Annotated in this window: 219 protein-coding genes, 7 tRNA genes, 1 other RNA gene, 2 pseudogenes and 1 riboswitch (2 of these 230 running past the window's edge); of the genes and pseudogenes, 66 read left to right on the top strand and 163 right to left on the bottom strand. The window is 68.2% G+C overall.

The features are described 5' to 3' along the window. The 13 genes from argH to infC form a co-directional block, all read right to left on the bottom strand. On the bottom strand, positions 1 to 811 hold the 5' portion of the coding sequence (gene argH / locus CAM01S_RS12495) for an argininosuccinate lyase (RefSeq protein WP_066522167.1). It extends 626 nt beyond the left edge of the window; only the first 811 of its 1437 coding nucleotides appear in the window; its start codon is at positions 809 to 811; its stop codon lies beyond the left edge, outside the window. Positions 812 to 821: 10 nt separating this feature from the next. Further along, entirely contained in the window at positions 822 to 2018 is a 1197-nt protein-coding gene (locus tag CAM01S_RS12490; RefSeq protein ID WP_066522164.1) for an argininosuccinate synthase, read from the bottom strand. Positions 2019 to 2061: 43 nt separating this feature from the next. Beyond that, positions 2062 to 2982 carry an ornithine carbamoyltransferase gene (argF, locus tag CAM01S_RS12485; protein ID WP_066522162.1) on the bottom strand — a complete coding sequence of 307 codons (921 nt, stop codon included), beginning with the start codon at positions 2980 to 2982 and terminating at the stop codon, positions 2062 to 2064. Next, entirely contained in the window at positions 2979 to 4181 is a 1203-nt protein-coding gene (locus tag CAM01S_RS12480) for an acetylornithine transaminase (RefSeq protein ID WP_066522159.1), read from the bottom strand. Before CAM01S_RS12480 ends, argF begins: the two co-directional genes overlap by 4 nt. Beyond that, a complete protein-coding gene (argB, locus tag CAM01S_RS12475) occupies positions 4178 to 5206 on the bottom strand; it encodes an acetylglutamate kinase (protein ID WP_083528013.1) in 1029 nt (342 codons plus the stop codon). The genes CAM01S_RS12480 and argB overlap by 4 nt, the downstream gene beginning before the upstream one ends. Before the next feature lie 14 nt (positions 5207 to 5220). Then, a complete protein-coding gene (gene argJ, locus CAM01S_RS12470) occupies positions 5221 to 6429 on the bottom strand; it encodes a bifunctional glutamate N-acetyltransferase/amino-acid acetyltransferase ArgJ (RefSeq protein ID WP_066522156.1) in 1209 nt (402 codons plus the stop codon). Then, positions 6426 to 7544, bottom strand: coding sequence for an N-acetyl-gamma-glutamyl-phosphate reductase (locus CAM01S_RS12465; RefSeq protein ID WP_066522151.1), 1119 nt, complete (start codon positions 7542 to 7544; stop codon positions 6426 to 6428). Before CAM01S_RS12465 ends, argJ begins: the two co-directional genes overlap by 4 nt. 77 nt (positions 7545 to 7621) lie before the next feature. Beyond that, the gene (gene pheT / locus CAM01S_RS12460) at positions 7622 to 10117 is read right to left on the bottom strand and encodes a phenylalanine--tRNA ligase subunit beta (RefSeq protein WP_066522148.1); all 2496 of its coding nucleotides are present in this window, start codon (positions 10115 to 10117) and stop codon (positions 7622 to 7624) included. Then, the gene (gene pheS / locus CAM01S_RS12455; RefSeq protein ID WP_066522144.1) at positions 10117 to 11157 is read right to left on the bottom strand and encodes a phenylalanine--tRNA ligase subunit alpha; all 1041 of its coding nucleotides are present in this window, start codon (positions 11155 to 11157) and stop codon (positions 10117 to 10119) included. Before pheS ends, pheT begins: the two co-directional genes overlap by 1 nt. An 11-nt stretch (positions 11158 to 11168) precedes the next feature. Beyond that, positions 11169 to 12023 (bottom strand): TrmH family RNA methyltransferase, encoded by an 855-nt coding sequence (locus CAM01S_RS12450; protein ID WP_066522326.1) that lies wholly within the window; start codon positions 12021 to 12023, stop codon positions 11169 to 11171. Between the two features lie 119 nt (positions 12024 to 12142). After that, a complete protein-coding gene (gene rplT, locus CAM01S_RS12445) occupies positions 12143 to 12526 on the bottom strand; it encodes a 50S ribosomal protein L20 (protein ID WP_066522142.1) in 384 nt (127 codons plus the stop codon). A gap of 31 nt (positions 12527 to 12557) precedes the next feature. Beyond that, positions 12558 to 12752 (bottom strand): 50S ribosomal protein L35, encoded by a 195-nt coding sequence (gene rpmI / locus CAM01S_RS12440; RefSeq protein ID WP_066522140.1) that lies wholly within the window; start codon positions 12750 to 12752, stop codon positions 12558 to 12560. A 29-nt stretch (positions 12753 to 12781) separates the two neighbouring features. Beyond that, positions 12782 to 13858: a translation initiation factor IF-3 gene (gene infC / locus CAM01S_RS15210; RefSeq protein ID WP_083528012.1), complete on the bottom strand. Its 1077-nt coding sequence runs from the start codon at positions 13856 to 13858 to the stop codon at positions 12782 to 12784. Between the two features lie 367 nt (positions 13859 to 14225). On the opposite strand from infC, the gene CAM01S_RS12430 reads away from it, so the two are divergent. Beyond that, the gene (locus CAM01S_RS12430; RefSeq protein ID WP_066522324.1) at positions 14226 to 14546 is read left to right on the top strand and encodes a DUF1844 domain-containing protein; all 321 of its coding nucleotides are present in this window, start codon (positions 14226 to 14228) and stop codon (positions 14544 to 14546) included. 15 nt (positions 14547 to 14561) lie between these two features. On the opposite strand, the gene CAM01S_RS12425 is transcribed toward CAM01S_RS12430, so the two are convergent. From CAM01S_RS12425 to CAM01S_RS12400, 6 genes are all read right to left on the bottom strand, one after another. Further along, the gene (locus CAM01S_RS12425) at positions 14562 to 15368 is read right to left on the bottom strand and encodes an SseB family protein (RefSeq protein ID WP_245631638.1); all 807 of its coding nucleotides are present in this window, start codon (positions 15366 to 15368) and stop codon (positions 14562 to 14564) included. Then, on the bottom strand, positions 15365 to 16105 hold the full coding sequence (priA, locus tag CAM01S_RS12420) for a bifunctional 1-(5-phosphoribosyl)-5-((5-phosphoribosylamino)methylideneamino)imidazole-4-carboxamide isomerase/phosphoribosylanthranilate isomerase PriA (RefSeq protein ID WP_066522129.1): 741 nt from the start codon (positions 16103 to 16105) through the stop codon (positions 15365 to 15367). Before priA ends, CAM01S_RS12425 begins: the two co-directional genes overlap by 4 nt. Positions 16106 to 16140: 35 nt before the next feature. After that, on the bottom strand, positions 16141 to 16773 hold the full coding sequence (hisH, locus tag CAM01S_RS12415; RefSeq protein WP_066522127.1) for an imidazole glycerol phosphate synthase subunit HisH: 633 nt from the start codon (positions 16771 to 16773) through the stop codon (positions 16141 to 16143). Positions 16774 to 16792: 19 nt separating this feature from the next. Further along, positions 16793 to 17398 carry an imidazoleglycerol-phosphate dehydratase HisB gene (gene hisB, locus CAM01S_RS12410; RefSeq protein ID WP_066522125.1) on the bottom strand — a complete coding sequence of 202 codons (606 nt, stop codon included), beginning with the start codon at positions 17396 to 17398 and terminating at the stop codon, positions 16793 to 16795. Then, a complete protein-coding gene (locus CAM01S_RS12405; RefSeq protein WP_066522117.1) occupies positions 17395 to 18501 on the bottom strand; it encodes a histidinol-phosphate transaminase in 1107 nt (368 codons plus the stop codon). The genes hisB and CAM01S_RS12405 overlap by 4 nt, the downstream gene beginning before the upstream one ends. An 85-nt stretch (positions 18502 to 18586) precedes the next feature. After that, the gene (locus CAM01S_RS12400; RefSeq protein ID WP_066522115.1) at positions 18587 to 18952 is read right to left on the bottom strand and encodes a LysM peptidoglycan-binding domain-containing protein; all 366 of its coding nucleotides are present in this window, start codon (positions 18950 to 18952) and stop codon (positions 18587 to 18589) included. 238 nt (positions 18953 to 19190) lie between these two features. On the opposite strand from CAM01S_RS12400, the gene lexA reads away from it, so the two are divergent. Next, the gene (gene lexA, locus CAM01S_RS12395; RefSeq protein WP_066522113.1) at positions 19191 to 19832 is read left to right on the top strand and encodes a transcriptional repressor LexA; all 642 of its coding nucleotides are present in this window, start codon (positions 19191 to 19193) and stop codon (positions 19830 to 19832) included. A gap of 48 nt (positions 19833 to 19880) precedes the next feature. Here the strand turns inward: lexA and hflX are convergent, their stop codons facing one another. Next, positions 19881 to 21428: a GTPase HflX gene (gene hflX, locus CAM01S_RS12390; RefSeq protein WP_066522108.1), complete on the bottom strand. Its 1548-nt coding sequence runs from the start codon at positions 21426 to 21428 to the stop codon at positions 19881 to 19883. A gap of 61 nt (positions 21429 to 21489) precedes the next feature. On the opposite strand from hflX, the gene CAM01S_RS12385 reads away from it, so the two are divergent. Beyond that, a complete protein-coding gene (locus CAM01S_RS12385; RefSeq protein WP_066522101.1) occupies positions 21490 to 22110 on the top strand; it encodes a class I SAM-dependent methyltransferase in 621 nt (206 codons plus the stop codon). Positions 22111 to 22135: 25 nt separating this feature from the next. On the opposite strand, the gene dapF is transcribed toward CAM01S_RS12385, so the two are convergent. From dapF to CAM01S_RS12315, 14 genes are all read right to left on the bottom strand, one after another. Then, entirely contained in the window at positions 22136 to 23026 is an 891-nt protein-coding gene (gene dapF / locus CAM01S_RS12380) for a diaminopimelate epimerase (protein ID WP_066522097.1), read from the bottom strand. Then, positions 23023 to 23922, bottom strand: a complete 900-nt coding sequence (gene miaA / locus CAM01S_RS12375; protein ID WP_306306292.1) for a tRNA (adenosine(37)-N6)-dimethylallyltransferase MiaA — start codon at positions 23920 to 23922, stop codon at positions 23023 to 23025. The genes dapF and miaA overlap by 4 nt, the downstream gene beginning before the upstream one ends. A gap of 67 nt (positions 23923 to 23989) precedes the next feature. Next, positions 23990 to 25483, bottom strand: a complete 1494-nt coding sequence (miaB, locus tag CAM01S_RS12370) for a tRNA (N6-isopentenyl adenosine(37)-C2)-methylthiotransferase MiaB (protein ID WP_066522094.1) — start codon at positions 25481 to 25483, stop codon at positions 23990 to 23992. Positions 25484 to 25508: 25 nt separating this feature from the next. Next, complete coding sequence (locus CAM01S_RS12365; protein WP_169795873.1) at positions 25509 to 26216, bottom strand: regulatory protein RecX; 708 nt, start codon at positions 26214 to 26216, stop codon at positions 25509 to 25511. A 58-nt stretch (positions 26217 to 26274) separates the two neighbouring features. Next, positions 26275 to 27336 (bottom strand): recombinase RecA, encoded by a 1062-nt coding sequence (gene recA, locus CAM01S_RS12360; RefSeq protein WP_066522085.1) that lies wholly within the window; start codon positions 27334 to 27336, stop codon positions 26275 to 26277. Positions 27337 to 27667: 331 nt separating this feature from the next. Continuing rightward, positions 27668 to 27892 (bottom strand): DUF3046 domain-containing protein, encoded by a 225-nt coding sequence (locus CAM01S_RS12355; RefSeq protein WP_066522077.1) that lies wholly within the window; start codon positions 27890 to 27892, stop codon positions 27668 to 27670. A 105-nt stretch (positions 27893 to 27997) separates the two neighbouring features. Further along, the gene (locus CAM01S_RS12350; RefSeq protein ID WP_066522076.1) at positions 27998 to 28306 is read right to left on the bottom strand and encodes a helix-turn-helix domain-containing protein; all 309 of its coding nucleotides are present in this window, start codon (positions 28304 to 28306) and stop codon (positions 27998 to 28000) included. A gap of 150 nt (positions 28307 to 28456) precedes the next feature. After that, complete coding sequence (locus CAM01S_RS14730) at positions 28457 to 28957, bottom strand: CinA family protein (RefSeq protein WP_066522311.1); 501 nt, start codon at positions 28955 to 28957, stop codon at positions 28457 to 28459. Next, the gene (gene pgsA, locus CAM01S_RS14725; protein WP_066522314.1) at positions 28954 to 29589 is read right to left on the bottom strand and encodes a CDP-diacylglycerol--glycerol-3-phosphate 3-phosphatidyltransferase; all 636 of its coding nucleotides are present in this window, start codon (positions 29587 to 29589) and stop codon (positions 28954 to 28956) included. The genes CAM01S_RS14730 and pgsA overlap by 4 nt, the downstream gene beginning before the upstream one ends. Before the next feature lie 5 nt (positions 29590 to 29594). Further along, positions 29595 to 32528, bottom strand: a complete 2934-nt coding sequence (locus tag CAM01S_RS12335; RefSeq protein ID WP_066522075.1) for an FtsK/SpoIIIE family DNA translocase — start codon at positions 32526 to 32528, stop codon at positions 29595 to 29597. A gap of 107 nt (positions 32529 to 32635) precedes the next feature. Continuing rightward, a complete protein-coding gene (locus CAM01S_RS12330; protein WP_066522069.1) occupies positions 32636 to 34312 on the bottom strand; it encodes a ribonuclease J in 1677 nt (558 codons plus the stop codon). Positions 34313 to 34347: 35 nt separating this feature from the next. Next, on the bottom strand, positions 34348 to 35325 hold the full coding sequence (gene dapA / locus CAM01S_RS12325) for a 4-hydroxy-tetrahydrodipicolinate synthase (RefSeq protein WP_066522067.1): 978 nt from the start codon (positions 35323 to 35325) through the stop codon (positions 34348 to 34350). 71 nt (positions 35326 to 35396) lie between these two features. Then, entirely contained in the window at positions 35397 to 35918 is a 522-nt protein-coding gene (locus CAM01S_RS12320) for a dihydrofolate reductase (RefSeq protein ID WP_066522064.1), read from the bottom strand. Continuing rightward, positions 35918 to 36673 (bottom strand): thymidylate synthase, encoded by a 756-nt coding sequence (locus CAM01S_RS12315; protein WP_066522308.1) that lies wholly within the window; start codon positions 36671 to 36673, stop codon positions 35918 to 35920. The genes CAM01S_RS12320 and CAM01S_RS12315 overlap by 1 nt, the downstream gene beginning before the upstream one ends. Positions 36674 to 36821: 148 nt before the next feature. Between CAM01S_RS12315 and CAM01S_RS12310 the strand changes: the two genes are divergently transcribed. After that, positions 36822 to 37721, top strand: a complete 900-nt coding sequence (locus CAM01S_RS12310) for a TIGR01777 family oxidoreductase (protein WP_066522061.1) — start codon at positions 36822 to 36824, stop codon at positions 37719 to 37721. Positions 37722 to 37725: 4 nt separating this feature from the next. Here CAM01S_RS12310 and CAM01S_RS12305 read toward each other — a convergent pair whose 3' ends face one another. Further along, a complete protein-coding gene (locus tag CAM01S_RS12305; protein ID WP_373277706.1) occupies positions 37726 to 38205 on the bottom strand; it encodes a hypothetical protein in 480 nt (159 codons plus the stop codon). A gap of 2 nt (positions 38206 to 38207) precedes the next feature. Further along, the gene (gene dapB, locus CAM01S_RS12300; RefSeq protein ID WP_066522054.1) at positions 38208 to 38957 is read right to left on the bottom strand and encodes a 4-hydroxy-tetrahydrodipicolinate reductase; all 750 of its coding nucleotides are present in this window, start codon (positions 38955 to 38957) and stop codon (positions 38208 to 38210) included. Positions 38958 to 38984: 27 nt separating this feature from the next. Between dapB and CAM01S_RS12295 the strand changes: the two genes are divergently transcribed. Further along, positions 38985 to 39476, top strand: a complete 492-nt coding sequence (locus CAM01S_RS12295; protein WP_066522046.1) for a GNAT family N-acetyltransferase — start codon at positions 38985 to 38987, stop codon at positions 39474 to 39476. 3 nt (positions 39477 to 39479) lie between these two features. Here CAM01S_RS12295 and CAM01S_RS12290 read toward each other — a convergent pair whose 3' ends face one another. Next, positions 39480 to 40082 (bottom strand): histidine phosphatase family protein, encoded by a 603-nt coding sequence (locus tag CAM01S_RS12290; RefSeq protein WP_066522040.1) that lies wholly within the window; start codon positions 40080 to 40082, stop codon positions 39480 to 39482. 4 nt (positions 40083 to 40086) lie between these two features. Then, positions 40087 to 41418, bottom strand: coding sequence for a M16 family metallopeptidase (locus CAM01S_RS12285; RefSeq protein WP_066522028.1), 1332 nt, complete (start codon positions 41416 to 41418; stop codon positions 40087 to 40089). Positions 41419 to 41673: 255 nt separating this feature from the next. Between CAM01S_RS12285 and CAM01S_RS12280 the strand changes: the two genes are divergently transcribed. After that, on the top strand, positions 41674 to 42294 hold the full coding sequence (locus CAM01S_RS12280) for a TetR/AcrR family transcriptional regulator (protein WP_066522025.1): 621 nt from the start codon (positions 41674 to 41676) through the stop codon (positions 42292 to 42294). A gap of 222 nt (positions 42295 to 42516) precedes the next feature. Here the strand turns inward: CAM01S_RS12280 and CAM01S_RS12275 are convergent, their stop codons facing one another. Further along, positions 42517 to 44799 (bottom strand): polyribonucleotide nucleotidyltransferase, encoded by a 2283-nt coding sequence (locus tag CAM01S_RS12275; RefSeq protein ID WP_066522023.1) that lies wholly within the window; start codon positions 44797 to 44799, stop codon positions 42517 to 42519. Positions 44800 to 45115: 316 nt separating this feature from the next. Here CAM01S_RS12275 and CAM01S_RS12270 point away from each other — a divergent pair, with 316 nt between their 5' ends. Further along, entirely contained in the window at positions 45116 to 46393 is a 1278-nt protein-coding gene (locus CAM01S_RS12270; RefSeq protein ID WP_157071555.1) for an aggregation-promoting factor C-terminal-like domain-containing protein, read from the top strand. Positions 46394 to 46420: 27 nt separating this feature from the next. Here the strand turns inward: CAM01S_RS12270 and CAM01S_RS12265 are convergent, their stop codons facing one another. The 6 genes from CAM01S_RS12265 to CAM01S_RS12240 form a co-directional block, all read right to left on the bottom strand. Beyond that, complete coding sequence (locus tag CAM01S_RS12265; RefSeq protein ID WP_083528009.1) at positions 46421 to 47110, bottom strand: CE1759 family FMN reductase; 690 nt, start codon at positions 47108 to 47110, stop codon at positions 46421 to 46423. A gap of 213 nt (positions 47111 to 47323) precedes the next feature. Then, positions 47324 to 47593, bottom strand: coding sequence for a 30S ribosomal protein S15 (rpsO, locus tag CAM01S_RS12260; RefSeq protein WP_066522018.1), 270 nt, complete (start codon positions 47591 to 47593; stop codon positions 47324 to 47326). 139 nt (positions 47594 to 47732) lie between these two features. Beyond that, positions 47733 to 48569 carry an NERD domain-containing protein gene (locus CAM01S_RS12255; protein WP_066522011.1) on the bottom strand — a complete coding sequence of 279 codons (837 nt, stop codon included), beginning with the start codon at positions 48567 to 48569 and terminating at the stop codon, positions 47733 to 47735. A gap of 103 nt (positions 48570 to 48672) precedes the next feature. Continuing rightward, positions 48673 to 50901 carry a HelD family protein gene (locus tag CAM01S_RS12250; RefSeq protein WP_083528008.1) on the bottom strand — a complete coding sequence of 743 codons (2229 nt, stop codon included), beginning with the start codon at positions 50899 to 50901 and terminating at the stop codon, positions 48673 to 48675. 99 nt (positions 50902 to 51000) lie between these two features. After that, positions 51001 to 51837: an aldo/keto reductase gene (locus CAM01S_RS12245; protein ID WP_066522007.1), complete on the bottom strand. Its 837-nt coding sequence runs from the start codon at positions 51835 to 51837 to the stop codon at positions 51001 to 51003. Continuing rightward, complete coding sequence (locus CAM01S_RS12240) at positions 51837 to 52208, bottom strand: FKBP-type peptidyl-prolyl cis-trans isomerase (RefSeq protein WP_066522005.1); 372 nt, start codon at positions 52206 to 52208, stop codon at positions 51837 to 51839. Before CAM01S_RS12240 ends, CAM01S_RS12245 begins: the two co-directional genes overlap by 1 nt. A 57-nt stretch (positions 52209 to 52265) precedes the next feature. On the opposite strand from CAM01S_RS12240, the gene CAM01S_RS12235 reads away from it, so the two are divergent. After that, positions 52266 to 53582: an MFS transporter gene (locus CAM01S_RS12235; RefSeq protein WP_066522003.1), complete on the top strand. Its 1317-nt coding sequence runs from the start codon at positions 52266 to 52268 to the stop codon at positions 53580 to 53582. 80 nt (positions 53583 to 53662) lie between these two features. Then, a complete protein-coding gene (locus CAM01S_RS12230) occupies positions 53663 to 54748 on the top strand; it encodes a YihY/virulence factor BrkB family protein (RefSeq protein ID WP_066522001.1) in 1086 nt (361 codons plus the stop codon). 14 nt (positions 54749 to 54762) lie between these two features. On the opposite strand, the gene CAM01S_RS12225 is transcribed toward CAM01S_RS12230, so the two are convergent. The 8 genes from CAM01S_RS12225 to CAM01S_RS12190 all read right to left on the bottom strand — a co-directional run bounded on the left by CAM01S_RS12225 (position 54763) and on the right by CAM01S_RS12190 (position 64817). Next, the gene (locus CAM01S_RS12225) at positions 54763 to 56274 is read right to left on the bottom strand and encodes an aspartate ammonia-lyase (RefSeq protein WP_066521998.1); all 1512 of its coding nucleotides are present in this window, start codon (positions 56272 to 56274) and stop codon (positions 54763 to 54765) included. Between the two features lie 96 nt (positions 56275 to 56370). After that, positions 56371 to 57702: a thymidine phosphorylase gene (locus CAM01S_RS12220; protein ID WP_066521996.1), complete on the bottom strand. Its 1332-nt coding sequence runs from the start codon at positions 57700 to 57702 to the stop codon at positions 56371 to 56373. Further along, positions 57699 to 58148 carry a cytidine deaminase gene (locus CAM01S_RS12215; protein WP_066521995.1) on the bottom strand — a complete coding sequence of 150 codons (450 nt, stop codon included), beginning with the start codon at positions 58146 to 58148 and terminating at the stop codon, positions 57699 to 57701. The genes CAM01S_RS12220 and CAM01S_RS12215 overlap by 4 nt, the downstream gene beginning before the upstream one ends. A gap of 58 nt (positions 58149 to 58206) precedes the next feature. After that, positions 58207 to 59493 (bottom strand): ABC transporter permease, encoded by a 1287-nt coding sequence (locus CAM01S_RS12210; RefSeq protein WP_066521994.1) that lies wholly within the window; start codon positions 59491 to 59493, stop codon positions 58207 to 58209. Beyond that, entirely contained in the window at positions 59490 to 60836 is a 1347-nt protein-coding gene (locus tag CAM01S_RS12205; protein WP_083528007.1) for an ABC transporter permease, read from the bottom strand. The genes CAM01S_RS12210 and CAM01S_RS12205 overlap by 4 nt, the downstream gene beginning before the upstream one ends. Then, positions 60833 to 62353 (bottom strand): ABC transporter ATP-binding protein, encoded by a 1521-nt coding sequence (locus CAM01S_RS12200; RefSeq protein WP_066521993.1) that lies wholly within the window; start codon positions 62351 to 62353, stop codon positions 60833 to 60835. The genes CAM01S_RS12205 and CAM01S_RS12200 overlap by 4 nt, the downstream gene beginning before the upstream one ends. 97 nt (positions 62354 to 62450) lie before the next feature. Beyond that, positions 62451 to 63524 carry a BMP family lipoprotein gene (locus CAM01S_RS12195; RefSeq protein ID WP_066521987.1) on the bottom strand — a complete coding sequence of 358 codons (1074 nt, stop codon included), beginning with the start codon at positions 63522 to 63524 and terminating at the stop codon, positions 62451 to 62453. Positions 63525 to 63704: 180 nt separating this feature from the next. Further along, entirely contained in the window at positions 63705 to 64817 is a 1113-nt protein-coding gene (locus CAM01S_RS12190; RefSeq protein ID WP_066521985.1) for a mannose-1-phosphate guanylyltransferase, read from the bottom strand. Positions 64818 to 64949: 132 nt separating this feature from the next. On the opposite strand from CAM01S_RS12190, the gene CAM01S_RS12185 reads away from it, so the two are divergent. The 6 genes from CAM01S_RS12185 (at position 64950) to CAM01S_RS12160 (ending at position 70562) form a co-directional block, all read left to right on the top strand. Beyond that, a complete protein-coding gene (locus tag CAM01S_RS12185; protein WP_066521983.1) occupies positions 64950 to 66188 on the top strand; it encodes a glycosyltransferase family 4 protein in 1239 nt (412 codons plus the stop codon). 74 nt (positions 66189 to 66262) lie between these two features. Beyond that, positions 66263 to 66721, top strand: coding sequence for a succinate dehydrogenase, cytochrome b556 subunit (gene sdhC / locus CAM01S_RS12180; RefSeq protein ID WP_083528006.1), 459 nt, complete (start codon positions 66263 to 66265; stop codon positions 66719 to 66721). Positions 66722 to 66735: 14 nt separating this feature from the next. Continuing rightward, on the top strand, positions 66736 to 67182 hold the full coding sequence (locus CAM01S_RS12175; RefSeq protein WP_066521979.1) for a succinate dehydrogenase hydrophobic membrane anchor subunit: 447 nt from the start codon (positions 66736 to 66738) through the stop codon (positions 67180 to 67182). A gap of 15 nt (positions 67183 to 67197) precedes the next feature. Next, positions 67198 to 69024 carry a succinate dehydrogenase flavoprotein subunit gene (gene sdhA, locus CAM01S_RS12170; RefSeq protein WP_066521975.1) on the top strand — a complete coding sequence of 609 codons (1827 nt, stop codon included), beginning with the start codon at positions 67198 to 67200 and terminating at the stop codon, positions 69022 to 69024. After that, positions 69024 to 69803 carry a succinate dehydrogenase iron-sulfur subunit gene (locus CAM01S_RS12165; RefSeq protein WP_066521971.1) on the top strand — a complete coding sequence of 260 codons (780 nt, stop codon included), beginning with the start codon at positions 69024 to 69026 and terminating at the stop codon, positions 69801 to 69803. Before sdhA ends, CAM01S_RS12165 begins: the two co-directional genes overlap by 1 nt. Positions 69804 to 69914: 111 nt before the next feature. Continuing rightward, positions 69915 to 70562 carry a TNT domain-containing protein gene (locus CAM01S_RS12160; RefSeq protein ID WP_066521968.1) on the top strand — a complete coding sequence of 216 codons (648 nt, stop codon included), beginning with the start codon at positions 69915 to 69917 and terminating at the stop codon, positions 70560 to 70562. Between the two features lie 116 nt (positions 70563 to 70678). Here CAM01S_RS12160 and CAM01S_RS15240 read toward each other — a convergent pair whose 3' ends face one another. The 6 genes from CAM01S_RS15240 to ptsP form a co-directional block, all read right to left on the bottom strand. After that, entirely contained in the window at positions 70679 to 71539 is an 861-nt protein-coding gene (locus CAM01S_RS15240; RefSeq protein ID WP_083528005.1) for a DUF805 domain-containing protein, read from the bottom strand. Positions 71540 to 71652: 113 nt separating this feature from the next. Further along, a complete protein-coding gene (locus CAM01S_RS12150) occupies positions 71653 to 72594 on the bottom strand; it encodes an NADP-dependent oxidoreductase (protein ID WP_066521964.1) in 942 nt (313 codons plus the stop codon). Between the two features lie 56 nt (positions 72595 to 72650). After that, entirely contained in the window at positions 72651 to 73817 is a 1167-nt protein-coding gene (locus tag CAM01S_RS12145; RefSeq protein WP_066521960.1) for a mannitol-1-phosphate 5-dehydrogenase, read from the bottom strand. After that, positions 73814 to 74248, bottom strand: coding sequence for a PTS mannitol transporter subunit IIA (locus CAM01S_RS12140; protein WP_066521957.1), 435 nt, complete (start codon positions 74246 to 74248; stop codon positions 73814 to 73816). Before CAM01S_RS12140 ends, CAM01S_RS12145 begins: the two co-directional genes overlap by 4 nt. A gap of 136 nt (positions 74249 to 74384) precedes the next feature. Continuing rightward, on the bottom strand, positions 74385 to 75944 hold the full coding sequence (locus CAM01S_RS12135) for a PTS mannitol transporter subunit IIBC (protein WP_066521952.1): 1560 nt from the start codon (positions 75942 to 75944) through the stop codon (positions 74385 to 74387). Positions 75945 to 76008: 64 nt separating this feature from the next. Further along, positions 76009 to 77664: a phosphoenolpyruvate--protein phosphotransferase gene (gene ptsP, locus CAM01S_RS12130; RefSeq protein WP_083528024.1), complete on the bottom strand. Its 1656-nt coding sequence runs from the start codon at positions 77662 to 77664 to the stop codon at positions 76009 to 76011. Between the two features lie 269 nt (positions 77665 to 77933). Here ptsP and CAM01S_RS12125 point away from each other — a divergent pair, with 269 nt between their 5' ends. The 8 genes and pseudogenes from CAM01S_RS12125 to CAM01S_RS12090 all read left to right on the top strand — a co-directional run bounded on the left by CAM01S_RS12125 (position 77934) and on the right by CAM01S_RS12090 (position 85368). Next, complete coding sequence (locus CAM01S_RS12125; protein ID WP_066521949.1) at positions 77934 to 78704, top strand: DeoR/GlpR family DNA-binding transcription regulator; 771 nt, start codon at positions 77934 to 77936, stop codon at positions 78702 to 78704. 127 nt (positions 78705 to 78831) lie between these two features. Further along, entirely contained in the window at positions 78832 to 79104 is a 273-nt protein-coding gene (locus tag CAM01S_RS12120) for an HPr family phosphocarrier protein (protein ID WP_066521947.1), read from the top strand. Positions 79105 to 79193: 89 nt separating this feature from the next. Beyond that, positions 79194 to 80036 carry an exodeoxyribonuclease III gene (locus CAM01S_RS12115; protein ID WP_066521942.1) on the top strand — a complete coding sequence of 281 codons (843 nt, stop codon included), beginning with the start codon at positions 79194 to 79196 and terminating at the stop codon, positions 80034 to 80036. A 45-nt stretch (positions 80037 to 80081) separates the two neighbouring features. Further along, positions 80082 to 81092: a tryptophan--tRNA ligase gene (gene trpS, locus CAM01S_RS12110; protein ID WP_066522287.1), complete on the top strand. Its 1011-nt coding sequence runs from the start codon at positions 80082 to 80084 to the stop codon at positions 81090 to 81092. Continuing rightward, positions 81089 to 81664, top strand: coding sequence for a GNAT family N-acetyltransferase (locus CAM01S_RS12105; RefSeq protein WP_066521938.1), 576 nt, complete (start codon positions 81089 to 81091; stop codon positions 81662 to 81664). Before trpS ends, CAM01S_RS12105 begins: the two co-directional genes overlap by 4 nt. 119 nt (positions 81665 to 81783) lie before the next feature. Then, positions 81784 to 82782 carry a bifunctional diaminohydroxyphosphoribosylaminopyrimidine deaminase/5-amino-6-(5-phosphoribosylamino)uracil reductase RibD gene (gene ribD / locus CAM01S_RS12100; protein ID WP_066522285.1) on the top strand — a complete coding sequence of 333 codons (999 nt, stop codon included), beginning with the start codon at positions 81784 to 81786 and terminating at the stop codon, positions 82780 to 82782. A gap of 29 nt (positions 82783 to 82811) precedes the next feature. After that, a pseudogene (ribA, locus tag CAM01S_RS12095) lies at positions 82812 to 83435 on the top strand (GTP cyclohydrolase II); the annotation flags it as partial. A 61-nt stretch (positions 83436 to 83496) separates the two neighbouring features. After that, the gene (locus tag CAM01S_RS12090) at positions 83497 to 85368 is read left to right on the top strand and encodes an ABC transporter ATP-binding protein (protein WP_066521934.1); all 1872 of its coding nucleotides are present in this window, start codon (positions 83497 to 83499) and stop codon (positions 85366 to 85368) included. Between the two features lie 21 nt (positions 85369 to 85389). Here the strand turns inward: CAM01S_RS12090 and CAM01S_RS12085 are convergent, their stop codons facing one another. The 3 genes from CAM01S_RS12085 to CAM01S_RS12070 form a co-directional block, all read right to left on the bottom strand. After that, complete coding sequence (locus tag CAM01S_RS12085; protein WP_066521931.1) at positions 85390 to 86013, bottom strand: isochorismatase family protein; 624 nt, start codon at positions 86011 to 86013, stop codon at positions 85390 to 85392. Positions 86014 to 86056: 43 nt separating this feature from the next. Continuing rightward, positions 86057 to 87532, bottom strand: coding sequence for a D-alanyl-D-alanine carboxypeptidase/D-alanyl-D-alanine-endopeptidase (locus CAM01S_RS12080; protein WP_157071554.1), 1476 nt, complete (start codon positions 87530 to 87532; stop codon positions 86057 to 86059). Positions 87533 to 87616: 84 nt separating this feature from the next. After that, a complete protein-coding gene (locus CAM01S_RS12070) occupies positions 87617 to 88597 on the bottom strand; it encodes a Gfo/Idh/MocA family protein (protein WP_066521926.1) in 981 nt (326 codons plus the stop codon). A gap of 237 nt (positions 88598 to 88834) precedes the next feature. Here CAM01S_RS12070 and CAM01S_RS12065 point away from each other — a divergent pair, with 237 nt between their 5' ends. From CAM01S_RS12065 to CAM01S_RS12045, 5 genes are all read left to right on the top strand, one after another. Next, positions 88835 to 90601 (top strand): alpha-glucosidase, encoded by a 1767-nt coding sequence (locus CAM01S_RS12065; protein WP_066522283.1) that lies wholly within the window; start codon positions 88835 to 88837, stop codon positions 90599 to 90601. A 158-nt stretch (positions 90602 to 90759) separates the two neighbouring features. Beyond that, positions 90760 to 92229, top strand: coding sequence for a UbiA family prenyltransferase (locus CAM01S_RS12060; RefSeq protein WP_066521920.1), 1470 nt, complete (start codon positions 90760 to 90762; stop codon positions 92227 to 92229). Continuing rightward, a complete protein-coding gene (locus CAM01S_RS12055; RefSeq protein ID WP_066521911.1) occupies positions 92226 to 93530 on the top strand; it encodes an FAD-binding oxidoreductase in 1305 nt (434 codons plus the stop codon). The genes CAM01S_RS12060 and CAM01S_RS12055 overlap by 4 nt, the downstream gene beginning before the upstream one ends. Before the next feature lie 8 nt (positions 93531 to 93538). After that, on the top strand, positions 93539 to 94273 hold the full coding sequence (locus CAM01S_RS12050) for an SDR family NAD(P)-dependent oxidoreductase (protein ID WP_217999740.1): 735 nt from the start codon (positions 93539 to 93541) through the stop codon (positions 94271 to 94273). Positions 94274 to 94338: 65 nt separating this feature from the next. Then, positions 94339 to 95532, top strand: coding sequence for a phosphodiester glycosidase family protein (locus CAM01S_RS12045; protein ID WP_066521905.1), 1194 nt, complete (start codon positions 94339 to 94341; stop codon positions 95530 to 95532). A gap of 56 nt (positions 95533 to 95588) precedes the next feature. On the opposite strand, the gene CAM01S_RS12040 is transcribed toward CAM01S_RS12045, so the two are convergent. The 9 genes from CAM01S_RS12040 to CAM01S_RS12000 all read right to left on the bottom strand — a co-directional run bounded on the left by CAM01S_RS12040 (position 95589) and on the right by CAM01S_RS12000 (position 103576). Next, positions 95589 to 95664: transfer RNA gene (locus tag CAM01S_RS12040), tRNA-Thr, on the bottom strand. Between the two features lie 134 nt (positions 95665 to 95798). Further along, positions 95799 to 96941, bottom strand: a complete 1143-nt coding sequence (locus CAM01S_RS12035) for a DNA polymerase III subunit delta' (RefSeq protein ID WP_066521901.1) — start codon at positions 96939 to 96941, stop codon at positions 95799 to 95801. Positions 96942 to 96972: 31 nt separating this feature from the next. Next, a complete protein-coding gene (gene tmk, locus CAM01S_RS12030; protein WP_066521898.1) occupies positions 96973 to 97641 on the bottom strand; it encodes a dTMP kinase in 669 nt (222 codons plus the stop codon). After that, positions 97638 to 100409, bottom strand: coding sequence for a type I DNA topoisomerase (topA, locus tag CAM01S_RS12025; RefSeq protein WP_066521895.1), 2772 nt, complete (start codon positions 100407 to 100409; stop codon positions 97638 to 97640). The genes tmk and topA overlap by 4 nt, the downstream gene beginning before the upstream one ends. Continuing rightward, positions 100385 to 100903 (bottom strand): hypothetical protein, encoded by a 519-nt coding sequence (locus tag CAM01S_RS12020; protein WP_157071553.1) that lies wholly within the window; start codon positions 100901 to 100903, stop codon positions 100385 to 100387. Before CAM01S_RS12020 ends, topA begins: the two co-directional genes overlap by 25 nt. After that, positions 100900 to 101250: a hypothetical protein gene (locus CAM01S_RS12015; RefSeq protein WP_157071552.1), complete on the bottom strand. Its 351-nt coding sequence runs from the start codon at positions 101248 to 101250 to the stop codon at positions 100900 to 100902. Before CAM01S_RS12015 ends, CAM01S_RS12020 begins: the two co-directional genes overlap by 4 nt. Beyond that, positions 101247 to 101462: a DUF4244 domain-containing protein gene (locus tag CAM01S_RS12010; RefSeq protein ID WP_083528004.1), complete on the bottom strand. Its 216-nt coding sequence runs from the start codon at positions 101460 to 101462 to the stop codon at positions 101247 to 101249. Before CAM01S_RS12010 ends, CAM01S_RS12015 begins: the two co-directional genes overlap by 4 nt. A gap of 84 nt (positions 101463 to 101546) precedes the next feature. Beyond that, a complete protein-coding gene (locus CAM01S_RS12005; protein ID WP_066521888.1) occupies positions 101547 to 102515 on the bottom strand; it encodes a hypothetical protein in 969 nt (322 codons plus the stop codon). Next, the gene (locus CAM01S_RS12000; RefSeq protein WP_083528003.1) at positions 102512 to 103576 is read right to left on the bottom strand and encodes a TadA family conjugal transfer-associated ATPase; all 1065 of its coding nucleotides are present in this window, start codon (positions 103574 to 103576) and stop codon (positions 102512 to 102514) included. Before CAM01S_RS12000 ends, CAM01S_RS12005 begins: the two co-directional genes overlap by 4 nt. A 640-nt stretch (positions 103577 to 104216) precedes the next feature. Here CAM01S_RS12000 and acs point away from each other — a divergent pair. Continuing rightward, positions 104217 to 106157, top strand: a complete 1941-nt coding sequence (acs, locus tag CAM01S_RS11995; protein ID WP_066521884.1) for an acetate--CoA ligase — start codon at positions 104217 to 104219, stop codon at positions 106155 to 106157. 30 nt (positions 106158 to 106187) lie between these two features. On the opposite strand, the gene CAM01S_RS11990 is transcribed toward acs, so the two are convergent. Both CAM01S_RS11990 and sp36 read right to left on the bottom strand, forming a co-directional pair. Next, positions 106188 to 106652 carry a RidA family protein gene (locus CAM01S_RS11990; protein ID WP_066521881.1) on the bottom strand — a complete coding sequence of 155 codons (465 nt, stop codon included), beginning with the start codon at positions 106650 to 106652 and terminating at the stop codon, positions 106188 to 106190. Further along, complete coding sequence (gene sp36 / locus CAM01S_RS14865) at positions 106649 to 106804, bottom strand: Sp36 family protein (protein ID WP_169795872.1); 156 nt, start codon at positions 106802 to 106804, stop codon at positions 106649 to 106651. The genes CAM01S_RS11990 and sp36 overlap by 4 nt, the downstream gene beginning before the upstream one ends. A 50-nt stretch (positions 106805 to 106854) precedes the next feature. Here sp36 and CAM01S_RS11980 point away from each other — a divergent pair, with 50 nt between their 5' ends. Continuing rightward, on the top strand, positions 106855 to 109500 hold the full coding sequence (locus CAM01S_RS11980) for a transglycosylase domain-containing protein (RefSeq protein WP_066521877.1): 2646 nt from the start codon (positions 106855 to 106857) through the stop codon (positions 109498 to 109500). Beyond that, a complete protein-coding gene (locus CAM01S_RS11975) occupies positions 109497 to 110465 on the top strand; it encodes a metallophosphoesterase (RefSeq protein WP_066521874.1) in 969 nt (322 codons plus the stop codon). The genes CAM01S_RS11980 and CAM01S_RS11975 overlap by 4 nt, the downstream gene beginning before the upstream one ends. A gap of 66 nt (positions 110466 to 110531) precedes the next feature. On the opposite strand, the gene CAM01S_RS11970 is transcribed toward CAM01S_RS11975, so the two are convergent. The 13 genes from CAM01S_RS11970 to ffs form a co-directional block, all read right to left on the bottom strand. After that, positions 110532 to 110608 (bottom strand) — tRNA-Pro (locus CAM01S_RS11970). 104 nt (positions 110609 to 110712) lie between these two features. After that, the gene (locus tag CAM01S_RS11965; RefSeq protein WP_066521873.1) at positions 110713 to 111762 is read right to left on the bottom strand and encodes an LLM class flavin-dependent oxidoreductase; all 1050 of its coding nucleotides are present in this window, start codon (positions 111760 to 111762) and stop codon (positions 110713 to 110715) included. A gap of 50 nt (positions 111763 to 111812) precedes the next feature. After that, positions 111813 to 112460, bottom strand: coding sequence for a thymidine kinase (locus CAM01S_RS11960; protein ID WP_066521872.1), 648 nt, complete (start codon positions 112458 to 112460; stop codon positions 111813 to 111815). Positions 112461 to 112470: 10 nt separating this feature from the next. Then, complete coding sequence (locus CAM01S_RS11955; RefSeq protein ID WP_245631635.1) at positions 112471 to 113172, bottom strand: response regulator; 702 nt, start codon at positions 113170 to 113172, stop codon at positions 112471 to 112473. Then, entirely contained in the window at positions 113159 to 114334 is a 1176-nt protein-coding gene (locus CAM01S_RS11950) for a hypothetical protein (RefSeq protein WP_066521869.1), read from the bottom strand. The genes CAM01S_RS11955 and CAM01S_RS11950 overlap by 14 nt, the downstream gene beginning before the upstream one ends. After that, entirely contained in the window at positions 114331 to 115533 is a 1203-nt protein-coding gene (locus CAM01S_RS11945) for a sensor histidine kinase (RefSeq protein WP_066521864.1), read from the bottom strand. Before CAM01S_RS11945 ends, CAM01S_RS11950 begins: the two co-directional genes overlap by 4 nt. A 170-nt stretch (positions 115534 to 115703) precedes the next feature. After that, complete coding sequence (locus tag CAM01S_RS11940; protein ID WP_066521861.1) at positions 115704 to 116735, bottom strand: Rv2578c family radical SAM protein; 1032 nt, start codon at positions 116733 to 116735, stop codon at positions 115704 to 115706. Between the two features lie 102 nt (positions 116736 to 116837). Then, positions 116838 to 118325 (bottom strand): malate:quinone oxidoreductase, encoded by a 1488-nt coding sequence (locus CAM01S_RS11935; RefSeq protein WP_083528002.1) that lies wholly within the window; start codon positions 118323 to 118325, stop codon positions 116838 to 116840. Between the two features lie 47 nt (positions 118326 to 118372). Beyond that, entirely contained in the window at positions 118373 to 119425 is a 1053-nt protein-coding gene (locus tag CAM01S_RS11930; protein WP_066521857.1) for an aspartate-semialdehyde dehydrogenase, read from the bottom strand. Positions 119426 to 119450: 25 nt separating this feature from the next. Further along, complete coding sequence (locus CAM01S_RS11925; protein ID WP_066521855.1) at positions 119451 to 120716, bottom strand: aspartate kinase; 1266 nt, start codon at positions 120714 to 120716, stop codon at positions 119451 to 119453. Between the two features lie 177 nt (positions 120717 to 120893). Beyond that, positions 120894 to 121493: a recombination mediator RecR gene (gene recR / locus CAM01S_RS11920; RefSeq protein ID WP_066521850.1), complete on the bottom strand. Its 600-nt coding sequence runs from the start codon at positions 121491 to 121493 to the stop codon at positions 120894 to 120896. Then, positions 121493 to 123970, bottom strand: coding sequence for a DNA polymerase III subunit gamma and tau (locus CAM01S_RS11915; protein WP_066521845.1), 2478 nt, complete (start codon positions 123968 to 123970; stop codon positions 121493 to 121495). The genes recR and CAM01S_RS11915 overlap by 1 nt, the downstream gene beginning before the upstream one ends. 84 nt (positions 123971 to 124054) lie before the next feature. Then, an RNA gene (gene ffs / locus CAM01S_RS11910) (signal recognition particle sRNA small type) lies at positions 124055 to 124151 on the bottom strand. 58 nt (positions 124152 to 124209) lie between these two features. Between ffs and CAM01S_RS11905 the strand changes: the two genes are divergently transcribed. After that, positions 124210 to 124890: an NAD(P)H-binding protein gene (locus CAM01S_RS11905; protein ID WP_066521842.1), complete on the top strand. Its 681-nt coding sequence runs from the start codon at positions 124210 to 124212 to the stop codon at positions 124888 to 124890. Here the strand turns inward: CAM01S_RS11905 and CAM01S_RS11900 are convergent. After that, the gene (locus CAM01S_RS11900) at positions 124877 to 126085 is read right to left on the bottom strand and encodes an acetate/propionate family kinase (protein ID WP_066521837.1); all 1209 of its coding nucleotides are present in this window, start codon (positions 126083 to 126085) and stop codon (positions 124877 to 124879) included. The two genes, CAM01S_RS11905 and CAM01S_RS11900, sit on opposite strands and share 14 nt — an antisense overlap. Then, the gene (pta, locus tag CAM01S_RS11895) at positions 126082 to 128199 is read right to left on the bottom strand and encodes a phosphate acetyltransferase (protein WP_066522265.1); all 2118 of its coding nucleotides are present in this window, start codon (positions 128197 to 128199) and stop codon (positions 126082 to 126084) included. The genes CAM01S_RS11900 and pta overlap by 4 nt, the downstream gene beginning before the upstream one ends. Before the next feature lie 153 nt (positions 128200 to 128352). Here pta and CAM01S_RS11890 point away from each other — a divergent pair. Further along, a tRNA-Ser gene (locus CAM01S_RS11890) sits at positions 128353 to 128440 on the top strand. Between the two features lie 97 nt (positions 128441 to 128537). On the opposite strand, the gene CAM01S_RS11885 is transcribed toward CAM01S_RS11890, so the two are convergent. After that, positions 128538 to 128960 carry a type II toxin-antitoxin system VapC family toxin gene (locus CAM01S_RS11885; protein WP_066521834.1) on the bottom strand — a complete coding sequence of 141 codons (423 nt, stop codon included), beginning with the start codon at positions 128958 to 128960 and terminating at the stop codon, positions 128538 to 128540. After that, positions 128957 to 129208 (bottom strand): FitA-like ribbon-helix-helix domain-containing protein, encoded by a 252-nt coding sequence (locus tag CAM01S_RS11880; protein ID WP_066521829.1) that lies wholly within the window; start codon positions 129206 to 129208, stop codon positions 128957 to 128959. Before CAM01S_RS11880 ends, CAM01S_RS11885 begins: the two co-directional genes overlap by 4 nt. 211 nt (positions 129209 to 129419) lie before the next feature. Here CAM01S_RS11880 and CAM01S_RS11875 point away from each other — a divergent pair, with 211 nt between their 5' ends. Next, positions 129420 to 129998: a hypothetical protein gene (locus CAM01S_RS11875; protein WP_066521825.1), complete on the top strand. Its 579-nt coding sequence runs from the start codon at positions 129420 to 129422 to the stop codon at positions 129996 to 129998. 211 nt (positions 129999 to 130209) lie between these two features. Next, positions 130210 to 130851: a hypothetical protein gene (locus CAM01S_RS11870; protein WP_157071551.1), complete on the top strand. Its 642-nt coding sequence runs from the start codon at positions 130210 to 130212 to the stop codon at positions 130849 to 130851. 190 nt (positions 130852 to 131041) lie between these two features. Here CAM01S_RS11870 and CAM01S_RS11865 read toward each other — a convergent pair whose 3' ends face one another. From CAM01S_RS11865 to CAM01S_RS11825, 9 genes are all read right to left on the bottom strand, one after another. After that, a complete protein-coding gene (locus CAM01S_RS11865; RefSeq protein WP_245631634.1) occupies positions 131042 to 133021 on the bottom strand; it encodes a S53 family peptidase in 1980 nt (659 codons plus the stop codon). A 151-nt stretch (positions 133022 to 133172) separates the two neighbouring features. Further along, positions 133173 to 134567: an MFS transporter gene (locus tag CAM01S_RS11860; protein ID WP_066521820.1), complete on the bottom strand. Its 1395-nt coding sequence runs from the start codon at positions 134565 to 134567 to the stop codon at positions 133173 to 133175. Continuing rightward, positions 134564 to 135724, bottom strand: coding sequence for a cystathionine gamma-synthase (locus CAM01S_RS11855; RefSeq protein ID WP_066521817.1), 1161 nt, complete (start codon positions 135722 to 135724; stop codon positions 134564 to 134566). Before CAM01S_RS11855 ends, CAM01S_RS11860 begins: the two co-directional genes overlap by 4 nt. Before the next feature lie 8 nt (positions 135725 to 135732). Continuing rightward, positions 135733 to 137106, bottom strand: coding sequence for a cystathionine beta-synthase (locus CAM01S_RS11850; protein ID WP_066521811.1), 1374 nt, complete (start codon positions 137104 to 137106; stop codon positions 135733 to 135735). A 42-nt stretch (positions 137107 to 137148) separates the two neighbouring features. Further along, positions 137149 to 139041, bottom strand: coding sequence for an ABC transporter ATP-binding protein (locus CAM01S_RS11845; protein ID WP_066521808.1), 1893 nt, complete (start codon positions 139039 to 139041; stop codon positions 137149 to 137151). An 88-nt stretch (positions 139042 to 139129) separates the two neighbouring features. Beyond that, positions 139130 to 139516 carry a 50S ribosomal protein L7/L12 gene (gene rplL / locus CAM01S_RS11840; protein WP_066521800.1) on the bottom strand — a complete coding sequence of 129 codons (387 nt, stop codon included), beginning with the start codon at positions 139514 to 139516 and terminating at the stop codon, positions 139130 to 139132. A gap of 55 nt (positions 139517 to 139571) precedes the next feature. After that, on the bottom strand, positions 139572 to 140087 hold the full coding sequence (rplJ, locus tag CAM01S_RS11835) for a 50S ribosomal protein L10 (RefSeq protein ID WP_066521796.1): 516 nt from the start codon (positions 140085 to 140087) through the stop codon (positions 139572 to 139574). Between the two features lie 244 nt (positions 140088 to 140331). Continuing rightward, a complete protein-coding gene (locus CAM01S_RS11830; protein WP_066521793.1) occupies positions 140332 to 141855 on the bottom strand; it encodes a sensor histidine kinase in 1524 nt (507 codons plus the stop codon). 73 nt (positions 141856 to 141928) lie between these two features. Beyond that, entirely contained in the window at positions 141929 to 142702 is a 774-nt protein-coding gene (locus tag CAM01S_RS11825; protein WP_066521789.1) for a response regulator transcription factor, read from the bottom strand. A gap of 205 nt (positions 142703 to 142907) precedes the next feature. Between CAM01S_RS11825 and CAM01S_RS11820 the strand changes: the two genes are divergently transcribed. Together CAM01S_RS11820 and CAM01S_RS11815 are read left to right on the top strand one after the other, a co-directional pair. Continuing rightward, positions 142908 to 144503, top strand: a complete 1596-nt coding sequence (locus CAM01S_RS11820; RefSeq protein ID WP_066521787.1) for an ABC transporter permease — start codon at positions 142908 to 142910, stop codon at positions 144501 to 144503. 68 nt (positions 144504 to 144571) lie between these two features. Beyond that, entirely contained in the window at positions 144572 to 145306 is a 735-nt protein-coding gene (locus CAM01S_RS11815; RefSeq protein WP_066522260.1) for an ABC transporter ATP-binding protein, read from the top strand. Between the two features lie 7 nt (positions 145307 to 145313). On the opposite strand, the gene CAM01S_RS11810 is transcribed toward CAM01S_RS11815, so the two are convergent. The 3 genes from CAM01S_RS11810 to CAM01S_RS11800 are packed head-to-tail and all read right to left on the bottom strand — an operon-like array spanning position 145314 to position 148203. Continuing rightward, positions 145314 to 146318, bottom strand: a complete 1005-nt coding sequence (locus CAM01S_RS11810) for a TolB family protein (RefSeq protein ID WP_083528001.1) — start codon at positions 146316 to 146318, stop codon at positions 145314 to 145316. Next, positions 146315 to 147469: a Gfo/Idh/MocA family protein gene (locus tag CAM01S_RS11805; RefSeq protein WP_066521779.1), complete on the bottom strand. Its 1155-nt coding sequence runs from the start codon at positions 147467 to 147469 to the stop codon at positions 146315 to 146317. The genes CAM01S_RS11810 and CAM01S_RS11805 overlap by 4 nt, the downstream gene beginning before the upstream one ends. After that, the gene (locus tag CAM01S_RS11800; RefSeq protein WP_157071550.1) at positions 147466 to 148203 is read right to left on the bottom strand and encodes a sugar phosphate isomerase/epimerase family protein; all 738 of its coding nucleotides are present in this window, start codon (positions 148201 to 148203) and stop codon (positions 147466 to 147468) included. The genes CAM01S_RS11805 and CAM01S_RS11800 overlap by 4 nt, the downstream gene beginning before the upstream one ends. A 189-nt stretch (positions 148204 to 148392) precedes the next feature. On the opposite strand from CAM01S_RS11800, the gene CAM01S_RS11795 reads away from it, so the two are divergent. Both CAM01S_RS11795 and CAM01S_RS11790 read left to right on the top strand, forming a co-directional pair. Next, positions 148393 to 149607: an ROK family transcriptional regulator gene (locus CAM01S_RS11795; RefSeq protein WP_083528000.1), complete on the top strand. Its 1215-nt coding sequence runs from the start codon at positions 148393 to 148395 to the stop codon at positions 149605 to 149607. A gap of 29 nt (positions 149608 to 149636) precedes the next feature. After that, positions 149637 to 150293: a YqaJ viral recombinase family protein gene (locus CAM01S_RS11790; protein ID WP_066521756.1), complete on the top strand. Its 657-nt coding sequence runs from the start codon at positions 149637 to 149639 to the stop codon at positions 150291 to 150293. Between the two features lie 15 nt (positions 150294 to 150308). Here CAM01S_RS11790 and CAM01S_RS11785 read toward each other — a convergent pair whose 3' ends face one another. The 6 genes from CAM01S_RS11785 to CAM01S_RS11760 form a co-directional block, all read right to left on the bottom strand. Then, positions 150309 to 150932: a Pr6Pr family membrane protein gene (locus CAM01S_RS11785; RefSeq protein ID WP_169795871.1), complete on the bottom strand. Its 624-nt coding sequence runs from the start codon at positions 150930 to 150932 to the stop codon at positions 150309 to 150311. A gap of 115 nt (positions 150933 to 151047) precedes the next feature. Next, on the bottom strand, positions 151048 to 151737 hold the full coding sequence (rplA, locus tag CAM01S_RS11780; RefSeq protein WP_066521744.1) for a 50S ribosomal protein L1: 690 nt from the start codon (positions 151735 to 151737) through the stop codon (positions 151048 to 151050). A gap of 74 nt (positions 151738 to 151811) precedes the next feature. Further along, positions 151812 to 152243 carry a 50S ribosomal protein L11 gene (gene rplK / locus CAM01S_RS11775; protein ID WP_066521741.1) on the bottom strand — a complete coding sequence of 144 codons (432 nt, stop codon included), beginning with the start codon at positions 152241 to 152243 and terminating at the stop codon, positions 151812 to 151814. A gap of 121 nt (positions 152244 to 152364) precedes the next feature. Continuing rightward, positions 152365 to 153399: a transcription termination/antitermination protein NusG gene (gene nusG, locus CAM01S_RS11770; protein WP_066521737.1), complete on the bottom strand. Its 1035-nt coding sequence runs from the start codon at positions 153397 to 153399 to the stop codon at positions 152365 to 152367. Positions 153400 to 153499: 100 nt separating this feature from the next. Then, entirely contained in the window at positions 153500 to 153763 is a 264-nt protein-coding gene (secE, locus tag CAM01S_RS11765; protein ID WP_245631633.1) for a preprotein translocase subunit SecE, read from the bottom strand. Positions 153764 to 153799: 36 nt separating this feature from the next. After that, positions 153800 to 153872 (bottom strand) — tRNA-Trp (locus CAM01S_RS11760). A gap of 195 nt (positions 153873 to 154067) precedes the next feature. Between CAM01S_RS11760 and CAM01S_RS11755 the strand changes: the two genes are divergently transcribed. After that, positions 154068 to 155294: a pyridoxal phosphate-dependent aminotransferase gene (locus tag CAM01S_RS11755; RefSeq protein WP_066521728.1), complete on the top strand. Its 1227-nt coding sequence runs from the start codon at positions 154068 to 154070 to the stop codon at positions 155292 to 155294. 15 nt (positions 155295 to 155309) lie between these two features. Here CAM01S_RS11755 and CAM01S_RS11750 read toward each other — a convergent pair whose 3' ends face one another. From CAM01S_RS11750 to CAM01S_RS11740, 3 genes are read right to left on the bottom strand one after another with little or no spacing between them, the layout of a single operon-like run. Beyond that, entirely contained in the window at positions 155310 to 156344 is a 1035-nt protein-coding gene (locus CAM01S_RS11750) for a UDP-N-acetylmuramate dehydrogenase (protein ID WP_066521723.1), read from the bottom strand. Next, positions 156341 to 156769, bottom strand: a complete 429-nt coding sequence (locus tag CAM01S_RS11745) for a MaoC/PaaZ C-terminal domain-containing protein (RefSeq protein WP_066521715.1) — start codon at positions 156767 to 156769, stop codon at positions 156341 to 156343. The genes CAM01S_RS11750 and CAM01S_RS11745 overlap by 4 nt, the downstream gene beginning before the upstream one ends. After that, positions 156766 to 157227 carry a MaoC family dehydratase N-terminal domain-containing protein gene (locus CAM01S_RS11740; RefSeq protein WP_066521709.1) on the bottom strand — a complete coding sequence of 154 codons (462 nt, stop codon included), beginning with the start codon at positions 157225 to 157227 and terminating at the stop codon, positions 156766 to 156768. Before CAM01S_RS11740 ends, CAM01S_RS11745 begins: the two co-directional genes overlap by 4 nt. Positions 157228 to 157307: 80 nt before the next feature. Between CAM01S_RS11740 and fdhD the strand changes: the two genes are divergently transcribed. The 4 genes from fdhD to CAM01S_RS11720 all read left to right on the top strand — a co-directional run bounded on the left by fdhD (position 157308) and on the right by CAM01S_RS11720 (position 162647). Further along, entirely contained in the window at positions 157308 to 158267 is a 960-nt protein-coding gene (gene fdhD / locus CAM01S_RS11735) for a formate dehydrogenase accessory sulfurtransferase FdhD (protein WP_083527998.1), read from the top strand. After that, positions 158267 to 160597: an FdhF/YdeP family oxidoreductase gene (locus CAM01S_RS11730; protein WP_066521703.1), complete on the top strand. Its 2331-nt coding sequence runs from the start codon at positions 158267 to 158269 to the stop codon at positions 160595 to 160597. Before fdhD ends, CAM01S_RS11730 begins: the two co-directional genes overlap by 1 nt. Positions 160598 to 160641: 44 nt before the next feature. Continuing rightward, positions 160642 to 161553: an alkaline phosphatase family protein gene (locus CAM01S_RS11725; RefSeq protein WP_169795870.1), complete on the top strand. Its 912-nt coding sequence runs from the start codon at positions 160642 to 160644 to the stop codon at positions 161551 to 161553. A gap of 92 nt (positions 161554 to 161645) precedes the next feature. Then, the gene (locus CAM01S_RS11720) at positions 161646 to 162647 is read left to right on the top strand and encodes an alpha/beta family hydrolase (RefSeq protein WP_066521691.1); all 1002 of its coding nucleotides are present in this window, start codon (positions 161646 to 161648) and stop codon (positions 162645 to 162647) included. Here the strand turns inward: CAM01S_RS11720 and CAM01S_RS11715 are convergent. Further along, positions 162637 to 163317 carry an acetyltransferase gene (locus CAM01S_RS11715; RefSeq protein WP_157071549.1) on the bottom strand — a complete coding sequence of 227 codons (681 nt, stop codon included), beginning with the start codon at positions 163315 to 163317 and terminating at the stop codon, positions 162637 to 162639. The genes CAM01S_RS11720 and CAM01S_RS11715 overlap by 11 nt on opposite strands. Before the next feature lie 50 nt (positions 163318 to 163367). Between CAM01S_RS11715 and CAM01S_RS11710 the strand changes: the two genes are divergently transcribed. Beyond that, complete coding sequence (locus tag CAM01S_RS11710; protein WP_066521682.1) at positions 163368 to 163643, top strand: hypothetical protein; 276 nt, start codon at positions 163368 to 163370, stop codon at positions 163641 to 163643. A 58-nt stretch (positions 163644 to 163701) separates the two neighbouring features. On the opposite strand, the gene CAM01S_RS11705 is transcribed toward CAM01S_RS11710, so the two are convergent. From CAM01S_RS11705 to CAM01S_RS11680, 6 genes are all read right to left on the bottom strand, one after another. Next, positions 163702 to 164421 (bottom strand): AAA family ATPase, encoded by a 720-nt coding sequence (locus CAM01S_RS11705; RefSeq protein ID WP_066521672.1) that lies wholly within the window; start codon positions 164419 to 164421, stop codon positions 163702 to 163704. A gap of 347 nt (positions 164422 to 164768) precedes the next feature. Then, a tRNA-Met gene (locus CAM01S_RS11700) sits at positions 164769 to 164845 on the bottom strand. A gap of 31 nt (positions 164846 to 164876) precedes the next feature. Then, positions 164877 to 164948, bottom strand: a tRNA-Thr gene (locus tag CAM01S_RS11695). A 99-nt stretch (positions 164949 to 165047) separates the two neighbouring features. After that, complete coding sequence (locus tag CAM01S_RS11690; protein WP_066521670.1) at positions 165048 to 165863, bottom strand: M23 family metallopeptidase; 816 nt, start codon at positions 165861 to 165863, stop codon at positions 165048 to 165050. 78 nt (positions 165864 to 165941) lie between these two features. Further along, on the bottom strand, positions 165942 to 166787 hold the full coding sequence (locus CAM01S_RS11685) for an inositol monophosphatase family protein (protein ID WP_066521666.1): 846 nt from the start codon (positions 166785 to 166787) through the stop codon (positions 165942 to 165944). A gap of 55 nt (positions 166788 to 166842) precedes the next feature. Further along, positions 166843 to 166924: transfer RNA gene (locus tag CAM01S_RS11680), tRNA-Tyr, on the bottom strand. A 142-nt stretch (positions 166925 to 167066) separates the two neighbouring features. Between CAM01S_RS11680 and CAM01S_RS11675 the strand changes: the two genes are divergently transcribed. Next, positions 167067 to 167555, top strand: a complete 489-nt coding sequence (locus CAM01S_RS11675; RefSeq protein WP_066521663.1) for a YajQ family cyclic di-GMP-binding protein — start codon at positions 167067 to 167069, stop codon at positions 167553 to 167555. 22 nt (positions 167556 to 167577) lie between these two features. Then, the gene (gene cls, locus CAM01S_RS11670; protein WP_066521661.1) at positions 167578 to 169038 is read left to right on the top strand and encodes a cardiolipin synthase; all 1461 of its coding nucleotides are present in this window, start codon (positions 167578 to 167580) and stop codon (positions 169036 to 169038) included. 181 nt (positions 169039 to 169219) lie between these two features. Here cls and CAM01S_RS11665 read toward each other — a convergent pair whose 3' ends face one another. From CAM01S_RS11665 to CAM01S_RS11655, 3 genes are all read right to left on the bottom strand, one after another. After that, positions 169220 to 170593 (bottom strand): FAD-dependent oxidoreductase, encoded by a 1374-nt coding sequence (locus tag CAM01S_RS11665; protein WP_066521659.1) that lies wholly within the window; start codon positions 170591 to 170593, stop codon positions 169220 to 169222. 61 nt (positions 170594 to 170654) lie between these two features. Beyond that, a complete protein-coding gene (locus tag CAM01S_RS11660) occupies positions 170655 to 171731 on the bottom strand; it encodes a polyprenyl synthetase family protein (RefSeq protein WP_066521652.1) in 1077 nt (358 codons plus the stop codon). Between the two features lie 30 nt (positions 171732 to 171761). Next, positions 171762 to 172598, bottom strand: a complete 837-nt coding sequence (locus tag CAM01S_RS11655; protein WP_083527996.1) for a demethylmenaquinone methyltransferase — start codon at positions 172596 to 172598, stop codon at positions 171762 to 171764. A 132-nt stretch (positions 172599 to 172730) separates the two neighbouring features. Here CAM01S_RS11655 and CAM01S_RS11650 point away from each other — a divergent pair, with 132 nt between their 5' ends. Next, positions 172731 to 174029: an isochorismate synthase gene (locus CAM01S_RS11650; protein ID WP_083527995.1), complete on the top strand. Its 1299-nt coding sequence runs from the start codon at positions 172731 to 172733 to the stop codon at positions 174027 to 174029. Here the strand turns inward: CAM01S_RS11650 and menD are convergent. Together menD and CAM01S_RS15145 are read right to left on the bottom strand one after the other, a co-directional pair. After that, positions 174026 to 175798 carry a 2-succinyl-5-enolpyruvyl-6-hydroxy-3-cyclohexene-1-carboxylic-acid synthase gene (menD, locus tag CAM01S_RS11645; RefSeq protein ID WP_066522256.1) on the bottom strand — a complete coding sequence of 591 codons (1773 nt, stop codon included), beginning with the start codon at positions 175796 to 175798 and terminating at the stop codon, positions 174026 to 174028. The two genes, CAM01S_RS11650 and menD, sit on opposite strands and share 4 nt — an antisense overlap. A 43-nt stretch (positions 175799 to 175841) precedes the next feature. Next, a complete protein-coding gene (locus CAM01S_RS15145; protein ID WP_083527994.1) occupies positions 175842 to 176213 on the bottom strand; it encodes a PLD nuclease N-terminal domain-containing protein in 372 nt (123 codons plus the stop codon). Positions 176214 to 176298: 85 nt separating this feature from the next. Here CAM01S_RS15145 and CAM01S_RS14860 point away from each other — a divergent pair, with 85 nt between their 5' ends. Continuing rightward, positions 176299 to 176712, top strand: a complete 414-nt coding sequence (locus tag CAM01S_RS14860) for a DUF4229 domain-containing protein (protein WP_083528020.1) — start codon at positions 176299 to 176301, stop codon at positions 176710 to 176712. On the opposite strand, the gene CAM01S_RS11635 is transcribed toward CAM01S_RS14860, so the two are convergent. The 4 genes from CAM01S_RS11635 to CAM01S_RS11620 form a co-directional block, all read right to left on the bottom strand. Next, positions 176650 to 177546, bottom strand: a complete 897-nt coding sequence (locus tag CAM01S_RS11635) for a 1,4-dihydroxy-2-naphthoate polyprenyltransferase (RefSeq protein ID WP_066521648.1) — start codon at positions 177544 to 177546, stop codon at positions 176650 to 176652. The genes CAM01S_RS14860 and CAM01S_RS11635 overlap by 63 nt on opposite strands. A 90-nt stretch (positions 177547 to 177636) precedes the next feature. Then, a complete protein-coding gene (locus CAM01S_RS11630) occupies positions 177637 to 178788 on the bottom strand; it encodes an AMP-binding protein (RefSeq protein WP_066521645.1) in 1152 nt (383 codons plus the stop codon). A 31-nt stretch (positions 178789 to 178819) separates the two neighbouring features. Continuing rightward, complete coding sequence (locus CAM01S_RS11625; RefSeq protein ID WP_066521642.1) at positions 178820 to 179749, bottom strand: 1,4-dihydroxy-2-naphthoyl-CoA synthase; 930 nt, start codon at positions 179747 to 179749, stop codon at positions 178820 to 178822. A gap of 50 nt (positions 179750 to 179799) precedes the next feature. Continuing rightward, complete coding sequence (locus tag CAM01S_RS11620; RefSeq protein ID WP_157071548.1) at positions 179800 to 180147, bottom strand: hypothetical protein; 348 nt, start codon at positions 180145 to 180147, stop codon at positions 179800 to 179802. 365 nt (positions 180148 to 180512) lie between these two features. Between CAM01S_RS11620 and CAM01S_RS11615 the strand changes: the two genes are divergently transcribed. Then, complete coding sequence (locus CAM01S_RS11615; RefSeq protein WP_066521630.1) at positions 180513 to 181502, top strand: o-succinylbenzoate synthase; 990 nt, start codon at positions 180513 to 180515, stop codon at positions 181500 to 181502. Positions 181503 to 181587: 85 nt separating this feature from the next. Here the strand turns inward: CAM01S_RS11615 and ccsB are convergent, their stop codons facing one another. Genes ccsB through CAM01S_RS11590 form a run of 5 tightly spaced genes read right to left on the bottom strand, consistent with a single transcriptional unit; the run spans position 181588 to position 186312 of the window. Next, the gene (gene ccsB / locus CAM01S_RS11610) at positions 181588 to 182580 is read right to left on the bottom strand and encodes a c-type cytochrome biogenesis protein CcsB (RefSeq protein WP_066522254.1); all 993 of its coding nucleotides are present in this window, start codon (positions 182578 to 182580) and stop codon (positions 181588 to 181590) included. Between the two features lie 5 nt (positions 182581 to 182585). After that, the gene (gene resB, locus CAM01S_RS11605; protein WP_066522251.1) at positions 182586 to 184220 is read right to left on the bottom strand and encodes a cytochrome c biogenesis protein ResB; all 1635 of its coding nucleotides are present in this window, start codon (positions 184218 to 184220) and stop codon (positions 182586 to 182588) included. 58 nt (positions 184221 to 184278) lie between these two features. Continuing rightward, entirely contained in the window at positions 184279 to 185022 is a 744-nt protein-coding gene (locus CAM01S_RS11600) for a cytochrome c biogenesis CcdA family protein (protein WP_066521622.1), read from the bottom strand. 4 nt (positions 185023 to 185026) lie between these two features. Continuing rightward, positions 185027 to 185620, bottom strand: a complete 594-nt coding sequence (locus tag CAM01S_RS11595) for a TlpA family protein disulfide reductase (RefSeq protein ID WP_245631631.1) — start codon at positions 185618 to 185620, stop codon at positions 185027 to 185029. 29 nt (positions 185621 to 185649) lie between these two features. Continuing rightward, positions 185650 to 186312 (bottom strand): histidine phosphatase family protein, encoded by a 663-nt coding sequence (locus tag CAM01S_RS11590; protein ID WP_066521612.1) that lies wholly within the window; start codon positions 186310 to 186312, stop codon positions 185650 to 185652. Between the two features lie 106 nt (positions 186313 to 186418). Here CAM01S_RS11590 and aspS point away from each other — a divergent pair, with 106 nt between their 5' ends. Then, positions 186419 to 187759: an aspartate--tRNA(Asn) ligase gene (aspS, locus tag CAM01S_RS11585; RefSeq protein WP_066522248.1), complete on the top strand. Its 1341-nt coding sequence runs from the start codon at positions 186419 to 186421 to the stop codon at positions 187757 to 187759. Here aspS and CAM01S_RS11580 read toward each other — a convergent pair. The 6 genes from CAM01S_RS11580 to proC all read right to left on the bottom strand — a co-directional run bounded on the left by CAM01S_RS11580 (position 187749) and on the right by proC (position 190401). After that, positions 187749 to 188057, bottom strand: coding sequence for a Dabb family protein (locus CAM01S_RS11580; RefSeq protein ID WP_066521607.1), 309 nt, complete (start codon positions 188055 to 188057; stop codon positions 187749 to 187751). The genes aspS and CAM01S_RS11580 overlap by 11 nt on opposite strands. After that, a complete protein-coding gene (locus tag CAM01S_RS11575) occupies positions 188054 to 188308 on the bottom strand; it encodes a glutaredoxin family protein (protein WP_066521605.1) in 255 nt (84 codons plus the stop codon). Before CAM01S_RS11575 ends, CAM01S_RS11580 begins: the two co-directional genes overlap by 4 nt. 142 nt (positions 188309 to 188450) lie before the next feature. After that, positions 188451 to 188549: a 30S ribosomal protein bS22 gene (locus CAM01S_RS14420; RefSeq protein ID WP_003792170.1), complete on the bottom strand. Its 99-nt coding sequence runs from the start codon at positions 188547 to 188549 to the stop codon at positions 188451 to 188453. A 127-nt stretch (positions 188550 to 188676) separates the two neighbouring features. Continuing rightward, positions 188677 to 188871: a helix-turn-helix domain-containing protein gene (locus CAM01S_RS11570; RefSeq protein ID WP_066521601.1), complete on the bottom strand. Its 195-nt coding sequence runs from the start codon at positions 188869 to 188871 to the stop codon at positions 188677 to 188679. A gap of 124 nt (positions 188872 to 188995) precedes the next feature. Next, on the bottom strand, positions 188996 to 189511 hold the full coding sequence (locus tag CAM01S_RS15295) for an ArsR/SmtB family transcription factor (protein WP_083528019.1): 516 nt from the start codon (positions 189509 to 189511) through the stop codon (positions 188996 to 188998). Positions 189512 to 189549: 38 nt separating this feature from the next. Next, positions 189550 to 190401 carry a pyrroline-5-carboxylate reductase gene (proC, locus tag CAM01S_RS11560; protein ID WP_157071547.1) on the bottom strand — a complete coding sequence of 284 codons (852 nt, stop codon included), beginning with the start codon at positions 190399 to 190401 and terminating at the stop codon, positions 189550 to 189552. A 118-nt stretch (positions 190402 to 190519) separates the two neighbouring features. Here proC and CAM01S_RS11555 point away from each other — a divergent pair, with 118 nt between their 5' ends. Beyond that, the gene (locus CAM01S_RS11555) at positions 190520 to 190897 is read left to right on the top strand and encodes a hypothetical protein (protein ID WP_066521595.1); all 378 of its coding nucleotides are present in this window, start codon (positions 190520 to 190522) and stop codon (positions 190895 to 190897) included. Between the two features lie 51 nt (positions 190898 to 190948). Here CAM01S_RS11555 and CAM01S_RS11550 read toward each other — a convergent pair whose 3' ends face one another. Further along, positions 190949 to 191380 (bottom strand): nucleoside deaminase, encoded by a 432-nt coding sequence (locus CAM01S_RS11550; RefSeq protein WP_066522241.1) that lies wholly within the window; start codon positions 191378 to 191380, stop codon positions 190949 to 190951. Positions 191381 to 191468: 88 nt separating this feature from the next. Between CAM01S_RS11550 and upp the strand changes: the two genes are divergently transcribed. The 6 genes from upp to CAM01S_RS11510 all read left to right on the top strand — a co-directional run bounded on the left by upp (position 191469) and on the right by CAM01S_RS11510 (position 197850). Further along, positions 191469 to 192104 (top strand): uracil phosphoribosyltransferase, encoded by a 636-nt coding sequence (upp, locus tag CAM01S_RS11545; protein ID WP_066521592.1) that lies wholly within the window; start codon positions 191469 to 191471, stop codon positions 192102 to 192104. Positions 192105 to 192775: 671 nt separating this feature from the next. After that, positions 192776 to 193474 carry a winged helix-turn-helix domain-containing protein gene (locus CAM01S_RS11530; RefSeq protein ID WP_083528018.1) on the top strand — a complete coding sequence of 233 codons (699 nt, stop codon included), beginning with the start codon at positions 192776 to 192778 and terminating at the stop codon, positions 193472 to 193474. 327 nt (positions 193475 to 193801) lie between these two features. Beyond that, positions 193802 to 194290: a MarR family winged helix-turn-helix transcriptional regulator gene (locus tag CAM01S_RS11525; RefSeq protein WP_066521574.1), complete on the top strand. Its 489-nt coding sequence runs from the start codon at positions 193802 to 193804 to the stop codon at positions 194288 to 194290. Beyond that, entirely contained in the window at positions 194287 to 195636 is a 1350-nt protein-coding gene (locus CAM01S_RS11520; RefSeq protein WP_373277705.1) for a cryptochrome/photolyase family protein, read from the top strand. Before CAM01S_RS11525 ends, CAM01S_RS11520 begins: the two co-directional genes overlap by 4 nt. Beyond that, a complete protein-coding gene (locus CAM01S_RS11515; RefSeq protein WP_066521568.1) occupies positions 195633 to 197156 on the top strand; it encodes a serine hydrolase domain-containing protein in 1524 nt (507 codons plus the stop codon). The genes CAM01S_RS11520 and CAM01S_RS11515 overlap by 4 nt, the downstream gene beginning before the upstream one ends. Before the next feature lie 73 nt (positions 197157 to 197229). Next, a complete protein-coding gene (locus tag CAM01S_RS11510; protein WP_066521565.1) occupies positions 197230 to 197850 on the top strand; it encodes a TetR/AcrR family transcriptional regulator in 621 nt (206 codons plus the stop codon). 104 nt (positions 197851 to 197954) lie between these two features. Here the strand turns inward: CAM01S_RS11510 and CAM01S_RS11505 are convergent, their stop codons facing one another. The 3 genes from CAM01S_RS11505 to CAM01S_RS11495 all read right to left on the bottom strand — a co-directional run bounded on the left by CAM01S_RS11505 (position 197955) and on the right by CAM01S_RS11495 (position 200878). After that, complete coding sequence (locus CAM01S_RS11505) at positions 197955 to 198569, bottom strand: superoxide dismutase (RefSeq protein WP_066521562.1); 615 nt, start codon at positions 198567 to 198569, stop codon at positions 197955 to 197957. Positions 198570 to 198612: 43 nt separating this feature from the next. Beyond that, positions 198613 to 199158 carry a flavin reductase family protein gene (locus tag CAM01S_RS11500; RefSeq protein ID WP_083527992.1) on the bottom strand — a complete coding sequence of 182 codons (546 nt, stop codon included), beginning with the start codon at positions 199156 to 199158 and terminating at the stop codon, positions 198613 to 198615. A gap of 109 nt (positions 199159 to 199267) precedes the next feature. Next, positions 199268 to 200878 (bottom strand): MFS transporter, encoded by a 1611-nt coding sequence (locus CAM01S_RS11495; RefSeq protein ID WP_083527991.1) that lies wholly within the window; start codon positions 200876 to 200878, stop codon positions 199268 to 199270. 83 nt (positions 200879 to 200961) lie between these two features. On the opposite strand from CAM01S_RS11495, the gene CAM01S_RS11490 reads away from it, so the two are divergent. Continuing rightward, a complete protein-coding gene (locus CAM01S_RS11490) occupies positions 200962 to 201519 on the top strand; it encodes a TetR/AcrR family transcriptional regulator (protein ID WP_066521561.1) in 558 nt (185 codons plus the stop codon). Between the two features lie 87 nt (positions 201520 to 201606). Continuing rightward, positions 201607 to 201777, top strand: a complete 171-nt coding sequence (locus tag CAM01S_RS14715; protein ID WP_157071546.1) for a hypothetical protein — start codon at positions 201607 to 201609, stop codon at positions 201775 to 201777. 61 nt (positions 201778 to 201838) lie between these two features. Here CAM01S_RS14715 and ribH read toward each other — a convergent pair whose 3' ends face one another. From ribH to CAM01S_RS14710, 6 genes and pseudogenes are all read right to left on the bottom strand, one after another. After that, entirely contained in the window at positions 201839 to 202321 is a 483-nt protein-coding gene (gene ribH / locus CAM01S_RS11485) for a 6,7-dimethyl-8-ribityllumazine synthase (RefSeq protein WP_066521559.1), read from the bottom strand. 17 nt (positions 202322 to 202338) lie between these two features. Then, positions 202339 to 202998: pseudogene (gene ribB / locus CAM01S_RS11480) on the bottom strand (3,4-dihydroxy-2-butanone-4-phosphate synthase); the annotation flags it as partial. Next, positions 202995 to 203612, bottom strand: coding sequence for a riboflavin synthase (locus tag CAM01S_RS11475; RefSeq protein ID WP_066522233.1), 618 nt, complete (start codon positions 203610 to 203612; stop codon positions 202995 to 202997). The pseudogene ribB and the gene CAM01S_RS11475, both read right to left, overlap by 4 nt. A 74-nt stretch (positions 203613 to 203686) precedes the next feature. Then, a riboswitch (FMN riboswitch) is annotated at positions 203687 to 203820 on the bottom strand. Between the two features lie 25 nt (positions 203821 to 203845). Next, positions 203846 to 206371, bottom strand: a complete 2526-nt coding sequence (locus tag CAM01S_RS11470; protein ID WP_066521557.1) for a bifunctional lysylphosphatidylglycerol flippase/synthetase MprF — start codon at positions 206369 to 206371, stop codon at positions 203846 to 203848. 5 nt (positions 206372 to 206376) lie between these two features. After that, positions 206377 to 207732: an alpha/beta hydrolase gene (locus tag CAM01S_RS11465; protein ID WP_066521553.1), complete on the bottom strand. Its 1356-nt coding sequence runs from the start codon at positions 207730 to 207732 to the stop codon at positions 206377 to 206379. A gap of 212 nt (positions 207733 to 207944) precedes the next feature. Beyond that, positions 207945 to 208196: a hypothetical protein gene (locus CAM01S_RS14710; protein ID WP_066521550.1), complete on the bottom strand. Its 252-nt coding sequence runs from the start codon at positions 208194 to 208196 to the stop codon at positions 207945 to 207947. On the opposite strand from CAM01S_RS14710, the gene CAM01S_RS14905 reads away from it, so the two are divergent. Beyond that, positions 208195 to 209334 (top strand): hypothetical protein, encoded by a 1140-nt coding sequence (locus tag CAM01S_RS14905; RefSeq protein WP_066521538.1) that lies wholly within the window; start codon positions 208195 to 208197, stop codon positions 209332 to 209334. The genes CAM01S_RS14710 and CAM01S_RS14905 overlap by 2 nt on opposite strands. A gap of 599 nt (positions 209335 to 209933) precedes the next feature. On the opposite strand, the gene CAM01S_RS11445 is transcribed toward CAM01S_RS14905, so the two are convergent. Together CAM01S_RS11445 and CAM01S_RS11440 are read right to left on the bottom strand one after the other, a co-directional pair. Then, the gene (locus tag CAM01S_RS11445) at positions 209934 to 210461 is read right to left on the bottom strand and encodes an Lrp/AsnC family transcriptional regulator (protein WP_066521528.1); all 528 of its coding nucleotides are present in this window, start codon (positions 210459 to 210461) and stop codon (positions 209934 to 209936) included. Between the two features lie 17 nt (positions 210462 to 210478). Then, positions 210479 to 210865 (bottom strand): DUF5997 family protein, encoded by a 387-nt coding sequence (locus CAM01S_RS11440; protein WP_066521522.1) that lies wholly within the window; start codon positions 210863 to 210865, stop codon positions 210479 to 210481. Positions 210866 to 210912: 47 nt separating this feature from the next. Here CAM01S_RS11440 and CAM01S_RS11435 point away from each other — a divergent pair, with 47 nt between their 5' ends. Next, positions 210913 to 211644, top strand: coding sequence for a LysR family substrate-binding domain-containing protein (locus CAM01S_RS11435; RefSeq protein WP_169795869.1), 732 nt, complete (start codon positions 210913 to 210915; stop codon positions 211642 to 211644). On the opposite strand, the gene CAM01S_RS11430 is transcribed toward CAM01S_RS11435, so the two are convergent. The 4 genes from CAM01S_RS11430 to CAM01S_RS11415 form a co-directional block, all read right to left on the bottom strand. Beyond that, positions 211641 to 212480 (bottom strand): DJ-1/PfpI family protein, encoded by an 840-nt coding sequence (locus tag CAM01S_RS11430; RefSeq protein WP_217999738.1) that lies wholly within the window; start codon positions 212478 to 212480, stop codon positions 211641 to 211643. The genes CAM01S_RS11435 and CAM01S_RS11430 overlap by 4 nt on opposite strands. Before the next feature lie 9 nt (positions 212481 to 212489). Then, positions 212490 to 213098 carry a DNA-3-methyladenine glycosylase I gene (locus CAM01S_RS11425; RefSeq protein WP_066521502.1) on the bottom strand — a complete coding sequence of 203 codons (609 nt, stop codon included), beginning with the start codon at positions 213096 to 213098 and terminating at the stop codon, positions 212490 to 212492. A 68-nt stretch (positions 213099 to 213166) separates the two neighbouring features. Further along, a complete protein-coding gene (locus CAM01S_RS11420) occupies positions 213167 to 213508 on the bottom strand; it encodes a hypothetical protein (protein WP_217999737.1) in 342 nt (113 codons plus the stop codon). 29 nt (positions 213509 to 213537) lie between these two features. Continuing rightward, the gene (locus tag CAM01S_RS11415) at positions 213538 to 215214 is read right to left on the bottom strand and encodes a sodium:solute symporter family protein (protein WP_066521498.1); all 1677 of its coding nucleotides are present in this window, start codon (positions 215212 to 215214) and stop codon (positions 213538 to 213540) included. Between the two features lie 270 nt (positions 215215 to 215484). On the opposite strand from CAM01S_RS11415, the gene CAM01S_RS11410 reads away from it, so the two are divergent. After that, positions 215485 to 215946, top strand: a complete 462-nt coding sequence (locus CAM01S_RS11410; RefSeq protein ID WP_066521492.1) for an MSMEG_6728 family protein — start codon at positions 215485 to 215487, stop codon at positions 215944 to 215946. Between the two features lie 186 nt (positions 215947 to 216132). On the opposite strand, the gene CAM01S_RS11405 is transcribed toward CAM01S_RS11410, so the two are convergent. The 6 genes from CAM01S_RS11405 to CAM01S_RS11380 form a co-directional block, all read right to left on the bottom strand. Continuing rightward, positions 216133 to 216381 carry a hypothetical protein gene (locus CAM01S_RS11405; protein ID WP_157071544.1) on the bottom strand — a complete coding sequence of 83 codons (249 nt, stop codon included), beginning with the start codon at positions 216379 to 216381 and terminating at the stop codon, positions 216133 to 216135. 75 nt (positions 216382 to 216456) lie between these two features. Further along, on the bottom strand, positions 216457 to 217659 hold the full coding sequence (locus CAM01S_RS11400) for a cysteine desulfurase family protein (RefSeq protein WP_245631630.1): 1203 nt from the start codon (positions 217657 to 217659) through the stop codon (positions 216457 to 216459). A gap of 36 nt (positions 217660 to 217695) precedes the next feature. Next, on the bottom strand, positions 217696 to 218553 hold the full coding sequence (gene nadC / locus CAM01S_RS11395; RefSeq protein ID WP_083527986.1) for a carboxylating nicotinate-nucleotide diphosphorylase: 858 nt from the start codon (positions 218551 to 218553) through the stop codon (positions 217696 to 217698). Continuing rightward, on the bottom strand, positions 218550 to 220241 hold the full coding sequence (gene nadB / locus CAM01S_RS11390; RefSeq protein ID WP_066521484.1) for an L-aspartate oxidase: 1692 nt from the start codon (positions 220239 to 220241) through the stop codon (positions 218550 to 218552). Before nadB ends, nadC begins: the two co-directional genes overlap by 4 nt. Further along, entirely contained in the window at positions 220241 to 221512 is a 1272-nt protein-coding gene (nadA, locus tag CAM01S_RS11385; RefSeq protein ID WP_066521479.1) for a quinolinate synthase NadA, read from the bottom strand. The genes nadB and nadA overlap by 1 nt, the downstream gene beginning before the upstream one ends. Before the next feature lie 7 nt (positions 221513 to 221519). Then, entirely contained in the window at positions 221520 to 222197 is a 678-nt protein-coding gene (locus tag CAM01S_RS11380; RefSeq protein WP_157071543.1) for an NUDIX hydrolase, read from the bottom strand. Between the two features lie 146 nt (positions 222198 to 222343). Here CAM01S_RS11380 and CAM01S_RS11375 point away from each other — a divergent pair, with 146 nt between their 5' ends. Genes CAM01S_RS11375 through CAM01S_RS11365 form a run of 3 tightly spaced genes read left to right on the top strand, consistent with a single transcriptional unit; the run spans position 222344 to position 225393 of the window. Further along, entirely contained in the window at positions 222344 to 222625 is a 282-nt protein-coding gene (locus tag CAM01S_RS11375) for an acylphosphatase (protein WP_245631629.1), read from the top strand. 56 nt (positions 222626 to 222681) lie between these two features. Continuing rightward, positions 222682 to 224127: a DHA2 family efflux MFS transporter permease subunit gene (locus CAM01S_RS11370; RefSeq protein ID WP_245631628.1), complete on the top strand. Its 1446-nt coding sequence runs from the start codon at positions 222682 to 222684 to the stop codon at positions 224125 to 224127. A gap of 27 nt (positions 224128 to 224154) precedes the next feature. Next, entirely contained in the window at positions 224155 to 225393 is a 1239-nt protein-coding gene (locus CAM01S_RS11365; protein WP_066521471.1) for an FAD-binding protein, read from the top strand. On the opposite strand, the gene CAM01S_RS11360 is transcribed toward CAM01S_RS11365, so the two are convergent. The 3 genes from CAM01S_RS11360 to CAM01S_RS11350 all read right to left on the bottom strand — a co-directional run. Continuing rightward, positions 225361 to 225909 (bottom strand): 2'-5' RNA ligase family protein, encoded by a 549-nt coding sequence (locus tag CAM01S_RS11360; RefSeq protein WP_066521468.1) that lies wholly within the window; start codon positions 225907 to 225909, stop codon positions 225361 to 225363. The genes CAM01S_RS11365 and CAM01S_RS11360 overlap by 33 nt on opposite strands. Positions 225910 to 225912: 3 nt before the next feature. Continuing rightward, positions 225913 to 226137, bottom strand: a complete 225-nt coding sequence (locus CAM01S_RS11355; RefSeq protein ID WP_066521465.1) for a hypothetical protein — start codon at positions 226135 to 226137, stop codon at positions 225913 to 225915. 88 nt (positions 226138 to 226225) lie between these two features. Next, on the bottom strand, positions 226226 to 226671 hold the 3' portion of the coding sequence (locus CAM01S_RS11350; protein WP_174520431.1) for an endonuclease/exonuclease/phosphatase family protein. 304 nt of this gene lie beyond the right edge of the window; 446 of the gene's 750 nt are visible here — the last part of the coding sequence; its start codon lies beyond the right edge, outside the window — the gene reads right to left on this strand; it ends in the stop codon at positions 226226 to 226228.

The raw sequence follows: 226671 nt of genomic DNA, 5'->3' as shown, positions 1-226671 counted from the left end.
TCCAGAGGATGATCTCCTCCGCGAATCGCGAGAGGTCGATACCGATCTGCGCCGCGACGAAGGCGAACTCCGCGACGACATCGCGCGCGGCAGTGCCGTCGATCGAGTTCTCGCTCGGGCGCGACAGCCCGAGATCGGCGGCCACCGCAACGGGATCGAGCCCGAGCGATGACCCGGCGAGCGCACCCCCGCCGTACGGCGACACGGAGGCACGGCTCGCCCAATCCCGCAAGCGCTCAAGATCGCGGACCAGCGGCCACGCATGCGCGAGCAGATGGTGCGCGAGCAGCACGGGCTGCGCGTGCTGCAGGTGGGTGCGGCCCGGCATGATCGCGTCCGGGTGCGCCGATGCCTGCGCGCTGATCGCGTCGATCAGGTCGACGAGAAGGCGCCCGACCTGACGCGCATGATCGAGCAGGAACAACCGGACGAGTGTGGCGATCTGGTCGTTGCGACTCCGGCCGGCCCGCAACTTGCCGCCGAGCGCCGGGCCGAGATCCGCGATGAGCAGACGCTCGAGTGCGCCGTGCACGTCCTCGTCCGCCTCGCTCGGGACGACCGCGCCCGATTCGACACGATCGAGCAGCCGGTCGAGTCCCGACAGCATCGCGTCGAGCTCGACATCGTCGAGGAAGCCAGCGGCACCGAGAGCCCGCGCGTGCGCGCGGGACCCGGCGATGTCGTAGGGCGCGAGCTGCCAGTCGAAGTGCGTCGAGCGGCTGAGCGTCGCGAGCTCGACGCTTGGGCCGCCCGCGAAGCGCGCCCCCCAGAGCGCTCCAGCGTTCGTGGTCCCCGGTGCAACGTCACTCATCGGCAGCCGATCAGTTCGCGAGATCGCGGCGCGCCGAGATCTTGCTCGGAAGCGACCAGATCTCGATGAAGCCCTTGGAGAGCGACTGATCGAACGTGTCGCCGGTGTCATACGTGGCGAGATCGAAGTCGTACAGGCTCTGATCGCTGCGGCGCCCCGTGACCGTGGCGCGGCCTCCCTGCAGGCTCAGTCGGATGTCGCCGGAGACCGATGCCTGCGTGTGCTCGATGAACGCGTCGAGGCTGCGCTTCAACCCGCCGAACCACAGGCCGTCGTAGACAAGGTTTGCCCACTCGGCCTCAACGCCTCGCTTGTAGCGGTTCACATCGCGCTCGAGTGTCAGGCTCTCGAGCTCCTCGTGGGCCGCGATGAGCGCCATCGCCGCCGGAGCCTCGTAGACCTCGCGGCTCTTGATGCCCACGAGGCGGTCTTCGACCACGTCGATCCGGCCGACACCGTGCTTGCCGGCGATCGCGTTCAGTTCCTGGACGATGCGGAGCGCGCTGAAGCGCTGCCCGTCGATCGCGACCGGGATACCGTGCTCGAATGTGATCGTGACCTCGTCGGCGTCACGCGGCACCGACGGATCCTGCGTGTAGGCGTAGAGATCCTCGATCGGAGCGTTCCACGGGTCCTCGAGGAACCCGGTCTCGACCGCACGACCCCAGACGTTCTGGTCGATCGAGTAGGGCGACTTCTTGCTCTGCTCGATCGGAAGCCCGTGCTCGTTCGCGTACACGATCGCCTTGTCGCGAGTGAGCGCGAGGTCTCGCACCGGGGCGATGCTCGAGAGGTCGGGCGCGAGCGCAGCGACGGCCGCCTCGAAGCGCACCTGGTCGTTGCCCTTGCCGGTGCATCCGTGCGCAACGCTGTCTGCGCCGAGCTGCTTGGCCGTGAGCGCGAGATGCTTGGCGATGAGCGGCCGGCTCAGTGCGCTCACCAGGGGGTAGCGCTTCTGATAGAGAGCGTTCGCCTTCAGGGCCGGCATGAGGTAGTCGTCCGCGAACTCGTCCTTCGCGTCGACGACGATGCTCTCCACGGCGCCGCAGTCGAGGGCGCGCTGACGGATCTTCTCCATGTCTTCGCCACCCTGTCCGACGTCGACGGCGAGCGCGACAACCTCTTTGCCGGTCGCGTCACGAAGCCAGCCGATGCCGACGGAGGTGTCGAGCCCCCCGGAGTACGCCAGTACGACCCGATCTGCCATGATTTCTGTTCTCCTTGCTGAATGACGGGAAAAGGAAGGACGGTCAGGCCGCGAGCAGCCAGGCGAGCAGCGCCTTCTGCGCGTGCAGGCGGTTCTCCGCCTCGTCCCAGATGATGCTGCGCGGACCGTCGATCACGTCCGCGGTGACCTCGTAGCCGCGGTCCGCCGGAAGGCAGTGCATGAACACCGCGTCCGGCGCTGCGTGCGACATCAGCCGATCGTCGACACGGTATGGCTCGAAGATCCGGAGGCGCTCGAGCTTCTCGTCCTCCTTGCCCATCGACACCCAGGTGTCCGTGACGACGACGTCCGCTCCGGCGACGGCAGCAACCGGATCGGAGACCACGAGCACGGAGCCGCCGGTCTCAGCTGCCCTGTTCTCGGCCGCAGTGACCACGTCGGGGCTCGGATCGAACGTGTCGGGGGCTGCTACGCGGACGTGCATGCCAGCGGTCGCGCACGCCAGCAAGTAGGACTGCGCCATGTTGCTGCGGCCATCGCCGACGAATGCGACGGTCTGCCCGGCAAGCGCACCCCGATGCTCGCGGATCGTCAGCAGGTCGGCGAGCAGCTGACAGGGGTGGAAATCGTCCGACAGCGCATTGACCACGGGAACCGTGGTACCCGCGGCCATCTCCTCGAGACCGTCCTGGCCGTAGGTACGCCAGACGATGGCCGACACCATGCGCTCGAGCACGCGCGCGGTGTCCGACGGGGTCTCCTTGCCGCCCAGCTGGCTGTTCGCGGTCGAGATGATGAGCGGGATGCCGCCAAGGTCGGAGATCCCGACGTGGAACGACACGCGGGTTCTGGTAGACGACTTGTCGAAGATCACCGCGACACTCTGCGGGCCGGCAAGCGGCTTCGCACCCCACCGGTCCTGCTTCATAGCCACGGCGAGGTCGAGGATCGCAGCCTGCTCTGCAGGCGTCACATCGTCGTCCCGAAGGAAATGGCGGGTCATGCGACAGCCTCCAAGCTGTTGGCGAGAACGCCGAGGAACTCGTCGATCTCATCGTTTGTGACAATGAGCGGGGGTGCGATACGCAAGCTCGATTCGTTCGGCGCGTTCAGGATGACGCCACGCTCGAGCGCATCGGCGGAGATCGCCGCAGCGACCGGCTTCGTGAGTCCGACGCCGACGAGCAGGCCTGCGCCGCGCACTTCTTCCACCAGCGGGCTCTGGAGGCGCGCAATGCCTGCACGAAGTCGCTTGCCCTTTTCGATGGCCGCGTCCACAAGACCGGACGTCTCGATTTCTGCGAGCACCGCGTTCGCGACACTGGTCGCCAACGGGTTGCCCCCGAACGTGGAGCCGTGCTGCCCTGCGGAGAAGAGGTCCGAAGCCCACCCGAACGTGACGAGGGCCCCGATCGGGAAGCCCCCCGCGATGCCCTTCGCGATCGTGATCGCATCCGGGGTGATGCCGTGGGATTGGAACGCGAACCACGAGCCGGTCCGACCGACTCCCGTCTGAATCTCGTCGAGGATGAGCAGGGCGCCGTGCGCTTCGGTCAAGCGACGCGCCTCCTGGAGGTAGCCCTCCGGGAGATCCACGACCCCGGCTTCTCCCTTGATCGGTTCGACCACCAGCGCTGCGACGCGGTCGTCGATCACCGCCGCAAGGGCCTCGATCGTGGAGTCGATGTGCTCCACGCCCGGCACCATCGGCTCGAAGTCGGCACGGAGCGCGGGCTTTCCCGTCAGCGCGAGGGCTCCCATGGTGCGACCGTGGAAGGAATTCTGCAGTGTCAGGATTCGTGTGCGTCGACCGTCGGCACCCTTGTTCAGTCGAGCCAGCTTGAACGCGGCCTCGTTCGCCTCGGCACCGGAGTTCCCGAAGTACACCCGCCCTGCATCACCGGCCCCGGTGATCCGCTTTAGCCGCTCGGCGAGCTCGAGTTGCGGCGGGGTGGCGAAATAGTTCGAGACATGCATGAGCTTCTGCGACTGCTCGGTGATTGCGCGAACGATCGCCGGATGTGCGTGCCCGAGTGAATTCACGGCGATCCCGGCGAGGAAGTCCAGATACTCCTTGCCGTTGACGTCCCACACACGGCATCCGCGCCCATGATCCAGCATGACCTTCGGCGGCACGAGGGAACGCATCAGCGACGCGCCGAAGCGATCGGCCCACGGGGCAGTCTCGGTACTCGTCGTCATTGCTGGTCGTCTCCCTGGCTTGTCGAGCTTGTCGAAGCGGAATGCTGGTGCGGAACGAGCGGCGACGGCGTTCCGGGTCTGCTGGGGCGCGGCCCGACCTGCGCGTGCGCGGTCTCGTTCTCGGATCGTCGTCGCGGATCCGGGATGACCTCGGTTCCGGCGCCGCGCAAGGTGAACACCTCGAGCAGGATGGAGTGCGGGATGCGACCGTCGATGATCGTCGCTCCGCCGACGCCCCCGACGACGGCATCGAGACATGCCGTCATTTTGGGGATCATCCCGGACTCCAGCGTGGGCAGCAGCTCCCGAAGTTCGTCGACCGCAATGAGATCGATGACGGAGTCGCGGTCCGGCCAGTTCCGATAGAGCCCGGGCACGTCGGTGAGCATCATGAGCTTCGCAGCACCGAGCGCGATGGCCAGTGCGGCGGCAGCAGCATCGGCGTTCACGTTCAGCGCCTGGTCCGGGTGCGCGCCGTCGACAGCGATGCTCGAGACCACCGGAATGCTGCCTGCGGCGAGCGCGGCGCGCACGCCGGAGGGATCGACGTGCGTGATGTCACCGACGTGGCCGAGGTCGAACAGCTCGCCGTCGATCATGACTCCGCGCTGCTCGCCGGTGAACAGTGATCCCCCATCGCCGAACACGCCGACACCGAGCCCCTCACCGTGTTCGTTGATGAGATCGACGATCTCGCGATTGATCTCGCCGGCGAGCACGTCGCGGACCACCGAGATGGCTGCCGTGGTCGTCACGCGATAGCCCCCGCGGAACTCGGACTCGATCCCCTGCTTGTTGAGAGCAGCAGAGATCTGCGGTCCGCCGCCGTGCACGACCACCGGGAACAGACCCGCGTACCGCAGGTAGACCATGTCCTCGGCGAACGCGCGCTTGAGGTCGTCGTCGACCATCGCGTTCCCGCCGAACTTGACGACGACGATCTTCCCTGAGAATCGCTTGAGCCACGGGAGAGACTCGATCAGCGTCGCTGCCTTGACGGCGGCGAGTTCGTGCTCGCTCTGCATCGGGTCGCCCTCGCTCAACTCGAGTACGCCGAGTTCTCGTGCACGTAGTCGTGCGTGAGGTCGTTCGTCAGGATGGTCGCCGACGCCGGGCCGACCTGCAGGTCGATGCGGACGTGAACGTCGCGCGGTGTGAGATCGACGTCGTCCGACGGTCGATCGGGTGCACCCGCGTGGCAGACACGGACGCCGTTCATGTGCACATCGACCTCGTAGGGATCGAAACGCGCGGAGGTCGTGCCGATTGCAGCGAGCACTCTGCCCCAGTTCGGATCATTGCCGAACACCGCTGCCTTGAACAGGTTGTTCCGCGCAACTGCTCGCCCCACCTCGACCGCGTCGTCCTCGCTCGCCGCACCCACCACCTCGATCGCGATGTCGTGGCTTGCGCCCTCGGCGTCCTGCTGGAGCTGGCGCGCAAGGTCCGCGCATACCGCGGTGAGTGCCTCCTGAAAGTCACCGACCTCAGGCTTCTGGCCGGAGGCTCCCGACGCCATCACGATGACCGTGTCGTTCGTCGACATGCAGCCGTCGGAGTCGACGCGATCGAACGTGACGCGGGTCGCGGCGCGCAGCGCCTGGTCGAGGTCGTCCGAGGACAGTGCAACGTCGGTCGTGATCACAACGAGCATGGTCGCAAGGCCGGGCGCGAGCATCCCAGCGCCTTTCGCCATGCCGCCGACCGTCCAGCCGTCTTCGGTCACCACCGACGTCTTCGGCCTCGTGTCCGTCGTCATGATCGCGGTCGCTGCACCAGGTCCGCCGTCTCCTGACAGCGCGGACGCCGTCAGCTCGACGCCGCGGAGAACGCCGTCTCGGAACGTCTGATCCCCGACGCCGATAAGACCGGTGGAACAGATGAGGACATCAGTCGCCGACAGATCGAGCGCCGCGGCCACCGCTTCCGCCGTCAGGTGGGTCGTCTGGAAGCCGAAGGACCCCGTGAAGCAGTTCGCGCCTCCCGAATTGAGGAAGACGGCACGCGCACGGCCGTCGGCAGCGACCTGCTGGGACCAGATCACCGGGTGCGCTTTCGCCCGGTTCGAGGTGAAGACCGCGGCCACCGCGTCGGCGGGCCCGTCATTCACGACGAGTGCGACATCGGGCTTTCCGCTCGTCTTCAAGCCGGCCGTCGCGCCAGCGGCTCGGAAGCCGGCGGCGGCCGTCACTCCCTGCGACGACGCGTCGTTCGTCGCGGCTGCGTCGGATGCTGGGATCGTCGTCATGGTGCTACCCCGTTCACGCTGAGGCCGAGCGCTTCGGGAAGTCCGAGCGCGATATTCGCGGACTGGATCGCCGCACCGGCGGTGCCCTTCACGAGATTGTCGAGCGCGGTCACCGTGACCACGCGGCCGGCCGATTCGTCGACCGCGAGCCCGATCAGCGCAGTGTTCGCGCCGATCGTGTCAGCCACACGCGGCATCTGCCCGGCGGGAAGCAGGTGAACGAACGGCTCGTCGGCGTACGCCTGCTCCCAGGCCCAGCGCACATCGTGCGCGCCGACGCCCGGGGCAAGGCGCGCCGTGGTGGTCGCAAGGATCCCTCGCGCCATCGGGACGAGCACCGGTGTGAACGAGACGCGAACGCTCGAGGCGCCGGCAACGCGCAAGTTCTGCTGAATCTCGGGGATGTGCCGATGAGTGCCCCCGACTGCGTACGCACTCGCGGAGCCCATAATCTCCGCTGCGAGGTACGACGGCGCGAGCTTCTTCCCGGCGCCGGATGGACCCACACTCAACACGGCGACCAGGTCGTCGGACTCGACGACGCCGGCGTGCACGCCGGGCGCGATTCCGAGCGTGACCGCGGTGACGTTGCAGCCCGGCACGGCGATGCGTTTCGTGCCACGGAGGAGCGCACGCTGCTTGCCGTCATCGGCGCCCCCAGGATGGTCCGCCCCAGTGTCCCGCCACTCGTCGGGCTGCGCGGGCCGATCGGTCACACTGGCGGCACGAAGCAGCTCCGGGAGACCGTACGTCCACGCGCCGAAGTAGTCACCCCCGTAAAAGCGATCCCACGCCGCCCGGTCGGTGAGGCGGTGGTCAGCGCCGCAATCGACCACCACGGTCTCGTCCGGCAGATCCGCCGTGATCGCGCCGGACTCACCGTGCGGGAGCGCGAGGAACACCACGTCGTGTCCCGCGAGCGTCGCGGACGTCGTTTCGGACAGGCGCAGATGCGCGAACGAGCGCAGATGTGGTTGCACGTCGATGAGTCGTTCCCCGGCGCTGCGGAACGCGGTCACCGTGCGAACGTCGAACTCGGGGTGCGCGGAGAGCAGGCGAAGGACCTCGCCGCCCGCGTAGCCGCTCGCTCCTGCGACGGCAACGGATATGGACATCTGATTTCCACCTCGTGATCGGACTTGGCTCAAGCGGTCGAAGGCGGCGACCCCGGCAACGCTGATCCGATGCGGAATCAGTCGCGCAGGGTCGCCCCGAATCGCTCGCCCGCACGTCGGACGGCCGTGTCACGAGCGGCGCTCGCCTCAGCGGCAGTCAAGGTGCGGTCCGCGGCGCGGAATCGCAGCGCGAACGTCAGGGACTTCTGCCCCTCGTTCACGCCGGCGCCCCGATAGTCGTCCACGAGGCGAGCATACTCCAGCAGATCACCCGCTCCTGTTTTGATGACGTCGAGCAGCGCTCCCGCCGGAACGGAGTCATCCACGACGAGCGAAAGGTCTTGCGTTGCGGCAGGGAAGCTCACGATCGGCGTGACCGTAAGCGCCTCGGGCGTGGCGGCGACGAGCGCGTCGAGATCGATCTCCAGGGCAGCGACGACGCGTGGAAGGTCGAGCTCCGAGGTCAGGGACGGCAGCAGCTCGCCGGCCACGCCGATCTCGGTCTCGCCGATCGCGAGCACCGCCGCGCGCCCCGGATGGAACGACGGATGCACCGTCTGACGCACCGACAGTTCGGCGTTTCCCACAGCCCAGACGATCGCTCGAGCGATATCCAGCGCGTCGCCGATCCCCCAGGGCTGCGCCGCGAGACCGGGTTGCTTCAGCACCCGATCCCCGGCCAGCACGACCGTCACGTGCCGTGGCTGCGCGGGCAGCGACGCGTTCATCGCTGCCAGTGTCGCGGCCGACGGGAGCGCTCCGCCCTGCGGGATGTCCGCGGTGCCGAGTTCAGCGCCGGCCGGCGGCAGGAAGACACGAGCGGTCTCGTACACCGCAACATCGGTGAGTCCGCGCCCGACGTTCCGTCGAACAGCTTCGACGAGACCGGGCAGCCCGCTCCGACGCAAGAGCGGAAGCGCACGATCGAGCGGATTCGCGAGCGCGACCGACGGCCCTCCGGACGGGTCGATTCCCGGGAACTGTGCCGCGGTGACGGCCGATACGAAGGGGGCCGTCACGACCTCGGTGAGACCGACGGCAGCGAGCGCGTTCGACACGCGGCGTGCTGCCCGCTGCGATGGCGACAGACCGCGTCCGGGCGGGGCGACCGGAAGCACGCTCGGGATGCGGCCGTATCCGACGATGCGCGCGATCTCCTCGACCAGCGAGACATCATCGACGAGGTCTGGCCGCCAGCTCGGCGGTGTGATGGTCAGCACCGGACCGGACTCCGCGACCTCGGCGCCGATCGCCCGGAGCGTGCCGAGGATCTCGGCCGCGGAGTAGTCGACGCCCATCACTGATGCGGCCCGGTCCATGTGCAAGACGATCGGCGTCGGGGGCGCATCGTCGACGACCGTCGAACCGAGCTCGTCCGCGGTCCCGCCAGCCAACTCGACCAGCAGCTGCACTGCGCGAGACGCTGCGGGTTCCGCCACGAGCGGATCCACGCCGCGCTCGAACCGCCGCGATGCCTCACTGCCGAGCTTGTGCCGACGCGCGGTACGGGCGATGGAGACCTGCTCGAAGCGGGCGGCCTCGATCAGGACATCGGTGGTGCCAGCACCCATCTCGGTCCGCGCTCCGCCCATGACCCCGGCGAGTCCGACCGGCCCGGCGTCGTCGGCGATGACGAGATCCTGCGGGTCGAGCGTGCGGTCGGTGCCGTCCAGCGTCGTGAGGTGCTCGCCCGGGGACGCCCGACGAACCGTCAGACCGCCCTGCACCTTCGCAAGGTCGTAGCCGTGCAGCGGCTGCCCGAGCTCGAGCATGACGTAGTTCGTGATATCCACCGGCAACGAGATCGACCGAACTCCGGCGAGCCGGAGCCGTGCGCGCATCCAGGGCGGTGTCGGACGCGTCGCATCGATTCCGCGGACGGTGCGGGTCAGGAACGTGGTTGCACCGACTCGTCCGCGGATGGGTGCGGCATCGTCGATCAGGACGGGGAATCCATCGCCGTGTGTCGCTGTGACCGTCGTTGCTGGGTCGGTGAAGGTCGCTCCGGTCGCGTGCGCGTACTCGCGGGCGACACCCCGGATGCTCAGCGCGTATCCGCGGTCAGGCGTCACATTGATCTCGACCGCTGCATCATCGAGGCCGAGCAGGGCGATGGCATCGTGACCGACTGGGGCATCGAGGCCGAGATCCGCAAGCCGCAGGATGCCCTCGTGGTCCTCCGAAAGGCCGAGCTCCCGCGCCGACGCGATCATGCCGTCGGAGATATGCCCGTACGTCTTGCGCGCGGCGATGGGGAACGGACCGGGGAGGACCGCCCCCGGGAGCGTGACGACCACGAGGTCGCCGACATCGAAGTTGTGCGCCCCGCAGACGATGCCACGCGGCTCCGATTCACCGACGTCGACCTGGCACCAGTTGATGGTCTTGCCGTTCGACTGCGGCTCCGGAAGGCGCTCCATGACCCGACCGACGACAATCGGACCCGTGAGATCGAACGTGTGCTCGGCCTCCTCTTCGAAGCCGACGGAGACGAGCGCGGCATGCACATGCTCGAGCGAGACGTCCTCGGGGAGGTCGACGTACTCTCCGAGCCAGCGAAGCGGGACGCGCATCAGACCACCATTCCGAACTGCTGCGAAAACCGGATGTCGCCCTCCACGAAATCACGCATGTCAGCGATCTCATGCCGGAACTGGACGGTGCGCTCAATACCCATGCCGAAGGCGAATCCTTGATATTCGGCTGGGTCGATGCCTGCAGAACGCAACACATTCGGATTGACCATGCCGCAGCCTCCCCATTCGACCCACCGGGCTCCGCCCTTGGCATTCGGCTGCCAGACGTCCATCTCGGCGGACGGCTCCGTGAACGGGAAGTAATTGGGGCGGAGCCGGATCTGGGCCTGCTGGCCGAACATCTGCCGCGCGAAGTGCTCGAGCGTGCCGCGCAGGTGCGCCATGGTCAGCCCGCGGTCGATCGCAATGCCCTCAACCTGCGTGAAGACGGGCGTGTGCGTCGCATCGAGCTCGTCAGACCGGTAGACACGGCCCGGCGCGATGACGTACAGCGGCAGGGGACGGTCGAGCAAGGACCGGACCTGCACCGGCGACGTATGCGTGCGCAGGAGGAGGTGACGGTCCGCCGGCTCGACGAACAGTGTGTCCTGCATGGCGCGGGCGGGATGGTCCTCATCGAAGTTGAGCGCGTCGAAGTTGAACCACTCGTGCTCGAGCTCGGGCCCTTCCGCGATCTCCCACCCCATCGCGACGAAGATGTCGGCAACGGTCTCCTGCAGGAGCGAGAGCGGGTGCCGCGCTCCGCTGTTCCACCGCGACGGGAGCGCCGTCACGTCCACCGCCTCCGAGGCGAGGCGCATGCGCTCTTCATCCTCAGCGAGCCCTGCCTCACGCGCAGCGATCGCTTCTGCGACGGTTGCTCGGGCCTGACCGATCAGCTTGCCTGCCGCCGCCTTCTCCGCGGGTGGGACAGTACGCATCGACGCGTTCATTCGCGCCAGGAGTGAGTGCTCGCCCGCGTGCACGCTCCGCGCCGCCTTCAGCTCGGCAATCGACGACGCCGCACGCACAGCGGCGAGCGCGCTTTCGACGGCCTCCGCCACAGCGGGTCCACTGATCTCCACAGGGTCTGACACGGTTCTCAACCCTACCGGGCCAGGTCCGGTCCCCCATCCGCCGTAGTGCTCCTGTGGACGAATGCTGTCTCATACAGGCAGACCGAGGCCGCGGTCGCGAGGTTCATCGACTCGGCATGCCCGTAGATGGGAACACGCACGGCGCGGTCCACCAGTTCCAGGTCATCGCTGGTGAGGCCCCGCGCCTCGTTTCCGAATACCCAGGCGACCGGACCGTCGAGCGCACCGTCGCCACGCACCGTCGGCAAGTCGTCTCCTGACACGTCCGCCGCCAGAACTGCGAAGCCCGCCGAGCGCGCCCGGTCGACCACGTCCTTCAGCTCCGCGCCGACCGCAACCGGAACGTGGAACAGCGATCCCGTCGTGGATCGCACGACCTTGGGGTTGTAGGGGTCGACCGATCGGCCGGTCATCACGACCGCTGCCGCCCCTGCGGCATCCGCGGCACGGAGGATCGTGCCCGCGTTCCCGGGATCCCTGACCTGCTCGAGCACGGCGACCATCTGCGGCCGTCCTTTATTGTCACCAGTCGCGGCGTCGCCGAAGACGGTGCGGACGGATACCGGGAACTGCTGGCAGACCGCAACCACGCCCTGGGGTGTGACCGTGTCCGCCATCGCAGCGATCACATCCTCACTCGCGAAGAGCAGCGGCACATCGGCGGCGCGCGCGTCGTCCGCGATGCCGTAGCGTTCGGCGGCGCTCGGGGTCACGAAGAGTTCGCGCACCAGATCAGGACGAAAGCGCAGCGCCTCGCGCGCGGCTTGCGGACCCTCGGCCAGGAACAGGCCGGATTCCTGACGGGCGTCTTTTCGGGACAAGGCCGCGACCGCTCGGACGCGGCCGGCGCGAGGGTTCTCAAGCAGCTCTGGCACGCGTCAAGTCTTCCAGGGTCTCTGGGCCCACGTATTCGGGTGCCGCTAGCACCGTACGACGCAGACAGCCCCGCCCGGCGGACCGGGCGGGGCTGTCAAGGCAGGTCAGGTCACGCGGCCTTGGGCGCCGAAGTGTCGGCGGGCAGCGCAGCCTTCGCGGTCGCGACGAGGCTCGCGAAGGTCGCGGGCTCGTTGACGGCGAGGTCCGCGAGGATGCGGCGGTCGACCTCGACCCCAGCCAGGTTCAGACCCTGGATGAGGCGGTTGTAGGTGAGGCCGTTCGCACGGGCCGCGGCGTTGATCCGCTGGATCCAGAGGCGACGGAACTCGCCCTTCTTCGCGCGACGGTCGCGGTAGGCGTAGACGAGGGAGTGGGTGACCTGCTCCTTCGCCTTCCGGTACAGGCGCGACCGCTGTCCGCGGTAGCCCTCAGCGCGTTCGAGGACGACGCGACGCTTCTTGGCGGCGTTGACCGCTCTCTTTACACGTGCCATTGATCTATTCCTTCGCGGTGGTCAGTCGGCGTCAGCGGCCGAGGAGCTTCTTCACGGCCTTGCGGTCGGCCTTCGCGAGCGTCAGGTCCTCGTTGAGGCGCGCCTTGCGCTTCGCGGGCTTGACCTCGAGGTTGTGCCGCATGCCGGCCTGCTGCTTCATGATCTTGCCGCTGCCGGTGACCTTGAAACGCTTCTTGGACCCGGAGTGGGTCTTCTGCTTGGGCATTGGGTGCCTTTCCTACGGGATGAGGGTGATCAGCCGCGACGAGGGCCGGGACCAGGACGACCGGGAGTCGGTCGCGGAGTCGCCGGCGCGTCGCTCGCAGCCGAGGGTTTGGGAGTGGGCGCCTTGGGAGCGGCAGCCCGGGGAGCGGCCGGCGTCGCCTTCGGAGCCGCGGCCGGCTTGGCCGCAGCGGGCTTCGCTGCAGCAGGCTTCGCTGCGGCGGGCTTCGCTGCGGTCGCCGGCGCCGAATCCGCCGGTTCCGGCGCGGCTGCCGATGCCGGAGCCGGCGTGGCGGCCGGAGCCGATGTCGCCGGCGTGGCGGCCGGAGCAGGAGCCTTCGTCCGCGGAGTGGCGGACGACGATGCCGGAGCAGCGGACGACGGAGCCGTTGCCGAGGTCGCAGCGGTGTCTGCCGAACGGGTCCGAGACGCCGCAGGGGCCGAGACCGGGGAGCTTTCGGGAGCGGAGGACGCGGCAGCACCCATCGGCGCTGGTGCCTCCTCACGCGGGGTCGCGGCACGATCTGCGCGAGCCGCGGCCTTGGCCGCCGCCTTCTTGGCGTTCTGCTCACCCTTGACGTCCGACTTGTTCTTGATCGGCGAGACGACCATGGTCATGTTTCGACCGTCTTGCGTCGGACGGGACTCGACAACGCCGAAGTCGGCGATGTCCTCGGCGAAGCGCTGCAGCAGACGAACACCGAGCTCAGGCCGGGACTGCTCGCGCCCACGAAACAGGATCATGGCCTTGACCTTGTCGCCCGCAGCGAGGAAGCCCTCAGCGCGCTTGCGCTTGGTCTCGTAGTCGTGCGCGTCGATCTTGAGACGGAACCGAACCTCTTTCAGGACCGTGTTCGCCTGGTTGCGCCGGGCCTCCTTGGCCTTCTGCGCAGCTTCGTACTTGAACTTGCCGTAGTCCATGATCTTGGCCACGGGCGGCTTCGAGTTCGGAGCGACCTCGACCAGATCCAGGTCGGCTTCCTGCGCAAGGCGCAGTGCCATGGCGATGGGGACAACGCCCACCTGCTCGCCCCCGGGGCCGACGAGTCGGACTTCGGGAACACGGATGCGGTCGTTGGTACGGGGATCGGGAATGCGGAACTCCTTCAATCTGAGTCGGAAGCCTGGGACGGACCCCAGATTTCAGCGCAGAGAGGAGTTCGAACGCACGGATCGCCGTGGTTCCCGCCCAACGTCGTCCTGCCGGCAATCAGTGACTGCGACAGACCGACCGGCCCACAGCCGAGTCAAGGACTCGTCCGTGCGGCGGAGCGGAAGTGACCCGGTAGCCTGACTTCGGACCCGCGAGCGGGTTCCGATGGCAGAGCGCCGGGTGGGAGCGAGCTCCTCTTCTTGATGCCGACCGGCATCAATGACACCGGGCAGCAACTGCCGCCGACGATGGTATCAGAGGAGCACCGTGACCGACAGTCCAGACGTCAGCACACCGTCACCGACGGAGTCGGAACAGGACACGATGGCCGCTGCGCGCGACATCGCCGAAGTCCCGGCCGTCGAGCTCATCAACACGGTCGCGGTGCACCTGCTCAGCGCAGCAGCGGTCAAGGTCGGGCTCGCGGACGACCCGGAGGCCCAGCTCGACCTCGACGAGGCGCGAAAGCTCATCACCGCGCTCGCCGGCCTCGTCACGGCCGCCGCTGCGGAGATCGGCGACCATCACGCGCGACCCCTCCGGGACGGCTTGCGCTCGGTGCAGCTCGCGTTCCGAGAAGCGTCCGCGATCCCGGACGCCCCCGGGAACGGCCCCGGTGAGAAGTTCACCGGTCCCGTGAACTGAGCGGAGCGGCGCGCGTCAGGCGGCCGCGCGCACCGCGACCGAGAGGCTGTCTACTCGCTCGGCGATGATCGTGGTCTCCGCCCAACGCCGTTGTACAGCGCCGAGAATGGCCTGCACCGATTGCGCGTCGAGTCCCGGCGCGATCGCAAGGTCGACGCGGAGTTCCGGCCCGGCGGAGCGCCCGAGCCGGTCCCCGGGGAGTACGACGATCTGCGCGATACGCGGATCGACGGCGCTGCTCGCAGCGAATGCAGCCGCGACCTCGGGATCTTCCCACGAGGGGATCCACGGGATGCCCTTGCCGAGTGACCACACGGCCGGTCGCCGAATCAGGAACTCGGTTGCGCCTCCAGGATCGACGACGATGAGCTCGGTGCCCTCGGAGACCGCGGCGAGCGCCAGTTTCCGGGCATCGACCGGAACGGGACGTGCCTCGGGATTCCACGCCGTCAGCGTGTCGGCGGACGAGAACGCGGGCATGACGGTGCGACCGTCCGGACCGGCAACGGTGACGACCGCGAGTTCCTGCGTCTTGTCGACCTGACGGCCATCGGCGGTGTGGCCGATGGCTCCGGCTTCGGCGAGAAGCGGGACGAGCAACCGAGCCGAACGCACGGCATCGACGACGCCCCGCGCAGAGCCGCCCCCCTGGAGAGCCTCGATGGCGCTGACGAGGCGCGGATCCGCGCGGCCGTCGTCGTCTGCGTAGGCGTCGTCGTGACCGCCGAAAGAACGGCCGGCCCATGGGGTTCCGGCGCTGTCGGCTCCCCCAGGGGCGTCGCCACCTTCCGGCGGGAGCCCGTTCGAGATCCCCGCACTCACGCGGTGGCCGCCTGCAGCGCCTCGGCAAGGGTGAACGCCCCCGAGTACAGCGCCTTGCCGACGATCGCAGCCTCCACCCCGATCGGAACGAGCGAGCGGAGTGCACGAAGGTCGTCGAGCGTGGAAATACCCCCGGACGCGACGACCGGACGCGACGTCCGAGACGTGACCAGCCGAAGCAGCTCGAGATTCGGGCCGGTGAGCGTGCCGTCTTTCGTCACATCGGTGACGACGTAGCGCGCACAGCCAGCGTCATCGAGTCGCTCCAGCGCCGCGAAGAGGTCACCCGCGGACTCGGTCCAACCTCGACTGGCCAGGGTCGTTCCACGGACGTCGAGCCCAACAGCGATCCGATCGCCGTGGGCAGCGATCACCTCGGCCGTCCATTCCGGACGCTCCAGCGCTGCGGTGCCGAGATTCACGCGGCGGGCACCGGTCGCGAGAGCGGCGTCCAGCGTCGCATCGTCGCGGATTCCGCCGGACAGTTCGACGGCGATGTCGGGCACCTCGGCAACCACCTGCGCGGTCAGGGCACGGTTGTCGCCTCGACCGAACGCCGCGTCGAGGTCCACGAGGTGGATCCACCGTGCGCCCTGCGCGGCCCACGTGCGCGCGGCCTCGATCGGCGAGCCGTACCCGGTCTCCGTTCCTGCTTCGCCTTGGGTCAGTCGGACAGCGGTCCCGTCGACGACATCGATCGCGGGGAGCAGGGTGAGGATCGGGGCGGTGTCTGCCATTGAGGAACCTTCGTCGGTCTGGAGGCGCGGGTCGGTCACAGCGACCGCACCCAGTTCTCGAGGAGCGTCAGCCCGGCATCTCCGGACTTCTCGGGGTGGAACTGGGTCGCCGACAGCGGGCCGTTCTCGACGGCCGCGATGAAGCGCTCGCCGTGCTCGGCCCAGGTGATCCGCGGCGGGCGTCGCCGCGGATTCGCGTCGATCGGCATTTCCGTCGCCGCGTAGGAGTGCACGAAATAGAAGCGCTCATCCTCGATGCCAGAGAACAGGACCGATTCGGGCGCCGCCTCCACGGTGTCCCATCCCATATGCGGCACGATGTCGGCACGAAGCGCCCGGACGGTGCCCGGCCACTCGCCGAGCCCATCGACGGCCTCGCCACGCTCAACGCCCCGTTCGAAAAGCACCTGCATGCCCACGCAGATCCCGAGGACAGGCCTGCTACCGGCGAGTCGGCGGCCGATCAGCTCGCCGCCCCGCACTGACTCCAACTGCGAGACGACGGCCGCGAACGCGCCGACCCCAGGCACGAGGAGACCATCGGCCGCGAGCACCGACGTGCGATCCGCCGTCAGGGTGACCTGCGCACCGACACGCTCGAGCGCCTTCACCGCGGAATGCACATTGCCCGAGCCGTAATCGAGGACGACCACCGATGGCGCGGTCACCGCGACGCCGAATCGCCGATCACAGAGCGCCCTTGGTCGAGGGCACCCCGTGGACGCGCGGGTCGAGGGCGACGGCGGCGCGGAAGGCGCGAGCGGCCGCCTTGAACTCTGCCTCGGCGATGTGGTGCGGATCTCGGCCCGCCAGCACGCGCACGTGCATGGTGACCGCGCTGTGTGCGGTCAGCGCCTCGAACGCATGACGGACGAGCGATCCAGTGAAGTGGCCGCCGATGCGGTGGAGCGCGAACCCGTCTGGCTCCCCCGTGTGGACGAGGTACGAACGGCCGGATACGTCGACGACCGCCTGGGCGAGCGCCTCGTCGAGCGGCACCGTCGCGTCGCCGTATCGAGCGATACCGGTTCGCGCTCCGAGCGCCTGACGGATCGCCTGACCGAGCACGATCGCGGTGTCCTCCACCGTGTGATGGGCGTCGATATCGGTGTCACCGTGCGCGTCGACCTCGAGGTCGATCAGCGAGTGCTTGCTGAACGCGGTCAGCAAGTGATCGAAGAAGGGCACGGTGGTGGACACCGACGAGGTCCCGCTGCCGTCGAGGTCGAGCCGGAGCGTGACGCTCGACTCGCTCGTCGTCCGGGTGATCGTCGCGGTCCGGCTGGCGGTCATGCGACAACCCTAACGGGAGGCTGCGAGCGCGAGATCTCGCGCATTGCGTCGAGGAACGCGGTTGTCTCGGCCGCGGTCCCGGCGCTGACGCGAAGGTGACCGGGGATGCCGAGGTCACGAACGATGATGTCCTTCGCGAGCAGCGACGCGAAGGTCGCCTGCGGGTCGGCAACACCGCCGAAGAGGACGAAGTTCGACCAGGTTTGGTGCGGCGTGTATCCCATCGCGCGGAGTTCACGCACCATCCGGTCGCGCTGCGCAACGATGTCGTCGACCATGCTCAGCATGATCGGCGCGTGCCGGAGGGCAGCGACAGCGGCGGCCTGCGTCAGCGAGGACAGGTGGTAGGGCAGGCGAACGAGCCGGAGCGCGTCGATCACTGCCGGATCTGCGGCAAGGTAGCCCACGCGTGCACCGGCGAACGCGAACGCCTTGCTCATTGTTCGCGAGACGACGAGGCGTTCCCGTCCGGGGAGGAGATCAAGTGCAGTGCGCTGTCCGTGCGGCATGAACTCCGCGTATGCCTCGTCGACCATCACGATTCCGGTCGTCGCATCGTAGGCGGCCTCGACGGTCTCCAGGTCGAGCGGAGTCCCGGTCGGATTGTTCGGACCGCAGAAGAACACGAGATCGGGGTGGTGCTCGTCGATGTGCCGGACGGCCGTGGCAGCCGTGATCGCGAACTCGGCATCGCGGGCTCCCGCGATCCATGCCGTGCCAGTGCCCGCCGCGATGATCGAGTGCATGGAGTACGTCGGGGGAAAGCCGAGCACACTTCGCCCAGGCCCGCCGAACGCTTGTAACAACTGCTGGATGATCTCGTTCGAACCGTTGGCAGCCCAGAGATGCGCGGCCTCGAGGCCATGCCCCAGGTATGCCGCAAGCGATGCGCGGAGCGCGGTGAACTCACGATCGGGGTAGCGATTGATCGTGCGCAGGGCGGCGTCGATTTCGGCCAGAATGTCGTCGGCGACTTCGCGCGGCACCGGATGCGTGTTCTCGTTCACATTCAGGGCGACGCGAACGTGCGGTTGCGGAGCGCCATACGGTACGGCCCCGCGCAGGTCGTCTCGAATCGGCAGTTCTTCTAGCGTGATTGCCACCGCACCATGGTATGGCGACGCGACTGCCGCACTGCCATGCCGTCCAGACGGACGGGCGAGGGCAGATCGGATTGGAGCGGCCGGCTCAGTGCGACGCCGTGTACTGCGGCGGGATCGCGATTCGCTGCCCGGGCTGCACGACCGACGTCTGCAGGTTGTTGAGGGTGACCACGTCTTGCACGAACTGACTCGGGTCGCTCTTCGGCGCCTCTGTCTCGGCGATCTGCCAGAGCGAACTCCCCGGCTCGACGGTGACGTATTGGAAATGCACGTGGCTTGCCGTGTTGCCGGCGCTTGCCTGGCCGCTGTTCAGCACGCCCAGCAGGATCGCCAGGACCACCGGAACCGCGGCGAGGGTGGTCAGCACAGCGCGCCCGCGCCGTGTGAGGCGCAGCCGCGTGCGGACGCTCGGTCGGGCCGACAGGGGAGCGCTGATCGCCGTGGAGCTCATGATTGATCCCTTTCGTCGAGGTGGCTGCGAATCTGTGTACCGAACGTATGTTCGATTGCTCGAGCATACAGCGACTGCTTCGGGTGTGACCACCCCGAATTCAGCGACACGCTCGAACGGATGTTTGTTCGGCCGTGTCCCGTTGGATACAGTTTCGAAGAACTGGAAACAGTCAAACCCCGACCACTGACATTCGGAGCAGCCGCTCCTGGGCGGGACCGATCCGAGAGGGAGCACCGTGGTCGACGGGCAGCGCGGACAGAAGCCACTGACAGCGAAGCAGCAGGCGATCCTGGACGCGATTCGCGCCTCCATCGCGACCCGCGGATATCCGCCGAGCATGCGCGAGATCGGGGACGCAGCCGGGCTCGCCTCCCTGTCGAGCGTTTCGCATCAGCTCGGACAGCTCGAACTCGGCGGCTGGATCCGACGTGACCCGAACCGTCCCCGCGCACTGGAAGTTCTCGTCGAGGCCCAGCCCGACACCGACGCTCCCGATATCGACGCGACAACACTCGTGCCCCTCGTCGGACGCATCGCCGCAGGTATCCCGATCACGGCGGAGCAGCACGTGGACGAGATCGTGCCGCTCCCCCGACAGCTCGTCGGCACCGGGGATCTCTTCATGCTGAAGGTCGTCGGCGAGTCCATGATCGACGCTGCGATCTGCGACGGCGACTGGGTGGTGGTGCGTGCGCAGCAGACGGCCGAGAACGGCGACATCGTTGCCGCCATGCTCGACGAAGAGGCGACGGTCAAAGTGTTCCGCCAGCGCGACGGCCACACCTGGCTGCTCCCCCGCAACACCAACTTTGAACCGATCCTCGGTGACGAAGCCACCGTGCTCGGCAAAGTCGTCGCGGTACTCCGCTCCCTCTAACGGGACGAGCGCGCCGTCGGTGGCCTCCCGAGCAGCCGACGAACTGGATCAGCTCATCGACGCCGCGGCGACCTCGGGAACGCCAACGATGAACGCGTCGAGTTCGGCGACATCGCGCTGAAAGACGCGCACGTCGAGTCGCGTGCCATCGGCAACGTACTCGGTCGACCGAACTGCGCCGAGATCGTGAAGACGCGACACGACATCACCGCGCGAATACGGCACGACGAGCGTCAGTGCGACGTCTGGTTCCGGCAGCCGTCGTTCGATCGCCGCGAGAAGGTCCGAAACGCCCTCGCCTGTGCGGGCCGACACGAACACCGCGTCCGGCACGAGACCCACCAGAATCAGCCGCGTCGCGTCGTCGATGAGGTCTGCCTTGTTGAAGGCGACGATCTCGGGGATGGAACGGGCGCCCACCTCCCCGATGACGTCGCGGACCGTACTCAGCTGCGCGGCCGGGTCAGGGTGCGACCCGTCGACGACATGCACGATCACATCTGCGTCGGCGACCTCTTCGAGTGTCGATCGGAACGCCTCCACAAGCTGATGCGGCAGGTTTCGGACGAATCCGACCGTGTCCGCGAACGTGTAGGGCCGTCCCTGCTCGGTCGTCGACCGTCGGACCGTTGAATCGAGCGTTGCGAACAACTGGTTCTGAACCAGCACGCCGGCGCTCGTCAGCCGATTCAGGAGGGACGATTTCCCGGCATTCGTGTAGCCGGCGATGGCGACGCTCGGGACCTCGTTGCGGTGACGCTCCGCACGCTTCGCTTCGCGTGCCGGTTGGAACGACGCGATCTGGCGACGAAGCTTCGCCATTCGCGAGTGGATGCGTCGGCGATCGAGCTCGATCTTCGTCTCACCGGGACCTCGCGAGCCCATTCCGGCGCCTGCACCGCCGACCTGACCACCGGCCTGCCGTGACATCGACTCACCCCAGCCTCGCAGCCGAGGGAGGAGGTACTCGAGCTGTGCGAGCTCGACTTGCGCCTTGCCCTCGCGACTCTTCGCGTGCTGACTGAAGATGTCGAGGATCACTGCAGTGCGATCGATGACCTTCACCTTCACGACATCCTCGAGCGCACGCCGCTGACTCGGCGCGAGCTCGGTGTCGGCGATCACGGTGTCGGCACCAGTCGATTTCACGATCATGGCCAATTCGTCGGCCTTGCCCCGACCGAGATACGTCGACGGATCCGGGTGCGGTCGGCGCTGCAGCAGACCGTCGAGGACCATCGCGCCCGCGGTCTCGGCGAGCGCCGCCAGTTCACGAATAGAGTTTTCGGCGTCCTCGGCATCGCCCTGGGCATACACGCCGATGAGCACCACGCGCTCGAGTCGGAGCTGTCGGTACTCGACTTCGGTGACGTCTTCGAGTTCGGTCGACAGACCGGCGACACGGCGAAGCGCAGCACGGTCGTCGCGGTCGAACTGATCGCCGTCTCCGGTCCAATCGGGTTCGCCAAGCCGACGAGTCTGGATCGCCTGCGCAGGCGCGAACACGGCGGCGCGCGACTCAGCATTGCGGAGGACTCGCTCGACGATTCCGGCACCCTCGTCGGAGAAGTCGTTGTTCGGCTGTGGATTCGTCATACGGTGCACAGGGTACCTCCGGGAGACGGGCGACACACCGCCCCGCCGGTACGGTTCTTTCATGGCGAACGAGCACTACTTCTCTGCCGATCCCGCGAGCGCCTCCCGTCCGCGTCGCATCGAAGTGGTGCTTGCCGGACGGCCCCTGCAACTCGCCACCGATTCCGGTGTTTTCAGCCCCGAACGCCTCGACACCGGAACGCGGGTCCTGCTCGAAGCCGTCCCCACACCCTCGTCACACGGCAATCTGCTCGACGTCGGAACGGGCTGGGGCCCCCTTGCCATCGACATGGCGCTGCGCGCGCCCGCCGCGACGGTTTGGGCGATCGACGTCAATGCGCGTGTCCTCGAACTCGCGGCCGCAAACGCCGTGGCGGCCGGCGCGGCGAACGTCCGAGTCGGCGACCCGGAGTCCGTCCCGCCGGACGTCCGGTTCCAGACGATCTGGTCGAACCCGCCGATCCGGGTCGGGAAGGCCGCGTTGCACCGGCTCCTGCTCGAGTGGCTGCCGCGTCTCGAGCATGGCGGGGAGGCGTGGCTCGTCGTTGCGAAGCAGCTCGGCGCCGATTCGCTGCAGCAGTGGCTGGCCGACACGCTCGGAACCGGGTTCGCGGTGAGCCGCGCATCGACAGCGAAGGGGTACCGGGTTCTCCACGTCGAGCGCGGATCTGAGACCGCTTGAGCCGCGGGTCAGATGGGGCCGGCCGTCAGACCGTCAGGTCGCCGACGAACACCAGCTCGGCAGGACCAGCGAGGGCGACATGCTCGCCCTCCTCGGTCGCCATCATGCGAACCGTGAGATCCCCGCCCGGCACTCGGACTCGCCACGTATCCGGTGCGCCGGCACCCGCCCAATACCGAACAGCGAGGGCCGCCGCGATCGCGCCGGTGCCGCACGACAGGGTTTCACCGCTGCCGCGCTCGTGCACCCGCATGGTGATGTGGCCCACGCCGTCGCGGATCAGCGGATCGCCCGGAAGGACGAACTCGACGTTGGCGCCGTGCAGCGGCTCGGGATCGAGGACGGGGACGTAGGTGAGATCGACGTCGGTGAGCTCGTCATCGGTCGCGACCGCCACCACGACGTGGGGATTGCCGACATCGATCCCGATTCCGGGCCGGGCACCGTCGAGATTGCGCGCCCGGACCATGATGTCGTCGCTGCCGTTCCCGTCGAGCCCGAGGCTCCATCGCCCGAGGTCGGCTTGAAAGCCGGTCGTCTGGCGCTGGATATCGACGACACCCTTCCGGGTTCCGATTGCGAGGGTCTCACCGGCGGGCAGCTCCACCAGCCCTGCCTCGGTCAGGTACCGCGCGAACACGCGCACACCGTTCCCGCACATCTCTGCGACGGAACCGTCGGCGTTGTAATAGTCCATGAACCAGACGGCCTCCGGCGCGTCCACGATGAGGGCCCTCCCCTCCGGCAGCGACGCAGAACGGACCGCCCGGATGACGCCGTCTGCGCCCACGCCGAACCGGCGGTCGGCAATCGCCCGGATGCGCTCCGGAGTGCATTCGACGAGGCCGTCCGGGTCGGCGAAGAGGACGAAGTCGTTGCCGGTGCCGTGGCCTTTGGTGAAATGGATCTCCGTCACCCGACGATCCTACGGGCCACCGCGGCGACACCACCGGGTGGAACGCCCGTCATGTCGACCTGCTCGGCGTCGTATCGGCGGAACCAGGAGACCTGTCTGCGCGCATAGCGCCGCGTGGAATGCGCGACCGCGGCGACAGCCTCCGGACCGGTCAGTCGGCCCGCGAGCACATCGAACGCCTGGGCGTATCCGATGGCCGCGCGCGCCGTTCGACCAAGGTCACCCGTCCGGCGCTGCAGTGTGGCGGCTTCCTCGACGAGCCCGCGGTCGAACATGTCCGCGGCACGCCGATCGAGCGCATCGACGAGTTCACCGCGGTCCCGCACAAGGTGCACGATCCGAGCCGGCTGCCACGGGACCGGTTCAGATGGGAGGCGCGTGGTCGCGGAACCGACGGTCCGAGCGATCTCGAGTGCGCGCACGATCCGCCGCGGGTTCTGCGCGTCGATGGTCGCTGCTGCGGTCGGGTCGATCTCGGCAAGCTCCGCGAGCAAGGCACCGACGCCCCGGCGTTCGAGAGCCTGTTCGAGTTCCGCGCGCAGCACCGGATCGGTCCCCGGAAATCGGAGCTCGAAGAGCACGCTCGACACGTAGAGGCCGCTGCCGCCGACCAGGAGCGGCACGTGATCGCGGCGCTGGATGTCCTCGATGTCGCGCCGAGCCTCCGATTGATACGCGGCAGCACTCGCCTCGTCGGTCGGTTCGAGAACGTCGAGCTGGTGATGCGGCACGCCGCGGCGCTCTGCAAGCGGCAGTTTCGCAGTGCCGATGTCCATTCCGCGGTATAGCTGCATCGCGTCCGCATTGACGACTTCCGCGATGATCCCGCGGGCGGCGAGGCGTTCCGCGATCGCGAGGGACACCGCCGTCTTTCCGGTCCCGGTGGCTCCGACGATTGCGATCGGCGATCGGTGCGACGCTCGCCCACCCGCGGCCGGGGGCGGTGCGCCGTTTTGGCCCAGTTCAGCTCCCGATTCGGAGGCTCGGGAGACCGAGCGACACACGGCTGGTTCCGGCGACGGTCGGCTCCGGGACAGCGCAGGACGCCGCTTCTGCCCGATCCCATGCGTCGCCGGCGCGCGTGCGCCGGATCGGAAGCTGCGAGCCGACCGGGGTGTCGGCGATGAGGTAGTGCGGCGCTGCCCTGGTGATCGTGACGGTCACCATGTCGCCAGGACGGGGAGCCTCCTGGCCGGCGGGCACTGAGAAGTGGACGAGTCGCGCGTCAGCGGCCCGGCCGGACATTCGGTGGGTGGCGTCATCTTTTCGACCTTCGCCGGTGGCGACGAGCACCTCGATCGTTCGCCCGACCTGCCGCGCGTTCTCTTCCGCCGTGATCCGATCTTGCAGGGCAGTGAGACGCTCGTATCGCTCCTGCACAACCTCTTTCGGAACCTGATGGTCCATCGTCGCCGCGGGCGTTCCAGGACGAATCGAGTACTGGAACGTGAATGCGGACGAGAACCGGGCTTGCTCAACGACGCGGAGCGTGTCCTCGAAGTCCTCGTCCGTTTCGCCCGGGAATCCGACGATGATGTCCGTCGTGATCGCTGCGTCGGGGATGCGTGCGCGCACGCGGTCGAGGATCCCGAGGAAGCGGTCGCTTCGGTAGCTCCGACGCATAGCGCGAAGAATCCGATCGGAGCCGGACTGCAGCGGCATGTGGAGCTGTGGTGCGACGCTCGGCGTCTCGGCCATCGCATCGATGACGTCGTCGGTGAAGGCTGCAGGATGAGGGCTCGTGAACCGGATGCGCTCGAGCCCGTCGATTGTGCCTGCAGCTCGCAGCAGTTTCCCGAAGGCGAGCCGATCACCGAACTCGACGCCGTAGGAGTTCACGTTCTGCCCGAGCAGCGTTACCTCGATCGCGCCATCGTCGACGAGTGCCTGGATCTCCGCGAGCACGTCGCCCGGACGGCGGTCTTTTTCTTTCCCGCGGAGCGAGGGCACGATGCAGAACGTGCACGTGTTGTTGCAGCCGACGGAGATCGACACCCACCCGCTGTAGGTGGAGTCGCGCTTCGTCGGGAGCGTCGACGGGAACACCTCGAGCGCCTCGAGGATTTCGACCTGGGCTTCGCCGTTGTGCCGGGCACGTTCGAGGAGTGTCGGGAGCGCACCCATGTTGTGGGTACCGAACACGACGTCGACCCACGGAGCTTTCTCCAGGATGACGTTCTTGTCCTTCTGAGCAAGGCAGCCGCCGACCGCGATCTGCATGCCGGGGTGGTCGCGCTTGACCGAGGCGAGGTGGCCGAGGTTCCCGTAGAGGCGATTGTCCGCATTCTCGCGCACCGCACAGGTGTTGATGACCACGATGTCGGCGTTGTCATCGGTGGCCGCGACGTAGCCGGCTGCTTCGAGCGAGCCGCTCAATCGCTCCGAGTCGTGCACGTTCATCTGACACCCGTAGGTGCGGACCTGATAGGTGCGGGGGGTCGCCGCGATACTCGCCATGGTGCCGACAGTTTACGTCGGGGTTTCACTCGAAGCGGACCGTCGAGGTGCTTCCCGGCGCCGCGCCGCCGAGCGCGCGCGTCACGGCGTCGCGCACAAGCGACCCGCTGTACCCCTTGCGTTGGAGGAACCCGGCGAGGCGCCGCTCAGCGGTCGCGCGATCGAGGTTGCGGAGTTGCGCAGCGCGTCGCTCGGCCAACTCATTGACGCGAGATGCTTCGTCGTCGTCCGTCGCCGTGTCGGCGTCGAGTGCTTCGTCGATGACAGCGGCTGGGAGACCGCGCTGACGAAGCGCCTGCACCAGCGCGATACGTCCGAGTTGCTTCCGAGTACGGAGCCGATCGATGAGCTCCCCCGCCAACGCGTGATCGTCCAGCAGGCCGACGCGCTCTAAGCGGGCAATCTCCGCATCGATGGCATCTGCTGGGGTGTCGTGGCGCTGGAGCGCCGCTCGGAGCTCTGAGCTGCTGAGTTGACGACGACTGAGAGCACGGATACTCAGGCGCTCGACGGCCGCTGCGTCGAGTGCCGGAGCATTCCCGTCGATCGCGGCACTGGCCTGCGCCGATGCACGCGGTACGTCGCTGAGACCACTCACGGGCTTCACTGGGGTGACCGGCGCGTTCGGCTCGGCGTCCGGCGAGGAATCCGACGCTGTGGAGGACGCCAGCCCGGTCACCGGCGGCAGCCAGCGTGGTGCGCTCCCCCGGCGAGCCGAGAACAACTCGGTCACCGGGGCGAGCGTGCCACGGTCGGATTCGGTTGCGTCCTCACCCGGCGGGCTGACCGAGTCAGGCACCCTTTCGCGCTGCGATCTTCGGCTCGATGGATTCAACCGGTGCGGGAGCCGAACCTGCGGCGCCGATACCGAGCTTCGCAAGGATCTTGCCTTCGATGTCCGCAGCGATCTCGGGATTCTGGATCAGGAAGTTCCGAGAGTTCTCCTTGCCCTGACCGAGCTGATCACCGTCGTAGGTGTACCAGGCCCCGGACTTCTTGACGATGCCGTGATCGACGCCGAAGTCGAGCAGCGATCCTTCGCGGGAGATCCCGACCCCGTAGAGAATGTCGAACTCGGCCTGCTTGAACGGCGGCGCCATCTTGTTCTTGACGACCTTGACTCGAGTCCGGTTCCCAACGGCCTCGGTGCCGTCCTTCAACGTTTCGATTCGACGAATATCGAGCCGGACTGACGCATAGAACTTGAGCGCCTTACCGCCGGCGGTCGTCTCCGGCGAGCCGAAAAAGACACCGATCTTCTCGCGCAGCTGGTTGATGAAGATCATCGTGGTCTGCGTCTGGTTCAACCCGCCCGCGAGCTTGCGGAGCGCCTGTGACATGAGGCGAGCCTGCAACCCGACGTGCGAATCGCCCATCTCACCTTCGATCTCCGCGCGGGGCACAAGCGCAGCGACCGAGTCGACAACGACCAGGTCGATCGAGCCCGACCGGACGAGCATGTCCGCGATCTCGAGCGCCTGCTCACCCGTGTCGGGCTGCGAGACGAGGAGCGCATCGATGTCGACGCCGAGCTTCTTGGCGTAGTCGGGGTCGAGCGCGTGCTCAGCATCGATGAACGCCGCGATACCGCCATTGCGCTGTGCGTTCGCGATGGCGTGCAGCGTGAGCGTCGTCTTTCCGGAGGATTCGGGCCCGTAGATCTCGATGATGCGGCCGCGAGGCAGGCCACCGATACCGAGAGCGACGTCGAGCGCGACCGAACCGGTCGGAATCGTCGCGACCGGCGCGCGCTCATCCGAGCCCAGACGCATCACGGTGCCCTTGCCGAACTGCCTGTCAATCTGCGCGAGGGCGGTCTCGAGGGCCTTCTCGCGGTCTGCCGGTGAGGGCATGATGTGCTTCTCTCTGCTCGTGGTCGGCGCCTCTAGGCTGTCGGCTCTCCGATGGCCGATGGAGCAAGGCCGTCGTGTCGCCGACAAGGCTCGTAGGTATTTCCGTGCTCTGAATCTAGGAACAGCCACCGACACCGCTCGGCGAAGAAGGCTGTCCTGTGGACAGTGGCCGGAAAGACCTGCGTGGGGATGACGCTAACACCAGCCGAACAGATGTTCGATCAACACGCCGAAGACATCTTCGAATCCGTTGGGATTGCCCCATCAGCGGAGATCGCACGAGCAGCAACTGCTCCCGTCCACCTTGAGCGCGGACGCATGGGGTGCGGCGTCAGTCTTTCGGCGCAGCGAGGCCCTTCCCGTGCCGGCGCGACGGCGGGATGTCCTGGGACTCGCACAGCGCCTCCCAGACCGTGCGTGCATCGATGCCGACCGCGAGGGCATCCGCCGCAGACCGAGCGCCGAGAGCCTCGAGCACGACGTCGTGCGTCACAACGGCACCGTAGCCTTCACCGAACTCCTGCTCGACCGCCAGCCAGAACTCGCTCACTCGCATCGATCCAGCCTAAGCGCGGAGCCACGGATGCCTCGTGCCGTTCTACACACGACGAAACCACCCCGTCGGATACGACGGGGTGGTTTGCGTGATTGCTCAGGCCGGTCAGCGAACGGCGAGGTCCTTGTCGAACTCTGCCATGAGGTCGTCGGGCAGCGTGTCCGGAACGGGCGCGAGACCCTCGATGACCGCGAGCCGGTCGCCGACTTCGCGCATGATCACCGAGATCGGCGTGTCGAGCGCGTCCGCGACAGAGGCGAGGATCTCGGAGCTCGCCTCCTTCTGTCCACGCTCAACCTCGCTGAGGTAGCCGAGCGCGACGCTTGCCTTGGATGCAACCTGGCGGAGGGTCCTGCCCTTCTGCAAGCGGAAGTCCCGCAGCACGTCGCCGATTTCCTGACGAACGAGAACCATGAGATCTCCTCCTCTCTGTCATCCAACGCTCACCGGCCCGGATGGCTGAGGTGAGGCAGCAACACTACTGCTGTCGGTTGTTGCATGCTAACCAGACGACAGTGGATGAAGCGTGTGAATGCACGATCTGTAACCGGATGGAAACGGGACCTATTCCCCGTACTCCACACCGGTCACTGCTCGGTGCAGTCGCATCAGCAATTCGGAGACCGTGGCGGTGCGGATTGCCGATCGATCGCCAACAAGCTGCAAGCCGAATGCCGCCGCCGCCTGAGCGCTCGCGATTCCGACGTAGACCGTGCCCACGGGCTGACCGTCCTGTGGGTCCGGACCGGCAACCCCCGTCGTCGAGACCCCCCACGTCGCGGGCCGTCCATCGATCGCGGCCGCTCTCCGAACCCCGATCGCCATCTGCAGCGCGACGTCAGGGTGCACCGCGCCATGCTGGTGCAGCAGCGCCGGATCGACGCCGAGCAACGATGCTTTGATCGGCGTCGCGTAGGCGACGATCCCGGCGCGGACGACGGCGCTCGCACCCGGCACACCGACGAGTTCCGCAGTGACGAGGCCGCCGGTCAGGGACTCCGCTGCCGCGAGTGTTGCGTCAGACGCGACGAGGGCACGGATGAGGGCTGCTGCGAGCCCGCTCACGCCGCTGTCCGGCCGTGTCTCCACGCCTGGTACAGGTAGTCGAGTCCGCTCCAGACGGTTGCCACCAGCGCCGCGCTCATCAGCACGATGTTCACGATGTCCACCCAGGATCCGAACACGTTCCAGAACGGGAACAGTGCGAGCGTGATCGCGACCGCCTGCAGCACCGTCTTGATCTTTCCCCCGCGGCTTGCGGGGATAACCCGATCGGACAGCACCATGAATCGGAAGACCGTGATGCCGACCTCCCGAAGCAGGATCAAGGCCGTGACGTACCAGGGCAGTTCGCCGAGGATCGATAGGGCGATGAGCGCACCGCCGATGAGCACCTTGTCGGCAATCGGGTCGACGAGCTTGCCGAAGTCGGTGACGAGATTCTGCCGCCGCGCGATGATGCCATCCGCCGAGTCGGTGATGATCGCGACGACGAACAGGATTGCCGCGGTGATCCGAAGCGATCCGTCGTGCCCAGCATCGGCCAGTAGCAGCACGAAGAACAGCGGCGCCATCAGGATGCGGACAACGGTGATGATGTTCGCGACGTTCGCGGTCGAGGCCGGACCGTCTCCCTGACGGAGCAGTCGTCCGCGCCATGGGAATCGCGCGCCGGTCGGCGGGTGCTCGCTCACCATGCCGATCACTCCCTCCCGGTCAGACCCCAGGCGTCCTCGTCAGGATCGGCGTCGTATTCATCGTACCCACGCGTCATTTCTGCGACCGGGTCTTCGGACCCGCGGTATCCGGCCTCCGAACCGGAGGCTGGCGCTGCACCGCCGGAGACGCCAGCGGCCCACTCGCCAGGCGCGTTTCCGGCCCCCGAGGCCCCGGAGGCGGTGGCCGGCTCCGCGGCGCGCGGAACGTCTTCGCCGCGCAGCTTCGCGAGGATTGCGGGAAGCTGGTCCGCGGAGACCAGGACGTCGCGGGCCTTGGACCCCTCCGACGGACCGACGATGTCGCGCGACTCCATCAGGTCCATGAGGCGACCCGCCTTCGCGAACCCGACGCGAAGCTTGCGTTGCAGCATCGACGTTGAGCCGAACTGCGTCGTCACGACCTGTTCGACCGCGGCGAGCAGCAGCTCGAGATCGTCGCCGATGTCCTCATCGATCTCCTTGCGCTCGACAACCGCCTGCACATCCTGGCGGTATTCGGGCCGCGCCTGCCGGGTGACATGCGCCACCACCTCGGCGATCTCGGATTCCTGCACCCACGCGCCCTGCACGCGAACCGGCTTCGACGACCCCATCGGCAGGAAGAGACCGTCACCCTGTCCGATGAGCTTGTCCGCGCCCGGCTGGTCGAGAATGACTCGCGAATCGGTGACGCTGGTCACAGCGAAGGCGAGCCGCGAGGGCACATTCGCCTTGATCAGGCCGGTCACGACGTCGACCGAGGGCCGTTGCGTCGCGAGCACCAGGTGGATCCCCGCCGCCCGGGCGAGCTGCGTAATCCTGACGACTGATTCTTCGACGTCGCGAGGAGCGACGAGCATGAGGTCCGCGAGTTCGTCCACCACGACGAGGAGGTACGGGTACGGCTTCAGGGTCCGCTCGCTGCCCACCGGGAGGACGATCTCGTTGTTCACGACGGCGCGGTTGAAGTCATCGACGTGACGGAACCCGAACGACGCGAGGTCGTCGTAGCGCATGTCCATCTCTTTGACGACCCACTGCAGCGCCTCCGCCGCCTTCTTCGGGTTCGTGATGATTGGCGTGATGAGGTGCGGCACGCCAGCATAGATCGACAGTTCGACGCGCTTCGGATCCACGAGGACCATCCGCACCTCGGACGGCTTGGCGCGCATGAGCAACGACGTGATCATCGAGTTGACGAACGAGGACTTCCCCGAACCGGTCGCGCCCGCGACCAGCAGGTGCGGCATCTTGGCGAGATTTGCGACGACGAATCCGCCTTCGACGTCCTTTCCGACGCCGATGGTCATCGGATGCTTCGACTTGGCGGCCGCATTCGAGCGCAGGACATCGCCGAGCGAGACGATCTCTCGGTCGGTGTTCGGGATCTCGACACCGATCGCGCTCCGCCCAGGGATCGGCGAAAGGATCCGGACCTCGTTCGATGCAACCGCGTATGAGAGGTTCTTTGAGAGCGCAGTGACGCGCTCGACCTTCACGCCCGGACCGAGTTCGATCTCGTAGCGCGTGACTGTGGGCCCGCGTGAGAACCCGGTGACCCTCGCGTCGACCTTGAACTCGTTCAGCACGCCCGTGATCGCGGCCACGATGTCCTCGTTCACCTGGCTGGCGGCGACCGCCGGCGTGCCGGAACTCAGCGTTGACGCGGCAGGCAGCCGATACGGACGGTCGGCGGCAGGGCCCTCCGATGCGAGACCGTCCACGAGCGCAGGATCGATCGACTCAGCGGGCTCACCCTCGTCGGCCGCGCTCTCGCCGGGCGCCCTGGGCGCCTCCGCGGGGATGATCTCGGTGGGACGCGCGTCGGACGGCGCCTCCGACGACATCGATGCGGTCGCCGGGCCCGATGCGCGCACCTCCGCATCGGTGACGTCCATCGAGTCGTTGAGGTTCAGCGAGGCAGGCTGCTGCGGCGTCCGATCGATGAGGTCCGTGAACGACGGCACGTCAGGCGCAGGCGACTGCGCCGCCGTGTCCGCGGGCATGAGCACCGGACTGTCGAACGCGGGGTCTTCCTCACGGCCGGACTTGTTCCGTCGCCACCAGGGCAGTTGGCCGGCGTCGTCATCCGGAGCGGCGTCGTCGAGGCCGAGGTCCGCGAAGGGGTCGAAATCGGTCCCCTTCGCACCGCGGCCCCGAAGCGGCTTCGTCGGCGCGTCCGCGGCAGTGCCGTCCTCGTCCGTCACCGGTGCGGTCGTTCCGAAGAGGTAGGCGTACAGCTCGTGCAGGCGCACGCCGACCTTGTTCGGCGGCGTCTTCGTGATGATGAACAGTGACAGCACGAGCAGTGCGATCACGAGCGGCGCAGAGACCCAGGCGGTCGCGACTGCCGTGAGCCACCCGATCACGACCCAGCCGATGATGCCACCGGCGTGGGCAAGCACCGGCATGCCATCTGAAGCGGCTGGCTGACCGCCATAGATGTGGCAGAGCGAGGAGATCGCGATCACCATCAGCCCGAGACCGATGCCGATGCGGGTGTTGTCATGCACGGAGGACGGATGCCGGAACAGCCATCCGGCGAAGACCATCATGATCACGGGAAGCGCGAATGCAAGGCGGCCGAACAGCCCCCCGAAGGTGTACGCATCGAGCGCGACGGACACCGCATTCGTCGGATTCAGCCATTCGACGACCGCGCCCGCGATCGAGAGCAAGAAGAGCAGGAACGGGAATCCGTCGCGGCGCTCCGCACGATCGAGGGCTTCCGAGCCGAGGAACCGGAACATCGCCCCGACGCCGTGCGCCATCGCGAGCCAGAACGCGACCAGCGGGTTCGGTCCGCCGCTCGGGATGGGCTCGGGAAGCACCTTCGTGCGTCCGGCCTCGCGCGTTCCAGAGCGGGACCCCGACCGCGTTGTTGGGCGCGACGACGTGCTCGCGCGGCCGCGCGTGGTCGACTTGGTGCCTCCGGCCATGCCGGTAACGCTACTTGCGACTCCGGACAATGGGCAGGAGGCGCGCGCGGACCGGGCGAGCCGCGCCGCGCCTCCTGATCGGGATCAGTCCGTGCCGCGTGGCCGGCTCAGGCCTCGATGACGACCGGGACGATCATCGGACGACGACGATGGCGGGTGTTCACCCACCGACCGACGGTTCGGCGAACGGCCTGGCTGTACGCATGCTGATCCGGGGTGCCGTTCGCGGCAGCGTCGATAAGTGCGCGCACGATCTGCGGGCGCACGTCGTCGAAGACGGAGTCGTCCTCGGCGAATCCGCGCGACTGGATCTCCGGACCGACGACGCACTGCCCGGTCGTGAAGTCGACCGCGCAGAACACCGAGATGAACCCCTCTTCGGCGAGCACTCGACGGTCCTTGAGGTCCGCGTCCGTGATCGATCCGACGGTCGAGCCGTCGACGTAGACGTACCCGAGATCGAGTTGGCCCACCACCGTGGCGACGCCGTCGCGCAGATCGACGACCGTGCCGTCCTCGCCGAGAATCACGTTCCGCGGTGGCACGCCCGTCTGGATCGCCAGGTCTGCGCTGGCGAAGAGGTGGCGATGCTCCCCGTGCACCGGAAGCACGTTCTTCGGTCGGAGGATGTTGTAGCAGTAGAGCAGTTCGCCCGCAGCAGCATGCCCGGACACGTGGACCTTCGCGTTGCCCTTGTGGACGACACGAGCACCGAGCTTGGTGAGACCGTCGATCACCCGGTACACGGCGTTCTCGTTGCCCGGGATGAGCGAGGACGCCAAGATGACGGTGTCGCCCTCGCCGATCTCGACCTGATGCTCGAGATTCGCCATCCGCGCAAGAACCGCCATCGGTTCGCCCTGGGATCCGGTCGACATGTAGACGATCTGGTCGTCCGGCACGTCGGAGGCGCGTTTCGCGTCGACGAGGATCCCTTCCGGCACGCGCAGGTACCCGAGCTCGGCCGCGATGTTCATGTTCCGGACCATCGACCGGCCCATGAAGGCGACCTTGCGGTGAGCGGCGGCCGCTGCATCGAGGACCTGCTGCACACGGTGCACGTGCGACGAGAAGCTCGCGACGACGACCTTCTTCCGCGCGCGGGAGATCACGTTCTCGAGGACCGGACCGATTTCTCGCTCCAATGGTGTGAATCCCGGCACGTCGGCGTTCGTCGAATCCGGCAGGAAGAGGTCGATGCCGGCCTCGCCCAGCCGCGAGAACGCTCGGAGGTCCGTGATCCGATCATCGAGCGGCAGCTGGTCCATCTTGAAGTCGCCCGTGTGCAAGACGCGGCCGGCCGGGGTCGTGATCGCAACCGCAAGGGCATCCGGGATCGAATGGTTCACGGCGACGAACTCGAGATGGAACGGACCGATCTGCTCGGACTGATCCTCGCGAACACCGAGCGTGTACGGCTTGATCCGGTGTTCCTTCAGCTTCGCCTCGACGAGCGCGAGCGTGAGCGTGGAACCGATGAGGGGGATATCCGAACGCAGTCTGAGCAGGTATGGCACCGCGCCGATGTGGTCCTCGTGCCCGTGGGTCAGCACAACGCCGAGCACATCATCGAGGCGATGCCGGATGGGGGCGAAATCCGGCAGGATGAGGTCCACGCCGGGCTGGTGCTCCTCGGGGAAGAGCACGCCGGCGTCGACGATGAGCAACTTGCCGTCGAACTCGTAGACGGTCATGTTGCGACCGATCTCGCCGAGACCGCCGACCGGGATCACCCGGAGCGTCCCGGGCGCGAGTGGTGGCGGTTCGATGATCTTCGTGGGCATTGATTCCTGACGATCGTGCGGCTGCGCCGCGGTGGTTAGCGTGTGGTGCCGGGCACCTTCGGCAGGGCGCCGCCGGCTGCCGCGTTGCGATCCGGACGGAAGTTCGAGAAATCGGCACCGGCCAGGTCGTGGACGCCCTCGAGCTCGGTCTCGATCGCCGCGGCCTCTGCTTCTTCTGGCCCGACGAGCGGAAGCCGCACGCGCGGACTCCCGATGCGGCCGAGACCGTGCAGGATGTACTTCGCAGCGACGGTGCCGGGGACATGCGTCATCACGGCCCGAACGAGCGGTTCGAGACGGCGATGCTGCTCGGTGGCAGCGTGCAGATCCCCGCGGTTGACCGCGTCGACGATGGTGCGGTACGGCGCCGCGGCGATGTTCGCCGTCACGCCAATGAGGCCGGTGGCGCCGATGGCGAGGTGCGGGAGCACGTTCGCGTCATCGCCGGAGAAGTACATGAGGTCGGTGTTGTTCAGCACGCGCGACACCTCGGCGAAGCTGCCCTTGGCGTCTTTGACGGCGACGATGTTCGGGTGCTTCGACGCACGGACGATGGTCTCGTACTGGATCGGAACACCAGTGCGGCCCGGGATGTCGTAGAGGATCACGGGAAGATCGGTCGCGTCGGCGATCATCCGGAAGTGCGTGAGGATGCCGGCCTGCGTGGGCTTGTTGTAGTACGGGGTCACGATCATCACCCCATCGGCGCCTGCTCGTTCGCTCTGCTTGTACAGCTGCATGGCGTGCGCGGTCTCGTTCGACCCGCCTCCGGTGATGATCTTCGCTCGGCCGGCGGCGACCGACTTGCCGACCTCGACGAGGCGAAGCTTTTCGGGGTCGGTGAGCGTCGAGGTCTCCCCCGTGGTGCCAGTGACGACGATGCCGTCCGCCCCGGCACTGATGCAGTGCTCGATGTGCTGCTCGACACCTGGCCAATCGACCTCGCCGTCGGGAGTGAACGGAGTCACAAGTGCGACGAGCACCTGGCCGAACGGATTCTCTACAGCGGACACCCGTCAAGCCTACCGGGCGGCCCTCACGCCGCTCCCGTCCAGACAGACGGTTGGGAGGCGCGGCCCACCACTCATGAGCGGGCTCGCCACTCCAGGAACCGATACCGCAGGCCGGAAGCGGACTCGGTCCACGGCCCCTGTTCCGTACACGCCCAGCGGGCGTCGATCACCGGTGCGAACGCGTCGCCCGGAACATCGAGGTCGACGATCGTCTCGGCGATCCGGTCCGCGAACGGCAGCGCGTCCGCATACACGCGCCCGCCGCCCATCACCCAGACCGGCTCGTCCGTGTCGAGCGCAGCGGCCAGATCGGGAGCTCGCTCGGCTCCCGACGCGTACCACTCCGGGTCGCTGGTCAAGACGACGTTCCGGCGGCCCGGCAGCGGCCGCACGCGCTCCGGCAGGGAATCCCAGGTTCGACGCCCCATGACGACGCGGGTTCCGTCGGTGATGGCTCTGAACCGGGCGAGATCTTCGGGCAGCCGCCACGGGATGCCGCCGTCGGCGCCGATGACACCGGCGGGCGTGCGTGCCCAGATGAGGCCGACGCCGGGAAGCGGCTCGCTCCAGCCGACCGGGTCGGTCGATGGCATCAGACAGCGACCGGCGCGCTGATAGCCGGATGGTGCACGTAGTCGATCACGGCGAAATCGTCGTAGTCGTACGCGTCAATGGAGTCACGCGGAGCAATGTGCAGCCGCGGGAGCGGGTACGGGTCACGGCGGAGCTGCTCCTCGACCTGGTCGACGTGATTGTCGTAGATGTGGCAGTCGCCGCCCGTCCAGATGAAGTCGCCGACCTGCAGGCCGGTCTGCGCTGCGACCAGGTGTGTCAGCAGCGCGTAGGACGCGATGTTGAACGGCACCCCGAGGAACATGTCGGCGCTGCGCTGATAGAGCTGACACGACAGTCGACCGTCCTGAACGGCGAACTGGAAGAACGCGTGGCACGGCGCGAGCGCCATTGACGGGATGTCGGCGACGTTCCAGGCGGACACGATCAGGCGACGCGAGTCCGGGTCCGTGCGGATGGCATCGATCACCTGAGCGATCTGATCAACGTGGGCGCCTGACGGCGTCGGCCACGACCGCCACTGAACGCCATACACCGGCCCGAGATCCCCGGACTCGTCCGCCCACTCGTTCCAGATCCGAACGCCATGATCCTGCAGCCAGCGCACGTTCGAGTCGCCGCGCAGGAACCACAGCAGCTCGTACGCAACCGATTTGAAGTGGACGCGCTTGGTCGTGATGAGCGGGAAGCCCTTCGACAGGTCGTACCGCAGCTGCGCGCCGAACACGGATCGGGTGCCGGTACCCGTGCGGTCCGACTTCGGTCGCCCGTTCATCAGCACCGATCGGAGCAGGTCTTCATACGGTGTCTCGAGCGTGGGATCTGGCAAAACGCGCTGGCTATCGGTGTCGCTCACGGTCGTCACTCTAGGGCAGGCTTCCGACATCGCACGGGGCGCTGTTCGACCGCGTAGCGTCGTCCGTATGGCCGACTCGCTCTCCATCGTCATCGCCGGCGCCTCGGGCTTCATCGGCACCCCGCTCGTCCGAGCCCTGCGCGACCGCGGGCATACGGTCACGACGCTGACGCGCCGCGACCCGCGCTCCCCGCACGAGTTCCGCTGGGCGCCCGGCTCCCGGCCACTCGACCCGACGATCGTCAGCGGCGCGGATGTCGTCATCAATCTCGCCGGAGCGAGCATCGCGAAACTGCCGTGGACGGCCGAGACGAAACGCGCGATTCGAACGTCGCGGATCGACGCGACCCGGACCCTCGTCCAGGCGATGCACGAGGCGGACACCGCGCCAGCCGCGTTCCTCTCCGGGTCAGCGTCCGGGTACTACGGGGACCGGCCGGCCGATCAGCTCGACGACGACGCGTCCGCGGGCACCGGATTCCTCGCGGACGTCTGCGTGGAATGGGAGGCGGCTGCCGCGTCTGCGCCCGAGCGCACCCGAATCGTCCTCCTGCGCACCGGCCTCGTGCTCGGCGCGGGCGGCGGCGCTGCAGCGCCGCTTCTTCCGCTCACGCGATTCGGGCTCGGCGGCCGTCTCGGACCGGGTGGCCAGTACTGGCCGTGGATCGCTCTCGACGACGAGGTGGGCGCGATCGTGCATCTCGCGGAGCACGACGTCTCCGGACCGGTGAACCTCGCCGGTCCGGAGCTCGCGATCAGCGATCGCATCACGCGCCGGGTCGCCGAAGACATGCATCGTCCGTACCTCTTCAGCATTCCGGGGGGCGCCCTGCGGCTCGTTCTCGGTGAGGCCGCCGACGAACTGCTCCTCTCGAGCCAGGGAATGGTTCCGACCCGGCTGCTCGAGTCCGGGTATGCGTTCGCGCACCCGACGGTCGAATCCGCGGTGGACGCGATCTTCGACTGAGCGATCAGCGTCGATTCGCCGCCGCGCGTTCTCCCGCGGCGTGCTGCAGCGCCGTCCGCATCGCGGCACGGGCCCGCCGTCGGTCGCCCGCGGCATCGTAGAGAACTCCGAGACGGAACCAGGGCCTCCAGTCCGTCGGCGCCGCCTCGACATCGCTTCGGTACCGCGGAAACAGCGCGTCGGCTGCAGCGCGATCCGGGCGCCCCGATGGCCGGAGCGGCACGATCTCTGCGGGGGTCCCGTGCTCGTGCTCAAGCCGGGCTGCGAGTCGGGTCACTCGGAAGCCGAACCGAAGTTCGAACACGAGCACCACGACGCCGATGATGGCCACGACTGCGAGCGCAATCCCAATACCGATCCCGATCGGAATGCCGGTCGCAACGAAGGCGACGGCACGCCACCCCACGAGCGCGATATACACGGCTAGAAGCACCGCCATCACGATCGCACCCGCGAACCGGCCGACCCCCGCGCTGCGCCCCACGATCAGCCGATCCCGAGCACGGTGTCCAGACCGACCGTGAGACCACGCATCTCCGGGAGCGCGTCGAGCGCGGCGCGGATGCCGGGAACGTACGCGGCATCGTCGGTGGTCGCGTGCCGAATGGTCAGGGTCTCTCCGGGACCGCTCAACATCACGTCCTGCTGTGCGATCACGCCGGGGAGTCGCAGCGAGTGCACCGGGACGCTGGCGACCTGCTGTCCGCGCGCCCGCTGGTCGACATGGGGTGCGTCGACCGGACCGATCGCTCGTCGTGCCTCCGCGATCTGCTCAGCCGTCCGGATGGCCGTGCCCGACGGCGAGTCGACTTTGCCAGCGTGATGCGCCTCGACGATCTCGGCGGCGGGGAACCACGGCGCCGCGAGTCGGGCGAGATGCGTTGCGAGCACGGACCCGATCGAGAAATTCGGAACGACGAGCACACCCTGCTCGGGCCGGGACTCGAGGCTTCTCGCCAGCGTCGCCAGACGGGGGGAAGACCAGCCGGACGTCCCGACGAGCACGTTCGCGCCGGCAGCGAGCGCGTTCTCCACGATTGCCGGGCTGAGCGCCGGAATCGTCACATCGATGACGGCGCGCGCGCCGCGGAACGGATTCGCGCCGGGCACGTGGACGTCGTCGCGGGACGACAGCTCCGCGACGAGCTCGAATGCGTCGGAGGCACGGACAACGTCGGTGACGAGTCGGCCCAGCCGACCGGTTGCGCCGACGACGGCGACGGGGAGGGACGACATGCATCCCATCGTAGGATCGCTCGCATCATGTCCGATTCCGCGATCGTTCTTCGTGTGACGCCGTCCGATGCGCCCGAGGCGGATCTGCTGCTCGCGCGATACCTCGATGAACGCGCCTCGACCTTTCCGCCGGCGCAGGGCGTCTATGCGAGGAACCGCACGCCTTCGGCGTCATTCACGGCACCGAACGGCACGTTTGTCGTCGCCTGGCTTGACGGTGTGGCAGTCGGATGCGGCGGCCTCCGTCGAATCGCGGACGACGAGGATGGCCCCCGATTCGAGGTGAAGCACGTCTTCGTCGAACCGCATGCGCGGGGGCGGGGAGTCGCGACACGGATCATGGATGCTGTCGAGGCAGCGGCGGAGACCATGGGAGGCGCGTCGATCGTGCTCGACACCAACGATGCGCTCGTTGCTGCGGGTGCCATGTACCGGAGTCGCGGGTACGAGCGCGTCGATGCGTTCAACGACAATCCGAATGCCACCGCCTGGTATCGAATGACGATCGGAGGGCGATGACCCTCAGAGCGGCTGCGGCACCGGGAGTCCCGTGCGGAGTTCGACAGGCAAGTGGGCGAGATCGTTCAGCGTGACGAGCTCGGGCGGCTTCGCCGAGCGGATGCGCACGATCGTGAGGCTCGTGTGTGCCACGTTCGTTCCCATCCAGCGCCAGGCCGGCGCTTGGAACACTTCTCGGACGAACCACGCGATGACCGCGTTATGCGTGATGAGCAGTTCGTGTCGATCGTTCATGGACGGCGTGAACCATTCCGCCACGGCGTCGTCCATTTGGGCTTGACCCGCCACGATCTCTTCTTCGGTGATGCCGCCGAAGAACTTCTTGTACACCTCGGGCATCTCCGTGGTGGGCCCCGAGGGGATGCAGTCGAAGAGCAGGGTCGACGGCTCTGGCTCGATCGCCGGTAGGCGGTCGCGCATGATGCGCGCCGTGGAGGTGGCTGCTTCGAGCGGCGAGTGGCACACGCGGTCGAACGGCACCCCGCTCAGGCGGTCCGCGATGAGCGTGGCCTGCCGCTTGCCCCGCTCGGACAGCGTGCCATCGCGAAGCCCGTGCTCGGCATCCTGGTGCTCGCCGTGGCGGACGAGGTACAGATAGTGGGACACCGCGCTACCCGGCCTTGGCGACAACAGTGAGACCGGCCCGGTCGACGGCGCCGACGACCGCGGTGACGACCGGGCGCGTCAGGAGGTCACGGGCCAGGTCGAGGACGTCGTCCGCGGTGACGCGGTCAACGCGCCCGAGCGCGGTCTCGAGGTCCGTGAATTCGCCGACACCGAGTTCCGCGCGACCGAGGCGCGTCATGCGCGCATCGGTGTCCTCGAGGGAGAGCGTGAGCGCCCCCTCGATCTGCCCCTTCGCGCGCGCGAGCTCGCTCTCCGTGATCCCGGTGTCCGTCATGCGGCGACACTCGTCGTCGATCACGGCCAGGAGGCCCGCCACATTGTCCGGGGAACAGCCCGCGTAGATTGCGAACGCACCATTGTCGATGTATGCGGGGGCGAACGACGAGACCGCATAGGCCATGCCGCGCCGCTCCCGGACTTCTTGGAACAGCCGCGAGGACATTCCACCGCCCAGGACGGCATTCAGCACACTGAGCACCGGGCGACGCTCGTCGCGGAGATCGAGCCCCTGGGACCCGCGCACGATGCTGACCTGCTCGGTCGGCCGTGCCACGACCTCAAGGCGTGAGACCACCGGCTCGGCGGCAGGCAGCGCGCTTCGTCGAGGAGTCGGACGAGCATCGGGGGCGTCGCCGAAGACGGCGGCGACCTGCTCGCAGAGCCGATCGTGCTCGACTGCTCCCGCGGCAGTCACAACGATGCTGTTCGGGATGTAGTGCTCGCGATAGTGCGACAGCACCTGGCTCCGAGCAGTTCGCCTGATGGTTTCGGGGGTCCCACCGATGGGGCGACCGAGCGGATGTCCCGCAAAGGTCGCGGCGAAGAATGCCTCGCCGGCGACATCCGCGGGGTCGTCGGCTGCCATGGCGAGTTCTTCCAGGATCACACCGCGCTCGACGTCGAAGGCGTCGGTCGAGAGCACGGACGACGTCACCATGTCACCGATGACCTCGATCGCCATCGGCACGTCGACGTCGCGGACCCGGGCGTAATAGCACGTGTATTCCTTGGCCGTCGCAGCATTGTGCTCGCCGCCGACCGAATCGAACGCGACCGCGATGTCGAGCGCCGAGCGTTCGGCGGTGCCTTTGAACAGAAGGTGCTCGAGGAAGTGCGTCGACCCGAACTGCTCCTCGTGCTCGTCTCGAGACCCGACCCCGACCCAGTAGCCGACCGATGTGGAGCTCGCTGCGGGCACATGCTCGCTGAGAACGCGAACACCGGACGGAAGCACGGTGCGACGGACGGTGGTCCCGCCGGAGGTCGCGAATGACGCGTCCGGATCGTCGAGGGGCAACGGGACTGGATGACTCATCGTGGGCGAGCCTACTGATTCATGCAGGAGGACGGCTCAGGATGGCGCCTCACCCTGTGGACCGATCGGACCTCCCGCAAACTGGGGGACACCAAATGCCGACAGACTGACTTGTCTGTATGTCCTCACTGTGCTACTGTCGTGTCACCGAGGCGGACGCCCCCCTAGATCCGTCTCGGCGGCTCGGGACATTTCGTCCCGCGAACCCGGTTCCCCCGCCGGAGCGCCGGCCGACGAGTCCCAAGGAGCCACGCTGTGACGGTCGATTCCCCCCAACCGACCGTCCAGCGTCTCCTTGACTCGCAAGCCCAACAGCACACCGGTGCACGACCAGGGGCGAAAGCGCGCATTCTCGAGACGGCGTCGCGGCTCTTCTACGAAGAGGGAATCCACGCCGTCGGCGTCGACCGGCTGATCGCCGAGGCGAGCGTCACGAAGGCGACCTTCTACAAGCACTATGGCTCGAAGGACAACCTGATCCTCGCCTACATGCGCGCCGAGCACGAGGCGGCGTCAACGACCATGAGCGCTATTCGCAACGATGCCGGGACGCCCGCGTCCGCGATCCGGGATTGGGTCGCGGCGGTCGTCGCGTCAACGAATCGCGCGCGCTTCCGCGGTTGCGCGTTTCTCAACGCCGCTGCCGAATATCACGATCCTCGCCATGCAGTCCGCGAACTCGTCGCAGCGCATCGCGACTGGTACACCGAGCAACTGGCGGATCTGCTGAGCGCCGCGGGCCACCCGCTCCCGGGCGATGGAGCCGACGAGCTCCTCCTCGCACGCGACGGCGCAATGATGGGCGCCTATGCGGGCGACCCGATCGCTGCCACTGCTGCACTCAACCGCGTCGCGAACCGCGTCCTCGCCGCATAGTCCGGCTCGACCCGCCTCCCTCGCAGTCCGAGCACGGCAGGCTCCGGGGAGTGCGGGCAGGCTCCGCCGAAGCCGCTCCGAGTGGCGCAGGCTCGAGCAGTGCAGGCTCCGGGCAGTCCGGGCAGTCCAGGCTCCGGGCAGTCCACCGCTCGCCGAAGCGACCCCGTACAACGACAACGGCCGCCGCACCGAATGGTGCAGCGGCCGTTGTCGTCAGCAGCCTCAGACGGTTGCGTCGACGGTCTCAGGCGTCGCGCCCGACGAGTCCGTGTCAGCGTCCTCGGCGATCACCGGCGCGAGCGACAGCTTGCCGCGGTCGTCCACCTTCGTGACCTCCACAAGCACCTTCTGGCCGACCCCGACGACGTCCTCGACGTTCTCGACACGCTTGCCACCGGCGAGCTTGCGGATCTCCGACACGTGCAGGAGCCCGTCGCGGCCGGGCAGCAGCGAGACGAATGCGCCGAACGTCGCGATCTTGACGACGGTTCCGAGGAACTGGTCGCCGACCTCGGGGTTCGTCGGGTTGGCGATCGCGTTGACCTGTGCGCGAGCTGCCTCAGCCGAAGGACCGTCGACCGCACCGATGTAGACGGTTCCGTCGTCCTCGATCGAGATCTCCGCGCCGGTCTCGTCCTGGATCCCGTTGATCGTCTTGCCCTTCGGGCCGATCAGCTCGCCGATCTTGTCGACGGGGATCTGCACCGAGATGATGCGCGGTGCCGTTTCCGCCATCTCGTCCGGAGCGTCGATGGCCTCGGTGAGCACACTGAGGATGGCGGTGCGCGCCTCCTTCGCCTGCTTCAGCGCGGCGTCGAGCACGGTCGACGGGATGCCGTCCAGCTTCGTGTCGAGCTGGATCGCCGTCACGAACTCGGACGTGCCGGCGACCTTGAAGTCCATGTCGCCGAGCGCGTCTTCAGCGCCGAGGATGTCGGTCAGCGCCGCATAGCGCGTCTGACCGTCGACGGTGTCGGACACGAGACCCATCGCGATACCGGCGACGGGCGCGCGCAGCGGAACACCCGCGTTGAGCAGCGACAGCGTGGACGCGCAGACCGAGCCCATCGAGGTCGAGCCGTTCGAGCCGAGGGCCTCCGAGACCTGACGGATCGCGTACGGGAACTCCTCGCGCGACGGCAGCACCGGGACGAGCGCCCGCTCGGCCAGGAAGCCATGCCCGATCTCGCGGCGCTTCGGCGAACCGACGCGGCCGGTCTCACCGGTCGAGTACGGCGGGAAATTGTAGTGGTGGAGGTACCGCTTCTTCATGACGGGCGACAGCGAGTCGATCTGCTGCTCCATCTTGAGCATGTTCAGCGTGGTCACGCCCAGGATCTGCGTCTCACCGCGCTGGAAGATGGCGGAACCGTGCACGCGCGGGATGACCGCAACCTCGGCATCGAGCGGACGGATGTCCGCCAGCCCACGGCCGTCGATGCGGACCTGCTCGGTGAGGATCCGGCCGCGGACGACCTTCTTCGTGACGGACTTGTACGCCGCGCTCACCTGCGACTCGGCGTCGGCGGGAAGCTCCCCGGACGCTGCCTTGTCAGCGATCGCCTTCTTGACCCGGTCCTTGAGCGCGTCGTCGGCGTTCTGGCGCTCGAGCTTGTCGGCGATCTTGTAGACGCCCGAGAGCTCGTCGAGCGCAAGCGCCTCGACGGCCGCGTAAAGCTCGTCGGAATACGCCGGGAACACCGGGTAGTCCTGGATCTCCTTGGCCGATTGCGCGGCCATCTTCGCCTGCGCCTCGACGAGGACCTTGAGGAACGGCTTGGCCGCCTCCAGCCCCTCGGCGACGACGGCCTCGTCCGGCTTGATCGCACCGCCCTGGATGTGATCCCAGGCGGTCTCGGTCGCTTCCGCCTCGACCATCATGATCGCGACGTCCTCGTTGCCCGACTCGTCCGTGACGACACGGCCCGCGACCGTCAGGTCGAACACGGCATCAGCGAGCTGCGAGTGCTTGGGGAACGCGACCCACTGGCCGCCACCGTTGTTGTCCGGCATGAGCGCGAGGCGAACGCCCGCGATCGGCCCGGAGAACGGCAGTCCGGAGATCTGCGTCGACGCGGAGGCAGCGTTGATGGCGAGCGCGTCATAGAACTCATCCGGAGCGATGCTCAGGACGGTGATGACGATCTGGACCTCGTTGCGGAGGCCGTCCACGAACGACGGGCGGAGCGGCCGGTCGATGAGACGGCACACCAGGATGGCCTCGGTCGAGGGGCGACCTTCACGGCGGAAGAACGAACCGGGGATCTTGCCCGCTGCGTACGAACGCTCTTCGACGTCGACGGTCAGCGGGAAGAAGTCGAAGCCCTCGCGCGGGTGCTTGCCCGCGGACGTGGCCGACAGAAGCATGGTTTCGTCGTCCAGGTATGCGGCGACCGCACCCTGGGCCTGCTGCGCGAGCCGGCCGGTTTCGAACCGGACGGTGCGCTTGCCGAACCGACCATTGTCGATGATCGCTTCGGCGAACTTGATTTCGGGACCCTCCAAAAGGGCGCCTCCTTTTCGTCGGCGGAGGTCGAAACGCTCCGTCGTCATGCGCAGGCGGCGAGAGGGGCACGTTGGTGCACACGCGGGCCCGTAAGGATGCGGGACGCATGCCTGGTCAGCAGTAGAAGTGCTCGGGTCGCTCGAACCCGCTCGCCACCACCGATGACCAGCGTCGTGCCAGCCTGCTCCGGATGGGATGATTCCAGCCCGGATATGCTCCGGACTGTCGAGAGTCTAGCATTCGTGCTGTCATCGAGGGGGTGGCGGTTCGGCATGGCGCGCGGAGATGCGTGCTGCGGTCATTACCCTGGATGCTATGCCGAGCAGTACCAGCCTGACCCTGCGCGGAGGCCGACGCTGGCCGGCAGCCCGACGTTTGCGCATGCCTGCCGCCGCGATCACGGCCGCGCTCCTGGCAGTCGGTGCCGCGGTCGCCGTCCCGAGCGCGGCGCAGGCGACCACCTATCCGACGTGGGCCGACGTCCAGGCAGCACAGGCGAACCAGGCCGCCAAGCAGGCCGAGGTGCAGACGATCCAGGCGGCGCTCCAGGCGGACCAGGCCGATGCCGCGGCGAAGTCGCAGGCGGCCCTCGTGGCGAGTGCGCAGAAGAATCAGGCTGAGGCAGCGCTCGCAGCAGCCGACCAGACGGCATCCAACCTGGACGCGCAGGCAACCGCCGCCGCCGCGACGGCGGCTCGCGCGCAGGAGCGCGCAGGACAGCTCGCCGCCAACCTGTACCGCGACGGCGCCGGCAACTCTGTGACGACACAGCTCGCCGCATCGAAGGACCCGAACCAGTTGCTCTACCAGCTCGGCACGCTGAGCCAGCTGTCGAGCACGTGGGCGGGCGTGATGAGCGACGCGAGCGTCGCGGCGAACACCGCGGCGGCATTGCACGAGCAGGCGGCACGGGCCGAAGCGGAGCGCAGCCGCCTCGCCGGTATCGCGGAGCAGAAGTCGCAGGCAGCAGACGCGGCGGTGGCCACGGCGAATGCCGCCGTCGCGACGACACAATCGCACGCGACCACGATGTACGCGCAGCTGGCGACCCTCCAGAACGTGACTGCGGAGACGGCACGGCAATACCAGATCGGTGTCCAGGTTGCGGCCCAGGTCGCCGCGCAGCAGGCGGCCGCGCGCCGCGCCGCCGAACAGGAGGCTGCCGCCCGCCAACGGCAACAGCAGCAACAACAGCAGCAGCAGCAGCAGCAGACCTCGACGACTTCGAGCGGAGGCTCGTCATCGAGCAGCGGCGCGCCGTCCACCGTCGGCGTGACCGTCAATCCGGCCGCGGCGCAGGCCTACGCCGCCAGCGCGATCGGCGCCTACGGCTGGGGGTCGGACCAGTTCACGTGCCTTCGGCAACTGTGGACGCAGGAATCCGGATGGCGCGCTGACGCGCTCAACGTGTCCAGTGGCGCGTACGGCATCCCGCAGGCGCTCCCGGCGAGCAAGATGGCGACGGCCGGCGCGGACTGGCGCACGAATCAGAACACGCAGATCGACTGGGGTCTCGCCTACATCAAGGACGCCTACGGTTCCCCCTGTGCGGCGTGGGCGCATGAGATGAGCCAGAACCCGCACTGGTACTGATTCCGTCGTATCCGCGAGTTCGCCGGTTCAGGCCCCGGTCGCCCGGACGAGTTCGGTCGCACCCGACGTGCCATGCCCTGGCATCGCACCCTCCTCCTCGGCGCCACGCGTCCCGTCGATGCTCGCTTCCTCCACATCGCCCCACGCAGGCAACACTGCTCGGGACCGACGGGAGGCGCCGACCAGCCAGGCGAGATCGTCCCCCGCTCGACGGATGCGGGCCTCCAGCGGCGCCGCGCCGGCTGACGACCAGTCCTCAGGCGCCACGAAGACCGCCGTCGGTGCGACACTCGCACGGAGATACGCAAAGACCGGCCGGATGCTCTGCTCGAGCGCCAGGGAGTGTCGGGCGGATCCGCCGGTCGCGCCGAGCAGCGTCGGGAGGTCGTGCACCGCATCGGGCGGGAGCACATCGAGGAACGACTTGGCGACGCCGGAGATTCCAGCGCTGAAGACGGGGGTCACAAAGACCAGGGCATCTGCGGACTGAACCTCGCGGACGGCACGCTCGAGCTCCGGCCCGAATCGCCCGGTCAGCAGGGCCTCCACGATGTCATGCGCAAGGGGACGCAGGTCGATGTCGATGCGGCGGGACGCGCCTCCCGCCCGGTCGGCGCGATCGAGGGCGACGGCGGCCGCATCTGCCAGGCGGTCGGCGAGCCGACGCGAGGACGAGGGCTGCGACAGCCCGGCGGAGACGACGGCGATCGTGGTCATGCGTGCACCTCTTCTGCGTTCGACCGCGGCATGATCACGACGCCGCTAGTCCATGCGTTTGCATGTATCACGATGAACCGCCCACCACACGTCGGCATTCCCCGAGAACGACGAACGCCCCACCACCCGAAGGTGACGGGGCGTTCGAGTCAAGACCGGACCCTCCCGGTCGGGAGGTACTTCGATCGTCGACCGTGGCCGGACGAACCGGACTTATCGACGCAGGCCGAGGCGCTCGATGAGCGAACGGTAGCGGTTGATGTCGACATCGGCGAGGTAGCCGAGGAGTCGACGACGCTGACCGACGAGGAGCAGCAGACCACGACGCGAGTGGTGGTCGTGCTTGTGCTCCTTGAGGTGCTCGGTGAGGTCCTTGATGCGCTGCGTGAGCACGGCCACCTGGACCTCGGGGGATCCCGTGTCGCCCGGGTGGGTCGCGTACTCGTCGATGATCGCCTTCTTGACGTCTGCATCGAGTGCCATAGGTGATCCCCTTTCTGCCCCAGGTCTGGGACGCTGTTGCGCGGTGCTCCGCACCGGATGTGCGGGCGCTCTCTCTCCGCGGCCGTTGGACGGCAACCAAAGGAGCCTAGCAGAGCGCGACACTCGCATCCGACACCGGTCAGAGCAAGCCGGGCACCGCCTCCGCGACGAGCACCGCAGCGACCGCGATCCCACCGCAGAGCGCCAGAGCCCACGCCACTCGCGCCAGACGGGCCGCGCGCACCGACCGGTCCAGCACCGCGAAGGCTGCGGCAACCGACCCGTCGCCATCCGGCATCTCGTCGGACCACGCCGACGCCGACCGGAGGACCGTGGCCGTCCGCCACGCCGCCTCATGGTCGAGGACCGCGGGCATCGCGGCGACCTCCCGCGCGAGCCGCCGAACGTCGGTCACCAGCGCATGCGGGACGGCCCCTACCTCGACAGCGACCTGAATCGCGCCGACAGCCGCGACGACCGGCGTCACCGGTACCGCCGGCATTCTCCGCATCGCGAGCATCGCCGCGACCCGCGTGGCAGCGGCACGTGCGTCCACGGTCATCGCCGCCACATCTGCGGCGTGACGAGAGCCCACCGAGGCGACAACACGCTGATCCGGGCAGCGCTTCGTCGACACCACGAGCACGCCCATCGGACCGACGACGACGTGCGCGAGTCCGGAACCCGGCATCGGCACTCGGTCCGGAGTATCCGGAAGGCTGTGCAGGACCACGTACTCCGCGTCGAGCGACTCCAGGACGCGACCGGATGTCCGTTCGGCCAGCGCGGTCAGGTACCAGGCACGAGCCTCCAGCGTGAGGACATGACTGCCGAACAGCGCGGCCAGCGGTGATCGCTCCGGCGCACGGCGCTGTGCAGCGAGGCACAGCGCCATCGCACCCTCCCCCGCAAGCCGGCGCCCGAGGTCGTCGAACGCGACCCGGCCCACCCCGGGGTCCTCACGCACCTCGACCACGCCTCGCCTCTCCGGCGCTCACGCGACCGCCAACAGCGAGCATGTCGGCTCACGGGCAGGAGCGGTAGGACCTCTCCGGGGTACACGCGCCCGCGACGCAGACTCAGTCGACGATCACGAGTCGTCGCGTCGGTCGGGTCATCGCCACGTACACGGCCGCAGCGGCGCGAGCAGCATCGGCTCCCACTCCGCTCGGGTCGACGAGCACCACGCCGTCGAACTCGAGTCCCTTCGCCGCCGCACCGGTCAGCACCGTGGTCGCGCCCGGCCGGGGCGCGTCGACCGACCGGACGTCGCCCGACGGCGCGAGTGCAGCGCGTGCAGACGCGACCAGCCCTTCCGGGACGATCACACCGATCGTGCCGGACCCGATTCGCGCTCGTTCCGCGCGCACGACCTCCTCGACGGTCCGAAGCAGATCCGCGCCGCGACCCACGCGCTCCACCTCGTCGCCGTCGCGAACCGCGTCGGTCCGCGTGACCTGCAACCCGGAGGCCTTCGCGAACGAGGCCGCGGCGTCGACGATCTGCCGCGGCGTGCGGTAGTTCACCGTGAGCCGCTCGATCCGGTGCGGCACCGCCCCACCCGCGCCGTGCGGACGGCGCCGCGCAAGCGCGCCGAGCACGTCGTCCCAGGTGCGAGCCGCAGCCGGCGACGACCCCTGGGCCATATCGCCGACGATGGTGAAGGACCGGAGCGGGTTGCGTCGCGCCAGCAGACGCCACTGCATCGGGGAGAGCTCTTGCGCCTCGTCGACGACGATGTGCCCGTAGGTCCATTCGCGGTCCTCCGCGGCACGTTCGGCCGTCGTCCGCGGGTCACCGCCCTCGGCAAATGCGTCGGCGACCTGCTCGGCGCTGACAATTCCTTCGACGCCCATGTTCTCGATCGCCTGCCGGGCGTTCTCAAGGTCGCGACGGTGCGCAGCGCGCGCGAGACGCTTCTTCGAGCCGCCGCTCGGATCGAACGCGCCGAGAAGCTCGGCCGCCTCATCGAGCAGCGGGATGTCCTCGATCGTGAACGCCTCGCCACGAGCCCGAGCGAGGAGCGCACGTCGCTCCGGGGACCACCGTGGCGTCAGCGACGCCAGCCACGCGGGCCGCGCATACAGGTCCTCGATCAGCTTCTGGGCCGACAGCGGCAACCATGCCGTGTTCAGCAGCACCCGCACGTCGTACGAGGACCGGATGTCCTCGCGGAGCACCTTCTCGTCGGCCTCGTCGATCGTCGTCCCACGCTCCCGCAGCCGCTCGGCGAGCAGCCGCGTCAGCGCATCGAGCGCGATCCGATTGAAGGTCACTCGGCCGACATTGTGCGGTCGGCCGCGATCCTGGGCACGTCGCATGGCCTCTCCGACGAGCTCGGGCGGAACCTCGAGCCGTTCACCGTCGACGTCGACGACGACCGCAGCGGTCGGGGGCACCTGTCGTGACCGCACCGCGCGGCGAAGCAGATCCGCCATCTCCGCCGACCCCTTGACCGCCGCAGTCGCCGGCGCGTCGTGCGCGGTCGCGGTGACCCCGGGATAGAGCGTGCCGAGCGATGCCATCACGACGCCCGTCTCGCCGAGCGACGGCAGCACCTGCTCGATATAGGTCAGGAAGGCGTCGGACGGACCGACGACGAGAATGCCCGACCCGCGGAGCCGCGCACGATAGGAGTAGAGCAGGAAAGCGGCCCGGTGCAACGCGACCGCGGTCTTGCCCGTGCCCGGGCCACCCTGCACGATGAGCACACCCTCGAGCTCGGACCGGATGATCCGGTCCTGCTCCGCCTGGATGGTGGCGACGATGTCGGTCATCCGCCCCGTGCGCTCGGCCGTCACCGCCGCAAGCAGCGCGGCCTCGCCCTGCAGATGGGTGCGGTCGCTGTCGTAGAGGTCCGGATCGAACACTTCATCGTCGATGCCGACCACGTTCCGACCGTCGAGCGTCAGGTGCCGGCGCGCCCGCATGCCCATCGGGTGCGCGGCGGTCGCTTGGTAGAACGCGCTCGCCCCGGGCACGCGCCAGTCGAGCAGCATCGGACGATGCTCGGCGTCGCGGAGGCCGACCCGGCCGATATACCGGAAAGGCGCTTCATCGTCAGGCGGGTCCGCGACTTCCAGTCGCCCGAAGACCAGGCGATCCCCCACATGCTGGAGCGTTCGGACGGTGTCTTCGTACAGCCGCGCATACGCGTCGCGCTCGCTGCGACTCTGATGGTTGCCGCCGACGGCCTCGGCACGCGTGGCAGCCAGCTGCACGCGCGCCTGCTCGGTCAGCTCGTCGAGCCGCGCGAAGAGCTCGCTGACAATGCGTCGCTCCCGGTCGATCTCGCTCTGTTCTGGCACACCGAACCCTTCTCGACGGGGGAACAATCCTACCGCTCGCAGAGGAACGGCGGGGTGCGCCCCGATGGACGCTCCCCGCCGTTCGGCAACGATCGTGAACTACATCTCCTCGTGCGTGTCCGGGTCGCCGTCCCAGAGCCGACCCCGCTCGAGTCCGCTGATCGCCGACATCTCGTCGTCAGTCAGTGTGAACCCGAACACATCGAGGTTCTCCCGCTGGCGCCCGGCGTCGCCCGACTTCGGAACCGGCACGGCGCCGAGCTGGACGTGCCAACGGAGCACCACCTGGACAGGTTCGACACCGTGCGCGGCCGCCGCAGACCGGATCGGCGCCTCCTGCAGGAGTTCGCTCCGCTTCGCCAGCGGACTCCACGACTCCGTGACGATGCCGAGCCGCTCGTGGACGGCTCGCATGGCCTCCTGCGGGAAGAACGGGTGCAGCTCGATCTGGTTCACGGCCGGGGCCACACCGGTCGCGTCGATGATTTGCGTCAGGTGCTCCTCGGTGAAGTTCGAGACGCCGATCGAGCGCACCACGCCGCTGTCGCGCAGGTCCACGAGGGCCCGCCAGGTGTCGACGAACTTGCCAACGGACGGGTTCGGCCAATGGATGAGGTACAGGTCGATCGACTCGAGGCCGAGGTTCGCCAGGCTCTCCTCGACCGAGCGGTGGGCCTCGTCCCAGCCGTGGTGCCGACCGGGCAGCTTCGACGTGACCACGAACTCGGAACGGGGCACATCCGATGCACGCACCGCGCGACCGACCGCATCCTCGTTGCCGTAGTTCAACGCGGTATCGAGCAGGCGGTAGCCCGACCGGATCGCGTCGCCGACCGCAGCGGTTCCCGCGTCGCCGTTCAGCCCGTATGTCCCGAGTCCGAGGACCGGCAGACGGTGCCCGTCGTTGAGCTCGCGGGTCGAAACGACCGGGGTCATCAGCGAACGCCGAGCAGATCGATGACGAAGATCAGGGTCTTGCCGGAAAGGAAATGTCCGCCGCCCGCGGGGCCGTAGGCCAGCTCCGGAGGCACGACGAGCTTGCGCCGTCCGCCCACCTTCATCCCGGGGATCCCCTCCTGCCACCCGCGGACGAGCGCCGCAAGCGGGAAGTCGATGGGCTCGCCGCGGTTCCACGACGAGTCGAATTCCTCGCCCGAGTCGTATTCGACGCCCACGTAGTGCACCTTGACGGTCGAGCCCGCCTCCGCCTCCGCGCCGTCACCGGTGACGATGTCGACGATCTGGAGGTCCGCGGGCGCCGGTCCGTCGGGCGCGTCGATCTCTGGCTTGCTGCTCGTGTCTGTCATGCGGCAAGTCAACCAGACGCGGCGGAACGCCCGCAGAGGCGACAGAATGGTTCCACCGTGACACAATCTGACGCGCCCGCGCGCTCTCGCGTCTTCGCCGACATCACTCCGATCCGCCGCTCCCCCGCGTTCGCGCGACTCTGGATCGGGAGCACGATCTCGGGCATCGGGACGCAGATGACCACCGTCGCGGTCGGGCTCGAGGTCTACGCCATCACGGCGTCGACGTTCGCGGTGTCGCTCGTCGCCGTCATCGCGCTCATCCCGATGGTGGTCGCCGGGCTCTACGGCGGCATGCTCGCCGACGCGTTCGATCGACGGCACGTCGCCGTCATCGCGGCACTGTTCGCCTGGGGATCGACCGCGATGATCGCCACGCACGCCTGGCTCGGCCTGCACGAGGTGGGGCTGCTGTATCTGCTCGCGACGATCAACACCGTTGCGGGGACTGTGCTGAGCGCGTCCCGGTCTGCGATTATCCCGCGACTCGTCGGGCCCGATCAGCTTCGAGCGGCGAGCGCGCTCGGCGGGATCTCCGCGGGACTCGCCGTCACGGTCGGGCCAGCAGTGGCGGGTGTGCTCGTCGCCGCGGTCGGCTTCGCTCCGACCTACACGGTCGACGTCGTGCTGTTCAGCTTCGGATTCCTCGGGATCCTCGCGCTGCCGCGCATGGCACCCGAGGTCGGGGCGCTTCGGCCGGGGATCGGTTCGTTCGTCGAGGGCGTCGCGTTCCTCCGCGGCGCCCCGACGATCACCATGACGTTCGTGCTGGACATCGTCGCGATGACGTTCGGGCAGCCGATCGTGCTCTTTCCCGCCATCGGTGCACTCGTCGTGGGCGGCGGCTCCGTGACCGTCGGGGTGATGACCGCCGCCTACGCCGCCGGATCGCTGCTCTCCGGAGTGTTCTCCGGCCCGCTGCATCACGTTCGCCGGCAGGGCGCGGCGGTCGGCTGGGCGATCAGCGCGTACGGCGCGAGCATCGCTCTGTTCGGCATCGTCATCGCCGCGGCGCGGCTCCTCGGGGGTGCAGCACACGTCGGGTTCGTTCCCCAGATCCTTCCGGCGGTCGCGCTGGCGTGCGCCTGCCTGCTGCTCGCCGGAGGCGCGGACAACGTGAGCTCCGTGTTCCGCGGGACGATCCTCCAGGCGGCATCGCCGGACGGCATGCGGGGGCGCCTCCAGGGCATCTTCGTCGTCGTGGTGACCGGAGGCCCGCGGCTCGGCAGCCTGTTCGCGGGTCTCGTCGTCGCGGCGGGGATCGCCGCCCCGCCGATCCTCGGCGGCCTGGTGATCATCGCGCTCGTGGCCGTGCTGCTTCGCGTCGTGCCGTCGTTCCGACGCTACGACGCCGAGCATCCGACCCTTCGCTGAGGCGTCTGCGCGGGTGCGACCGTCGCTCGGCGTACAACGCTCCACGCGCACGAAGGCGCCCCGTCGGTAGCGTGCAGACCATGACGCGGCGGGATGAGCGCGCGCTGCAGCGCCGAGGCGTGCGCGCTGCGATCCGGCGCACCTACCACGACGTCGCCCGGCATCGGGTGATCGACGAGTCGGGTGCACTGACATTCTTCGGGACCCTCGCGCTGTTCCCAGCAGCACTGACCGTGATGTCGACGTTCGCGATCCTGCACTCGAAAGACGGCGGTCTGACGATCGCGGTCGACGTCGTCGGCGTGCTGTTCCGGAAATCGGTCGCGGAACACCTGCGGGGTCCGCTGCAGCAGCTCCTGCACATGCAGAACCCGTGGGTCGGCCTTGCACTGGGGCTGGTGCTCACCACCTGGTCGCTGTCGTCGTACGCGACGTCGTTCGGCCGCACGATGGACAGCGCCTATGACGTCCAGGAGGGCCGCCGGATCTGGAGATTCCGCTCCCGTATGGTCGGCGTCGCGCTGCTGCTCATGGGCGGCACCGCGATCGCACTCGTGGTGCTCTTCGGCACCCCGTCGGTCGCACGATCGATCTGCGAACGTCAGCTGCACCTGCCGTCGGCCTGGGCACTGGTGTGGGACATCGGCAAATGGCCCGTCCTCGTGGCGGTGCTCGTCGTGATGGTCGCAGTGCTGTACTCCGCAACACCCATCGTTCGGCCGCCTGCATGGCGGTGGGTGTCCGCCGGCGCCGCATTCGCGATCATCGTCTGGGCGCTCGCCACGGTCGGATTCACCGCCTATGTGCAGACGCTCGGCGGATCCACCAGGTCCTACGGGTGGCTCGGCGGCGGAATCCTGCTGCTGGCGTACCTCTATGTCTCGAACTTCGTGCTCGTCGTCGGAGGCGAGTTCGACACGGAGATGATCCGTCAGCGGCAGCTCTTCGCCGACATCGACGCGGTGTCACGGATCCCGCTGCCATTCCGCGACACGAAGCGACTTGCCGCGATTGCTCGCTGGAAGCGCGAGGACGAGGAGACCGCCGCGCAGATTCGGCACGATGCGAGGCGGTTCCCGCCGGACAGCGACGGTGAGCGGGAGGCTGAACGCGAGCTTCGGGAGGCGGCGTCACGCCGGAACGTGGACGATTCCGTCGGGCGCTGAGCGCCACGCACCGCTCAACCGTTCCGCGGCCTCGTCGCGTGCGCGTCGAGCATCTCCTCGGTCACGATCGGGATCGCACCGGTCGCCAGTTCGATGCCCGACAATCGTGCCGGGCTCAGCACCCGATGCACCTGCGCCTCGTCCATGAGGCCAGCGGCGACGACCAGCGTGGCGATCGGCGTGGACGTGGTGAGCGCAGTGTGCGCGATCGATGCCGCCGCGGCGTACCCGATGTACGGGGTCAGCGCGGTCACGACGCCGACGTTCGTGTCGACCTGCGCAGCGAGCTTCGCCGCGTTCGCCTCGATACCCGCGACGCAATGCTCTCGCAGCGTGTCGCATCCGCGCGCCATCCACTGCAGCGACTGCATGATCGAGTGCGCGATGATCGGCTCGAACGCGTTGAGCTGCAGTTGCCCGCCCTCCGCCGCCATGGTGACCGTCGTGTCCGCTCCGGCGACCGCGAACGCGATCTGGTTCACGACCTCCGGAATGACCGGGTTCACCTTGCCTGGCATGATCGACGACCCCGCCTGCCTCGGCGGCAACGTGATCTCACCGAGGCCCGCCTGCGGACCTGACGACAGCAGCCGCAGGTCGTTGCAGATCTTCGAGAGCTTTGTCGCGCTGCGCTTGACCGACGCGGACAGGGTCAAGAACACCCCGGCGTCGCTCGTGGCTTCGATGAGGTCGGGAGCCGTGACGACCTCGATGCCGGAGGCTTCGGCAAGCTGGCGACGAACCTCCGTTCGGTACTGCGGGTCGGCGGTGATACCCGTCCCGATGGCAGTGGCGCCCAGGTTGATCTCCGCGAGCAGCGGAATGACCTTGCCGAGGAGCACGACGTCTTCGGCGATGGTGTGCGAGAACCCGGTGAACTCCTGCCCGAGCGTCATCGGCACGGCGTCCTGCAGCTGCGTCCGCCCCACCTTGAGCACCTCCGCGAAGGCGACGCCGCGCTCGGCGAAGGCTGCCGAGAGCGCTTCCAGGGCGGTCATCAGACGGCGGACACCGAAGATCATGGCGAGCTTGATCGACGTCGGATAGGTGTCGTTCGTCGACTGGCTGCGGTTGACGTGGTCGATGGGGTGCAGAAACGCGTAGTCGCCGCGTTCGCGGCCGAGAATCTCGAGCGCACGGTTGGCGAGCACTTCGTTCGTGTTCATGTTCGTCGACGTGCCGGCCCCGCCCTGCACGATGTCCACGATGAACTGATCGCGAAGTGCGCCGTCGCGCACCTCCTGCGCGGCCTGATCGATCGCGTCAGCACGCTCCGCGTCGAGCACGCCGATGGCCTTGTTCGCCCGGGCGGCTGCCTGCTTGACCGTGGCGAGCGCTTCGATCAGATCCGGATAGACCGAGATCGGCACCGAGGTGATCGGGAAGTTCTCGAGTGCCCGCAGCGTGTGCACCCCCCAATAGGCGTTCGCCGGGACCTCACGCGAGCCGAGCGAATCGGTCTCGGTACGGGTCAGGGGCGCGGAGCGGGGATCGTTGGTCACGAGGGTTCCTCCTGTCACGGGCATCGCTTCGTCGAGATGACCGCATCGAACGCGTTCGCGGGGCGCTTGTGGCGTCGGCCGCGCTGGCGGAACCGAGCCTACCGGCCGGACCAGCGCCGATCAGCCGATGCGCTCGACGACGAGCGGTCCGCGTTCCGGAGCGGTGTCGGCGACCGACCACGCGCCCTCGAGCGCCGCAAGCGCGCGATCGAACCGTTTGGGCTCATCGGAGTGCAGCGTCCACAGGGGAGAACCGGCGACAACGCGGTCACCGGGCTTCACGTGCAGCTCGACGCCGGCGCCGGCCTGGACGCGGTCGGCTGCGCGCGCTCGACCGGCACCGAGCCTCCAGGCAGCGATCCCGAACGCGAGCGCGTCCTGCTCAGCGAGCACGCCCGAACGGTCCGCGACGACGACGTGCTGCTCGCGCGCCATCGGAAGTGCCGCATCCGGATCACCGCCCTGCGCCACGATCATCCGCCGCCACGTGTCCATCGCGGACCCATCGCGCAGCGCGCGCTCGGGGTCGGCGTCCGGCTGCCCAGCGAGGCGGAGCATCTCGCGAGCGAGCGCGATCGTGAGATCCACCACATCGGCGGGGCCGCCACCGGCGAGCACCTCGATCGACTCACGGACCTCGAGGGCGTTGCCGATGGTCCGGCCGAGGGGAACCGACATGTCGGTGAGCAGCGCGGTCGTGGCCACGCCGGCATCCGTCCCGAGATCGACCATCGTGCGCGCGAGGGCTCGCGACTGCTCGATGTCCTGGAGGAACGCGCCCGACCCGAACTTCACGTCGAGCACGAGGGCGCTCGTGCCCTCGGCGATCTTCTTCGACATGATGCTCGACGCGATCAGCGGGATGCATTCGACCGTGCCCGTGACATCGCGGAGCGCGTAGAGCTTCTTGTCCGCTGGTGCGAGCCCGCTCCCTGCGGCGCAGACGACCGCGCCGACGTCGCGCAGGATCGCACGCATCCGCTCGTTCGAGAGCGCCGCCTGCCAGCCGGGGATCGACTCGAGCTTGTCAAGGGTCCCGCCGGTGTGGCCGAGCCCACGCCCCGAGAGCTGCGGCACCGCCACGCCGAACGACGCAACGAGCGGCGCCAGTGGCAGCGTGATCTTGTCGCCGACGCCGCCGGTCGAGTGCTTGTCGACCGTCGGCTTCCCGAGCCCGTCGAACGACATCCGCTCCCCCGAGGCGATCATCGCGAGGGTGAAATCGCTGATCTCGCGCCGGTTCATGCCCCGAAGGAAGATCGCCATCGCGAGCGATGCCATCTGCTCATCGCCGACGTACCCGCGCGTGTATGCATCGATCAGCCAGCCGATCGCGTCGGAATCCAGCGGCCCACCTGACCGCTTGGTACGGATCAGGTCGACGACGTCGAACGGCTCTGCGGTCGGAACCGCATCGGAATCTGCGGGAGACGTGCGGGTGCTCTCGGTCAATGCGACTCCTGGTAGGTGCGAAGCGTGCGCGGCCCGAACGCGTCTGGCAGGACCTCGTCGATGGTGCGAATGCCGGAGAGGGTCTCCAGGAGCATGCCCGGCGCCGAGTGTTCGAAGAGCAGCTGTCGGCACCGCCCGCACGGCATCAGTGTCGAGCCGTCCCCGTCAACGCAGGTGAACGCGACGAGCGTGCCGCCGCCGGTCATGTGCAGCTGCGACACGAGCGAGCATTCCGCGCAGAGCGTCACGCCGTAGGACGCGTTCTCGACGTTGCAGCCGGACACGACGCGGCCGTCATCGGTCAGGGCCGCGGCCCCGACCGGGAACCGCGAGTACGGCACGTACGCGTGGACGAGCGCCGCTGTGGCGGCGTCGCGGAGCGCCGCCCAGTCAATCGGCGATGCCTGCGGAGTGGGCGCGGGCGATTCGGGCGGTGCGGGATTCACGGGGACAGGCCTCCAGACAGGCGTCGAGACGGCGAGACGGCGCGGGCGCGACGGCCCGCTACGCCTTGATGTACGGCTTGCCAGATGCTGCCGGGCCCCGAGACCGACCGACGAGACCGGCGACGGCGAAGATCGTGACCACGTATGGCAGCATCAGCAGGAACTCGCTCGGCACCGGCGAGTTGATCGCCCCGAGCGTGTTCTGCAGATTCGACGCGAATCCGAAGAGGAGCGCCGCGAAGGTCGCCTTGATCGGGTCCCACCGGCCGAAGATCACCGCGGCCAACGCGATATAGCCGGCTCCCGCGGTCATGTCCTTCGCGAACGGCCCCACCGAGCCGAGCGTGAAGTACGCCCCGCCCAGCCCGGCGATCGCGCCCGCCAGCGACACGTTCCAGAAGCGCGTCCACGCGACGTTGATCCCGACCGTGTCAGCTGCCTGCGGGTGCTCACCGACCGCGCGCAGTCGAAGACCCCAGCGCGTCGTGAACAGGCCGATCGTCACGGCGGCGACCGCGACGTACATGAGGTAGACGATCACCGACTGGTTGAAGAAGACCGGCCCGATGATCGGAATACCCGACAGCCCCGGAATCGGCAGCGCCGGGAAGCGGACGCCGACGTTCAGCGCCGTGTCCGTCGCCAACACCTTGGAGTAGAGGAACCCCGTCAGACCGGAGACGAACGCGTTGATCACCACGCCGACGATGACCTGGTCGACGAGGTACTTGATGCTGAACGCCGCGAGGATGAACGACACGAGCACGCCCGCGACCACCGCTGCGACGAGACCGACCAACGCCGAACCGGTCACGCTGGCGATGACGGCGGACGCGAAGGCGCCGGCGAGGAACTGCCCCTCGATCGCAATGTTCACGACGCCCACCCGCTCGGAGATCACGCCGCCGAGCGACCCGAAGATGAGCGGGGCCGACAGTCCGAGCGCACCGACCAGGAGGCCGGGGATCGGGATCGTCGCACCCGGCGCCGTCCACGCGAGGAACCCGATGACGAACACGATCGCGAACACGACGGTCACCCACATCGGCGTGCGAGCACCGGCCGACGCCCGGGCGATCGCGAACGCCGTCGCGGCGAGCAACAGCACGATGACGACGATGCCGGTCGGTGTCGAGGGCAACGGCACACTCGGAAGGTGCACGAAGTCGTGGGCGCTCGACAGCGAGAACGTGGCCGTTCCCGCCTTGTGGAACACGCCGAAGAGCACGACCGCGAGCGCGGCGAACACGCCGTACCCGATCGGGAGCTTCCAACTGCGGGAGCGGCGAGCGCCGTCGATGCGCGTGGCAGCGGCGAGATCGGCACCTGGTGCGAGCGAGCTCACGCGGCGACCGCCTTTCGGGACTTCGTGGAGCGCTTGGAGCGGGCGCCCGGCTGCGGGATACGGAAGATCGCGCGAACGAGCGGGGGCGCCGCGATGAACAGGACGATCAGCGCTTGGATGACGCTGACGATGTCGATGGGGATCCCCTGGCTCGCCTGCACGTAGGACCCGCCCGCCTTGAGCGCGCCGAAGAGCAGGCCGGCCCAGAACACGCCCCAGGGCTTCGAGCGGCCGAGGAGCGCGACGGTGATGGCGTCGAATCCGATGCCCGCGTCGATGCCGGAATCGAATCCGGTGGTGACGGCCGCCTGCACCTGGTAGGCGCCCGCGATGCCGACGAGCGCGCCGGAGATGAGCATCGCCCAGATCGTCAGGTTGCCGACGTTCATGCCCGCAACCCGAGCGGCGCGCGGGTTCTCGCCGACCGTGCGGAACTGGAACCCGAGCGTCGACCGGTTCATCAGCCACCACGTGACCACGACAGCGCCGATCGCGATGAGGATTCCGACGTTCACGCCCGCCCCGTGCGCACCGAGGAACGTCGGCAGGATCGCGGTCGGCCGCATTGCCGCGGATTGCGGATTCGTGCTCCCCGGCGCCTGCATGAGGCCCTTCGTGCTGAGCGCGTACTGCAGCAGATACAGCGCGACGTAGTTGAGCATGATCGTGACGATCACCTCATGCGCGCCGGTGCGCGACTTCAGAAGTCCGACGATCCCGCCCCAGATCGCGCCTCCGACGATGCCCGCGATCACTGTCAGGGGAATGTGAACGATCGCCGGCATCGAGAAGGAGTATCCGAACCAGCCGGCGCATGCAGCGCCGATGAGGATCTGCCCCTGGCCACCGATGTTGAACAGACCAGAGCGGAACGACACCGCGACGCCAAGACCGGCGACGATCAGCGGCGTCGCGAACCCGATCGTGGTCCAGAGCGATTCGATCCCGGCGCCGAACGAGGACTGACCGGGGTCGTAGATCGCCCCGCGGAACATCGACACGAATGCACCGCCGACCGTGTGGCCGAGCGCCGCGAACGTGGACGATGGCCGGCCGAAGAAGTACGCCATCGCCCCGGTCACCGTGGGGTCCGTGACCGCGATCAGAATGCCGCTCGCGACGAACGCCAGCACGACCGCGAGGATCGTCACCAGGACGGAGCCGTCGGTGATGCGCCGGAGCGCAGTGCTCCAGCGATCGTCGCCGCGCTCGCCCTCCGCGTCGCTCGGTCGCTCGGTCGTGAGCGATGTGCCCGGCTCGGATTCCTGGAGGCGGTCATCGCTTTCCAGCTCGGTGAGCGTCCCTGACGCTCCGGGCTCCGGCGCGCTCTCGCGATCGGTCATGCTGCGCGCTCCGTTCCGGCGGGCCGTTCCCCCGCCATCATGAGTCCGAGGACGTCTCGCGGCGTGTCTGCGGGAACGATCCCCACGATCTGTCCGCGGTACATCACCGCGATCCGGTCCGCGAGCGCGACGACCTCGTCGAGCTCGGTCGAGACCACGATCACCGGCACGCCCTCGTCGCGCGCGGCGACGATGCGCTTGTGCACGAACTCGATCGATCCGACGTCGATGCCGCGAGTGGGCTGCGCGGCGACGAAGAGCCGCAGCGTTCGGCTCAGCTCGCGCGCGATGACGACTTTCTGCTGGTTGCCGCCGGAGAGCCGGCCGACGGCCGTCGTGCGATTCGGCGTGCGGATGTCGAACTCGGCGATCTTCTCGTCGGCGAATCGGTCGCGGACCCGGGCGCGCACGGTTCCGGCGCCGGAGAACTCGGACGAGCCGCTCCGGTCGAGGATGAGGTTCTCGGCGATCGTGAACTCGCCGACGAGGCCGTCCTCCTGACGATCCTCTGGCACGAACCCGACACCGGCGTCAAGAACCCGTTTGACGCTCGCACCGGTGAGCTCCTGGCCGTCAAGGGTGATGGAACCGCTCTGCACCGCTTCGAGGCCGAGGATCGCCTCGGTGAGTTCAGTCTGCCCGTTGCCCTGCACGCCCGCGATCGCGAGGATCTCACCGCGCCGCACCGCGAATGAGACATGGTCGACGAGGCGATGCCCGTTCTGGTCAGCGACGGTCACGTCGGAGACGACCAGCGCCTCCGGACCGGGTTGCGCCGAAGTCTTGTCGACGACCAGCTCGACCGCGCGCCCGACCATCAGGGCGGCCAGGTCCGCATTGGAGGCAGTGGGTGCGGCCTCACCGACCACGCGACCGAGACGGATCACCGTGATGCGGTCCGCGACCTCGCGCACCTCGCGGAGCTTGTGGGTGATGAAGACGATCGCGGTGCCCGCATCGCGGAGCTGCCGCATGATGCCCATGAGCTCGTCCGTCTCCTGCGGGGTGAGGACGGCGGTCGGCTCGTCGAACACGAGCACCGCCGCCTGGCGGGAGAGCGCCTTGATGATCTCGACGCGCTGCTGCACGCCGACCGGCAGATCTTCGACCACGGCGTCCGGATCGACGTCGAACCCGAAGCGGTCGGAGATCTCGCGCACCCGCTTCCGCGCGCCGGCCAGATCGAGCCGTCCCCCGAACGTCGTCGGCTCATGTCCGAGCATGACGTTCTCCGCGACCGTGAAGACGGGCACGAGCATGAAGTGCTGATGGACCATGCCGATGCCGGCGCGCATCGCGTCGCCGGGGCCACCGAAGTGCTGGACGGCTTCGTCGAGGAGGATCTCGCCCTCGTCGGCCTGATAGAGGCCGTACAGGACATTCATGAGCGTGGACTTGCCGGCACCGTTCTCGCCGAGGAGGCAGTGGATCTCACCCGGCTCGACCGTGAGCGAGATGTGGTCGTTCGCGACGAGTGAGCCGAAGCGCTTCGTGATGTCGCGGAGCTCGAGCTTCATGGGGCGGATTCTATTTCCCTTGAGGACGGAACCGGGGCGGGCAGCGCGATGGGGCGGGCGCCGGTCGGCGACCCGCCCCATCGGGCGGCGAGTGGGATCAGACGCCCGACTTCGTGGCGACCGTGATCTTGCCGCTGATGATGCCGGCCTTGATCGTGGCGAGCTCACTCGAGAGCGACGGGCTCACCTTCGACGCGAAGTCGTGGAAGGGCGCGAGACCGACGCCGTCGTTCTGCAGCGTGCCGACGTAGGGCTTGTTCGAGAAGTTGCCCTTGGCGGTGTCCACGATCACGGACTTGGTCGCCTGGCGAATGCCCTTCTCGACGCTCGTCAGCGTGATCGAGCGGTAGCGCGGATCAGCGTTGTAGAGGTCGCTGTCCACGCCCATGAGCACGCTCCCGTTGTTGGCGTCCATGATCGCCTCTGCCGCCGACTGGTAGATCGGGCCGCCGACCGGGAACAGGACGTCCGCGTTCTGCTGCAGCAGCGATTGCGCGACCGACTTGGCCTGCGTGCCAGCGGCGAAGCCACCCGTGAACGAGCCGTTCTGGGTGGTCTCGTCCCAGCCGACGACCTTGACGTTCTTGTGCTTCTGCTGGTTGTAGTACTGGACGCCGTCGTAGAACCCGTCCATGTAGATAGTGACCGGCGGGATCTTCTGTCCGCCGAAGGTGCCGACGACGCCCGTCTTCGAGTAGCTGGCGGCGGCGTATCCGCCGAGGAACCCGGCCTGGGAGGTGTCGAACGTGATCGGCTTGACGTTCGGCGCCTGGATGCTGTCGTCGATGATCGCGAAGTCGGTCTTGGGGTTCGCCTTCGCGTTCGACTGCGTGGCGGCCTCCAGGTTGAAGCCGACGGTGACGATCAGGTTGCACTTCTGCGACAGCATCGTCCGGATGTTCGGGTTGTAGTCGTTCGAGCTCGTCGACTGCACCTTCTTGTACGGGATGCCGCCGAGCGACGACGCCGCGTCCTTCAGACCGTCGTAGCCGAGCTCGTTGAACGAGTGGTCGTCGAAGCCGCCGTTGTCGGAAACCATGCACGGCAGGAAGCTCGACGTGGATGCGCTCGCTGCGGTCTTCGACGGCGGTGCGGCACAGCCTGCGAGCAGCGCGACGGTGCCGACGAGAGCGAGGCCGCCGACTGCGGCGCGGCGGAAGGTGAGTGTCACTGGGGGAATCCTCCGGGTACCGGCCCGGCTCGTGCGCGCGGGCGATCGACATGACGGTACACGACCGGCCAGCCGGTTCAGGACACGCGACGACTGGTATCCCGATCGGTTATTCGATCGGGATATTGCCGTAACGCGCCCGTTACAGAGCGGCGACTCCAGAGCGAAGGCGCGCCGGGATCAGAGCACGTCGTCGCGCCCGGACAGCTTCAGGGCGTCCACCACGCTCTTCACGCGCTGCGCATGGGCGCTCGTCGTGACAAGGAGCGCGTCGGGCGTATCGACCACGACGATGTCATCGACACCGACGAGCGAGATGAGCCGGTTGCTGCCCGCGACGACGATGCCGCTCGAGGAGTCCGCCAAGATTCGCGCGCCGTCACCCAGAACCGCGAGGTTGTTCGCGCGCCCTCCGGACTGGAGCTTCGCGAGCGAGGCGAAGTCGCCGACGTCGTCCCAGTCGAAGTCGGCGGGAACAACCGCCATCCGCCCCGCGGCCGCGGCCGGCTCGGCAACGGTGTAGTCGATCGCGATCTTCGGGAGGCTCGGCCACACGCGGTCGACCACGGCGCCTCGCGATGACGTGTCCCAGGCTGCAGCGAGCTCTTCGAGCCCGGCGAGCAGTGCCGGGTCGCTCCGCCCGATCTCTTCGAGCAGCAGGTCCGCGCGGGAGATGAACATGCTCGCGTTCCAGAGATACGAGCCGTCGCGCAGGTACGACCGCGCAGTCTCGAGGTCCGGCTTCTCCTTGAACGAGGTCACGGCGTGCGCACCCGCGGCGCCGGGAACATCGAGCGTCGCGCCCGCGTGGATGTACCCGAATCCGATCGCCGGCTCCGTCGGCGTGATGCCGATCGTCGTGATGTACCCCGCTTCGGCCACGCGGACGGCGGCGCGGATGGAGCGCTGGAATCCGCGCGTGTCGGCAATGACGTGGTCGGCGGCGAAGGAGCCGATGATGACGTCGGGTTCGCGCTTTCGGAGGATCGCAGCCGCGAGTCCGATCGCCGCCGTCGAATCCTTCCCTTCGCTCTCCAAGACCACATTGTGATCGGCGAGCGAGGGCAACTGCTCTTCGACCGCGGCGCGGTGCGCGCGACCGGTGACGACCATGATCCGCTGCTCACCGCTGATGGGCGACAGCCGGTCCCAGGTCTGCCGGAGCAGCGATGCTCCTGAGCCGGTCAGGTCGTGCAGGAATTTCGGGGCGTCCGCGCGGGACAGCGGCCAAAGGCGGGAACCGATGCCCCCGGCCGGAATGATCGCGTAGAACGAGCGCAGTTCGTCTGCCATGCCGGAACCCTATCGGTGCGGGCGGAGCGCTCCCCGGGCCGCGCCGGAGACGAGCGCGTTCGAGCATCCGTCGCTCGTCGTTCATGTCGCCGCCGCCGTCGGGCAACCCCCGGGGCGGAGCGTGAGGGTGTCATGAATACGACGCGCGCTCCTCGCTCCGGCCCTGATCTCCGGCGAACGGTGGCGCTCGTCACCGAGAGCTTCCTTCCCACGCTGAACGGCGTGACGACGAGTGTGCTTGCGGTGCTCGACCACCTCGAGCGTCGAGGACACCGCGCCGTCGTCATCGCGCCCGACGCATCCGGCCGGTCGATCGGACGATCGCGGGTCGAGCAGTATCGGGGGTTCGACGTGCACCGTGTCCCGGCGGTCGCCTATCGGCAGTTCCCCGTGGCCTTGCCGCACCCGGTGCTCGACACGATCCTCGCCGCGTCCGGTGCTGACGTCCTGCACGCCGCGAGTCCGTTCCTGCTGGGCGGCCGCGCGATCACCGCCGCTGCACGTCTCGGGATCCCGTCGGTCGCCGTCTTCCAAACCGATGTCGCGTCGTACGCGAGTCGCCACGGGATGGCGGCCGCCGCTCCGCTGGTTCGCAAAGTCCTCGCGCGCATCCACAGCGGCGCCACGCTGACGCTCGCCCCGTCGTCGGCGACCGCGAGGATGCTCGCCGCCGACGGCGTCCCTCGCGTCGAGCGCTGGGGGCGCGGGGTCGACGCGATCCTGTACCACCCCGACCGCCGGGATACGCAGCGGGTACGCGCCCTCCGTCGTCGACTCGCACCCCGGGGCGAGACGATCGTCGGCTATGTCGGTCGCCTCGCGCCGGAGAAGGAGGTCGAACGACTCGCCGAACTCGGCGGCATCCCCGGAATGCGCATTGTCATCGTGGGCGGAGGCCCGTCTAGGCCTGCGCTCGAGCGTCGCCTCGCGCACCTCGACGTCGTCTTTCTCGGGCCGCTCCGCGGAGATGCCCTCGCCGACGCGTATGCGGCGTTCGACATCTTCGTGCACACCGGTGCCTCGGAGACGTTCGGACAGACACTGCAGGAGGCCCACGCAACCGCGCTCCCAGTCGTCGCTCCGGCGGCCGGCGGGCCGCTCGATCTCGTGTCAACGGGCCTCGACGGCGTCCTGTTCGACCCGGATCGCGTGCAGTCGCTCCGGCGAGCCGTCCTCGCGCTCCATCTCGACGCCGACCTTCGACGACGCATGGGCGACGCGGGTCGCGTGCGGGTCGAAGCACTGACATGGGAACGGATCGGGGACGAGCTCCTCGCGCACCACGATCGCGCCCGGGTCCTCGGCGCGCGGCCGATCGGGGCGCGTGCGGCGCTCCCCGCCGCGAACGAGAACGTCAGCGGGCGGTCATAGGATGGACAGGTTCCTAATCGAACGGCACCGGCCCGCGGTCGCGCGGTCGGTCTTGTCCCCGGGAGGGCCCGCTCATGGCCGAGCAGACGGCAGGGGGTTCGGCAGTCGTCGAACCTGAAGTGACGATCGACGCTCCGAACGCGCCGTCCGGGTCGCGCGGAGTCGCCGGCACGCTCTACCGCGGCGGAACCGGCATGTGGTCCTGGGTCCTGCACCGCATCACCGGCGTGGCGATCTACTTCTTCCTGCTCGTCCACATCCTGGACACCGCGCTCGTGCGCCTGTCCCCCCAGGCGTACAACGCGGTGATCGGCACCTACAAGACGCCGATCATGAACATCGGTGAGACCGCCCTCGTCATGGCCGTGGTGTTCCACGCACTGAACGGGCTCCGGATCATCGCCATCGACTTCTGGAGCAAGGGGCCGCGGTATCAGCGCGCCATGTTCTGGGTGGTCCTCGGAATCTGGGTGGTCCTCATCGCCGGATTCCTGCCGACGCAGATCGCCAACTTCGTCCACGACGTGCAGTAAGCGGAGCGCATCACATGACAACGCAGACCATCGAAGCGCCGCGGAGCGCCGCGGCCGCGAGCCGCACGACCAACTGGGAGAAGTGGGGCTGGCTCTACATGCGCGCCTCCGGCGTCGTTCTCCTGGTCCTCATCTTCGGCCACCTGATCGTGAACATGGTGCTCGGCGGCGGGGTCCGGCAGGTCGACTTCGCGTTCGTCGCGGGCAAGTGGGCGAACCCCTTCTGGCAGTGGTGGGACGTCGCCATGCTCTGGCTCGCGCTCATCCACGGGTCGAACGGCATGCGGACGATCGTGAACGACTACATTTCGCGACCGGCGGTTCGCAAGACGCTGCTCGCCTGCATCCTCGGCGCGTGCATCGTCCTCATCGTCCTCGGCACCCTCGTGTGCTTCACGTTCAACCCCTGCCCCGTCGGCGCCCACGCCGCCGACCTCCCGTCGTTCTGCCCGGCCCGCTGAACGACCTGAGAAACCATGTCTGACACGATCCAGCGAGAGAAGTCCGTGAGCGACAGCATCCCCGTCCACCACCACCAGTTCGACATCGTGATCGTCGGCGCCGGAGGCGCCGGGATGCGTGCCGCGATCGAAGCGGCCCCGCAGGCGAACACCGCGGTGATCTCCAAGCTGTACCCGACCCGGTCACACACCGGCGCTGCTCAGGGCGGCATGGCGGCGGCGCTCGCGAACGTCGAGGAAGACACCTGGGAGTGGCACACCTTCGACACGGTCAAGGGCGGCGACTACCTGGTCGACCAGGATGCCGCTGAGATCCTCGCGCGCGAGGCGATCGATGCCGTCATCGATCTCGAGAACATGGGCCTCCCGTTCAACCGCACCCCGGAAGGCAAGATCGACCAGCGCCGCTTCGGTGGCCACACGCGAGACCACGGCAAGGCTCCCGTTCGGCGCGCCTGCTATGCGGCCGACCGCACCGGGCACATGATCCTGCAGACGCTGTTCCAGAACTGCGTCAAGCTCGGAGTCAACTTCTTCAACGAGTTCTATGCGCTCGACATCGTGATGGCGGACGTCACCGGCGACGACGGTGTCACGCGTCAGCAGCCGGTCGGCGTCGTCGCATACGAGCTCGCGACCGGCGAGCTGCACGTCTTCCATGCGAAGGCCATCATCTTCGCGACCGGCGGCTTCGGGAAGATCTACAAGACGACCTCGAACGCGCACACGCTGACCGGCGACGGCGTCGGGATCGTCTGGCGCAAGGGCCTCCCGCTGGAGGACATGGAGTTCTTCCAGTTCCACCCGACCGGACTCGCCGGGCTCGGCATCCTTCTGACCGAGGGTGCCCGCGGTGAGGGTGCGATCCTCCGGAATGCTTCCGGTGAGCGGTTCATGGAGCGCTACGCGCCGACCATCAAGGACCTCGCACCGCGTGACATCGTCGCCCGGTGCATGGTGCAGGAAGTCGCCGAGGGCCGGGGAGCCGGACCGAACAAGGACTACGTGCTCCTCGACTGCACGCACCTCGGCGCCGAGGTCCTCGAGACCAAGCTGCCGGACATCACCGAGTTCGCGCGCACCTACCTCGGCGTGGACCCGGTCACCGAGCCGGTCCCGGTCATGCCGACCGCCCACTATGCGATGGGCGGCATCCCCACGAACGTCAAGGCGGAAGTCCTCTCCGACAACGACACGGTCGTCCCAGGGCTGTACGCGGCCGGCGAGTGCGCATGCGTATCGGTGCACGGCTCAAACCGTCTCGGGACCAACTCGCTGCTCGACATCAACGTGTTCGGCAAGCGGTCCGGCAACAACGCGGCGGAGTACGTCAAGACGGTCGACTTCGTCCCGCTGCCCGATGACCCGACCGCGGGCGTGCGCGCCATGCTCGGCTCACTCCGCACGTCGAACGGCACCGAACGGGTCGCGGCGCTCCGGAAGGAGCTCCAGGAGGAGATGGACCGGAACGCGCAGGTGTTCCGCACCGACGAGTCGCTCGCGAAGGTGACGGAGACCATCCACTCGCTGCGCGAGCGCTACCGCAACGTCGCCGTGCAGGACAAGGGCAAGCGATTCAACACCGACCTGCTCGAGGCGGTCGAACTCGGATTCCTGCTCGATCTCGCCGAGGTCGTCGTCTTCTCCGCTCGAAACCGGAAGGAATCGCGCGGCGGTCACATGCGCGACGACTTCCCGAAGCGTGACGACGAGAACTACATGCAGCACACCATGGCCTACCTCACGGGCGACCCGCACTCGTCGCTCGCAGACGACCACATCACGCTCGGCTGGAAACCCGTGGTCATCACCCGGTACCAGCCGATGGAGAGGAAGTACTGATGACCGACACGCTCGTCGCCGATGCCCCTCGTACGACCGCACCCTCCCCCGCGGCGCAGGACGCGCCTCCCGGCAGCTTCCAGGTGACGATCATCGTCCGTCGCTTCGACCCCGAAGTCGACAGCGAGCCGCACTGGCAGGACTTCGACGTCATGATGCTGCCGACTGACCGCATCCTCGACGCCCTGCACAAGATCAAATGGGACCAGGACGGCTCGCTCACGTTCCGTCGCTCGTGCGCGCACGGCGTGTGCGGATCGGACGCGATGCGTATCAACGGTCGGAACCGGCTTGCCTGCAAGACGCTGATCAAAGACCTCGACATCTCGAAGCCGATCTACGTCGAGGCGATCAAGGGGCTGCCGCTCGAGAAGGATCTCGTCGTCGATATGGAACCCTTCTTCAAGTCCTACCGCGAGGTGCAGCCGTTCCTGCAGTCGAAGTCGACCCCGGAGCCCGGCAAGGAGCGCATCCAGTCGGTCACGGACCGTGCACGGTTCGACGACACCACGAAGTGCATCCTCTGCGCCGCGTGCACGTCGTCATGCCCCGTGTTCTGGACCGACGGCCAGTACTTCGGCCCTGCCGCGATCGTCAACGCGCACCGGTTCATCTTCGACTCGCGTGACGACGCGTCGAACGTGCGGCTCGACATCCTCAACGACAAAGAGGGCGTGTGGCGCTGCCGGACGACGTTCAACTGCACTGACGCCTGCCCGCGCGGCATTCAGATCACGCAGGCGATCGCAGAGGTCAAGCAGGCGATCATCCGTGCGTGACGTCCACCAGCAGGTGGGTGCACGTCACTGCGGCATCCGCGGCACCGGCACCGGGATCGACACCGGCACCGGCACCGGCATCGTCATAGGGCAGGGCGTTAGGCTCCGCTCATGACCTTCGCGGAGACCCGTCCGATCCTTGACCAGCTCGGGTACACGACCCGATACGTCAGCCTGCCGACGGACACGCACGACGTTCACCCGGTCGAGGGTGCGCTTCGGATCGTTCCGGTCGACGAGCGAGCGCACGACTTCGCGCTCGAGGTCGTCGACTATGGGACGCCGCGTCGGCTCGCCGTCGCCCAGTCCGAGGACGACGCCGTCGAACTGCTGCGGCGATTCCTGAATCGGCCGTTCCCGCCGGTGCGCGACGTACCGCGTCACGAGTTGGACGGCCTCCGCGACCGAGCCGCAGCCTCCTATCCGCAGCTGGCCGAGCAGGTGCGCATGAGCGGGCCGGCGGGCACCACCGTGCAGATTCCCGCCGGCATCCCGGTCGACCGCGTCGGGGGGCCCGACGGCTATCTGCTCCACCCGCTGGACACGCCGATGCCCGCGCGGTCCCTGCCGCAGCACGCGCTCGAACAACCCGACATCCACCGCTACATCGTGGAGCGGCCGTTCCTCGTCAGCGTGCGGTTCGTGCAGCCATGGTTCGATCAGCCGGGTGGTGCGCTCCGATTCGCGATCGCGGATCCGCTGCAGACCGTCCGCGATCTCGTCGTCAACGGCTCGCTCACGCGCATCCGCGCTGTCTGAGCTCGCCTCGCCACTGCGGCCGTTCGCCCTGCGCGGGCCCGACGGCGACTGCAGCGGGTTGACACCAGCCCCGGGGGCCCGGGGCGCCGAGGTCGAGACTCCGGCGCCCCACGCGGTCACCGCATCGGGCGGTCGAACCGAGCGCCGTCTGGTCGCGATGGAAGCAGCTCGAACACAAGCAGGATGATCCAGCCGACGAACGGCACCAGCACGATCAACCACCACCAGCCCGATCGGCCCGTGTCGTGCAGGCGCCGGAACAGCAGCGCGAGATTCGGAACGATCGTGCCGAGACCCCAGATCACCAGCAGGATCGCGGCGATGATGTAGAGCGGCGAGGGGACAGCAACCTGTTGTTGCCCGTAGCTTCCGGTCGTCATCTGGGAGCTCGCCTGGCCGATTGACTGCAGCACCTCGAGCACGATGCTGACGATCGCCGAGGCGAGCGCCCACCACCAGAACTCGCTGCGACTCGCGCGCCCATCAAACCGGGCGTACTTCGTGAAGAAGCGTCGAATGGCGCCGCCGAACGAGATGCCGTACCACGGAGCCCACAGCGGTGGCTCTCCGCCGCTTCCACCGGCGCCGGACCAACCCGGCTGCTGGCCGTATTGCGGTTGGCCGTACTGTCCTTGCCCGGCGCCCGGCTGGCCGTAGCCCGGCTGGCCGTACTGCCCTTGCCCATATCCTGGCTGGCCGTACGGCGGCTGCCCCGAGCCTGCCCGGCCATAGCCCGGCTGGCCGTACTGCCCTTGCCCGTATCCTGGCTGCCCGTACTGGGGCGGCTGGCCGTAGCCCGGCTGCCCGTACGGCGGTTGGCCGCTGCCGTCCGCTGGTCCGCTGTCGCGCGGAACGCTGAACCGCGGCGGCTGCTCCGCATCGCCTCCGAATGACGGAGGATTGCCGCCAGCGGGCTCGCCGTTCCACGGCTGATCGCGCCCGTCGCCAGACTCACCGTTCGGGTATTGGTCGCTCATGGATTCCCCACTTCGATTGCCAGAAATTGCTCAGGATTCAACCACGAACCGGCAACGGAGCAAACACGCGGATGCGGCGCGGCGGTGAACGATCACACGCGCCGCTCGCTCGGTCACGGAATCAGCGCGAGCTTTCCGCCCGGGTGCCCGGACTCGAGGAGGTCGAGCGCCTCATGCGCCTGCGTGAGCGGAAACGTTCGAGCCACCGGAACGACGAGCGTGCCAGCGGCGGCGAGATCGATCAGGCGTCCGCGAACGCTGTCCCGGAACGCCGCACTCTCCGGAATCGCTCCCGCAACCAGGCGGATCCCGTCATCCGCCGCCCGGTGCTGCGCGGCGATCGTGACGATCCGGTCGCGATCCTCAACGAGCGCAAGCGACACCTCGACGGCCTCATCCGTACCAACGCAATCGAACGCTGCCGAGACGCCCTCCGGCGCCATGGCACGCACGCGATCCGCGAGCCCGGAGCCGTACTCGACGGGCTCACCGCCGAACTGACGCACGACGTCCGCGTTCGACGCCGAGGCGGTACCGATCGCGCGGATACCGCCGATCTCGCGGAACTGCTGCAGCAGGCTCACGCCGACCGCACCCGACGCGCCGTGCACGAGCACGGTCTCACCGGGATGGACTCCGGTCACCCGAATCATGTCTGCGGCCGTCGCGGCGGCAAGCAGCAGGTTCGCAGCCTCCGGGAATGTCAGGTTCTCCGGCTTCGCGAAGACGTCCTTCGCAGGGACGGTGATCGCGGTGGCATATCCGCCGCTGACACGAAACGCGATGACCTCGTCGCCGATCGATACCGGTCCGCTCGCGATGGTCGTGTCCGGACCGATCGCTCGGATGACCCCGGCGACCTCGTACCCGATCCGCACCGGCAGCTGCTCAGGCTTCGCCCCGCGCGGATGCTTGTAGTCGGCGGGATTCATGCCCGCGGCGCGAATCTCGATCGTGACCTCGCCGACTGCCGGATCCGGGACCTCGATCTCGACAAGCTCGAAAACCTCACTGCCGCCGGGACGCGGCGCTACCCACCCACGCTCTGTGCTCATGAGCCCACTCAACACCCGTCAGGTGCGGCCGACTCCCACGCGGCGGTCAGCGGTCGCTACGACCGAGTCGACCGCGCAGCCTCGACCCGTTCGGCGAAGGGCGCCACGAGCGGGTGCCCCTCGTCCAGCCCGGTGATCTGCGTCGCCACCGAGACGGCCGACGCGCCGGACCCGAGGAGCTGCTGCATCTCGACACTCTGCTCGTCATCCGGCACGTCGAATCGGAGCGCCGCTCCCATGGCGTCGAGCAGCGCCGTCGGCTGGCCGCCATGCTCGGCGATCGCCGCAGCCGGGGACACGAACCGCTCATCGCGCGACAGTTTGCGCAACGGTTGGCGCCCGACCCGAATCACCGTGTCTGGAAGATGCGGATTCTCGAACCGGGCGATGATCGCAGCGACATACGCGCGGTGCACGTCTGCATCGAGTGCGTGGCGCTCGACCAGCAGGTTGGAGGTCTCCGCGAGCACCGCCTCCAGCTGCGACCGAACCGCCGGGATCGCGATCGCGTCCGAGATCTTCTCCGCGCCGGCGAGGAACCCGTGATACGCCACCGTCGCGTGCCCTGTGTTGACCGTGAAGAGCTTGCGCTCGATCGATGCGGCCAGACCGTCGACGTAGTGCGCGCCTGGGATGTCCGGCTCACCGCCGCCGAACGGCGTGCGGTCGATCGCCCACTCGAAATACGTCTCGACGGTCACGTCGAGTCCCGCTCCCTCGGGCTGCGCCGGCACGATGCGATCCACCGCGGTGTTCGCGAACACTGCGCGATCGAGCACATCCTCGACATCCGCCCCGGAGGCGTCCAACGCTTCCACAATGAAGGAACGAAGACGGTCGGTCGCGTTGATCGCGTTCTCGCATGCCATCACGGCGACGGGCGAGGCGGAACCGTGACGGGCCTCCAGACCTTTGGCGATCACCGGCGCGATGAATCGAAGAACGTTCGGCCCGACCGCGCATGTGACGACCTCGGCCTCGGCGATCGCCCGGACCACGTCGGCCTCGTTCGACGCGCTGTTGATGGCCCGGAAGTTCGTGACCACGTGGTCGCGCGCACCGGCCCCGACCTCGTGCACTGTGAACGACTGCGCGGCATCGAGCGCATCGATCAGCGGCGCGGCGACGTCGGCGAACACGAGCTCGTACCCCGCCTCGTGCAGGAGGAGCCCGACGAACCCGCGGCCGATGTTTCCCGCACCGAAGTGAACGGCGAGGCTCACTCGTTCACCTCGGCGAGGATCGCCATGATCGCCGCGGCGTCTGGCGCCTCGATGAGGGCCTGGACCTGGTCCTCATCGGAGAACACGATCGCGATCTTCGACAGGATGTCGAGGTGCTCGTTGTTGACGCCGGCGATGCCGACGACGAAGCGAACGGGGTTGCCGTCCCAATCGATCGGGGTGTCGTAGCGAACGAACGAGAGCGCGGAGGCTTTGATGGCGTCCTTCGCGTCATTCGTGCCGTGCGGGATCGCCAGATAGTTCCCCATGTACGTGGAGACGCTCTTTTCCCGCTCGATCATCGCCGGAAGGTAATCCGAGGTGACGGCGCCGGCCTCGACGAGGATGTCGGCCGCTTCCTTCATCGCCTCGGACTTGGTGGCGGTCTCCGCGGTGTTCAGACGGATCTGGCTTTCCTGCAGGACGGGCATCGAGGTCTCCTTCGTTCTCTGGGTGTGCGGCGGGGTGACCCGCTCGACGATCGACCGGCCAGCAGATGCAGGCCGGCGGGGAACCGGTTCGGCCCCGCCACGTTTCCCGTGACGGGGCCGAACCTACCCTTGTGGACTACTGCTGGGATTTCAGCAGCTCGACGACCTCGTCGTACTGCGGGGCGTTCATGAAGTTGCCGACCGACACGTGCTGCGCGTTCGGGTTCTTCTGTCGGGCGCGGTCGGTGAGCTCCGCCTGCGTGATGATGAGGTCTTCATCGCCGGACAGGTTCGCGATCGCCTTGTTGACGACCGTCACCCCTTCGACGCCGGCCTTCTTCACCTTGTTGCGGAGGACGCTCGCACCCATTGCCGATGACCCCATTCCGGCATCGCACGCGAAGACCACGTTGTGGATCTTCGTCGCCGTCGCCGTCGCCGTCGGCGAGCCGACGCCGCCGAACGCGGCTTCAGCTTCCTCGTCGTTCTTCGGCGTGTTCGAACCGAACAGGCCGGCCGTCGCACTGTTCATGTCGCGGCCCTTCGCCGCCTGTGTCTTGGCGAGCGCTGCCGACATGTCGCCGCCACCGTTCTCGAGGTCACGCTTCCGCGTCGCGATGAGGAAGAACGACGCCACCGCGCAGGAGACCGCGGCCGAGAGCACGACCGACAGAATCACGCCGACGTAGCTGTCCTTCGCCGTGCTCGTGAGCACCGCGATGATCGAGCCGGGCGATGCCGGAGCGACCAGACCGGAGCCGAACGCGACGTTCGTGGCAACACCGGTCGCACCACCCAGGATGACCGCGATGAACAGGATCGGCTTCTGGAGCACGTACGGGAAGTAGATCTCGTGGATACCACCCAGGAACTGGATGATGATCGCACCAGGGGCGGTCGAGCGGGCGATACCGACACCGAAGAAGGTGAACGCAAGCAGGATCCCGAGACCGGGGCCCGGGTTCGCCTCGAGCAGGAACAGGATCGACTTGCCCGACTGCTGCACCTGCTGAGCGCCGAGCTGGTCGAGCACACCGTGGTTGATCGCGTTGTTCAGGAAGAAGACCTTTGCCGGCTCGATGAGCACCGAGGCGAGCGGCAGCAGGTGGGCGCTCACCAGGAACTTCACCACGGCACCGAGCGCCGTTGCGATCGCGAGGAACGCCTTCGAGAGGATGAAATAGCCGAGCATGAACAGGCCGAACCCGAGCACACCGGCCGAGTAGTTGTTCACGAGCATCTCGAAGCCGGGGCGGATCTTGCCGTCCCAGATCTTGTCCATCCACTTGACCGCGTACGCGCCGACCGGACCGCAGATCATCGCGCCGAGGATCATCGTGGTGCCGGAGGCGCCGAGGATGACGCCCATCGCGAAGATCGAGCCGACCACCGCTCCGCGGATGTCGTAGATCATCCGTCCGCCCTGGATGGCGATCGCGAGCGGGATCAGATACGTCAGGATCGGTCCCACGACGCCGACGTTCGCGACGCCGTTCGTGGTACCGAAGCCGCCGAGGATGCCGACCGGAGTCCATCCGGTCTGGATGAAGAGCGCGGTGATGAGACCCCACGCGATGAAGATCGCGATGTTCGGCATCACCATGCCGGCGAGGAACGAACCGAACCTCTGGACGTGAACGCGGCCGGACGCGCGCTGCTTCGGCGCTTCGGTCGCTGCAACGGACGACGTTGTCATGAGCGTTTCTTTCTGTGGAGGGAGTGCTGCGGACGGAGTGGTTTGCGGTGGGTCGGGAACGTGGTCAGACCACGTGGGCGGCGAGTGCGGCAGCCTTGGCCGCCGCCGCCGTCGGCGCGGCGAGTGCCGCGCGGGCCATGTCGCGCGCCTGATCGAGGGTGTGGCGGCGGAGTTCGGCGCGCACGTCTGCAAGCGCAGCCGGGGTCATCGAGAGCGTCGTCGCGCCGAGGCCGACGAGGACGACGGCGAGGAGCGGATCGGCTGCGGCCTCACCGCAGATTCCGACGGCCTTGCCGGCGTCGGCGCCCGCCGCGCCAAGCTGCGCGACGAGCCGGAGGACCGCCGGGTGCCAGGGGTTCTGGTAGTGCGCGACGGTGCCGAGGAGGCGGTCGGCGGCGAGCGTGTATTGGGTCAGGTCGTTCGTGCCGATCGAGACGAAGTCCGCGTGATGGAAGACCTGGTCCGCCATCAGCGCGAGCGACGGGACCTCAGCCATCACACCCGCGGTCCGGATGCCGAGTTCGCGAGCGATCCGGACGAAGTACTCGGTCTCCTCCGCGTCCGCGACCATCGGTGCCATGACCCAGAGGTCCGCCTCGGTCTCCGCGTCGGCCGCGGCAAGAGCCGTGAGCTGGTCGCGGAGCACCGACTCATGGTTGCGGAGGGCCCGCAGGCCGCGGCGCCCGAGCGCTGGGTTCTCCTCGTGCTTGTCGGTGAGGAAGGACAGTGGCTTGTCGGCCCCCGCGTCGAGCGCTCGCACGACGACCTTCTTGCCGGGGAACGCTTCGAGCAGCTGCACGTAGGCGCGCTGCTGGGCCTCGACGGTCGGAGCTGTGGGTGCATCGAGGAACAGGAACTCCGTGCGGAAGAGTCCGACGCCCTCTGCACCGAGCGCCACGGCCTCGGCGGCGTCCGCCGGGTTGCCGAGGTTGGCGAGCAGCGGCACGTGCGTGCCGTCGGCGAGCGCCCCGGGCGTGACGGGCTCGCTGGCTGCGGCAGCTCGCTCTGCGATGCGCCGCGATGCATCGGCGAGCTGCGCTTCGGTGGGGTCGGCGATCACGACGCCGGCGGCGGCGTCCACGACGACCACGGTGCCCTCGCTCAGCGTGTCCGCCTCGGCGACCCCCACGATCGCCGTGATGCCCTTCGCTCTGGCGAGAATCGCGGTGTGCGATGTCGGGCCGCCATCACGCGTCACGAGGGCGAGCACCTTGTCGAGATCAAGCAAGGCGGTGTCCGCGGGAGCCAGATCGTGCGCGACGAGCACGAACGGGTGGTCCGACTCCGGGACGCCGGGCGCGGGGACGTTGCGCAGTTTCGCGATGATCCGCTGCGCGACGTCGCCGAGATCCGCGGCACGCTCTCCCATGTAGCCGCCCATGGCCGCGAGGATCTCCTGGAAGGCGCCGAACGCGTCATACACGGCACGCTCCGCGTTGGAGCCGTCCGCGATCCGCTTGTGCACGTCGTCGAGCAGGGTCGGGTCCTGCGCCATGAGCGCCTGTGCCTCGAGCACCGCCTGGGCGTCGCCGCCGGCGAGCTGACCGCGCTTGGTGAGATCCTCGGCGACCGCGGCGAGGGCCGCGTGCACGCGCTCGTTGGCCGCGGGGGCCGGTTCGGCAAGCGGCGTGCGGTCCGGCTCGCCGAGCGGATCGGCCATGCGAAGGACAGGTCCGCTCGCGATGCCTCGGCCGACTCCGGTTCCGAGCAGTTCGGGCATTCGAGACTCCTTCATCTCATCGAGGGCATCGGGGCTGAGCGTTCGCTGCGTTGCACCATACATCGATCCGCGTTGACAAACAAACACATCCGGCGATAAAAATGCAGAAACAGACACCCGTTTCGCGCCGATCTGCGATCCGTTCGGACATGCGTGCCCGAGCTTGTCCGAATTCCGCTCCGAACGGGCAGAATGACGGTCGGACAGCATCACGCGCCGACGCGGGATCCTGAGAAGTCCCGATACGAGCACCACAGACAAGGGCCGGCATGTACGCACCTGAACGCCACCAGCGCATCGTGGAACAGGCACGCAGTCACGGCAGAGTCGACGTGAAGGACCTGGCCGAGCTGCTCGAGGTGACCCCCGAGACGATCCGGCGCGACCTGACAAGCCTCGAACGCCGAGGACTGATCCGTCGTGCACACGGCGGCGCCATCGCCGTCGAACGGATCACGCTGCATCCCGGGGTGGGCGACCGCGGCGCGATCAACCAGGCAGAGAAGATGGTCATCGCGCAGGCCGCGCTCGACGAGCTGCCCGAGAACGGGTCGATCATCATCGACGCCGGAACCTCGACCATCTGCCTCGCCGAGATGCTGCCGGCCGACCGCGGTCTCACGGTCGTGACCCACAGCCTCCCGGTCGCCATGGCGGTTGCGAATCGGCCGGGGATCGACCTCCATCTGCTCGGCGGAAATGTGCGGAGCGACTCGCTTGCGGGAGTCGGCACGTGGACCCATCAGCTCGTCGGGATGGTGAGCGTGGACGTCGCGTTCCTGTCGATCAACGGCATCACGCCCGAACGCGGGCTCACCACGCACAACATCGCGGAAGCGGCAGTCAAATCGGCGCTCATCAAAGCCGCACGCCGCAGCATCCTGCTGGCTGACCACACGAAGTTCGGCCGCGAAGAGTTCGGACGCGTCGCGCCGCTCGCGGCGATCGACACGATCATCACGGATCCAGCCGTCAACCTCGATCTCGTCCGCGAGGTAGAGGCCGCCGGCACCGAGGTGTACTGGCCGGGCCGCTCCTGACCACCCCGCACGCACGCACGCCGATCGCCTCACTCGGAGGCGCTCGGCACCGGGCACCCGATACCCCGTCCCTCGCTACCATGAGGGCCCAGCGCAGGACGCTCGTCCGACCACGACAGGAGAACCGATGTCTGAAGCAACCCGTACCGTCACCGTCGCGAGCGCATCCGGCTTGCACGCCCGACCCGCCTCGCTCTTCGTGCAGGCGGTCACGACGTCCGGACACCAGGTGACGATCGCCAAGGGCGACAAGTCGGCGAACGCGGGCAGCATCCTCGGTCTGCTCGGTCTCGGCGTCGAAAACGGCGATGAGGTCACGCTGACCGTCGGCGGCGACAACGCCGACGCGGTGGCGGACGACCTGGTCACGTTCCTCCAGACCGACCACGACGCGGCCTGATTCATCCGCCCGCGCTGCCGGGCCGTGGCGCGTGGGCTCCGACCCGAACCGACACCGGGGGTGACACCGGGCGCCGATAGGGTTGGCTCATGACCCGCCTGCGCCTGGCTACCGTGAACGTGAACGGCATTCGTGCCGCGTTCCGCAAGGGCATGGGCGACTGGCTTTCCGGACGCGACATCGACATCCTCGCCCTGCAAGAGGTTCGCGCCAGCACCGACGATCTGCAGTCGCTGCTCGGCGATGAATGGAACGTCCTGCACGATCCCGCGACCGCAAAGGGCCGCGCCGGCGTCGCGCTCGCCTCGCGGCATCGCGCCGAGATCCATCGAGTGGAGCTCGGCCCGGACGACTTCGACTCCGCCGGTCGCTGGCTCGAGGCAGATTACGACGTCGACGGCACCGTCGTCACGGTCGTCTCCACCTATGTGCATTCGGGTGAGGCCGAGACTGCCAAGCAGGACGAGAAATGGAAGTTCCTCGACGCGATGACGGAGCGACTTCCCGCACTCGAACGACACAATCCGCTCGCCGTCATCGTCGGCGACCTCAATGTCGGCCATGACGAGCGCGACATCAAGAACTGGAAGGGCAACGTCAAGCGCGCCGGATTCCTCCCGCGCGAACGGGCGTACTTCGATCGGTTCTTCGGGGCACGCGACGAGCAGATCACCTGCGCCGACGGAACCCACGCCACCGGACTCGGATGGGTGGACGTCGGGCGCGCGCAGGCCGGCGATGTCGACGGTCCATACACGTGGTGGTCCTGGCGCGGCAAGGCGTTCGACAACGACAGCGGATGGCGCATCGACTACCAGATGGCCACCCCGGATCTTGCGCAGAAGGTCACGGCCTGTGCGGTCGACCGCGCGGACGCATACGACGAGCGATGGTCGGACCACAGCCCCGTCGTCGTCGACTACGACGTCTGACGCCTCGCCGACCGCACACCTCGATCTTCTCCGTTGGAGCTCCTCATGACCACACCTCGCCTCTTCTCCGGCATTCAGCCCTCGTCCGACTCTCTCCACCTCGGGAACTACATCGGCGCGCTCATCCAATGGCGCGACCTGCAGAGCGACTACGACGCCGTGTACTGCGTCGTCGACATGCACGCCATCACCACCCCGCAGGACCCGACCGAGCTCCGCGAGAACACGCGTCGGACCGCCGCCCAGTACATCGCCGCAGGCATCGATCCCACCAAGGCGACGCTGTTCATCCAGTCCCATGTCCCGGCACACGCACAGCTCGCATGGGTGCTGAACACCCTGACCGGTTTCGGCGAGGCGAGTCGCATGACGCAGTTCAAGGACAAGTCCGCGCGTCAGGGCGCCGAGAGCGCCTCGGTCGGCCTGTTCACCTACCCGATGCTCATGGCCGCGGACATCCTGCTCTACGACGCGGCAATCGTTCCGGTCGGCGATGACCAGCGCCAGCACGTCGAACTGACGCGCGATCTGGCGAACCGCTTCAACAGCCGGTTCGGCGAGACATTCGTGGTACCGGAGGCACGCATTCTCACCGAGACGGCGCGCATCTACGACCTCCAGAATCCGACGAGCAAGATGAGCAAGTCCGCCGCCACCGACGCGGGATTGATCAAGCTGCTCGACGAGCCGGCGCGGACCGCCAAGAAGATCCGATCGGCTGTCACCGACGCCGAGCGCACGATTCGGGCCGACTGGCAGTCCAAGCCAGGCGTGACGAACCTGCTATCCATCCTCTCGGCGTGCACGGGCAGCTCCCTGGACCAGCTCGAGGACGAGTTCGCCGGCAAGGGCTACGGCGATCTCAAGTCCGCCGTCGCGGATGCGGTCGTGGCTGAGCTCGAGCCGGTTCGCAGTCGAACGATGGAGCTTCTGGCCGATCCGGCGGAGTTGGATCGGCTGCTCGCCGTCGGAGCCGAGCGTGCGGCGTCCATCGCCGAGCCGACGCTCGAGCGCGTCTACGATCGCATCGGTTTCATCCCGAGCCCGCGCAGATGAGCGTCCCGGTCACGCTCAGCTCGCCCCGCGTCCGCCTCGATCTTCCGACCCGCGCCGACACCGTCGCCATTGCTGCGGCCTGCGTCGATCCCGAGATTCAGCGCTGGACGACGGTCCCGTCGCCGTACACCCCGCGCCATGCGCACTCGTTCGTGGACGCGTTGGTCGGTCCCGGATGGGCCTCAGGTCGCGAACGCACCTGGGCCATCCGCGAGCCGGGAAGCACGTGGCTGCGCGGCGTCATCTCGCTCCGCTCCGAGCATCGCGATGTCGGCTTCTGGATGGCACCGGAGGCGCGTGGTCGGGGCCTCATGCACGCGGCGCTCGATCTCGTGGCTGCGTTCGCGCTGACTGAGCTCGGCTGGCCGGACGTCTACTGGGAGTGCAACGTCGGCAACGTCGCGTCTGCAGCGGTCGCCCGCGGGTGCGGGTTCGTGTACACCGGGACGGGCATCGGCCTGTTGCCGGGGCGAGACGGAGAGCCGAACCTGGTCTGGCATGGGCTGCGCGCCGCCACCGGGACGCCCGCAGGGGCCCTTCCGTGGCCCGCAGAAACATCGCACCACGCGTGAGACATTTCGCTGTTCGTGAACGCAGGCATCCCGTTCGGTAGCACGTCAGTCGCTGTGGATAGGCTCGATCCGTGACGGAGTCAGGGCGACAGGCAGTTTTGGCCGCCGAAGAACGCGCGATGCGCCGGGCTCTCGAACTGGCCGGGTACGGGCCGGTCACGGGCGATCATGCTCGCGTCGGGGCGGTGATCCTCGCGCCGGACGGCAGTGTGCTCGCCGAGGGCTATCACCGTGGAGCCGGCACCCCGCACGCCGAGGTGGACGCGCTGTCACATCTCGCGCCGGGTGCGGCTGCCGGCAGCACGGCGGTCGTCACCCTCGAACCCTGCAACCACCACGGTCGGACCGGGCCGTGTGCGGTCGCGCTGATCGATGCGGGCGTCGCGCGGGTCGTGTATGCAATCGATGACCCGTCCCCGACCGTGCACGGTGGTGCCGAGCGGATGCGCGCGGCAGGAATCGACGTCGTCTCGGGCGTCATGGCGTCGGAGGCCGAGTCGTTCCTCGAACGATGGCTTCGTTCCGTCCGGCTGGGGCGTCCCTGGATCACGGTGAAGTGGGCCGCCAGCCTCGACGGACGCGTCGCCGCGAGTGACGGGACAAGTCGCTGGATCACCGGGGCGGCGGCCCGTCAGCACGTGCACGAGCAACGCGCCGCGCACGACGCGATCCTGGTCGGAAGCGGCACGGTGCTCGCCGACGACCCGAGCCTCACCGCGCGCGGCGATGCCGGGGAACTGCTGTCGGAGCAGCCGCTCCCCGTCGTGTTCGGCGAGCGATTGGTGCCGGCCGAGGCGCAGGTCATGCGCCACCCGCGGGGGTTCCTGCAATGCTCGGGCCACGATCTCCCCGCCGCGCTCGACGTGCTGCATCGCCGCGGCATCCACACGGTGCTCGCCGAGGCGGGGCCGACCCTCACGTCGGCGCTGATCCGCGCGGGCGTGGCCGACGAGCTCCTCATCTACGTCGCACCGATCCTTCTCGGCGGCCCGTACTCCGCCGTCGCAGACATCGGCGTCGGAACAATCGCCGACCGAACACGCTTGATCGTCGTATCGACCACCACCCTGGGCCCAGATCTCCTTATCCGCGCCCGCATCGACCGGAGCACGACATGACCGATGCTTTGACTTCGCCGACACCGGGCAGCCCGGTCCAATTCGAGGTGTCCACGCGCGTGCCGACGGTGCATGGCACGTTCGAGATGCGGGCGTACCGCGATCTGGTGACCGGCGCCGAGCACGTGGCGATCATCGCGCCGATGCCGGATGGTGCGGCCCCGACGGACGGCGCCCTCGTGCGCGTGCATTCCGAGTGCCTGACGGGCGAAGCGTTCGGATCGTTGAAGTGCGAATGCGGTCCGCAGCTGGATGCCGCGCTCGATGCGATCGCGGTAGACGGCGGGGTCGTGGTCTATCTGCGCGGGCAGGAGGGTCGCGGCATCGGTCTGATCAACAAGCTCAAGGCGTACCGCCTGCAGGAGGACGGCTTGGACACCCTCGACGCGAACCTGGCGCTCGGTCTTCCGGCCGACTCACGTGAATACGGCGGCGCTGCGGGAATCCTCGGCGATCTCGGCCTTAGGAGCGTCCGGTTGTTGTCCAACAACCCGGAGAAGCAGCGCCAGCTCGAAGAACACGGCATCATCGTTACCGAGCTCGTCCCGCTGGTCGTCGGCGTGTCCGCCCAGAACAGCGGCTACCTCGACACGAAGCGAGAACGCATGGGTCACGTCCTGCCGGAGCGGCTCGGCGCAGAAACACGCCGCTGACACCGACCCCCGCCTCGCCGTCCGGCGGCCCAGCACAGAACGGCACAACCCGGAAGGCATCATGAGCACGTTCTTCAGCAGAGGCCGCAAGCAGACCGGTCCGCGGGCAACCTTCGGAACGCTTCTGCCCTACCTCTTCGAGCACCGCGGCACGATGGCATTCATCATCGTGCTCAGCGTGCTCGGTGCGCTCGCGTCGCTCGCGCAGCCCCTGCTCGTCAACCAGGTGATCGTGGCGGTGCAGCACGGTCGGACCCTCACGCTCCTCGTCTGGAGTCTGGCGGGCCTTGTCGTCCTCTCCGGCGTCCTGAACGGGTATCAGCACTTCATGCTGCAGCGCGCTGGTGAGGGCGTGGTCCTCTCGAGCCGCAGACGGCTTGTCGCCAAGATCCTTCATCTCCCGATCTCGGAGTTCGACGCGCGACGAACCGGCGACCTCGTCAGCCGCGTCGGCAGCGACACGACGCTGCTCCGCGCTGTGCTGACGCAGGGCCTCATCGAGGCGATCGGCGGCGCACTCACGTTCATCGGCGCGATCATCGGCATGGCGATCATCGACCCGCTCCTCCTCGGGATCACCGTGGTGATCATCGCCCTCTCCATCGTGTTCGTCGGCGCGCTGTCGCGACGGATTCGCATCGCGTCGAAGGCCGCTCAGGAGAAGGTCGGTGATCTGACGGCGGCCGTCGAGCGCGGGATCGACGGCGTCCGGACGATCCGCGCGGCTGGCGCGACGGAGCGCGAGATCGTCGAAATCGACGGGCACGCCCAAGCTGCCTACCGCCGTGGGCTCGACATCGCCCGGATGTCCGCGTTCGTGGTCCCGGTGTCCTTCATCGCACTGCAGGTGTCGTTCATCGTGGTGATCGGCGTCGGCGGGGCGCAGGTCGCGGCCGGCGTTGTGTCGATCGCCACCCTCGTGACGTTCATCCTCCTGCTCTTCATGATGGTCGCCCCGCTCGGTCAGGCCATGGGCGCGGCGATCGCCGTCAACCAGGCGCTGGGCGCGTTGGGGCGCATCGAGGAGATCCTGCATCTGCCGGACGAGTCCCACGACGATCGCGCCGTGACTCCAGCGCCGGCGATCACGACGACCGATGCGATCACGTTCGAACACGTGTCGTTCGCGTACCCGGTGTCCGAAAACGCCGACGCATCCGCTGACGGCACACCGACCGCACCGGACGCGCTCGATCCCGTGCGCCCGTCCGGACGAGCCACCGACGGTGATGCTGCCGAGCACCGCGCTTCGCACCCGGTCCTCGACGACGTCTCGTTCAGCGTTCCGCGCGGAGCACGCGTCGCACTCGTCGGGCCCTCCGGTGCCGGCAAGTCCACGACCCTCGCCCTCATCGAACGCTTCTACGACCCGACGGACGGGGTCATCCGCCTCGGCGGCATCGACATCCGCGGCATCGATCGCGCGGACCTGCGGTCGCAAATCGGGTACGTGGAGCAGGATGCCCCGGTGCTCGCGGGCACGATCCGCGCCAACCTGCTGCTCGGTGCACCCGATGCGTCGGAGGACGCGTGCATCCGGGTGCTCGAGGCCGTCAATCTCGGCGATGTCCTCGACCGAGACCCGCGCGGATTGGACGCGCAGGTCGGAGAAGACGGGGTGATGCTCTCGGGCGGCGAGCGGCAGCGACTCGCCATCGCTCGTGCGCTGCTCGCAGCTCCCCCGATCCTGCTGCTGGACGAGTCGACCTCATCGTTGGACGGCGTGAACGAGCAGCGCATGCGGCTGGCGATCGATGCGGTCGCCGCGGATCGAACGCTGATCGTGATCGCCCATCGGCTCAGTACCGTCGTCGATTCCGACATCATCGTCGTCGTCGAACACGGGCGCGTCATCGGCCAGGGCACGCACTCCGAGCTGGTGCAGACCGTGCCGCTCTACCGCGACCTCGCAAAGCACCAGCTGCTGGTGTGAGCGGGCCGCTCGCTCCGCTCGTCAGAGCTGCGCGCCGCCGGGCTGCTCGATGCCGGTGTCGACGTCGCTGACGCCGGTGTGACCGCCGGCGGCGCGAATCTCGTCGAGCGCGGCCGCGCTCGGCTCGGCCGCGACGCCTGCGATGAGGTCCTCGAACACGAAGACATCGAGGCCCGCGGCGACCGCGTCGAGCGCGGTCGCGCGGACGCAGTGGTCGGTCGCGATGCCGACGATGTCCATCGCGTGCACCCGTCGCTTCGCGCAGATGTCCGCCAGGGAGGCGCCACTCGCCGCATCGACGCCGTCGAACGCCGAGTAGGCGGGCACCCCCATCCCCTTCCGAATGTGGATGTCGACGTCGTCGATCTCGAGATCGGGGTGATACCCGGCACCAGGCGTGTCCGCGACGCAGTGGACCGGCCACGTGGTGACGAAGTCGGGCTGTCCGTCGAGTGCGAAATGACCGCCGTTGTCGTTGTCCGCATCATGCCAGTCACGGGAGGCGACGATGAGGTCGTATTCGTCGGCATGCCGTTCGAGAAAGTTGGTGATCCGGCTCGCGACCCGCGCGCCTCCGGTGACGCCGAGGGCGCCGCCCTCGGTGAAGTCGTTCTGAACGTCGACGATCATGAGCGCGCGAGTCATGCGCCCATTGTGCACGGCGTCTCGGCGAACCGCGGCGGAGCCGTCAGGCGTTCGACAGGTTGTTGCCGCATCGGTACACCGCGGTCGTGACCGTGTCGAGGGCGGGGAGCGCCGCCGCGAGTGTCGATCCGAGCGCGTAGAACGCGAACGTGAGGCGGGTGCCGTCCGCCGCGTCGATGTAGCCGCCGAGCGTCTCGGCGCCGTCGATCCAGCCGGTCTTCGCGTGCACGTGGCCCCGTGCGACCGCGTTCGCGCCGGTGAACCGGCCGACGAGGGTGCCGGTCTCGCCCGAGACCGGCAGCGCCTGCGCGAGCACGCCGAGTCCGTGCGCGCCGGCCTGCACTTGAACCATGAGGTGCGCGATGAGCGTCGGGGGCACGGCGTTGTCGGGGCTCTCACCAGAGCCGTCTCTGATGGTGATCCCGGTTGCGTCGATGCCGTAGGCGGTTGCGAGCTCGTGCTCGTCGAGCGCGGTCAGGCTTGCGGCCGAACCGCCGTAGCCCGCCCGGACGGACGAGATCCGCTCGAGCATCTCGGCGAGTGTGTTGTCCGAGACCGGGATCATCTGCGCGATGAGCGTCGACACGGGCTGCGACTCGACCTCGCCGATCACGGTCGTGCTCGTCGTCGCGCGATGCACGATCTGCGCCGATGCAGCACCGACGACGCCGGCTTGCTCGAGCGCGGTCCGGAACAGCGACCCGGCTCGACCGACCGGGTCGGTCGAACGCGGCGAGGTCTCAAGGGCAGGATTTGCGCGATCGCCGTCGACCATGAGCGCGGTGACCTCTGGCTGGTACCCGATCGTTCGTTCCGTCACGGGCCACGAGGGGTCCCACGCGTCGGCGTCGTTCCAGTAGCTGTCGTCCGTCACGATCGTCGTGATCGGCGTCGTGCCGAGATGCGCTTTCACCTGCGCGGCGAGCGCCGCGAGCGTCGGGGCACCCGTGTAGACCGTCTGACCTCCTTGGGACAGGGTCGGGTCGCCGTGTCCGACGAGCGCGATGGTGCCGGCCCCCTCGTCGGTGACCGTCGTCGGGATCCGGTAGTCCGGCCCGAGCACGGCGAGCGCGGTTGCCGTGGTGAGCGTCTTCATCACGCTGCCGGTCGCTGCCGGGGTCTCGCCGGAGCGGTCGAACAGGGCCGTTCCCGTCGCGGCATTCATGACGAAGCCTTCGAACCGTCCGAGCCCGGGCGCTGTCGCGGCTGCGTCGATCACGCAGGTTCGCACGACGGTCGGGCTGGGCGTCGGTGTCGGTGTCGCTGTCGGACTGGGTGTCGGTGTCGCATTTGCGACCGCGGACGCGCCGGATGTCCCCGATGCAGCGGTCGACGCCGACGACGCGGCCAGCGGGGCGCCGCTCGGGGTCGTCGCAAACGCGAGCGCGACGGCTCCGCCCGACCCGATCAGGAGGGCGGCGATCAGCGCCGTGACACCCCATGCCATCGGGCGCGAGGCGATGGAGCGTCGCAGCCGGCGCACGCCGAGCGGATCGCGCGGGGCGGCGGGTCCGGACATCTCACCAATGGTACGTTCTGCCGCGCGTCTGGCCGGCGTCCTGACCGGTCTATCAGCCGTCCCCGCGGCCCCGCTGCCCGGCGCTCAGTCGTGACCGGGATAGCGCACACCCACCTGTTCTCTCGCCGCGTCGAGCACGCCCATGATCGCCACCGACTGGGCAGCGGGCATGAGGGGCGAGTCGAGCGAGCCGTCCTCGATGATCGTTTCGAAGGCGCGGGCTTCGTGCATATAGCCGGCGAGATCCTCCCGACCGTCGAACGACTCGATGACGGTGCCGTCGCGGTCACAGAGACGGTAGGTCGTGGGGGCGTACCAGGTGCTGTCGATGTCGATCCGTCCGTCCTCGCCGATGATCGACGCGGTGTTCGGGCTGCGCAGGTCGAGCGCGCAGTGCAGGAGCGACTGCGCGCCTCCTTCGTGGGTCAGGAGCATGGCCATCTGCGTGTCGACGCCCTGGTCGCTCAGCGTTCCCGCGGCGCGCACGCTCGTTGGGAGCCCGAGCATGTCAACCGCGAACGAGACCGGATAGATACCGAGATCGAGGAGCGCGCCACCGCCGAGCGCCGGATCGTTGAGCCGATGCCGAGGGTCGGTGGGGAGCACCTGCCGATGCGAGGCCTCGACGATCCGTGGCCTGCCGATGCGGCCTTCGGCGACAAGGGCGCGAATCCGCGCGCTCTGCGGGAGGAACCTGGTCCACATCGCCTCCATCACCGCGACCCGGGAGGCTCGTGCTGCGTCGACGACGGCGCTCGCCTCCGCCGCGGTGACCGTGAAGGCCTTCTCGACGAGCACATGCTTTCCGGCCGCGATCGCGCGGAGCGCGTCCTCGGCGTGCATGGCGTGCGGCGTGGCCACGTACACGGCGTCGACGTCGGACGCGGCGACCAGCTCGTCGTACGACCCGTATGCGGATGCGATGCCATACTGTGCGGCGAATGCGGCGGCGCGCGAGGCGGTCCGCGATCCCACCGCGGTGAATGCGATGCCGCCGGCCATGCAGTCCGCGACGAACGTGTGCGCGATGCCGCCGGTGCCGAGGACGCCCCATCGAATGCTCATGCACCCTGTCTACCTGGGCACGGCTCGCCCGGGCGGCGGCGCGCGCACGCCGCACGGGGTCCGCCGACGCGACCAAGGGCATCGGGCCGCAGGTGTGCGCAAGCCGGGCCCGATCGCACACGCGACCACGCGCACCCGGCCGCAGGCGTGCGCGAGCCGCACCGCGCCTCCTGGCCGATCCGGATGATGCCCCAAGCAGTGGTCGGTACAGTCGGCGATGAGCACTGGAGGACGACGATGACCGACAGCACCGTTCCGGCGTGGTGGACGACGGCGGTCGTCTACCAGATCTATCCGCGGAGCTTCGCGGATGGCAACGGGGACGGCATCGGCGATCTGCGCGGGATCCGCGGGCATCTCGATCATCTGCAGGATCTCGGCGTCGACGTCGTCTGGCTCTCACCGATCTACCGGTCGCCGCAGGCCGACAACGGATACGACATCAGCGACTACGAGGACATCGATCCGATGTTCGGCACGATCGACGAGTTCGACACGCTGCTCGGCGAGATCCACGCACGCGGGATGAAGCTGATGATGGACCTCGTCGTGAACCACACGAGCGACGAGCATCCGTGGTTCCAGGCGGCACGCTCGTCGACGAAGAACCCGAAGCACGATTGGTACATCTGGCGCCGGCCCATCGACGGTGCGGAGCCGAACCGGTGGCGGAGCGCGTTCGGCGGTCCGGCCTGGGCGTGGAACCCGCCTACACAGGAATACTTCCTGCACATGTTCGCGCCGCAGCAGCCGGACCTCAACTGGGCGAACCCGGCGATGCGCGACGCGATCTACACGATGATGAATCGCTGGCTCGACCGCGGTGTCGATGGATTCCGGATGGACGTCATCGATCACATCGCGAAGGATCCGGACGCGCTCATCGACCCGTCGAGCGAGCGCTACGTCATGCAGCCGCAGGCGCACGACTACCTGCGCGAGATGCACGAGCGCGTCTTCGCGCCGCGGCAGGAAGCGCTCCTCACCGTCGGCGAGATGCCTGGCGTGACGATCGAGGATGCGATCCGGTTCACCGATCCCAAGCGCCACGAGCTGGACATGGTGTTCCAGTTCGAGCATGTGGACCTCGATCGGGGTCCTGACTCGAAGTTCGACAACCATCGGGCCCCGCTCGGCGCGCTGAAGCGGTCGCTCGCACGCTGGCAGGACGGCCTGGCCGACCGCGGATGGAACTCGCTGTATTTGGGGAATCACGACCAGCCGCGCGCCATCTCCCGCTTCGGCACCGTGCCCCCCGGCTCAGACCGGCTCCGATATGAGACAGCGACCGCTCTCGCGACCGCCCTGCACCTGCATCGCGGCACGCCGTATATCTACCAGGGCGACGAGATCGGGATGACGAACGCGGGATTCACCACCATCGACGACTATCGCGATGTCGAGACGCTGAACTACTACCGCTCGCAGGTCGGTCGCGGCGTGCCTGCGGCGACGGTGCTCGAGGCCATCGGGTTCCGGAGCCGCGACAACGCACGGACCCCGATCCCATGGACGGGCGACGGCGCGAGCTCGTTCACCGATGGCGTCCCGTGGATCGGGATGGCGGCCGCCGCTGACCGGATCAATGTCGCCGACGATCGCGCAGCGGGGACTCGCTCCGTCTTCGAGTATTACCGCCGTCTGATCGCGCTTCGACACGACTCCGAGGTCGTGCGCCTTGGCGCGTTCGCACTGCTCGAGCCGGACCACAAGCAGCTCTGGGCCTTCCGGCGGTGTCGCGGCGCCGACGCGCGCATCGTGCTGGTGAACTGCAGCGACGAGCCCTGCCCGGTGCCGGACGCGCTGCGCGCGCGGCTCGGACCACTGGTCCTCGGCAACCTCCAGCGTGCAGAGGCCCTCACGAAGGGGCCGGACGATGCGGATGCTGCAGGCGCCGAGTCAGTCGAGGCGGCGGGACCGCGAGCCGATGACGTTCTCAATGTCGGGATCCTCGCGCCGTGGGAGGCCCGGGTCTTCCGCGAGTGCACGGAACCTGACAAATGAGCGAAATCACAAGCTCGGCGCTGTCCGGATCGCGATTCGCCTGACATTCTTATCGCGGCCCGCTTTCTTGGTCGATTCCGAGCCCGATCTCTGTTCCGTGAAAGCAAGGCCTCGACGACACATCCGCTCGTCGGCCCTCACGGTATGGAAGGTCGTGCATGATCGACAGTGCGCCCGCGACACGACCTGCGCCGCGAACGCAGACTGCCGTGCTGTGCGTCGATCTCGACCACACGCTGATCCGGACCGACCTGCTCTGGGAAGCGGCGGTGCGATACATCGCTCCGAACCCGCTCCGCATTCTCGTGCTCATCGTCATGGTGCTTCGTGGACGCGCTCGCCTGAAGCAGTGGCTCGCTGATCGCGTGTCGATCGACGTCGCAGACCTGCCGTTCAAGGAACCCGTCCTCGACCTCGTCCGGACGGAGCGGGCTCTGGGTGCGCGGACCGTCCTCGCCACTGCGTCACCGGAGCGTTGGGCGCACCAGGTCGCCGCTGTGCACCACCTCATGGATGACGTCATCGCCACGTCGGGAGAGCACAACCTCGCCGGCGCGACGAAAGCGGAGGCGCTGGTCGCCCGGTACGGCGAGCGCGGCTTCGTCTATGTCGGGGATTCGCGCCGCGATGTCGCGGTGTGGCGGCATGCTGCCCGGGCGGTCGCTGTCGACGCAGATGCCGCCGTCATCCGCAGCGTGCGCAGCCTCGGCATCGACGTCGCAACGATCGATACGACGGCTCGAACCCGGGCCGGTTGGCGCGCCTGGGTGCGGCAGATCCGCATCCATCAGTCGGTGAAGAACCTGCTCGTCTTCCTCCCGCTCCTCGCGAGCCTCCGCGACCGCAGCTGGTCGGATGTCGAGGCGAGCGTGCTCGTGTTCGTCGCCTTCACCGCGCTGACCAGCGCCGTGTACATCTGGAACGATCTCGGTGACCTCGACGCGGACCGCGCGCACAGCCGCAAGCGATTCCGTCCGCTCGCTTCGGGAGCGATCAGCATTCCGAGCGCCCTCATCGTCGCACTGCTGTTCGCGGTCGGGGCGTTCGTGCTCGCAATCGCCATCGATCCGCTCGTCGCGTTCGCGATCGGCGTCTACCTCGTCGGAACGATCCTCTATTCGGCGTATCTCAAACGCGTCCTCGTGGCGGATGTCGTAGTCCTGGCGTGCCTCTACATCGCACGCGTCCTCGCCGGCTGCGCCGCCCTGCACATCGTGCCGTCCGTCTGGCTGCTGCTCTACTGCGCCTTCCTGTTCTTCAGCCTCGCGCTGATGAAGCGCTGTGCCGAGCTGTCTCGCGAGTCCGACGTCTCCCGCAACAAGCGCGGATACATCCCGGCGGACCGCACGATGCTGTTCGCGCTCGGCGCCACGTCCGGGGTGGCATCGGCCCTGGTCTTCGGGCTCTACATCGACAGCCTGTCGGCGAACCGGCTGTATCAGGCGCCGGTGCTGCTCTGGCTGATCGTCCCGCTCCTCCTGTACTGGATCGCGCGCGCGTGGATCCTGACCAACCGAGGTTGGATGCACGACGATCCTGTCGTCTTCGCGCTCCGGGATCGCGCCAGCATCGTGACCGGCGCGCTCGTGATCGTCATTGCGATCGCAGCCGTGGTGGTGCAGCTATGACGCGCGTTCCCGTCTCCTCGTGGGGACGACTGCGCGCGGACCCGCACGAGGTCGTCGTGCTCCGCGATCGCCAATCGGCGCGGGAGGCCGTGGTCGCGTCCGGTCGGCCGGGTCTCGCTGCCGGCATGGAACGCAGCTACGGCGACGTCTCCACGAACGCCGCGGGCACCCTGTGGGACACGCGTGGCCTCGACAAGCTGATCGCGTTCGACGAGGAGACCGGCGTCCTGCGTTGCGAGGCCGGGGTGCTGCTGCGCGACATCCAGGAGCTGTTCTCGGGTCGCGGCTGGATGCTCGCCGTCGCGCCGGGCACCGAATGGGTGACCGTCGGTGGTGCGATCGCGAACGACGTGCACGGCAAGAACCACCATCGGGTCGGATCGTTCGGGAACCACGTGGTCGGCATCACACTCCTCCGCACCGACGGCACGGTGATCGAGTGCGGCCCGGACACCGAGCCCGAGTGGTTCGCCGCAACGGTCGGCGGTCTCGGCTTGACCGGCGTGATCCTCGACGCACGCATCCGACTGCGCCGTGTGCCCGGCCCCTGGTATGCGACGGAGCGAGTCGTCTTCGAGACGCTCGATGAGTTCTTCGCGATCACCGCGGCGAGCGCCGACTGGGACTCCAGCGTCGCTTGGATCGACATCACCACCGATGGTGGGCGACGCGGGGTGGTCACGCGAGCGAATCCGGTCGCGGCAGCGGATCGCCCGCTGCCGGCGGATCGGCGTCGCGCCGTCCCGGTCACACCGCCGTTCTCCGGCGTGAATCGCGCGACCCTGCCGCTGCTGAATCGCGCCTACTACCGGGCGCAGCGAGCTGCCGCCGGTCACGCGATCGAGCACTACCGACAGTTCTTCGCCCCACTCGACGCCATCGGTGACTGGAATCGGCTGTACGGACCGCAGGGGTTCTACCAGTACCAGAGCCTGGTGCCACCGGAGCACGCTGCGGACGCGACCCGGTCCATGCTGGCCGAGGTATCGGCCTCCGGACTCGGATCGTTTCTCGGCGTGCTGAAAACTATGGGGACCATTCCCTCGGTCGGCCTGCTCAGCTTCCCCGCACCCGGGGTGAGCTTCGCCCTCGACTTTCCCGCCGGTGCACCGGGAACCCTGGAACTGTTCGCGCGACTCGACGCGATCGTCATGGCAGCGGGCGGCCGGCTGTATCCGGCGAAAGACGCCCGCATGCCGCGGTCGATGTTCGCTGCCGGCTATCCGCGTGCGGCCGCGTTCGCCGCCTTCCGTGATCCGGGCATCAGCTCGGATCTGTCCCGTCGACTCCTGGGGAGCTGATCAGCATCGTGGAACGCATCGTCATCGTCGGAGCGACGTCCGTCATCGCGCAGGAAACGCTCCGCGCGCGTCTGGCGAGCAGCAACGCGGAAGTACATCTGATCGGCCGCGACGCCGACCGCCTCGATGCGGTGCGGGCCGACCTCGCAGTGCGGCTTCCGTCGTCGTCGTTCACGGTGGAGGCGTTCGACCTCACCGACATCGACGCGATCGCAGCCGCAGCGACGCGCCTGACCGAGGAGTCCGCACCCGAACTCGTCCTCATCGCCCACGGCTCGCTGGGGTCGCAGGAGCGGGCGCAGGAGGATCTCCGCCTCGCGCACGAGCAGCTCACGGTCACGGGAGTGTCGCCGGCGCTCTGGATGGAAGCGTTCGCCGACCGGATGACCCGGGGCACGATCGCCGTGATCGGATCGGTGGCGGGCGATCGAGGCCGGAAGAGCAACTATCTCTACGGGGCGGCGAAGGGCCTCATCGAACGCGTCGCCGAGGGCTTGCAGCATCGGCTCGCCGGATCGCAGGTCCACGTCGTGCTCATCAAGCCGGGGCCGACGCGCACGCCGATGACGGACCATCTTGCGCAAGTGGGTGCGCGTCTCGCCGACGCGCACGACGTCGGCGCTCGCGTCGCATCCGCGATCGCCGCGCGCCGACGGACCGTCTACGCGCCGGCGATCTGGCGCCCGATCATGCTGGTCGTGCGGTCGATCCCCGCGCCGATCTTCAATCGCCTCGACCTCTAGTCCATCGGTCACCCGACCGCCTTCACCTCGTCGGTGCACCGCCGACCCAGCAACGGAACATCACCATGCAGCATGCACGCTCCTCCCGCTCGGACCGCCGGTCCTATCGTGGCTTCAGCCGGTTCTTCGGCACGCCCGTTCGAGCCGTCATCTCGAGCGTGCTCGTCATCGTGATCGCGATCTGCGTCTGGCTCGGCGGCTCGCTCGGCGTTGCGCTCGCGGCGCCGGGAACGGACAGCGTGGCTGCGCGTGTCGCCGAGTGGGGGCGCGTCCACGGGCTCGGATGGGCCATCACGGGCCTCGAGCACGTGCAGTACCAGCTGACGAAGCCGAAGACCGGCGGAACGGTCGCCGGCGGGCTTCCGAAGGTCGGCACGAAGTCCCCGAGCGCTACGCCGAGCCCGACACCGTCGGCGACGCCCACGACGTCACCCGCGCCCGCGGATCTGACGCCGATCGTGTCGTCGCCGACGCTCGCCGGCGAGGGGCAGTGGAGCACCCTGTACTCGGTCAACGGCTCCCCCGCTGCTCGCGTCGCGTTCCTCCGACCCGACACCATCCACACCTCGTACTACGTGCAGGTGATCTGGATGGACCCGAAGCTGGTGTCGTTCCAGCTCTACCCCGGCTACCAGGTGCCCGGCCCCGCCGCTGGAGGCCCGAACCAGATCCCGGCGGACAAGCTCGGCTCCGTCCTCGCCACCTTCAACTCGGGATTCCTCATGGCGGACGCGAACGGCGGCTACTGGCAGAACGGGCACGCGGTGATACCGCTGCGCACCGGCGCCGCGTCGATGGTGTTCACCGCCGACGGACACGTCAGCGTGGAGGCGTGGCCGGGCGGCGACCCGGGACCGAACGTCGTGGCGGTGCGGCAGAACCTCAACATGCTCATTCAGAACGGCGTCGTCGCCGCAGACGCAAACCAGGCCAACGCGGTCGCCTGGGGCCGGACGGTCGGCAATGCCGCGTACGTGTGGCGCAGTGCGATCGGGGTGCGCGCCGACGGGTCGATCGTGTCGGTCGTCGGACCTGCGATGGATATCGGCACGCTCGCCGGCGTGCTCAAGGCCGCTGGTGCGGTGAACGCGATGGAACTCGACATCAACCCGTCGTGGACGAACTACATCACCTACAGCCATCCCACGCCGACGACGGCCGTGCCGAGCGTGTTGCCGCCGCCGAACTCCTACGTGAACGCGAGTCGGTACATCCAGCCGTCGTCGCGTGACTTCGTCGCGGTGTATCCACGCTCGTGACCAGCGTGTGAGATGGAACAAGCCCCCCCGGCTTCTGCCGGGGGGCTTGTTCGTTGTGGAGCCGCCTAAGGGAATCGAACCCTTGACCTATTCATTACGAGTGAATCGCTCTGCCGACTGAGCTAAGGCGGCGGGTGTGACGGTGACCGGCACGGGTGTCCACAATACAGGATGGTCGGGGGCGCAGCGACACGTGACCCGATGACCGCGGGCCGGAACGGCCGCGGGCTCGTGCTGCCCCGACGCGCTTCCGCAGCGCTCGCGCGCTATCGGGTGGCACGGGCGACGGTGACGAGGAGCGCCTCGAGCGCGAGGAGCGCGGCGACGTTCGCCGCGATCCGCTGCCGCGCGAGCGTGACAGCGTCCAGAATCTCGAGCGCGGCTGCAGGCGGCACGGCCGCGAGGTGGTCGCGGAGCTCGTCGCGCATCGACAGGTTGACGAGATCGGTGGGCGCGCCGAGACCGAGGAGGAGCAGATCGCGGTACAGGGACATCACGTCGACGAGGATGCGGTCGAGACCGTCGCGGAGGCTGCGCGTGGCTCGCCGCTTCTGGTCCTCTTCGAGCGCGCGCAATTGGGAACGGAGCGCAGGCGGCACCGTTCCACCCGGTTCAATACCGAGTGACCGCAGTGCTGCCTCACGCTCTTCCGCGTCCCGCTCCTGCGTGATCGCCTTGGCGTCCTCGTCTGCCACGGCGAGCAGGGATGCGGCGGCGAGCACCGCCTCCCCGACGGTCCGAACGGCGAGGACGGTCTCGAGGGTGCGGCGGCGGCGGTCTCGGGCCTCCGTGCTCGTGGCGAGGCGCTGCGCCATCCCGACGTGGCTCTGCGCCTGCCGGGCGGCGTCCATGGCGAGCGGACGGTCGACACCTGTCCGAGCGACGATGAGGTCAGCGACGGACTCGATTCCTGGGATTCGGAGCCGGACCGACCGCACCCGTGACCGGATGGTGGGGATGAGGTCGGCCTCGCTCGGCGCGCAGAGGATCCAGACGGTTCCGGGCGGCGGCTCCTCGAGCGCCTTCAGCAGGAGGTTGGAGGTGCGTTCGGTCATGCGGTCGGCATCTTCGACGACGATGACGCGGTACCTGCCGACGGACGGGGCGTAGTGCGAGCCCGTGACCAGCGAGCGGATCTCGTCGATGGTGATGATGACCCGCTGGGTGGTGAGCACCGAGACGTCCGGATGGGTTCCGGCGAGGACCTGCTGCAGGGTGCGGTCGTCGTTGGGGCCGCTGCCCACGAGGGCTGCGGCGAACGCCCGCGCGACTGTTGAGCGGCCGGAGCCCGGAGGGCCGGTGATGAGCCACGAGTGGGTCATCGTGCCGGAGCCGTCGGCGGACTCGGCGGCAGCGCGGAGGGTGGCGACCGCTTCTTCTTGGCCGGTGAGGCCATCCCACACGCTCATGGTGCAATCGTTCCAGATGCCGCCGACGTGGTCATCGGTGCGCGGCGGGGAGGCGCGCGGCGACGGCAGCCTGGATCGCTCGGCCGAGGTCTTCCGCCGGTCGCGTAGCGTCGAGCACCAGGAAGCGGTCCGGGTCATTGCCCGCCATCGCGAGGAACGCGTCGCGCACGGCCGTGTGGAATGCCACGGCCTCCCGTTCGAGCCGGTCAAGGCCCCCGCGACTCCGCGTCATCCGGCCTCTGCCGATCGCCGGATCGATGTCGAGGACGACCGTGAGATCTGGTTGGAGGTTGTCGGCCGCCCAGTTGGAGATCGTTCGGATCATCGCGTCGCCGAGGTGTCGTGCGACGCCCTGGTACGCCACGGACGAGTCGATGTAGCGGTCCTGGACGACGACGATGCCGTCGTCGAGCGCGGGCCGGACGACGGTCTCGACGTGGTGGGCTCGATCGGCAGCGTAGAGCAGCGCTTCGGCTCGCGGGGCGATGTGGCCGCGTTCGTGGAGCACCATCTGCCGGATCTGCTCGCCGAGCGGGGTGCCACCGGGCTCGCGCGTCCGTAGCACGCGATGGCCGCGCTCCTGGAGCCAGGACTCGAGGAGCGCGGCCTGCGTTGATTTGCCCGCGCCGTCACCGCCTTCAAGCGTGAGGAAGAACCCGGCGTCCCGCGGGCGGTCCGACTGCGTCGGCGCGGTCGTCACGATTTCGTGCTCGAGCGCTTCGCCGGCGCCTTTTTGGCAGAGGCGCGCTTCGGCTTCGCCGGTCCTTTCGCACGCTTATCGGCGAGCAGTTGGACTGCTCGGTCGAAGTCGACGCTCTCGACGTCCTCTCCCCGCGGGATCGTCGCGTTCGTCTCACCGTCGGTGACGTACGGACCGAACCGGCCGTCCTTGACCTTGATCGGCTTTCCGCTGGTCGGGTCGGCCTCGAACTCCTTCAACGCGCTCGATGCGCGACGGGCGCCGTACTTCGGCTGCGCGAAGAGCTCGAGCGCGCCCGGCAGGTCGATGTCGAAGATCGCGTCCTCCGAGGGGAGGGTCCGCGTGTCCGTACCCTTCTTGAGGTACGGCCCATACCGACCGTTCTGCGCGAGGATCGGCTCGCCCGACTCGGGATCGGCTCCGACAGCGCGTGGGAGCGAGAGCAGCTGCAAGGCAGTTTCGAGATCGATGGTCTGCGGGTCCATCGACTTGAACAGTGAAGCGGTCCGCTCCTTCGGGGGTGCGGCCTTCTTATTCGCAGCGGTTGCCTTCGCCGGGGTCTTCGTACTTCCCGCCGCACTGGTGACAGCGCCTTTCGCGGTGTCGAGGACTTCACCTGTCCGCGCGTCGACCTCGGCCTCGGGCTCCGGCGTTCGTTCCGTAACGTAGGGGCCGAATCGCCCGTCTTTCGCGATCACCTCTTTTCCGGTCTCGGGGTTGACGCCGACCACGCGGTCGCCGACGACCGGTGCCTCGATGAGTTCGCGGGCCTTCTCCGCCGTCAGTTCGTCCGGGGCGATGTCCTGCGGAACGTTGACGCGGCGGGGGTGCTCGGGGTCGTCGCTCGGCGCTTCGATGTACGGACCGTATCGGCCGATGCGGAGGGTGAGCCCGGGCGCAAGTTCGATGGAGTTGATCTCACGCGCGTCGATGTCGCCGAGGTTGTCGATGACGCCGCGCAACCCGCGCTGGTCGTCGTTGCCGAAGTAGAACCCGCTGAGCCAATCGGTGCGATCCTGCTGCCCGTCGGCGATCCGGTCGAGATCGTCTTCCATTTCGGCCGTGAAGTCGTATTGGACGAGGTCGCGGAAGTGCTCTTCCAGGAGGCGCACCACGCTGAATGCGATCCAGTTCGGTACCAGCGACGATCCGCGCGGCGTGACGTATCCGCGGTCGACGATGGTCGAGATGATCGCCGCATACGTCGACGGGCGACCGATACCGAGCTCCTCGAGCGTCTTCACGAGGCTCGCCTCCGTGTAGCGCGGCGGCGGGAGCGTGTCGTGCCCCTTCGCGACGATTCCGTCGACACCGATCGAGTCGCCTTCGGCGACAACCGGGAGACGCGTCTCGGCGCTGTCCGCGTTGTCCGAGCGCTCGTCATCCGTGCCTTCTTCGTAGGCGCTGAGGAAGCCCCGGAAGGTGATGACCGTGCCGGATGCGGTGAACTCCGCGTCGATGCCGTCCGCCGTCAGGTCGAGGCCAGGGATTGAGGCGTCGCTCGTGACGCCGATCACGACGGATGCTGTGGAGCCTTTGGCGTCGGCCATCTGAGACGCGACGGTGCGCTTCCAGATCAGGTCGTAGAGACGCAGGTCGTTGCCCCGCAGGACGTTCTGCATCTCGCTCGGCGTGCGGAACGTGTCACCCGCCGGGCGGATCGCCTCGTGGGCCTCCTGAGCGTTCTTGCTCTTCCCGGCGTACGTGCGAGGCTTCGCGGGGACGGAGTCGGCACCGTAGAGCGCAGCGGCCTGCGTCCGTGCGGCGGCGATCGCCTGCTCAGAGAGCGACGACGAGTCGGTCCGCATATAGGTGATGTGCCCGTTTTCGTAGAGCGATTGCGCGACCGACATGGTCTGCCGTGCGGAGAACCGCAGCTTGCGAGCCGCCTCCTGCTGGAGCGTCGACGTCGTGAACGGGGCGGCCGGACGACGCGTGTACGGCTTCGAATCGACGCTGCGCACGACGGCGCGCTCGGCACGCTTGAGCGCGTCGGCGAGCGCCATCGACGAGGCCTCGTCGAGGAGCACCGCGTCCGACTTCGCGGCGCCGCGGTCGTCGAAATCGCGGCCGGAGGCGACGCGCGTGCCGTGGAGTCGGGCGAGACGAGCGTCGAAGCGGTCGCCGTCCTTGTCGAACGTTCCGGTCAGATCCCAATAGTTGACCGAGACGAACGCAAGCCGTTCGCGTTCGCGGTCCACGACGAGTCGGGTTGCGGCGGATTGGACGCGCCCGGCCGACAGACCCGGACCGACCTTGCGCCATAGGACGGGCGAGACTTCATAGCCGTAGAGGCGATCCAGGATCCGGCGTGTCTCTTGCGCGTCGACGAGCGCGTTGTCGAGCTCGCGTGTCGCATCTTTCGCCCGTTGGATCGCCTCCTTGGTGATCTCGTGAAACACCATGCGTTTCACCGGAACCTTCGGCTGGAGCACCTGGAGCAGATGCCAGGCGATGGCTTCGCCCTCTCGGTCTTCATCGGTTGCGAGGTAGAGCTCGTCGGCGTTTTTCAGCGCACGCTTCAGTTCGGCGACGGTCTTCTTCTTGGCATCGGACACGACGTAGTACGGCTGGAAGCCGTTGTCGACGTCGACCGAGAACTTGCCGAGCGCGCCCTTCTTGAGCTCCGCGGGGAGGTTTTTCGGCTCGATGAGGTCTCGGATGTGGCCGACGGACGCCTGGACCTCATATCCGTCGCCGAGGTATTGGGCGATCGTCTTCGCCTTCGCGGGGCTCTCGACGATCACAAGCTTCTTCGTGCCTGGCACGTGACTCCTTGATCGATGCTGCTGACCGGGCCGGCTGCGTCCGGAATCGACGGCGCCGGGAGGTCATGTGTCGGCGGACCGACAGGCACACCATACACAGTGCTTCCGAGCGCTCCAGTGCGGGTGTCGTACCTATATATAGCGGACGGCGACGGTTGCCCTGCCCGCGCACGCGCCCTGGCGACCATGAGCCCCGTCGCCATGCTGAGCGACACGACCACCGCATCCGCTTCCTGCGAGCACTCCTCCACTCGGGCGCCGGACCGTTCCGCGACGGCGTTCGCGACCGCGCACGGCTCCCCGGCGACGAGCCCCGCGGCCGCGGCCGCCGCGCCGACGGCGGCCGCATCGGTCGCACCGGCGACGCGTGCCTGGAGCATGGGCCAGTGCGCTGCCGCACCAAGCGACGCGGTCTCGAGCATCAGGAGCATGGCGACGGTTGCCAGGATGGGCGTGGCGGCGCCGCCGTCGGCCGGAACCCTGCGATCGTTCATGCGCCAGCGGCGGGCGCGCATGCCTCGGCTTCGAGCGGAAGCCGGAGCGCACCGACCGCGACGAGACGACGACACGTGATGCACACCACGGCCTCGCCGATATTCGTCATCGCGGAGGCTCCGTCCGCGTGCGCGAGGAGCGCCGCAACAGCGGCATCATCGCCCCGGCCCGCAGCGCGCGCCGCGCCATTGGCGATGCCCTGCAGCCGGATCTGCGCTGCAGCGGCCGAGAGCGCCCCGATGCCGATCACGAGGACCGCGGCGACCACGGGGAGCGCCACAGCGAGCTCCACGGTCGCCGAGCCGGTGTCAGCAGCTCGGCGACCGCGGATGATCGACAACCTCATTGCGCGAGTGCTCCACGCACGAGGTCGGTCAGGATCTGCTGAATCTCGCCGGAGCGCATGACCGCGACGAGGACTCCGGCGAACGCGACAGCAGCGAGGATGACGATCGCGTACTCCGCAGTCACGGAGCCCTGATCGGGACGCCAGACGTATGGTTTCGCGGCGGCCGGTGCGCTGGATCGGAGCGATCCGAGGATGGCGGCTGAGGGCATCGAGTTTCTCCTGTTCTTGAGGTGGTTCGAGCATCGCCCCGCCGCTCCGGCGCCCAGACATGGCGGGTGGCGTCGGGGAGTGGCTCAGGGCAGCAGCGGGGGTGTTGAGGAGAAGATGCCCGCGAGCATCGGAACGACGCCCACGAGGACGAACGCCGGCAGCACGCAAACACCGAGCGGCATGACGAGTCGGACCCCGAGGCGTTCGGCTGCGATGCGATACTGCGCGGCAGCGTCGCGCCGGAGATCGATCGCGGAACGACGCAGCAAGGGACCCACCGGCACACCGGCTCTTGCGGCCAGGTCCCGCGCACGTTCGATGAGTCGATACTGCTCAGCGGCCTCGGATGCCACGACCGCTTGAGCCGCTTGACCTGCGAAGAGATCCGCGACGGCCGTCTCGGCGTCGCGTAGGCTCCCGCCACCCGAGACCGCGATCCCCCACGCTTCCAACAGGATTCCCGAGATGCCCGGCTCCGGCGAGCCGCGGTGCAGCATCCGGACCGACCACTGATGCCCTGCGAGGACAAGCCCGGCTGCCGCGATTACGCAGCACCAGCCGAGCGGCGTCGACACCAGCACGCGAATGCTGTCAGCACCCGTGAGCGCGCCGAGCAGTACACCGATGAGCGGAAGGACGAGGACGACTCGCGCGCTCGCCGCGGGACCTGCAAGCGCGACGGCGCACGCTCGGTCAGCGTCCGCGGTGTCACGGAGCGCGCCGGCTATCGCCGAGAGTGATGGCCCGACGGGAGCACCGGTCCGCTCGGCGAGCCGCCAGACGGCGCCCACACCGATCCACGCTGCGGCCACGCGGACCTGCTCCGACGAACGCGCCGTCCGCCGGTGCGTCGCAACCGCCGATGCAGCCGGAGTCGGCGCCTCGAGGACATCCGCGATCGGCCCGCCGGCCGCGAGCGACGTGGATCGCCGGACGTCGCCGACGATCTCGAACCCCAGTTCCCACGCCCGTCGTGCTGGAACGCCGCCTTCGACGAGACTCCGAACGCAATCGAGGGTGCGCGCGATCACGAGTACGGAGTTCTCGGTCACCGGACCATCGCCTGGATGTCCAGCCGACCCTCCCCGTCGACCCGCAGGCGGCCGGCCGCGGCGAGGCGGCGTCGACCCGTTCGGTCGCGCTCGAGGTGCAGCACCAGATCGAAGGCGCTCGCGGCCTGCCGCGCGAGTACCGGCGGAGCAAGTCCCGCAAGCAAGCCGAGCGCCTCAAGGCGCGTCGGTACGTCGGCGAGCGAGTTCGCGTGGACCGTTCCCGCGCCGCCACGGTGCCCCGTATTCAGAGCGGTCATCAGGTCGCGAATCTCAGCACCCCTGCATTCGCCGACGACGATCCGGTCGGGACGCATGCGCAACGCCTCCCGGACGAGACGATCGACACCGAGTCCGCCCGCGCCCTCGCTGTTCGCTTGCCGCGCCTGAAGACGAACCATGTGCGGATGCTCGACCCGCAGCTCTGCGACATCCTCGATCACGATGATGCGCTCGTGCGGCGGCACGGTTGAGAGCAGCGCTGCGAGCAGCGTGGTCTTCCCGGTCCCGGTTCCGCCGCTGATCAGGAAGCTCGTCCGATCATGGACGCGTGCTTCGAGGAACGCTCGATCCGGAGCCGACCGCTCGTCGGCAGCGTCGAAGAGACCCCCGCGATGGAGTTCCGCGAGACCGAGGATCTCGATCCGCGGCAGCCGGATGGACAGCGCAGTTCCGGCCACGCTGATCGGGGAGAGAACGACATGCACCCGGATCCCCTCGCCAAGATCGACATCTGCGGCGGGAGTCGACTCATCCACATGCCGACCGCCGAGGCCGACGAGTCTGATGGCGAGTTCGCGAAGACGATCCTCACGCAGTGCGATCGCCGTGCGCACCAGACCACCGCCGCGATCGATCCAGACGCTGCCGCCCCCGACGGCCAGGACATCGGACACGGAGCCATCGACGACGAACGGATATAACTCATCGAACTCGATCAGGGCGCGGTTGCGGCGAACGCCCGCGGACGGCGCCGGGACGAGATCGACACCGTCTGGAGCGGGCACGAATGCCAGGGGCGGCGGGTGGACAGCGGCTGCATCCTGATCGTGGGCGAGAGGCATGGTCGGACGATACGTTCGCCGGGGTCCAGCCAGCTCGGCCCGTGTCCGCCGCTGTGGACGTGTACGTGATCGGCGTTTCTGTGCAGGGCCAGACCCGTTGGTTTTGTACCCCGAATCGGTGGGCCGTACCCTAACGCTCGCATGGGAGCACCGGCCGACGATGTCGTTCCGCCACGCCGCCATGTCCGAGTGCAGCGCCAGCCGTCACGCGGCGCGCCGAGACAACTGGCACCAGCCGCGCTTGCCCGCTCGGGGCCGGCGACTGACCGGTCTGTCTCCGTCTTCCCCGGAACGACGCGGGACACGGGGAGAACACGCCGGTCCATCGACGCGAGCACTGGACCGATCGGGAAAAAGAAAGAGGCGGCACCAGTTGGGGGGAACAGGTGCCGCCAGGACAACGAAGGATTGGGGGGAATCCGTGAATCGCTGCCATCGGGAACGAGCCCGACTGGATTGAGTGTACCCCATCAGACACAGTTCGCACGACATCATTTCGCCGAACGATCGATGCCATGCCGCAGCGGTGCCGGGCGGGATTCGCGCGCGGTCCGCGGCCGTCCGCCGAGCGCCCCCGCGGGCTCCGTGACGCCCGCGTTAGGCTCGGACGGAAGCTCGCAACGAGGCGAAAGGACGCGCAATGACGGCAGAGGCCCGTTCGACCGATTTCCACGACGGCGGAGGCGCATCCGCTGCGACCGCCGATGCGCCCGGCCACGCCCTGTACAAGGAGGCCGCCGCAGACCGGCTCGGCTTCTGGGCGGAGCAGGCTCGATCGCTCCTCGACTGGCGGAGCGCCTTCACGCAGACGCTCGACTTCTCGGACGCGCCCGTCGCGCGCTGGTTCGCCGACGGGACGCTCAACGTCGCCGAGAACTGCCTCGACCGCCACGTCCGTGCGGGGCTCGGCGACCGCGTCGCCATCCACTTCGAGGGAGCTCGCGGCGACCGTCAGACGATCACCTACGCCCAATTGACCGCCTCCGTGCAGCGCGCAGCGAACATGCTCCTCGACCTCGGCGTGCGCGCCGGCGACCGCGTGGTCATCTATCTCCCCTTGATCCCGGAGGCGGTGGTCGCCATGCTCGCCGTGGCGCGGATCGGCGCGATCCATTCGGTCGTCTTTGGAGGATTCAGCGCGGAGAGTCTGCGCGCGCGAATCGAGGACGCCCAGGCGACCCTCGTCATCACTGCCGATGGCGGGTGGCGTCGCGGGCAGGTGTCCGCGTTGAAGCCGGCAGTCGACGAGGCGCTTCGGGGACCGGGCACCGAGAGTGTCAGCCGCGTTATCGTCGTCCGCCGATGCGAGAACGCCGTCGACTGGGACGACGCGCGTGACCTTTGGTGGCACGAGCAGATGGACGCGGCGGCCCCGGAGCATGCGGCACCGGCGTTCCCCGCGGAGCAGCCGCTGTTCATCCTGTACACGTCGGGGACCACGGGGCGCCCGAAAGGCATCGTTCACACATCAGGTGGGTACCTGACGCAGGCCGCATTCACGCACCGAACGGTATTCGACATCCATCCCGAGCGCGACGTGTACTGGTGCACCGCCGACATCGGGTGGATCACCGGGCACTCCTATGTCGTCTACGGTCCACTCGCCAACGGAGCCACGCAGGTCCTGTACGAGGGGACGCCCGATGAGCCGCAGCCAGGGCGCTGGTGGGACATCGTCGACACATACGGAGTCACCGTGCTCTACACGGCGCCGACCGCCGTCCGTGCCGCCATGAAGGCGGGTCGAGCGATACCGGACGCACGCGACCTGTCGACCTTGCGCCTCCTGGGCAGTGTCGGCGAGCCCATCAACCCCGAAGCGTGGCACTGGTACCGCAGCGTGATCGGCCACGACCGGACCCCGATCGTCGATACCTGGTGGCAGACGGAGACCGGGGCGATCATGATCTCCGCACTCCCGGGCGTCACGCAACTGAAGCCGGGGTCTGCCCAGGATCCGCTCCCGGGCATCGTCGCCGAGGTGGTTGACGAAGACGGCCACCCCCTCGAACCGGGCGGCTCCGGCTACCTCACTCTCAGCGAACCCTGGCCGTCCATGGCGCGCGGGATCTGGGGCGATCCCGATCGATTCGTCGAGACCTATTGGGCACGATTCCCCGGACGCTACTTTGCCGGCGACGGCGCCCGAATCGACGACGAGGGCGACATCTGGGTGCTCGGACGCGTCGATGACGTCATGAACGTCTCCGGTCACCGACTCTCGACGGCGGAGATCGAATCCGCGCTTGTCGAACACGTGGGCGTCGCCGAGGCCGCGGTCGTCGGTGCTGCTGACGACACCACCGGTCAGGCGGTCCACGCGTTCGTCATCATGACGGCAGAGGGGTCGGCCGGCCTCGATCGTGCGGCGATGAGCACGACGCTCCGCGACTGGGTGGGGCAGCGGATCGGTGCCATCGCGAAGCCCAAGTCGGTCGTGATCGTGCCCGAACTGCCGAAGACACGCTCGGGCAAGATCATGCGCCGCCTGCTGCGCGACCTCGCCGAGGGGCGGAGCGTCGGGGACACCACGACGCTCGCCGACCCCACGGTCATGGACCAGATCGCCGCGGCGATGTGATCGCGGCGGCCCGTTCCAACGCGGCTGCTGCTACTCCGCGCTGACGCCGAACACGACCTCGACCTCGACGGGGGCGTCGAGCGGGAGGCTCGCCACTCCGACCGCGCTGCGCGCATGAGCACCAGCGTCGCCGAAGACGGCTCCGAGCACCTCCGACGCGCCGTTGATGACCGCCGGCTGCCCGGTGAACCCGGGGTCGGAGGCAACGAACCCCGTGACCTTCACCACCCGTTCGATCCGATCGACGGAGCCGAGGAGCTGTGCCGCTGCGGCGATCGCATTCAACGCGCACTGCCGCGCGAGCGCAGTGGCGTCCTCCGCTGCGACTGCCGCGCCGACCTTGCCGGTCGTGGGCAGCGAGCCGTCCACGAACGGGAGCTGGCCCGACGTGAAGACCTGATCGCCCCAGCGGACCGCGGGGACGTAGGCGGCGACTGGTGCGGCGACGGCCGGGAGGCTCACCCCAAGTTCCCGAAGCCGGCTCGACACCGTCACGCGTCGGCCTTCGGACGCTTCAGATAGGCGACGAGTCCGCCCTCCGGACCCTGAACGACCTGCACGAGCTCCCACCCGTCAGCGCCGAAATTGTTCAGGATCGCGGTGGTGTTGTGGATGATCAGCGGGGTGGTCAGGTACTCCCAGCGCATGGGGCTCCTTGTCAGGTGGCGGGTCGGGGGCATCATCTAGGCTGCATCCTATGTCTGCCCAGAAGACGTCTGCCTCCGGGCGCAAGCCCGCTACCGCAGCCGGCGCCTTCCTCGGCTTCATCGGCTTCAGCGTGCTCGCAGGTCTGCTGATCGCTGTCGGTGTCACGCCTGGAATCGCTGTCGCCGGAGTCACGACGACCTCCACCATCGGCGTGTTCGAATCGCTGCCCGAGTACATCACGATCGGCGACCTGCCGCAGCGCAACGAGCTGTACGGCTACCAGGACGGCAAGCCGGTGCAGTTCGCGACGATCTACGACCAGAACCGCGAAGAGCTGCAGTACAACCAGATCAGCGACCAACTGAAGCACGCTGCGGTCGACGGCGAGGACCGCCGCTTCTGGGAGCACGGCGGGGTCGACGTCCCGTCGATCATTCGCGCCGCTGTGGGCAGCGCAGCCGGCGGTGCGCTCGGCGACTCGGGCGGCGCTTCGACCCTCACCATGCAGCTCGTGCGCAACATCAAGATGCAACAGGCGCTTGAGCTTCCCACGCAGAAAGAGCAGATCGCTGCGTATAACGCGGCGACCCAGCAGTCGATCGGCCGCAAGCTCGAAGAGATGAAGCTCGCGATCGGCCTTGCGAAGAAGTACTCGAAGACCGAGATCCTGACCGCCTACTTGAACATCGCCTACTTCGGCGACAACACGTACGGTGTCGAGGCAGCCGCGCAGCACTACTACGGCAAGGACGCGTCGAACCTCACACCGGAAGAAGCGGCGTCCATCATCGCGATCGTGCAGTCGCCGAACCAGCGGAACCTCTCGGACCCGAAGTTCTACGCCGCGAACAAGGCGCGCCGCGACGTGATCCTCAAGTCGATGGCGAGCGCCGGTGACATCACGCCGGCACAGCTGCAGCAGTCGCTCGCAACGGATCCCTCGCAGTACGTGCACCTCACGCCGCCGACGCAGGGCTGCGATGCGACGAGCGCGACTGGCGCACAGTTCTTCTGCGAGTACGCGATCGACATCGTCAAGTCCCTTCCCCAGCTCGGAGCAACGCAGAAAGACCGCGACGCCGCTTGGCGGACCGGCGGCTACAAGATTCAGACCAGCCTGAACCTCGATTTGAACGCCCAGCAGAAGGCGCTCATCGACTCGTACGCGCCGAACACGGAGCAGCGCCTTGCGCTCGGTGGCGTCATCGACTCCGTCGAGGCTGGTACCGGCCGGATCCTCACGATGGCGCAGAACAAGAATTACAACCAGTTGCCGTCCTGCACGGCGGCGGGCGCCGACCCGAACGCCTGTGCCCAGACAACGGACACGAGCATCAACTACTCGACCGATTCGCAGTACGGCGGCTCGATCGGATTCCAGACCGGCTCGACGTACAAACTGTTCACCCTGCTCGAGTGGCTGCAGCAGGGGCACGGGCTCTACGAGACCGTGAATGCCACGCCCCGCGCGTTCACGAGCTACACCGCCTGTTCGACCAAGGTGAACGTGAACTACACGCCGAAGAACGATGAGGGCTCCGAGAGCGGGAACCGCACGGTCCTGAGCTCCACTGCCGCGTCGATCAACGTGGCCTACATGGCGATGGCGCAGCAGCTCGACTACTGCAAGATCCGATCCGTCGCCGAGAAGCTCGGGGTGCATCTCGGCGAGCCGCGGACCGCGAACGCGAGCAACTTCGACAAGAGCGGCGAGAAGACGACCACGGCTCCCCAGGTGAACGCCTCGTCGATTCTCGGCACCAACAACATCGCACCGCTCACGATGGCCGCCGCCTACGCGGGGGTCGCCAACAACGGCGTGTTCTGCGAGCCGATCGCGATCGACAGCATCACGGGCCCGAACGGCGAAAGCCTCGGGGGGCAGAAGCAGAACTGCACGAAAGCCGTCGACCCGGCGATCGCGCAGACCGCGGTGTATGCGCTCAAGAGCGTGCTCAACTACGGGACAGCAGCCGGCGGTGCCACGTACGACGGTTACGGGCAGGACGAGTTCGCGAAAACGGGAACGACCGACAACGCAGACCAGATCTGGCTCATCGGCGGCACAGACAAGGTGGTCACGGCGACCTGGATGGGCAACACCGACGGACGAACGATCAGTCTTCGCCAGTACGGCGGCCCATACGGCTACTACGCCGGGTCGCGCGCGTCGCTCTGGCGAAAGGCGCAGACGATCGTGAACACCCGCTACAAGGCCACGCCGTTCCCGACGCCCACCGCGAAGGAGATCAACGGCAACTCGATCGCTGTTCCCGACGTGTCCGGGCAGACCGTCGCCCAGGCCGAGGCCACACTCAGCGCCGATGGCTTCACGCCCGTGAACGGCGGCACCCAGCCCGGTTCGGCACCGGCCGGAACCGTGACGTCGACAGCGCCGACTGCCGGCATGAGGCTCTCGCAGGGCGCTTCGGTCACCGTGTACGCAAGCGATGGCAGCCAGGTGCAGGTGCCGAACGAGGTCGGCAAGTCCGTCGCCGATGCGAAATCGGACCTCGCCACACAGGGCTACACCAACGTGCAGGTCAGCCAGACGTTCCAACCCGGACCGGCCGCGCAACAGTGCTCGGTCGTCGCGATGAGCCCTGCCGCCGGCACGACGGCCCCCACGAGCACATCGATCACCCTCACGCTCTCCGGTAAGAAGGACGGCACCGACCCGGGGAACTGTCAGTGAGCGCGGCCGCACGGACCACCGGTGGTCTGGCAACCGGCGCCGCCATCGTGGGTCTCGGTGTCGCTGCATGGGGCATCGCTGTCGAACGCCGACGGTTCCAGATCCGGTGGGAGACCGTTCCCGTTCTCGCGCCAGGCTCGCGCGACATCGTGGTGTTGCACCTGTCCGACATCCACATGGCACCCTGGCAGACCGACAAGCAGCAGTGGCTGCGCGATCTCAGCCTCGTGGAGCCCGACTTCATCGTGAACACCGGGGACAGCCTGGGGCACCCGACGGCGAACGCCGCGGTGGAGTATGCACTCGAGCCGTTCCGCGGCATCCCCGGTGCCTTCGTCTACGGATCAAATGACTACTTCGCCCCGCGGCCACGCAATCCGCTCGCCTATCTCACCGGGCCGTCCTCGCACGGATCCGAGAAGCGGCCTGCCGGTCTCGACGTCGAGCGACAGACCGCCTTCTTCGAAAGCTTGGGGTGGCTCGACTGCAATAATCGAGCCCACGCCGTTGAGGTGCGCGGGTCCCGCATCGAACTCCTCGGCACCGCAGACGGCCACCGCGGCTGGGATGACCTCGGCGCACTGGCCCGGAGCCGACAGGCAATGCGCGACCAGGTCGCGTGGAGCGACGACTCATCGGGTGCGCCAGTGCGTATCGGTGTCACACACGCGCCGTATCGGCGGATTCTGAATGCATTCGTCGACGACCGAGCCGCGCTCGTCTTCGCCGGCCACACGCACGGAGGTCAGGTCGCGATCCCGGGGATCGGCGCACTCGTCACGAACTGCGACCTTCCCCGTGCCTATGCGAGCGGCCTGCACACGTGGCGCCACAATGGGTCCTCCACCCAGCTCGAGGTGTCGGCTGGCCTCGGGACGTCGATCTACGCGCCCGTTCGATTCGCCTGCCGCCCGGAGGCAGTCGTCGTGACCCTCACCGCCCGTACGGACGAACCCGAAGGCTGACCCCTCTGCTGAAATGGATCGCCGGAAACGACGAATGGCGCATCCATACGGATGCGCCATTCCCACTGGTCGGGGTGACAGGATTTGAACCTGCGACCTCCTCGTCCCGAACGAGGCGCGCTACCAAGCTGCGCCACACCCCGTGGCCGTCACTTCGTGCGAAGCAACCCGAGCAGTCTATCCGATGATCGAGGTCGCTTCCGACCACCCGCACTAATGGTACGGCGGCCGACCGGTGCCGCCACGTTCAGCGGACCATGGCCTCCTGGGTGGCGCCGACCAATCGACCGCTCCGCTGGAGCTGCATCACGACGTCGAGTGCCTGCCGCCGGTACCGCGACTGGGCCGCACCCGGTGCGACGATAATTCCGTCCGCGCCGGTCGACGCGAGCAGCGCGTTCAGTTTCGATGCGACGGCGTCTGCATCGCCGTATGCCTGCCGGGCGGTCCTCGCCTCGATGAACCGGCGCTCGAGGTCGTTGAACTCGTAGGCACGAGCCTCGTCCATGGAGACCGGCTCCGGCTTGGCACCCTGCCGCATCCGGATGAACGAGATCATCCCGGGCGCGGACTGCTCGTCGACGACCGCCGGATCCTCGTCGGTCACAACCTGAACGCCGATGAGCGCGCGGGGAGCCTCGAGGAAACGTGACGGACGGAACGACGCTCGATAGAGCTCGAGCGCCGCCTCGGTGTTGTCGGACGCGAAGTGATGGGCGAACGCGAAGGAGACGCCGAGCGCGCCGGCGACCTGCGCGCTGTAGCCGGACGACCCGAGGAGCCAAAGCTCCGGCGCGTCGCCGAACCCCGGGACGGCCCGGATCCGCGCGAGGGGGCTGGACGGTTCCATCCCATTGAAGAAGCCGATCAGCTCCGCGAGCCGCTCCGGAAAATCGTCGACGTCCATGCGATCGGTGCGGCGCAGCGCCATCGCGGTCAGCCCGTCAGTCCCCGGAGCGCGACCGAGACCGAGATCGATCCGGTCACCGTAGAGCGCTCGAAGCGTGCCGAATTGCTCTGCCACAGCCAACGGGGCATGGTTCGGGAGCATCACACCCCCGCTTCCGATCCGGATGGTGCTCGTTGCTGCTCCGATCGCGGCGAGCAACACGGCCGGAGCGGACGACGTGATTCCGGGCATGCCGTGGTGCTCAGCGACCCAGAATCGTTCATACCCCAGGCGCTCCGCCTCGACGGCGTTCGCGATGCTGTTGCGCAGTGCATCGGCGTTGGTCTGGCCGTATTCACGCGTCGCGAGATCGAGCACGGAGAGATGGACGGGGCTGGCAGCGGTCATGCCACATCCAACCGCCATCCGCGCACCAGGATTCCCGACACACGCCGCCGCTATTCGCTGGCGACGCGATCCGGCTCATCGGACAGGACACCCCGCGATTCGGCGAGATAGCAGGACGCGCAGAGCGACTCGTATTCAACCGCAACGCCGTCGATCGCGACCTGCGAGCCGTCGAACACGAAGGACCCGTCGATTTTCCGAGCATTGAACACGGCCTTTCGACCGCAACGACAGATCGTCTTCAGCTCCTCAAGGGAATGGGCGATCTCGAGCAGCCGACGGGAACCGGGGAACGCTCGTGTGCGGAAATCGGTCCGAATCCCGTATGCCAATACCGGGATGTCATCGAGGACTGCGATCCGCAGGAGATCGTCGACCTGCGCAGGAGTCAGAAACTGCGCCTCATCGACGAGGAGGCATCGGACCGGACGCGCCATCCCATCGAGTTGACGCGCCTCCGGATCGAGTGCTTGCGCGGACTGCAGAAGCGCGCGGACGTCGTCGTCCGCCGCGAGCGAGAGGTCCACGGGACGTGTCACACCGAGTCGGGACACCACGGCGTCATCACCCTTCGTATCGACGCTCGGCTTTGCAAGGAGCACGCGCTGCCCGCGTTCCTCGTAGTTGAACGCCGCCTGCAAGAGCGCAGTGCTCTTGCCGCTATTCATTGCGCCGTAGCGAAAATACAATTTCGCCATCAGCCGACCGTCATTGCAGATAGCCGTCTTCGGCGGCGCGACGAATCAGATCCGATTTCTTGGAAGCCGGCCGCCCAACTTTGCCGTATTTCTCGCGAACCCTGCGCAGATATGTCTTCGCTGTCTCGTACTGCACATTCATTCGCGCCGCGACTTCGTTCGTCGAGAAGCCGGAGACGTAGAGCTTCAGCGCTTCTTCCTCGCCGTGGCTCAGCTTCGGACGCTGATGCGGGGTTGCACCGGTCGGCAAGGGTCGCCAATCGCGTGGCGGAAGCGCCTCACGGGCCACGCCCATCACCTGCCGCGCAACGTCCATGACCTCGCGCATCGGCAGCGACTTCGGGAGGAACGCGGCTGCGCCAGCCTGCAGGGCGCGTTCCCGGGACTCCCGCGTGTCGACGCTCGAGAGGACGATGACCTTCGCTCCGGCAGCCCGACAGGTGCGCACCCGCGCTTCAATCGACACCGGCTCACGGAGTTGGAAGTCGAGGAACACAAGGTCGGTCGGGAAGCTGCTGCTGTGCACCATCTCGAGCCAAGTATGGGCCGTGAGCGCCAGATCGAAGTCGAAGGCGTTCACTGCGATCCAGCTCGACAGACTGTCGAGCAGCACCTCGTGATCATCGAGAATGGCCAGCCGCACGCGCCGCGGTGCGGATGCAGGAAGCGCGGAGTCCTCGTCCGACAGCCTGCTCGGGTCAACGCTGGTCATAGGCGAATCTTAGTGCGAGATTGGAGTTGCTGACCGCTATCCGGAGGCTCGGGAACGTCATTCGAAGTACCGCAAGATAGGGATTCAGCATTCCCCGAATATCCGATTCCTGGCCCGCGATCTGCGCGTGAATGCGCATTTCGGACCGGTTCCGTGCCTCCTGATCGACGCGGCGGACTGAGACGGCGATTCCAGCCGGATCCACGGAAGCCGAAGCGATCAGCGCCCGGAGCGTGGCGCGGACAACGGCGCGCTCGTCCGCGCTCATCGTGCGCGCCAGCGCGTCCGGATCATCGATCGTGTCGGCGTTGCCTCCGGCCACGAATACTGCGTGCTGCAACCAGGTCCGGTCGGCATCCTCGACCATGACCGATCGGATGCCGTCCGCGATCGCTCGTGCCCGTTCCGCATCCTCCGCCGATGCAGCGCCCTGGCGGACGAGACGCTCGAAAAACGGGGCGACATCGCGCGCGAGGATCACGGCTCGGTCCGCCTGGACGGTGCGCGTGATGCCATCCCGGTCCGCGCGCTCGATCGAATACGACTGCGCGCGGATCTGCACCCGCGCGGCGAGTTGCACGAAGGTCATCGAGAACGCGGCGCTCGCCAGCGTCGCGATGAGCGTCGGACCGGCCGCAAGGAGCGCCACCACGGTCGGCGGGACACCAACGGGGAACCGCGCGTCGGCGACCGCCCAGCAGCAGACGCACAGGGCGGCCAAAGCACTGCCGGCGATGACGAGCTCGGACCATGGGCGATATGGCGCGATCACGAGGATTCCGACAGCGCAGACGAGCGGCATGAAGTCGTTCAACGCGTTCCGATCCGGACCCCATTGGGCGGCGACACTCCCAACCGTCGCCACCGCGAGCAGCGCGACGTAGGCGACGAAGGCACCTCTGGACACTGGAGCACGCGCCGGATCCGTGATTCTCGCAAGAAGCAGCGCCGCCACGAGGAGCAGTCCGACCGTCAGGATGCTGAGCGCCGGGCTCCCCGGGACATCACGGCCCCAGATCGACTGCACTGCAGACCACACGACCCACGCGATGCTGACCGCGATCGTGAACGGGCGAACGCGATAGGCGCCGAGCGGGTCGTATCGCTGCACCGATGCCAGCTCGACGCGGGGTGTGTCCGACGCGCGGCGGTTCGGGCTCATTGCGACCCTCCGAGCGCGCCGACCGCTTCCTGCGCGCTCCGCGGCACCGTCAGCATGATGCTCGTGCCGCTTCCAGGAGCGGACCAGATTCGCACCTCCCCGCCGACGCGCGCGATGCGCTGCCGCACCGACGTGCGCAGACCGAGCCGGTCCTCCCGCGTGGTCCGCTCGTCGAACCCGCGGCCGTCGTCGACGACCATCACTGTGCAGCGCTGCCCGTCGACGAACACGCTCACCTCTGCCTGGTTCGTCGCCGCGTGCTTGCGCACGTTCGCAAGGCACTGACCGACCGCTCCGGTGAGCGCGGCGGTGACCTCCGGCTCGAGGGTGCCGAGCACGGCGAGATCCCCGGAAACCGTGATCGCAAGATCGGCACTTCGGCTGGACTCGATCATCGTGAGGAACGGATGCGAGTCCGGCGTCGGTTCGGGCTCCCAGGCATGTCGCAGCCATTCACGGCGATCGAGCATCGCAACGTCGTCGCGGAGCATGCGGGCGAGCTCCGGATCGAGCGTTCCCGGCGGCGCGAGGGCGATGGCGCTGAGGTGATTGAGGACCGTGTCGTGGACGATCGCGGCAGCCTCCATCTCGATCTCCTGTCGCACCTGCCACATCTGCTCATCGCGCGCGGCGAGCAGCAGCTCTGGTTGCACGAGCTGGGCGCGTCGACTCCGGCGAGTGCCCGCCGCGATCATGCCGACGACGAACCCCAGTGCAATGACGGAGAGCACGGCGGGGCGGTAGGCACCGCCGGCGAGTGCCGCGCCGATGATCGTCGCAGCGCGCCCCACTGCGAAACCGAGGAGCGACCAGCCGATCACGCGAGCCGCCCCGGCCTGCTCTCCGCCCACCAGGATGAGCGGAATGATCGCGAGCGAGACGAGGAACGATCCGACGTAGCCGAGCATGGCGAGGTCGCGCTGGATGGCGAACGCGACCCAACCCGAGCCGACGCCGCCGACGAGCAGGAACAGACCCGCTGTCCACCTCGTGCTCCATCTGATGTGGGCGGCGGCGGCGCCGAGCGAGCATATGAGCGCGAGGATCGGTGCGACGACATGGATGCCCGGAATCCACGCGCCGCATACGAGGAGCACCGCGATCGCGAGCACGAGCGCGGCGACCGCTCCGGTGTGGAACGCGCGGATCAGCGACCAGGCACTCACGCGCGGCGCGAGGTGCGTGGGAATGCCGAGCACGCGATCGTCCTTTCCGCGGACGGCTCTGCTGCGGCACCGTCCGACCAGGTGGTGTACCCCTTGAGAAGGTCGGTGCACCGCCGATCTGAATAGTACCGGGCGCTCGCCGCTCTGGTTTGTACCCCAATCGGGTCAGGCGATCGGGTCGGGCGATCGGGGCGGATGCGGTGTCAGAAGAGCGAGGGTTGTTCCAACGAACGACGGGCCGGCGCGTGCCCCACCAACAGCGAACCGGTTGCCGGATCTGTTCGCCCAACGGGCAAGCCGAACTCGCGCAGAATCGGATGAACCCGATCGCGCAGCCACGACCGGTAGGCGGTGGGCGCATACGCCCCTCCGGCGTACATCGAGCGGTAGCGCGGGACGAGATCGGGGTTCGTGCGCTGGAGCCACGCCATGAACCACTCCTTCACGCCGGGTTTCAGGAACAGCGCCGAGTGCAGGAGACTCGTCGCCCCCGCGGCTGCGACGCGCTCGATCGCCGAGCGCAGATGCTCGCGCGTGTCCGTGAGATAGGGCAGCACTGGCATGAGGAACACGGAGCAGTCGAGCCCCGCTGCGCGCACCGCGGCGACGGTCGCGAGTCGCGCCTCCGTCGACGGGGTTCCGGGCTCGGTGAGTTCCTGCAGGGCCTCGTCGTAGATCGCGATGGACAGGGCGACTCCGACCGGAACGCGCTGTGCCGCCGCGACGAGCTCGGGGATGTCGCGTCGCAGCAGCGTTCCTTTGGTCAGGAGACTCATCGGGGTCCCGGAGTCGGCGAGCGCGCGGATGATGCCGGGCATCAGCCGATAGCGCCCCTCGGCCCGCTGATACGGGTCGGTATTCGTGCCGAGTGAAACGGGGTCTCGATGCCAGGACGCCCGGTGCAGCTCGGTGCGGAGCACGTCGGCGACGTTCGTCTTGACGACGATCTGGCGGTCGAAGTCCGCGCCGCCGTCGAACTCGAGGTACTGGTGCGTCGGGCGGGCGAAGCAATACACGCACGCGTGCGAACAGCCCCGGTACGGGTTGATGGTCCAGCCCCAGACACTGCCATCACGCCCCGGGACCCTGTTGAGCGCCGACTTCGCGGCGATCTCGTGAAACGTGATGCCGGCGAACTCTGGCGTGGACACCGATCGAATCAGACCGGCTGGCCCGGTGAGCCCCGGAAGCGCGTCAGCGCGCTCGTGACCGAGCGTCTGACCGTCCCATCGCATGCAGCTATTCGAACATGTGTTCGACTAACACGTCAACACGCCACGCGGTGACACCGCGACCGTGAAGCTCTAGCGCTCATCCGACACGCGGCGACCGCGCCATCAGTGGTGGAGGCCGAGCACCCTTGCTGTGCGTTCAAGCGTCCGGTCGGCGAGCTTGGGATCGTCGCTGAGCTGCTGTCCGTACGTCGGGATCATTTCCTGCACGGTCGAGATCCATCGCGACCACTCGCCGGGGAAGCACCGCTCCAGCAGGTTCAGCATGATCGGCACGGCGGTCGACGCCCCAGGCGACGCCCCGAGGAGACCGGCGATCGAGCCGTCCGCAGACGCGACGACCTCGGTTCCGAACTGCAGCGAACCGGCACGACCTCCGTCCGTGGGCTTGATGACCTGGACACGCTGACCGGCGATGATCTTGTGCCAGTCTTCCGGACGGGCGGCGGGCATGAACTCCTGCAGCGCGGCGAACTTCGTCTTCTTGGAAGCGGCGAGCTGCCCGACGAGGTATTTGACGAGATCGAAGTTCGAGAACGCGACGCTGAGCAGCGGCCGAATGTTGTGCAGGCGAATGGACCGGAACAGGTCGAGCACGGACCCGTTCTTCAGGAACTTCGGGCTGAAGCCCGCATAGGGGCCGAACATGAGCGACGCGTTGCCGTCGACGATGCGCGTGTCGAGGTGCGGCACGGACATGGGAGGCGCGCCCACGCTGGCCTTGCCGTACACCTTGGCCGAGTGCTTGACCACGACCTCGGGGTCGTCGGTGCGGAGGAATTCGCCCGACACCGGGAAGCCGCCGTACCCCCGGATCTCCGGAATGCCGGAGTTCTGCAGCAGGTGCAACGCACCGCCACCCGCGCCGACAAAGACGAAGCGTGCAGCGATGCGCTCTCGCGACTGCCCGACCTCGTTCTTGACGAGGATGTTCCACGTGCCGTCCTGGCGGCGGCGGAGGCTTTTCACGACGTGGTTCGGCTCGAAGACGACGCCGTCGCGAACGAGCCCGTTGAGGAGTTGCCGGGTGAGCGACCCGAAGTCGACGTCCGATCCCGCCGCGGAATACGTCGCCGCGATGGGCTGATCCTTTCGGCGTCCTGGGATGAGCGCGGGTGCCCACTTGCGGATCGTTGCCGCGGAGTCGCTGTACTGCAGTCCGGCGAAGAGCGGATGGTCTTTCATTGCCTCGTACCGGCGACGCATGTACTCGACGTTGTCCGCGCCCCACACGAAGCTGATGTGCGGCGTCGGGTTGATGAACGTCGTCGGCTCGGCGAGCTGACCGGTCTCGACCAGGTGGGCCCAGAACTGTCGGGAGACCTGGAACTGCTCGTTGACCGTGACCGCCTTGGCGATGTCAACGCGACCGTCGGGCAGCTGCGGGGTGTAGTTGAGTTCGCAGAGGGCGGAGTGGCCGGTTCCGGCGTTGTTCCAGGGGTTCGATGATTCTTCGGCGATCGAGTTGAGGCGTTCGAAGATCTTGATGGTCCAGGTGGGTTCCAGCCGGTGGATGAGCGCTCCGAGCGTTGCGCTCATGATTCCGCCGCCGATGAGCACGACGTCCAACGGCTGCACTGACTTCTCTGCCACGCGACGATCCTACAAGCGACCGAGGACAGCCAGCCGCCTGCGCCGGTTCAGGCGTGGACGGGGCGACGTGCCAGCAGGGCTTCGGCGATCTGCACCGCGTTCAGCGCCGCGCCTTTTCGCAGGTTGTCGTTGCTGACGAAGAACGCGAGACCGTGTCCGTCCGGGGCGGACTGGTCGGCGCGGATGCGCCCCACATAGGTCGGGTCGTTCCCCGCGGCGCCGAGCGGGGTCGGAACGTCGCGGAGCTCGACGCCGGGCGCCCCTGCAAGGACGGCTGCGGCACGCTCGGGCGTCAGTGGCCGATCGAATTCCGCGTTCACGGCGATGGAGTGGCCGGTGAACACCGGGACACGCACGCAGGTGCCTGCGACGAGCAGTTCGGGAAGCCCGAGGATCTTGCGACTCTCATTCCGGAGCTTCTTCTCCTCGTCGGTCTCGCCGAGGCCGTCCTCGACGATGCTGCCGGCGAGCGGCACGACGTCGAACGCGATGGGTGCGACGTACTTCTTCGGTTCGGGGAACACGACCGCTGCCCCGTCGTGGGTCAGCGCCGCGACGTCTTGCGAGACGGCAGCCCGCGCTTGTTCGAGGAGCTCTTCGACGCCGGCAAGGCCGCTCCCGGAGACAGCCTGGTACGTGGTCGCGATCAGGCGCCGGAGCCCGGCCTCCTGGTCGAGGGCGCGGAGCGCTGGCATGATCGCCATGGTCGTGCAGTTCGGGTTGGCGATGATGCCGGCCGGAACCTCGTCGAGCGCGTCCGGATTGACCTCGCTCACGACGAGCGGAACATCGGGGTCCATCCGCCAGGCACTCGAATTGTCGATGACGGTTGCGCCGGCCGCGGCGAACCGTGGCGCGAGTCGCCGCGACGCGTCGGCGCCCGCCGAGAACAGCGCGATGTCGACGCCCGCCGGATCGGCGGTCTCTGCGTCCTCGACGAGGATCTGCTCGCCGCGATACGGAAGCGTGGTGCCGGCCGATCGCGCACTCGCGAAGAAGCGGACGGCGGTGGCGGGAAACTCGCGCTCCTCGAGCAGTCGCCGCATGACAGCGCCGACCTGCCCGGTTGCGCCGACAACGGCGACGGTGCATTCAGACATGGTGGTCTCCTTCCGGGAGCCTGGGTCAGCGCCCGCTGCCGGCGTAGACGACGGCTTGCACGTCGGTGTCGAGCCCGAAGGCGCTGTGCACGACGCGCATCGCCTCGTGCAACTCGTCGGCGCGGGTGACGACGGAGATTCGGATCTCAGACGTGGAGATCATCTCGATGTTGATCGATGCTTCGTGCAGGGCGCGGAACAGTTGCGCGGACACCCCTGCGTTCGTGCGCATGCCTGCGCCGACCAGCGCGAGCTTGCCGATCTGATCGTCGTACTGGATCGCTTCGTAGCCGATGTCGAGCTTCGCCGACTCAAGCGCGGTGAGCACCGTCTGCCCCTGCTCCTTGGGGAGCGTGAACGAGATGTCCGTCCGCCCGGTCGAGGCGGCGGAGACGTTCTGCACGATCATGTCGATGTTCGCGCCGGCCCGCGCGACGATCGTGAAGATCTCTGCCGCCTTGCCGGGCTGGTCGGGAACGCCGACCACGGTGATCTTGCCTTCGGAGAGGTCGCCGGCGATGCCGGTGATGATCGGTTCTTCCACGGTTTCCCCCGCTTCAGGGTTGTAGACGATGGTTCCCTCGTTGTTGTTGAACGAGGACCGGACATGCAGCGTCACACCGTGCCGCCGCGCATACTCGACGGCACGGATGTAAAGGACCTTCGCGCCGGACGCCGCCAGCTCGAGCATTTCCTCGCTCGTGATGCGATCGATTTTCCGGGCGTTGGGAACGACGCGCGGGTCTGCAGAGAAGATGCCGTCGACGTCCGTGTAGATCTCGCACACGTCGGCATCGAGCGCAGCGGCGAGCGCAACGGCGGTCGTGTCCGATCCGCCACGGCCAAGCGTCGTGATCTCGCCGGTGTTGCGATTGAACCCCTGGAAGCCGGCGACGATCGCAACGTGGCCGGCATCGAGGGCTTCGCGAACGCGCTTGGGGGTGACGTCCACGATCCGCGCGCGGCCGTGCTGCGCGTCGGTGAGCATCCCGGCCTGACTGCCGGTGTAGGACGATGCCTCGACCCCGAGACTCTTGATGGCCATGGCGAGCAGCGCCATCGAGATGCGCTCCCCCGCCGTCAGGAGCATGTCGAGCTCACGCCCGGGTGGCAGCGGCGTGACTTTCGCCGCGAGGTCGATGAGCTCGTCGGTGGTGTCCCCCATCGCCGATACGGCGACGACGACGTCGTTGCCCGCCTTCTTCGTCGCGACGATCCGCTTTGCGACGCGCTTGATGCTCTCGGGGTCCGCCACTGACGATCCGCCGAACTTCTGCACGATCAAGGCCACGGGCTCGTACTCCTGGGGTCGCTGCGCGCGGATGCAGCGCGCGTGTCAATGGTAAGCGGTGTTCGGGAAACGTTGCGTGCACGCGTCTGCGACGCAACAATGCACCGATATCACCCCGGGAGGCGCGGGCACGCTGCTGAGATCGTCTCGCCTGTCCAGGCCTCCACCGCCTTGTCGTCAGCTGCCGACCACTCGGCGGCCTTCGAATGCGCGCCCGAGCGTGACCTCGTCGGCGTACTCGAGGTCCCCGCCGACGGGGAGTCCAGACGCGAGACGCGTGACGCGGAGGCCCATCGGCACCAGCAGCCGACTCAGATAGGTGGCTGTCGCCTCCCCCTCGAGGTTGGGGTCGGTGGCGATGATGACCTCGTCGACGGTGCCGTCTGCGAGGCGCGTCATGAGCTGCCGGATTCGGAGGTCATCCGGACCGACACCGTCGATGGGGCTGATCGCACCACCGAGCACGTGATAGAGGCCCCGGAACTCTCGGGTGCGCTCGATTGCCGCGACGTCCTTGGCTTCTTCGACGACGCAGATCACCGCGGGCGAGCGCCGCGGATCACGGCAGATGCTGCATCGCTCGGTTTCGGTGACGTTGCCGCAGACCTCGCAGAAGCGGACGCGCTCTTTCACGGCGGCGAGCAATTCGGACAGGTGCGTGGGGTCGAACGATTCGGTCTGCAGGATGTGGAACGCGATCCGCTGCGCGGACTTCGGCCCGATCCCGGGAAGGCGACCGAACTCGTCGATCAGGTCTTGCACGATTCCGTCGTACATCAGGCTCGCCGCCCGTCATCGAGCGCGGTCTCCTCGATGAACTGCGCACCGAGAATCTCGCGAACCACAGCCTCTCCGTACCGACCTGGAACCGGTGGGCGCTGCACCCGCGGGCCGGACGGGGCCGGCGCGGAGGCGGCAGCCTGGTCGAGCGCGCCGGAGCCGTTCGTAGCGGCGCGGGAGGGCGGCGTGGGTGGCTGCGCCGACCCGGCAGGCTGGGCAGCGGGGGACGCACCTGTTGCCGGACGCGGAGCCCCGACTGCATCGGAGGGGCCTGGGTCGTACGGGTCGTCCTCGAGTGGGTAGTCGTCGATTGGGTAGTCGTCGCGCCGGGCGGGCGGCGCTTCGGCCGATCCAGACACGTCGGAGACAGCGCCTGGGGCAGTGGCGACGGCGTGCTCCGCGGCCGCCTGCTGCGCCGCGGGAGTCACGGGTGACGCGGCAGTCACCGGGGCCGCGGGTGACGTGACCGTCGCTGGCGCATCCGCCGGGGCGGGCGCCGAACCGGTGTCGGGAGCCGTCTCGTCGGCCAGAGGACCCGTCGGGATCACGGCGACCGCCCAATCGGTCACGACGGCCGCGCCGTCGGAGCTGCCAGACGATGAGCGAACCGCCGCGTCTGCGGCGCGAGCCGTCGTCGTGCCCCGAGCCCCGGCGCCAGGCTCAGTGCTCGGGGAATCAGTGCGCGGCGCAACCGACCCGGACGGAACCGCCGCGGGCGCCGCAGCGTTCGACGCCGGCGAGCCAGGGCCCTTGGCAACGAATTTCACGCGAACACCGAGCACGTCGAGGATCGCCGCACGCAAGAGCTCGCTGACATTCGCGCCCGGATCAGAGCGCTCCTTGAACGATGCGACGTCCTGCTGGCTCGGGAAGGTGAGCGTCAGGACGTCCTCGGCGAAGGCGGAAACCTGCGCCGTGACGACAACCGTCCAGGCGGACCGGCGGGCCCGCTGCACATGCTCGACGACTTGCGTCCAGCTGTCCCGGATCTGTTGCAGATCCACGGCACGAATCGGCGACGCCGGCGTCGCACCCTGCGCGGGCACCGCATTGCTCTCCGCGGGAGCCGACGGCGGCACCGCAGGCGCCGATGCTCCGCTCACGGGCGCCGGGTTGCCCGGAGCGGGCGCTGCGTCGACTGCGACAGGTACCGTCCGCTCCGGCTCGCGCGAGTCCGTCCCCGGGGCGGGAGCCGGTGCGACGGGCGTGGATGGAGTCACAGCGGCTGCCGGGGTTCGCACCGGTGCCACGGGTGGTGCTGGGGTCATCGCGCCCGCTGACTGCGCGCCTCCAGCGGATCCCGACGGGGCGTCGACGCCGATCCGGCGCTCCAGACGCTCGACACGCGCCAACGCGCCGCGCTGGGAGTCGTCGCTCTCCGGTACGAGCATGCGCGCGACCATCAGCTCGAGATGGAGGCGCGGCGAGGTCGCACCCGTCATTTCCGTGAGCGAGCGATTGGCGATATCAGCAGCACGGGACAGCGCGACCGCACCGAACACCGCGGCCTGACGGCTCATTGTCGCGAGCTCGTCCGGAGACACCCCGCGGAGCACGGCAGCAGCGCCCTCGTTCGTCGCTGCCACGATGATGAGATCTCGCAGCCGCTCGAGGAGGTCCTCGACGAAGCGCCGCGGGTCCTGCCCGGTTTGAATGACCCGGTCGATCGCGGTGAAGACGGAGGCCGGCTCGCGCACGGCCAGCGCGTCCACGACGTCATCGATCAGCGCGCCATCGGTGTACCCGAGCAGCGCGACGGCCCGGTCGTACGCGATCGACCGCTCCTCGCTCCCGGCCATGAGCTGATCAAGGAGGGACAACGTGTCGCGGACCGAGCCGCCGCCAGCGCGGACGACGAGCGGGAGAACCCCGGGAGCCACGGTCACGGACTCCTGCTCGCAGAGCTCCTCGACGTACTGCAGCATCGTCGCCGGCGGCACGAGGCGGAACGGGTAGTGATGGGTTCGGGAGCGGATCGTCCCGATGACTTTCTCGGGCTCGGTCGTGGCGAAGACGAACTTGACGTGCTCCGGCGGCTCTTCGACAAGCTTCAGCAACGCGTTGAACCCCTGAGGGGTCACCATGTGCGCCTCATCGAGGATGAAGATCTTGTAGCGGTCACGGGCCGGAGCGAAGATCGCGCGATCACGAAGGTCACGCGCGTCATCGACGCCGTTATGGCTCGCCGCGTCGATCTCGATCACGTCGAGCGAACCGCCGCCGTCGCGGGCCAGTTCGACGCAGCTCGGGCAGACACCGCACGGGGTGTCGGTCGGCCCTTCCGCGCAGTTGAGGCAGCGGGCGAGGATTCGCGCGGAGGTCGTCTTGCCGCACCCGCGGGGTCCGCTGAAGAGATATGCGTGGTTGACACGGTTCGTCCGCAGCGCAGTGCGCAGCGGTTCGGTCACCTGCGACTGGCCGATGAGCTCGGCGAAGGTCTCAGGCCGATAACGGCGATAGAGGGCGGTGACCACGCGACAAGGGTAACCGGGACCGGCGACAGGGACGCGCCTCCCGGACGGGCGGTGGATGGGCACCAGCCGACGCCGCCGGACAACGAGAAAGACTCCTCACGCACCCGCCAGAGCCCGGTTACCCTTGCTGCGTTTCCGCCCTGGGGGAGTTGGCCTGGATGGCGTCACGTGAGGAGCCGCCGACGAGTCTAGCGGACTGCCACGGCCGCTCCCATGCCGGCTGGAGTTTGATCAGTTGTATGAGGATCGCAATTGCTGGTGGACACGGTCAGATCGCACTCCTGCTCGAGCGCATGCTCGTCGACGCCGGGCACGAGGCGCTCGGCATCGTGCGGAACCCCGCGCACGTCCGCGACGTCGAGGCGACCGGCGCGAAGGCACTCGTCGCCGACCTCGAGCACTGGAGCGACGACGACCTCGCGCTCGAACTGCGCGGCTACGACGCGGTCGTCTTCGCCGCTGGCGCCGGCGCGCGGAGCGGTGGCGAGCGCAAGTTCACGGTGGACCGCGACGCCGCGTTCCTGCTCGCGGACGCTGCAGAGCGGATGGGAATCGACCGCTATGTGATGATCTCCGCCCAGGGCGCCGACGCATACGACCGCGTCGCAGCGGTGCTGCCCGCACGCGACGACAACAGCGTGTTCCAGATCTATCTGCGCGCGAAGGCGGAGGCGGATGCGAGCATCCGCGCTCGCGGCTTCCGCTGGACGATCGTGCGTCCCGGGACGCTGACCGACCGGCCCGGTCAGGGCCTCGTGGCGGTCGGTGACTCGCTCCCGCACGGCTCGATCCCCCGCGCGGACGTCGCCGCGGTCGTCATGCATTCACTGCTCGATGGCACGGCGGTGGGTCGTCAGTTCGACCTCACCTCGGGCAGCGCGCCGATCGCCGACGCCCTCGACGCGATCACGATCCGGTAGCGAGCGCCGCCTCGGCGGACTGCCGAGCGATCTCCAGCTCTTCGTTCGTCGGAATCACCAGCACCGCGACGCGCGAGGTGTCGGTGGAGATGCGGCGCGCCTCCGACGAGTGCAACTCGTTCCGATCGTCGTCGATCTCAATGCCCAGGTGTTCGAGCCCGGCGAGCACACGTCGACGCAGCAGCGCGTTGTTCTCACCGACACCCGCGGTGAACACGATCGCGTCGAGGCCGCCGAGCTGCGCCGTGTACGCGCCGACGTACCGGCGGATCCGGTGGCGATACACGGCGAGCGCCGCCTCTGCATCGTCATCGCCGGCGAGCGCGGCGTCCTGCACGTCGCGCATGTCGCCGTTGCCGGTCAGACCGAGGAGGCCCGACTCCTTGTTCAGCATCGTGTCGAGCTCGTCGAAGGACAGACCGGCGACCCGGTGGAGGTGGATGAGGATCGCCGGGTCCAGATCGCCCGAGCGGGTCCCCATCACGAGCCCTTCGAGGGGTGTGAGCCCCATCGAGGTGTCGATCGATCGGCCCCCGTCGACCGCGCACGCCGAGGCGCCGTTGCCGAGGTGCAGCACGATTGTCTTGACGTCCTCGAGTGGTCGTCCGAGGAACGCTGCGGTGCGCTCCGACACGTACTTGTGGCTCGTGCCGTGCATGCCGTACCGGCGGATCCCATGCCGTTCGCTCAGGTCACGGGGAATCGCGTACGTGTACGCCCACGGCGGCATCGTCTGGTGGAACGCCGTGTCGAAGACGGCGACCTGGGGCACATCGGGAAATTTCCGCGATGCGGCACGGATCCCCTGGAGGTTCGCGGGATTATGCAGCGGCGCGAGCGTTGCGAGCGCGTCGATCTGCGCTTCCACCTCGGGGGTGACGACTGTCGCGCGGTCGAACGTGGTGCCGCCGTGGACCACCCGGTGGCCGACGACGTCCGGCGCGTGGTCCTCGAGTGACGGGCCCGTGTTGTCGAACGCGTCGAGCATCGCCTGAAACCCGGCGTCGTGGTCGGGCACTTCGGCCGCGTCGTTCGAGGTCGCCTCGCCGGTCAGGTGGTTTCGGTGGCGCCAGGCGCCCGACTGCTCGCCGATGCGTTCCACAAGACCGGAGGCGAGGGTCTGCTCACCATCGAGCTCGATCAACTGGTATTTGAACGAGCTCGAGCCGGAGTTGACGACGAGGGCTGTGGTCACCGTGAGGCTCCTGTTCCGTCGGTGGTCGCGGCCTGGATGGCGGTGATGGCGACCGTGTTGACGATGTCTCGGACGAGCGCACCGCGCGAGAGATCGTTGATCGGCTTTCGCAGCCCCTGAAGGACCGGTCCGATCGCGACGGCGCCAGCCGAACGCTGCACCGCTTTGTATGTGTTGTTGCCCGTGTTGAGGTCCGGGAAGATGAACACGGTCGCTCGGCCGGCAACGGGCGAGTCCGGCATCTTGGTCGCAGCGACTGTCGGATCGGCAGCGGCGTCGTATTGGATCGGGCCTTCGACGAGCATCTCGGGTCGACGTTCGCGGACGAAGGCGGTCGCCTGCCGCACCTTGTCGACATCCGCACCGGTCCCGCTGTCGCCGGTCGAATAGCTGAGCATCGCGACCCGGGGATCGATGCCGAACTGCGCAGCGGTCTCCGCCGAGGAGATCGCGATGTCGGCGAGTTGGTCGCTCGTCGGGTCGGGGATGACCGCGCAGTCGCCGTAGACGAGGACACGGTCTGCGAGCGCCATGAGGAACACGCTCGACACGACGGAGGTGCCCGGGCGGGTCTTGATGATCTCGAACGCTGGGCGGATGGTGTGCGCGGTCGTGTGCTTGGCGCCCGAGACCATCCCGTCGGCGTAGCCGAACTGCACCATCATCGTGCCGAAGTACGAGACGTCGGCCACGGTGTCGTGCGCGAGTTCGACCGTCATTCCACGGTGGGCTCGGAGGCGCGCGTACTCATCCGCGAATCGCTCTCGCAGCGGGCTGTGCTGGGGGTCGACGAGCTCGGCCGCCTCGATGTCGAGGCCGAGTTCGCTGGCCCGCGCTCGCACCGTGGTCGGTTCCCCGAGGATCGTGAGCGCGCAGACGTCGCGCTGCAGCAGGGTCGCGGCAGCCGTGAGGATCCGGTCGTCGTCGCCCTCGGGCAGGACGATCCGCGTGCGCGACGCGCGAGCGCGATCGAGCAGCTGTCGTTCGAACATGAGCGGTGTCACCACTTGCGAGGGCGTCACTTGCAGTCGCTCCTGCAGGACGTCGGCGTCGACGTGCTTCTCGAAGAGGGAGAGCGCGAGCTGGGCTTTCCTCGGCGACTCGACCGCGAGCCTCCCGCGCGTCTGCGTGATTCGCAGGGCCGTGTCGTACGTCCCGAGATCGGTGCGGGCGATCGGGAGGCTCGACGGCAGGCCCTCGAGAAGGCGTTGGATCTGCGGAAGCTGCTCGAACCCCCCGATGAGGATGACGCCGGCGACGCTCGGGAACGTCTCGGAGGCGTGGGCGAGCACCGTCGCGATCAGCACGTCGTTGCGGTCACCGGCGACCACGACGATCGCGCCCTCGATGAGCCGCGGAAGCACATTCTCCATACTCATGCCGGCGATGACGGTGCCCATCGCCTCCCGGTCGAGGAGAGACTCGTCGCCGCGGATCAGCGTCGCTCCGGTCGCGGCGAGCAACGCGCGAACGGTCGGCGCGACGAGGACTGCATCCTCGGGGATGGTCCAGACCGGGGCACCGGCATGGTGGGCGGCGATCGCACGCCCGACCACCTCGTTCGTGCGCTCGAGCGCGTCCGGGTCCGCGCGGTTCACGACCACGCCAAGGAGCGCCGCGTGCAGCGCGCGAAGTTCGCTCGTCGTCACGTCGGCGACTTGCGCGATCTCTCCCGGAGTGCGTGCTGCACCATCCGCGGGTGACCGTCCGCCCAGCACCAGGAGCACGGGCGCCCCGAGGTTCGTTGCAACGCGGGCGTTGAACGAGAGCTCGGTGGGCGTTCCGACGTCCGTGTAGTCGGAGCCGACGATGACGACCACGTCGCAGGCGCGCTCGATCGCCGCGAACCGCGAGACGATCGTGCCCAGCGCCGCGTCCGCGTCGGCGTGCACATCGTCGTAGCTCACGCCGACGCACTCCTCGTACGGCAGGTCGACGGACGCATGCGCGCGGAGCAGATCGAGGATGCTGTCGCGCTCGTCAGCGGAGCGGGATACCGGCCGGAAGACCCCGACTCGCCCGACGGTGCGTGTCAGCGCCTCGAGGACCCCGAGTGCGACGGTGCTCTTGCCGGTGTGTCCCTCGGCCGATGTGATGTAGATGCGAGTCGCCACCGGTTCACAGTATTGCGAGCGCATCGGATTCGCCTTCGAACGGAGGCGCGACGCAAGTGGGTCCGAAGCCGTCGCGGTGATCCCCTGGTCGGCGGTCATTCGCACGTCCGGAGCCCTGTACCATGGGGACTCGTCGCCGTGAGGCGTCGCCCAGGAGGATTCGCCTAGTGGCCTATGGCGCACGCTTGGAAAGCGTGTTGGGTGCAAGCCCTCGGGGGTTCGAATCCCCCATCCTCCGCCACCAGACGCTCGCCTGCGGCCGCCCGTCGTTCGCGGGGGGCCGAGCTCGGCGCTTCCTGCACCGGACGGATGGACCGTTCGACGAACGGGCCCCGTCCTCACGTCTCCCAGGGATTGACGATTCGTAGTCCCGTCCCGACGAAGTCGCGAACGTTCCGCGTGGCGAGCGCATCGGCGCCGGCCGCCACGACCGTTGCGGCGATGACCGCATCAGCCACGCTGATCGGGGAGCCTGCTCGGTCACGAGCCTGCACAATCCGGGCATAGTCGACCGATGCTGACAGATCGAACGGGATGACTCGACCGTCGAACACCTCGTCAACGAGTCGACCCACCTGCCGCGAAAGCCGCTCTCGCCGACGCCCCTCGGGCAGCCGAGCGACACCGGAGAGCAATTCAGCTGACGTCATCGAGGTCAGGTGCAGCTCCTCCGCGACCTGGGAGTCTGCCCACGCGAGCACACGAGCATTCGGGATTTCCCGCATGAGTTCGGACACGACGTTGGTGTCGAGAACGATCATTGCTCGTCGAACGGCGCCACCCGGACCGTTTCAGCCTGCCGCTCGACGCCCTCCCAGTCGAGCCCGGCGAACAGTGCATGGATCCTGCTTCCGAGTCCGTTCGTTCCACCGGCCGCGCGTCTCGATCGCACCGCCTCGGCAAGGATGACCCGAGCCTCCCCTTCCATCGATCGCCCATGCTCGGCGCCGAGTTGCTTCAAGCCGGCGCGAGTCTCGTCGTCCACGTTGCGGACCGTCAATACCGCCATACGGGCACTCCCTTCTGCAACCATGCTAGCAGAATGCATGCACGCTCATGACGAGCCGCATACGGGGTGGACGGCCTGGTAGCGGCGCCCTTCGATGCGATGGGCTGCGGGCGTGATCCCCCTCCTCGCGACCTGATGGTGCGCAACCGGAACATTCCACGCGTTTTCGGCATAGCGTGCACTCGATTGCAATGTCGCATTGGAGGCTCACATGTCGTTCGCCATCACACCGTTCGTTCCACTCGCGCTCGGGTTCTTCGGACTCGGAACCGGCTACCTCATCTATGGGCCCCAGGAGTTGCTGGGCTGGCCGAAACGCGATGAGCGCGTCGACGCCGCAACCGGGATCTGGGGCATCTGGCTACCGGGCTTCTGCCAGTTCGTGACCGGCGTCATCCTGTTCATCGGGCTGACGTGGTTCAAGGTCTTCAACGAGGCGCCGCTCTACATGGCGGCACTCGCCTTCAGCGCATACGGCATCCACTGGTTCGCGCTCGGATACAACCGATACAAGGGCCACGACCCGCGCCCGAACGCCGGTATGAGCGTCGCCTTCTTCATCATCTCGGTGCTCGGCATGTCGGTGTTCTTCACGGCGGGCGACTGGCCGGTCGGACTGCTCTTCCTCGGTCTGTCCCTCGTCTACATCTCGGAGTTCATTGCGACGATCGGGATTGCGGTCGGCGAGCGGCTGCTCGGTCTCATGCACATCATCGTGGGCCTGTGGCTGATGTACCTGATGATCGCGGCGGTCTACAACATGGCGCTCGGCGCGCACCTCCCGCTGTAAGCCGCGGCGACGAGCCGGGAGCCGCGGAATATATCCGATTTCCGTGCTCCCGGCCCGCAGGCCGTCCTCTCTATACAAACGAATCGAAATCTTCTTCTCGGCACAGCGGTCCTGCCCTATGCTGACCAGAGGTCCGACCCGAACGGACGCGCACCGAACCGTGTTCGAATCGCACGGAACCTCGGCGCCATTGTGGGGATAGGAGATCGCCGTGGGGGAACTGGCGGCACGCGAGAGCAGAACCGCTCGTCCAACTTTCGAGGCGGTGATTCGGCCCCGGCAGGCGTTGCTCCGGAGCGCAGCCCTGAGCGTTGCCCTCTCGGCCATCCCGCTCGTTGTCGCGCTGGTGCTCGTCTCGCTGCCGTTCCGGCTCTGGGCGGCGCTGGCGACGATCGTTCTGATCCTCGCGGTCTTCGCGGTGGTGCTCCTGGTCAGGCTCCGCATCGCGTTCGTGGGCGTGAACGGCACCCACGTGAGCGTCCGATCGGTCCTGACGCCGAGTCGGCTGGTGCTCCGCAACAGCATCGACCGCATCGTGCTGGCGACGGTCTTCACGACATCGATCGAACGGCAGACGCGAGAACTGATCGCGCTCGACCACGAGGGCGCTGCCCTGTTCCGCCTCGATGGCAGCATCTGGGCAGACGCGTCCATCACCGACATCGCGGCAGCACTCGGCGTGCAGCTCACCGAGCTCCCGAAACCACTCCCGCTCCGCGAACTCATCCGCCGATACCCGTCCAGCCGCCTCTGGTACGAGCGTCGCTCCGGCATCGCCGCGTCGATCGGCCTGGCCGTCCTCTTGATCGCCGGTGTGCTCGCCGCCGAACTCGGGGTGCTGCTCCCCCTCTGAAGCGGTCGCGCTCCCGCTGACCGACACCGCCCCTCTGAACCTGCCCCACGGTTGGGCGGTTCTCCGACGCCGCGCCGCGCACGCAGCCGCGGCGGTCACGCTCCCGCTGACCGACACCGCGCCTCCAGCACGACGAAGCGCCCGCCGCGCCCTGCCGAGGCAGGTGCGCGACGGGCGCCGGGGTGCCGAATTACCGGTGGCGTCCCACGCTCGTCAGCGCCGCGAACGACACAGAGCCGAGCCCGGTGATGTCGTCGTAGCCGGGCGCGTTCTTCAGCGACTCATCCTGGTTCAGTGTCACGAGGTAGTCGTGACCCGAGTAAGCGGACGTGTACGCAAGCGCGATCGGCGACGCCGGCGCGGTGACGTCGTTGAACGCATACGGCGCGACGCGGTCGACCGCGTAGAGCGTCGGGTTCGCGAAGCCGATCTGCGTCGACGTCGTCTGCTGCACGATCGCCATGAGCGCCGCCGTGATCGGCGATGCAAGCGACGTCCCGCCGTACGTCTCGGTCACGTACCCGCCGGAGGCCAGGGTCGCGTCGTCGACGATGGGCCGGATTCCGATCGAGAATCCGGTGTACGGGTCGGCGAGCGCAGCGAGGTCCGGCGAGACCCGCTTGCCCTTCGACAGCGAGGAGGGGACCACGCCGTACTGGTAGCTCGGCTCAGCGAAGTACGTGCTCGCGCCTCCGCCGGCGCCACCGCCGAACAAGTTGCCTGGGAGCGGGGCCGTGTAGGACTCGACACCGTTCGTCGACACGATGCGGTCGAGGACATCGCCCCAGCCGGTCTCGAACGTCTTGTGACCATCCGCGCCGATGCCCATGCTCGTTCCACCGACCGCGGTGACCCACGGCGACGAGGCAGGGAAGTCGGGCTGCGGCGTCGCCAGGTTCAGCGACTCGTCGCCGCTGTCACCGCTCGAGAAGTAGAGCCCGATGCCCTCGCCGGCCGCTTGGAGCTGCAGGTTCACCTCGCCCTGGATGCTGGAGATCGGCAGGTCCTCGCCGACATCGCCGTAGCTGTTCGACACGATCGTCGCGAGCTTGTTGTCAAGGATCTTCGACATGGCCACGTCGAGGCCACCGCCGCAGTTCGTGCCACCGACGTAGAGGATGCGAGCCCCCGGAGCGATCGCGTGGGCGGACTCGACGTCGAGCGTCTCCTCCCCCTGCCATCCGCTCGGGTACTGGCACGCAGCCTCATCCGTGAAGCTCGACGGTGCCGGGGCGATCTGCTGGAACGTGGCGTTCGTCAGCTGCGGATCGCCGTGGCTCGCGGCATACGTGTTCGCATCCTGCAGGATCGTGGGCGAGGCGTACGCGTCGATGATGGCAACGGTCTGTCCCTGCCCCTGCACGCCGTGCGCGGCGAGCGTGTCCACGCCGTACGCCGACCGGAGCTGCGACGGAATGTATCCGCAGTTGAAGGTGTGGACCACGGTCTGCCCGTACGCGGCGGGTACGGTCGCCGTGTGCTGGCCGTCGTACGTCGAGCACTGGGCGTTGATCCCGGACGACGTCGCCGCACCCGATGACAACGACTGCGATGGAGCACTCGCGTTCGTCGACGAGCCCTGCTGGATGAGGTCCGGGCGCGTCTCGAGACGGGCTTGGTCGACGCTGAGTCCCGAGACCTTCGAGGCGATGTCCGCGGGAAGTGTCGGCGTGCTCGCTGGCGCGATGAGCTTCTTGCCGTTGTGACGGTAGGTGTGCAGCGGCGCATTGATCGTCGTCGCAACGACGCTCGCCGGTCCGCGGAACACCACGTACTGGCGGCTCGCCGGCACCGCGGTGATCGTCAACCCCTTGGACTGGAGGTACGACACGACCTGCGAGACGTCCTGTCGCGTGGGTGCGAATCGGTCGATCCAGACATTCGGCGCGATGCCGCGCCGGTACTGCGGGCTTCCGGGCGTCGATACCGCGGTCGCGAGGGCCGTCGCCCCGGCCTCATTGCGGAGCGGCAGGTAGACCTCCCCCTCCACGCTCGTGTCAGCTGGAGCGGCGCCCGCGTCGTTGGGCGCGCTCGCCCACGCCGGAACGGAGTTCGGAACGGGGTCGCTCGCCGCGGCCTGCGCCGGCGCGACCATGAATAGGGATGTGCCGACGACTGCAGCGCCGGCGATGGCGGCGCTGATCGAGCGCCGACGTGACCGAGGTATCACGGATGTCCTCTCTGAGGGGATGCCGAAAATCCAGGGAGTTCTCGGCAGATCGTTGCTCGACGCTAATTTGCGGAGCGCGATTTGCGACAGTCAGTGAAACAGCCGACACTCGCTGTACCCCGGTTGGGGGTCGTTCGATTGCGCCCCGGCGCTACTCGCGCGGAGGCGGAACGACTCCCACTCGATGCGTGATGAGGACAGCGAGCGCGACGATGAGTGCCATGCCGACGAAGACCCCGGCGAACGCCCCTCGGTCGGCAGCGCCGCCGAGCCCCTGCAGGAGACCTCCGGCGACAGCGAGTCCGAGGACCGCGCCGACCGAATCCGCGATGGTGAGGGCACTGCTCGCAAACCCCTTGTCGTCCGTGCCTGCGAACCGAAGCGTGAGCGCGGAGGTGCGCGGATAGACGAACCCCATACCGCCTCCGGCGACGAACCAGCCGGCGACGGACAGCCACCACGGCGCACCCGCCGCGGCGACGACGAGCTGTGCTCCGATCCCGATGATCACCAGCGCGAACCCGCCCCGGAACGCGCGGAGCGCGGGAACCATGCGCTCGGACAATCTCCCGTGCAGCCAACTCGACGTCGCCCAGGCGATCGCCGACACCGTCAGCGCGATTCCAGCAGTCCCGGGCGTCATCCCCTCGTGACGCTGCAGCAGATACGGCACGTACGCCTCCGCGCCGAAGAACGCGGCCGCGGCGAGGCCGCGGAGCACCACGACCGTCGGGAGGCCCGGCCTGGCACGGAATGCGCCTACCGGCAGCAGCGGTCGGACGGCGAGCAACGCAGCCACCCCGCTGACCGCGGCAACGGTCCCGCCGACCGCTGCCGGAAGATCGGGCGCGAGATTCACCACGAGCACGGCGGTTGCCGCGAGCACGGCCCACACGATGCGGCGGGCGTCCCACCCGGGGCGACGGTCGTGCGCGGGAGGACCGATGTGCCGCAGGCTCGGCGTGAGGAGCGCGAAGCCGGAGACGCCGATCAGCAACGCGCCGGCGAACACCCAGTGCCAGCCCCAGATGTCCGTGACGATGCCGGCGATCGCCGGCCCGACAAGGGCAGGGACGACCCACGCACCCGCGAAGGCAGCAAAGATCGGGCCATGCAGTCGGTCTGGGAACAACCGCGCGACGATCACATGGAGGACGACGCTGAGCGCCCCGCCGCCGAAGCCTTCGACGAGTCGTCCGCCGAGGAACATCGGCATCGACGTCGCGAGCATGACGACGGCGGTGCCAAGCGCGAACAGCGCCCCGGCGACCCACGCCACAGCGCGCCCACCGCTGCGATCGGACCAGTTGCCGGCGACGACCATCCCCGGGACGCCCGCTGCGAGCGGGGCGGCGAAGCTCAGCGAATAGAGCGCAGCGCCGTTCAGATCCCGACTGATCTCCGGCATGATCGTCGTCATTGCGAGGCTTTGGAACGCCGCGACCACCGCGATCGCGACCGTGCCGAGCGTCGGCAGCAACAACGCGCCGCTGAGAATCCCCCGCTCGCGGCGACGCTCGACCCCGGAGGCGGCCGAGGAAGTCACTCCCGCGCGGCGCGTTCGAGCGCCTGATGGAGATCGGCGACGAGGTCGTCGACGTCCTCGATTCCGACGGAGAGCCGGACCAGGTTCTCCGGAACCGCGAGCTCGGTACCGCGCACCGAGGCGTGCGTCATCTCGCTGGGATAGCCGATGAGCGACTCGACGCCGCCGAGCGACTCCGCAAGCGTGAAGATCTCCGTCGACTCCGCGAATCGCCGCGCGACCGACGCGCCGCCGGCGAGCGCGACGGACAGCATCCCGCCGAATCCACGCATCTGCTGCGCCGCGATGCGGTGCCCCGGATGGTCGGCCAGACCGGGATAGAACACTCGGTCGATCGCCGGGTGCTCGACCAGCGCCTCCGCGACGGCCTGCGCGTTCGCGGAGTGCCGGTCCATCCGAACCGCGAGCGTCTTGATGCCGCGGACCGTGAGCCACGCATCGAGCGGCCCCGAGATCGCTCCGGCAGCGAACTGGAGGAACGCCACACGCTCGGCGAGCTCCTCGCTCCCGAGCACCACCGCTCCCCCGACCACGTCCGAGTGCCCGCCCAGGTATTTCGTCGTCGAGTAGACCACCGCGTCGGCACCGAGCGACAGCGGTCGCTGCAGATAGGGCGACGCGAACGTGTTGTCGACGACAACCGTCGCCCCGGCGCTGTGGCCGATCTCCGCGAGCAGGGCGATGTCCGCGATCTTCATGAGCGGGTTCGTCGGCGTCTCGATCCACAGCACCAACGGATCGGAACCTGGCGCGCCGATCGTCGCGCGCACCAGGTCGGAGTCGCTCATGTCGACGGTCTGGAGCCGGACGCCCCAGGGAACGTGAACGCGGTTGACGAGGCGATGCGTGCCTCCGTAGACGTCGTTGCCCATCACGACGCGGGCGCCCGGTCGGAGCACCGCCCGGAGCAGGGCGTCCTCCGCCGCCAACCCGGACGCGAACGACAGTGCCGCTGCACCGCCGTCGAGATCAGCGAGCAACGTCTGGAGGCTGTCCCGCGTCGGGTTCGCGGACCGCGAGTACTCGTACCCGCTCCGGAGACCGCCGACCCCGTCCTGCTTGTACGTGGACGTGAGATGCAGCGGCGGGACGACCGCGCCCGTCGACGCGTCCGGCTCCTGGCCGGCATGGATCGCGCGCGTGCTGAACTCGGTCATGGGGCTCCTCAGTGGTGCTGGTGGGACAGCGCGGTCAACAGGTCCTGTCGTGTGACGACCGTCAGCGGCTTGCCATCGGCGACGACGAGCAGCGCGTCGCTCGCCTGCAGCGCGCGCCGCGCGGACGCGACCGACTGTCCGAGGCCGATGAGCGGCAGCGCGTCGCCGATGAGTCCGACGATCGGGTCGGACATCTTCACGGTCCCCGCGAACACGTGATCGAGCAGATCGCGCTCCGATACGGCCCCGACCACCTCGCCCATCACCACGGGCGGCTCAGCGCTGAGCACCGGCATCTGGGAGACCCCGTAGGTGCGCATGATGTCGACGACGTCACGCACCGTGTCCGTCGGATGCGCGTGAACGAGATCGGGCAGCCGATCGCTCTTGCCGGCGAGGAGCGTCTCGACGGTCTGCTCCTCGTCCTGATCGAGGAATCCATAGGCACGCATCCATCGATCGTTGAAGATCTTGCCGAGGTAGCCGCGCCCGCCATCCGGGAGGAGCACGACGACCACGTCGTCCGGGCCTGCTGCGCGCGCGACCTCGAGTGCCGCGACGACAGCCATGCCGCTCGACCCACCGACGAGGATGCCCTCCTCGCGCGCGAGTCTGCGGGTCATCGCGAACGCGTCGGCGTCCGACACCGCGATGACCTCGTCCGGAACGTCGGGGTCATATGCCCCAGGCCAGAAATCCTCACCGACGCCCTCGACGAGATACGGGCGTCCCGTTCCGCCTGAGTACACCGAGCCTTCGGGGTCGGCGCCGATGATGCGCGTCGCCCCGCCCGAGATCTCTTTCAAGTACCGTCCGGTGCCGCTGATCGTGCCGCCGGTTCCGACGCCGGCGACGAAGTGCGTGATGCGTCCGTCGGTGTCGCGCCAGATCTCCGGACCGGTGGTCTCGTAGTGGCTCAGCGGTCCGTTCGGGTTGGCGTACTGGTTCGGCTTGTAGGCCCCCGGAATCTCGCGAGCGAGCCGATCGGACACTGAGTAGTACGACTCGGGATGGTCCGGCGGGACCGCAGTCGGCGTCACGACGATTTCCGCACCGTACGCGGTGAGCACGTTGCGTTTGTCCTCGCCGACCTTGTCCGGCAGGACGAAGACGCAGCGGTACCCGCGCTGTTGGGCGACGAGCGCAAGCCCGACCCCGGTGTTCCCGCTCGTCGGTTCGACGATCGTGCCCCCTGGTCCGAGGTCACCGGCCTGCTCGGCCGCATCGATGATGCGGGTGGCGATCCGGTCCTTCGCGGACCCGCCCGGGTTCAGGTATTCGAGCTTGACGAGGACGGTCGCGGTGATCCCGTCGGTCACTCGGTGCAGCTTGACGAGAGGGGTGTTGCCGACGAGATCGACGATGGTTTCCGCGTACTGCACGGGAGTCGAGTCTACGTCGCTCGGTCCTGGTCGACAGCGCCGTCAGGCGCCGGCGAGGTCGTCCTCCATCGACTGCTGCCGATAGAGCGTGGCGTATACGCCGTCGAATCCGATCAGGGCATCGTGCGTCCCTTGCTCGACGATGCGGCCGTGCTCGAGCACGAAGATCACATCCGCAGCGCGAATCGTGGACAGTCGGTGGGCGATCGCAATGGTCGTCCGCCCACGGGAGGCGGTGTCCAGCGCCTGCTGCACGACCCGTTCCGAGATGGAGTCGAGCGCGCTGGTCGCCTCGTCGAGGATCAGTACCGGCGGGTCCTTCAGGAGCACGCGCGCGATCGCGACTCGCTGCTTCTCGCCCCCGGACAGGCGGTAGCCACGCTCGCCGACCACGGTGTCGTAGCCGTCGGGGAACGATGCGATGGTGTCGTGGATGTTTGCTGCACGAGCCGCGCGCTCGAGGTCCGCGTCGGTCGCATCGGGCTTGGCGTAGCGCAGGTTCTCGGCGATGGTGGCGTGGAAGAGGTAGGTCTCCTGGCTGACGATCCCGATATGGCGGATGAGATCGTCTTGGGCGAGGTCGCGAACGTCGGCGCCGGCGAACCGGACGGTTCCAGCGGTCGCCTCATAGAGCCGGGGAACGAGGTAGGAGACGGTGGTCTTGCCGGCGCCGGAAGGCCCGACGAATGCGGCGAACTGTCCGGGCTCGAGTGCGAACGACACCGCGTCGAGGGTCGGTCGATCGAGGTCACTGTCCGGGTACGAGAAGGACACCTCTTCGAACGCGACCGCGCCGATCCGGGTCTCGTCGACCGGCCGGACCGTCGGTCGGTCGGTGATCGCCGGCCGGAGGTCGAGGTACTCGAACACCCGGGCGAAGAGCGCCGCCGAGGTCTGCAGGTCCAGCACCACGCGCAGCAGCCCGACCGTGGGGAACAGCAACCGTGACTGCACCGTGGTGAACGCGACGATCGTGCCGGCAGTAATCGGCACGCCGCCCGTGATGAGGTAGGCGGCGACGACGTAGATGATCGCCGGAATGATCGACAGGAAGATCTGCACGATCGCGAAGAACCACTGGCCGGACATCTGCAGCTGCACCTGCAGACGGATCTGGTTCCGGTTCTCGACCCCGAATCGGTGGGTCTCGCTCTGCTGCTGGTTGAAGCTCTTGGCGAGCAGGATCCCGGAGACGCTCAGGGCCTCCTGCGTGATCGCGGTCATGTCCGACAGCGACTCCTGCGTCTCTGCGGCGATGCGGGCGCGGATCCGTCCGACGCGCCGCTGTGCGATCACGAGGATCGGCAGCAGAACGACGGCGACGATCGTCATCTGCCAACTCAGCAGGATCATGGCCACGACCGCCGCGATGACGGTCACCGTGTTCCCGAGCACTGACGAGATCGTGTTGTTCAGCACGCTCGCAACGCCGCCGACGTCGTTCTGGAGGCGCGACTGGATGACTCCCGTCTTCGTCCGCGTGAAGAACGCGAGTTCCATGCGCTGCAGATGGCCGAAGAGACGCATGCGCATCGAGCCCATCACCCGGTTGCCGACGGTCGCGGTCAGGTAGGTCTGCCAGACGCCGATGCCCGCCGACAGGATCCAGAGGCCGATCATGCCGCCCACGAGTGCGAACAGGACCGGGAAATCCGGATGCCCTGACCTCGGGAAGAGCCCCTGGTCGAAGGCGCGCTGCGTGAGCAGCGGAGGGATCACCGTCAGCGCGGCCCCGATGAGCACGAGCACGACCGTCAGGACGATCGCGCGGCGATGCGGGGCGAACAGCTCGACGATCCGGCGGAACAGATGCGGAATGGTCGGAGCCTGCGCGTTCGCGGCTCGTTGCGCTTCCGGGTCGCCGCTCGAGATGCGCCCGCGCATGCCGCCACCCATGCCGCCGCGCATGCCGCCGCCAGAGACGACCGAATCCATCCTGCTCACTTCGAACAGCGTAATCCGGACGGACGACGAAGGCCGCCGCCCCGGATGGGGCAGCGGCCTTCGCGCGGTGTGGAGGAGACTACGCGAGCGTGACGGTCGCGCCGGCGCCCTCAAGCGCCTCCTTGGCCTTGTCGGCCGTCTCCTTGTTGACGCCCTCGAGCACCTTCGCGGGTGCACCGTCAACGAGCGCCTTGGCCTCGCCGAGGCCGAGCGACGTGAGTCCGCGGACCTCCTTGATGACCTGGATCTTCTTGTCGCCGGCCGACTCGAGGACGACGTCGAACTCCGTCTTCTCCTCGACCTCTTCAGCGGCGGCACCGGCCGGGGCGCCGGCAGCGGCGACCGCAACCGGAGCGGCAGCGGTGACCTCGAAGACCTCTTCGAACTTCTTCACGAACTCGCTGAGCTCGATGAGCGTGAGCTCCTTGAACGCGTCGATGAGCTCGTCCTGCGTGAGCTTCGCCATTGTGTACTCCTAGTGATGACTACGTGATGTGGGGGGTGATGTTCCGCTCGCCCGGTCAGGCTGCGGACTCCTGCTTCTCGCGAAGCGCGTCCACGGTGCGGACGGCCTGCGAGAGGGGTGCGTTGAACAGGTACGCAGCACCGAACAGCGAGGCCTTGAAGGCGCCGGCAAGCTTGCCGAGCAGCACTTCGCGGGACTCGAGGTCGGCGAGCTTGTCCACCTCGGTCGCGGAGAGGGGGTTACCGTCGAAGTAACCGCCCTTGACCACGAGCTGGGGGTTCGCCTTGGCGAATGCACGCAGGGCCTTCGCGACGGCGACAGTGTCACCGTGCACGAATGCCATCGCGGACGGTCCGGCAAGCTCGTCGTCGAACGACGAGATACCGGCCTCGTTGGCCGCGATCTTGGTCAGCGTGTTCTTCACCACGGCGTACGTGGCGTGCTCACGAATCTCGTTGCGGAGCTGCTTGAGCTGCGCAACCGTGAGCCCGCGGTACTCGGTCAGCAGAACGGCGTTCGAGTTGCGGAAATTGTCCGCAAGCTCGGCGACCGCGGCTTCCTTGTTCGCCATGGCTCTCCTTGGGGGTCGTGTGCCGGTAGCCCCAGGATCTTCATCACGGCGGCACGGCGTGCGCGCCCAAGAAAAAAGCCCCGACGCGCAGACGCTCGGAGCAGGCCCCACGATGGGTGGAGCAGTTCGAAACACCTGCGCAGGCATTCTCTTGATGGAGAACCTTCGACCGACGTGCACTGCATCGAAACGAGTTCCGGGCAGGAACGCCGGTAACCGGCGGTCTTTGGCTCCGATGAGGGTATCAGGCGGTCGCCGGGTCGGCAAACCGCTCGAGTTCGCCGGGAGGCTGTTCGGCACCGGCATCGATCACCCGGGTGACGGCGCCTGGTCCAGCCACGTCGTCGCGGTCGTCAGCGGCCTTCGGGAGCCGCACCGTGAACACCGTGTCGCCCGGCACGCTCGACACCGCGACCGAGCCGCCGTGGGCCTGGACGACGGCGTCGACGATCGCGAGTCCGAGTCCCGTCGACCCGGCCGTCCGCGACCGCGACGAGTCACCGCGCGCAAACCGTTCGAACAACTGCGGGAGAAATTCGGGATCGATCCCCTGACCGGTGTCGCGCACCGTCAGGTCCACGGTGTCGCCACGGTCCGTCAGACCGACCGTGATCATCGTCCCGTCGGGCGTGTGCGTGCGCGCGTTCGTGACGAGGTTCACGATCACCTGATGGAGTCGCGCCGCGTCCCCGACCACCTCGACGGGCTCGTCGGGAACGTCGACCTCGATCGGATGATCGGGGCTGGCCGCGTGCGCGTCATTGACCGCGTCGAGGACCAGACCGGTCAGATCGACGTCATCGAGGACGAGATCGCGACCCTCGTCGAGCCGCGCGAGCAGCAGGAGATCCTCGACGAGCGCGGTCATCCGGATCGATTCGGACTCGACGCGTGCGAGGGCGTACACGACATCGTCCGGAAGGTCGGCCTGCATCCGCCGGGTCAACTCCGCGTACCCGCGGATGGAGGCCAGCGGGGTGCGAAGCTCATGGGAGGCATCCGCCACGAACTGCCGGACCTTGCGCTCTGAGCGTTCCCGCGCCTGCAGCGCACTGCCGATGTGCCCGAGCATGCGGTTGAACGCTGTGCCGACCCGGCCGACCTCGGTACGTGGGTCGGTGTCCGGCACACGAATGTCCGCCAGGTTCCCCGTCCGCTCGAGCGGCAACCGAGCAACCGAGGATGCCGTCTCGGCGACACGCTCGAGCGGTCGAAGGGATCGCCGCACGGTGTAGGCCGCGACGACCGACGCGGCGACCAGGGCGGCCCCCATTACGACGACGACGGTCCAGACGAGCTTCCAGACGCTCGAGTACACCGAGGACATCGGGAGCCCGACGACGAGGACCGCATTGCCGACGGTCGTCGCTGCGACCCGATAGTCGCCGATCCCGCCACCGAGCGTGACCGTCTCCGATCCACCGTTGACCGTCACCCGACCGAGCGCCTGCGCCTGCGCATCGGTGAGCGTCGCGAGGGAGCCGTTGTCTTGGATGATCGTTCCGACCACCCGGTTGCCGTCGAGGAAGTAGGCGGTGAGCGTCCCCGCTGCCTGCCCGGCCGGGTGTGCGAGGTCGTTCCCGGGTGGGCCATACCCCTCCCCGCGGTCGAGAAAGTGCTGCGCGCGCATGGTCGCCGAGTGCAACTGGTTGTCGATCGAGGACGTCTGGATCGTCGCGAGCGCGATGATGCTGCCCGTACCGATGACTGCGCTCACCGCGACGACGAGCGCCACGATGCTGAGCACGAGGCGGCGGCGAAGCGTCATGGGTGGAGCTTTCGGTGGAATTGCCGGAGGCGCGGGGCGAGTCGGACGGACGACGCGCCTCCCGTCACGGGGATCAGGATGTCGGCTTGATCACGTAGCCGACGCCCCGCACGGTGTGGATCATCGGTTCGGCACCCGCGTCGATCTTCTTGCGCAGGTAGGAGATGTAGATCTCGACGACGCTCGACTTGCCTCCGAAGTCGTACGACCAGACGCGATCGAGGATCTGCGACTTCGACAGCACACGACGTGGGTTCCGCATCAGGAATCGGAGGAGCTCGAATTCCGTGGCCGTGAGCTCGATCGGACGTCCAGCGCGCGATACCTCGTACGACTCCTCGTCGAGCACGAGATCGCCGACCACGATTCGGGAGTCGCCGCTCTCCGCGACGGAGATCTGCGAGCGACGGATGAGCCCCCGGAGCCGGGCGACGACCTCCTCCAGGGAGAACGGCTTCGTGACGTAATCGTCGCCGCCAGCGGTGAGTCCGGTGACGCGGTCCTCCACGCTGTCCTTCGCGGTCAGGAACAGCACCGGGGTGTCGTTCCCGTTCTGACGGAGCCGGCCGAGCACCTGCAGCCCGTCGAGATCGGGCATCATGACGTCGAGCACCATGGCGTCCGGCTTGAACTCGCGCGCCCTCGTCAGCGCCTCCTGACCGCCGTTCGCGCTCTGGACCTCCCAGCCTTCGTAGCGCAGCGCCATCGAGAGCAGATCGGTCAGGCTCGACTCGTCGTCGACGACGAGGATGCGCAACGGCGAGCCGTCCGCGCGAGTGAGACGGGGGGCGGTGGTCGGCTGGGAGATCGTCACCCTTCCGAGTATCGAGGGTTTCCTATGAGCCATCCGTGAAGCAACACAGCCCATCCTGTGGATCGATTGAATCGCGTCTGCACGCCAACAGTGGGGGCGCACGCACTATAGGGACACGAGCCACCGGATCGCGACACCCGCGCGGCTGGACGCTTATGGCGCACATAGCAGCGCGCAACGTCCGGCATAGCGGCGCTTCCTACCGTCGGCCTCTCCACCCGCCGAACGGAGGAGCCGCGTGTTTCCCACCTACCTGCGACGAGAGCTCGTCAATCGCAAACGTCAGACCGTCATCATCGCCATTGGGATGGCGCTCGCCATCGCCCTTGTCATCGTCGTCTCCTCGATTGCAAGCGGCGTCAAAGCGGCCCAGGCAAGCGTCCTGCAATCCGTGTACGGCGTCGGGACGGACATCACCGTCACCAAGACTCCTACGGCGAGCGCCAACGGAGGTCGACCGAACTTCTCATTCGGGCCCGGATCCGCAGCAACGCCCGGTGGCTCGAGTACGTCCGGCACGAGCGGCGGATCCGGAAGCACCACCACGCTGAACCAATCCCACCTGTCGGTCGCTCGTGGCAGCGCGACGATGTCCGCCTCGGATGTCGCAACCGTCACGCGCACGTCGGGCGTGGCTGACGCGACCGGCGTCCTGCAGCTCGAGAACGTGTCGTTCAGCGGCACCGTCACCCAGCAGCAGTCCGGAAGCAGCACCGGGACCGGTACCACGGGCGGCGCGCAATCCGGGGGCACCGGAGGCTCCACCTCCGCTGGCAGCAGCGGCACCAGTGGTCGCACCGGCGGCTTCGGCGGGTTCGGCGGCGGCAACTTCAGCGTCGATCAGACGACGGTCGAGGGGGTCCCGGTGACCGGGACGATCGTCGGACCGTTGACGAGCACGGCGAGCACGAGCGGTCGATCGTTCACATCCGCCGACAGCGGGAAGGACGTCGCGGTGCTCGATTCGAGCTACGCGAAGACCGCGTCCAAGAAGGTGGGCGACACGATCACGCTCGGTGGTTCGACGTTCACCGTGATCGGGATCGTCGCATCGACCGACTCGTCGTCGACCACGGCATCGAACGTCTACATTCCGCTCGACACCGCACAGAAGCTGTCGAGTGAGACCGGCAAGGTCACGACGATCTATGTCGCTGCGTCCTCGTCGGCGAATGTCGACACCATCAAGTCCGCGCTGGAGCGGAAGCTCTCCGGGACCACGGTGTCGACCGAGGCGGATCTTGCATCGAGCGTGTCCGGCTCGCTCGGGACCGCATCGGCGCTGGTGTCGAGCCTTGGAACCTGGCTGTCCATCGCGGTCCTCGCCGCGGCGTTCCTCATCGCGATCCTCTTCACGATCTCGGGGGTCACCCGACGCACCCGCGAGTTCGGCACGCTGAAGGCGATCGGATGGTCGAACGCCCGGATCACCCGCCAGGTCGCCGGCGAGTCGATCGTCCAGGGGATCATCGGCGGGTTCATCGGCGTCCTCGTCGGCGTCGGCGCTGTCGTCGTCATCAACCTGATCCGACCGACGATCTCCGCAGCTGCATCGGCGTCGCGCGGTGGAGCCACCGGCGGCGGACCCGGGGCCGCACCCTCGGGCGCGCCGGGCGCGGGCGGCGCAGGCGGATTCTCCGGCGCCGGCGCATTCGGCGCAGCGCGTCGCGCCGCCGCCGCAACGAGCGACGTGGTCCTCCACGCCCCGCTCACGGTCGACATCATCCTCGTCGCGATCGCGCTCGCCATCCTCGGTGGGGTGCTCGCCGGGGTACTCGGCGGTTGGCGCGCGTCCCGACTGCGCCCCGCAGAGGCCCTCCGGAGCGTCGCGTGACCGGCCGGACCATCGCCTCGATCGACCACACCACGCACGACACCGCAACCAGCCCAGAAGGAGCGACCATGACCACTACGGGAAGCATCGCGGTCCGCGACGGCGACGCCCGCCCCGCCGGCACCGCCTATCGACTGAGCGGCGTCACGAAGACCTATCGTCAGAAGAACCGGACGGTCACCGCGCTCGCCGGCGTCGATCTCGTGATTCCGGATGGACAGATGGTTGCGGTGCAGGGGCCGACTGGTGGAGGCAAGTCGACCCTCCTGCAGATGCTCGGCGCGTTGGACAGACCGACCAGCGGGTCCGTCGAGTTCGGCGGACACGACCTGGCTCGCCTCGGCGACCGGGCGTTGACCGAACTGCGCGCCGCCGCCATCGGATTCGTCTTCCAGAGCTTCAATCTCATTCCGACGCTGACCGCGCTCGAGAACGTGCAGTCGGCGTTCGCGGGCAGCGCTGCAAACGCGCCGGTCAGCGAGCTCCGTGAACGTGCCGCGACGGCCCTCGAGGACGTGGGGCTCGGCGATCGCCTCGACCATCTGCCCACCGAGCTCTCCGGCGGCCAGCAGCAGCGCGTCGCGATCGCCCGCGCCCTCGTCAAGGATCCGGCGGTTCTCCTCGCCGACGAGCCGACCGGCGCCTTGGATGAGACGACTCGCGACGAGATCATCGACCTCATCGAGGGAGTCTGGTCTGCCCGTGGCATCACGGTCATCGTCGTGACGCACGACTCATGGGTCGCGCGGAGGGCCGAGCGGCGCCTCCATATCAAGCAGGGTCAAGTTCGGGACATGCAGTGACACGCCGTCAGACGGGATAGTCGACGAACGCGAACCAGCGCGACGACGGCGACCACGGCGGCACGTTGATCGTCCCTTGCCCGCCGTGGAGGCGCGCCAGCACGGCGGGCTCGCCCGCAGCCTCCTGACCGGCCGCCACCGAGCCCGGCAGCATCCGCAGCTCGACCGGACGATCCTCCGGGTGGCCCTGCGTTCCGGGCGGGTACGACAGGTAGAGCAGCCACTCGCCGTCGGGTGAGACGTGCGGGAACCAGTTGACACGCTCGTCGTCGGTGATTCGGAACGGCGCGACAGCGTGCGCGTCCTGCCGCTGGCCGGCGCCGATCGCGTCGTGACCAGAACCGCGCCGGACGGAATCCATCCGTACGCCGACGAGCTCCGCGCTCCCCGGGCTGAAGCGCTCGGAGTTGAACAGCAGCGCTCCGCCGTCCGGGGTGAACGCACATCCGTCATCCGGGTATTCGTCCCGCGTGATGAACGTGGTCGCGCCGTTCGACGGATCGACGAGCGCCACGTCGGTCGTCCACGAGCCGTCCTCGGCGAGCTCGCCGACGATCGCAGCGAGCAGCGAACCGTCCGGCGCGATCCCATGCAGGTAATACTTGCGCCGGATCGGAAGCACCGACGCCGCGTCGGTGATCCGCGTGACCGCTTGTTCGTCGCTGCCGCCGGGGAGCGCGACTCGATAGAGCTCGCCGTCGCGCGCTGACACGACGACCGAGGATCGCGTGGGATCCAACACGTGATCGTTGTTGATCTCCGGCACGCCCGCCATCGGCACCCGCTGGAGCGCCGCCGCGTCGAGCACGAGACCCGGCTCCTCCGGGACCGTCAGGAGAACGAGATCACCGTCGCCGTTGAGCACGAGCGTGCGCTCGTCGAGGACGTTCGGCGCCTCGACGAGCACCGTGTCGCTCTCGAACACGACACGACTCGTCCCCGCAACGATGTCGAAGACGTGCACCCGGCTCGTCTGCCCGGGGCGGAGCTGCCTTCCCCGCGGCTCGGTCATTCGGTGAGCGTCGCCGCTGCCGGGTCCCAGCCGTCCGGGAGAACGTCGCTCGGCGTGACCGTGCTCGTCACCGCGATCGCCTCGCCGCGGTCCGCGGCCTCCGCGATGGAGACCATGATGTCGAGCACATGGAACGCGAGCTCACCGGGAACGCGCTCCGGGACGTCCGCACGGATCGCGCGAGCGAGTTCGACCACACCGGTTCCGCGCGAGTACGTCGACCCCACCGCGGGGATCGTCTCCGGGCCCTCCTGGCCGAATGTCCACAGCGTGCTGTCGCCATCGAAGTTGTTCGGATCGGGGAACACGACGGTCCCCTGCTCACCCTCGATCTCGACGAACCCGGCGCGCGGCTGCGCGGACTCGAACGAGAAGATCGACTGCGCGCTCCCCCCGTTCTCGAACTCGATCAGTGCCGAGTAGTGCGTCGGCACCTCGACCGGGAACTCGGTGCCCGCCTTCGGGCCGGACCCGATCGTCCGGGTGGCGCGCGCCTTCGAGGCGGTCGCGCTGACCTTCGCGACGGGGCCGAACGCCTGCACGAGCGTGGTCAGGTAGTACGGGCCGATGTCGAACAACGGTCCCCCGCCGACGGCGAAGAGGAACTCAGGGCTCGGGTGCCATGACTCCGGCCCGGGGCTCTGCATGATCGTGAGGGCATTGAGCGGCCGCCCGATCCGGCCGTCTCGAATTGTCCGGAGCCCGGTCTGCAGGCCCGCGCCGAGGAACGTGTCGGGGGCGACACAGACGCGCTTGCCCGCGGCTGCCGCCGCAGCGAGGAGGGCACGGCCGGACTCGCGGTCGAGCGCGAACGGCTTCTCCCCCCACACGTGCTTGCCGGCCTGCACGGCACGCGTCGCAACGTCGACGTGCGCGGCGGGAATGGTGAGGTTCACCACGATCTCGATCTCATCGTGGGCGAGGAGCTCCTCGACGGTGCCGGACTCGGGCACCCCCCACTTCTCTGCCTGCGCGGCAGCACGAGGGAGATCGATGTCCGCGATGAAGACGACACGGACATCCGGAAACACGGTGAGGTTCGACAGGTACTGATCCGAGATCACTCCGGCACCGATCACGCCCACGCCGACCGGGCCGGTACGGGTCACGTCGGTGGTGCGCTGCTGGGAGGCTGTGGTTGCGTCGGTCATGCGGAAACCTTCTGAAGGAATGAATACGAGTCGGTGAGGGCTTGGAACACGTCGCCGTCGTGGTCATCGAGTTCGACGACCCGCTGCGCCTGGGGGGCCGCGTCGAGAATGGCCTGGATCGGCATCGAACCGGAGCCAACGGCGGTCTGCTCCGTGTCGACCTTCGTCTTGGGACCGTCTTTCACGTGGAGGAACTGCACGCGGTCGCCGAGTCGCCCGAGGATCGCGGGGGCGGACTCGCCACCGACCTCGCACCAGTAGGTGTCGAGTTCGAGGACGACCGCGTCGGAGAGCGCATTCGCGAACACCTCGAGCGCCGGGGCGCCGTCGATGCGATTTTCCAGTTCGAACGCGTGGTTGTGGTAGCCGATAGCGAGTCCCCGATCGGCGGCGCGCGCGGCGATCGCGGACAGCTCGTGGGCGATCGCTTCGACGTCGTCGCGCGTCGTCCAGCGGGCGTCGTCGATGTGCGGGTCGATGAGCGTCTGGACACCGAGCACGAGCGACGCATCGATGATCTGGTCGACGTCCTGACCGAGCAGACGCGCGTGACCACTCGGCGCGGTGAGGCCCGCGGCGGCGAGCGCGTCCCGGTACTCGGGGACGCGGTCGACATACCCGAACAGTTCGACGTTGGTGAACCCGATGTCCGCCACTCGGCGAAGAGCACCGGGTAGGTCGTCGGCGATCGCATGGCGGACGGTGTACAGCTGCACGGAAAGCGGTTTGGGCACCGAGCGGACTCCTCCTCGAGTGGCCGGCCGAGAGCGGGTTCGCGACGAGCGGGCCGACAGGCTGCGCGCGCGGGAGCGACCGGGCGAGCGCCACACTACGAGCACTTCTGCCGATCGTCAAGCAAAAGCACAGGCAACCTCGTCTGACTTCCTTGCTCATGCCGTCACATCTGTGCTTCACTTCCGCTCATGGCCGAGGGAATGCGCTCAGGGGGAATCCCCGCGGTCGGCACGAGCGAGCTCTTCCAGATCCTGCGCGACGGCGTTCCGCGGACACGCGCGGAACTGGCAGCCATGACCGGACTCGCTCGATCCACCGTTGGCGTCCGGCTCGACACCCTGACCGAGATCGGCCTCGTGGGCGCAGCGGAGACCGCCGTATCGACGGGCGGTCGGCCGCCCGTGCAAGTCGCGCTCCTGCCGCAGGCGCGTCTCATCGCCGCCGCCGATATCGGTGCCTCGCACGCCCGCGTCGCCATGACCGACCTCTCCGGTAGCCCACTCGCCGCCGCCGACGCCCGGCTCGACATCGCGGACGGTCCCGAACGGGTCCTCACCTGGCTCGTCGGCGCGATCGACGGCATGCTCGCGGACATCGATCGAACGCGCGCCGACATCGCTGCGGTTGGCATCGGACTTCCCGGTCCGGTCGAGTTCTCGACGGGTCGGCCCGCGAACCCGCCCATCATGCCGGGATGGGACGGGTTCGACGTGCCGGCGTGGCTGCGCGCGCACATCCCCGCTCACGTGCTCGTCGACAACGACGTGAACATCGCGGCGCTCGGCGAACGGGAACATGGGTGGCCGGACGTGGACCACCTGCTGTTCGTCAAAGTGGCGACCGGCATCGGTTCCGGCATCGTCTCGGAGGGGCGCCTCCAGCGAGGCGCGCAGGGCACCGCTGGTGACATCGGCCACGTTCGCGTCGCCAGCGCCGGTGACACTCCGTGCCGATGCGGAAACACGGGCTGCCTGGAGGCTGTCGCGTCAGCACCCGCGATCGCACGCGCCCTGCGAGCAGCCGGCCACGACGTCGCGTCGAGCGACGACGTGATCGCGCTTGTGGCGCGCGGCGACATCGATGCGATCGGCGCCGTCCGGCAAGCGGGTCGGATGATCGGCGAGGTCCTCGCGACATGCGTCTCGCTGATCAATCCGTCGGTCATCGCGGTGGGGGGGTCCGTCACGCGAGCGGGTGAGCACCTGCTCGCCGGGGTGCGGGAAGTCGTCTATGCCCGCTCGATGCCGCTCGCGACCGAGCACCTGATCATCGCCCAGTCCCGCGCCGGGGCGGGCGCCGCCCTGGCCGGTGCCGCGGCGCTCGCGATCGACTATGCGCTCTCACCTGCCGGTGTCGATGAGATGGTCGCGACACTTGAGGATCGCCGTCTCGTCGTCCGCTGATCGCGGCTCGGTGGGCGAGAATGAGAGGCATGTCGCTCGTCCAACCCACTCTCGATCTGTGGGAGGACGACGACCGAAGCGTCGATCATGACCGGTTCACGGTCCTCCGGACGCACACGGAGCGCATCGTCGCGGATAGCGCGGACCGCGTCGCCTGGCTTCGTGCTCGGGCCGCCGGGATCACGGCAACCGATGTCGCTCGGCTTGCATCGCTTCGCGGCGTGGAGGCCGTGGTCGCCGAGAAGCGCTTCGGCAGCCGCTTTTCCGGCAATCCGTTCACCGAGCACGGCCGGGAACGCGAACCCGTGATCGCCGCGTGGGTCGCCGCCACCCACGGCATCACCCCGTCGAGCGCGCTGTTTCATGCAGCGACCAACCGCGCACACCTCGCAACGCCCGACGGTGTGGGATTCGACGCCGACGGGCGCGTCGTGCTCGCTGAGATCAAGACCACCTCGACCGATTGGCGTGCGGTCCCGCGGCACTACCTGCGTCAGATCTGGTGGCAGCAATACGTCGTCGGTGCCGAACGGACACTGTTCGTGTGGGAACGGCACGAAGACTTCGTGCCGGTCGCCGACGAGCCCCGGTGCCGGTGGATCGACCGCGATGACAGCCAGATAGCCGCGCTCATCGGACTCGCAGACCTGGTGCTCGAACGACTTCGTACGTCGCGCACGCGCTGATCTGGTTGGAAGCGATCAGGCGCGCCCAATTCGGACAAGCCGAACCCGTGAGAGCGCGATGACGAAGAGGCCCATCACGGCGATGAAGAGCGCGATTCCGAGGCAGTACAGCGCAACGAACCCGTACCCGAGCTTGGGATTCAAGAAGGGGTATGGCACCCAGCCGTCGGTCGCACCGCGAATGAGGATGACGACGAGCCAGACAGCCGGATAGATCAGGATCAGCCACACCTGGCGCGCCACCATGCGGGCTCGGTCCGAGAACAGGATCCAGTCGAGGACCGCATAGACCGGGATCCACTTGTGCAGGATGTCATTCGACCAGGGCACGGTGAACGAGTTGTCAAGCGTCGCGTGCACGAGCAACGTGTTGTACACGAGTCCGGTTGTCGCGATGTACACCGTTGCTGCTCCGCGGAGAACGGTCCACCGCTCGGCGCGCCGGCCGCGTCGGGCCGCGGAGACGATGGTCACCGCGAACGCCACTGCCACGATGATGTTCGACTGGATGGTGAAGTAGCCGAAGAAGTTCCAGAACACGAAGTTCGGCGCTTCCAGGCTGCGCACGAACTGCGCGACGATCGCAGCCACGACCGCAACGACCGCCAAGAGGCGCAGGGACAGAACGAGAGATCGCACGATATGCACCGTATCGGATATCGGGCAAAGGCGGGAGTGGTGAGCGGCACGACCGTCCCGAGACGCCGAACGGGCCCGCCTCCGGAGAGACGGGCCCGTCGTGTGGATCAGATGATCAGATCGAGGTCACGTCGAGCGGGATACCGGGGCCGAACGTCGTCGACACCGAACCCTTCGTGATGTAGCGACCCTTCGCGGCGCTCGGCTTGAGGCGCACGATCTCGTCGAGCGCTGCGCCGATGTTCTCGCCGAGCTGCTCCGGAGTGAACGAGGCCTTGCCGACGACGAAGTGGATGTTCGCGTGCTTGTCGACGCGGAACTCGATCTTCCCGCCCTTGATGTCGGACACGGCCTGGGCCACGTTCGGCGTCACGGTCCCGGTCTTCGGGTTCGGCATGAGCCCGCGCGGCCCGAGCACGCGGCCGAGACGACCCACCTTGCCCATGAGCTCCGGCGTCGAAACGGCCGAGTCGAACGCGGTGTACCCGCCGGCGACCTTCTCGATGAGCTCGTCGCCACCGACCTCGTCAGCACCGGCGGCGATGGCAGCCTCAGCGGCAGCACCGGTCGCGAACACGATGACCCGGGCGGATTTCCCGGTGCCGTGCGGGAGGATGACGGTGCCGCGCACCATCTGGTCTGCCTTGCGCGGGTCGACACCGAGCTTCAGCGCGACCTCAACGGTCGAGTCGAACTTCGCTGAGCCGGTCTCCTTCGCGAGCGCGACGGCTTCAGTGGGGGTGTACAGCTTGTCGGCCGTGATCTTCGCGGCCGCGGCCTGATAGGCCTTGGACTTCTTCGCCATGGTTGCTCTCCTTGCGAGATCCGTGGTTGGCGAGCCGGCGAGGCTCTCCCACGGTGGGGTCAATGGTGGTCTGCTCAGGCCTCGACGGTGATGCCCATGGAACGGGCGGTGCCGGCGATGATCTTCGCCGCTGCGTCGATGTCGTTCGCGTTGAGGTCGGCCTGCTTGGTCTCCGCGATCTGACGGACCTGGTCCATCGTGATCTTCGCGACCTTCACCGTGTGCGGCGTCGACGAGCCCTTGGGCACACCCGCCGCCTTCTTGATGAGCTCGGCCGCCGGCGGCGTCTTCAGGACGAACGTGAACGAGCGGTCCTCGTACACAGTGATCTCGACGGGGATCACGTTGCCGCGCTGGGACTCCGTCGCAGCGTTGTACGCCTTGCAGAACTCCATGATGTTGACGCCGTGCTGACCCAGCGCCGGACCGATCGGCGGGGCGGGGTTCGCCGCGCCGGCCTGGATCTGCAGCTTGATCAGACCCGTGACCTTCTTCTTCGGTGCCATGACTTGCTTCTCCTTTGATGTCGAACGCGCAGAGCCTGCGCACTCTCCCGCCGACTCGGACGTTCCGAGCCGCGGTGACGACCTGGCGCCCAGAGGCGCGGGGTCAAACCTGATGAGTCTACTAGAGCTTCGTGACCTGGTCGAAGCTCAGTTCCACCGGCGTCTCGCGCTCAAACAACGAGACGAGGACCGTGAGCTTGCCGCTCTCCGGCTTGATCTCCGAGATCGACCCCGGAAGGCCGGCGAACGAGCCCTCCTTGATCGTGATCGTCTCACCGATCTCGAAGTCGACCTCGGCGGGCGCGGCCGCCTTCGCCTGGGCGCCGCCCTTCGCGCCACCCTTCGTCGGCGCGGCCTCCGCCACCTGAACGAGCGACTTCAGCATGTTGAACGCCTCGTCGAAGCGGAGCGGGGTCGGGTTGTGCGCGTTGCCGACGAACCCCGTGACGCCCGGCGTGTGTCGCACGACCGACCATGAGTCTTCGTTGAGATCCATCCGCACGAGCACGTATCCCGGGATGCGCACGCGTGTCACGAGCTTGCGCTGCCCGTTCTTGATCTCGACGACGTCCTCCATCGGGACCTCGACCTGGTAGATGTAGTCCTCCATCGACATCGACACCATGCGGTTCTCGATGTTCGACTTCACGCGACGCTCGAAGCCCGCGTAGGAGTGGATCACGTACCACTTGCCCGGCTTCATCCGCAGCTCGGCCTTGAACGCGTCGTAGGGGTCGACCTCGGCCTGCTCTTCGTCGTCGAGCGCGTCGGCGGCCTCTTCGGCGGCGATGTCGGCGCTGGCCCCGGCGGCGTCGCCCGCGGCCTCGGCGTCCTCGACGTCGGCCTCTTCCTCGTCCTCGACAGCCTCGACTGCGGCCTCCGCCTCGTCGACGGAGTCGACATCGAGTGCGTCGTCCACGACCGCGTCGGCCTCTGGGTCGGCGGACTCGCGGAGGGCCTCGAGCGCGTCGTCGAGACCACCCGTCAGGCCGAGTTCCGCATCGTTCTCGTCCTCGACGGTGATTGCGCGCTCCTCGGCGGACTCGACGGAGCGCTCCTCCGCCGTCTCGACGTCGCCTTCCTGGTTCTCTTCGACTTCAGAGGACTGCTCTGCAGCAGTCGCGAGGTCGATGTCGTCGCGCGGGTTGTCAGCCACTGTGTCGGTACTTTCCGTTCGGTGTGCAGATCTCGATGAATGGACGGCCATGCGCCGTCCGGAACCGGAGCAACGGTAGGCGCCGCCGGTTGGAGCTGGCTCAGGAGCCGGTGCCGTTGCCGAAGAGGTAGGCCACACCGGTTCCGAACGCGAGGTCGAGCACCGACACGAGCACCATCATCACGACGACGAAGACGAGGACGACAAGCGTGTAGCTGCCGAGTTCACGCCGCGTGGGCGTGACGACCTTCCGCAGTTCGCCGATCACCTGCCGGATGAAGAGGGCGATCGCAGCGATGGGACCACGGCGGCGCGCGCGGTCGTCGCGCGCTCGGGTGACGACATCGTCGGCCGTCGTCTCCACGTCTTTCCTCGCCAAAATCTCAACCCTTCCGAAGTGCAGGGCGGACAGGACTCGAACCTGCAACCTGCGGTTTTGGAGACCGCTGCTCTACCAATTGAGCCACCGCCCTTCAGACGGGCAATCCCGTCCGGGTGTGGAGACCAGAGACGCCTACTGAGCAGGCCGTCAACCCGGCTGCTGGTCATCCGTTCGCAAGAACTGCCGACGACGTGGCGCACGAGATCCTGGTGGACTCCAACCACCGGCAGCAAGTGTACGGGAGGTCTCGCAGCGGTGTCCACTCGGCCCCGGTTAGGCTGGCCGCGTGAGCACCGACGCCCAGTCCACCGAGCACCCCACCCGCCCCCGGATCGCCCGACGTATCGGCGCGATCGCCGAGTCCGCCACGCTCAAAGTGGACAGCAAGGCGAAGGCGCTCAAGGCCGCTGGTCGTCCCGTGATCTCGTTCGCCGCGGGCGAGCCCGACTTCGCAACGCCCGACCATGTCGTCGAGGCTGCCGTCGCCGCCGCGCGTGACCCACGCAACCATCGCTACACACCCGCCGCGGGCCTCCCCGAGCTGAAAGAGGCGATCGCGGAGAAAACGCGACGCGTCGCGGGCGCCGACGTGAGCGCCTCCCAGGTGATCGTCACGAACGGCGGCAAGCAGGCCGTCTACGAGGCGTTTGCGACGATCGTCGACGACGGCGACGAGGTGCTGCTGCCAGCGCCGTACTGGACGACCTACCCCGAGGCGATCCGACTCGCCGGCGGCACCCCGGTCGAGGTGTTCGCCGGAAGCGACCAGGGCTACCTCGTGACCGTCGACCAGCTGGAGGCGGCGCGCACCCCACGCACGAAGGCGCTGCTCTTCTGCTCCCCCTCGAACCCCACCGGGGCTGTCTACTCAGCGGCGCAGACGCGCGCCATCGGCGAGTGGGCGCTGGAGCACGGCATCTGGGTGATCAGCGATGAGATCTACCAGGACCTCGTCTACGACGGCGTCAGCGCGCCCGGGATCACCGGTGTCGTTCCCGCGCTTGCCGACACGGCCATCCTGGTGAACGGCGTCGCGAAGACCTACGCCATGACGGGATGGCGGGTCGGGTGGCTCATCGGGCCGGCGGACGCGGTGAAGGCCGCATCGAACCTCCAGTCCCACCTGTCGTCGAACGTCGCGAACGTCTCGCAGCGAGCCGCGATCGCAGCGCTCACCGGCCCGCAGGAGCCCGTGACCGCGATGCGAGACGCCTTCGACCGACGTCGTCGCGCCATCGTCGCCGGGCTGAACGCGATCCCGGGCTTCCGGACCCCGACGCCGCAAGGCGCCTTCTACGTGTATCCCGACGTCTCCGAACTGCTCGGCAAGGAGTGGGGAGGCGTTGTGCCGACCACCACGCTCGAACTCGCCGACCTCATCCTCGATCAGGCCGAGGTCGCGGTGGTCCCCGGTGAGGCGTTCGGACCGAGCGGCTACCTCCGGTTCTCGTATGCGCTGGGGGACGACGACATCGCCGAAGGTGTTGCGCGCCTCCAGCGACTCTTCCGGTAAGGGCGCGCGCGGCGCTCAGACCTCGAACGCACCGACCGCGACCGGCTCGGGCACGAGCGAGACCCCGAAGCGGGCGAATACCCGCGCCTGGATGTACCGCGCGAGCTCGGCAATCTCCTCCGCCGTGGCGCCCCCTCGGTTCGTGAGCGCGAGCGTGTGCTTCGTCGACACTGCCGCACGAGAGCCGGGAAGCGCGTAGCCCCGCGGGACCCCCGCCTGCTCGATCAGCCACGCCGCGCTCAGTTTCACGCGCGCGGGCTCGTCCTGCACGGGCCACCTCGGGGCGTCGAACGGCACCGTCTCCGCAAACGCCGTCGAGACGATCGGATTCGTGAAGAACGAACCCGCGCTCCACGTGTCCGCGTCGTCACGGTCGAGCACCATCCCCTTGGACGCTCGGAGGCGCAACACCGTCTCGCGGACCGCAGCGGCATCGGCCGCAGTGCCGAGCTCGACGTGCAGCGCGGAGGCCAGTTGCGCGTACCGGACCGGCACGAGCCCACCGTTGCGACCGAGCAGGAACTCGACAGCCAGCACGATGCCTGCTCGCCCACGCTTCAGCGCGCTCGTGCGATAGCCGAAGCCGAGATCGTCCGCTCCTATCCACTCCCGCGCACCCGTGGTCGCATCGAGGAAGTCGATGCCGGTGAGCACGTCGGCGATCTCCGTGCCATACGCCCCGATGTTCTGCACGGGTGCAGCCCCGACCGTGCCGGGGATCCCGCTCAACGGTTCGAGGCCGGACCATCCGCGCTCGAGTGCGGTCGCGACGAGCGCGTCCCAGGACACCCCTGCCGCGACACGCACGCGCACGCTCGTAGCGGACTCCTCGAGCACGTCGATCCCGGCGCTGCGAACAAGCAGCACCGTGGCGTCGATCCCCGAGTCGGCGACGAGGACGTTGCTGCCGCCACCGAGGACGAACCAGGGCTCGTCGTCAGCCCACACATCGAGCGCGGCTGCAACCAGGTCGTCCGTCGATGCGCAGGTGACGAGGCGACGGGCCGGACCGCCGACGCGGAACGACGTGAGCGCTGCGAGATCGGTCACCGGAACGCGACGCGGACCTGGGCCTTGCCGAGCACCGTCTGGGCGGCGGCGCGCACGGTCAGGTCGATGCGCGACGGCACCCCGGACTCGTCGACCTGCCCGACCGTCGCCACCACGGAGATGACCGCACCGTCGACCGGGTCGACGACGACGGGGCGCGTGAATCGAACGCCGTATTCGACGACCCAGCCACGATCCTCCAGCCAGTCGACGACCGGCTGGACCGCGATGCCCATCGTCAGCATGCCGTGCGCCAGCACGCCGGGCAGGCCGACGCCTGCAGCGACATCGTCGCGGTAGTGGATCGGGTTGAAATCGCCGGAGGCGCCCGCATAGCGCACGAGGCTGTCGCGCGAGATCGGGTACTCACGCTCGGCGATCACGTCGCCCACCGAGTGCGCCAGGGTCTGGGAGGGGGTCGTCATGCGTCAGCTCCATCCTCGTCGCCGCGGACCACCAGCGTCGATGTCGCAGTCACCACATGCGCGCCGCCCGCGTCGACCACAGCGGTCTCGGCGCTCACCATGGCGTTTCCGCCAAGCGTCTTCACGCTCGTGACCGTGAGGGTCGCGGTCAGCTCGTCGCCGGCGACGATCGGTCGGTCGTAGACGAACTTCTGCTCGCCGTGAACGACGCGCGAGAAGTCGATTCCGGCGTCGGGGTCCGCGAGGAGTTGGGCGAGCGTCGCCTCTTGCACGACGACCGCGAACGTCGGAGGTGCGACAACGTCGTCGTATCCGGCGGCGCGTGCAGCGTCGGGGTCGGTGTGCACGGGGTTCGTCGCGATGACGGCCCGGGCGAACTCGCGGACCTTCTCGCGACCGACCAGATAAGGCGGAGCCGGAGGGAACGTTCTGCCGACAAGCTCAGGATTCACGGACACCCCGGCAGTCTACCGAGGCACTTCCTGCCGATCTCCCCCGCCGAAGCACCGCCGTCAGCGGCCTGTGATAAGCCTGCTCCATGGGACGGACGACGATCCGAAAGCGGATCACGCGGGTGCGCGTCGGTGAGTCACGGCTCCGTCGCGAGGACGTGCTCGCGGTCGAGGAGCCGCTCGAGATTCGCGTGGCGGGGTCGCCGCTGTCGATCACGATGCGCACACCGGGCCACGACTTCGACCTCGCCGCCGGATTCCTTGTCTCCGAAGGGGTGATCGCCCAGACCGACGAACTGCGAGCCATCCGGTACTGCGCGGGCGGCGCGGTCGACGGCGAGAACACCTACAACGTGCTCGATGTCAGTCTGCGCGGTGGTGTCCCGCTCCCCGACCCCAGCCTCGACCGCAACTTCTACATGACGAGTTCCTGCGGCCTGTGCGGCAAAGCGAGCATCGATGCGGTGCGCACGAAGTCGGCCCACCCCGTCGCGGCCGATCGGACCACGGTGACCGATGCCTTCCTGGCCTCCCTTCCCGATCGGTTGCGCGCCGGCCAGGACATGTTCGATAAGACGGGTGGGCTCCACGCGGCCGCACTGTTCGATCAGCGCACCGGCGAGATGCTCGTCCTCCGAGAGGACGTCGGCCGCCACAACGCCGTGGACAAGGTCGTGGGCTGGGCTCTGAAAGAAGACCGCCTCCCGCTGGCGGGCACCGTGCTGATGGTCTCCGGGCGTGCGAGCTTCGAGCTCGTGCAGAAGGCGTCGATGGCCGGCATTCCGATCCTCGCTGCGGTCTCGGCACCGTCATCGCTCGCCGTCGACCTCGCGAAGGAGCTCGGCATCACGATCGTCGGCTTCCTGCGGGGCCAATCGATGGTCATCTACTCGCGCAGCGAGCGCGTCGTCGCCGTCGAGACGCAGGCTCTGCCCCCGGAGCACGCAACACCGCAGTCGAGCTCGACTTCGGCTTCCACTTCGACCCCTACGGTTCCCTTGTCTGGTGAGACCCAGGCGACCGCCGACCAGAAAGCAGCAGTCTGATGCACGACAACGACGTCAATCCAGGCAACGAGTACCCGGACCTCGAGGTCGGGCACAAGAAGGACTGGGCCGTCGGCGTGCCGGCGATCCTCAACTCGATGGAACCGGCGATCAAGGAGATGGGCGCGGCGCGGACCGCCCGCCTGATGACGTCGATCAACCAGAAGGGGGGCTTCGACTGCATGAGCTGCGCGTGGCCCGACCCGGGTCACCGCAACGTGCTCGAATTCTGCGAGAACGGCGCCAAGGCCGTCACCTGGGAAGCGACGCCCATCACCGTTCCGACGAGTTTCTGGTCCGAGAACTCCCTGTCGAGCCTCATGGACAAGTCGGAGTACTGGCTCGGTCAGCAGGGCCGGCTCACGCAGCCGGTCTACAAGCCGAGCGGCGCCGACCACTACGAGCCGGTGAGCTGGGAGCGCGCGTTCCAGATCATCGCCGACCGCCTGAACGGGCTCGACTCCCCTGACCAGGCATCGTTCTACACGAGCGGACGAACGGCGAACGAGACCGCGTTCGTGTATCAGCTGTTCGTGCGCGCGTTCGGCACGAACAACCTGCCGGACTGCTCGAACATGTGCCACGAGTCCACCGGGACAGCGCTCGGCGAAACGATCGGTGTCGGCAAGTCGACGATCAGCTACGACGACTTCGGCAAGTCCGACCTCATCATCGTGATGGGACAGAACCCGGGCACCAATCACCCGCGCATGCTCACCGCGCTCGAGGAGGCGAAGCGGAACGGCGGAACCATCGTCGCCGTCAACCCGCTCCCCGAAGCAGGTCTCATGCGGTACAAGAACCCGCAGCGTCCGCGCGGCATCATCGGCCGCGGAACCCAGATCGCCGATCACTTCCTGCAGATCCGGTCCGGCGGGGACATGGCACTGCTCCAAGCGGTGTCCAAGCGGGTTCTCGCCGCCGAGGCGGCCGCGCCCGGCACCGTCCTCGATCATGCGTTTCTGGACAAGTACACGCTCGGACTCGACGCATTCCGGGACCACATCGCAAACGTCGATGAGGACGAGGTCCTCGCGGCGACCGGGTTGACGACGGCCGAGATCGACATGCTGGCCGATCTGTACATGCGGTCGGACCGCGTTGTCATCACGTGGGCGATGGGGCTCACGCAGCACAAGAACGCCGTCGCAACCCTCAAGGAGGTCGTGAACCTCCTCCTGCTGCGCGGCAACATCGGCAAGCCGGGTGCTGGCGCCTCTCCGATCCGTGGTCACAGCAACGTGCAGGGCGACCGGACCATGGGCATCTGGGAACAGATGAGTGACACGTTCCTCGACTCCCTCCAGCGCGAATTCCACTTCGACCCGCCGCGCGCCCACGGATTCGACGCCGTGCAGACGCTCGAAGGGCTGCAACGGGGCGATATCAAGGTGTTCTTCGCGATGGGCGGCAACTTCGTCGCCGCAATCTCGGACACCGCCGCTGCGGAGGCAGCGATGCGCGGGAGCGCCCTCACCGTGCAGGTTTCGACCAAGCTCAATCGATCCCACGTCATCACCGGTGACGAAGCCCTCATCCTGCCGACGCTCGGCCGCACCGAGGTCGATCTGCAGGCATCGGGTCCGCAGTTCGTCTCGGTCGAGGACACCGTCTGCGCCGTGCACGCGACGCACGGCAAGGTGCCCCCGGTCGCGCCGAACCTGCTGTCCGAGATCGCGATCGTGTGCGAGCTCGCGAAGGCCACGCTCGGTTCGGAAAGCGGTATCGACTGGAGCGCATTCGAGTCCGACTACGACATCATCCGCGAGCACATCAGCCACGTGGTGCCCGGCTTCGAGTCGTTCAACCGCGATGTCCGCAAGAAGGGCGGCTTCGTGCTGCCGAACGGTCCGCGAGACGCGCGCCGTTTCGACACGAAGACCGGCAAAGCGATGATCACCGTGAACTATCTCGAGCCGCTCGAGCGTCCCGCCGGCCGTCTGATTCTGCAGACGCTCCGTTCGCACGATCAGTTCAACACGACCGTTTACAGCCTGAATGACCGCTACCGCGGCATCAAGAACGGCCGCGACGTGATCTTTGTCAACCCGGAGGACCTCGCAGAGCTCGGGCTGCACGACGGCCAGCGCGTCGACATCTTCAGCGAGTGGCCGGGTCAGCCCGATCGTGAGCTCCGCGGGTACCGGATCGTCTCGTACCCGACGGCGAAGGGATGCGCAGCCGCGTACTACCCGGAGGCGAATGTGCTCGTCCCGTTGCAAAGCGCGGCCACCGGCAGCAACACACCCGTCTCGAAAGCGGTGATCGTCCGACTGGAGCCGGCCGCCTCGCTCGTTCCCGAGCAGCAGACCATCGGAGCACTCGGATAGGCGTCGTCGCTTCTCGCCGACGCCGGAGCGCAGCGTTGGCCGGCGTGCTGCTGGTGACAGCGCTCGCGGGTTGCGCACGCTCCAGCGACGGTTCGTCCGCTCCAGCGCACGGGGATGCTTCCGCCGCACGCTCCCCCGCAGCGTCGACGGCGACCGCCGGAGTCCCGCCGCTCGCGCATGTCGTGGTCATCATCGAGGAGAACAAGCCGACGCAGGCGATCCTCGGAAACCCCGACGCGACCTACCTCAATCAGCTCGCCAACAGCGGCGCCGTCGCGACGAACTACTCGGCCATCACGCATCCGAGCCTGCCGAACTATCTCGCACTCACAAGCGGCACGACCGCAGGAATCACGAGCGACTGCAATCCGCCGGGAGGGCGTTGCGTCGACCGCGCACCGAACATCGCGCAGGCGCTCGAGCGCGCCGGCAAGAGCTGGAAGATGTACGCGGAGAGCATGCCCTCGCCGTGCTCGACCGCGAACACATCGAGATACGCGGTCAAGCACAACCCGTTCCTGTATTTCCCGAGCGTCACGAGCGATCAGGCGGCCTGCCACCGCCACGACGTTCCGCTGACGCAACTCACCCACGATCTGGCGGCGGCCAGCACGACCCCGAGCCTCGCCGTGATCAGCCCCAACCTGTGCAATGACATGCATGACTGCTCCATCGCCAGGGGTGACGCGTGGCTCCGCCGAACCGTCCCGGCGATCCTCGCGTCCCCAGCGTTCAGGAGCCAACGATCGTTGCTCGCCATCACGTTCGACGAGGGCAACGACCTCAATAACTCGGTCGCTTGCGTCTTCGCAGGCCCGGTGGCTCGGTCGGGAGCCAGGGACAGCACGGCGTACAACCACTACTCGTTGCTCCGCACCATCGAAGAGGGGCTCGGCGTTCCACCGCTCGGAACGAACGACCGGCACGCGTCGAGCATGGCAAGCATGCTCAGATGACCGCTCTGCTTCGTCAGCCGGCTGAACGGTAGCGTGGTGCATATCGTCGTTCGTCCTGAACGGCGCACCTGCTGCTACCGCGAAGGAACGTCATGGCTGCTGCTCACACCTGGAGGCGCAACCTCGTCACCTGGATCGCCGTCCTGGAAGCGCTCGCCGGCCTCGGCATCGTCCTCTGGGTGGCGGTGACGGCATGGGGCGGTGTCGTGCACTCGCATCCCGCCTATCCGGTGCTGCTCGTGCTGACTGCCCTCGGCGGAATCGCAGCGCTGGCATGTGCGACACGTCTCGGCCGACCAGGCAGAGGGCATCAGCCGCGTCCTCAGCGCGATCGCGGCGAGCGCAGGCGGCGGGGCTTCACCGTGCTGCGGATCGCCGGCGTTGTCCTCGCCGCCGGCTGGATCGCGGCGATCGCGTGGCTCCGCCCGCACTCCGCCGTCGAACCGGCCCTCGCCGCCATGCGGTCCGACTCGACCGTCAGCGTGTCCGAGACCGCGACCCGGATCGTGATCCGTCCGACGAGCGCGCCCGACACCACCGGCGTCTTCTTTCAACCTGGCGCCCTCGTCGACGCCCGCGCCTATGCAGCGGCGCTTCGCCCGGAGGCAGAGCAGGGCCACATCGTGGTGATCGCGAAGCAGCCGCTCGACATCGCCTTTCTCGCCACCGGGGCGTTCTCGGCAGCCCAACGGTCGTTCCCGCAGGTGACGCGCTGGGTGATCGGCGGCCACTCACTCGGCGGCACCGTTGCCGCCATCGAGGCGAACGACGGACAGCACGACAGCCGTTCGCCCGTAGTGGGACTCTTCTTCTGGGCCTCATACCCTGCGAGCGACCTGCACGCGTCGCTCCGGATTCCGGTGCTGTCGGTCTCGGGATCTCGTGACGGGCTCGCCACCCCGGCTGACATCGCAGCCTCGCGACGCAACCTTCCCGCGAACACCACCTTCACCGTGGTGCAGGGCGGCAATCACGCCGACTTCGGCGCCTACGGGCCCCAGCCTGGCGACCACTCAAGCACGATCACGTCGACAGCAGCGCGCAATCGAATCGTCGAGGCCACCAGCGGGTTCGTTGCTCGCGTCAGCGGGTAGTCGGCCGCGCCGACGCATCCGACACTGCAGCACCGCTGGAGGAGTCGCTCGGTTCCGGCGCCGACAGACTGAGCCACCGTTCCGTGAGGGTGTACCCGAGGGACTGATTCATTGCGATGCTGCCGGCGTTCACACCAGCACCACCGGTTGCGAACGTGCGCGCCCCGTCCGCTGCTGCCGCGAGCACGCTGGCGGCCTTCACCGCAACGGCGAGTCCGCGACGGCGCTCCGTCGCGAGCACGGCGGTGGTTTCCGTCTCAGCCTGGTCGCCGTGCACCCGTATCCATGACGCCGCGAGCACGACCCCGTCGCGCACCGCGCCGAAGACGCGCCAGCCTGCCGCGCGCCGCTCGGCGATGTCGTCGCCATCTCGGAGCGGCGGAGCGGGCGTCGCAGGGGTGACCGGGTAGTCGTCGTGCGTCGCCGCTTCGAACGCGAGCAGCGCCTCCGTCCAGCCTTCGTCGAGTTCGGCGACAGCGACGTCCTGCTGCTCGGCCCGCTCGACGAACGAACGAAACGGCGCCGGATCGAATCCGTCGTCGAGCACCAACCGAGCACCCCAGGACTCGGCGACGACGCGCCACCCATCCCGGTGGAGTGCGGCGGCCTCTGGGTCGTCGTCCTTGAGGACGCGGACGGGTCGCAAAGACCGCACCTCGTACCCCCTCATGCATTCACCGTACGGGAGGAGCGTATTGTCACGAAACAAGGAGGTGCGGAATGGCTGAACGCGATTCCTACCGAAGGCTGCCAGCGGCAATCGACCCGGATTCGTTCGTGATCGAGGTGCCGTCGTTCGAGGACGACCGTCCGGAACCGCCACCGATCCCTCCCGCCGCCTCGCCGCAACTCGTCGCCGCGACGCAGATCGCCGCAGGGGGCGACGGCCCGCACACCATTCGTCGCACCCAGGTCCGAGCCGGCCTTCTCATCGCGGGGGTACCGATCTGCGGCATCGTCGTCATCGCGATCGCGCAGATCCTCCTGGCCCGCTGACACCCGCGGATCCGCCCGTCGTTGCGTGGGGCTGGGAGAACGGTCATTTGACACCCGACTACCGGAGATGCCGGAAGTACCGTTCGGGGTCGTCGAGGAACGACCGCCAGTTCTGAACGAGGGGCAGTTCCTCCCAGCTGGTCTCGTGGAATCCCCAGTCGTCGAGCTCGAGGACTCGAGCACCGGGCATCCTCGCGAGGATGGGCGAGTGCGTGGAGAGGATGACTTGCGATCCATTCGCTCTCGTCGCCTCCTCGAGCGCTCCGATGAGCGCGAGGCATCCGGAGAACGACAGTGCAGACTCGGGCTCGTCCAGCACCCAGAGCCCCGGCCCGCGGAACCGATCGACGATGACCTCCAGGAACGACTCGCCGTGGGACAGCTCGTGGAACCGCGGTTCCGCGCGTGCGCCCGGGTGCTCCTCCAGATAGGTGAAGAAGCCGTGCATCGTCTCTGCCCTCAAGAAGAATCCGCGGCGCGGTGCGCCTGGTTCTCGAACGAGCGTAAGGTGCTGCCAGAGGGCTGATTCGGACGGGCGGGTGGAGTGATTCGCGCCAGTGGAGCCGCCCTCCGCGGACATGCCGAAGGCCAGCGCGACCGCCTCGACGACGGTCGACTTCCCCGCTCCGTTTTCGCCGACGAGGATGGTGATCGGGCTGAGATCCAGTCCATCGTCGAGGAGTTGCCGAACAGCCGGAACGGTGGTTGGCCACGGCCCGCGCGGCATCGGGTCCAGGGTGTTCTCCTGCACCCGTCGGATGGATCCCGACGTGCCCATGCCGCGATCCTCCCACCGACGCCGCGACGAAGCCCGAACGGCGTGTTCAGCCGTCGCCGTCAGTTGATGCAGGTCCCGGTTGTCCCGTAGGCGTTGCCGACCGGCGCTGCCGAGGTGGCGCCGGTGGACGGGCTTGCCGACTGCGTCGGAGTCGCAGGAGTCGACGGCAGGGCCGATGCCGGTGTCGAAGGGCTCGACCCCGGTAAAGGACCGGTGGCCCGAAACCTGGGAGGACGGATGCAGGGATCGCCGAAGGATCTGGATGCCGAGCGGCCGGAGCGCCGAGCACGTGAGGCGGTGTCTTCGCAGAAAACCGCTTCGAGAACCCGAAGACCAGAGATCATTACTGGTAGCGAGGGCGGGACTTGAACCCGCGACACCACGATTATGAGCCGTGTGCTCTAACCAACTGAGCTACCCCGCCGCGACACTCGCACGCGTGGCGTGAGAGTCGGAGCCCCGAGTCAGGATTGAACTGACGACCCCTTCCTTACCATGGAAGTGCTCTACCACTGAGCTATCGGGGCGCTGCCGCGCATGCCCGGAGACCGGGCGCCGAACGGCACCAGACGAGGATAGCAGAGCCGCACGGCTGCTCCGTCGCGCAACCCGGACTCAACCCCGACTCAACCCGCGCTCGACCCGGACCCCGCGTGCGCGCGGAGCCAGGCAAGCGGATCGACCGGCTGCCCGTTGACATGCACCTCGAGATGCAGGTGCGGGCCGGTCGAGTTTCCGGTGCTGCCGACGCGACCGAGAACCGCTCCGACAGCGATACGCTGCCCGACCGTGACAGCGAACGAGCCGTCTTGCATGTGCCCGTAGACGCTGACGAACCGCAGCCCATCGACATCGTGGGTTACCCAGACGTCGTTCCCATAACCTCCGTCGTGGGCCTGCACACGTGTCACGACCCCGCCGGCGATCGCCCGGATCGGAACCCCGGCGCCGGGCGCGAAGTCGACGCCCGGGTGCGAGGTCGAGCAGAACGAGCACCCGGCGACGGACCGCGCGCCGAACCCGGATGTGATCGGCACCCCGGTCAGGAAGGGCCACTGGATCGCCGCCGTCGGATCGTTGGTGAATGTGTTGGCGGAACGACCAGCCGAGCCGTCGACGACGGTGTAGCCGTCGCGCTGCACCGGCGGCTCTCCCAGCGCCCGCCCCGACACCACCTGGTCACTCGGGCCTCCGCCGAGTCGGAGCGCCGCGGGATCCGAGCTCGGTGTGACCGCCTCAGCCGGGACGGTCGTGGCGACGAGGAACGCGGCGACGAGCGCGAGTCCCGCTGCGGCTCCCGGCGCAAGGATGCGCTGGACCGCCGGGCGACGGACGGGGGTGACCCTCTGCCTCCGGTCCGCGAGCGGCGCAGCGACCGCGATGTGTCGTCCGGTGCGTCGGATCCGGGCGCGGGAACGGGTGCTGGCGGCGTGTTTCGGCATGCGTCGAGGACTCCGTCGGGTGGGTGGGTACCGCCACAGCGACGACACCGGGCGACGAGCCTGAGCAGATTACCAGCTTCAGGCTGCACCGCTCCCGAGCACGGCTGCCTCGGCGTCGCGAATCAGCGTCAGCAGTGCCGAGTCGACACCCGGCGCGGCCACCAGGTATGCACGCACGCCGGACGCGTCCCACGTGTGCAGGGCAGCCCCGGCTTCGGTCGCCACGAGCGCCCCAGCCGCCATGTCCCACGGATTGAGGCCGCGCTCGTAATACGCGTCGACGGTGCCGTCGGCGACCGAGCAGAAATCGACAGACGCGGCACCGACGCGTCTGATGTCGCGAACCGCACCGACCACTGGGCCGAGCACCGCGATCTGCTGCCGACGCCGGTCGGCGGTGTATCCGAACCCGGTCGCCAGCATCGTCTCCGCCAGGGAGGCCGGGGCTGCGACCCCCAGTGATGTCCCGTTCCGCGTCGCCCCGCCTCCCGCCACCGCGCGGTAGACGACATCGATCGCCGGCACGACAACCACGCCGACGAGCGGGGTCCACCGGGCCGGGTCAGGCTCACCCGCAACGACCGCGATGCTGATGCCGTATGCGGTCGACCCGTACAAGTAGTTGACCGTGCCATCGATCGGGTCGACGACCCACGTCAGACCGCTCGCGCCGGCCGCCGCGCCGGTCTCCTCGCCGAGGAATCCATCGGCCGGCCGCGCCGCGGCGATCGCACCGCGGATGAACGCCTCGACCTCGCGGTCGGCCGCCGTCACGACGTCGACAATGCTCGACTTGCGGTCCGCGACCTCGACCCCTTCGGCGCGACGACGAACGGCGATCTCGCCGGCTTGTCGCGCGATGCGCTCGGCGAGCTCCGCGAGCTGCCGCAGCTCGGACTGGTCGAGTGGCTGTGCAACGGGCATGGTGATGCTCCTGAACCGCGAAAGGCGCTCGGACCAGCCGAACGCCTTTCAACCGTGGCGAGTGAGGGATTCGAACCCCCGAAGGCTACGCCGGCTGATTTACAGTCAGATCCCTTTGGCCGCTTGGGTAACTCGCCATGCGCACCCGGCCCGTGTGATCACCGACCGAAGGCGCCCCACGAGCATACCGGATCGGAGGCGCGGATCCCGACCACAGACCGGCGTGCGCTCCCCTGCTGACCGGCACCGCGCCTCCCGGCCGCCGCTAGGCTGTGCGGCATGGCAGACAGCTCCTTCGACGTGGTCAGCAAGGTCGACAAGATGGAGGCGGAGAACGCACTCAATCAGGCCGCGAAGGAGATCGAGCAGCGCTACGACTTCAGGGGTGTGGGCGCGTCGATCGCGTTCAGTGGCGAGGACGTGCTCATCAAGGCGAACTCCGAGGACCGCGCGAAAGCGGTGCTCGATGTCTTCGAGTCCAAGCTCATCAAGCGCGGGATCAGCCTGAAGAGCCTCGACGCCGGCGAGCCGTACGCCTCGGGCAAGGAGTACCGCATCGAGGCGAAGCTCAAGAACGGGATCGAGCAGGACGTCGCCAAGAAGATCGGCGCGGTCATCAGGGCAGAGGCGCCGAAGACCGTGAAAAGCCAGATCCAGGGCGATGAGATGCGCGTCTCCTCGAAGAGCCGCGACGACCTGCAGGCCACGATCGCTCTCCTCAAGGGGCAGGACTTCGACGTCCCGCTCCAGTTCGTGAACTTCCGCTGAGCGCCGTCGAACGGGCTGCACGATGAACGGCTGGCTCGGCACGGCGATCGTCGTCGTCCTCGTCCTGCTCGACCTCAGCATCCGCGCCTTCTCGATCATCTACGTTCCGATCAACCGGAAGCCGCAGACCGCGACGGGCTGGCTGCTCGCCATCTTCCTGATCCCGTACATCGGGTTCGTGATCTTCCTGCTTATCGGCTCGACGAAGCTGCCGAAGGCGCGTCGTGAGAAGCAGGCCGAGATCAACCAGTACATCCTCGACCAGACAGAGGGCATGGACCGCGTTCGCCGCGACCCGCCCTGGCCGCCGTGGCTCGAACGGGTCACCGAGCTCAACCGCGGGCTCGGATCCATGCCGCTCGTCGGCGGGAACAGTGCCGAGCTGTATCCCGACTATGACGAAGGCATCGCCGAGATGACGCGAGCCGTCGACGGGGCGCGTCGATTCGTCCACGTCGAGTTCTACATCGCAACACTGGACGCGACCACGGCGCCGTTCTTCGCCGCGCTCGAGCGCGCGATCGACCGCGGTGTCACCGTGAAGTTCCTGCTCGACCACATCGCGAGCCGCGGATATCCGGGGTATCGGGCAACGCTCGCCCGCCTCGACGAGATCGGCATCGAATGGCATCTCATGCTGCCGATCCAACCGCTGAAGGGCAAATTCCAGCGGCCGGACCTCCGCAACCATCGGAAGATCCTCGTCATCGACGGCGCGGTGGCGTTCACGGGCTCGCAGAACCTCATCGACGCCAGTTACGACCTCCCTGCCCACCAGGAGCGCGGGCTGCGGTGGAAGGATCTGCTCGTCCGATTCGAGGGTCCCGTCGTCGCTGGCATCAACGCGCTCTTCGTGACCGACTGGTACAGCGAGACCGACGAGCTTCTCGTGCGCGAGAGCGACCCCGTCCAGCGCGCTGATCGGCAGGACGCGCTCGACTGCCAGGTCGTGCCCTCCGGGCCAGGATTCGTCGGCGAGAACAATCTGCGCCTCTTCAACGCGTTGCTGTATTCCGCCCAGCAGAAGGTGTCGATCACCTCGCCGTACTTCGTGCCCGACGACTCCATGCTGTACGCGATCACCACCGCGGCGCAGCGCGGCGTCGACGTGGAGCTCTTCGTCGGTGAGATCGGTGACCATACCCTCACCTGGCACGCGCAGCGTTCCTACTACGAGGGGCTCCTCCGCGCCGGCGTGCGGATCTGGCTCTACAACCGTCCGACGATCCTCCACGCCAAGCACTTCACGATCGACGACGAGGTCGCCGTCATCGGGTCGAGCAACATGGACATGCGGTCATTCAGCCTGAACCTCGAGATCTCCGTGATGGTCCGTGGTCGAACCTTTGTGGAGGCGCTCCGCACGATTCAGGACTCGTACAAGTCGGATAGCTTCGAGATCACGCTCGACGAATGGCTGCAACGACCCACGCGCTCGCAAGTCCTCGACAACGTCGCGCGGCTCACCGCCGCACTCCAGTAACGCGGACTGGCGCGCACGGTCGGGCGGCCCGCACGGAGCGCCAGCTCGCCCAGCAGGCACAGAGCGACCAGCAGGCACAGAGCGACCAGCAGGCCCAGAGCGACCAGCAGGCCCAGAGCGACCAGCAGGCCCAGCAGGCCCAGCAGGCCCAGCACTCCTCAGTGCCGGCCGCGCAACGCGCTCATGCGGTCGCGGGCGTCTCCTCACCGAGTGATACCGCGACCATGTCCTCGCGCGGGACGACCTTGATGCGGGCCCGCCCCTCCGGCTCGCCGAGCGCGATCTCGTGCGCGTCGAGGTTGTGCCATCCGTCGAGGTCGGTGAACCGCACGCCGCGCTCGTGGAGGAGCTCCGGAATCGCGTCTGGGCTTGGCTGCTCCGGCGACCACCAGCTCGCCTGATCGGTCACCAGGTGCTGGATGGTCTCCATCGCGTCGGACTTCGTGTGGCCGATGAGCCCCACCGGCCCGCGCTTGATCCAGCCCGTCGCGTACATGCCGGGAAGCTGACGGTTGTCCGCGTCGAGGATCTGACCCTCGTGGTTCGGGATGACACCATGGCGGTCGTCGAAGGGCACGTCCGCGAGCGGCGATCCGAAGTACCCGACGGCGCGATACACGGCCTGCACCGCGATCTCGCGCATCTCGCCCGTGCCGACCACGCCTCCTTGCCCGTCGGGTTTGGTGCGCTCGTACCGGATGGCCGTCACACGGCCGTGCTCGTCGCCGACGAACTCGGTCGGCTTCGCGTAGAAGTGCAGGTGCAGTCGACGCGAGGCGTTGCCGACCGGTCGCTTCCGCCACGACTGGAGGACCCGGTCGATGACCATGATCTGCTTGTTCGTCGTGATTGCCGTCTTCGATGCCTCGTCGTACTCGAAGTCCTCGTCGGCGACGATCATGTCGACGTCCCGCATCTCGCCGAGCTCGCGAAGCTCGAGCGGCGTGAACTTGACCTGCGCCGGGCCGCGGCGGCCGAAGACGTGCACATCGGTCACGGGCGATGCCTTCAGGCCCTGATAGACGTTGTCGGGGATCTCCGTCGGCAGCAGATCCTCGGCATGCTTCGCGAGGATGCGCGACACGTCGAGTGCGACGTTCCCGTTTCCGATCACGGCGACGCTTTCCGCGGTGAGCGGCCACGTGCGGGGCACGTCGGGGTGCCCGTCGAACCAGCTCACGAAATCCGCCGCGCCGTATGAGCCCTCGAGTTCGACACCGGGGAGGCCCAACTCGGCGTCGCGGATCGCTCCAGTTGCGAAGATCACGGCGTTGTAATGCCGCTTCAGGTCGGCGAGCGTGATGTCCGAGCCGAAGTGCACGTTGCCGAAGATGCGGATGTCCCCGCGATCGAGGACGTCGCGGAGGGCGTTGATGATGCCCTTGATGCGCGGATGGTCGGGCGCGACACCGTAGCGGACGAGGCCGTACGGGGCTGGAAGCTGTTCGAACAGATCGATCGACACATCGAATCCGCGCGCTTCCCGCAGGAGGATGTCGGCGGCGTAGATGCCGGCGGGACCGGCCCCGACGATGGCGAGTCGAAGTGTGGACACCGGGGTCTCCTGTTCGTTGGAATCGGAACGTTCGGATCGGCTGGTCGGCCGGGGCGGTCGCTTACCGTGAGCGGTCGACGACCGAGTCCGCGAATCGGACGAGCGCTCGTTTCACGAGGCCGTCCGGGAGCGGTGCGAGCGCTGCGACCGCCTCGTGCGCCCACTGGGCGGCGAGGGCGCGGGTCGCTGCCGTCGCATCGTGCTCGCGCAGTGCTGCCACCGCCGACTGGTATCGGTCGGTCAGTACGGCGTCGTCGTCGGCGCCGGCGACGTCGTCGGTGACGCGCTGGAGGAGCGCCGCAGCGCTCGGATCGGCTGCGGCCCGATGACGAAGCTGGAGCAGAGGAAGCGTCTCGACGCCGGCGCGGAGGTCGTTGCCCGCGATCTTGCCGGTACGATCCCCGGCCGGCGCGAGGTCGATGACGTCGTCGACGAGTTGGAACGCGACGCCCACCTTCTCGCCGAACTCCGCGACCGCCGGCAGGTAGGTGCGATCGGCGCCGGAGAACATCACGCCGGCGCGCGCGGCGGTCGCGATGAGCGACCCGGTCTTGTCGCTCAGGACGTCGATGTAGTGCGCGATCGGATCCTCGCCGGGCTGCGGCCCGGTCGTCTCGTGGAGCTGTCCAAGACACAGCCGCTCGAAGGTCTCCGCCTGCATCCGGATGCCCTCGGCGCCCAACTCGGACGTGATGAGCGATGCCCGCGCAAACAGCAGATCCCCGGTCAGGATCGCGACGTTGTTGCCGTAGGTGACGTGGGCAGCAGGGACGCCGCGGCGCACCGGCGCTTCATCCATGACGTCGTCGTGGTACAGCGAGGCCAGGTGCGTGATCTCGATGCTGACGGCGGACTTCACGACAGCCGGCGTGACGCCCTCGCCGAGCTGCGCGAGCAGGAGCGTGAGCGTCGGGCGGATCCGCTTCCCGCCCGCGGCCAGGAGGTAGCGGCTCGTGGTGTCGGCAAGGGTGTCCGCGGATCGCATCGCGTCTTCAAGCCCCTGTTCGACGAGTTCGAGGCCCTCGTCGACGCGTGCGATGAACGTCCGCTCCGCCGGGGTCGCGAACAGGCGCGCGCCGATGCCGAGTGAGGTGCGAAGGCTCGGCGCGCGTTTCGCGACCGGGACGCTCGGATTCAAGTGCTGCTCCGTATTCGGGACGGGGTGCGGTCAGCTCGCGGTGCCGGACGCGTCTGGCGTCGTGTCCGGTGCCGAGCCGGGCTCGTCATGACGGAGGCCGGACGGCGCCGCGGGGCTCTGGTGTTCGCGTCGCGCGCGGGCACGGCGGGCCACCGATGCGCGAACCGGGCCGGCAACCGGCTTCCGGCCGCGATGGAGCGCCACGATCCCCGCGGTGAGGTTGCGGTACGCGACCATGGTGAACCCGACACCGCGCAACCACTGGCTGAGGACCTGCTGCTCCGGCCACGCCGCGATCGACTCGGCGAGATAGCTGTAGGCGGCGGGATTGCTGCTCGCGAGCTTCGCGACGGATGGGAGCACGCGCTGCAGGTAGGTCGTGTAGGTCATGCGCAAGAGGGCGAGGGGCGGCGTGGAGAACTCGCACACCACGAGGCGCCCTCCGGGCTTCAGCACCCGCACCATCTCGGCGAGCGCCTGGATCGGATCGTTCACGTTCCGCAGGCCGAAGGAGATCGTGACCGCATCGAAGGTGTCGTCCGGGAAGGGCAGCGACTCGGCGTCGCCGTGGACGAACTCGATCTCGGGGTGGCGTGAGCGGCCTACCTCGAGCATGCCTTCGGACAGATCGAGCGCGGTGACGGTGGCGCCGCGCTTGGCGATCGCTGCAGAGCTCGTCCCGGTTCCGGCCGCGATGTCGAGGACTTTCTCACCCGGCTGCGGATCGATCGCGCGCACCGTGGCGACGCGCCACAGGCCGGCGTTTCCGGCAGAGAGGATGTCGTTCGTGACGTCGTATCGGGCAGCGACGTCGTCGAACATGGCCGCCACCTGCTCGGGCCGCTTGTTCAAGTCCGCTCTGCTCATCCCAGTCATCCTACGGGTAGCGAACGGTGCGTTCCCGGCGACCTCCGAGCGCCGCGATCGCGCCCGTCGGCCGCGGGACTCGGACAGAACCGCAAGCGGTCGGCCGTCAGTGCGCCCGCGTACGATCAGGGGGTGCTCGAAACCGCCACAGCGGCGCCTGTTCTGACGGTCTCCACGCGGGTCCTCGACGACCCGGGCGAGATCCTCCGACACACGCTTCCCGACCGTCCGCTGGCGTTCGTTCGTCGCGGGGACGGCATCATCGGCATCGGAGAAGCACTCCGGTACACCTTCTCCGGCCCGGACCGGATGCGTCAGGCGTCCGAACAGTGGCGAGAGGTCGTCCGCGCTGCCCGCGTCGACGACCCCGTCGGCCTCCGCGGCACCGGCCTGATCGCCTTCGGTGCGTTCACGTTCGCCGACGATTCAGCCGCGGAGAGCGTGCTCATCGTCCCGCGCGTCGTCATCGGCCGTCGGCACGGGAGGGCGTGGCTCACGGCGATCGATCCGGTGCCGAACGCCCGCGCGCTCCCGTTCCGTTCGATGTCCGTGCCGATGCCCGCCGTCGGCCGCCGCTCGACGGTCGCGTTCCGACCCGGCGTCATCGACGAGTCGCAGTACGCGGCCGCTGTGCGCTCGGCTGTGCACGAGATCCGTGACGGCGCCGTCGGCAAGGTGGTGCTTGCGCGCGATCTGGTGGGGAGCCTCCCGGTCGGGGCGGATCTCCGTCCGCTGCTCCTTGAGCTCGCGCGCGCCTACCCCGATTGCGTCACCGTCGCTGTGGACGGTCTCGTCGGGGCGACACCGGAGACCCTCGCGCGGACCGACGGCACGACGCTCACGGCGCGGGTGCTCGCCGGCAGCGCGGCTCGCGGGTCCGATCCGTGGTCCGATCGGCTTGCCGCCGAGGCGCTCGCGTCGAGCACGAAAGACCTCGAGGAGCATGCGTTCGCGCGCACGAGCCTTGTCGACGCGCTTCGCACGATTGCGACATCCGTTCATGCCGACGAGGAGCCGTTCCGACTGCAGCTCCCGAACGTGTGGCACCTCGCGTCGGATGTGCGCGCGGTCCTGCCTGCAGGAACGACCGCGCTCGATGTTGCGGACGTGCTCCACCCCACTGCAGCCGTGGCGGGAACGCCGCGTGATGCGGCGGTCGCACTGATCTCGCGGCTGGAGGCCCGGGATCGGCGCCGCTACGCCGGCCCGGTCGGCTGGATGGGCGCGTCCGGCGACGGCGAGTGGATGCTTGCGCTGCGGAGTGCGGAGATCGACGACGACGGCACGGTCACGGCGTGGGCGGGAGCAGGGATCGTCGCGGATTCGGACCCCGACCGCGAGGTCGCGGAGACCGCGCTCAAGTTCCGCCCGATCGTGGACGCGCTCGCCGTCGCGCGCGCCGCCGCGCGGCACAGTGCCGACGACGCCTAGGAGTCGCGCTCCGAGGCATCGGCATCGGCGAGGGGCACCTCGATGACGAGTCGCGGTGCCGGGTCGGTCAGCACGCGAAGCAGGTCGCCCCAGGTCGCGACACGTCGATGCTCCCATCCGAATCCGGTCGCGATCGCGGCGATGTCCAACCGCTGCGGAGTCAGCATCATTCGGTCCATATCGGCAGCTGGTGCTGTCGCAGCGACCTCGAGACCACGGAAGATCGCCCCGCCGTGATCGTTGCCGACGATCACGTGCAGCCGATGCGGCACCTCGTGTTCACCTGTTGCCAGGGCTCCAACGTCGTGCAGGAACGTCAGGTCGCCGACGAGGACGCGTGTGATTCCCGCCGCGGCGGCATCACCACGCAGCTCGGTTGCGGCGGAGATACCGAGGGCGGTGGAGATCGTTCCGTCGATTCCCGCGAGGCCGCGGTTGGCGTGTACCCGGATCTTCTTGCCCGGGACGATCGCGTCGGCGACCCGAATCAGCTGTGACGCGCCGAGGACGAGCCGGTCGTGCGGCCAGGTTGCCCCCCAGACCGCCTCCATCAAGAGCTCGCGCGTGACGGGGCGCCGACGCAACGACAGCTCATCACGCAGGAAACGGTTCCGCTCCGCTGCTTCGGGAGAGCGCTTGGCATCGAGGTCCGGGGCAGCGTCGCCGTCGCCCAGGAGCGCGCGGCTGGCGAGCACCCACCGACCCACCCACTGCCGATGCGCCGCCGTCGTGGTGCCCTCGATGGCAATCGCATCGACGACGGTCGCGCCGACGTCCGGCGTGCGCGAGCGGGCGGGATCATAGGCTTCCGGCGCGCCGCCGCGCACGACGACGACCGATGCACCAAGGCGTTGCAGAAGTGCCGGCACCTCCCTGCTGAGTGTCGGGTGGCCGAACACGATTGCCCGCCGAATCGTGCCGCCATACGCGGCGTCCCGAAGCAGCGGACGGTAGGCGGTCACGAGATGTCGCCCGAAGTGCGCGCCACTCGTCACTTCGGCGATCAGCGGTGCGCCGAGCCGCCACGCGACGTCTTCTGCCAGCGCGCTCGCGTCGTGGCCGGCGATGACGACGGTGCCCGGCTCATCGTCCACAGCAATGGTCGCGGTCGCTTGCCCGCGGAGCGGCACGGCACTGGTGTCAGCGATGTCGTCATCGACAACTCCGGCGGCGCCCGGAGACACCTGGCGCGCGGCGAAGGCCCGGTCGATCTCGTGATCGGGGACCGCGGCGACCGAGGGCAGCGCCGCAGAGAGCGGCTCGCGGAAGGCGACGTTGACGTGCGCCGGTCCGGGTGGTCCGGCATGGCCTGCTGCGGCCGCCACCGCCTGCCGTGCGAGCCCCCCGAGCGTGTCGTGGACGGACTCGTCGACACCGCTCGCGCGAGGCGCCTCGACGTCGCGGAGCATGCGCACCGCGGAGCCGAAGATGCCGGGCTGCACGGTCGTCTGATTGCTCCCGATGCCCCGGAGCTCGGCGGGTCGATCGGCCGTGAGGAGGATCATCGGCACGCCGGAATGGTGCGCTTCGAGCACCGCCGGGTGCAGGTTGGCAACGGCCGTGCCGGAGGTCGTGACGACGAGTGCCGGGCGGCCGGATTCGACCGCAAGCCCGAGCGCGAAGAACGCGGCGGTCCGCTCGTCGAGCCGCACATGCACGCGAACACCACCAGCCCGCTCGAGCGCGGCTGCGGCGAGCGCCAGCGCCTGCGAGCGCGACCCCGGGCTGACGACGATCTCGGTCACGCCCGCACGGGCGAATGCCTTCAGGAGCGCAAGGGCGAAATCGCTCGCTGGGCTGCCCGACGGTGCGTCACCGGTGCCCGCGGTCGGAGTCGCGGCCGTCCTCGTCGGAGTTGAGGAGCTGCTGTTCGAGCTGTCGGAGGGTGGCGTCGTCTCGTTCCTTGTCGGTTCGGGTCCGGGATACGGGCCGGGCTGACGGGACGAAGCCTGGATCGTCCTCCGGTCCACGGTAGCCCGAACGAGATGCCTGCGAACGCGCTCCCGCTCGCCCGAGCGCGAACCACAGCACCGCGCCGAGGATGGGGAGGACGAGCTCGAGCAGGATCCAGACGACCCGATTCAGCGCACGAATCCGACTCGCGGAGATGGTCGCCGTATCGACCACCGTGAACACGACGAAAGCGAGCAACGCCACCGCGCCGGCGACCAGCAGCTGGATCATGAGCGGGAGTGTACGTCCTCAACCGGAGGACGATCCCGGGAGCGTGCTCAGCCGTTCCGCCGCGCAGCCTTCGTACACTGACCGGGTGAAACCCTGGCTGCTCTACTCGCTCGCCCGACTCGGGATCTTCGCCGGCGCACTCGTGATTCTGCTGCTGCTCGGCCTGCCCTGGTACTTCGCCGCGATCGTCGCCGCGCTCATCGGGCTCCTGATCTCCTACATCGCCCTGCCGAAGCTCCGCCACGAGGTCACAGCCAGCCTCGCTGCACGCCGAGACGTTCGCGAGCACGACGCCGACACCGACTTCGAAGACGCGCAGCTGGATCTCGATGCCGCTGCACACCCGCACGAGGAGCCTGTCTCCGATGCACAGCGTCACGCGGCGCGTCGAACGCCGGCCAACGCCTCCGACGCGGCGGTCGCCGCCGACGGTGAGTCAGGGCTGGAACGCGAGGGTGACGCCGAACGCGATGGCGTAGAGCAACGCGGTGATCGATGACATCTGCAGGGCTCGGATCAGCTCCCGCGGCTGCCGCGACATCACACCGATGAGGAGCGCCGGCAGCGCCAGCAGCAGCGTGAAATACGTGTACCCGACCCAGAAATAGAGCAGCACGAACCACCCGAGCAGCACATACGGCAGCAGCAGGAACACGCCGAACAGCACCCGTGCCCACACCCGCCCGACGACGACAGCGAGGGTCTTCTTCCCCGCGAGGCGATCCTCCTCGATGTCCCGGACGTTGTTGATCATGAGCACCGAACACGCGAAGAACCCGGAGATGCCGGCCGCGACCGCACCGTTCACCCACGCTGTGCTGTTCATGGCATGCACTTGCACGTACTCGGTACCGATGACGGCGACGACGCCGAAGAACAGAAAGACGAACACCTCGCCGAGCGCGTTGTACCCGTACGGACGACGACCGCCCGTGTAATACCAGGCGGCCAGGATTGCCGCGGCGCCCACCGCGAGCAACCACCAGTGCCCGGTCAGCACGACGATCACGATGCCCGCGACGCCGGCGAGCCCGAAGCAGACGAGCGCGACCGTCAGCACGGTGCGGGGCTTCGCGAGCCCCGCACCAGTGAGCCTGGCCGGTCCGACGCGGAACTTGTCCGTCCCGCGGATTCCGTCCGAGTAGTCGTTGCTGTAGTTGACGCCGATCTGCAGGAGCACCGCCACAGCCAGGCAGAGCAGCGCGACCCCGAGGTTGTACGAGCCCGCGTTGTACGCGATGACCGTCCCGAGGATCACCGGCACGACGCCGAGCGTCAGCGTGCGGAGCCGGGCGCCCTCGATCCAGTCGCCAGCGGTCGCGTGGCGCTTCACCGATCCCCCGGGACGGCCACCTGGTCGTCCGCCCGGTCGCCCGGACCTGGAGGATCGTGATTTCGCCGTCTGCCGAGTCGCCACGGCCGTTTATCGTATCGGGCGGCGCTGAGCCGCGATCCCCGCGATCGCGCGCCGGTCCGGTTTGCCGGTCGGCAGCATCGGGATCTCGTCGACCACGATCACCGCAGCGGGGCGGGCGACCCGGCCGAGCCGAGCCTCCAGCAGCGAACGGAGAACGTCGAGCGCGGCAGGCTGGTCGGTGACGACCACCGGCACCTCGCCCCACTCCTCGGACGCCTGTCGGGTCACCACGGCGCCGTCGAGACCGGGAAGCTCACGGACGACCCGCTCGATCGCGCCGAGCGCGACCTTCTCTCCCCCGGAGACGATGACGTCGTCGCGTCGCCCTACGACCTGGACGACGCCCGCCTCGATCACGGCGAGATCGTCGGTGCGATACCAGCGCATCGCGTCGCGCACGACGAAGGCCGCCGCGGTGCGCTCCGGATCGTCGAGGTACCCTTCGGCAAGCATCGGTCCCGCCAGCTGGAGTTCGCCGTCGACCAGCTCGGCGTGGACGGGGCCCAACGGCACCCCGTCGTACACGCAGCCGCCGCTCGTCTCGCTCGCCCCGTACGTCGCCACGACGTGCACGCCGGCCTGCTCCGCCTGCTGCCGCAGGGTCGTGGGCATCGCCTGGCCGCCGATCAGCACCACATCGAACGTTCGGAGCGCATCCACCCCTGCGGGCGTCTCGAGCGCTCGGGCGAGCTGGACCGGGACGAGCGACGTGTAGCGGCGACGAACCTCGGGCGTCGGCGCTGCCATCCCGCTCACTGCCTGCGCGAACGCGTCGGCCGTGAATCGCCCCGGAGGCATGAAGGTGGGGTCCGTGCCCGAGACGATCGATCGCGTGAGCACGTTGACTCCCGCGATGTAGTGGGTCGGGAGCGCCAGCAGCCAGCGTCCGGGACCACCCATGGCGGCGTCGGCGGCGGCGGCGCTCGCGAGCAGGGCGTCCGCGCTCAATGCCACGCGCTTCTGCCGACCTGTCGAGCCCGAGGTCTCCACGACCAGCGCGACACGCTGCGGCACCGACGCAGGCAGCGGAGCCGCTCCGGCCTCCGGTACGTCGGCAGCGGTCGGCAGCAGCGCCGGACCGCCGGTCAGTGCGGATGCGAGCGAGCGAAGCACGGCCGTCGGATCGGAGGCGCTCACCCGCAGAAGCGGTCGAGTCACGGCGCGACCGCGAGCGAACTACCCCGAGAGCTCAGTAGTGCCACGGGAACCCGCTCCAATCGGGCGCCCGCTTCTCCAGGAACGCATCGCGCCCTTCCACCGCCTCATCGGCCGCATACGCCAGGCGAGTCGCCTCGCCGGCGAAGACCTGCTGGCCGACGAGGCCGTCGTCGACCGCGTTGAACGCGTACTTCAGCATGCGAATCGCGGTCGGCGACTTGCCGAGGATGATCTCTCCCCACCGGACCGCCTCCTGCTCGAGTTCTGCGTGGGGCACGACCGCGTTCACTGCGCCCATCTCGTAGGCGCGCTGCGCGGAATACTCCTGGGCGAGGAAGAACACCTCCCGCGCGAACTTCTGGCCGATCTGCCGCGCGTAGTAGGCGCTGCCGTAGCCCCCATCGAAGGATCCGACGTCTGCATCCGTCTGCTTGAACCGGCCATGTTCGGCGCTCGCAAGCGTCAGGTCGCACACGGCGTGGAGTGAGTGGCCACCGCCTGCAGCCCATCCGGGCACCACCGCGATGACGACCTTCGGCATCATGCGGATGAGTCGCTGCACCTCGAGGATGTGGAGGCGACCCATCGACGCTGCTGCCGCCGCACCTGCCACGCCCGCGGGCGGCGCACCATCGGCATCGTCATACTGATACCCGCTGCGCCCCCGGATGCGCTGGTCGCCGCCGGAACAGAACGCCCAGCCGCCGTCCTTCGGGCTCGGGCCGTTGCCCGTGAGGAGCACGCACCCGATCGTCGGGTCCTGCCGCGCGTCGTCGAGCACCCGGTAGAGCTCATCGACCGTTCTCGGACGGAAGGCGTTGCGCACTTCGGGCCGATTGAACGCAACGCGCACGATCCCCTTCGTCACGTGGCGATGGTAGGTGATGTCGGTGCAGTCGGCACCAGCGGGAGCGGGGGTCCAGATCGACGGGTCGAAGAGGTCGGAGATCTGATCTGGCATGGGGCGAGCCTACCGAGGCGACCCCGACGGCGCCGGTGGCTCCGATGGCGTCAGACCCCGAAGCTCTTCGCGAGGCCGGGCGCGGCGAAGAGCAGGATGACGATGAGGATCACCGGGTTCGCGACGAATGCCAGCACCACGCCGAGGACGCCGTACCAGCGCCCGAAGGAACCCACCGCAGCAACGAACCCGACGACCGCGGCGACGAACGTGAGGAACACGACGACGAAGCAGATCCCGAGCGCGAACCGCTGATCGCCGCCCATGAACACGGCGAATGCGCTCGCGTCCACCGCAGCGGAGACGACAGCAAGACCGAGCGCGATCTTGCCTGCAAGCGGGTTCTTCCGTCGCTGTGCTCCCGCGCCGCGCCGCACGACGACGGTATTCGACCGCATGAGCTGCTCGAACGGATCCGCGCGGCCACTGGTTCCGGCTCGGCTGGTGGATGCGCTCGACGAGGTCGTCGGACGCGCCGACGAGCGATTGGCATCCGTCGTGGATCGTTCGACAGTGGAAGCTCGTTGTGAGCGAGCGCGGACCGGAGCGGCCCGCTCTGCGCGCTGATCCCTCGTCGTCACGAACCCTCCACGATCGGTCGTCGCCTTTGCGACGCGGACTTGCTGTTCGTCCTCGCTGTTCCGACGACGAAGACGGTTACTCAGTGGAACAACCGACGCAAGGATGCTAATGCGTCGCCCTGGCGGTCCCCTCCGAACACCCGGCACGGCGCCTGGACATCTGCCGATGCCAGCATGGGCACATGTCCGATGCACTCCTGCCGCCGCTCGAGGACCTGATCGCCACCGCGCGCGTTGTCGCGCTTCCGATGCATGTCCGCTTCCGTGGCATCACGGTGCGTGAGGCGATGCTGTTCGAGGGGCCGATGGGCTGGACCGAGTTCTCGCCCTTCGTCGAGTACGACGACGCGGAGGCGAGCGCGTGGCTTCGTGCGGCGATCGATTTCGGGTGGCAACGCGCGGAGCCCGCGTGCGCCGAGATTCCTGTCAACGCGACCGTGCCCGCCGTCGATGCGGACGAGGTCCCGTCGGTGCTGGCGCGATACCCGGGATGCACGACCGCGAAAGTGAAGGTTGCCGAGCCGGGCGGCTCCGTGGACGATGACGTCGCCCGGGTCGCTGCGGTCCGGGCCGTACTCGGCGACAGCGGACAGATCCGCGTCGACGCGAACGGACTGTGGTCAGTCGAGGACGCGGTCAGCGCGCTCGTGGCCCTTGCACCGTATGGACTCGAGTACGCGGAGCAGCCATGCGCGACGGTTCCGGAACTCGCAACGGTGCGCGAGCGGGTGATGAGCCGGGGCGTTCGCATCGCCGCGGACGAGAGCGTTCGCAAGGCGGCCGATCCGCTCGCGGTCGCTCGCGCCGGTGCCGCGGACCTCCTCATCGTCAAGGCGCAGCCACTCGGCGGCATTCACGCGGCGCTTGCGATCATTCAGGAGGCCGGGCTCCCCTGCGTGGTGTCGAGCGCGCTGGACACGTCTGTCGGCATCGCGATGGGGGCATTCCTCGCGGCCTCGGTGAGCGGCCCGGAGACTGCGTGCGGACTCGGTACGGCAGCGATGTTCCGTGCGGACGTCACCGACGAACCGCTCCGGCCCGTGGACGGTCGGATTCCGGTCCGTCGGCCACAGGTGAGCGGAGCGCTGCTCCATCAGACAGCGGCTGCCCCGGACCGCAGGGCGTGGTGGATCGATCGACTGCGGCGCACCTACGCGCTCATCGCATCATGAGCGCGTCGGTGAAAACCGCGGGGTAACGTCGGCGCTCGATCGGACCCATCGTTCTCGCGGGGCTTCTGCCCGCCAACCGGCGGAATCAGAGGCCGCTGTAGCTGTGCAGACCCTTGAAGAAGACGTTCACGACCGCGAAGTTGAACATGACGGCGCCGAAGCCGATCAGGGCGAGCCACGATGAGCGCGCTCCGCGCCAGCCGCGCGTCGCGCGGGCGTGGATGTATCCGGCATAGATGACCCAGATGATGAAGGTCCAGACCTCTTTGGTGTCCCAGCCCCAGTAGCGGCCCCATGCCTTCTCGGCCCAGATGGCGCCGGCGATGAGCGTGAACGTCCAGAGCACGAACCCGACGAGGATGACCCGGTAGCTGAGCACCTCGAGCCGATCGGCGTCGGGCAGCGTCGTCATGAAGCGAAGCTGGCGGACGTCGCCGCCGCGCGCCTCCCGGAAGGTCTGCAGGAGCTGTGAAATGGCGAGCCCTGCGCCGAACGCGAAGAACCCGGTGCCCGCGATTGCGACGAACACGTGGATCACGAGCCAGTACGACTGCAGCGCCGGCACCAGTGGCACCACCGGGACGTAGTAGTTGACGGTCGCAACGCCGAGCAGAATGAGCATCAGCCCACTCATGAACACGCCGAGGAACCGCAGGTTCTGCCACAGCTGCACGAGCAGGAAGATCGCGACCATGAGCGCGGTGCCGGTGAGCGAGAACTCGAACATGTTGCCCCACGGCACGCGGTCCGCCGCGACACCGCGCAGGACAACGGCACCGACGTGCACGATCAGTCCGAGGATCATCATCGCCATGCCGACGCGCTCGAACTTGGAGCTGCGTCGCTCTGCCCGCTTGGGCTGGGCCTGCACCCGCTCGAGCACGACCGTGCCGCCCCGAACCGTGGCGACGGTCTCGGCGGTCTGCTGGCCCTGCTGCGCCGCAGCGCCAGAGGCAGCGGCGTCAGCTTCACCCGCTCGGTGTGCGACGTCCAGGGCGAAGGCGATGAACGCGATCACGTAGATCGCCATCGCCGAGTACGTCAGCACGAGCGAGTACTCGGCAAGAGTCGTCGTCATGTCGCTCACTGGGGCATCCTAACTCCGAGGTCTGACACGTGCTTGTTGGCGATGTCGGCCACCGCGCGCTCGAGGTTCGGGTCTTCCCCGCGGGCAAGACCTGCGTATTCAAGGTCGTATCCGTCCTCATCGTCGCCCCGACGGACTGCTTTCACCCAGATCCGCCGACGGGGAACGAAGAGCGACGTGAGGAGCCCCGCGACCGCCAGCAGCGCAAGGCCCGCAACCCAGACCTGCGACGGATCGTGGTGGATGTCGAGCGACACGTACCGCTTGACCCCGTTGAACGTCACCGACCCGGCGCCGTCCGGCAGCTTCGAGGTCTGCCCGGGCTTCAGCTCGATGCTGCCGTGCTTGGCCTTCGTGCCGGCGATCTGCGTCAGACCCTTCGTCGACAGCTGGTACACGCTGACGGGAACGCCGCTGTCGAGACCGAGATTGCCGGTGTACACCTGCAGGCTCAGCAGGGGGTTCTCCGTGTCCGGGTACGCGGATGCGTACGCGCCGGTCGACTGCTTCGTCGCCGTGGGATAGAAGAAGCCGATCATGCCGAGTTGCTTCGGCTGCGCGTCGGGCACCTTGATGACCCCGAGGGACGTGAAGTTGGAGTCCTGCGGCAGGAACGGAACGACGTCATGGAAGGCCACGTTTCCGTGACCGTCCCGGACGGTCACGTCGACGGCGTAGCCGTTGCCCAGCAGATACACGTTCGAACCACCGATAGAGAGCGGGTCGTTCGAACGGATGTCCGTCGTCCGCGGGGCGCCGTTCTTCGTCCGAACGGTGACGTTCGCGTCGTAGTTCAGCGGCTGTCCGAGGGCGTTGAGGTTCTTCTCCTCGTACGTCGTCGTGAACTTGTTCAATGTCAGGTTGTATCCGGGCAACTGCGCGTCGCTGAACCATCGGCCCGGGTTGAACGAGTCATAGGCGCCGATCACGTTCGTGAACGTCTGCCCTTCCACCAGGAGTCGCTGCCCCGTGTAGCTGAAGCCTCCGCCGATGCCGACGGCGATGAGAACGCCGACGAGCGCAGCATGGAAGACGAGGTTGCCGGTCTCGCGGAGGTACCCGCGCTCGGCGCTGACCGAGTCACCGAAGCGCTCGACTCGGTACCCGCTCCGCCTGAGGCGCGCCATCGCGCGGTCGATCGCCAGAGACGCCGGAACCGGGGTCGCGCCCTCCGCGAGCATCGTGTTCGTGTCGACCGGAATGGACCGGAACCCCGCGAGTCGACCGAGGCGAGCGGGCGTGCGCGGGGGCTTCGTCCGGAGGGCCTGCCAGTGATGCTTCGTGCGCGGGAGGATGCAGCCGATCAACGAGATGAACAGCAGGAGATAGATCGCCGAGAACCACACCGACTGGTAGGTGGTGAAGAGCTGCAGGCTGTTGAAGATCGGATACAGCTTCGGGTGGTCGACCTGGTACTGCGCCACACCGTTCGGGTCGGCCTCACGCTGCGGTACGAGCGAACCCGGGATGGCCGCAAGCGCCAGCAGCATGAGCAGGAAGAGCGCCGTGCGCATGCTTGTGAGCTGTCGCCAGAAGAACCGGAGATACCCGAGCACATTGAGCCGCGGCTGCGTGATCTCCGCCGCATCGGATTCCTGACCTGCGCCGTCGACGTGGTCGGACGGGCGCATCGGGTCGGTGAGGGCCGCGACGGACTCGTCCTGAGCCTCCGTCGTGGTGCCGCGGTCATCAGACGAGGGGGACAAAGCTCTGGATCACCGCCCCGATGCTTGTCATGAGAGCAGTCCACAGGCCCGTGACCATGAGCAGTCCGATGACGATCAGGATCGCGCCTCCAATGATGTTGACCAGTCGCATGTGCCGCTTCACGGCGCGAATCGCCCCCGAAGCCCACCCGGCGCCCAGCGCGACCAGCAGGAACGGGATGCCCAAGCCGACGCAGTATGCGACGCCGAGCACGGCGCCCTGCCACACGCTGCCGGACTGGAAGCTGAGCAGATTGATCGCCGCAAGCGTCGGTCCGATGCAGGGGGTCCAGCCGAGCGCGAACACGATGCCGAGCAGCGGCGCGCCGATCAGCCCGGTCCGCGGGGTGATCCCCCACTTCATGGTGCGCTGCAGCACGGTGAAGCGGCCCACGAAGACCAGACCCATCGCGATGACGACGATGCCCATGAGCTGGGTGATGAGGTCGCGCCACCGGATCAGCCAGAATCCGACAGCGCCGGCGGCCGCGGATCCGGCGACGAACACCACCGTGAATCCGAGCACGAACAGAAGCACTCCGAGCACGAGGCGCCCACGACCGGAACGATCCGGTCCGGCGACGCCGCCGACGTATCCCAGGTACCCGGGAACGAGCGGAAGCACGCACGGAGAGAGGAACGAGACGACTCCGGCCAGCAGTGCGACGGGCACGGCGAGGGCGAGCTGCCCGCTGAGGATCGCGTCGGCGAACGGATTGGTTGTCATGGCGTCAGCTCGCGCGGCCGGCGAGTGCGTCGGAGACGAGCGTGTCGAGAATGCTCTGTCCGTCGATCGCGCCAAGGACGCGGGCGGCGACCCGACCCTGCTTGTCGAGCACGATCGTCGTCGGCACCGCGTTCGGTGCGATCGCGCCCGAGAGCGCGAGCTGCATCGTGCCCGTCTGCGCGTCGAGCACCGTGGGATACGGGATCTGGAAGGTGCGATCGAACGCTGCGGCGGTCCCAGCCTCGTCACGGACGTCGATCCCGACGAACTCGACGCCTTGACCGTGGAAGGTCGCGTACGACTGCTTCAGGTACTTCGCCTCCGCACGGCACGGCGGGCAGCCGGCGTACCAGAAGTTCAGAACGACGACCTTGCCCCGAAGCGCGGCGCTGCTGATGGGTGAGCCGTCGGTGGCCGTCGCCGAGAACGTCACCGGCGCCTTCCGCTCATCGAGCGCGATCTCGGACACGGCGCCGGTCCCGGAGATGTAGTTCTGCGTTGTCCCCTTGCCGTACTGGGCACTGAGGTCCTTGTTGGAACTCGACGCACAACCCGCCAGCGCGGTGACCGCGATGAGGGCGGTGCTCGCGGCAAGCACGGCCCGCACTCGTCTTCTGATGACTGCTCTCACACCGCTCCCAAATCGATGGCCCGGTCGCGGAGACCGGCCGCGGGATCCGCGTACGCGACCTCCCGGAAGTCGATTCCGCGGGCCGCGGAACCGGACACGTGCTCGAGCGTGGTGATGCTCGAGAGGTCACAGCGCCGTTGCCGTGGGTCATGCCAGAGATGCTCTCCGGCTAAGCGGAGATGGGTGGTCCAGATGGGCAGCTGATGCGAGACGAGGACGACGTCACCCTCAGGAACACTGCGCCATGCGCTGTCGATCGCCGCGAGCATCCGGCTCGCGATCGCGGCGTAGGGCTCTCCCCAGCTCGGGCGGAGGGGGTTGGCGATCCAGGGCCACTCCCGTGGGCGCGCGAGCGACCGCTTCACGAATCCCGGAGGTTGCCCCTCGTAACGGTTTGTCGGTTCGATCAGGCGTTCGTCGGTGGCGATCTCGAGCCCGTAGCGTTCGGCCCACGGGGCCGCCGACTCCTGGGTACGCTGCAGCGGCGACGCGACGATGCGGCGAACGTCGTGCCCCTCGGCGAACCACGCTTCCGCGGCCGCAGCGGCCATCTGGGCGCCGAGCTCGCTGAGACCGTAGCCCGGGAGGCGCCCATACAGAATGCGCTGCGGGTTGTACACCTCGCCATGCCGGACGAGGTGGAGACGGTTCGCAGGCATGGCGTCCAGTGTAGGTCGGTCTCCCGGGCGAGACCTCGTCGCACCTGTGAGAGTGCGATGTGGAGTCACTCAGTGAGGTACCGCGCGGCCGATAGACTCGGTGACCGTGATCGAACGCACCCGAATCGCCGAACTCGCCGCGTTGCCGGACGGGCCCGTCTCCGTCGGCGGATGGGTCGAGACCGTCCGCGATCAGAAGAAGGTGCAGTTCGTCGTTCTTCGCGATGAGTCGGGCGCTGTGCAGCTCGTCAACCCGGCGACGCGGGAGGCCGACGCGGACGACCCGGACGCCGCCGAGCGACTTGCGGTCACCGAGCGCATCGCGACACTCGCACACGGATCCTTCGTGCACGTCGTCGGCACGCTCAAGCATGACGAGCGCGTCAAGCTCGGCGGGATCGAGGTCCGTGTCGGCGCGCTCGAGGTCGTGAGCGCGGCACTGCCGGAGACCCCGATCGCCGACGACTCCTCCCTCGACAAGCGACTGGACTGGCGCTTTCTCGACCTTCGGCACCGCAAGCAGAACCTGATCTTCCGCACCCAGACCACCCTCGAGCACGCCTTCCGCTCGTACTGGGTGGACCGCGATTACGTCGAGATCCACACGCCCAAGCTCATGGCGTCGCCTTCCGAGTCCCGGGCAGAACTCTTCCAGCTCGAGTACTTCGAATCGACTGCCTACCTTGCGCAGTCGCCGCAGAACTTCAAGCAGATGGCGCAGCCGGCCGGGTTCGGCGCAGTCTTCGAGATCGCCGACGCCTTCCGGGCAGATCCGTCGTTCACGTCGCGCCACGCGACGGAGTTCACCAGTGTCGATGCCGAGTTCTCCTGGGTCAGCTCCCATGAAGACGTGATGCGGATGCACGAGGAGCTCCTCGTGACGGGGTTCCGCGCGGTCCAGGACAAGTACGGCGATGAGATCCGTGATGTCTTCGGCTTCGAGCTCGTGGTGCCGACGGCTCCGTTCCCGCGGATTCCGTTGGCGGAGGCACGGCAGATCGTCGCGGACAGTGGATACGTCATCCCTCGCGCCGATGGGGACCTCGACCCGGAGGGCGAGCGCCGCATTGCGGCATGGGCGAAGGAGACGCATGGCTCCGAGTTCGTGTTCGTGACGGACTACGACGCCACGATCCGCCCGTATTACCACATGCGGCATGCAGACGATCCGACCCTCACGAACAGCTACGACCTGATCTTCAACGGAGCCGAGATCGCCACAGGCGCGCAGCGCGAGCACCGCGTCGATGTCCTGACGCAGCAGGCCATCGAGAAGGGGCTCGACCCCGCAGAGCTCGGCTGGTACCTGGACTTCTTCCGGTACGGCGTCCCGCCGCACGGCGGATTCGGTATGGGTCTCGCTCGCGTGCTCATGCTGATGCTGCACGAGCCGTCGATCCGCGAGGTCACGTACCTGTTCCGCGGACCGACGCGGCTCACTCCGTAGTCGGGATCTCCGCCCAGTCGATCGCCGCGCGCGACGCGACGAGGGAGCGGATCTCGGCCGCCGCCTCCTGGTGACGGGGATGAACCTGGTACGCCTCAAGCCCGTCGACATCGTCGAATGTTGCGATCACGGCGATGTCCCCGTTGTGTTCGACGTCAGGGATATTGCGCACCGTTCGAATCGACCGGAGGCTCTCGACGACCCCGTCGAGTTCGGTCAGGAGGCTCGTGATCCGATCGAGCGCAGCCTCCCGTTCGATCTCGGGTCGGAGTGTCCAGATGACGACGTGGGTGATCATGACGCGGCTCCAGCCCGGTCGAGTGCCGCGACGAGCCGTTCCTCGTCGACGAACCAGTTGCTATGGACTCGTCCGTCGATGAGGACGACTGGGATGTCCTCGGCATATTCCTCGCGGAGCGCTGGATCGTCGAGGATCGACTGCTCGGTCAGGGTGACGCCGGGATGCCGTCGAACGACCGACTCGACGATCGGTCGAGCATCATCGCAGAGATGGCACCCCGGCTTCGTCAGAAGGGTCACGGACGGCATGAGGCCAGCGTAGCGCCGCGTCGTCGGCGTCTGACCGGATGCGCACCCCGGCCGAGCATGGCACGAGAGCGCGATGACCCGGCAGTGCGGACCGAACGAAAAAAGCCCCGGAGGTCCGGGGCTTTCTGCGGAAGCGCTGGTGCTACTTCTTGTTGCGACGCTGGTGGCGCGTCTTGCGAAGCAGCTTGCGGTGCTTCTTCTTCGCCATGCGCTTGCGACGCTTCTTGATGACTGAACCCATACGGACCTCACTGACGACATGTTGCGGAAACCGCCGGTCGGGGGGGACCGCGGAAAAACAACCTTCCCGAGCTTACCGACTCACCGGAGCGATGTCGAACGGGATGCTGGGCAGAGCGGGGTGCCGCTCAGCCGGCGTCCGCGATTCCGGTGCGGAGCACTTCCGCGACCGCGGATTCGGGAACGCGGAACGACCGCCCGAACCTGATCGCGGGGAGCTCCCCCGCGTGAACCATGCGGTAGACGGTCATCTTCGAGACACGCATCATCTCGGCGACCTCAGCGACGGTGAGAAATCGCACGTCGTCGAAATTGGCGCTCATTGTTCGCTTTCGGGTAGCTCGGGTGACAGCGATTGTGGACGCCACGGCTGTGCACGCTCAGTATGTGACCTGAGTGGTCTCTGGCAACTGTAGGGGCGCGTGAGTCCGGCTGTCTAGTAGGTGATCAGTCCTCGTCTGCACGCTTGCCGAGCCGCCGTCGCACCGGCTGGACGACGCGCTCCCAACCGTGCTGTGCTCCCGAGAACGCGGCCGTGGCGCGGTAGGACGCCTCGGCCATGACGCGGCCCAATTCCGCACCGACCTCGAGGGTCGTTCTCCCGGTCTGAGCGGCACGTCGAATCGACACGGGCTGTCCATCCGGCGTCCACGCGGTCGTCGCCGGCGCACCGTCGGCGTCCACGGCACTCGTGAATGGCGCAATCCATTCCTCGAGTGCGACGAGCGGCTCCGGGTCGAGGCGGTAGTAGCGGTGCTGCCCCTCCTCGCGGGTCGAAACGAGCTCGGCCTCCCGCAGCACACGCAGGTGCTTGGACACCGTCGGCTGGCTGATGCCGAGCCGTGCGACGATCTGGCCCACGCTGAGTTCGCCGCCGGTGACGTCGGAGTCGTATGACTCGAGCAGCACCGCGAGCAGCGACCGCCGCGTCGGGTCGGCGATGACGCTGAAGATGTCGGCCATGAGCACAGGCTAGTGACGCGGCGCCCGAGGCGGCATGATCAGTTCGACTCCGCCAACTCGACCGCGCGGGCGATCGCAGCCTCCGAAGCGCGAACGAGCAGCGATTCAAGGTCCGCGGTCTCAAGGACGGCGATGGCCCGTTCGGTGGTCCCACGCGGACTGGTGACCGCCCTGCGCAACGCAGCGGGATCCGGCGACTCCGTCGCCGCGAGCAGTTCCATCGCCCCTCGAACCGTGCCCTGCACCAGGACCGCAGCCTCCGCCGGCGTGAATCCGAGCGACACGGCAGCGCGTTCCCACTGCTCGATGAGCAGGAACACGTACGCGGGGCCCGACCCGGACACCGCGCTGAGGGCATCGAGACGCGGCTCTTCGACCCGCACCACGCTTCCGGAGGCGGAGAACAGTGCTGCTGCCTCATCGACGGCGGCGGGGTCGGCTCGTGCACCGGCGCTGAGGCCGGTCACTCCGCGTCCGACAGCGACCGGCGTGTTCGGCAGTGCCCGGACGACCCTGATCGACGGGGGCAAGAGCGCTTCCATCGTGGCGGATCGAATACCGACCGCGACACTGACGACGATCGCATTCGGCTCGAGCGCGTCAGCGATCTCGCGAAGAAGGTCGGCCACGGCGAACGGCTTCACACCGAGGACGACCAGCCGGGCACCCTGTACGGCCGCGCGATTCGCGTCGGCATCGTTTTCGACGGCGCTCGCATCGACGCCGAGGGCGCGGAGACGCTCGGCTGAAGCGGCGGTCCGTGTGGTCGCGCGGAAGCGATCTGCCGGTGCCCCTGCCGCAAGCAGGCCACGGAGGATCGCACCGGACATGGAGCCGGTGCCGAGGAACGCGGTGCGCGCGAACGCACCGTTCATCGCGTCGTCGGTCATCCCGAAAGGCTACCGGGCCCCGCACGTCGACTTGCCTGCGCGCTCAGCTGTGCGGATCCGCGGCCAGTTCCGTTCACCAGGGCACGGCGTGCGTGCCAGAGCCTGCCAGGATGGACGCATGTCGGTGCTTCTGTCGGTCTTCCTTGTCATCCACTTCATCGGCCTCGCTGCCGTCATCGGATCGTTCCTCTTCCAAGTCCGACGCAAGGGCGGCTTCGACACGTTCTGGATCATCGCCGGCCTGATCACGCAGCTCGTGACCGGCCTGATCATGATGGGCATCATCGACGCGACGCAGCACGGAGGCGCGAATCACGCGAAGCTCGGAGTCAAGCTCGTCATCGCCGTGATCGCGCTCGTGCTCGCGTACGTCGCTCGCGCACGCCAGAAGCGTGCGGACGCAGGCACCGCGTCGGAGAAGGCTGCGCTCCCCTTCTTCCACTCGGCCGGCGCGCTCGCCATCGTGAATGTGATCATCGCCGTCTTCTGGAACTGAGCCGTCGGACGGTCGTCCCGAGTGGGCGCGGACGCGCGGGGTGGCTCGGACCTATCGACGCTCCGCGAAGAATCCATCGAGGAGGGCGATCGACGCCGCCTCGAGGACTCCGGGAATCACCTCCGCTCGATGCGGAAGCCGCCGGTCGCGGAGGATGTCGTAGACGCTTCCCGCCGCTCCCGCCTTCGGATCCCACGCCCCGAACACGACCCGCCGGACCCGCGCAGCGAGAATCGCTCCCGCGCACATCGGACACGGCTCAAGTGTGACGACGAGCGTGCACCCATCGAGATGCCAGTCGCCGAGCGCTGATGCGGCGGCCTGGAGCGCCAGGATCTCGGCGTGCGCGACCGGGTCACGCCGCGCCTCCCGCTCGTTTCGGCCGCTGCCCACGACCGCACCCGACGGGTCGAGCACGACGGCCCCGACCGGCACATCGCTCGAGTCATCGCACGCGCGCGCGAGCTCGAGCGCGGCCTGCATCGGCGCGACGAACACTCGCCCAGCAGGGGTCTCCACAGCCACTCCTGACCGCCCCCGCCGGGGCACGGGGACCTGTACCGTTGAGCCTATGCGAGTCCATGTCGCCGACCACCCGCTCGTCACGCACAAGCTCTCGGTGCTCCGCGACCGGACCACCCCATCGCCGACGTTCCGGGCTCTGACCGAAGAACTCGTGACGCTCCTCGCGTACGAGGCGACGCGCAATGTGCGCGTCACCGCGACCGCCATCGAGACCCCTGTCGCCAACACGGTCGGCGTCGCGATCGCCAAGCCGCGACCGCTCGTCGTTCCGATCCTCCGCGCCGGTCTCGGCATGCTGGAAGGCATGGTCAAGCTGGTCCCGACCGCGGAGGTCGGGTTCCTCGGCATGGCCAGGAACGAGGACACGCTGCAGCCGCAGACCTACGCGGAGCGACTGCCTGACGACCTGTCCAATCGGCAGTGCTTCGTGCTCGACCCGATGCTCGCGACCGGCGGCACACTCGCGGCCGCGATCGAGTTCCTCTTCGACCGCGGTGCGGTCGACGTGACCTGCGTCTGCATCCTCGCGGCACCCGAAGGACTGTCCGCGGTCGAAGCCGCGGTCGGTGAGCGCGACGTGACGATCGTGCTCGGCGCGTTGGACGAGCGTCTCAATGAGCAGGGCTACATCGTCCCTGGCCTCGGCGATGCGGGCGATCGGCTATACGGGCTCGCCGTCTGAAGCCGTACGGGCTCGCTGTCTGAAGCCGTCAGTTCTGGCGCGTGCCTCCGTGCGATCGGTCGGCCGCCTGGCGCGTGCCTCCGTGCGATCGGTCGGCCGCCTGGCTCGTGCCTCCGTGCGGTCGGTCGGCGGCCTGGCTCGTGCCTCCGTGGGATCGGTCGGCGGCCTGGCTCGTGCCTCCGTGGGATCGGTCGGCGGCCTGGCTCGTGCCGTCCGCCCGGACGGTTGACAGCGCCTTGGTATACCGAACATACTCGTCGCTATGACTGCATCCGTGTCCTCTCACACCCTCATCGAGGCGCTGAGGACGACCGGCATGATGATGCCGGCGATTTCGGTCATGCGTTGTCGAATGTGTGCCTGATCGGCGCCCGTTCCAGCCGGATCCCCCGCGGTACCACCCCCGCCGCGCGCGCGTGATCCCTCGGATGCCCCGCGTTCGTCACTCGTGACGGCGCGCGTCGGCAGCCGCACTCCCTCGCCCGACGAGTAGGTCGTGACGAGGTTGACGCATTCGACGCTTCGGCACACCAATGCCGCATTCCCGGAAGAACCCCATGTCGCTCACGCTCGATCAGCCGCGCAGCCGCACTCACTCCCCCGTCCCTCAGCCCGGATCCCCGGACACCACCTCGCGATCCCCCATCCGGCCGCGTCCCGCTGACACCACGGTGCCCGTCAGTCCGATCGTCGGCGGCCCCCAGCCCGCTACCGTCGGCCCCCAGCCCAGGAGCGTCCCTGGCGCCCAGCGGCCCCGGAATCGAACGCTCCCCGAAGGCACCGAGGCTCGCGGGTTCGCACTGTACGTCGGCATCGACGAGGCGAAGGCGGAGGCGGCGGGAACGTCGCTCGCGGCGATCGTGGAGCAGCTCAAGGCCCTGCTCGGAACACTCGCGCCCTCGGCCGAGACGTACGCAGCCGTAGCCGTCGCCGCGGAGGGCTCGGGCGGTCGCGACGTCGACGTTGTTCGGCTCGCACTGCAGGACCGGTCGGCGGTCGCGGCGCGCCGGGAAGCGGAGAAGCCGGAGCCGGAAGAGACCGGCGTGGTGATCGACATCTCGCGCAAGCGTGTGACCCTCGACGGGCACGTTGCGACCCTGACGTACAAGGAATTCGAGCTCCTGCAGTTCCTCGTGCTCCGCGAGGGACGGACCGTCGACCGCCAGGCCATCATCGAGGGCCTCTGGTCGGACGGCGAGGAAGAGCCGCCGAACGAGCGAACCATCGACGTGCACGTGCGACGGCTCCGTGCGAAGCTCGGCGCGTTCGAGGAGATCGTCCGCACGGTCCGCGGTGTCGGTTATCGGTTCGACCGGCATGCGGATGTGGCTGTCCGGTACTCCTCGACCCCCTCGCCCGACGTCTTCTGATCGTTCCGTGGGCCTCATAGCGAACTCGCAGCGAAAAAGAGCAGCCCGGGCCTCCCGTCCGTTACCGAGTCGTTATATTCTCATCGTGCAGTCGCCGTTTTGCTGTGGCGGAGGCTGTGGAATGTGATTGCAGGAAACTCTTGGTGCAAAGGGAGAGGGTCGGCCACCACCTCGGTGGCCGGCCCTCATTGCGTCCCGGCACGCGAGCCCGACGTCACGGCGCACCGAGCGTTCGGGCGCCAGCCTGTCAGCACAGTGCGCCTGCTGTCGCGGCGCACCGAGCGTTCGCGCGGATAGGGTGGGGAACTCCAGCGAAAGGAGCGGCTCATGAGCGACAAAGCCGGGGCCGTCGCCGCGTGGGAGTCCCTCTTCCGAGCGCAGGTCACGGTCATGCGCGCGCTGAACGCGGACTTTCCGTCGGGTGAGCTGTCATTCAACGAATACGACGTCTGCTTCAACCTGTCGCGGCAGCCGGACCGCCGGGCGCGAATGCGCGACCTCACCGAACATCTTCTCCTCACGCAGCCGAGCGTCAGTCGGCTCGTCGACCGACTCGTCGCGCGCGGCCTCGTGGAGAAGTGTCCGGACACCGCCGACGCGCGCGGTGTCGTGGTCCGTCTCACCGCGCTCGGGTACTCGCTCTATCGATCGGTGGCCGTTCGTCACGCCGCGACCATCGCCGACGTCGTCGGAGGCGCACTCACTGACGATGAGCTCGCAACGCTCGAGCGGCTGACCGACAAGCTGCGCCACGGCGTCCCCGCCTCGTTGACCCGGCAGTCCACAACGGCCCCGCAATCGGATCCGTGCCGATGAGCGGATCGATCGTCTGGCTCCGAGAAGACCTGCGACTGGGCGACAATCCGGCACTTCGCGCTGCGATCGAGCTCGACCGCCCGGTCACGGTCGTCTGGATTCTCGACGATGTCAGTCCGGGTGTGCGTCCGGCAGGCGCCGCGAGCCGTTGGTGGTTGCACGAGTCGCTGACACGGTTGGCGGACGAGCTCGACAGCCGCGACTCCCGACTGATTCTGCGCCGTGGACCGGCGGCGCCCATCATCGGCGAACTCGTCGAGGAGACGGACGCGGAAGCCGTGTTCTGGAATCGGCGCTACGGCCAGGCTGAACGCGGGATCGACGCCGAAATCAAGACGCGCCTCCGGGACGAGGGCCGCACGGTCCGCAGCTTCGCGGCGAACCTGTTGTGGGAGCCGTGGACACTGCGAACGGGCCAGGGCGACCCCTTCAAGGTCTTCACGCCGTTCTGGAATGCCGCGCGGAACGCGACGCCACCCCGCGAGCCCCTCCCGAAGCCGAGAGCCATTCCGCGCCCTCCGCACGGCATCGCCTCCGACGACCTCGACTCGTGGGAGCTGAATCCCACGCGTCCCGATTGGGCGTCGACGATGCGCACGGTCTGGGAGCCGGGAGAACTCGGTGCGCACCGACGATTCCACCGGTTCCTCGACAACGGTCTCGACGACTACGACCACCGCGACGAGCCGGCGCGGTCGGCGACGAGCGCCATCTCGCCGCACCTGCGCTGGGGGGAGATCAGTCCGTTCCAGATCTGGCACCTCGTCCAGGAGGCGCGGCACGCGTCCGCAGCGCACCGTGCGTCGTTCCTGCGGCAGCTCACGTGGCGGGAGTTCAACTGGCACGAGTACTTCCACGTCGACGATCTCGCGACCCGCAACGTGCGGGCCGAGTTCGATCGGTTCCCGTGGCGCGAGCCAGACGACGATGTCGTACAGCGGTGGCGGTCTGGGCGGACCGGGTTCGATCTCGTCGACGCCGGAATGCGCGAGCTGTGGGCGACCGGGATCATGCACAACCGGGTTCGGCTCGCCGCGGCGAGCTTCCTCGTCAAGAACCTGCTCGTCGACTGGCGCGTCGGCGAGCAGTGGTTCTGGGACACCCTCGTCGATGCGGACCCGGCGAACAATCCCGCGAACTGGCAGTGGGTCGCCGGGTCAGGGTTCGATGCTGCTCCCTATTTCCGGGTCTTCAACCCGGATCTGCAAGCGAAGCGGTTCGACCCGGACCGGCGGTACATCGATCGGTGGTTGCCCACGGACGAGGAGCGACCGGAGCCGATGGTCGACCTCAAGGCATCGCGTCAGCGCGCGCTCGACGCGTACGACCGCATGCGGCACGCATGACGCCGACCAACGCGCGCGGGGGCACGGCCGACGCACGCAGGGGCCCGGCCGGCGCACGCGGGGGCCCGGCCGACGAGCGCATCGAGCGCATCCGAGCGGCCGCGGACACACTGTTCCACGAGCGGGTGCGTGCGCAGTTCACTCCGTCAAGCGCATGGGCGGTCTTCGATCGGGGCGGAGTCATCGCATCGGGTGGCGCCGGAGACCGGGGCGACGGACGACCGCCGGATGCGCGGACGGCGTACCGCATCGCCTCCTGCACGAAGAGCTTCACCGCGGCGGCGATCATGCTGCTCGTCGAGCGAGGGTCTGTTGCCCTGGACGACCCGATCACGGCATGGGTGCCCACGTTCGGCCGCGTTCGACTCCCCAGCGCGGATGCGCCGGTGCCGACGCTCCGTATGCTCGTGACGATGTCGGCCGGATTCCCGACAGACGATCCCTGGGCGGACCGACTCGAGTCCATCGACGACGACGCGCTCGACGCGATCCTCAGCGACGGGCTGCTCTTCGACAGCGTGCCGGGAACCCGGTTCGCCTATTCGAATCTCGGCTACGCGCTGCTGGGGCGCGTGGTCGGCGTGGCCTCGGGCATCGGCTACCACGCGTTCGTCGAACGCGAGCTGCTGCGACCGCTCGAGCTGACCGACACGGCCTTCAGCGCACCCAGCCGCGTGCCCGTTGCGGTTGGACACCGGCCGGTCGGCGACGGGCGTTTCGAATCGCTGCCCTGGACCGGTCCCGGCGCGTTCTCGAGCATCGGCGGTCTGTTCTCGACGACAGCGGACCTGGCGCGGTGGTGCGGGTTCCTGGCGGACGCGTTCGCAGACTCGGCAGTACCGGTCGCAGAGCAGGGCGATGTCGGACCGTCTCGGGCTGCTCGGCGGGCGATGCAACAGGCGGCGAGGACGATGCCGAAGGACGCGAGGAGCATCGGGTACGGCTTCGGCCTGATGGTCGAGGAACGTCCGGGCATCGGGACGGTTGTCTCGCACTCCGGTGGGTATCCGGGGTACTCCGCGCACATGCGCTGGTCGGTCGAGGACGGCATCGGCGCGATCGCGTTCGAGAATGCAACGGGCGCGCGCGTCATCGACGCGGCCGAGCAGCTCCACGATGCGTCGCTCCGGATCCTGCGCGCGACCGACCCCGTGGGCGACACCTCGATCGGCACAGCACGGGTGCTCGACGCAACGCGACGCGCGCAACTCCTGACCATGCGCCTCCTTGCCGACTGGAGCGACCGCGCCGCCGACGACCTGTTCACCGCGAACGTTCGGCTCGACTGCCCCTACGACGAACGCCGCCGCCGAGCCGCGGAGGCGTTCGCTCGCGCGGGGATCGGTGCTGCTCGGAGCGGTGCCATCGACGAATGGAGCGAAGCGCCGACGCACCTGGCGTGGCGATACCCGGGGTCCAACGGCTCAGTGGTCGTCGCGATCCGGCTCGCTCCGCCGATGTCGGGGAGAGTGCAGGCGCTGACGGTCGACTGGTCATCTGAGGGGTCCGCTGCCTCCTGACCGGCCCACGGTTCGGCATTCAGAGTTTCGTCGCTAATATATGAGTTCCCCATCCGGTACCTCGAGGAACTCCATGCCCCGCAAGCCAGACCCGACGCTGAAGCCCGCCATCATTCGGAAAGTCGCCGAGCATCTGCGAACCACTCCACTCGAGTCGGTCTCCGTTCGCAGTCTCGCGCAGGTGCTCGGCACCAGCGCGTATCCGGTGGTCTACCACTTCGGAAATCGCGCCAACCTCATTGACGCGATCGTGGTCGATCTCGCCGACAACACGCGGTCCGCCGCCCTTGACCCCAACGGCGATCAGACGGCGTTGGCCGCGTTCCTTCTCGACGCGTATGGGGGTCTCGATGACCCGGACCGCGCACTCGCCGCCCGGCTCGCGTTCGAGGTCGGCGCAGTAGCGGCACTCACGGGCCGAGCCGTCCACCGCACGCTGCACGAGCGCGACGTCACCACGGTGACGGCATGGTGCGCAACGCGCGTGTCAGACCCCGTCGCGGCACGAACCATTGCGGAACGGATCGTCCTCGCCGCGCGCGGAGCGCAATGGGGTGCGCTGCTTGACGACCGGTTCGATCTCGACGGAGCGCTTCGAGCGGTGGCGCACACGGCAGACGAGCGCTGGCACGCGGCTCCAGACCAGAACGGCGTCACTGCCACCGCTCCGGGCGCCGCTGCGGCGCTCGCCTGACCATCAGAGACACTGGCGACACAGCGATGGCCACCTCTGCACGCGGCGGCCATCGCTGTTGCCGGGTCGGCACCGCTCGGCGCCGACCTTGGACGTGCCGATTGTCAGACGGTGACGAACTGCTGCGACTTGGCGTTCGCGAATCGCTTCGCCACGTTCTCCCAGTCGACGATGTTCCAGACGGCCTTGATGTAGTCGGCCTTGACATTGAGGTAGTCGAGATAGAACGCGTGCTCCCACATGTCGAGCATGAAGATCGGCACGAGGCCGAGCGGCACGTTCGCCTGCTGGTCGAAGAGCTGGAAGACACTGAGCTTCTGCCCCACGACATCCCAGGCGAGCACCGACCATCCGGAGCCCTGGATGCCCGCGGCGACCGCCGCGAAGTGCGCCTGGAACTTTTCGAAGGAGCCGAAGAACTCGTCGATTGCGCTGGCGAGCTCGCCTTCGGGACGCTTCGTTTCCGGGCTGAGGTTGGTCCAGAAGATCGAGTGGTTGACGTGACCACCGAGGTTGAAGGCGAGGTCCTTCTCGAGCTTGTTCACGTTCGCGAGGTTGCCCGACTCGCGTGCCTCCGCGAGCTGCTCGAGCGCGGTGTTCGCCCCGGTAACGTATGCCTGGTGGTGCTTGTCGTGGTGCAACTGCATGATCTTGCCGCTGATGTGCGGCTCGAGCGCTGCGTAGTCGTACGGCAGGTCCGGCAGTGTGTACTCAGCCATGAATGGTCCTTTCGTGTGGTTGGACGTCAGTTCGTCCCGGAACTCAGGTGAGCCGGGAACGTTCGGAGAGCGAGTGGAACTCGCGGTGGTGATAAACGAGCGGGTCGCCCCGGTCGGTGCCCAGCACGATGTCGAGCACCTCGGCGACCACGACCGTCGAGCTCTCGATGGGAGTCGTTGAGAGCGGTCGGCATCGAAGCACCGACGCCGCGGCGGGAAGATACCAGTCGCCTGTCGGCAGGGTCGCCCAGACACCGGGCTCGTCGATGGTCGGAGCACCAGTCGACGCGAATCGGCGGGCGAGTTGCACGCCGCCGCTGTGCATGAGGTGGACGACGAACACCGGAGCGCCGAGGATCGCGGCCGCCGAGCCGGAATTCGTCGAGAGCGAGAAGACGAGCACGGGCGGGTCGAGTGCAACCGACGCGACGGAGGATGCGGTGAGTCCACGGGGCCCGTCAGACCCGTCAGCGGTGATCACGGCGACGCCCGCCGGGTGTGCTCGGAACGCTGCACGGTAGGCATCCGCCAGGTTGGATGGCGCGGGTGCGACTGCGCTGGGCGTCTGCCCCTGATCGACGTCAGACATAACCAGGTTCTCGAGTGGACGGCGCCCCGAAGGGCTCGGCATCATGACGTTTCCGTCACCCCTCCACCGTAGAACCTCACGGGCCCCGCTGATCAGCCGATTCGGAGATTCAGCGAGCGTGCCGCAGCGTGAACCAGCTCCAGACCGAGCATGCAAGCATCAACGCCGCCGCGACCCCGGCGGTGATCGTGACGCCCGAATCGAACGCTGCCCGCGCGGACGCGGCGAGCGCCTGCCCGAGTGACCCGCCGAGCGCGTGCGCCGCATCGATCGCTCCGCCGAGTGTCTGGGCCGCCGCCGCCCGCTGCGCGCCAGTGAGACCACTGGGCACGGCAACACCCATCCGATACATCGTCGTGAGGATCGTGCCGAGCACTGCCGTCCCGAGGACGGCGCCGATCTCGTACGCGGTCTCGGACATCGCCGATGCGGCGCCGGATTTCTCGGGCGGTGCGGTGGCGACTACGAGATCGTTCGTCACGGTCTCCGACGCACCGATACCGATGCCGAGCAGCACGAACGCAATGGCGATCCCGGCGACAGTGATCTCATGTCCGAGCAGTGCGACGAGCATGTTCGCGGCGGCAGAGAAGAGGAGCGACACCGAGACCACCCACCGCGGCGCCACCCTGGCAACGACGGGCACGACGCCGAGCCCTGCGACGATGCAGAGCACCGACCCGGGGATGAGGACGAGCCCCGCGTCGAACGGGCCGAGGCCGGCGACCAGCTGCAGGTGCTGCGCGGTGAAGAAGAGAAAGCCCGTGAGCGAGAACATCCCCGCCATGTTCACGATGATGCTTCCGGTGAACGGGACGCTCCGGAGCAGCCGCAGATCGAGCATCGGCGTCCGAGCGCGCAGCTGGCGCCGCACGAACAGCGTTCCGCAGACGACACCGACGACGAGCGCCGCGAACGCCGCGCCACGCATGGTCGGATCGGTGACGGTCTTGATCGCCCAGGCGGTGGGGGTCAGCGCGCCAAGTGAGAGCGCCATGCTCACCAGGTCGACCGGGCCCGGATTCGGGTCGCGCGACTCCGGGATGAAGATCGGTGCGGCGATGAGCAGCACCACGAGCAGAGGGACCGCGACGAGGAACACGCTCCCCCATGCGAAGTGCGCGAGCAGGACGCCGCCGATGAGCGGACCGAGGGCGTTGCCTGCGGCGAACATCGTCGACCAGACTGCGAGCGCGGTACGCCGCTCCGCGCGGTCCGTGAACACGTTTCGGATGATCGACAGCGTTGCCGGCATCAGCATCGCCCCGAACACTCCCATGCCGACGCGCGCGAGCACGAGCATGGAGGCGGCGACCGAGAACGCGGCCACGGCGGAGAACGCGGCGAACCCGCTCGCGCCGATCAGCAGGATGCGACGTCGGCCGATTCGGTCACCCAGGCTCCCCATGATGACCAGCAGGCCGGCGAGGACGAGCGGGTAGGCGTCGACCATCCAGAGGAGGGTTCGGGCATCGGGCCGCAGTGCCTTCGAGATCGCAGGCAGCGCGAAGCTGAGGATCGTGTTGTCGGTCGAGATCAGCAGAACCGGCAGCATCAGCACCGCAAGCGCGCCGAACCGCCGCGCGCGGCCGGAGCGGACCGGGCGCGCGACGGGAAGCGACAGCGTGGACAGCGACACGGGACTCCAAACCGAAACGATGACGAACGACACGATGATGCGGACGGCACTCGGAGCACGGCCCGGCGAATGCGCGCGCATTACTGTACCGTCTGGACGGTTTGGCTGGCAAATTGCCGCCCCGACGCTCCGATCCGTCGGCGGCGAATCCGTAGACTGCCGGAATGGCGAGCGCGCGGGACAGAATCCTCGATTCCTTCGTCGCGATCGTCTGCGACGACGGCGAGCGCGTCGCAACGCTCGATGCCGTCGCCGCGCGCGCCGGCGTCTCGAAGGGCGGCCTGCTCTACCACTTCGGTTCCAAAGCGGCGCTCGTTGATGGCCTTTGCGACCGCCTGTCGGATCTCTCGGCCGCCGACGTTGCGAAGATGCGCTCCGCCCCGGACGGCGCGGCGCGCTACTTCGTCCGCAACTGCCAGTTCGTCGGCAGCGAGTTGGACCTCGCGCTGCTCGCGGCGGCGCGGCTCCAGCAGGCTGGATACGAAGAAGCCCGACGAACGCTCGACGAGACCGAACATGCGTGGCTCGAAGCGCTCGTCGACGCGCTCGGCGATGTTCCAACCGCGCAAGCGGTGAAGCTCATGGGCGATGGCCTGTACCACGCCGCGGCGCTCGGCTCGGTACACGCACCGGCTGCCCCTCTCTCACCCGTCGACGTCGTCGACATCGAACGCCTTCTGGAGGTCGTGGACCGGCTGATCGCGAACGGCCCGGCCGCGTAGGTCCGCCGGCATCCTGTTCGCGGCCGGCGCCGCCGAGCATGGGGACTAGACTGGGCTCTCGAACAACCGCTCATTCCGGAGGTGCCCGTGGGACGCGTCGTCGCCGCAGTTTTCTCGATCCTGCTCCTGCTCGTCGCGATGTACCTCTTCGCCTTCGCGTTTCAGGTGGCGAGCGGTCAGGCGTTCGTGTTCTTCGGTGGCATCATCCTCATGGCGATCTCGTTCGCGCTCCCGATTCACGTCTTCAGCCGCCGCTGATCTCCGGCTCCGTTGCCGATCTCCGGCAACGGTCGCTGATTCCCCACATCGGTCGCTGCTTTCATCGCGCCGAGTCTCGAATGCCTCGGAGGGTGACCGCGGTCGCGATCGCAGCGTGAGCGGCTTCAGCGCCCTTGTCCTCCTTCGAATCGGCGAACCCGACACGGTCGATCCCCTGCTGCTCATCGTCGAGTGTCAGCACCCCGAAGCCCACAGGCTTGCCGGTGTCCAGCGCGACGCGGGTGAGGCCACTCGTCGCCGCATCCGACACGAAGTCGAAGTGCGGCGTCCCGCCCCGGATAATTACACCGAGCGCCACGGCCGCATCCGCACCGGCGTCCAACGCCGCTTTCGTCACGACCGGCAGCTCAAAGCTCCCGGGAACCGGAATGACCGTCGGCGTGGCGCCAAGGCGTTCGATCTCGCGGAGCGCGCCCTGCAGCAGCCCATCCGCGATCACCGCGTGCCATGATCCGGCCACGACCGCGACGCGAATCCCGCGACCATCGACATCGTCGCGCTCCGCCGCTCCGGCTCCGCTCATCGTCCACTCCCTGTCTCGGCAGCACGCGCCGCTGGCGCTCCTGCGACCCATTCGATCAGTGCGGCGATCGTGATGACCGGCACCTCCTCGCGACCCCCGAACTCGATGAGTTCCGGCAATCGCATCATCTCCCCATCGGCAGCGACGATCTCGCAGATCGCCGCCGCAGGACGGAGCCCGGCGAGGGTCACCAATTCGATCGCCGCCTCGGTGTGGCCGGCACGTTCGCGCACTCCGCCTGGTCTCGCCCGCAGCGGGACCACGTGCCCGGGTCGGTGGAGATCGTCTCGGGTCGACCGCGGGTCCGCGAGCACGCGCAGCGTCCGGGCCCGGTCGTGCGCGGATATCCCCGTCGTCACGCCCGATGCCGCATCCACGGTGACGGTGTAGGCAGTCTGTCGGACGTCCTCGTTCCGCTGCACCATCGGCGGAAGGTCCAGGGCGTCCGCGATCGACCCGCTGAGCGGCGCGCAGATGAACCCGGACGAGTGCGCCACCGTCCACGCGACCCACTCGGCAGTGGCCGTCTCCGCGGCGAACACGATGTCGCCCTCGTTCTCACGGTGCTCGTCGTCGACGACGATCACCGGACGGCCCGCACGGATGGCGACCAGCGCCTCCGGAATCGTCGCCAGCCGGGAGGCGCTGGTCGGCGAGCCAGCGTCGGTGTCGGTCATCGCGCCTCCAGACGGAGCATGCGAGCGACATGCCGCGCGAGCACGTCGGTCTCAACGTTGACCAGGTCTCCGACGCGGCGCTCGCCGAAGGTCGTCGCGGCGAGCGTCTCGGGAATGAGGTTCACCTCGAACCACGCTGTCTCGGGGTCAGCCGATTCCGGAGCCACTGCGCTCACGGTGAGACTGACACCGTCGAGGGCGATCGACCCCTTGTCGACGACAAGCGGAGCAAGTGCCGGATCGAGCGTGAGGCGAACGCGACGCCACTCGGCGCCGTTCTCGATCTCGACGATGCGCGCCGTCCCATCGATGTGCCCCTGCACGATGTGCCCGCCGAGTCGGTCGCCCACACGAGCGGCCCGCTCGAGGTTCACGTGGTCGCCGACGCGCAACGCGCCATGCGCGCTCATCGCGAGCGTCTGCCGCATCACGAACGCCGTGAAGGTCGTCGGTGAGTGCTCGACCACCGTCAGGCACACGCCGGAGACGCTGATCGAATCCCCATGCCGCGCGTCGCTCGCAGCCGTCGGGCCGGAAACGGTGAGTGCGATGGAGTCGCCACGGTCGTCGATACCGTCGACGACGCCGATTTCCTCGATTATGCCGGTGAACACGATGTCCTCTGTCTGGTGGGACTCCGGGGCAGCATCGACGGTCGGTCGCACGGCGAACGGCAGGGCCGTCGTCGTGAGCGCTGCCTCCCATCCGGACTTTCACCGTCGGTCTCGGAATTGCACCGAGTCAACCGCCGGCGGATTGCGCCGCCTGCGGCTCGTGGACTGTCACCACCGGTTCGGAATTGCACCGACCCCGGAGCGCTGTGCTAGGAACGATACCCCAGCGGGACTCAGTCGTGACCTGCGGGCTGGCGCTCCGGCTCGCGCGCAGGTTCCCGAGGGGCGGCGTCCGACCGGGACCGCAGCAGCGCGATCGACTGCCGGGCGGACAGCCCCGGCAGGTAGGCGCGAGCGACGGCGAGTCCGATGGCCGGCAGCGCGACCGGGTCCGGGAGCGCCATGACGAGCGGACGGAACTCCGGTCCGAACTTCGCTTTGAATCGAAGCAGCGACCGGAATCCGTAGACGGGTTCGAGCACATTCCCGACGATGTCGAGCGCTGCGTTGACGCCGCCGGCACCCGCTTCGACGCCGGCGAGCGGCGCGGCAGAGAGCCCGATGAACTCGAGCGACCGTTCTCGAGCATCCTCGACCGCGCGTGCAACGAGGAACTCCATCACGCCGTTCGGCGCATCGGGGAGGCGCCGCATGACGTCGAGCGTCCACCCGATCAGTCGACCATCCCGGAACGACGGCAGCCAGCTCGTCACCGCGAGGATACGGCCGTCCGCGTCGGCGGCGAACAGGGTCTCCACCTCCGGATCGTGCATCTCGTCGATGCCGCCCAGGGTGAAGCCCATCTCGGGCAGGTCGCGCGTCGCGACCCACTCCTCCGAGATCGACTCGATCTGACGAATCTCAGCCGCAGTGAGCTCGGTCCACCGACGCCGCTGCGCGGTGATACCCGCGCGCTGTGCGCGATTGACCGAGGTCCGGACGTCCTGCTTCCGCTTTCCCGACATCGTCCAGTCGGTGGGATCGATCACGGCGTCCTCCGCCACGGGGACGATCGACCATCCCCGGTCGCGAAGCGCCGCAACATCCGACGGGGCAACGCTGTAGAACACGGCGGTCCAGCCGATGTCGTCGCAGAATCGCGCGAACCCCTCCCAGGCTGCACTCCGCGCCTCCGGATATCCGAAGGGACCGCCGAGCGTCACCGCGACATGTCCCGTTCTGCGGTACGCGATCGCCGCTCGACCGTCGTCGCTGAACCAGAGATCGTTGCCTTCCCAGGTGGTCATCCACGCGAAGCCGTCCCCGCCGACGTGGACGAGTTCGCGCGCGGCTCGCGCGCTGCCAGGCAGGACCGGGCCGAGGCGCCGGTCCTCGCCGCCGTCCCGCGGTGTCCCCGCTCCGGTCGCCCAGGCGAGTGCGACGGCGATGACCACCCATTCGATGGGGCCGGCGAGGCCGACCGCGAGACGCAGGATCGGGTGGGCGTGGGCCGCCGTCGCGATAACGGAGGCCGGCGTGAGTGGGCCGAGCACCGCCAGTGCCAGCACGATCGGGTCGATCGTTGTCACACGAACGAACATCGCGACGACGACGACGGCTGCGGCCAGGACGATTCCGGAACCGACAACGACGAACGTGAACGTGCGAGCCCGATGCCGTGGCGTCGGGACACGGAAGTCTGAGCGCCGAATGATCAGCACGAGCGCGGTGGCGAGGGGAAGTACGACCGACGCAGCGAGCGAGAGCGAGACCACGAGCTGCTGGTCCGGCGGCGAGAGATCGATGTCGCTGACCGCTTTGCTCGGGGAGACGCCGTAGTAGATCGCCGTCGCGAGGCCGTTGAGCGCCTCGACGCCCACCACGGTCCAGAGTGCGAACCGACTCCCGCGCCGCAGACCGAATGCTCCGATCACGAGGACCGCGAGTGGCGCGATCCCGAGGAGGAACTCGACCGGACCGTGCACGTGGAAACTCTGGAGGCTCTGCACGCATTGGTCGGTGACCTGACGGACGCTGCACTGCGGGCGCGAGGCGACGGACCCACTTGCGACGACCGCTGCGACCGGCGCGAGGAGACCGGTTCGGGCGCGGGACACGAGTGCGACGACCGGTCCCACGGCGGACACGAAGACGACCGCCGCAAGCAGCACCCGGCTCTCCCGGTGCGAACTGCGGCGCCATCCGAGGCGCCGCGGCGACTTGCGGAGCATCTCGCCGAGCGCGATACCGGCGAGCGCTGCGAGCGTCGCGTACAGGTCAGACGCATGCCCCGCGTACAGGAGAAGTCCGAGCACAGCGACGAGCGCGATGACTCTGATGCGCCGGCGCCACAGCGCACCGGCGAAAGCGCTCGCGGTGGTGATGGTTCCGACGACAGCAGTCCACGGGTCGAAGCTCGTGGCGTGACCGAGGAACAGCGGACCCGGGCTTTGCGACTCGGTGTCGATCACGGTCGCCAACGCGCCGATGCCCGTTCCAACGACCGTGGTCACCAGGAACGCGAGCAGCGAGCGACGCCATCCCATGAGGCGCTCGGCTGCGCCGAGGATCACGACAACGCCGAGCACCGTCAGAAGAAATGATGCGACACTGCTCGAGACCGCGACGACGGCGAAGGATCGCAGCGGACTGACGGCGAGAAGCGGGTCATGCGAACCCGTGCTTCGCGTCGCCAGCCGAATCCAGAGATCGGCCGCACTGACCGTGACAACGAGGGCCGCGACGATCGCCGTGAACGGGTACCGCCGCACGAGCCCCGCTGCTCGCGCAGCGTTCGGAATCCCCGCGCGCTGTTGCATCGGAGCTATCGTGGCAGACCTTCGTGCGCAATCACCTTGAGCAGGCCGTGCTGCAACGAATATCGCACCGTGTACCAGTCGTGGGCGGTATGTGGTGACACGATGACCGCGGTTTGGATGCCGGCGGACACTGCGGCGTGCTGCAGCGCCTGCGTGGACTTTCGGTAGCGATGGTCGTTCTGCCCGACCGCGAACACGATCAGGTGGTCAGCGAACGGCTGATGCTCGCGCATCAGTGCGATCGGCGTCGCATCCAGGTAGCGCCGCATCGACCCGCCGTAGGCGGCCGTGACCGTCTGTCGGATACTGCCCTCCTGCTGCTGCAGCTCGCTGGAGATCGCCAACGCGCTCCCGAAGTCGTGCGGATCACCACTGAGGAACTGCACCGCGCAGGTGGCGCCCTCAGAGAAGCCGACAAGGCCCCACGAGTCGGGGGTCGCTGCGACGTTCAAGTGATGCTTGATCCAGTGCACGACGTCGGTGGTGATGTACGTTCCGCTGTTGCCGAGGGCCCGGGAATTGACGCACATCGGATTCCGATTGGGCGCGCCCAGCTGATCCGGGGCGACCACGATCGGAGCGAGTCCTTTGTGAGCGGCCGCGTACTTGTCGAGCTGTACCGCGAGCTGCCCGGACTGGAACATGTCGGACGGTTGGCCCGGCTGCCCGGACAGGCTGACGATGACTGGGAGCACGGGCGGATCGGCAACGCGCGCGGCCGGCGGCAGGTACACCACTGCGTCGCGCGCGTGGAAGCCCGAGACCACCCCCGGGATCGAGAGCCGAGTGAGCATGCCATGTTTCGGCATGCCGGTCGGCGGCGTCCACGCGGCGGCGTCCACGAGCGTGGCCCCCGGGCTCGCCGGGTGCTGCGACGCGAGTCCGACGGTCGGATACGGGTTGATCATCAGCGCCTGTTGGAGCGTGCGGTACGCCCCGAAGTCCACGTTGATTCCAAGGCCGGCGGCGAGCGCGACGCTGGCCAGCGACGCGACGGCGACGAGCCTCCGCTGCCGACCGCCCTGCACCATCGCTACGACGAACATCGCCGCGGCGGCGAATGTGAACGCGATCCACATCCGCTCGACAGGCGTGAAGGCGACACCGAAGGCGTCCTGAACGTCCCCCACCCACCAGATCGCGGTCAGCCCGACAGCCGCGCCGATCACGGCCGCGATGAGCAGGTTCCGCAACCGCCGCACGCGCACACGTGAAGCAGACGCGCGGTCGCGCTGGGACAAGAGCCGACGATCAAGGCCGAGATCGAGCAGCACCACAATCGTCGTCACGGCCGCAAGCGCATACGCGGGGACGAGCACCGACGGCGAGATGATCGGGATGTGGAGCAAGGACGAGAACACGATGGGCCTTTCGGTACCGCCTCATCGTCCCCGATGGTCCCTGCGAACAGGGGATGCCGCCACTACGGCTGCTCACAGGAAACGGACTATCGGCACTGATCGAGTTCCCATGCTATGGAAAGGAGACGGGCCTGGCTACCGAGATCGCAGCCGCGATGGACGCGGAGAATGGGGCTCCGTCCCTCCCGTGGTCAGGACGGAGCCCCCGACGCCTAGAGTCGGCGCCGCGCGATGAGCAGGCCTCCGCCGAGCGCGATTGCGGCGAGCGCACCCGCGAACAGCAGCGGAAGGTTCTGCGGTGACCCGGTGAACGCGAGCTCGCCCCCGCTCCCGGCCGTCGTGACGGTCGGGACCGCGGACGATCGGAGGGCAGTCTGCGCGGACGCCGGCGTGATCACTGCCGGAGTGTCACCGAACGCCACACCGACCCCACCCGTCGTGGTCGAACCGATGCCACCCGTCATGGTCGAACCGGTCCCACCAGCCGTGGTCGAACCCGAACCACCCGTCGTCGTCGAACCCGTGCCGCCCGTCGTGGTCGAACCCGAACCACCGGTCGTCGTCGAACCCGTGCCGCCCGTCGTGGTCGAACCCGAACCACCGGTCGTCGTCGAACCCGAACCACCAGTCGTCGTCGAACCCGAACCACTCGGCGACGTGCTGGCCGACCCGAGCAGCGAGATGCTGTTCCCGGAGACCGTGAGCGGAATCCCGAGGATTGGCGCGATCTGGGTTCCCGATCCCGTGCCGCCCGCACCGGACGTGCTGGCGTTCTGCCCGCTTCCCGCGCCGCTGGGAGCGCTCGTCGTGTCGGCCGGCGACCCGGTGACGGCCGCAGTGCCGAGGAGCGCGAGCGCGTTCCCACCAACGCTGATCGGTGCGCTGGCCGAGGGGACGATCTGCGTGCCGGACGCGATGCTGTGCGACCCGCTCGTCGTGTCGGCCGGCGTGCCGGTGGACGCGCCGGGCTCCGTCGACCCCGTCGACGTCGTGGCCGTCGGCGATGATGGTGCGGATCCCGACGCCGGAGCGCTCGAGTGGCCAAGCACGCTGATCGCGTTGCCGGAGAGCGTCACCGGAGCAGAGACGACGGGCGCGAGCTGTGAACCGGAAGCGGTCCCGTTCGAACCGGAGGTCGAGGTCGCGGGAGCAGCCTTTGCGGGGCTCGTAGCCGGCGCAACCTGCGGTGAGGCCGCAGACGTGCCTCCCACTGCGACGGACGTGCCCGTGATGGTCACCGGCACCGAGACGACGGGGGCGACTTGCGTTCCCGATGCTGTGCCGGAGGAACCGGACGTGGACGTGCCCGAGGGAGACGCGCCCCCGCCCGGCACTGTCGATGCCGGCGTTGTCGAGATGGAAGACGGCGCCGGGGTCGTCGGGGTGGTGCTCGTGCTGGACCCGAGGACGCTCAACGCGTCTCCCGTGACGCTGAGCGGCACGCTTACCACGCCGGCCACCTGCGTTCCGGAACCGATCCCGTCAGATCCGGTGGTCGTTGCCGCGTTTGCGGCGGCAGCGCCGCCGAGCGACATTCCGCCGACGAGGAGGCCGAACCAAAGGCCTCTCGTAACCCATTTGTTCATGGAAGTACTCCTGTAATCGAGGTGTTCTCATGCCGCTGGTGCGGCAGTGCTCGTCCTGCCGTACGGGCAGGGGCGAGCGCACCTCAGTCAGGAGTGGTGTCGTGGGCGAAGACCGGGGATTCGGGAGCTAGGAACGCGAGGCGGGGGGACGCCGTCCCCACCGCGATCGACGGTGCAGTGATGCCCACAACGTCGGCGACGCCTGGTGCACCCGCGGGTCCCGCGCCGCCGTCGGGAGCTCCGGGCCCCGCGCCACCCGCCGTAGGCAGGGCTCCGCCTGTTCCGGGCGCGCTGTACGGCGGCACAAGGAATGCAGGACGACCGGTACCAATGGTTGACGCGGTTGGAGGGGCCGCATCGCGCCTCGCCGCGGGCAATTGCTGGATTGGCTGTGCGAGCAGCGGGGCCTGCGCTCCCTCGACGCCGAGGACTGGTTCGGCTGATGCTGCGTTCCTGTCACCGGAATCGGCGGATGACGCTGGCCCAGCCGAAGCGGACAATCCCACCGGCACCGTGTTCCTCGACGACGGGATTCCGCACACCCCGATGGTCAGGATCACGACGCCTGCACCGACGTCCACCGCGGGCACGCCGGGTGAGCGTTCCGCCCGCTGATCAGGCGTGCCAGCGACGCAACTCGTCGAACGACGCAGCCTGACCGCGGCGATCGGCGACCAGGCGCTCGAAGACGATGTTCGTCTGCGTCGCCGCGACCGATGGGTCCCCAGACAGCTCGTCCGCGACGAAGTCGCGGAGCTGTTCCGTGGAGGAGCAGGCGATGTGCACGAGGAAATCTTTCTCACCGGCGATGAATGAGACGTCCCGCACCACCGGAACGCGGAGGAGACGCTTCGCGAATGCGCGAAGTTCATGCCGGGCGGCGGCGTGCACCCGGACGCTCACCACCGCTTCGATCGCGAAGCCGAGTCGACTGATGTCGATGTCGGCGGAGTAGCCGCGGATCACGCCCGCCTCTTCCAACGCGCGCACGCGGGCGAGGCAGGTCGACGGGGCGATGCCGACCTCAGCGGCGAGCCGATTGTTCGGCATCCGAGCGTCGGCGGCCAGGAGCCACAGGATCCGCTCGTCGATGGCGTCGAAGCGTGGTGCCCCGGTGCCCGATCGCTGCTCCAGCGCCGTCACGAGTCTGCGTCTGCCGTTCAGTGCACAGCGCGTGCCGCCCGCGCGGCGCGCTGCTCTTTCACACGAACGTTCTCGGCCCGAACCGCCGCCTGCGTCGCCCGCTCCCGGACGAGCCATTCCGGCATGGTCTCGAGGAGCTGCTTGATCTCATCGGTTGTCAGCGGTTCGTCGACCCCTGCTCGCGCGAGCCCTGAGACCGACACGCCGAGCTTGGCAGCGACGACTGGGCGCGGGTGCGGTCCGACGCGGCGGAGGTGCTCGAGCCATTCCGGCGGATCGGTGCGAAGGGCATCGAATGCGGTGCGCGTCATCGGCGTCGACCGGAAGTCGTCAGGCGTGGCCTGGAGGAGCACGCCGAGCTTCTTGGCGGCCGTCTCCGGCTTCATCGTCTGTTCCTTCACCATGGATTAAGCGTACGGGACGATGGCGAGCGACCCGTATGGTGATTCGCATGGCTGCCGCGCTGACGATCGGATTCGTGCCGGGCGTCAGTCCGGCGAAGTGGGTGCGCACCTGGCGGGAGCGATTCCCCGAGCATGAGCTCGCGCTGCAGCCGGTCGCCGCATCGGACGTTGTCCATGCTCTCGGGAACACGGTCGACATCGCATTCGGCCGACTTCCCGTTCCGGATCGACTCAATGCGATTCCGCTCTGGACGGAGACCCCGGTCGTTGCGATGCCGAAGGACTCCGTGTTCACGGCCGCCGACACGCTGATGGTGGCGGACCTCGCGGGCGCCACCATCCTCGCGGATGCACTCGGAGCAGTCGGGGCGCCGGTGGCAACGATCCCGGATGACCTCTCCGGCCTCCTCGACCTCGTCGAAGCCGGTGCGGGTCTCGCCGTCATCCCGCAGTCGCTCTTTCGAGCCGCCAGCCGGCGATCGCTCGTCTCCCGGCCGATCGAGGGCATTCCGCCGACCCAGGTTGCGCTGATCTGGCGCACCGAAGATCACTCGGCGCTGATCGACGCGTTCATTGGGATTGTCCGCGGGCGCACGGCCAACAGCTCGCGGGGCCCGTCACCCGATGCGTCCGAGCGGGAGGCCCGTGCCGCGTCGACGAAGCGCGGCGCGTCGGGCTCGCGGTCGGGCTCCCCTGCCCAGCGGACCGGGGGCGGCGGCACCGGCCGGCGTACCGGTCGGGGCGCGAAGGGCAGCGGTCGTCCCCGTCGGAGTCGTTAGCCGATCACTGCTGCAGCCGCGCGTGACACGCGCTCCCCGCGTCGGCGTTCGGCGTCGGCGCGAGCGGCGGCGAGCACGCGGGTATCGGCGCTCGCTGCCGAGCGCGCCGCGAACGGTGGCTGCGGGTCGTACTCGAGCTGCAGTTGGATCCCCTCGGCGGCCGGTTGGCCGGCAAGCTCGGCAGCGAGCCACAGCGCCATATCGATTCCAGCGCTCACGCCGGCGGCCGTCACGACGCTGCCGTCGTCGACGACCCGCTCCCCGACAGGGTGCGCGCCGAACGCGTCGAGCATCGGCAGTGACGCCCAGTGCGTCGTCGCCCGTTTGCCGGCCAGCAGTCCCGCCGCCCCGAGGACGAACGCGCCGGTGCACACGGATGTGACCCACGTCGCCCGTTCGGCCTGTGTCCGGATGAAGTCGATGACCGCGGGGTCGAGCATGGCGTCGAACGCGCCGTCGCCGCCGGGCACGACGAGGACGTCCGCCGCCGGTACCGCCGCGAAGCAGTGCGTGGGCACGACCGAGAACCCGCAGTCCGTGGCCAGCGGCTCGAGCGACGCGGCCGCATATTGGACCGTCGCTCCGGGCACGCGGGTGAGCACCTCGGCGGGGCCGGTGAAGTCGAGTTGCGTCATGCCGGAGAAGAGCACGAACACGATCCGAACGATCGCCGGATCGTGCTCGGGCGGCATGGCCGTCGTCGGACTTGGTTCCGGTGCTGGCGCGGACGCGTCAGCAGCGATTTCCACCGTGAACGCGTCTTTCGGCGTGATCGGTCGCGCTACGGCCCGCCCAGCCGACCCGTCGTGCCCGTGTGCGCCGTCGTGCCCGCTCATGGCGAGAACCTAGTCCTGCGGACGGCCCTCGGTCCAGACCCCGGAGCTCCCGCGGCGGTGGCTGCCGACGAGGTGGGTGTCCACGATGCCGATCGCCTCCATCAGCGCGAACATCGTGGTCGGGCCGACGAATGCGAACCCGCGGGCACGTAAGCCGCGGGCGAGCGCCGTCGACTCTGGACTCGATGTCGGGATCTCGGACAGGAGGCGCGGGGCCGGTGTGGACGGGGGCCGGAACGACCAGACGAACTCGCCGAGCCCACCCTCGGCCCGCAGCGCGACCGTGGCTCGGGCGTTCACGATGGTCGCGGCGATCTTCGCGCGATTGCGGACGATACCGGCATCAGCGAGGAGACGCGCGGTGTCGTCGTCGCCGAACGATGCCACGGCCTCCGGGTCGAAGTCGGCGAACGCCGCGCGGAACGCCGGTCGCTTCGCGAGGATCGTCCGCCAGGACAGACCCGACTGGAAGGCCTCGAGACTGAGACGCTCGTACACCCCTCGCTCGTCGTGGACGGGCATGCCCCACTCGTGGTCGTAATAGTCGCGGAGGAGCGGATCGGTTGCGGCCCAAACCGGGCGAGCGAGGCCGTCTGAGCCGACGAGGAGATCCGACATGGGGCGAGCGTAGCGATGCCGTCGGACACTCCGATCGAGTGGCCGACGGCACCGCCAGGGGACGCAGCTCAGTGCTGGGGTGCGCGGCCCTCCCCCTCAGCTCGGATGTCGGCCTCATGCTCGACCTGCCCGACGATGTCCTCAGCGGGGACGGGGTTCATCCGATCCCACACGAAGAACAGGAGCCCGGCGACGAGCATCGCGATGCCCGTCCAGAGGTTGATGTGGATTCCGCCGGTCTTCGCCGGATCGCTCGAGTAATTGACGATCCCGACGATGGTGACGATGACGCCGTACAGCACGAACAGCCCACCGAGGATGCGGCGGAGGTCGAGCCGTCGTGTGGACCGGACCAGCGCCTCCTTCTCGGCGTCGGTCAGCGGCCGGGTCGGAACGTTCTCTTCAGTCATGATGCAGTGCTCCTAACGTGCCGGCTCGATCAGAGGAAGGGGAGGTACAGGACGACGCAGAGAACGAGCGCGACGGTCCCGAGGAGCGCCGGCGATCGATACCAAGCCGTGTCCGTCGCGACGGCGTCGCCGTGAAGGTCGATCTTGCCGATGCCGTACACGAGCCCGGAGAGCTCGCGCTCCGCCTTGGGCTTCGTGAACAGCGAGATCACGACGCCGACCACGAGCACCGTGACGAACGAGATGATCGCGCCGTACAGGGTCTCGGCCGTGGCCGTGGCGAAGAGCTTCGGGTTCACGAGATAGGCGATCCACGTGATCGTCGGGGTGACGATGCCGAGGATGTACGACCAGAGCGCTGCCGAGGTGGTCATGCGCTTCCACAGCAAGCCGAGAATGAACACGGCGAACAGCGGCGCGTTGAAGAACGAGAACAGCGTCTGCATGTACGTCATGATGTTCTGCGCCTGCGCTGCGATGAACGCCGTGGCGATCCCGATCAGGACACCCGCGATCGTGACCCAGCGGCCGGTGCGCAGGTAGTGGACGTCGGGCATGTTCGGCTTGATGTAGCGCTGCCAGATGTCGTAGGTGAACACGGTGTTGAAGCTCGAGACGTTCGCCGCCATGCCGGCCATGAAGCTTGCCAGGAGGCCCGTCACTGCGACCCCGAGCACACCGGTCGGCAGGTACATCTGAATCAGCTTCGGGATCGCGTCGTTGTAGGTGAGCCCGGAGTGCGGGTCGGCGAACTGGTTCCCGATGACGGCCGCTGCGATGAGTCCCGGGATCACGACGATGAACGGGATGAAGAGCTTGGGGATCGCGGCGATGAGCGGCGTTCGACGGGCAGCCGACATGTTCTTCGCCGAGAAGGCCCGCTGCACCTCGGTGAAGTTGGTGGTCCAGTAACCGAAGCTCAGCACGAAGCCGAGACCGAGGACGATGGCCAACCAGTTCGCTCCGATCGGGTTGGTGGTGTGTCCGATCGCGGTGCCCGCCCAGGTGGAGAGGTGCTCGACACCCTGCGTGTGAGCGATCGCCGACGACAGCCCATTCCACCCGCCGACCCGATGCAGACCGACGATCGTCAGCGGGATGAGCCCGGCGATGATGACGAAGAACTGCATGACCTCGTTGTAGATCGCGCTCGAGAGCCCGCCGAGGGTGATGTAGACGAGGACGAATCCGGCACTGACGATGATGGCGAGCCACTCGGGCCACCCGAGCATCGCCTCGATGACGATCGCCATCGCGTAGAGGTTGATGCCGGCGATGAGGACGTTCGACACCGCGAACGCGATCGCGTTCACGAGGTGGGGCGCCTTACCGAATCGACGGAGCATGAACTCCGGCACCGAGCGAACCTTCGACCCGTAATAGAACGGCATCATGACGAGGCCGAGAAACACCATTGCCGGTACGGCACCGATGAGGTAGTAGTGCAGCGTCGCCATTCCGATCTGCGCGCCGTTCGCCGCCATCCCGAGGATCTCGGTCGCTCCGAGGTTGGCGGAGACGAACGCGAGTCCGGTGATCCACGCGGGCATCGATCGGCCGGACAGGAAGAAGTCCATGCTCGTCCGGACCTGGCGTCGCGCCGTGAACCCGATGCCGATGACGACGGCGAAGTAGACGATGATCATCAAATAGTCGACCCAGCTCAGACTGAGTTGGATCGGATTGGCGGCTGCGGCGGAAACCATGGGCACTCCCCGTCGGTACGGTGCGTCTGCGAGACGAACGAGTCTCGGGGGACAGCGCCGCTCGTGACGGCCGCTCCCCTGCGTCAGACAGGCCCGGCGTCGTGCCGGACCCATCGGGGCACAGTACACGCAGACAGCGCGCAGCGTTTCCGCATCCACCTCACGGCTTGACGAAACACCCGCCACATTTGCTGTGCGTCCGCTCCGACTGCCAGGCGCCGCATGAGGACGGCACCGCTTCCGCACGCACGACGGGTACGGTGCGAGGGCATGCAGACGTTCTTGCCGTATCCGGACTTTGCCGAGAGCGCAGCGGCCCTCGACGCACGTCGTCTCGGCAAGCAGCGCGTCGAGACGCTGCAGGTCATGCGCGCCCTGACACTGCCCGGCTACGGCTGGCAGCACCATCCAGTGGTCACCATGTGGCGCGGATATCGACCGGCGCTCATGCGGTATCAGGACGCGATCTGCGCGGAATGGGTTGCCAGAGGCCACCCGGACACCTGCCGCGATAAGACGCTGCTCGACCTCGAGCGCGTCCCGGAGGACGCGGATGCGTACCACCGCGGCGAGATCACCATGCCGCCGTGGCTCGGCGATCCCGCAGTGCACGAGTCGCATCGATCGCGCCTGGTGCAGAAGGAGCCGAGTTTCTACCGGGACCGATTCGCGGATACGTCGGACGACCTGGCCTACGTGTGGCCGGGCGCCGCAATGCCAGACCAGGGGTGAGCGGGCGAGGGACGACCCATCGGTCCCGCCGCGGGATCAGGGGGTTCCGCACAGAGGCGGTCCCGCGGCGGGAGCCGAGGTGTGGGGCGCGGCTTCAGGGGTGAGCCGCGCCCCGAGCCGGACGACAGGATGTCCGGCGGCGCACCCGGTCGGCAGGGGGGACGAGACCGGGGGCGCACAGGGGGATCAGCGGATCCGATCTTCCTCGCGAGGGATCGGGAGCGCCGACGATGCGGATGCGGGGCGGAGCATCGGCAGCAGCACGCTGCCGATCGTGGCGAGCGCACCGATGATCGCGATGACACCGAGCGGTGCGACTCCGAGGTGGTGGGTGCCGCCGACGGCGAGCGCCAGCAGGGTCACCGGGGCCGGAAGGAACTGCACGGCGTGGACGCGGTCCACTCCGTCTCGCATGCTTCCCATTGCGTTTGCCATGTCCTCCATTGTGCCGACAAGCGCGTGTCCGCACAATGGGGGACCGGGCCCCTTTTATGGAGTAGACCGTCTATTCTACTTTTGGTGGGCCTCCCGAACGAGTGCGACGGTCTCCGCAATCGCCTCCCCCACGCCGGCAGCACTCTCCCTGGTGATCTCCGCGCCGAACGAGAAGCGAAGCGACGTGCGCGCCAGGTCATCGCCGAGACCGATCGCACGGAGCACATGCGAGACGTCTGACGAGCCGGCCGCGCAGGCGCTCCCCGCCGACGCGATGACGCCGCGCTGCTCGAGCTCGATCAGCACGGTCTCGCCGTTGGGTGCGGGAGCCGTCCGACCGTCCGGCAGTGTCGTCGAGGCAATGCAGAACGACGCGTGACCCGGGAGGCGCGCGGTGCGCGACCCGGTCAGCAGCGCGCCCGGCACACGGCGCAGCACGATGTCGATGAGGGCGTCGCGGGCAGACGCCGCTGCCGCCGACCGCTGCTCCCGGTCCGCCGCGTTGAGCGCGAGTGCGGTCGCGAGCGCCACCGTGCCGGCCGTGTCCTCGGTGCCGGAGCGGCGCCCCTGCTGGTGGCCGCCGCCATGCATGAGCGGTTCGAATGGCACCCCGTTGCGCAGCAGCAGTGCGCCGACACCGGTCGGAGCGCCGACTTTGTGACCGGAGATGCTGAGCGCGTCGACCCCGAGCTCCCGCAGGTCGACCGGGAGCCACGGCGCGGACTGCACGGCATCCGTGTGGATGCGCGCGCCGACCTCGTGCGCGACCTTCGCGAGGGCGGCGATGTCCTGGACGGTTCCGATCTCGTTGTTGGCATGCGCGATGGTGACGAGCGTCGTGTCGGCTCGGACGACCTCGCGGAGCGCTTCCGGCGTGACGACGCCGTGGCGGTCCGTGGGCACGAACGAGACGGCGAAGCCATGCAGACGCGCGAGGTAATCACAGCTCGCGAGGACCGCCTCGTGCTCCGTGGCTGCGGTGACGATGTGCCGCCCGCGTGGACGTGCGAGCGCGATCCCCTTGATCGCCGCGTTGTCTGACTCAGTGCCGCCTGCGGTCACGATCACCTCGTTCGCGCGTGCGCCGAGCGACCGACCGATCTGGGTCCGAGCATGCGCAATCGTCTGCGCGAGTTCGCGGCCGCGATCGTGGGTGGAGGCCGGATTGCCGACGTGCACCGTCAGGTACGGCCACATGGCGGCCAGCACCTCGGGTCGAATCGGCGCGCTCGCAGCGACGTCGAGATACATCTCGGCGAATCGCGACTCCTCGGTCATCCGATGAACTCGGTCATGGTCATGCGATGAGCTCGGTCATGCGATCGCGATGTCGAGCCCGAGGTCGAGCGCACGGGCCGAGTGTGTCAGCGCACCGACGGAGATGAGGTCCACGCCGGTCTCCGCGATACTCCGAACGGTGTCCAGCGAGACACCGCCGGACGCCTCGACGAGCGCGCGACCCGCGACGATCTGCACGCCTTCGCGGAGCATGTCCGGCGTGAAGTTGTCGAGCATGATCGTGTCGATGCCGGCGCCCACGACGGGCTCGATCTGGTCGATCCGGTCGACCTCGACCTCAAGATGCACGGTGTGACCGATCTGGCCGCGGGCGGCTCGAATGGCGTCCGCGATGCCGACGCCGTTCGCGGCGAGGACCGCGAGGTGGTTGTCCTTGGCGAGGACGGCATCGGAGAGTGACGTGCGGTGGTTGAAGCCACCGCCACAGCGGACTGCGTATCGCTCGAGTGCCCGAAGTCCCGGCGTGGTCTTCCGCGTGTCGACGATCCTCGCCCGCGTGCCGGACACCGCATCGACGTAGGCCGCGGTTGCGGTCGCGATGCCGCTCATCCGTTGAACCAGGTTCAGCGCGACGCGCTCTGCACGAAGCACTGCTCGCGCCGGGCCACGAACGGTGGCGAGCAGCGTTCCGGACGCGAACCGCTCGCCATCCTCGACATGTGCGATCACGTCCACCGCTCCGCACGCCGCCATCGCCGCAGCGACGACCGTCGCGCCCGCGAGGACGCCGGGTTCGCGCGCACGGAGTTCCGCGTCGGCGATCGCATTCGGCGGAAGGAACGCCTCGCTCGTGATGTCACCCCAGGGAGCGTCTTCCGCGAGTGCCATGTCGATCACGGCGCGGAGCGCGTGCTCGGGAATCGGGTGAATCATGCTGCGGCTCCTTGGCTGCGACGCACCTCGGCCGGGAAGGCCGATGCGCTCTGGACGTCGACCCGCCGCCACGCACGCGGTCGGGCCTGATTCGGGTCGGTGGCGGGGCAGTCCGTGCGGGCGTGCGCGCCGCGCGATTCCGTTCGCGATGCCGCCGCCACGATGGTGAGTCGCGCGAGATCGAGGAGGTTCTCGGTTTCGCTGGCGTCGACCGACTCTGGTACGGCGCTGACCCCTCTGCGGAGTGAACGATCGGCGCGCAGTGCCTCGATGTCGCGCAGTGCGCGCGCGAGGCCGGCTTCGTCGCGCAACAGGCCGACCCGTGCCTCCATGACGGTCTGTACTGCCTGCCGAACCGAGGGACTCGCCACAGAATCGGCGGGGAGGCGCGTCCCCGACGCGATCGAAGCGGCGCGGTCCGGTGCGACCGCCGACGGCATCGCGTCAGGAACAACCTCGACGGTCGTGGAGCCACGCACCGCAACACGCTCCGGATATGGCCGATCGATCGCATCTGCCGCGCGCGCTGCGAACACGAGCCCTTCGAGCAACGAGTTCGATGCGAGTCGATTCGCGCCATGGACCCCGGTGCAGGCGACCTCGCCGGCCGCGAACAGGCCGGGGATCGAGGTCCTGCCGTCGAGATCGGTTGCGACCCCGCCCATCGCGTAATGCGCTGCGGGCGTGACCGGCACCGCTTCGACGCGCCAGTCGAAGCCCGCGGCGCGCGTTGCCCTGGTGAGCCCCGGGAACCGACGCGTCAAGAAGCCCGGGTCGGACCGTTCCAACGCGGTCGCGTCGAGCAGCACGGGCCCGCCACGCTCGACGATCGCGGCCGCGATGGCGCGCGCGACGACGTCGCGGGGCGCGAGCTCGGCAGCCGGGTGCACCGCGGCCATGAACGGCCGTCCGGATGCGTCCAGGAGTCGCGCCCCTTCTCCGCGGACCGCCTCCGAGATCAGCGGGCCGCCGTCCACGGCGAGCCGCGTGGGGTGGAACTGCACGAACTCGAGGTCGGTCAGCACCGCTCCCGCGCGCCATGCCGCCGCTTGGCCGTCACCCGTTGCCACGACTGGGTTCGTGGTCGTGCTGTAGAGCCGGCCCGCTCCTCCGGACGCGAGGATCACGGCGTCGGCACGCTGCGCGATCGGTGTGCCGCCCGCTCCGACGAGCTGCGCGCCGACGACGGCGCCTCCGCGGATGATGAGGTCGACGAGATGTGTTCGTTCGAGGATGCGGGCGGGCGACCGGCGGACGGCGGCGGCGAGCGTCTCCTCGAGTGCGGCTCCGGTGGCGTCGCCACGAGCGTGCAGGATGCGTCGGCGGTCGTGCGCGGCTTCGAGACCGCGCGCCAGGTCGTCGCCGAACTGGGCGATGTCCGCGGAATGCGTCGAGCGGTCGAACGGGACCCCAAGTGCGAGGAGCGAACGAATCGCGTTCGGCCCGTCACCACACAGCACGTCGACAGCCGCAGGGTCGGCGAGACCGGACGCGGCGCGGAGCGTCGCCGCCGCGTGCAGCGCCGGCGCGTCGTCCGCGCCGAGCGCGACCGCGATGCCGCCCTGGGCCCACCCGGTCGACCCGTCGGTCAGGCGACCTTTCGTCACCAACGTGACGTCGTGCCTCCCGGCCAGACGGAGCGCAGCGGTCAACCCGGCCACGCCCGATCCGACGATGAGGACGTCCATCAGCGGGCGGCCGGCGCCATCGCGAGCATGCGCTCGAGCGCGACGCGGGCATCCACTTGCACCTCGTCGGGCACCACGATCTCGTTGAGCACCTCGCCGCGGACCAGCGCCTCGAGCACCCAGGCGAGGTAGCCCGGGTGGATCCGGTACATCGTGGAGCACGGACAGACGACCGGGTCCAGGCAGAAGATCGTGTGCTGCGGGAACTCGGCAGCGAGCCGCTGCACCATGTTGATCTCGGTGCCGATCGCGAAGGTCGTCGGTTCGGTTGCTGCGGCGACGGTGCGGCGGATGAGGTCGGTGCTCCCGGCGGCGTCGGCGGCGTCGACCACAGCGGCGGGGCATTCCGGATGGACGATCACACGAACTCCCGGATGAGCGGCGCGTGCCGCCTCGATCTGGTCCACGGTGAACCGGCGATGCACGGAGCAGAATCCGTGCCAGAGGATCACGCGCGCATCGCGGATAGTGTCCTCGTCGTTGCCGCCGAGCGCCGCGTTCGGGTTCCAGAGCGGCATCCGATCGTCGGTGATTCCCATCGCGTGCGCCGTGTTCCTGCCGAGGTGCTGATCGGGGAAGAACAGCACCCGCTGACCGCGCTCGAACGCCCACTCGAGCACTTCGCGCGCGTTCGACGAGGTGCAGACGATGCCACCGTGCCGACCGCAGAATGCCTTGAGATCGGCGGCGGAGTTCATGTAGGTCACCGGGATCACGGCGGCTCTGCCATCCGGAGCCGTCGGGCCGAGGACGTCGAGCAGCTGCTCCCACGCGGCCTCGACGCTGTCGATGTCGGCCATGTCCGCCATCGAGCACCCGGCGGCGAGGTTCGGCAGGATCACGTGCTGATCGGGCCGCGCAAGGATGTCTGCCGTCTCGGCCATGAAGTGCACGCCGCAGAACACGATCGCCTCAGCCTCGGGCCTCGTGGTCGCGGCCTTGGCCAGCTGGAATGAGTCGCCGAGGAAATCAGCGTGCTCGACGACTTCGTCGCGCTGGTAGAAGTGGCCGAGGATCACGACCCGGTCCCCGAGCGCCCGTTTGGCGGCGATGACACGGTCGCGCAGTTCGTCGGCGGAGGCACGTCGATACTCCTCAGGAATCCCGCCTTGTCGCGGTGCACCGGTCGGGATCCGATCGGACATGGAGGCGCCGGGACCGTATCCGGGGGCGGCGTCGATGTCCCAGGTGGGCTGCGCGAGCGACGGCGTGCACACGCCTCCTGCGGCCCGGCCGTTCGAGATGAGTTCAATGGTGGTTGCGACGGACATGGTGCTCCTAACGAGGGGAGAGCGGGCCGTTGTCGGCAAAGCCGAGTGCGGGGTTGGTTCGATACAGACGGGCTGGGCGGTGGCGGCCGCCGGTGCTCATCGCGTCGGTCGGGAGGACCTGGTCGGTTCCGGCGATCTGCCGCCGGAAGTTCGCAGGGTCGAGTGGACGGCCGAGCACCGCTTCGTGCGCGGCACGCAGCTCGGCAAGAGTGAAGCGCTCCGGGAGGAAGCCCTGCGCGATCCGGGAGTAGGACACCTTGTTCCGGAGCCGCCAGAGTGCGTATTCGAGGATGCGGTCGTGATCGAACGCGAGCCGCGGTCGATCGTCCACGCGGAACCACCGGACGTTGAAGTCATCGGGAACCGCGATGGTCTCGCGCCCGCCCACGAGCGCCCAGTACACGATCGACACCACCCTGCTCGGCGCCCGGTCGACGTCGCCGAACGCGTAGAGCTGCTCCAGATATCGCGGGCGCACGCCCGTGGTGTCGAGGAGCGAGGTCGCGGCGGACGCTTCGAGGCTTTCATCCGGGTGCACCCACCCACCGGGGAGCGCCCAGCTGTCGAGGAACGGTTCGCGCTGGCGCCGGACGAGCGGTGTTCGCAGCACGAGCGCGCCGGTCTCCGGGTCGGGATGCAGCGCGAGGATCACGGTCGACACGGCGAGGCGGATCGGTTCGTTCATCACCTCACCTTAGTGTCATCACGACTCGAACTGTTCGGGTCTGGGTGACTCTACTCGTGTTGCTTTGGCCGCGCGACCTCAGGTGCGTCATCTGCCCGAAAAGCGACGGTGACGGCGACGAAACGACCCACCCGTACAGTGGCCGCATGATGCCGATCACTCGCATGCACGCGGTCATTTCCGGGACCGTTCAGGGGGTCGGGTTTCGGTATTGGACGGCACGGAAAGCCGATGGCCTGCGGCTCGGCGGGTACGCCCGCAACCGCTTCGACGGCACGGTCGAAGTCGAGGCGGAAGGGCCGGAGGACGCGGTCGACGAGCTGATGGAGCTCCTCTGGAGCGGACCACCGACCGCGACCGTGACCGGTGTCGATATCCGAACGGTTGAACCGCACGGGGACGACGAGGCGTTCAACATCCTCCACTGACTCTTCGCCCGCCTGCGGGTAGTCTCAGACCGCACGCATCGCAGGACGGAGACCTCGTGACCGACGCCGCCCGCGCCAACCGCCTCGTCATCGGACTCCTGCTGGTGTCGACCTTCGTCGTCATCCTCAACGAGACGATCATGGGTGTGGCGCTGCCTCGGCTGATGCACGACCTGCGGATCACCGCGACGACCGGTCAATGGCTGACCGCAGGCTTCATGCTCACCATGGCGGTGGTCATCCCGGTCACCGGATTCCTCCTCCAGCGCTTCACCACCCGGACCATGTTCGTCTGGGCCATGGGCCTGTTCTCCACGGGCACGCTCATCGCCCTGCTGGCACCGGGTTTCCCGGTCCTGCTCGTCGGCAGGGTCGTCCAGGCGAGCGGTACCGCGATCATGATGCCGCTCCTCATGACCACCGTGCTCGCACTCGTGCCGCCAGCGCATCGCGGGCGCGTCATGGGGAACATCTCGATCGTGATCTCCGTCGCGCCCGCCGTCGGTCCGACGATCTCGGGGCTGATCCTCAATGCACTGCCCTGGCGGGCCATGTTCGGCCTCGTGCTGCCGATCGCACTCGCCGCACTCATCGTCGGCGCGCTGCTCGTGCGCAACATCTCGGAACCGCGCCGGATTCCGCTCGACGTGCCGAGCATCGTGCTCTCGGCCGTCGCGTTCGGCGGCGTCGTCTACGGCCTCTCGAGCATCGGCACAGCTGGCTCCGCGGGCCTTCTCCAGCCGGTGGCATCGATCGCGATCGGCGCGGTCGCGTTCGTGGTGTTCGTCCGGCGTCAACGACGGCTCGAACGTCGCGATGCCGCCTTGCTCGATCTCCGCACCTTCAGCGTCCGCAGCTTCTCGGTGTCAATGGTCGCCATGAGCATCAGCATGATAGGCATGTTCGGCACGCTGATCCTGCTGCCCATCTACCTCGAGAGCGTGCTCGGCCTCAGCGTGCTCACGGTCGGGCTCTTGCTCCTGCCGGGCGGTCTGCTGATGGGGCTGCTCTCCCCCGTCGTCGGCCGCATCTACGATCGGCGAGGTCCGCGCATCCTCGCGATTCCGGGGGCCGTACTGGTCAGCGCTGTGCTGTGGGGCCTCGCGACGGTCGGGACGCACACCACCGTCTGGTTCGTACTCGGCGCCCACATCGTGCTGAGCATCGCCCTCGCGCTGACCTTCACGCCGCTGTTCACGTCAGCTCTCGGCGGCCTCACCCCCAATCTCTATTCGCACGGCTCGGCCCTGGTCGGTGCCGGCCAGCAGCTCGCGGGAGCGGCCGGCACCGCCCTCTTCGTGACGGTCCTCGCGATCGGGACCGGCCTCGCGGCCGGGCACGGCTCCGACATCGCGAGCGCAACGGCCGCAGGCGTGCGAACCGCATTCCTGTTCGGAGCGATCATCTCGGTGGGCGGGATCGTCGCGTCGTGCTTCGTGCACCGTCCGATCGAACCGGTCAGCGCACCCGACGCCGTGGAAGCCCCGGTCCTCGCGCACTGACCCCGCCAGCGCGAGGAGGCGCAGCCGATGCTCGACGAGCAGAACTGGTCCGGAACGATCACCTATCGCGCATCGGCGATCGAACGGCCGGCCAGCGTCGAGGCTGTCCAAGACCTCGTCGCCCGCCTGCCGCGCGTGCGTGCGCTCGGCACGCGCCACTCGTTCAATGACGTTGCCGACACCGACGGCGTACTCATCGACATGACCGGCGTTCCGGCGGACCTGGTGCCGGACGCAGAGCGCAGCACGATCTCCCTCGGCGCAGGAGCGCGGTACGGCCTGATCGCTCCCGCGATCGACGCGGCCGGACTCGCGCTGCACAACATGGGCTCACTCCCGCATATCTCGATCGGCGGAGCGATCGCCACCGGCACACACGGCTCCGGCACGGCGCTCGGATCGCTGTCGACGGCGGTGACCGCGATGGAGTTCGTCGACGCCTCCGGCTCGATCCGACGCACCGCCGCGGGCGACGCATCATTTCCCGGTCTCGTGCTCCACCTGGGCCGTGTCGGCGTGGTCACGCGCGTCACCCTCGCCGCAGAACCGAGCTACGAGATGCGACAGGACCGATTCGGTCCGATCCCTTGGTCGACGTTCCTCGCGAACATCGCGTCCGTGTTCGACGCGGCGACGAGCGTGTGCTGCTTCACCGGCTGGGATGGCCAGGTCCGGGAGACGCTGCTGAAGTCGCGCATCCCGACGGACGGGCCGTCTCTCGTCGTGCCCGACGCGCTGCTCGGCGCACCGCGTCTGCCGCCCACACCCGCAAGCGAGCATCGGACCGCCGTCGACGGCACTGCGGGGCCCTGGTGGGACCGCCTCCCGCATTTCCCGATCACCGGGACGCCATCGGTCGGGAGCGAGGTGCAGAGCGAGCACTTCGTGCCGCTGCGCTTCGCCGCGGACGCGCTCGACGCGCTGATGTCACTGCACGAGCGGATCCGGCCGCACCTGCACGTCACCGAGCTGCGGACCATGGCGGCCGATGACCTGTGGCTGAGCCCGTCCCAGGGTGAGCCGCAGCTCTGCATCGCCTTCACGTGGAAGAAGCATCCGCAAGCGGTGCAGGCGCTCCTTCCCGATCTGGAGGCTCGACTCGCCTCGTTCGGCGGCCGACCGCACTGGGGCAAGATGAGTTCGCTCGACGGTTCGGCGATCGCGGAACTGTACCCGCGCCTCCCGGCATTCCGCGATCTGATCCGCGCGCTCGACCCGGACCAGAAATTCCGATCACCGTTCAGTGAGCGGGTCCTCGGCTGCTGAATCGCGCCAGAGCACGCTCACGGTGCGGGTATCGCCCTCCCAGAAGCGGATTGCCGCGACGGCGATCGCGTGCTGCTCACGAACGCCGACCTCCGCGAGGGCGTGGAGCGCCCTGCCGACGCCCTCGGCGGTCAGGCGGCGAGCCAGCGTCACATGCGGGACCCAGGCACCAGGCCGCGTCGTGGGAACGCCGCCCGGGAATCGCCGGGCGACGCGCTCCTGCAGGCGGGCGAGCGGCTGCGACACCACGGCGCTGTGCACGAGAATCCAGCGATCGCGCGCCGTCGGGAACACCATCAGGCCCGCGAGGTCGATGACGGCGGGTATCGCGTCGACGTCCTCCTGATCGAATGGGAGCGGCGCCAGTTCATCGCCCGCGACGAGGGTCAGATGCGGACGATTCGACGCTGCCGTATGCAGGGCGAGACTCGGCAGCCCGGCGTCGGTGAGCGCGTCCCACTCTCGGCGGATCAGCGCGTCCGATTCCCGATCGAACGTGATCTCGACGCTGCGCACCGATCAGGCCGTGAGCAGCAGCCGACTGTCGAACGGCCGCGCGGCGACGTGCGAGAACGCGGCCCAGATCGCTGACAGGTCGGCCGTGCGCTCGAAGTCCGCGGTCGCGTGATACTCACCGAGGACGAAGGCGACGAATGCTGCAGTGGTGGTCTCGTCGGCGTCGCGGGCTGCGGCAAGCGCGCGGAGCCGGCCGTCGAACGCGTCGGACACGGTGGGAATGAACATCGTCGTCTCACTCGTGATGGAACAGGGCCAGAGCATCGTCGATCGCCCCGCCGCCCGGCGCCAACCCCCAGTCCGGGAGGGATCGCCGTCAGGCCGCCCCGTGTACCGGCGAGACGCGCTCGGCCCCCGGCTCGTATCGGGCCCGCACCAGGATCGGACGGTGATCCGAGACGCCGGCAGGGAGCGTCTCGACCCCCTGAATATCGAGGCCGACGCTCGTAGCGAAGTCGAAATGGCCGGTGAATTTCCGATATCGCAGGTAGGTCGGCTGGTCCGAGAGCGAGAGCGCGAACCCGTGCTCCTCGATCTTCTTCCGCAGATTCGTCTGGAACCAGGGATAGTTGAAGTCTCCGACCATGATCGCCGGCGCGGAGCTCGACAGGTCGCGAACGAACTGATGGGCGGCCTCGATCTGCTTGCGCCGCAGGCTGTTCGTCGCGGTCAGCGGCGACGCATGAAAGGAGGCGACGATCACTTCCGCCTCGGCGGCCCGGTCCTCCAAATGCATGGCGATGAGGCGTTCGTGGGCCGGCG

The organism is Curtobacterium ammoniigenes NBRC 101786 (assembly GCF_001571045.1).
Lineage (GTDB): Bacteria > Actinomycetota > Actinomycetes > Actinomycetales > Microbacteriaceae > Curtobacterium > Curtobacterium ammoniigenes.
This window is presented reverse-complemented; position numbering and strand designations above follow the sequence as displayed.

What these genes read in the sequence shown, in the direction of transcription:
- CAM01S_RS11580 (WP_066521607.1), bottom strand. Translation starts at nt 188,057, where the DNA reads ATGATCACCCACGTCGTCATCTGGACACTCCGACCCGAGATCGAACGG.
- CAM01S_RS11510 (WP_066521565.1), top strand. Translation starts at nt 197,230, where the DNA reads ATGCCCCGCAAGCCAGACCCGACGCTGAAGCCCGCCATCATTCGGAAA.
- CAM01S_RS11745 (WP_066521715.1), bottom strand. Translation starts at nt 156,769, where the DNA reads ATGACGACCCCCTCCCAGACCCTGGCGCACTCGGTGGGCGACGTGATC.
- recR (WP_066521850.1), bottom strand. Translation starts at nt 121,493, where the DNA reads ATGTACGACGGAATCGTGCAAGACCTGATCGACGAGTTCGGTCGCCTT.
- CAM01S_RS11440 (WP_066521522.1), bottom strand. Translation starts at nt 210,865, where the DNA reads ATGGTGAAGGAACAGACGATGAAGCCGGAGACGGCCGCCAAGAAGCTC.
- CAM01S_RS11815 (WP_066522260.1), top strand. Translation starts at nt 144,572, where the DNA reads ATGACCACTACGGGAAGCATCGCGGTCCGCGACGGCGACGCCCGCCCC.
- CAM01S_RS11420 (WP_217999737.1), bottom strand. Translation starts at nt 213,508, where the DNA reads ATGACTGAAGAGAACGTTCCGACCCGGCCGCTGACCGACGCCGAGAAG.
- CAM01S_RS11705 (WP_066521672.1), bottom strand. Translation starts at nt 164,421, where the DNA reads ATGGGCACGTCGGGATCCATCCGACGGGTGCAGGAGAACACCCTGGAC.
- CAM01S_RS15145 (WP_083527994.1), bottom strand. Translation starts at nt 176,213, where the DNA reads ATGATCCAGCTGCTGGTCGCCGGCGCGGTGGCGTTGCTCGCTTTCGTC.
- rplT (WP_066522142.1), bottom strand. Translation starts at nt 12,526, where the DNA reads ATGGCACGTGTAAAGAGAGCGGTCAACGCCGCCAAGAAGCGTCGCGTC.
- ccsB (WP_066522254.1), bottom strand. Translation starts at nt 182,580, where the DNA reads ATGACGACGACTCTTGCCGAGTACTCGCTCGTGCTGACGTACTCGGCG.
- CAM01S_RS11505 (WP_066521562.1), bottom strand. Translation starts at nt 198,569, where the DNA reads ATGGCTGAGTACACACTGCCGGACCTGCCGTACGACTACGCAGCGCTC.
- ribD (WP_066522285.1), top strand. Translation starts at nt 81,784, where the DNA reads ATGCGCCGGGCTCTCGAACTGGCCGGGTACGGGCCGGTCACGGGCGAT.
- CAM01S_RS12045 (WP_066521905.1), top strand. Translation starts at nt 94,339, where the DNA reads ATGCAGCATGCACGCTCCTCCCGCTCGGACCGCCGGTCCTATCGTGGC.
- nadB (WP_066521484.1), bottom strand. Translation starts at nt 220,241, where the DNA reads ATGGACGTCCTCATCGTCGGATCGGGCGTGGCCGGGTTGACCGCTGCG.
- argB (WP_083528013.1), bottom strand. Translation starts at nt 5,206, where the DNA reads ATGCAGAGCGAGCACGAACTCGCCGCCGTCAAGGCAGCGACGCTGATC.
- CAM01S_RS11730 (WP_066521703.1), top strand. Translation starts at nt 158,267, where the DNA reads ATGCACGACAACGACGTCAATCCAGGCAACGAGTACCCGGACCTCGAG.
- CAM01S_RS11400 (WP_245631630.1), bottom strand. Translation starts at nt 217,659, where the DNA reads ATGACCGAGGAGTCGCGATTCGCCGAGATGTATCTCGACGTCGCTGCG.
- rpsO (WP_066522018.1), bottom strand. Translation starts at nt 47,593, where the DNA reads ATGGCACTCGATGCAGACGTCAAGAAGGCGATCATCGACGAGTACGCG.
- CAM01S_RS11470 (WP_066521557.1), bottom strand. Translation starts at nt 206,371, where the DNA reads ATGCAACAGCGCGCGGGGATTCCGAACGCTGCGCGAGCAGCGGGGCTC.
- CAM01S_RS11555 (WP_066521595.1), top strand. Translation starts at nt 190,520, where the DNA reads ATGTCGGTGCTTCTGTCGGTCTTCCTTGTCATCCACTTCATCGGCCTC.
- proC (WP_157071547.1), bottom strand. Translation starts at nt 190,401, where the DNA reads ATGACCGACGACGCGATGAACGGTGCGTTCGCGCGCACCGCGTTCCTC.
- sdhC (WP_083528006.1), top strand. Translation starts at nt 66,263, where the DNA reads ATGGCCGAGCAGACGGCAGGGGGTTCGGCAGTCGTCGAACCTGAAGTG.
- CAM01S_RS11960 (WP_066521872.1), bottom strand. Translation starts at nt 112,460, where the DNA reads ATGGCGAAATTGTATTTTCGCTACGGCGCAATGAATAGCGGCAAGAGC.
- CAM01S_RS12350 (WP_066522076.1), bottom strand. Translation starts at nt 28,306, where the DNA reads ATGGTTCTCGTTCGTCAGGAAATCGGCGACGTGCTGCGGGACTTCCGC.
- CAM01S_RS11425 (WP_066521502.1), bottom strand. Translation starts at nt 213,098, where the DNA reads ATGTCGGATCTCCTCGTCGGCTCAGACGGCCTCGCTCGCCCGGTTTGG.
- CAM01S_RS11830 (WP_066521793.1), bottom strand. Translation starts at nt 141,855, where the DNA reads ATGACGCTTCGCCGCCGCCTCGTGCTCAGCATCGTGGCGCTCGTCGTC.
- ptsP (WP_083528024.1), bottom strand. Translation starts at nt 77,664, where the DNA reads ATGCCCGAACTGCTCGGAACCGGAGTCGGCCGAGGCATCGCGAGCGGA.
- CAM01S_RS12020 (WP_157071553.1), bottom strand. Translation starts at nt 100,903, where the DNA reads ATGAACGATCGCAGGGTTCCGGCCGACGGCGGCGCCGCCACGCCCATC.
- rplL (WP_066521800.1), bottom strand. Translation starts at nt 139,516, where the DNA reads ATGGCGAAGCTCACGCAGGACGAGCTCATCGACGCGTTCAAGGAGCTC.
- CAM01S_RS14905 (WP_066521538.1), top strand. Translation starts at nt 208,195, where the DNA reads ATGGTCGAACCGGTCCCACCAGCCGTGGTCGAACCCGAACCACCCGTC.
- CAM01S_RS12035 (WP_066521901.1), bottom strand. Translation starts at nt 96,941, where the DNA reads ATGAGCGTGTGGGATGGCCTCACCGGCCAAGAAGAAGCGGTCGCCACC.
- CAM01S_RS15240 (WP_083528005.1), bottom strand. Translation starts at nt 71,539, where the DNA reads ATGAGCGACCAATACCCGAACGGTGAGTCTGGCGACGGGCGCGATCAG.
- CAM01S_RS14420 (WP_003792170.1), bottom strand. Translation starts at nt 188,549, where the DNA reads ATGGGTTCAGTCATCAAGAAGCGTCGCAAGCGCATGGCGAAGAAGAAG.
- CAM01S_RS12150 (WP_066521964.1), bottom strand. Translation starts at nt 72,594, where the DNA reads ATGAGCACAGAGCGTGGGTGGGTAGCGCCGCGTCCCGGCGGCAGTGAG.
- CAM01S_RS11930 (WP_066521857.1), bottom strand. Translation starts at nt 119,425, where the DNA reads ATGTCTGAATGCACCGTCGCCGTTGTCGGCGCAACCGGGCAGGTCGGC.
- rplJ (WP_066521796.1), bottom strand. Translation starts at nt 140,087, where the DNA reads ATGGCGAACAAGGAAGCCGCGGTCGCCGAGCTTGCGGACAATTTCCGC.
- CAM01S_RS12310 (WP_066522061.1), top strand. Translation starts at nt 36,822, where the DNA reads ATGGCCGACTCGCTCTCCATCGTCATCGCCGGCGCCTCGGGCTTCATC.
- CAM01S_RS11855 (WP_066521817.1), bottom strand. Translation starts at nt 135,724, where the DNA reads ATGACCGAGTTCAGCACGCGCGCGATCCATGCCGGCCAGGAGCCGGAC.
- CAM01S_RS11520 (WP_373277705.1), top strand. Translation starts at nt 194,287, where the DNA reads ATGAGCGGATCGATCGTCTGGCTCCGAGAAGACCTGCGACTGGGCGAC.
- nadA (WP_066521479.1), bottom strand. Translation starts at nt 221,512, where the DNA reads ATGTCCGTCGCAACCACCATTGAACTCATCTCGAACGGCCGGGCCGCA.
- CAM01S_RS11570 (WP_066521601.1), bottom strand. Translation starts at nt 188,871, where the DNA reads ATGAGCGCCAATTTCGACGACGTGCGATTTCTCACCGTCGCTGAGGTC.
- CAM01S_RS11380 (WP_157071543.1), bottom strand. Translation starts at nt 222,197, where the DNA reads ATGAACGAACCGATCCGCCTCGCCGTGTCGACCGTGATCCTCGCGCTG.
- CAM01S_RS11550 (WP_066522241.1), bottom strand. Translation starts at nt 191,380, where the DNA reads ATGCAGGCCGCGCTCGAGCTCGCGCGCGCGTGCGATGACTCGAGCGAT.
- CAM01S_RS11715 (WP_157071549.1), bottom strand. Translation starts at nt 163,317, where the DNA reads ATGAGGGGGTACGAGGTGCGGTCTTTGCGACCCGTCCGCGTCCTCAAG.
- CAM01S_RS11905 (WP_066521842.1), top strand. Translation starts at nt 124,210, where the DNA reads ATGAGGATCGCAATTGCTGGTGGACACGGTCAGATCGCACTCCTGCTC.
- CAM01S_RS12135 (WP_066521952.1), bottom strand. Translation starts at nt 75,944, where the DNA reads ATGACAACGTCGTCCGTTGCAGCGACCGAAGCGCCGAAGCAGCGCGCG.
- upp (WP_066521592.1), top strand. Translation starts at nt 191,469, where the DNA reads ATGCGAGTCCATGTCGCCGACCACCCGCTCGTCACGCACAAGCTCTCG.
- rpmI (WP_066522140.1), bottom strand. Translation starts at nt 12,752, where the DNA reads ATGCCCAAGCAGAAGACCCACTCCGGGTCCAAGAAGCGTTTCAAGGTC.
- CAM01S_RS12090 (WP_066521934.1), top strand. Translation starts at nt 83,497, where the DNA reads ATGAGCACGTTCTTCAGCAGAGGCCGCAAGCAGACCGGTCCGCGGGCA.
- CAM01S_RS11710 (WP_066521682.1), top strand. Translation starts at nt 163,368, where the DNA reads ATGGCTGAACGCGATTCCTACCGAAGGCTGCCAGCGGCAATCGACCCG.
- CAM01S_RS11810 (WP_083528001.1), bottom strand. Translation starts at nt 146,318, where the DNA reads ATGACCGAGCCGCGGGGAAGGCAGCTCCGCCCCGGGCAGACGAGCCGG.
- CAM01S_RS12315 (WP_066522308.1), bottom strand. Translation starts at nt 36,673, where the DNA reads ATGAACGGGCGACCGAAGTCGGACCGCACGGGTACCGGCACCCGATCC.
- CAM01S_RS11515 (WP_066521568.1), top strand. Translation starts at nt 195,633, where the DNA reads ATGACGCCGACCAACGCGCGCGGGGGCACGGCCGACGCACGCAGGGGC.
- trpS (WP_066522287.1), top strand. Translation starts at nt 80,082, where the DNA reads ATGACCACACCTCGCCTCTTCTCCGGCATTCAGCCCTCGTCCGACTCT.
- CAM01S_RS11435 (WP_169795869.1), top strand. Translation starts at nt 210,913, where the DNA reads ATGGCTGCCGCGCTGACGATCGGATTCGTGCCGGGCGTCAGTCCGGCG.
- pgsA (WP_066522314.1), bottom strand. Translation starts at nt 29,589, where the DNA reads ATGGTGAGCGAGCACCCGCCGACCGGCGCGCGATTCCCATGGCGCGGA.
- CAM01S_RS11940 (WP_066521861.1), bottom strand. Translation starts at nt 116,735, where the DNA reads ATGCGATGGGACGGTCAGACGCTCGGTCACGAGCGCGCTGACGCGCTT.
- argF (WP_066522162.1), bottom strand. Translation starts at nt 2,982, where the DNA reads ATGACCCGCCATTTCCTTCGGGACGACGATGTGACGCCTGCAGAGCAG.
- CAM01S_RS12230 (WP_066522001.1), top strand. Translation starts at nt 53,663, where the DNA reads ATGACGCGGCGGGATGAGCGCGCGCTGCAGCGCCGAGGCGTGCGCGCT.
- sp36 (WP_169795872.1), bottom strand. Translation starts at nt 106,804, where the DNA reads ATGCGCTGGGAGTACCTGACCACCCCGCTGATCATCCACAACACCACC.
- CAM01S_RS11600 (WP_066521622.1), bottom strand. Translation starts at nt 185,022, where the DNA reads ATGACAACCAATCCGTTCGCCGACGCGATCCTCAGCGGGCAGCTCGCC.
- CAM01S_RS12200 (WP_066521993.1), bottom strand. Translation starts at nt 62,353, where the DNA reads ATGAAGCTCGAGCTCCGCGACATCACGAAGCGCTTCGGCTCACTCGTC.
- CAM01S_RS12190 (WP_066521985.1), bottom strand. Translation starts at nt 64,817, where the DNA reads ATGGCAGACGAACTGCGCTCGTTCTACGCGATCATTCCGGCCGGGGGC.
- CAM01S_RS12085 (WP_066521931.1), bottom strand. Translation starts at nt 86,013, where the DNA reads ATGACTCGCGCGCTCATGATCGTCGACGTTCAGAACGACTTCACCGAG.
- CAM01S_RS12205 (WP_083528007.1), bottom strand. Translation starts at nt 60,836, where the DNA reads ATGACCGATCGCGAGAGCGCGCCGGAGCCCGGAGCGTCAGGGACGCTC.
- CAM01S_RS12015 (WP_157071552.1), bottom strand. Translation starts at nt 101,250, where the DNA reads ATGAGGTTGTCGATCATCCGCGGTCGCCGAGCTGCTGACACCGGCTCG.
- CAM01S_RS12490 (WP_066522164.1), bottom strand. Translation starts at nt 2,018, where the DNA reads ATGGCAGATCGGGTCGTACTGGCGTACTCCGGGGGGCTCGACACCTCC.
- CAM01S_RS11965 (WP_066521873.1), bottom strand. Translation starts at nt 111,762, where the DNA reads ATGACCGCTGCCAGCCCCGTCCATCTCTCCGTGCTCGATCTCGCGACG.
- CAM01S_RS11430 (WP_217999738.1), bottom strand. Translation starts at nt 212,480, where the DNA reads ATGAGCGGGCACGACGGCGCACACGGGCACGACGGGTCGGCTGGGCGG.
- rplK (WP_066521741.1), bottom strand. Translation starts at nt 152,243, where the DNA reads ATGGCACCGAAGAAGAAGGTCACGGGTCTGATCAAGCTGCAGATCCAG.
- CAM01S_RS12065 (WP_066522283.1), top strand. Translation starts at nt 88,835, where the DNA reads ATGACCGACAGCACCGTTCCGGCGTGGTGGACGACGGCGGTCGTCTAC.
- CAM01S_RS11590 (WP_066521612.1), bottom strand. Translation starts at nt 186,312, where the DNA reads ATGCCTGCGAACCGTCTCCACCTCGTCCGGCATGGCGAGGTGTACAAC.
- CAM01S_RS11620 (WP_157071548.1), bottom strand. Translation starts at nt 180,147, where the DNA reads ATGCGGTCGAATACCGTCGTCGTGCGGCGCGGCGCGGGAGCACAGCGA.
- CAM01S_RS14710 (WP_066521550.1), bottom strand. Translation starts at nt 208,196, where the DNA reads ATGACGGGTGGCATCGGTTCGACCACGACGGGTGGGGTCGGTGTGGCG.
- CAM01S_RS11880 (WP_066521829.1), bottom strand. Translation starts at nt 129,208, where the DNA reads ATGGCGGTATTGACGGTCCGCAACGTGGACGACGAGACTCGCGCCGGC.
- rplA (WP_066521744.1), bottom strand. Translation starts at nt 151,737, where the DNA reads ATGGCGAAGAAGTCCAAGGCCTATCAGGCCGCGGCCGCGAAGATCACG.
- CAM01S_RS11825 (WP_066521789.1), bottom strand. Translation starts at nt 142,702, where the DNA reads ATGGCTCATAGGAAACCCTCGATACTCGGAAGGGTGACGATCTCCCAG.
- CAM01S_RS12140 (WP_066521957.1), bottom strand. Translation starts at nt 74,248, where the DNA reads ATGCCCGTCCTGCAGGAAAGCCAGATCCGTCTGAACACCGCGGAGACC.
- nadC (WP_083527986.1), bottom strand. Translation starts at nt 218,553, where the DNA reads ATGATTCACCCGATTCCCGAGCACGCGCTCCGCGCCGTGATCGACATG.
- CAM01S_RS11885 (WP_066521834.1), bottom strand. Translation starts at nt 128,960, where the DNA reads ATGATCGTTCTCGACACCAACGTCGTGTCCGAACTCATGCGGGAAATC.
- CAM01S_RS12000 (WP_083528003.1), bottom strand. Translation starts at nt 103,576, where the DNA reads ATGCCTCTCGCCCACGATCAGGATGCAGCCGCTGTCCACCCGCCGCCC.
- CAM01S_RS11625 (WP_066521642.1), bottom strand. Translation starts at nt 179,749, where the DNA reads ATGCCAGATCAGATCTCCGACCTCTTCGACCCGTCGATCTGGACCCCC.
- CAM01S_RS11500 (WP_083527992.1), bottom strand. Translation starts at nt 199,158, where the DNA reads ATGTCTGACGTCGATCAGGGGCAGACGCCCAGCGCAGTCGCACCCGCG.
- CAM01S_RS11490 (WP_066521561.1), top strand. Translation starts at nt 200,962, where the DNA reads ATGGCGAGCGCGCGGGACAGAATCCTCGATTCCTTCGTCGCGATCGTC.
- acs (WP_066521884.1), top strand. Translation starts at nt 104,217, where the DNA reads ATGACGGCAGAGGCCCGTTCGACCGATTTCCACGACGGCGGAGGCGCA.
- CAM01S_RS11575 (WP_066521605.1), bottom strand. Translation starts at nt 188,308, where the DNA reads ATGCCGTCCGTGACCCTTCTGACGAAGCCGGGGTGCCATCTCTGCGAT.
- CAM01S_RS12385 (WP_066522101.1), top strand. Translation starts at nt 21,490, where the DNA reads ATGGCGAACGAGCACTACTTCTCTGCCGATCCCGCGAGCGCCTCCCGT.
- CAM01S_RS11405 (WP_157071544.1), bottom strand. Translation starts at nt 216,381, where the DNA reads ATGGCAAACGCAATGGGAAGCATGCGAGACGGAGTGGACCGCGTCCAC.
- CAM01S_RS12320 (WP_066522064.1), bottom strand. Translation starts at nt 35,918, where the DNA reads ATGCCATCGACCGACCCGGTCGGCTGGAGCGAGCCGCTTCCCGGCGTC.
- CAM01S_RS11805 (WP_066521779.1), bottom strand. Translation starts at nt 147,469, where the DNA reads ATGACCGACGCAACCACAGCCTCCCAGCAGCGCACCACCGACGTGACC.
- hflX (WP_066522108.1), bottom strand. Translation starts at nt 21,428, where the DNA reads ATGACGAATCCACAGCCGAACAACGACTTCTCCGACGAGGGTGCCGGA.
- CAM01S_RS12055 (WP_066521911.1), top strand. Translation starts at nt 92,226, where the DNA reads ATGACGCGCGTTCCCGTCTCCTCGTGGGGACGACTGCGCGCGGACCCG.
- CAM01S_RS12185 (WP_066521983.1), top strand. Translation starts at nt 64,950, where the DNA reads ATGAATACGACGCGCGCTCCTCGCTCCGGCCCTGATCTCCGGCGAACG.
- CAM01S_RS11690 (WP_066521670.1), bottom strand. Translation starts at nt 165,863, where the DNA reads ATGCCGAAACACGCCGCCAGCACCCGTTCCCGCGCCCGGATCCGACGC.
- pheT (WP_066522148.1), bottom strand. Translation starts at nt 10,117, where the DNA reads ATGCGCGTCCCGCTTCGCTGGCTCGGAGAGTACGTCGACCTCCCCGAG.
- CAM01S_RS12060 (WP_066521920.1), top strand. Translation starts at nt 90,760, where the DNA reads ATGATCGACAGTGCGCCCGCGACACGACCTGCGCCGCGAACGCAGACT.
- CAM01S_RS11615 (WP_066521630.1), top strand. Translation starts at nt 180,513, where the DNA reads ATGTCCGATGCACTCCTGCCGCCGCTCGAGGACCTGATCGCCACCGCG.
- CAM01S_RS11525 (WP_066521574.1), top strand. Translation starts at nt 193,802, where the DNA reads ATGAGCGACAAAGCCGGGGCCGTCGCCGCGTGGGAGTCCCTCTTCCGA.
- CAM01S_RS12160 (WP_066521968.1), top strand. Translation starts at nt 69,915, where the DNA reads ATGACCTTCGCGGAGACCCGTCCGATCCTTGACCAGCTCGGGTACACG.
- CAM01S_RS12265 (WP_083528009.1), bottom strand. Translation starts at nt 47,110, where the DNA reads ATGACCACGATCGCCGTCGTCTCCGCCGGGCTGTCGCAGCCCTCGTCC.
- recA (WP_066522085.1), bottom strand. Translation starts at nt 27,336, where the DNA reads ATGCCCTCACCGGCAGACCGCGAGAAGGCCCTCGAGACCGCCCTCGCG.
- CAM01S_RS12270 (WP_157071555.1), top strand. Translation starts at nt 45,116, where the DNA reads ATGCCGAGCAGTACCAGCCTGACCCTGCGCGGAGGCCGACGCTGGCCG.
- CAM01S_RS12165 (WP_066521971.1), top strand. Translation starts at nt 69,024, where the DNA reads ATGACCGACACGCTCGTCGCCGATGCCCCTCGTACGACCGCACCCTCC.
- CAM01S_RS11415 (WP_066521498.1), bottom strand. Translation starts at nt 215,214, where the DNA reads ATGGTTTCCGCCGCAGCCGCCAATCCGATCCAACTCAGTCTGAGCTGG.
- CAM01S_RS12355 (WP_066522077.1), bottom strand. Translation starts at nt 27,892, where the DNA reads ATGCGAGTGAGCGAGTTCTGGCTGGCGGTCGAGCAGGAGTTCGGTGAA.
- CAM01S_RS11355 (WP_066521465.1), bottom strand. Translation starts at nt 226,137, where the DNA reads ATGTTCATTCCCACCGTGTCCGACGCGTTCGACGGCCGGCTCCGCGCG.
- argJ (WP_066522156.1), bottom strand. Translation starts at nt 6,429, where the DNA reads ATGACGACGATCCCAGCATCCGACGCAGCCGCGACGAACGACGCGTCG.
- CAM01S_RS11365 (WP_066521471.1), top strand. Translation starts at nt 224,155, where the DNA reads ATGCTCGACGAGCAGAACTGGTCCGGAACGATCACCTATCGCGCATCG.
- CAM01S_RS12240 (WP_066522005.1), bottom strand. Translation starts at nt 52,208, where the DNA reads ATGACAGACACGAGCAGCAAGCCAGAGATCGACGCGCCCGACGGACCG.
- CAM01S_RS11955 (WP_245631635.1), bottom strand. Translation starts at nt 113,172, where the DNA reads ATGACCAGCGTTGACCCGAGCAGGCTGTCGGACGAGGACTCCGCGCTT.
- CAM01S_RS11655 (WP_083527996.1), bottom strand. Translation starts at nt 172,598, where the DNA reads ATGAGCAGAGCGGACTTGAACAAGCGGCCCGAGCAGGTGGCGGCCATG.
- CAM01S_RS11790 (WP_066521756.1), top strand. Translation starts at nt 149,637, where the DNA reads ATGTCGCTCGTCCAACCCACTCTCGATCTGTGGGAGGACGACGACCGA.
- CAM01S_RS11980 (WP_066521877.1), top strand. Translation starts at nt 106,855, where the DNA reads ATGTCTGCCCAGAAGACGTCTGCCTCCGGGCGCAAGCCCGCTACCGCA.
- CAM01S_RS15295 (WP_083528019.1), bottom strand. Translation starts at nt 189,511, where the DNA reads ATGGCCGACATCTTCAGCGTCATCGCCGACCCGACGCGGCGGTCGCTG.
- CAM01S_RS12125 (WP_066521949.1), top strand. Translation starts at nt 77,934, where the DNA reads ATGTACGCACCTGAACGCCACCAGCGCATCGTGGAACAGGCACGCAGT.
- miaB (WP_066522094.1), bottom strand. Translation starts at nt 25,483, where the DNA reads ATGGCGAGTATCGCGGCGACCCCCCGCACCTATCAGGTCCGCACCTAC.
- cls (WP_066521661.1), top strand. Translation starts at nt 167,578, where the DNA reads ATGAACGGCTGGCTCGGCACGGCGATCGTCGTCGTCCTCGTCCTGCTC.
- CAM01S_RS12330 (WP_066522069.1), bottom strand. Translation starts at nt 34,312, where the DNA reads ATGCCCACGAAGATCATCGAACCGCCACCACTCGCGCCCGGGACGCTC.
- CAM01S_RS11720 (WP_066521691.1), top strand. Translation starts at nt 161,646, where the DNA reads ATGGCTGCTGCTCACACCTGGAGGCGCAACCTCGTCACCTGGATCGCC.
- hisB (WP_066522125.1), bottom strand. Translation starts at nt 17,398, where the DNA reads ATGACCGCCAGCCGGACCGCGACGATCACCCGGACGACGAGCGAGTCG.
- CAM01S_RS12295 (WP_066522046.1), top strand. Translation starts at nt 38,985, where the DNA reads ATGTCCGATTCCGCGATCGTTCTTCGTGTGACGCCGTCCGATGCGCCC.
- CAM01S_RS11875 (WP_066521825.1), top strand. Translation starts at nt 129,420, where the DNA reads ATGTCGTTCGCCATCACACCGTTCGTTCCACTCGCGCTCGGGTTCTTC.
- CAM01S_RS12335 (WP_066522075.1), bottom strand. Translation starts at nt 32,528, where the DNA reads ATGGCCGGAGGCACCAAGTCGACCACGCGCGGCCGCGCGAGCACGTCG.
- CAM01S_RS12105 (WP_066521938.1), top strand. Translation starts at nt 81,089, where the DNA reads ATGAGCGTCCCGGTCACGCTCAGCTCGCCCCGCGTCCGCCTCGATCTT.
- CAM01S_RS12175 (WP_066521979.1), top strand. Translation starts at nt 66,736, where the DNA reads ATGACAACGCAGACCATCGAAGCGCCGCGGAGCGCCGCGGCCGCGAGC.
- CAM01S_RS12430 (WP_066522324.1), top strand. Translation starts at nt 14,226, where the DNA reads ATGGCCGCTGCGCGCGACATCGCCGAAGTCCCGGCCGTCGAGCTCATC.
- CAM01S_RS11495 (WP_083527991.1), bottom strand. Translation starts at nt 200,878, where the DNA reads ATGCGCGCGCATTCGCCGGGCCGTGCTCCGAGTGCCGTCCGCATCATC.
- CAM01S_RS11375 (WP_245631629.1), top strand. Translation starts at nt 222,344, where the DNA reads ATGATGCCGATCACTCGCATGCACGCGGTCATTTCCGGGACCGTTCAG.
- fdhD (WP_083527998.1), top strand. Translation starts at nt 157,308, where the DNA reads ATGGGACGGACGACGATCCGAAAGCGGATCACGCGGGTGCGCGTCGGT.
- CAM01S_RS11675 (WP_066521663.1), top strand. Translation starts at nt 167,067, where the DNA reads ATGGCAGACAGCTCCTTCGACGTGGTCAGCAAGGTCGACAAGATGGAG.
- CAM01S_RS12480 (WP_066522159.1), bottom strand. Translation starts at nt 4,181, where the DNA reads ATGACGACGAGTACCGAGACTGCCCCGTGGGCCGATCGCTTCGGCGCG.
- priA (WP_066522129.1), bottom strand. Translation starts at nt 16,105, where the DNA reads ATGGCAGACACCGCCCCGATCCTCACCCTGCTCCCCGCGATCGATGTC.
- CAM01S_RS12120 (WP_066521947.1), top strand. Translation starts at nt 78,832, where the DNA reads ATGTCTGAAGCAACCCGTACCGTCACCGTCGCGAGCGCATCCGGCTTG.
- CAM01S_RS12465 (WP_066522151.1), bottom strand. Translation starts at nt 7,544, where the DNA reads ATGTCCATATCCGTTGCCGTCGCAGGAGCGAGCGGCTACGCGGGCGGC.
- resB (WP_066522251.1), bottom strand. Translation starts at nt 184,220, where the DNA reads ATGCGCCCGTCCGACCACGTCGACGGCGCAGGTCAGGAATCCGATGCG.
- CAM01S_RS11845 (WP_066521808.1), bottom strand. Translation starts at nt 139,041, where the DNA reads ATGGATTCGGTCGTCTCTGGCGGCGGCATGCGCGGCGGCATGGGTGGC.
- CAM01S_RS12115 (WP_066521942.1), top strand. Translation starts at nt 79,194, where the DNA reads ATGACCCGCCTGCGCCTGGCTACCGTGAACGTGAACGGCATTCGTGCC.
- dapB (WP_066522054.1), bottom strand. Translation starts at nt 38,957, where the DNA reads ATGTCGTCCCTCCCCGTCGCCGTCGTCGGCGCAACCGGTCGGCTGGGC.
- CAM01S_RS12070 (WP_066521926.1), bottom strand. Translation starts at nt 88,597, where the DNA reads ATGAGCATTCGATGGGGCGTCCTCGGCACCGGCGGCATCGCGCACACG.
- CAM01S_RS12010 (WP_083528004.1), bottom strand. Translation starts at nt 101,462, where the DNA reads ATGCCCTCAGCCGCCATCCTCGGATCGCTCCGATCCAGCGCACCGGCC.
- CAM01S_RS11950 (WP_066521869.1), bottom strand. Translation starts at nt 114,334, where the DNA reads ATGAGCCCGAACCGCCGCGCGTCGGACACACCCCGCGTCGAGCTGGCA.
- ribH (WP_066521559.1), bottom strand. Translation starts at nt 202,321, where the DNA reads ATGAGCGGAGCCGGAGCGGCGGAGCGCGACGATGTCGATGGTCGCGGG.
- CAM01S_RS12400 (WP_066522115.1), bottom strand. Translation starts at nt 18,952, where the DNA reads ATGAGCTCCACGGCGATCAGCGCTCCCCTGTCGGCCCGACCGAGCGTC.
- CAM01S_RS11795 (WP_083528000.1), top strand. Translation starts at nt 148,393, where the DNA reads ATGGCCGAGGGAATGCGCTCAGGGGGAATCCCCGCGGTCGGCACGAGC.
- CAM01S_RS12285 (WP_066522028.1), bottom strand. Translation starts at nt 41,418, where the DNA reads ATGAGTCATCCAGTCCCGTTGCCCCTCGACGATCCGGACGCGTCATTC.
- CAM01S_RS12245 (WP_066522007.1), bottom strand. Translation starts at nt 51,837, where the DNA reads ATGACCCCGGTCGTTTCGACCCGCGAGCTCAACGACGGGCACCGTCTG.
- CAM01S_RS11685 (WP_066521666.1), bottom strand. Translation starts at nt 166,787, where the DNA reads ATGCCCGTTGCACAGCCACTCGACCAGTCCGAGCTGCGGCAGCTCGCG.
- CAM01S_RS12225 (WP_066521998.1), bottom strand. Translation starts at nt 56,274, where the DNA reads ATGCCCGTGACAGGAGGAACCCTCGTGACCAACGATCCCCGCTCCGCG.
- sdhA (WP_066521975.1), top strand. Translation starts at nt 67,198, where the DNA reads ATGTCTGACACGATCCAGCGAGAGAAGTCCGTGAGCGACAGCATCCCC.
- CAM01S_RS12080 (WP_157071554.1), bottom strand. Translation starts at nt 87,532, where the DNA reads ATGTCCGGACCCGCCGCCCCGCGCGATCCGCTCGGCGTGCGCCGGCTG.
- CAM01S_RS11410 (WP_066521492.1), top strand. Translation starts at nt 215,485, where the DNA reads ATGCAGACGTTCTTGCCGTATCCGGACTTTGCCGAGAGCGCAGCGGCC.